The sequence below is a fragment of the Planococcus sp. S3-L1 genome (genome assembly GCF_030063085.1).
GTDB classification, from domain to species: domain Bacteria; phylum Bacillota; class Bacilli; order Bacillales_A; family Planococcaceae; genus Planococcus; species Planococcus kocurii.
On sequence record NZ_JASISN010000002.1, the window covers coordinates 57,672 to 288,357 of the forward strand.

The following is a 230,686-nucleotide window of genomic DNA, read 5'->3' on the forward strand; positions in this document are numbered from 1 at the left end:
GGAGTTAGAAAATTACTTTTCAGCTAACCCTGTCGGACGTGTTCGGGCCTACCCTGGAACTAATATAAAGATTCCGCTTTGGCTACTCGGATCGAGTGGATTTAGTGCACAGCTGGCTGCGTTAAAAGGTTTGCCATTTTCATTTGCTAGTCATTTCGCACCGGATTACATGATGCAGGCTTTGCAACTTTATCATCAAAACTTTAAACCGTCACAGGTGTTGGCCGCTCCTTACGCGATGCTTGGCGTTACGATTATTGTTGCAAAAACACAAGAACGTGCAGAATGGTTGGCGACTTCTTCGCAGCAGCAGATGTTCTCCTTGATGCGAGGAGAGCCAACTACATTTAGAGCACCCATCGATCACTTGGAGGAAGTTTGGACAGACCGCGAAATTGCGATTTTCCGGGACAAATTAGATTCTGAATCGACAATGGTTGGAACACCGGATCTTGTTAGACAAAAGTTGAAAAACTTTATTCAAAAAACAAGAGCCAATGAAATTATCGTCAATTCGCCGGTTTTTTATCAGGAAGATCGTTTGCGCTCATATGATTTTGTAGCAAAAATGATGGATTAAGTAAAGGGGCTACCCCAAAAGGTCATAAATCAGGACCTTTTGAGTGTAGCTCCTTTTGCATGCCACTTTCTTTTTGTTATAAAAAAATCGCCTCTCCGGTAACGGAAAAGCGATGATTCAACATTAATGAAGCTCTTTTTTTTCTTCACGCTGCCGTTCTTTTTCTATCTTGAATTCTTTGTAAGTTGTATAAACGGGTGCACCTTCGCCAATCATATTCAGAATCGCATTAAAATCATCATCTAACCGAAGTTCTATTTCTTGTGAATCGAGTACTCGGCGTTCCATTATGACCAACCTCCTCATATAATAATCAGCCGCCACGTAGCAACAGAAATAAGGTTTTAACTCACTTTAATTATACGGAATTTTTAGTTAATTTGAAAGCTAACTGCCTGGGTATTAAGAAAAGAAGAAAAGAATATAAAAAAGCGTTAAAGCAGGGGCTTTAACGCTTTTTAGATGATTATTGATTGATTTCAGCATTTAGTATCATGGACTCAAAGAACAAAGAGGGCGAAGTTTCATTCCATTCAAGGGAAGAGAGGTCGGCCGTTCGCTTATCGATATAGCCATAGGCAAGTTGTGTTCGTGGGTCGTCCGTCAATTGAAGCTTAACGTAAGGACCTTGAGGCGTCAGCCAGTTTAACTGCGACAAACGATTTTCGAGTGAAAATGCAATCCATTGGTCTTCATCTTCTTCTGTTTCGAATAACGGTTGTTGAGCTGCCATTAGCCATGTTTGACTTGAGTGCTTAGGTGGCAACCAAAGGTTTTTCGATAAGGTGCCTTCTTCTGTAGTGAAATCCGTAATTTCATGACGCAATTCCTGCACGGAGTCGCCATTTCCTAGTTGTAGATTCCGCGATACGTAAACATTGCCGATTAGAATTTCACCATTTTTGGTTGTGAAAATGCCATGCGGATTGGTCGTTGAGTCTAACCCGTACAACGCTTCGTCAAGTTTTGCTACCGGCTGTGGATTCCACGATTTAAAATCGGTGTCTTCTAACTTGTTGACATTCATCGACAATGTGTAAGGAATCCAACCGGTGTTTTTGATTTCTTCGAAAATAATGGAAGTGTCGTTTTGAAGCGATCGATCGACTAATGTATATGTGCCGACCTCTATTCCAAGGAAAGTCATCGTGTAAACTTGCGTAAGATCTGAACCGTTGTTACGGACTTCCGGTTCGCTGAATGTAATGAAAGTCGGCTTTTCAATGGTTAAGGACACATCGGTTTCCGAATAAAGTTCTACTTCATTTTTTAAGAACATGACAGCTGTAAAGATAATCAGCGACATGAAAAATAAGACGCCTATTAAAATAACAATTTTTCTAAACACATTTTCCACCTCTGTTTTCTGCGTGTTTGCCAGCTTCGATTATAACATGCAGAAATGAGAAGTAACGCCAACACATTTGAGCATCAAATGAACAAATAGTGATAAATAGAAAAACAGGTATCCAGAAGGATACCTGTTACAAGACTTTATCCAAAAAATCCTTAGCACGAGCAGTTTTCGGATGACTAAAGAATTCCATCGGCTGGCCTTCCTCGACTAATACACCATGATCCAAAAATAAAACACGGTCTGCAACTTCTCGAGCAAAGCCCATTTCGTGAGTCACGACAACCATCGTCATTCCGGATTTTGCTAAGTCTTTCATGACATCGAGCACTTCTTTGACCATTTCTGGATCCAGTGCCGAAGTAGGCTCATCAAACAGCATTAATTCCGGTTCCATAGCCAAAGCACGTGCAATCGCAACACGCTGCTTTTGGCCGCCAGACAAGCTGTTTGGGTAGGCCTTTTCTTTTTCAGCTAAGCCAACGCGTTCAAGTAGCAATCGTGCTTTCAATTCTGCTTCCTCTTTTTTGATGCCTTTTGCTTTCACCGGTGCATAAGTTAAATTCTCAAGCACCGTCAAATGAGGAAATAAATGAAAATGCTGAAATACCATACCGATTTGCTGCCGAATTTTATGGATATTTTTTTTAGAAGCCGTTAAGTTTTTACCGTTGATTTCAATAATGCCTGAAGTCGGTAGTTCCAGTAAGTTTAAACACCGTAGAAAAGTGGATTTGCCTGAACCAGAAGGACCGATAATCGATACGACTTCACCTTTCGTGACAACAGTAGAAATGTCACTGAGGACTTCATTCGTACCAAACTTTTTATAAAGCTGTTGAACTTTAATCACTTTGTTTTAACCTCCGTTCGAAAACTTTACCAATCATCGTCAAGCCCATCACGAGACACCAATAGATGACGCCGACAAATAACAACGGTTCAAAGTTGCGGAACAAGTCGGCACCCACTACTTGTGCGCGTCTCATGAGATCGAGGTAGCCGATGGTCGAGACGATAGCGGATTCTTTTGTTAAGGTGATAAATTCATTCATTAATGCGGGTAAGATGTTTTTCAAGGCTTGAGGCAAAATAATGTCTTTCATCATCGATCGGTACGGAATACCGAGCGCTTGAGCCGCTTCTGTTTGTCCTTTATCGACTGCTTGAATTCCAGCACGAATAATTTCTGATATATAAGCGGATGAATTCAGTCCAAAAGCCAAAATGGCCGAAAGAAATGCTGAAATGTCATAGCCTGTTAGCTGTGGAATCGAGTAATAAATAATCATCAATTGCAAAATTAGCGGTGTTCCCCGGAATATCGATGTATAGGCATCGGCAAACCATCTAAGAGGTGCAACACTACTTATTTTGAGTAAAGCGAGCAAGGTTCCAAGAATCGAACCTAAAATAATCGCAAAAAATACGAATTTTAAAGTGGTCCAAATTCCTTCTAGCATGAAAGGAATATAAGGAACTATTTGTGAAAAATCCAGGTTCATCGATTACAACTCTTTTCTACAAGGTAATTTATTCTTCTTCAGTCAGCCATTGTTCTTTTAACTTATCTAACTCGCCGCTTTCTTCCATTTCAGCAAGTATGCCATTCACTTCTTCTACTAGCTCACTGCCTTTCGGGAAAGCAACGGCCATACCGGGTGAAGCAGTTGTTGGGTCATCAAATGCACCCAGATCCTGTGCTTCGATATAGCCAAGAGCCACTTGTTTATCCATGTAGGCGGCGTCGATACGACCAGATAAAATTTCTTGTATTAACGCACCAGAATCATCTAACGCTTTTAACTCGAAATTGATGCCTTCATCAGCGATAATGCTTTTTGCTCCTTCTTCTTGAATCGTTCCAAGTTGGACCCCAACACTTTTTCCCTCTAATGACTCAAGGCTAGTCAGTTCTGAATCTTTGACAGTGACAAACATTTCGCCAGAATGATTGTACTCTGTTGAAAAATCAACGTTTTCTTTACGTGATTCGGTAGCGGACATACCCGCAATGACCATATCAACCCGGTCGTTTTGCAACGCTCCGATCAAGCCATCAAATTTCATATCAGTAATTTCAAGTTCGTAGCCAAGTTCATCTGCTATATGGTTGGCAAGGTCAATGTCGAATCCGACAATATCACCTTCAGGATTGCGTGATTCAAATGGAGCGAATTCAGCGGATGTTGCCATTTCCAAAACCTTTTTTTCTCCTGAAGTTCCTGAATCACTTTCACTTGTGCTGTCATTTCCACAAGCCCCTAATAATAATGCAGACGATGCCAACAAAGCGATAAATGGTTTTTTCTTAATCATGTATATTCCTCCTGTTTAATGTATAATTATTCGGTATAATGAATTTTAACACAATAGTTGGTAATTGAGAAGAGTTTTTTAATAGAGAATAGAAAAAATGTGTTGATCTAACCCGGCTGTCCTTAGTAGGAAAGAATGACAAAATTGCGTATAATAACGACTAGGTAAATCGAATAAATAATCGTTCCTAGTAGTGGAAAGCCAGTTTAGTAGAATTTGTCTGCGCTACAGATCGTGCACTTTACTCTTAAGAACTGTGACAAGAAAAGTCTGTAATATAGGTAAGTGGAGTATCAAGTTGAAACAGGAGGAGATAGCAATGAAAAAGTTATTATTGACCGGCTTTGAGCCATTTTTGGCTTATACAGTCAATCCAACGATGAAAATTGTTGAAGCACTAGATGGGACGATCATTGGTAACTACCAGGTTGTCGGTAAAATAATGCCAGTGGATTTTAATTCTTCAGGAAAGGCTTTGCTCAAATTTATCGACGAGGAAGTTCCAGATGCAGTCATTTCTCTCGGACTTGCAGCAGGACGCTATAAAATTACACCAGAGCGAATTGCTATTAACATCAAAGACGGAGATGCTGACAACGAAGGCAACAAACCTGTCGATGAGCTGATTAGAGAACAAGGAGAAGACGCGTATATGTCTACGCTGCCGATTCGAAAAATGGTGGACAGTCTGCTTGCGAAGGGGCTTCCCGCAACCATTTCGAATACAGCAGGTGCATATCTATGCAACAACGTCATGTATGAAGGATTGCATTACGCCAAGGTCCATAACCCGAAACTTCTTACTGGCTTTATTCACATTCCGGCGTCGCATGAATTAGCGATCGAGCACGGTGGGATTCCAAGCTGGTCTCACGAGGATCTACTAAAAGGCATTCGAATTTGCATTGAAACATTAAATGAGACATAAAAAACGGACTGCAATTGCAGTCCGCTTTTTTTTATGATTAAATGATTTCCCAATGCCGTTGCTCAGCCACTGTACGCAGCTTAGACTTGGGTTGAACCGCTACTGGATGTCCAACGAGTTCAAGTACAGGTAAATCTGAGTGACTATCCCCATATGCGTAGCTATTAGCCCAATCAATATCTTGTCCTGCAAGTGCTTCTTTGATTTTTATTGTTTTTAACGGTCCTTGAACATGTGACAAGGGAGTACGATGATCGACGACGTTATTTTTATAAAGAATTTCTGTACCAATAATGGTCCTAATCGGCAATTGTTTAGTCACTGCGTGAAGAAGTGGCGTAAAAGCGCCAGATACGAGCATGACGTAATCGTTATTCTCCACATGGTTTTTTAGTCGCTCGACGACAGTCAGATTCAGATCGCCGTGCATTTGTTCAGCAATCTCCCCAAAATACTGCTCAAGTTCAGTTTGTGTAAAAGTGTCCAATGCGGCTAAATATGCCTGGACAGAACGTTCACGCATTTTCTGCTCAGGATAAATTTTCAGCTTATGGCCGATATAAGGAGGCATAATGGTACGATAAAATTGACGATAGCGGCTGCTATGTTCAGGATGGTTCTTTAAATGGTTCATCATCAGCTGAAACGTTTCCTTCGAATACAAAGTTCCATCAAAATCAAATATAGCTACGCGCAAAGCGATCAACTCCGGTTTCTCAATTTTTTCTGCTCTTTCCATCATAGCGGAAATCAAGAGCATCTTCCAGTGGATGGCAAATGAAGGTTTATGCATTTTCAATTGACGGGTATAGAAGAAGAAACGATAGATTAAGCTACAGGAGGTTTTAACATGGAAAAGCAACACATTACCGTCGGATACGTCGAATTATCACCAGATGAAGCTCAACGATTATTTGAAGAAGTTAAAAAAGATAAAGGCATTAAAACTTACAAAGAGCTCCAGGGCTTGATGGATGATTATGATTCAGCCATCATCGAACCAGAAGCACGTCCACTTGCTGAAATTTTAGATGGAGACGAAGCGCCCAACGGACGAGAACAAGGCGGCATTCGTTATATCGAAGTTTTTAACAAGCTTGAAGAAGATCGACGATACCGTTTCAAATCATCCAACCAACAATAAGACAACTGTCTAACAAGTGATTGATTAAAAAACATCGTACGATCCAACAACAAAAATTTCATGAAAATACCAGCATCCCAATTCTCAACGTTCGATTTACTTGAACGATGAGTGTTGAGGGTGTTTTTTGTTGTAAGAAAATTGGAACTTTTAAGAGGCTGATTCGTATAATAGTAAATGATTTTTTTGAAATAGGTTGTAGTCCATTCAAAGGGGGAATTAAAGATGAACATTTTCACAAGAAATAGATGGCTTTTAGGATTCCTACTCGTAGTTGTTTCTTGTCTACTCATCGTAGGTTGTTCTAGTAACGAAAAAGCAAAAACAGCAGAAGCTGAAAAACCAACCGAGTCGCTTGAAAAAGACAAAGCGGCAATTCAAGCCGTCATTGAAAAACAATTTAATGGACCAGACAACAGGTACCGACAATTATGGGACGCAGCAACGGCAATTCAAACAGCCAGTATGAACGAGGAACAGTATGACGCTTGGCTCAAGACGCCAGAATACAACGCATTAATCGATTATATGAACAGTACGTACGCTTCTTATTTTACTGAAAATGCCTATGAAACCTTTAGGAACACAGATGCATTTATCTATAGTTATTCAGATCGAGAATACAAACTTACAACTTCTGCGATTGAAATCACTCAAAGCGAAAAGGAGAGGACCCTTTATCCTTTCACATTCCAAGTCATGTATGAAAACGAATCAGGAGAAACTGAGATAGTTGATTTTGAAGGACAAGCCATCGTGCCAGTAGCAGGAAAAATCGGTAAAATTCAATTTAACAATCAAGAGAAATTGCTACAAAAAATCGAAGAATAACAATGAAAAGAGGAAAACCACTTTACTGGTTTTCCTCTTTTCACTGTTATTCTTCTTGCTTCCCGATGCAGCGTTCGCATTCATAAATGATCGATTCACGTTGTTCGTTTATCTCACAACCACATTCCCGGCATTCTTTTTTCGTCCGGATTTCGTATGTTTGAGTGTTTGTCATGTCGATCTCCTCCAATTATTTAGTTTAGGATTTCATAACCTGGCAGTGTCAAAAATTCAGCGAATTCATTTTGTACGGTAAGGTTTATAAACAACGCACGAGCTTCTACGTAATTTCCAGATGAATAGTTGTCTTCGCCAACTGCTTGTTGAATTTTACTAACTTCTTCTTCCAACACTTCATGAAATAAAGGAAGATCAATTTTTCGGCCGTCGTCGAATCGTCCTTTTGGATGGCGAATCCATTGCCATACTTGCGAACGGGAAATTTCAGCTGTTGCAGCATCTTCCATCAAGTTATTAATTGGCGCTGCGCCGTTTCCAGATAACCAAGAAGCGATGTATTGAATGCCGACTGAAATATTCGAGCGTAGTCCGTCTTCAGTAATGGTACCTGTTGGCACTTCAACTAATTGTTCAGCTGTTACTTGGACGTCTTCACGCTTATTATCGATTTGGTTCGGTGTTGGCATATGCTTATTAAACTGTTCCATCGCGATTGCAACCATTCCAGGATGTGCAACCCACGTACCATCGTGGCCGTCCATCGCTTCGCGTCGTTTGTCTTCTGCGACTTTCTGGAAGGCAACTGTGTTGGCATCATCATTTCCTTTGACTGGAATTTGAGCAGCCATGCCGCCAAGAGCCGGTGCATTACGCTTGTGGCAAGTTTGAATACAAAGTTGCGTATACGCGCGCATAAACGGTACAGTCATCGTCACTTGAGAGCGATCTGGGAAAATATATTCGGGTAAATTACGCAGTCGTTTAATCACGCTAAAGATATAATCCCAACGTCCACAGTTCAGACCAGCAGAGTGGTCACGCAATTCGTATAAAATTTCATCCATTTCAAAAGCAGCCAGAATCGTTTCAATCAACACAGTTGCGCGAATCGTGCCTTGTGGAATCTCTAACTCATTTTGTGCGAAGACGAATACATCATTCCATAAACGAGCTTCCAAATGACTTTCTAATTTGGGGAGGTAAAAATAAGGGCCAGTTCCCCGATCAATCAGTTGTTGAGCATTATGGAAAAAGTATAATCCGAAATCGACAAGACTGCCGGAAATTGGCTGGCCATTAATATGAATATTCTTCTCCATCAAATGCCAACCACGAGGTCGAACCATTAACACCGCAGTTTCTTTATTTAATGCGTATTTTTTTCCGGTTTCAGGAATTTCAAAATCAATTTGTCTTCGAACCGCATCACGTAAGTTGATTTGACCGTCAATAACGTTAAACCAATTTGGTGCAGTAGCATCTTCTAAATCAGCCATAAACATCTTGGCACCAGAGTTTAATGCATTAATGAGCATTTTGCGGTTTGTGGGTCCCGTGATTTCAACGCGGCGATCCTTCATATCTTCCGGCAGGGGAGCAATCGTCCATTTGTTATGTCGTATGTGCTTTGTTTCTGGAAGAAAGTCAATTTTCTTCCCAGCATCAATTTCTTGTTGGCGTGTTTGACGTTTTTTTAACAGTTTGACACGACGTTGATCAAAGTTATGATGTAGCTTTTCAATAAAATCTAGCGCTTCGGGTGTTAAAATCGTCTCTATTCCTGGTACATCTTGACCTGTTATCGTAACATTCGATTTTGTTAACAACTAAATCATTCCTCTCTAAAATAATTTTTAGTAACTGTATTAATACAGTTTATTTTGATGTATATTAATATATAACAGAAAATTCTAACTGTCTTGTAAACAGGATGGAAAGTAACATTCGGCGACAAGAGCGATTATTAGGCGATAAGCACATTTGGAAGGGGAGCTGGGGATGACTACTAGTATGTTGGAACAAATCGGATTTATCATTGGAGATTGGATTCCGAAAGAAGCATCGATTGCAATTGCAGATGAAGAGAGCTATATCTACTATAAAGCGGGAGTTCATGATTTGCAGATTCGAGAAGGGCAACTGGTTTTACCCGGCAGTATCGCTGCGCGTGCTAAAAAAGAAAAACAACGAATCGAAATGTTTGTGGAAGAGTCTATTCTCGGAACAGCGTATTACGGTATTGGTTATCCGATCAAGTTAGTGGAAAAAGAAGGCGTTCTTGTTATTATTCTGCCCCCCGATTACTTGGTTCGTAAAAACAAACCAATTCAATTCCTAACAGGGAAATTTCAAGACACGTGGCGTCCCATTCCAGTAAACAAGGTATCCCATATTGAAAGCAGCCAAAAGAAAACATGGTTTTATACAGATGATGAAACCTATTGTGCAATTCATACGTTGAAAAACTTAAAGCATCAATTGCCGGATAGCTTCTTGCCAGTTCATCGGTCATATATTGTGAATATTGACTATATAGAAGAGATATCTCGAGACATCGCCTCAAACTATCAATTGACGCTGAAAGACGGCTCAATTTTACCGGTTAGCCAAAATTATACAGCAAGTGTTAGAGCGCGACTCGGGTTCTGAAGCTCCAATACGACAGCAGGAGGAACAGTATTGTGTGCTATAGTTATCTGTGAACTTAATTATAATAGAACTTAGTTAAAAGAAAGGTTGTCACTCATGCCTATTTCAATCAACAGCCAGATCGAAGCTATTCAAATTTCGGGTATACGTCAATTTTCAAACCAATTGGTCGATTTTCCAGATGCGATTAACCTGACAATCGGTCAGCCAGATTTTCCAACGCCTGAACCAATTAAGCAAGCTGGAATCGAGGCGATCCGGCACAATCATACGAACTATACACATAATGCAGGAATGCTCGAATTGCGGACAGAAATCGCTTCTTTTTTTCAGGATACTTATGAGTTGAACTTTGAGCCGAAAACAGAAATCATCGTTACCAATGGTGCAAGCGAAGGCTTGGATTCTCTATTTCGAGCGATTTTAGAAAAAGGGGACGAAGTTATTTTACCTGCCCCGGCCTACCCTGGATACGAGCCAATTATTAAGTTGTGTGGAGGCAAAGTGGTTTATTTGGACATGTCAGATACGGGATTCCAACCAGATCCAACGCGTTTAGAAAGCTTAATCACAGACCGCACGAAAGCGGTATTGATGAATTTTCCATCTAATCCAACAGGCGTCACAATGGATTCTACGCAGCTTGAAAAAGTTGCAGCTGTATTAGAAAAACACGAGGTCTTTGTCGTAACCGACGAAATTTACAGCGAAAACGTATACGGTGACAAGCATGTTACGGTTGCGCATTTTGAAAAGATGCGCAACCGCACATTTTTAGTTCATGGTCTGTCAAAATCGCATTCCATGACAGGTTGGAGAATTGGTTTTGTACTGGGCCCAGAAATGTATATGAAACACGTGTTAAAGGTTCATCAATACAACGCCATTTGTGCATCCGTACCAAGCCAGTATGCAGCGCTTGAAGCGGTGAAAAATCAGCGTCATGTTCCTGCTGAAATGAATAAAGAATATATCAAACGAAGAGATTTTGTTTACAGTCGCCTGACAGTGATGGGCATTGATGTGATTTTGCCAAAAGGTGCCTTTTACATTTTTCCATCAATTGAAAAATTCGGCATGACTTCTTTCGAGTTTGCAACACGGTTATTAAGAGAAGCAGGAGTCGCAGCAGTTCCTGGTTCTGCATTTACACGTTACGGAGAAGGATTTATCCGGATTTCTTATGCTTGCAGCATGAAGGACCTTGAAGAAGGCATGAATCGATTAGAAAAATTCATTCAAAGCTTAACGTGATTGGTGAAACCGTTATTTCTTACGGACATTGCCGTAAACGGTGACAGAGTCTTAGTTATTGAAATATGGATGTAACCAGATAAAAGCCCTTTGCCAGTACTTGGCGAAGGGCTTTTGAGTTTTAGTGAATCAACTTTGGCTTATCCTAAATTCGTTACTCATAATAGCCTTCAGTCGATTTACGGAACGTCTTAAACTGTGCAGCGTCATGACCAAACCACACATCAGAATTGGTTTCTTGCGACAGTCTGCGGATTTTTTCAACAGCTGATGTATAGCCGACAGAATCATATAAAATGCCAGGTGGCTTAACGGGAGGACCAAAGCTTTCGGCCGTATAAATAGCATCAGATGCAAGAATAATGCCACCCGTTTCGGGAAGTTGAATTTGCAGACCGAGCATTCCCCAAGCATGCCCACTGCCAAAATTCAGCAATTTGATTCCTTCGGCTAGTTGAAGTCCATCCTCAGTTCGTTTGACAGTTTTCCATTGTAGATTGTTTTTAATCCAAGCATCAATATCGCCCCAAATATAAGCACCTTCTTTCGTGTTCCTCGCATAGGTTTGAAGGGCTCCATTTAGTTCATCTTCGTGAACGATAATGGTCGCATTGGTGAATAATTCAAGACAGCCTGCATGATCCAAATGGAGATGAGAAGCCACAACGTATTTAATATCTTCTGGACGAACGCCAAGCTCATCTAACCGGTTATGCAAATAGCATTCTTCCGGCATGTCAATCGGAAAAAGAGATTGTGTTACTTTGCCCCAACGTCCTTCAGCACCCATGGAATTTGGGTTACATGCTGTATCAAATAAAATTTTGCCTTCCGGGTGATCAATCAATACTGTATAAACGGGAAATGTAGCCATTTCACTTGGCGGATTCGGGTTTTCCAAACTCGCCGGATTGTGCATGGAAATTAAAAAATTCTTGTCCATGCTCAAAGTACCGTTGTCCATTACGTATAGTTTTGGGTGAGGCTTAATAATGCCAGTCATCCATGTTCCCCCTCTCAGAATAATTCCATACTATCACAATTTTCAGTTAATGTACCGAGACAAATAAAAAACTCTTGAGTATCGAGCTCAAGAGTTAAAAGATGGGGGAGTGTTGATTAATGAACCAAAGCAGGTTCAAAGAATTCTTTGTACAATTCGTTCAATATTTTTTGTTCATCTTCTTTCAAGATGCCAAACACCAAACTCACTTCAGAAGAGCCTTGGTTGATCATTTCAATATTGACACCAGTTCTAGCAAAAGCGTTCGCGGCACGAGCTGTCAGTCCTTTTTGATTGTTCATGCCTTCTCCAACAAGAACAATCATAGAAAAATCACTTCGGATGTGAACGTCATCAGCTTGCAGTTCTGATTTAACGCGTTCTACAATGCGCTGCTCTTTATCAACAGTCAATTGGTGACTGCGCAAAATAACGGAAAGGTTATCAATACCAGACGGGATGTGTTCATATGAGATATCTTCGTCTTCTAATATTTGCAGCAGTCTCCGGCCAAAACCAACTTCGCGGTTCATCAAGTATTTACTGACGTATAAAGTTGAGAAGCCACTATCAGCTGATATGCCTGTAACAGGACGTAAGGAATGATCTCGCTCTGCAACAATCATCGTTCCGGGTGCTGATGGATTGTTGGTATTACGGATACATAAAGGAACAGACGCTTTAAAGACAGGCATAAGGGCTTCGTCGTGAAGAACCGCAAATCCAGCATAGGAAAGCTCACGCATTTCACGGTAAGTCATTTGTTCGATTTCAACAGGGTTTTCAACAACACGGGGATTAGCTGCAAAGACGCAGTCCACATCGGTAAAGTTTTCATATAACTCTGCCTGAACCGCAGCTGCTAAAATAGAGCCGGTAATATCTGAGCCACCGCGTTCGAAAGTTCTTAATTGGCCTCTTTTTGTATACCCGAAAAAGCCTGGGAAAACAGTTATCGTTTTTTTGTTGCGCAAGTCAGACAAATTGTCGTAAGCTTCTGGAAGAGCTTGTGCACGCTCGGGTAAGTCATTTACAAACAACCCTGCATCAAATGGATTGACGTATTCTGCAGCTAACCCGATAGATGTTAAGTAAGCAGCTATTAGTTTCGCAGAGTTATCTTCACCGCTCGCTTTAATTAAGTCTGCAAAAAGAGGAGGTGAACTTTTGTCTGCTTGAAGACGGTTCAACAAATCGGTTTTAATGATTTTCTTGATGTCTTCGTCTAGTCCTAATCCATCAGCGATTTCAGCATATCTTTCCATAACGTTGGCAAGAGGAGTTGCTGTTGGTTCGTCACGTAATGCCGCTGCTGATAGATGAATGAGCAAATCTGTCATTTTTACGTCTCCATCAAATCTCTTGCCTGGAGCAGAGACAACGACGATTTTGCGAGAAGGCTCTGCTTTAACAATTGCAGCCACTTTTTTTATCTGTTGTGCACTAGCTACTGATGTCCCGCCAAATTTGCTTACTTTCATCTAATCAAGTCCCATCTTTTTTAATAGTCTGTAAAAAGGTTGTTTTAACTAAGATATAATACTATAATGTCCCTATGACAAAAACAATTGTTTTTTCACAGTGTACACACCATGGGAGGAATCGTCAATGAAAAACGAAATTTCAATCGGATTATTAGGCCTTGGAACAGTGGGCAGCGGGGTTGCTAAAATCATCCAGCAGCATCAGCAGGATTTGCATCATAAATTAGGTGCCCAAGTTCTAATCGGAAAAGTACTGGTCAGAGATACAAATAAGGACCGACTTTCTAGTTTAGATCCGAGTGTATTCACGACGGACATAGAAGAGATATTGAATGATTCTTCTCTCGACATCATTGTAGAAGTGATGGGTGGCATAGATGGTGCAAAACTAGCGATTGAAAAAGCGCTTAGAGCGGGTAAGCAAGTTGTGACAGCGAATAAAGACGTCATGGCAGAATACGGCCACGATTTATTGAAATTAGCAGACGCTGAAAAATGCGACCTTTTCTATGAAGCCAGTGTTGCCGGGGGTGTCCCGATTATCCGCACTTTAGAAGATGGTCTTGCTTCTGATCGAATCTCTAGTTTGATGGGAATCGTCAATGGCACAACAAACTTTATCTTAACAAAAATGAAAAAAGAAAACATGAGCTACGATGATGCATTAGCCGAAGCAACTGAATTAGGATATGCCGAAGCTGACCCATCAGCGGATGTTGATGGTATCGACGCAGCACGGAAGATGGTTATCCTATCTTCACTGGCATTCTCTACAGAAGTGCATTTAGATGACGTACTCGTCAGAGGCATGAAAGAAATCCGTGATGGCGATTTGGAGTTGGCGACTAAATTTGGTTACACGATGAAAATGGTTGGCTCTTCAACAAAAGACGAAGACGGCATCGAAGTTTCAGTGGAACCTATTTTTCTCGCAAACTCGCATCCATTGGCGTCCGTTAACAATGAATTCAATGCCGTATACATATATGGAGATGCTGTAGGTGAAACGATGCTTTATGGTCCCGGAGCAGGATCTTTGCCAACTGCAACTTCAGTCGTTTCTGATATCATCGCAGCTTGTCGCAACTTACAGCTTGGTGTCAACGGAAAACGTGCGCATTCAGCGCAACACGAACGTGTTATTAAACCAGAAACAAAACGTTTTGCGAAATACTGCCATCGCTTGCTCGTAAATGATGAAGTTGGCGTTTTATCCAAAATGACTTCAATTTACAGTAAGCACGAGGCGAGCATTCAATCAGTTATGCAGTCGCCCGCTGAACAAGTTGGCAAAGCAGAATTAGTCTTGCTGACTCACCAGATTTCCCGACAACAACATTTAGATGTATTGAGTGACTTAGAAGGAACGGCGAGCGTTATCAGCCATTACCGCATAGAAGGGGAGGAAACTGCATGAGATGGCAAGGATTAATCGAGGAACATAAAGAGTGGCTTCCAGTTACAGAAAATACCCCTTCACTGACTTTGCAAGAAGGCAATACACCGCTTGTTCGTTTGGAAAAACTATCAACAGAGTGGGGAATTGAGCTGTACGCAAAACTAGAAGGCGCCAACCCGACAGGTTCTTTTAAAGATCGCGGCATGGTGATGGCTGTCGCCAAAGCAAAAGAAGAAGGCAAAACTGTATTGATCTGTGCGTCAACAGGCAACACGTCGGCCTCGGCTGCAGCATATGGTGCAAGAGCCGGTATGCGGACGATTGTTGTCATTCCAGAAGGCCGTATTGCGCTCGGGAAACTGGCACAGGCAAAAATGTATGGAGCGGAGATTCTTGAAATCAAAGGGAATTTTGATGAAGCACTGCAAATGGTTCGTGAAGTTGGCCAAGAAGCAGGCATTGCTTTGGTCAATTCGGTCAATCCTTACCGCTTAGAAGGACAGAAAACAATCGCATTTGAAGTAATTGATCAATTAGGGCAAGTACCAGATATCTTCGCATTGCCAGTTGGTAACGCAGGCAACATTTCAGCTTCTTGGAAAGGCTTTACAGAATATGCGAAGCGCACTGGTGAAAAACGTCCGGTGCTTCTCGGCATCCAAGCAGCAGGTGCAGCACCCATCGTCCATAATAAAGTTGTGGAAAATCCAGAGACGGTAGCAACTGCTATTCGCATTGGGAATCCAGCAAGTTGGCAATTAGCGCTGGATGCTTTAAATCAATCAAATGGAACGATTTTAGCAGCTACTGATGAAGAAATCCTTGAAGCTTATCAGCTCTTGGCTCGAACTGAAGGGATATTTGCTGAACCGGCTTCGTGTGCTTCTATTGCAGGGATCAAAAAACAAGTAGAAAATGGCATGTTGAAAAAAGGGGTAAAAGTGGTTGCTGTTTTGACAGGAAATGGACTGAAAGATCCTGAAACAGCAATTTCAGTTAATCAGCACAAAGCACTTCTCGTTCCAGAAGATATGGAACGTTTCTGGGAGGATTTGAAAAAAGGAGTGAGCGTATGAACTGGAAAGAATTCTCAGTGACTGTGCCTGCATCGACCGCAAACCTAGGTCCCGGATTTGATTCGATTGGTCTAGCATTAGATCTTCATATGGTCGTTCATGTGTCTCCCGCGATCACATGGCTTGTCGAATACAACAATCAAGGCTATCAGCAGATTGAGACCGGTACTGACAATCTGATTGTCGCAACGGCACAGTTTGTTGCGGATAAGTATGATCAATCACTGCCTGCTGCGAAATTGGCAGTGGATACAGTAATTCCTTTAAGCAGAGGTCTTGGCAGCAGTGCAACAGCGATCGCTGCCGGCATCGAAATTGCCGATCGTTTGATGGGGTTAAAACTGTCAATGAAAGAGAAATTGAAAATCGGAACAGAATTAGAAGGACATCCGGACAATATCTCAGCTTCACTTCTTGGAGGGCTAACGATTTCTTATTTTGATGAACAAGAGTTAGAAATTGTTCACGTCCCAGAAGTAGAAATTGGGGTTGTTATATTAATTCCTCCTACGGAATTTCTGACTTCAGAATCGCGTGAACTCCTGCCAAAAACCTTATCTCATAAAACGGCTGTGCAAGGGAGTGCTGCAGGCAATGTTGTGTCTGCGGCTTTAGCAAAGGGAGACTGGCAGACAGCGGGACGCATAATGCAAAAAGATGTTTTTCATGAACCTTATCGTAAAGACAAATTCCCTAAATTTGATGCGATACAGCAAAGTTGCCTTGAACTTAAGGTGTTTGGTTCAGCTATTAGTGGAGCAGGACCTTCTTTGTTTATCGCAGTGGAAAAAGGAAGAGAAACGGCTGTAGCGGAACACTTGGCAAAAGAATTTCCGCTATACGAATGTTTAGTTACAAAACCATCTTCTACAGGAATTAATATATGTGAAACAGTTGTATAAAAGGAAAAAGAAGCTACCCGGGAATTTCCGGATAGCTTCTTTTTATCGGCAGAATTTAAATTTTGATTGAAACGTACTTTGTTTCCAAAAATGCATCTAAACCTTCTTGGCCACCTTCTCGACCGACACCACTTTCTTTCATTCCACCAAATGGAGCCTGAGCAGTAGAAGGGGCTCCATCGTTCCAGCCGACAATGCCGTAATCTAGATTTTCAGATAGATAAGTACCACGAGACATGCTTTCAGTAAAGAAGTAAGCAGCCAAGCCAAAGCGTGTATCATTTGCTAATTTAACGGCTTCTTCATCTGTTTCAAAAGACATAATGGGAGCAACAGGACCAAAAGTTTCCTCATTCATGACTAACATATCTGAAGTTGCATCAACCAATACTGTTGGGTTATAGAAATAAGCATTGTTCTCTGAACGCCCATTTCCGCCAACAAGCACTTTAGCTCCTTTTTCAATAGCGTCGTCAACGTGTTTTTGAACTTTATCATAACCGTCTTTGTCGACTAAAGGACCTATCTGCACGCCTTCTTCTAATCCGTTGCCTACTTTTAAGTTGCCAGCAGCTTGTTTAAGTTTCTGTGAAAACTTTTCGACAATGCTTTGCTGCACATAAATGCGGTTGCCACATACGCAAGTTTGTCCGGCATTTCGGAACTTCGATGCCATAACGCCTTCAATTGCTAAGTCCATGTCCGCATCTTCTAAAACGATAATGGGTGCGTGACCTCCTAGTTCTAAAGACAAGTTCAACATCGTTTCTGATGCTTGTTTCATTAATTCTTTACCAATTTCAGTCGAACCGGTAAACGTTAACTTACGGACGTCTGGATGACTGGTGAACACTTTACCGATTTTGCTGGCACTGCCAGTCACCAGGTTGATGACGCCTTTAGGAAATCCAGCTTCAATAGCAAGTTCGTACATTTTGACTGCCGTCAATGGTGTCATTTTCGCCGGTTTGGCTACAAATGTACACCCTGCGGCAAGTGCGGGAGCCATTTTTCTTGCCATCATTGCTGCTGGAAAATTCCAAGGTGTAATAGATACTACCACGCCAACTGGTTGTTTGTTAATTTGAATTCGTTTGCCTTCTTTACTCGCCGGTATTGTGCGACCATACATGCGCTTGCCTTCTTCAGCAAACCAAGAGACGAATGAAGCGGAATATTCTACCTCTCCAATGGCTTCGGAAAGAGGCTTGCCCATCTCTTTCGTCAGAATTTCACCAATTTCTTTTTTGTGTTCGAGCAATAAATCATGCCATTTCATTAAAAGTTCAGCCCGATGGTAGGCAGTTGTTTTCGACCATTCTGGAAAAGCTAAAGCCGCAGCCTCGATTGCAGTGGTGGCTTCTTGTTCGCCTCCGTTAGGCACTGATCCGACAACTTCACCAGTTGCGGGATTTATCACTTCAATCTTGCCATCTCCTGTATCAGTCCAGTCACCATTAATATAATGTCTACCTTTCATTCTGCTGAATCCTCCTTTTGATTTACACTTATCCTCAATAAATACCTCTTATTGTTATTGCGTAAACGTTCAAGCAAAAGCTTACTACACAATGTTCACGAAATGTACACATTTCAAGAGTAGTGCATGAACTATTTCAATATGCAATATATAGCGATTGGGAGCGCTTTCTAAAAAAGACAGTTAAACTAAAAAGAATATTATTTTGGAATAGTCTTTTTATTCCATTCATTATTGAGTTATATTGTGCTACTATTTTGATATTAAGAAAAATTCAGCGAAATACTAAAAGTTTGTTCGCTGAAAAAGAAAAAGGAGGAAACAAGTATGTCTCAGATGCTGGCATTAGCAATTTTGATTTTAGTATTATTTATAGGCGAAGCAGTTTCAATTCGCACAAAAGCATGGATTCCTTCGATTTTTGTCAGTGGAGTTTTGTTCTTACTCGGATTTTGGACATTCTTTCCTCCTGAAATTGTTACGCTTGCAGGAGTTCCACCGGCTGTTGCCGTCATGCTTATTTATTTACTAATCACAAATATGGGCACTTTATTGTCTTTGCAAGAATTAAAAAGTCAGTGGAAAACAATCTTAATTGCGATATCAGGTATTTTAGGAATCATTGCCGCGTTATTTGGCATCGGTACTTTGTTATTCGATTTTGAAACTGTGGTAGTTGCTATTCCACCTCTAGTCGGAGGATTGGTATCTGCTTTGATCATGTCAGAAGGAGCTGCTGCTGCAGGACTTCCAACATTAGCCGTCTTTGCAATCGTCATTTATGTCGTACAAGGATTTGCAGGATATCCATTGACCTCAATTATGTTGAAAAGAGAAGGCAAAAACCTTTTGAAGAGGTACAGAAATAACGAACTGACAGCTAAGCAAATGCCTGGCGAACAACAAGAAACTATAGGGAAGCCAGTTAAAGAACCACGGATGTTTGCGAAGATGCCGGATAAATACAATACCGACTTCTTTAAGTTTTTCCGCTTAGCTTTTGTTGGTTATCTTGCTTATTTAACTTCTGTTCTAATAGCTCCGGTAGTAGAAATCAGTCCTTTCGTTTTATGTCTATTGTTTGGTGTTATCGCGCGTAGCATTGGTTTCTTAGAACGCCACCCACTACAAAAAGCGAATGGTTTTGGATTTGCGATTATGGGCTTATTGCTATTTATTTTTGATGGCTTAAAAAATGCTACCCCAAGCATGATGGTAGAAATAATGTATCCGCTTATTGGCTGTATTGTTATTGGTGTTGCAGGAATGTACATTTTTTCATTAATCGTCGGTAAGCTTCTGAAAGTTAGTAAAGAAATGGCCTTTGCAGTTTCTTTGACTGCTCTTTACGGTTTCCCAGCAGATTATATTATTACGGTAGAAGTCATCAATTCCTTGACTAAAGACGAAGAAGAACGCGAAGTTCTAACAAGTCATATGTTGCCGCCAATGCTAGTGGCAGGCTTTATTACGGTCACAATTGTTTCTGTTATATTAGCTGGAATATTTGTCGGGTTTCTATAAACGGCAACACCGTGTTGATTCTTCAACCTATTAAGTACGGTAAAATAGAAAGTGGAGTGAATTGAAGATGATCAATCAAACAATAAAAAACGCCATTATAGAAAATAATGCCGAAATGATTCAAATACGTCAAAAGCTTCACAGTGAGCCCGAATTGTCATGGCAGGAATTTGAAACTTCTCAATTTGTTTATAATTACTTAACTGAACTTGGCATCGATGCACGCCTGACAGAGCCAACTGGTGTTATTGGGGAGCTAAGAGGTGGGAAACAAGGACAGACTGTCGCGTTACGTGCGGATATGGACGCTTTGTCTGTTGAAGAACTAAATACAGACTTGCCGTACAAATCCAAAAATCTTGGCAAAATGCATGCATGTGGACACGATGCTCATACGGCCATGCTCTTATCAGCAGCTAAAGCACTGGTCAGTGTTAAAGAAGAAATTCCGGGCAATGTTCGATTTATTTTTCAGCCTGCTGAAGAAGTCGCAACGGGTGCTAAAGCAATGGTCAAGCAAGGAGCTGTAGATGGAGTTGATAACGTTTTTGGTATTCATATTTGGTCTCAAGGAGCTACCAGCAAAGTGGCCTGTAATCCAGGACCTGCATTTGCCTCAGCAGACATTTTTAACGTGCGGTTTAAAGGACAGGGTGGACACGGAGCGATGCCGCAAGCATGCATTGACGCGGCAATTATCGCTTCTTCATTCGTAATGAATGTACAATCAGTGGTCTCTCGTACAGTTGATCCCATGCAGTCAGCAGTAGTAACCATTGGGAAAATGGTCGTAGGAACTCGGTTTAACATTATTGCTGAAAATGCTGAAATTGAAGGAACGGTCAGGTGTTTCGATCCCTCAATCCGTGATCATATCGAAAAGCAGTTACAAGTTTATGCGGATCATACAGCTGCAATTTACGGAGGTACTGCAGAAGTTGACTATATTAGAGGTACACAAGCTGTTATAAATGGAACTGAAAGTGCCCAATTGGTCCAAAGAGTAGCAATCGAAGCATTTGGAAAAGATGCTATTTATAATGAAGAACCCACAATGGGTGGAGAAGATTTTTCATTTTACTTAGATGAAGTTCCCGGAAGCTTTGCGTTAGTCGGAAGCGGCAACGCAGAAAAAGATACGCAATGGGCGCATCATCACGGGAAGTTTAATGTGGATGAAGATGCATTGACAACAGGTGCAGAACTTTATGCACAATATGCGTGGTCTTTTTTAACTAAATAATACACAGGCTACTAGTTAAAAACTAAGGAGGAAGTTATGAGTACTACTAATGATAATCCTTTATATGAAGAGTTATTAAAAGATTACGATACAAAACTTGATCATTCAGGCATTAACGGCAAACGTATTGCGAAACGATTAGTTGAATTGTCTCAAATAGGATTTGTTCAAGTTGGCGGAGTCAAACGACCTGGTTTCTCAAATGAAGAAAAAGAAGCAAAAGTTCTCGTTAAAAAGTGGATGGCTGAAGCGGGATTAACGGTTTCCGAAGACGGGGCAGGAAATGTCACGGCTCGATTGGAAGGAAAGAACAATCATCCAGCCATTGCGTCGGGTTCCCATGTCGACAGTGTGCCAAATGGTGGTAATTTTGATGGTCCGTTGGGCGTTTTATCGGCATTAGAAGTTGCAGAATCATGGAAAGAAGAGGGATACATTCCTCAAAAACCGTATGAAGTCATTATTTTTTCTGACGAGGAAGGATCACGATTTAACAGTGGATTAACAGGAAGTCAGGCGATGACGGGTACTATTTCTGAAGAAGAAATGGCACAACTAAGAGATTATAACGGGGACACGCTAGAACAAGTATTAACGCATTACGGCAGTACACTGGAAGCATTTAAAGCTGCAGGTAGAGATTTGGCTGAATTGGAATTGTTTGTAGAAGTACATATCGAACAAGGAAAAAAACTAGAAATAGTAAATCAACCAGTCGGAATTGTCAGTGGCATTGCAGGACCTGCTTGGCTTGCTGTGGAATTTGCTGGGGAAGCCGGACATGCTGGAAATACGCCAATGATTGGCAGAAAAGACTGCCTAATAGCGGCAGCGGAATTTATTCAATCGATTCCTCAGTTTCCCAAAACAGTTAGTGAAACCGCAGTAGCGACCGTTGGAAAAATGGATGTTTTTCCAAACGGTGCAAATGTAATTCCTGAAAAAGTAAAATTACTTGTCGATATTCGAGATATAAACGAAGCACCAAGAGATCAACTCATTGATCAACTCATAGAACAAGCTGAAAAAGTTGCTGCCAAAAATGACATTCACGTAACAGTTAAATTGAATACGCGAATTCAGCCAGTGCCGATTGCTAAAGATTTGCAGAAACGCTTGGCCATTTCTTTAAATAAGTTTGGAATTTCGCCAACTTATATTCCGAGTGGAGCTGGTCACGATGCCATGAATCTGGGGCGCTTTATTCCAGTAGCTATGCTTTTTGTCAGAAGCAAAGGTGGTATTAGCCACAATCCAAAAGAGTGGTCTAGTCTAAATGATTGTGTGATGGGAATACATGTATTAAAAGATTTTATTCAAGACGCAATGAAAAAATGATAATACTAAGTCGTTTAACTTAAAAAAATGAAATTTACGAAATTGCAAAACAACCAACAGAATATATTTCTGTTGGTTGTTTTTTTATTTAGAAAACCTTTTAATGGGTATTTTTATATGGTTTTGGAATTATCAGTATTATATGAAATAGTATGTATATCTTTAGAGTGGAAGGGTATAGAGATAGTAAGCACGCTTCGATGGGCTGCAATTTTTGGAGGTGGTTAGATGAAAATATTGGAAAATCTTATGCACAGTAGAACAGAAAATTTTTCGGAAGAGAAAATCTTAAGTGAATGCCGGGAGTATTTTTCATCAGAAACTGAAAAGACGGCAGAAACGGGAGAGAAGTTCATAAACTATTTTCTGAGGAATAGTTCGTCAGAAGGTGTACTTTTCAAAACGATCAAGGAAATTACAGCAGATATTAACATTTCACATCAAACTTTGACAAAAGTGTTAAAGACTTTGGAGTCAAAAGAAATTATTTATCGTAGAAATGGCATCATTGGCTTGTGGAAAGAGTAAAGGATGAATTTTTAACTTTTTCGAAAATAAATCTTACCGTGAACAGAACAACAAATCCATTTTCGCAATAAAAAATTCAAAGGTTTAAGTTAATTAAATTTGTTTATAGACGAAAGGGACTGCCTAAAAGGTCATAAAATGACTATTAGGATGCAGTCCCTTTTGCATGCTAAAAGATAGTTTAATGCCCGTCGCCAAAGGTACTTTCAGTGAGCACAGCCATAGCCATTTTAACTCTAAAAAAGTTCTTTCTACAAAAGAAAAAAGTTTAGAGAAGCGACGTTACTTTCAGGAAATCCAAAAAATACAGGCCTAGTTCAGGATTCTGAGCGAGCTATTCAATAAAACAGACGCAGAAAAAGAACCTTTTTCTGCGTCTGTTTTATTTTAGAGACTTCCGGGACCCCTGCTTTTTTGGTACGTCTGGACTTATATAGCTGAAGAAAAATTCTTAATGGTGAAGGGACAAACCATAGTTCTATCTGTGTTGATCGGTTAATCACGAACAAGTTAACACTAGCTAGGTAAACATCTATAGGAATCAAGGCAATTGCCACAAGTTAATAAGAATGAGACACGAACTTCGTGGGGTTAAACTTAACAGGTAAGTCTTCAGTAGCGGTTAATTTAATTAATTCTAATTACCTAATTTGGAATAAAAATATAAAATAAAATTCATGTCTTTGGACTAAATACTTATTTTTATTAATAATTATTTTAAAAATATCCTTAAAAGTGTAGATTGAACCACCTAAATATGATATAAATGAACTATAATAATCTGAATTTTTAGAAATAAAAATAAAATTCATGCTGTTATTGAGCACAAGGAGGTAAATCTAGTGAAAAGCAGAAAGATCATTGCGTATTTATTGGCAAGTTATAAAAAGCAAATCTACTTTTCGCTCAGCTTTACTTTTTTTCTAATGCTGACAGCCTCCTTGATTTTTGTTTTTATCATTGATTCAGAATATCAGGCGTCTAGCCAATTGCTCGTGGAAAATTCACAATCGGTATTATCAAACCAGCTAAAGGAAAATAAGCAGATAGATTCCCGAATGATAGAAGCATATGCAGCTTTTATTGAAAGCTCGGAAGTACTGGATCAAGTTAGTAAAGATCTGACGTTAAAAAGATCTGTTTCTGCTCTTCGTGGACAAATTCTTGTGAGCTATGCCAGTAACTCTCGGGTGTTAACGGTTACTGTTTCTTCTGCTAGTAGTCAGGAGTCAGTTAGCATTGCTAATGCAGTAGCAGCTGTTTTTCAAACTAAAGTAAGTGATTCTTTTCAAACAAATCCGGTCACTATCATTTCACAGGCATTTCCTGAAAATGGGAGTAAAGAGTTTAGTCAGAAAGAGTTACTAATGAAGATAGCGATAGCTGGTACTTTTGGTTTTATTAGTAGCATCCTTTTAATAGCTAGCACCCATTCAGTGAAAAAAACGGCAAATGCTAGAGATAGAAACATACGGAAAAAAAATCGCCAATTACAGACAGTATTTAAGTAATTTTCTAGGTAGAGCAGGGGTGGAATGAATGTATGAACTGATCGCGATACAAGATCGTAGTCGCTGGCAAAAAATTCTTGATAAATTACAAATAACAGACATTTATTATACAAGTCAATATTTTTTGGGAGCTCTAAAATTAGATCCAGGAGAAGCTTTGCTTTTTTACTATAAAGATGATGATGGTGAGGTCGCTTACCCTTTTATCAAAAGGGTAGTAAATGACGGAGATATCACTTATTTTGATGTTACAACGCCATTTGGTTATGGAGGACCTATATTGAACGTGGAGAAAAATGTTGCTAACTTGACGGCTAATTTCAGAAAATCTTTTATGACGTATTGTCAGAATGAGAAAATCATTGCCGAATATGTACGTTTTCATCCGCTGAAAGAAAATGCTCAATTTTTCGGAACTCATTTAAAAATTTCTTCATTATTTGAAACGTACACAATCAACTTAAAAGCTCATTTTACCCTTCCTCAAAAATTACTTCTGCCAAATAAAGAAGATGTTGATAATGCTTCAGAATTAATAGTAAAAAAGCTTGGAACTGTGCGTCATCTGTTTGAATTTCTAGTGTTGTATTACGCAGCGGCTAGAAGAAGAGAAGAAGCGGATAGCTATTATTTTTTTACCAATGATTACTTTGAAACATTGATTGGTTCAATGGGATCTAACCTACACTTATTTGGTGCCTTTCACGAAAACAAGCTAGTATCAGCATGCTATGTTCTGACAATGGGCGATACGATTTATTATCATCTTGGGGGCAGTTTATCTGAAGTGGACAATGAAATGACTATGCGGACCTTATTGTTAAAAATAGCTGAATGGGGAGAAGAAAACTACTATGTCTTCTTTCATTTAGGTGGAGACTTTCAAGTAGAAGAAAATGAGAAACAAGAGATAAAAAAAGAAATTGCTAATTGCGAACCTGCCGTGTTTTATATTGGGCAACAAATACATGATCAACAAACCTATGATAATTTGGTGTCATTAGAAGAAGAAGACGTTATTCGGAGATATGGAAACATTTGATGATCATGTTAATTCGGCAGACATAAGAGCTAAATTATTTGGGGGAGGTATAATGATGAAGTATATGCAATATAAAGGTGTAGTGGAAAGAGAATATAAAAAATCTCTAAGAAAGATTATGTATGAAATTTGTGTAATAGAGGGACTTAATGCGTCTCTTGGAGCGAAGAAGTTGGGAGTGGCAAAAGAGATTTTTGTTTTTTGGAGAAATTTTTATCGCTTGGATAAGAACCAGCAACTATTTGATCACACAGTTGCTAATATGGATCAGATGAAGTTTCTCTATCTCAACGAAGCGACCGGAGTCGATTTAACGCGTCCATTAGAGCATGAAAATGAACAATCACTTGAAGGTTTTGAGGAATTGCTCGATAGAATGATAGAGTATTATAAGTATGTACACGCTGAAAGTAATGGACTTGCAGTAGAAACAGGGAATCTGCCATTATATGAATGTGCGCAGCAACTTCTGAAGGAATATAAAACGGGAAGTTTATTGGCAAAAGTCGAACAACAAAAGAAAAAAGCCTTATAAAGATTTTGGTGGGACGGATGAAACGGATGCAGACTTTTACTGAAAGAGCTTTAAGAATTATCAAACAAATTCCGCTGGGTAAAATTATGACTTATGGCCAAGTCGCAGCGGCTGCTGGAAGCCCGCGTGGAGCCAGACAAGTAACGAGAATATTGCACAGCATGAGTGCCAAGCATAGTTTGCCATGGCATCGAATTGTTAACGCTAAAGGTCAAATTGTTCTACGGAATGAAGAGGCTCGATTTTTTCAAAGAAAAACGCTGCAAGAAGAAGGCGTGGAAATAGACAAGGACGACCGAATTGACTTACTCAAGTTTCGATTCCATCCTATTGCAGAGGAAGAAAAAATAGACTGTTTTAAAAACCCATTATGAGAAGGGTTTTTCGTTTAAAGAGTTTTCCTGAAAAACCAATAAAAATAAACATTTAAGGGATTCAGCATAATGCTGAATCCCTTAAATGTTTATTGATTTTACTGGATAGGGTATATAGGAGGATATGAACAAATAGAGAAGAGGAAAAAATGATGGTAGCAAAAGATAAACCGGTAATTGGTATAACGGCACGTGTAGAAGAAGATCAGACTTATTCGCTAGACCCAGTGTACGGTAGAGCCATTCTTCGAGCAGGAGGGTTGCCGTTGATTGTTCCTATCGTAGACAGAGAAGATATTCCGTTGCTATGTGAGCGATTAGATGGACTGATTGTTACTGGCGGAGGGGATATTAATCCGACGCTATATGGAGAAGAGCCTCATTTACGTCTCGGCGCTGTTTATCCCGGCAGTGACGAATATGAAAAAGAATTAATCTTAAAATTTCTAGAGTTAGATAAGCCTTTTATCGGCATGTGTCGCGGACTGCAAATGTTTAACATCTCACTAGGTGGGACTAATTATCAAGATTTAGAATCTCAATTCGAAGGAAATTTACATCAGCATAAGCAGAATGCCATGCGAACTCATCGTACACATTCCGTAACTTTAGAAGATGAAAGTCTATTATACGACATCATGAAGGAGAAAAAATTCAACGTGAATTCTTTCCATCATCAAGGAGTGAAAGATGTTTCAGATCAATTGACAGTAGCAGCTCATGCTGCTGATGGTCTTGTAGAAGCGCTGGAAAGCAAAAATCATCAGTTTGCTATGGGTATTCAATGGCATCCAGAAGAATTTGCTCTTCAAGGAGACGAAGCTTCCATGAATATTTTCAAGCGTTTTGTTGATGAATGTCTAATAGACAAAAAACAAAATCAATAAAAAAAGAACGGTAAACAAGAAGGCATCCAAGGATTAACTCATCCTTGGATGTCTTCTTGTTCTAACGAAGCTAAGTTTTGAGTAGAATAAAAAAGCTGCCGTTATAAAAAAGCGGCAGCTTGATAAGATAGCAAAAAAATTATACTTGCTGAGTTTTAATAGACCAAGGCTCAGGAACGCGAGCTTGAACAGCAACTTCAGTGCCAATAGACCAAGGCTCAGGAACGCGAGCTTGAACAGCAACTTCAGTGCCAATAGACCAAGGCTCAGGAACGCGAGCTTGAACAGCAACTTCAGTGCCAATAGACCAAGGCTCAGGAACACGAGCTTGAACGGCAACTTCAGTACCGGTAGACCAAGGCTCAGGAACGCGAGCTTGAACAGCAACTTCAGTGCCAATAGACCAAGGCTCAGGAACACGAGCTTGAACGGCAACTTCAGTACCGGTAGACCAAGGCTCAGGAACACGAGCTTGAACGGCAACTTCATCACTTAAATTGAAATTATCACCAACTGATAAACTACTTATTGCAAGAATAGAGAAGAACAAAATCGTTATGCCTTTTTTCATCACTTTCACTCCCTAGATAAAGTATTAATATTCTTATATGATTCTCTTGCTTTGTTCATAATTTCAGCTGATTCTTTGTAACGTCCTTGTTCATAGTGGATTCTGCCCAAGTGACCGAAATAATAGCCACTTTCGAAGTAATTATTTGTTGCTTCGAGGCTGGGGATCAACTGGCTTAGAACGAATTCTCCAAATTTTTCGTAGTCCTCGTTCAAAAGATGTACCAAACATACAAATTCAATATAGGCTTCTTTAAAAATGTGATTAGTAGGTGAATCGATATTTAGTTTTTTGTTTTCGACAAGTTCTGAGCCTTTGCGGATCCATTCCTTTGCAGCATCAAAATTCTCTACCTCGTATTGGCATTTAATTAAAATGCAATAACTTAACAAAAGGTCAGCAGTATATTCTGGATGAATGTATTTCAATGAATTTTCCATATGAATAATTGAAAGCTCATAGTTTTGAAACAAGAAATATGAATATCCTAAATTAAATTCTGTCGTAAAGCGTAAAATATCAATTTCTAACTTATTGCCGATAGTTAATGCGTTTTTATAATGCTCCATCGACATTCGGAAATTGCCGAAATGCTGATGAGTAATTGCGATATTCAAATGGCATTCCACAATGCGTTTAGGAATGAATTCCTGCTGATAAATTTTCAGAGCCATTTCGGAATACTTAAAAGCCATTTCTGTTTCTCTACACTTCGTACTGGAGATGCCGATTGAATAATAAAGATCACCAAGTTCTGAAGCAGAAATCGTATTCGGTGCAATTTTTTCTGCAACGAAATAGGTTTTTAAGGCCTTTTCAAAATCGTTGAGAATATAATTGTAGTTTCCGATGTATTTATGGAATAAATAAAACTGTTCCTGACTCATAAATTCTCTGAAACGGTCCATTTCTTTAATTTTTTCTTCGGCACTATCTAGGTCGCCAGTAATAATGAAATACCGAATTTGTTGAATGGAGTACTCAAGTTCCACATCTTCATCAGCGCTCAGTAAAGGATGGCCTTGGATGTCGTTGTACTGTTCCATAATTTCGGCTTTGTTGTGCGGATGTAATAATGAGTTTTTAAAGTTTTTTACAAGAACTTTTCCAATGGGGTTATCTTTTGGTGCCAGCGGAATAGTCAACTTTTTGCACAAAGCTTCCAGTTCTTTTAACGCTGGGTCTTTAACGCCACTTTCAATTTTTTTCAGCTCTCTGGGAGACAGTATGCCAGAGGAGAATTCTTCTAAGCTAATTTTCTGTTTTAAACGATGGTATTTTAAACGCATTCCCGTGTCCATTACTGCTCTCCTTTCTTGTTGCAAGGGCAGTACTTCCGTTAGCCATGTAGGAGAGATGTTTTCGACCTTCCTCGGTCCATCTGAAAAGTAAGAAGAAAATAGATCACCAAGTACAATGATTGCCGCCTCCACATCCTGTTTTTCACTTTGATTTATGTCTTTAAGCTATGATATCATCAATTTTCGAAATAAACTGCTTTTTATATTAGAATTATGAGAAAATGAAAAAAAGGTAAAATATGCCTACTTCGGTAAATGTTGAATGCGAAAAAATGAAAATAGCTTTTTAAATAGATCTATTGAACTATTATATAGGAATAAATTAATGTTTCTGTCTAATCTTCTTTTCTACGATTACTAGTAATAAAAACAAATACACGATTTGACAAATCGTAACTAGTGAAGAAGAGATTTTTCTTACTCTAATGACAAAATAGTTTATTGGATGCCCAATAAGGGGTAAACATTACTTATAATAGTCTATTAAATTGACGGAGGTTTTCAAATGAGTTCACACACTAAAGTGCTGGCAGTAGTTTTCTCAGAAAGTGATTTGCAGAAAAAAATTGGGGAATTAAAAAGCCAAGGCTATAAGGAGCAGAATCTTCATATCATGGCTAAAGACACATCGCATTTTGAAGAGTATTCATTTGATAAACAAGAAGTTGATACGTTTACTGACAAATTTAAAGGATTCATTTCTGGAGACAGTGGTGTTCGTGAAGGAGTAAAATCATTAAAGCTCTCAGAAACGGAAACCGCACGGTATACTGCAGATCTTGCAAAAGGCGGAATTATTCTCTACCAAGATAAAGATGAAGAAACGATACTCGATACGATTTCTGTTAACGAAGTAAGTGCAGAAAAAGAAAAAACAAATGATTCGCAAAGACAGCAATTCATTAATTCTGTCGATAATAATTTTGATGAACAAGAAGACCGCTTTGAACGAGGAGAAACATTCCAACAAGACCCTACATTAATTCAAGACGAAAGACACAATTCATTTACTACTCAGGAAAATCCTGAAGTTGAAAAAGCTAGAGGCGGTTCTAGTGAAGCTGAAAAACATAGCCAGAGCGATAAGAAATATAAATAAAACTTTACTGTATCTTCAGCTCTCGTGTAAGAATTAAGCAGTTTTGCAGGTTTAGAAGATTGCGATGATGAGGTAGATAAAGACAATAACAGTACACAGGAGGTTTAATAAAATGAAATCAGGAAATCGTGAATTTGAGATCGTTTACAGCAAGTCAGAAATGGAAACAGTAATTGAGTCATTGAAAACAAAGGGTTATCGTGATGAAGATATTCATGTGATGGCCAATGATAGAGAAGTAATTGACTCTGCAGGTAGCAAAGGGGTTCATGCGAATCAGGCAAACTCTTTTTCCAATCGCTTTAAAACGCTGCTAAGTGGAAAAGACGTTGTAAGAAAAGAATTAGACCGTTTTAATATGAGTAAAGAGAGAACAGATGATTATGAACGTAAAATTGAAAAAGGTGCAGTTCTTCTTTATACGGACGGAGAAGGAAGATCAGGTGAAGATGAAAATTTTTCGTCTTTCGATGATTCAAATAGCTCAATAAATCTAGAAGAAGGAACTGCTGGTACGCCTAGTTCCGGAACAGTCACTCGTCACCAAACAAGCAATCCTGGATCTGATGAAATTTACGCACGAGAAGTTTCTAGAGAAGACCAACATGTACGTTCTAGTGACAATGATCGTCTGCAGGATTCTCGCTTAAAGGGTGATGAAATTCACCCGACCAGTGGGCTGAAAAAGGATGAAGGTTCTACTCTCGAGAAAGAACTAGATCATGAACCAGCTCTTCAAACAAAAGAAGGTGCGGAAAATCTATTACACGAAGAGGGTGTCAATAATCGGCAAGATGAACCTTCGCCAGGCGCAGATCCAAATTTAGGCCCAGCTCCGTTTGGAAGAGACTCTGAAGAAGAGAAACTGATGAAAAACCGACAAGGTGATTTTAAAGAAGGCGCAAATCCCCACGAACATCGCGATATTGAGAGTCAAAAAAATAAAGACGATAAAAACCTACCAACACAAAGACTATTTTAAATTCAAAAGAGCTTTCCCGATAGTAATCGGGAAAGCTCTTTTAGTTTTTACTATGTGTAGAACGCGCAATTATAATTCCTATTAAAGTTCCGATGACAGCTGGGAGAATCCAGCCAATCCCTTGTTCAAAAAACAGTAAATACTGGAAAATTGAATCTATTTGTTCGAAAGCAATCCCAGTTGAACGTAAGGCATCGAAAATACTGACAACTGCAGTTACAGAAAGAGCAATTGTATAAACGAAAGGTTTTCTGTAAAATACATGGTCAAAAAATGACAATACTACAAGAACGATGGCTACAGGGTAAATAGCCAGTAACACCGGTAGAGAAATAGCGATCAACTGTGTTAAGCCGACATTTGCAATGGTAGCAGAAAACGATGCGAACAAAAATACATAAGTGATATAAGAAAACTTAGGTAAAATCTTGAAGAAAAACTGAGCGGTAGCAGATACTAAACCGATGGAAGTCGTCAGACAAGCAAAGGTGATTGCTGCAGATAGGATAATTCCTCCAATTTCTCCATACAAAACACGTGCCGCCATAGCGATAATAATGCCGCCGTTATCTTGAAGGCCAATAGCTTCCACGCTGGTTGCACCAATATAACTTAACGACAAGTAGACAGCAGATAAACCAATAGCGGCAATAAACCCTGCATAGGCAGTAGTCCTTAAGATGATTCTAGTATCGGTAATTCCCTTGCTCCGAATAGATTGAATAATAACAATTCCAAAAACCAATGCGGCAATAGCATCCATCGTAAGGTACCCTTGTAGAAAGCTTTCAAAAAAAGCTTTCGTATCGTAATTTCCGATAGGTGACTTTATGGGGCCCATAGGTGTTAGAAAGCTTTTTATAGCCAATAGCCCAATAACTACTATTAATAAAGGTGTTAAAATTTTACCAATTCTATCAACTAATTTTGTCGGGTTCATCGCGAACAAAACAGTAATAGCAAAAAAGACAAAGGTGAAAATTAGTAAAGACCAAAAAGAATCAGCGAAACTGGCTGGTAGAAAAGGAGAAGCACCAATTTCAAAAGCAACAGTAGCTGTACGCGGGATTCCAAAAAAGGGACCGATAGCTAAATAAACAATTAACGTGAATACGATACCGAATAATGGATGGACGCGTCCGGCAATGGACTGAAGATCTCCGCCCGCTTTTGCAATAGCGAGAATACCTAATAATGGAAGACCGACCCCTGTTAATAAAAAACCGGTAATAGCAACAAATAATTGATCACCGGCGAGTTGACCCAAATAAGGGGGGAAGATGATATTCCCTGCTCCCAGAAACAAAGCAAAAAGCATAAGTCCAAGGGTCAGAATATCCATTTTTGTAAGCGCCTTCTTTATCATTATAAGCTCCTTAATAAATAACATTTATACACGGTTATTTATTATAACAGAATGCTTTAATTTTTGAAAACTTTTAAAAAACCAAAAAGAAAAACCCGGTCATAAAACCGGGTTTTTCTTATTTCTTATCATTATTTTTGAAATCGCCAATCTTATCTTGAATATTGCCTTTAGCTTTATCCATTTTGCCTTCAGCCTGCGTACTCGAATCATTAGTAGCATTACCAATTTGGTCTTTAATTTCGCCTTTGCCTTTGTTTACTGCACCTTTTAATTTGTCGGAAAATCCTTTGTTATCACTCATCAATGATTCCTCCTTTAAATTTTAACTTACTACTACTAATAACCTTCTATTAAACAAGTTAAACATCAAAGCGGACAATCTGTTGGAAGTTTAAGGTTTAACAAAGTTTGTTTAGCGGTATCTTTAACAGTAATGCATAAATCTTCTTTACTCAGCCTTTTCAACGTTTGAAGAGGGGTATTGGCGTTTATAGCAACACTAAATCTCACTTCTGGGTGTTGATCCATAGACAAGTCAACAAGTAGTCCTTCGCAGTTGATAACTTTTGCGAGATCTGCGCGGCGCTGGTAATCCATTTTCAATACAGCAGCTTCATCTGAATGTGTCCACACCTTTTTCAGTGAGTAGATTTGAAGCGTGTCATCCATCTGGTTTACACCCCTAATAAAATAATAGAAAATTCTTTATATTCCATTCAATATATCATACTATTAAGAAAAAAGTAAGTAAAATTACTTATAAAGGAGTGAGAAAATGATGGTATTAGTCCTTGGAGGCACTTCTTTTGTAGGGCGACATATGATAGAGAAACTATTGGATAAAGGGCATGAAGTAGTTTTGTTTAATCGAGAAAAAAGTAATCCTCGATTTTTCCGAAATTAAGATGGTTCGAGTGAATTTCCAGAGGGTTTCATACGTGTAGATAATGACAAGGCGAAAAGAGCAGGACTTGTATTTCATACTCTCCAATCGACGTACTTGAATGGAGTGGCAAAAAAGAAATTTTAAGTTTGAAAGTGGAAATAAGCAAAGAAAAAGAAAAAGTTATTAGTAGGCAGCGAAATAAGAATGCCTGATTAACGAAATTATCAGTTGAACAAGAGTGTGGAAACTTTCTGAGTAAAAATACGTCCCACTTGTAAGGAAGAAAGAAGCTTGAAAAGCTTAAAGACAAGTATGTTTTTATTCTTTTATTGCTGTGGCATGTTATAATACCAATTGGATATGTATAGAAGATACTTTAAGGAGGAAAGATATGCTATACCTCATGATGGCCTTGGCATTTATCGCTTCGATTGTGCTAACTCCAATTGTCAAACGCATTGCCTTTCGTGTAGGGGCAGTTGACAAACCGAATTATCGAAAAGTTCATGCGAGAATTATGCCGCGATTAGGCGGATTAGCCATTTTTGGTTCGTTTTTAATTGCGTATTTTATATTTAAGCCTCAAGATCCAATTTCAAATGCTATTGAAGCTTCATTTATTCCCATTGAAACAGCGATTATTATAGGTGCTTTATTGATTATCATTACAGGGGTACTGGATGATATGTACGAAATCAGTGCCAAAGCAAAATTAGTTGGGCAATTGGTTGCCGCTGGAATCGTCGTAATTGGTGGGGGGCTCGAAATTTCTTTTATTAATCTGCCATTTGGTGGAGTATTGGATTTTGGCTACTTTAGTATTCCACTGACTGTTCTATGGATTGTTGGAATTACCAATGCAATTAATTTAATTGATGGGCTTGATGGATTGGCTGCTGGGGTATCAACGGTTGCCTTATTAACTTTAGCAGCCATGGCGTTTATTATGGGCGACGTTTATGTGATGTCAATGGCTGCTTTGCTAGCCGCCAGCACTTCAGGATTTTTGGTTTATAATTTTCATCCTGCCAAAATATTTATGGGGGACACGGGTGCATTGTTTCTAGGATTTATGATTTCAGTCCTAGCATTGATGGGCTTTAAAAACGTCACAGTTGTCGCATTGATCATTCCTATTATTATGTTGGGTGTTCCAATTTCAGATACGTTTTTCGCTATCGTTCGTCGAGTTCGTGAGAAAAAATCAATATCAGAAGCGGATAAATCTCACCTTCACCATTGCCTGTTAAATATCGGATTTTCGCATAGTCAAACTGTTTTAATCATCTATGGAATTGCCGCTTTGTTTGGTCTTGCAGCACTCTTGTTTTCGCAAGCTACATTGTGGGGAGGCATTTTGCTAATTAGTATTATGCTGCTCGCTATAGAGCTTTTTGTAGAGGTAGTTGGTTTGGCAGGGAAAAATTACCGTCCATTATTAAATTTAGTGCGTCTGATTGGGAAATAAAGAGATTGAACTCGAAGCTTATCGCTTTTGGTTCAATTTTTTTTTGTGGAAAAAGGTTTTCTCAGTTATTAACTAGTTCGATTCAATAAAAAAACACCGCAGTTTTCACTGTGGTGTTTCGTTTTCTTCAGGTGGGTAATCAGCAATTTCTCGATTAGTGCCCATATCAGTTAAATTAGACGTATCCGGTTTCAATCCCAAATGGCTTTGCAATACGTCTTGAATTTCTAATAAGGACTCTTGTTCTAACTGCCAATAATAAATGCCGGTTGACATGTCATCATAGCCATCAAGTGTCATCGTTTCAACATCCGGTTTGCCATCTTTGGCATATTCGAACAATGCACGCATGTTTTGGAAACTTAAATCTGTTTTCATATTATCTCCAACTGCCTCAAAGACATCTCCATATTTAGTAATAGATCCGGCTGATAAAGCGCGGTCCATAATGGATTCTAAAATCATTTGTTGGCGTTTTCCACGTTCAATATCATTGTCGTAATGACGAGTTCTAGCAAGAGCAAGTGCTTCGCTGCCGTCGAGAAATTGAATTCCCTCTTTTAGTTCAATCGCATTCTTTGAATCATTTTCATCTTGTTCCGTAATATCATAGGGAACTTCCACTTTGATGCCGCCGAGTGCATCAACTACTTCGATAAAAGCATCAAAATTCATACGGAGATAATAATCGACTGGTACATCTAATAATTCTTCTACGCTTTCAATAGTAGAACTTGGTCCGTTTAAAGCATAGGCATGTGTGATTTTATCTTCTTTTCCAGCATCCGGTATAAATGTGTAAGTGTCTCGAGGAATACTAACCAACTTGATGGATTTGTCTGCATTGTTTAACGTAGCCAGTACGAGTGCATCTGAGCGGATATTGCCATCACTTTGATTGCGCTGTTCACTGTCGTCGACTCCGATAAATAAGATGGAAATGTTATCTGTAAGCGGTTCAACATCTTCATTTATATTACCGACAGGTTCATAAGCGGTATCCACTGCAGATTCAGCTTGCTTAATTAAGTAAATGCCGTAAGCAGAGACACAGATAAGTAGCGAGACAGCTAAAGTAACGATTATTTTGATAATCGTTCTTTTTTTGTCTACTTTCGTTTTCCGATAAATTTTTCGGTTCATCTCTATTGCTCCTCTATGAATTATGGGCTAACCGAGTAGTTGATACGGATCAATCCAATCTTTTAATGAAAACGTATTAATTTTTTTAAAAGTCTGTTTCATTTTTCTATGCTTTTGACAGTATACAGTGATTTTTGAGATGCGTAAATGAAAAGAATTTAAGGTGCTGGGAATTCAAGAAATTGGCTGTCTGTAATACTGATATGAGCTTGTCCATTTGTCAGTTCATTTATCCAGTCCATAAACTCTTTTTCTTTTTCAATGGGGACATGAATATAAAGATCAACAGATTCCATATATTCTATGTGATTTAGTGGAAATGGAGATTGGCGAATTTCGTTTTCTAGTTTGCCAAGCCATGTATAATCAATGGAAGTTTTCATTAAGTAATGAAGCTTCCTTTCTACGATACCAGCAGCTGAGAGTGCAGCTGATGTGGATTTTCCGTAAGCACGTATCAATCCACCACTACCTAGCTTAATGCCACCATAATAACGGGTGACAACAACCACAGTGTCTTGTAAACCTTGTTTTTTTAACACTTCGAGCATCGGAAATCCAGCAGTACCGCTTGGTTCACCGTCATCGTTTGCTTTTTGGATAGAGCCATGTTCTCCAATAAGATAGGCAGAACAGTTATGAGTGGCAGTTCGGTGAAGCGATTTAATCGATTCGATAAATGTAATAGCTTGCTGTTCATTTTCTGCGCGTGCAGCATGCCCAATAAACCTAGATTTTTGGATAAGTATTTCTGCGTTGGCAGTATCGCCTACAGTTGTGTAATTTTCTCGCAATTTGATTCCTCCTGTTGTAAAATGAAATCAGATAATTTGTAACGTATATTTAACATAGTCTTACGTATATAGTGATATACTTATTACAACCGACAAGGTATAAAGAAGCAAGAACAATACCTAGATACAGTCAGTATAGCTAAGGCGGTTTTAAAATGGCAAAGAAAATCGGTGGAAAAGCACCTGATTCTATTTTTAATACAATGTTAGATGGAATGGAACAGGCGAAGCAGGATATTTTCGCCATTAGTGAAGAAAGTCGCCAAAGTTATGAAGTGATGAAAGACGAGCTGGAAGAGGTCCGGATGGATATTACAACGGTCATTGAAACCGGAGATCTTTTAGAAGAAAAAACACGTACTGCCCGGAGGCGATTAGCGGAAGTATCTCAGTTTTTTGATTCTTTCACTGAAAGTCAGGTTCGTCAAGTGTATCAACAAGCAAACGAGCTTCAAGTACAATTATCCTCTAATCGTAGCGAAGAGAAAAAGTGTCGGCAAAAGCGAGATAAGTTACAGCGACGGCTTCAAACTTTGCTTCAAACAATTGAGCGAACTGAAAGCCTAGTCAATCAAATAAATATTGCTAGCAGTTATTTAGTGTCAGACTTTAAAAATGTCGATGAAGCCATCGATAAGAGCAAGTCAAGTCAAGATTATAGCTTTCGAATCATTGAAGCACAAGAGGAAGAACGAAAGCGTTTATCAAGAGAAATTCATGACGGGCCTGCTCAAATGATGGCGAATGTGCTGCTTCGCTCAGACTTAATTGAAAGAACCTATCGTGAAAAAGGTCCTGAACCGGCTTTTCAGGAAATTACTTCATTGAAGGAAATGGTTAGACAGGCACTTACTGAAGTAAGAAGGATCATTTATGACTTGCGTCCGATGACGCTTGATGATCTCGGTCTAGTACCGACTTTAAAAAAGTACATTGATACTATTGAAGAGTATAATAAGGGCATTAAATTGAAGTTTTTATCCAAGGGCAAAGAAGAACGATTGCCTAACAACTACGAAACTGCTATTTTCCGTCTTGTTCAAGAGGGGATTTCAAACGCAATCCGTCATGGGAAATCGAATGTAATCACCGTAGAGATGGAATGGTTAAGTGAGCAAGTAAAAATTATGGTAACAGATAACGGCACTGGTTTTGATCAAGGAATTGTAAAGAACCAGTCATTTGGGTTAGCAGGCATGAGAGAAAGGATAGAATTAGTCGAAGGAGACTTTTTTATCAATTCCTCACCTGGGAACGGTACGGTCTTAATGTTTCACATTCCTTTTAAAAAGGGTAAGTAAGATAGGGTATTCGAGGAGGACGACATAATGACAAAAATTATTATTATTGATGATCATCAATTATTCCGTGAAGGTGTAAAAAGAATTCTGGATTTTGAAAGTTCGTTCGAAGTTGTTGCTGAAGGCGGGGACGGCACCGAAGTTGTCAAATTGTATGAAGAAAATAGACCGGACGTTGTATTGATGGATATCAATATGCCGCAAAAAAATGGTGTAGAAGCTACAGGTGAATTGATTGAGCAATTTCCTGATGCAAAAGTTATTATGCTGTCTATCCACGATGATGAATCCTATGTGACGCACGCATTAAAAACCGGTGCTTTGGGATACATGCTTAAAGAAATGGATGCAGATGCAATTATTCAAGCGATCAAAGTGGTAGCAAAAGGCGGGTCTTATTTACACCCTAAAGTTACACGCAATTTAGTAATGGAATTCCGTCGCTTAAGCGAACGTGAAAACAAAGGCTCTTTCCATCAAACGGAAATTCGCCGTCCTTATCATCTTTTGACAAAACGCGAAAGTGAAGTTCTGCAATTGTTGACAGATGGTCAAAGCAATCGTGTCATCGGAGAAACTTTGTTTATCTCTGAAAAAACAGTTAAAAATCACGTATCAAGTATTTTACAAAAAATGCAGGTAAATGACCGGACACAAGCAGTTGTGACCGCCATTAAAAATGGTTGGGTTGAAGTAAGATAATAGAGAAGACGGTGCATCTGCTTAAATGCAGATGCACCGTCTTTTACTTTGTGGATGAATTAAAGGACTTTTTGTTGTCTACTGGTGTTTTTCTTCAGATTCGGTCATAGCAGTATTGGTAGATGGCCGCGGTCGCTAAGCAGTCGCCTAAGGCATCGTGGGCATCGTGTTCGAGTTTTAAAAAAGCTGTTAATGTCGTTAGTTTATGGTTAGGTGTCTGAGTAATGGCTCTTCTGGCTAATTTGACTGTATCGATTACCGTATATTCTGGAATCGGCGTGATTTCTTCCAAGGCGTAAAGAAAGCCCATATCAAAAGGAGCATTATGGGCTATAATGGGCAACCCATCGATAAATGCTATGAGTTCATGAGCGACTTCTTCAATTACGGGTGCATCTTGTACATCTTTGTTTGTAATGCCCGTAATTCGAGTAATCGTGCTTGAGATGGAGCATTGGGGATTGATCATCAGGTACATCGTGTCTTTACGCTCATGGTTGAGGTATCTGACCGCACCGATTTGAATGATTTTATCACTTCCTGCACGCAAGCCCGTCGTTTCAAAATCTAAAACGATATAATTTTCGACTTTTTGCATACTTGATTTATATCTTTTAGGACGAGCAGGTTGTTTACGGCTCCATTGAGGGCGCGTTTCTTTCATTTTTTGTTCTAGAATTTGTCTGGCATCTCTTTTTTCCAAATGGTTTCCTCCTTTATTTGTACATACTAGTGTATCGTAAAACTAAAAAAAATTCTGTTTTGACAGATGACACAGTTTCTTCATTGTATTCGCCATCTGCCTATGGCAAAATAAAGCGCAGGAGGAATGCATGATGAAAAAAATGATTATTGCAGTTGGTCTCATTTTGACACTCGCTGCCTGTTCAGATTCTGAAGAACCCTCTGTCAATGAAAATACAGTTGAAGATGGTAATGCAGCAAGTGAGAACAATGCAGTCGAGCATGGTATTGATGAGGAAAAAGAAGAACAAGTGGGCTTTACGGTAGATGACGAAGGAAATATCCTAGCGGCTGAAGTGCCAGAAGAACCGGCACGCGAACTTTTAGCAGCTTATGATGAGTATATCGCGGCTTTTAATGCGGAAGATATCGATCGATATATGGAAACTATTGCAGAGAAACCCGACGGATTTAATCGTGAGGAAGACAAAGCGGCATTGGTTCAAGCTTTTAAATCTTACGATAGTCAATATGAAACAAGTGATGAAACAATCGTAAAATATGAAGAGAATCGAGCCGAAGTTTTTGCATCGCTAAATGTTCACATGAAGGATGCTAATTCGGACGATGCGATTGAACAATCGGCACGTCAAGTTGTCATATTTAAAAAAGAAGACGGCGAGTGGAAAGTAAACGGCGTTCACCTTGTCGGCAATCAATAAAAAGTTTCCGCTTTTTGCGGGAATTTTTTTATTTTGTCTAATCTATTAATGTCTTTTTTGATAAACTAACAGAGGGGGGCTGATTGATTAATGAAAACGGCAGTTGTTACAGATAGTACGTCTTATTTACCTAAAGAAAAACTTGAAAAACTCAACATTCATATGGTTTCGCTAGAAGTAACATTTGGAAACGAATCATTTAAAGAAGCAGAAATGACGGAGGAAGAATTTTACCGGAAAGCCAGAGACGAATTTCCAAAAACGTCGCAGCCACCTTTAGGGGAATTTGTTGAACTATATAGCAAACTATCATCCCATTATGAAGAAATTATTTCCATTCATTTATCAAGTGGCATTAGTGGAACTCACGCAGGTTCGCAACAAGCGGCAGAAATGGTTGATGGCGTAAAAGTTTATTCTTTTGATTCGGAACTTACATGTGCTCTTCAAGGATTTTATGTTGTGAAAGCGGCAGAGATGGCTAGAGACGGTGCAGATGCTCAAACGATATTGGTGGAATTACATGAAATGAAGAAAACGTTAAGAGCTTACTTCATGGCAGAAGATCTGAAGCACCTTCAGCGCGGTGGGAGATTGTCTAGTGCACAAGCTTTAGTTGGTGGCATGTTACAAATCAAGCCTATTTTGCATTTCCAGAACAAAGTAATTGTTCCTTTCGAAAAAATTCGGACACGTAAAAAGGCGATGAATCGAATGGTTGACTTGTTAAAAGAAGCAAGTAAAAATGGGCAAAAACTACAAGCAACTGTGATTCACGCAAATCGTTTAGAAGATGCACAACGGTGGCAAGAATACCTAGAAACTGAATGTCCACAAGTAGACTTTGAAATTTCCTGTTTTGGACCGGTTATTGGCACACATTTAGGAGAAGGAGCAATGGGTCTTGGTTGGGTAGAAAAATAATCCTACTGAGACTTTTTCTCTATCGAAAGGTGGTTGAAAATGGATCAATTAGAAGAATTTTTGACTGGTAGAATATGGCTTAGGGATTTTGGTCCTTTCTCTAAAGAGCAAGTGGATAAAGCGGTATTAAGTGGTTTTGTCAATGTCCGTTTGGGTATTACTGCAGAAAAACAATGCATCAGATGCCTTGAAAAATCTATACACAAAATTATTCCATATTTTTGTGAGGCGTGTCAGAAAATCTGCTATTACTGCCGAAACTGTCTAAAGATGGGACGTATCAGTTCTTGTACCGAGTTGATTACGTGGGCACTCCCTTCCCAAAAACTTCCTCAGCACCATTCATTAAATTGGACGGGCAAACTTACTCCTCTACAAGAAATAGCCTCACAAGAAGTACAACAAAGTCTCTTACAAAAAAATGATCATCTTATTTATGCTGTCTGTGGAGCTGGGAAAACCGAACTGCTTTTTGCACCAATCTTCGATGCTTTAAAGAAGGGACTGCGAGTTTGTATTGCGGCTCCAAGAACAGACGTAGTATTAGAGCTAACCCCACGCTTGCGCGCTGCATTCTCAACAACCACTATTCATAGTTTATATGGAGGTTCTCCAGTTGAACCGGGATTTGCGCAGCTTGTCATTGCAACAACGCATCAGCTGTATCGATTCGAAAATGCTTTTGACGTCTTGATTGTCGATGAAGCGGATGCGTTTCCCTATTCTTATGATCCCGCGTTGAAACGTGCTGTTTTAAAAGCGAAGAAAAAAGAAGCACCCATTGTCTATGTATCAGCAACTCCTTCGGATCAGTTGGTTAAGCACATCAATAACAAATCGCAATTATTTCGGCGTTTTCATGGTTACCCGCTACCGGTTCCGGAATTCCGGTCTTTGTGGGGATACGAGAAAGATTTTGCGAAAGGAAAAATCCCTAGAAAGTTAAAAGTATGGGTAGATGAAAAGATAGAAAAGAAACAACCTTTTCTCTTGTTTTTCCCAACAATTGAATTGATTGAACAAGCGGTTGTTTTGTTTCAAAAAATACATCCAACAATCGAGGCTGTTCATTCAAAAGATGTAGATAGAAAAGAAAAAGTTTTGAAACTGCGTCAAAGACAAATCCCTGGTGTCTTAACTTCAACGATTCTAGAACGCGGAATAACAATTCCAAATGTCCAAGTTGCAGTGGTAGGTGCAGATCAATCAGTTTTCGATGCCGCTGCATTGATCCAAATTGCAGGAAGAGTTGGAAGAGCTAGTGATTATCCAAATGGAGAAATCGTATTTTTCCATAACGGCATTGTGCGACAAATGGATCAAGCTAAAAAAACCATTATTTCTTACAATGGAGGACGATAATGAATTGTTATTTATGTGACAGTCATATGCCGCTCCAAGTAACTTGGCGAAGTATCTTTTTCAATGAACTAGAAGAGGTTATTTGCAAGCGCTGCCGAAACAGTTTTGAGCGAACAGTAGCAGGTTGTCCGCTATGCAGCGCCCGCGTGGAAGGAAAATGTTTGGATTGCTGTGAATGGGAAACGACCGAATATAAGGGGATCATCGACTCAGGGAAAAGCTTATACCACTATAATTCAGCTATGAAAGAATATTTGCACCAATATAAATTTTTGCAAGACGTGGCATTATCCGAAGTTTTTGCGACGCTCTTGAAAGAACAACTGCGTGATCATTCGTCGGTCATCGTTCCGATACCGATGAATGAAGCAAAACTGAGAGTCCGAACTTTTTCTCAAGTTGATCGATTGCTGGATGCGGCGTCTATTCCATATACACAACTTCTAGGGAAAAGTGAAGTAGGTATAGGGGATAAACCAAAGCTTGAGAGAATGGCTTTACAAGATGTCTTTTGGTGGAATGGAAAACCTGTCCCTGAAAAAATATTGCTATTTGACGATGTGTATACAACAGGAAGTACGATGCGTTTAGCAGCTAAAGTTTTAAAAGATAAAGGTGCTAAGGAAATTAAGATGATGACGCTAATTCGAGCATAACCATCGTTCAAAACAAAAAACTTGGGAGTGACCACGATGTTTTATAAACGCTTAGAAAGCTTTCGCTACACATTCGGGACACCACGAGAAATTTATTTACAATTGCTGGATTCAAACAACAAGGACGCCTTATCTCAGAAGGTTTATTGTCTACTGCTTGATATTTCTCCTAAGGGAGCAAAACTATTTACTGAGGAAGAATTGGCGGCGAGACAAAAAAAGGCGCGTATGAAATTTATCTTAAATCACGAAACAATAACAGTAGATGCAACGATTGTCTGGAAACAAAAATATGAAGAAGGCTGGTTATATGGTGCGGATTTTGAGCGCAACACAGTAAAGGAAATGCTTATTTTAAACGAAATTAGAGAGTTGAAAGAAATAGAGATGAATTAAAAAAACCGGCAGCTGCCGGTTTTTTAATTCAGAAAAATTTTCAATATAATTTATGCCTGTCGAATCTAGATGGCTGCTTCCGCTTTTCTTTAGTGTCCAGACTCCAGCGCCTAGCTCCTCGGGACATAAGTCAACCCAGCTGCGAGGCAAAGAGCGCCACACTGCTGGTCTGCCTTATGCCTGTCGGAGCTGACTAGGCGCTTCCGCTTTTCTTAGTGTCCAGACTCCAGCGCCTAGCTCCTCGGGACATAAGTCAACCCAGCTGCGAGGCAAAGAGCGCCACACTGCTGGTCTGTCTTATGCCTGTCAGAGCTGACCAGGCGCTTCCGCTTTTCTTAGTGTCCAGACTCCAGCACCTAGCTCCTCGGGACATAAGTCAACCCAGCTGCGAGGCAAAGAGCGCCACACTGCTGGTCTGTCTTATGCCTGTCGGAGCTGACCAGGCGCTTCCGCTTTTCTTTAGTGCTCGTAGATCATTTTTCTTGTCATGCCGCCGTCGATATTTAGGCATTCACCCGTAATGAATGAATTTTGTGGGTTACTTAAAAACAGACAGGCGCGAGCAATGTCTGCAGGTTCTCCAACTCTTCCGCTCCAATGTTGCTGATGATCTCTATCTCTTAGGTCAGTATGGTCTCCAGTATGGTCTCCAGTGTGAATCCAGCCTGGAGCTATCGAGTTGACGCGAATTCCTTTTTCACTGAACGTAGCGGCCAGCGAATGGGTCAACGCGAAAATGCCACCTTTTGATGCCGAATAAGTTTCGGTATGAGGTTCGGACATAAAAGCGCGTGTTGAAGTCATATTGATAATTGAACGAATGTCTTCTGTCATGTAACGAGCCGCTTCTCGACTGCAAATGAAAACACTCTTTAAGTTGGTATCGATCACTCGATCCCACTCCTGTTCGTCTACTTCCCAAATCGATTTAAAGGTCGACAGCCCAGCATTGTTAATTAGTGCGTGGATGGCGCCGTAGTCTGCATGGAGTTCTTTAAATACAGATATAACTTCACCAAAATTTCCGATGTCGCATTTTCGGTATTCGACATCCTTTAATTTGACTGGTTTGATATCCAATCCAATGACGCGTGCGCCTTCAGCGGCAAAATGCGCTGCAATATGATTGCCTATTCCTTCAGCTGCGCCTGTGACTATGACAGTCTTCTCCTTAAACATGAGCTTCATCTCCTTGTATTGTAGTTTACCTGAAATAAAATTTTTAAAACTTTTTTTGGTTTTAAGAAGGGAAGACAAGGGAATGTGTAGAATTGTATAGATAGCACAATAGAAGGAGGAGTTAATATGTTGCAATTCAACATTAGAGGCGAAAATATCGAGGTAACTCCAGCAATACGCGATCACATTGAAAAGAAAGTAGAAAAAATTGAACGTTATTTCACAGACGGTGCAAATGCTACCGCAATGGTCAACTTGAAATCGTATAATCATAACCAAACAAAAGTGGAAGTTACAATACCTATGAAAAATTTAACATTACGTGCTGAAGAGCGGCATGACGATATGTATGCAGCAATAGATTTGATTGTTAGCAAATTAGAGCGTCAAATCCGTAAATACAAAACGAAAGTAAACCGTAAGTTCCGTGATCGAGATGGTATGGGCGTGTCATTTGCAGTTGCTGAAAATGATACACGCCACCAAAACGAAACGGAAGAAGAGGACGAGGATTTCACAATCGTTCGCACGAAGCAATTTGAGTTGAAACCGATGGATGAAGAAGAAGCGGTTTTACAGATGAATATGCTAGGACATAACTTCTTCGTCTTCACGGACGCAGAATCTAATGATACGAATATTGTTTACAAGCGAAAAGATGGAAGTTACGGCTTGATCGAAACTTCTGCACAATAAAAAACGGTGCTTTATCCATTTGATAACCTCACAAAAGCCTCTCAAACCGAGAGGCTTTTGTTTTACGTTTATTTGGAGCAACTCCTTGGTAATCTGCCGCATTTCCACAAATTGGTTCTTTGAACACAACGCCATTATTTGCACGCTTTTCTGCGCAGTGTTAAAATAAATAGTGAGATTTTTTTTGAATAGACTGATGATAATTTTGATAAGTGTATTATTGCTTACTAGGGCACGATAAAAGCTAAAGCAGTCATCCGGTATGTTGAGTATCGGCGGACACTTACGCAAGGAGCGGTATAGATATGTTGGGAGTATTAAATAAGGTATTTGATCCGAATAAACGGGATTTAAAACGATTAGAAAAAGTAGCAGATCGCGTAGAAGCACTAGCTTCAGACTTTGCAGCTTTGACTGACGAAGCATTAAAAGCAAAAACAGAAGAATTTATGGCGCGTCATGCTAAAGGTGAGTCATTAAATGACCTATTGCCAGAAGCATTTTCGACAATTCGTGAAGCATCCAAGCGTGTCCTCGGATTGTATCCATTCCGTGTACAGATTATGGGTGCGGTTTCGTTACATGAAGGTAATATTTCAGAAATGAAAACCGGTGAAGGTAAAACCTTAACTTCAACCTTATCTGTTTACTTGAATGCTATTAGTAAAAAAGGCGTCCACGTCGTAACGGTCAACGAATATTTGGCTAGCCGTGATGCTTTGGAGATGGGCGAGTTATATGAATGGCTTGGATTGTCTGTCGGATTAAACTTAAATAGTTTGACGAAAGACGAAAAACGAGCAGCGTATCAGGCCGATGTAACATACAGTACAAATAATGAATTGGGCTTTGATTATTTGCGTGATAATATGGTTCTTTACAAAGAAGATATGGTGCAACGTCCACTAAATTATGCAGTAATCGATGAAGTCGATTCTATTTTAATCGATGAAGCACGTACACCGCTGATTATTTCAGGACAGGCAGCCAAAGCGGCTCAATTGTATTTGCAGTCAAACGCTTTTGCTCGTTTGTTAACAAAAGACACAGACTATACCTACGATGAAACAACAAAAGGCGTTGTGTTAACAGAAGAAGGTATCGAAAAAGTCGAAAAAGCATTCGGCATCGATAATCTTTTTGACATTAGCCATGTTCGTTTAAATCACACGATTAACCAATCTTTAAAGGCGTACGTAACCATGCACAAAGACGTAGATTATATTGTTCAAGAAGAAGAAGTTGTTATTGTTGATCAATTTACGGGTCGTTTAATGAAAGGTCGTCGTTATTCTGACGGCTTACACCAAGCGATAGAAGCCAAAGAAGGTTTAGAGATTCAAAATGAATCGATGACGATGGCCACAATTACCTTCCAGAACTATTTCCGTATGTATGATAAATTGTCTGGGATGACGGGTACAGCGAAAACTGAGGAAGAGGAATTCCGCAATATCTACAATATGTACGTTATTGTCATTCCGACCAACAAGCCAATTATTCGTGAAGATCACGTAGATTTGATTTATTCTACGACTGCCGGTAAATACAAAGCAGTAGGGGATGATATTGCTGAACGTAATGCCAAAGGTCAGCCAGTTCTAGTCGGAACAGTGGCCATTGAAACGTCAGAAATCATCTCGGAATATTTGACGAAAAAAGGCATTAAGCACTCTGTGTTGAATGCAAAAAATCATGCACATGAAGCAGAAATAATTTTAAATGCTGGTCAAAAAGGTTCTGTAACAATTGCCACTAACATGGCAGGTCGAGGAACAGATATTAAGCTCGGAGAAGGTGTTATTGAAGCAGGTGGACTTGCAGTTATCGGTACAGAACGCCACGAATCACGCCGCATTGATAATCAGTTGCGTGGACGTTCAGGACGTCAAGGTGACCCGGGTGTTACTCAATTTTATCTGTCTCTTGAAGATGATTTGATGCGCCGTTTCGGTTCAGACGCAATGCGTGCGATGATGGGCAAATTAGGAATGGACGATTCCCAACCATTGCAATCGAAAATGGTAACACGTTCTGTTGAATCCGCACAAAAACGAGTAGAAGGTAATAACTTTGACGCTCGAAAACGCTTGCTTCAATACGATGATGTTCTTCGTCAACAACGAGAAATTATCTACAAAGAGCGTATGGAAGTGCTAGAAACTGAAAATATGCGTGCCCTAGTTGAAAACATGATCAATAGTTCAATTGAACGTATGGTCTACACGCATACAGCAGAAGAAAAACAAGAAGACTGGCACTTGAAATCACTGAATGAATTGATTGCAGCGAATCTTCTTCCGGAAAACACGGTGACAGAAGCCGATCTTCAAGGCAAATCTCAAGAAGAGCTCATCACTTTCATTAAAGAAGCTGTAGCTGTTCGTTACGATGAAAAAGAAGTGGAAATGACGCCTGAGCGGATGCGTGAATTTGAGAAAGTCGTTTTGCTTCGCTCAATCGATACAAAATGGATTGACCACATTGATGCAATGGATCAATTGCGTCAAGGAATTCACTTGCGTGCGTATGGACAAAATGATCCACTTCGTGAATACCAAAGCGAAGGATTTGCAATGTTTGAGGCAATGGTCGAAGCCATTGAAGAAGACGTTGCGAAGTACTCAATGAAAGCTGAAATTCGCAATAACCTCCAGCGTGAAGAAGTTGCAAAAGGTCAAGCCGTTAACCCGAAAGAAGATGGACCAGCTCCGACAAAGAAAAAGGCGCCTGTCCGTAAACAAATGGAAGTTGGCCGTAACGATCTTTGCCCATGTGGCAGCGGCAAAAAGTATAAAAATTGCCACGGTACAGCTTTATAAGAAATGTGTGAAAGGACCGAAGAGCATTTGCTCTTCGGTGTTATTTTGAGGAGGAACAGATGATGGAATTAGCAGACATCCGCAACGAGCTCGACAAATCAGCCAGTAAATTGGCCGACTTTAGGGGGTCACTTTGACTTAGAGAACAAAGAATCCCGCATACAGGAATTAGATGAAATGATGCTTGATCCTGATTTTTGGAACAACCAGGAATCGGCACAAACCGTTATTTCAGAATTGAATGGATTAAAGGAAATCGTTCATACGTATTACGGTTTCATGGAAACGCAAGAAAATATGGAAATGTCTTTAGAGTTATTAAGAGAAGAAGACGATGAAGATTTGCACGAAGATGTCGACAAAGAAATGAAAGAATTCATTTCTAAGTTAGCTGATTATGAATTGACGATGTTGCTTAGCGAGCCATACGATAAAAATAATGCCATTTTGGAATTGCATCCGGGCGCAGGCGGCACGGAGTCTCAGGACTGGTGTTCGATGCTACTACGCATGTATACGCGATGGGCAGAAAAACGTGGCTTCAAAGTTGAAACGTTGGATTACCTGGCAGGCGACGAAGCAGGGGTCAAATCCGTTACTCTTGGTATCCGAGGACACAATGCGTATGGGTACTTAAAAGCTGAAAAAGGTGTTCACCGTTTAGTTCGTATTTCGCCTTTTGATTCGTCTGGTCGTCGTCATACCTCGTTTGTGTCTTGTGAAGTCATGCCAGAATTTACCGGTGAAATCGAAATTGATATCCGCACTGAGGATCTGAAAATTGATACGTACCGGGCAAGTGGGGCAGGTGGACAGCACATTAATACAACAGACTCTGCTGTTCGAATCACGCACCTTCCTACGGGAGCTGTCGTGACGTGCCAGCAGGAACGTTCGCAAATTAAAAACCGTGAAAAAGCAATGCAAATGTTAAAAGCAAAATTATATGCTTTGAAGATTGAAGAAGAAGAAGCCCGTCTTCTTGAGATTCGCGGGGAACAAAAAGAAATCGGTTGGGGAAGTCAAATCCGTTCTTACGTATTTCACCCGTATTCGATGGTTAAAGATCATCGTACCAACTACGAAACAGGCAATTTAGGAGCAGTTATGGACGGCGATATTGATGGATTTATCAATTCCTTATTGCGTTCTAAAATGGAATAAGAACAGCAAAGCAACTGAAAGCTATTCTTTTTTTAGCTTTGCAAAAAGCCTGAAAGCCCACCAGCTTTCAGGCTTTTTTTGGTGATCCTGCTTTACTCAAATGAAGTTCACAAAGTGCGAAGCTTTTGGTATACTCTGACAGGGTTTAATCGACGTGTAGAAAAGAGGAAAAAACTAAATGACTAAAAAAAATCGTCGTATCCGCAAAGATCCACATCCAATGCTGACGTTTTTCATAGACTATACGAGCGTAATTATAGGATCAGCGATTGTGGCCATTGCCTTTAACGTATTGTTGTTGCCAAATGAAGTAGCCTCTGGAGGCGTAAGCGGCATTAGTACAATATTAAAAAGTGTACTTGACTGGAGACCGGCATTTGTTCAATGGGCTTTTAACATCCCATTGTTTATTGCAGGATTGATTTTGTTAGGAAAAAATTTCGGGATTAAAACGGCTGTGGGTACTGTGTTTTTACCACTCGTTGTCTTCTTGACAGAGTCGTGGGAACCGTGGACACTCGACCCCTTGCTCGGTGCTTTGTTTGGGGGGATAATGGTGGGTCTTGGGCTCGGCATTGTCTTCAGAGGCAAAGCTTCTACAGGAGGAACTGATTTAGCTGCACAGATTATTACAAAGTTCACAGGGGTCAGTTTAGGGACAAGTGTTGCAATGATTGACGGCTTTATCGTGCTGGCCGCGGCATTAGTATTTGATATTGAAAAAGGGCTTTACGCATTGATTGGTTTGTATGTAACAACGAAAACAATTGATCTTGTTCAAGTTGGCTTCGGTCAATCAAAATTGGTTTATATCATTACGACGAAACAGAAAGAAATTCGGGACGCGATCTACGATGAAGTTGATCGAGGTGTAACGGAACTCGCTGCCACAGGAGGATATTCGGGAACTGAAAAACCCTTATTAATGGTAGTTATTCCTCAAACAGAATTTACTAGACTAAAACAATTAGTTAAATATATCGATCCATCCGCCTTTGTTATCGTGTCCGATGCTTCTGAAGTTTTGGGAGAAGGTTTCAAACGACCATAACTTTGGTATACTGTAAGAAGAACTAGATAAACTATATGAGGAGGTCACTAAATGAAAAAGCAATTAATGGTCATGCTATTTGGCGCAGCGCTTGTTCTTGGAGCTTGTGGTGGAGAAGATACATCAGAACCTGATGCACCAGCTGACAGCGGCGGAGAAGAAACTGCAGCCGTCGATGCGGAGCAAGTGGTTCAACAAAACTGTATTTCTTGTCATGGTGAGAACTTAGAAGGCGCGGGTAATTTTCCAGCTTTGAATGATGTTGGATCTCGTTTATCAGAAGAAGAGATTCATTCTGTCATCGAAAATGGACAAGGTGCAATGCCAGCTGGGCTTATTGAAGGCGAAGAAGCTGATGCAGTTGCGAAGTATTTGGCTGAAATGAAATAAACCTGCTGACTAGCAGGTTTATTTTTTTGTTCAATTTTAGTTGTTTTTAACACTTTTCTCTTCTTTTAGTGGATGAATATGTAATATTTTTAATCCAAAATACATTTTTTATTCAATTTTTATATCATTCTATTTATTCAGATTGAATTTTAAATGATACAAAAATGTAATAAAAAAGTAGGTTTAAGGTGTTATAATGAGTTTGCTGTGAAATTCTAAGGAAAAAATTTTGGCGCAAGCCAATTACTAGTAGGTGGTAATAAAAATGATTCAAATGAAGAATGTTTACAAGAAATACCCGAACGGAATTGTTGCCTTGAACGGTCTCAATGTTGAAATTGAACAAGGTGAATTTGTATATATAGTAGGACCAAGTGGTGCAGGGAAATCGACATTCATCAAAATGATGTATCGCGAAGAACGGCCATCTTCTGGTCAGATGTTTGTGGATGACATTGATATCGCCACATTGAAGAATCGGAAAGTTCCCATGTTGCGTCGTCAAATTGGCGTTGTGTTTCAAGACTTCAAGTTGCTCACAAAATTAAATGTCTATGAAAATGTAGCATTTGCATTGGAAGTAATTGAAGAAAAACCGGCAGATATTAAAAGACGTGTCATGGAAGTATTGGATTTAGTTGGGTTAAAACATAAAGCCAAAATGTTCCCGACTGAATTATCCGGTGGCGAACAGCAGCGTGTATCAATTGCGCGTTCAATTGTGAACATGCCGAAAGTGATGATAGCTGACGAACCAACAGGAAACTTGGATCCTGAAACAGCCTGGGATATCATGGATTTATTTGAACGAATCAACAAAGCGGGCACAACCGTTATTATGGCAACGCATAATCAACATATCGTGAATACATTAAGACATCGCGTTATTGCAATTGAAGGCGGATTAATTGTTCGTGATGTAGCTGGAGGTGACTACGGCTATGAAGGCTAGAACAATGGTGCGTCATTTCAAAGAAAGTTTTAAAAGCATTGGTCGAAATAGCTGGATGACGTTTGCTTCAGTAAGTGCCGTTACAGTCACACTATTATTGGTAGGCGTATTTGTTCTCATCATGATGAACTTAAACAAAGTGGCTGATGATCTTGAAAAAGATGTCGAAATCAAAGTTTTCGTTTCTTTAGAAGCTGAAGACAAAACAATCGAAAAATTAGAGTCTCAAATTAGTGAAATTCCAGGAGTAGACTCAACCAATTTTTCAACGAAAGAAGAAGAGTTAACAGACTTGGTTCTTGATTTTGGAGATGAGTTGAGTTTATTTGAACAAAGTAATCCACTTTTTGATGTGTTTTATGTAAAAGCGACCGATCCGCAACAAACCGAAACCGTTGCGAAAAGTATTGCAAAGCTTGAGAACATTGAAGATGTGAAATACGGAGAAGGCAAAATAGAGAAACTTTTTGATTTCCTAAATGCCGGAAGAAACGTGGGCTTGATTTTAATCTTGGCTTTGTTATTTACCGCAATGTTCCTAATTTCTAATACAATTCGTATTACGATTGTCGCGAGACGTCGTGAAATTGAAATCATGAAATTAGTGGGTGCTACAAACTGGTTCGTTCGCATTCCTTTTATTTTGGAAGGCATGTGGCTTGGGATATTAGGTTCTCTTATTCCGATTGGTCTCGTAGCGCTACTTTATAAAAAAATTACCGAATTTGCACAACCTCGTTTGAGTGGAGAATTATTCCAGTTATTGGACTTCTCTCCTTTCATCTACCAAGTAAGTGCCTTGATTTTATTGATGGGCGTATTTATTGGGGTATGGGGAAGCTTTATGTCAATCAGAAAATTTTTGCGCGTGTAAGAGTGGTTTAGCATGTGGAACAGCCGGCATATGGATGTCGGCTGTTTTTTAGATTCCAGTTATTCTGTCACATTTTTAAAGAAACTTAGTGGAATAATCGGTCTCATTTATCGTATGATGAAAGTTGAATGGAGTGAATAACAGATGCCTAAAAAAATAATCGGCTTATTGGTACTGGCCACTATGGTAGTACTCGTTATAATCGGGGCTGTTAAGAACAACATGGCGGAGTCCGAAGCGCTTGATAACATGGCAATCGGCAGTAATGTGGATTTTTTGCCAACAGATGAGGGTTTAGCTAAAGGAGAAAAAGCTCCAGATTTTCAATTGACTACATTAGATGGTCAAGAGGTGACGTTATCGGATTATCAAGGACAGAAAGTGTTATTGAACTTTTGGGCTACTTGGTGTCCTCCGTGCAGAGCTGAAATGCCGCATATGCAAAGTTATTTCGAAGAGCATGCTGAAGAGGAAAATGTAGTCATTTTGTCTGTCAATTTAACGACAGAAGACAAAGGCTTGGAGGAAATCGAAGAGTTTGTCGAAGAATTTGGGCTAGAGTTCGCTATTCCGATGGACGAAAAAGGCGATGTTGGTGCCACTTATCAAGCGGTGTCTATCCCGACATCGTATATGATTGATACTAAAGGACGTATTCAGAACAAAGTTGTAGGTCCAATGGATTTGCCAATGATGGAGAAATTAGTAGAAGCAATGGAATAGGAGATGGAAAAATGACATCAATCGAAACAAAATCAGTGCATACCGCTACAATGAAGGAACGTACGATTCAATCGAAAGTTATGCCACTTTATCAAACTTCAGCGTTTTCTTTTTCATCTTTGGAAGAGCTTGAAGGTTATTACGAGGGCAATGGTACGTATTTGTATTCAAGAACAGCCAATCCGAACACTGATGCACTTGGTCAGACTGTAGCTGATTTAGAACAAGCACCTAAAGGAGTTTCGGCATCTTCTGGAACTTCAGCGATTCTAGCTGGAATCCTATCTGTAGTAAAATCGGGCGATCATGTTTTAGCTGCTCAGGATGTTTACGGCGGAACGTTTCATTTGTTAAAGGAAGAGTTAGTGCTGATGGGAATCCAAGTTCATTTTGCGGACTTTTCGGATCGTAGTGAAATCGAAGGGATTTTAATTGATTTCCCTGAAGTCAAATTGATATTTAGTGAATCGATTACTAATCCATTTTTGCGCTTAGAAAACATGGAGAATTTATGCCAATTAAAAGATCATTATGGAGTACGTATTATGATAGATAATACGTTTGCTACACCTTACACAATGACTCCGTATTTACTTGGGGCAGATCTAGTAGCACATAGTGCGACAAAGTATCTAGGGGGTCATAGCGACGTTACATCTGGCGTTTTAGTTGGAGATGCAGACTTGATTGGCATTGCTGAAAAGCGTGTGGTCAATTTAGGATTGAATTTAAGTCCATTTGAAGCATGGCTGACGATTCGCGGGATTAAAACCTTGGCGCTCCGAATGAAAACACAAACAGCAAATGCTGGGGCAATTGCTAATTTTTTAACAGATAAAGCACGCGTCTGGTATCCAGGAGTTGGAGCAATCGTTTCTTTTGAATTGCCGGAAACAATTGATGTGTCGAAGTTTTTTTCATCACTTGGCTGGATCAAAATAGTACCTACGTTAGCTGGCGTGGAAACGACTGTATCGTATCCTTATGGAACGTCGCATAGAGCACTGTCAGCTGAAGAAAAAGAGAAAGTCGGCGTGACACGCCAAGTAATTCGATTGTCTGCTGGAATTGAAGGCATTAAAGATATTATGGAACAATTAGATGCCGCATTTGGTTAACTGAAAAAGAAGTGTAGAAAGCCGGCAATTTTTGGTACAATGAGAGATAGCGTTTATTGTCGGTGATAGGGATGGTGTAAGTATAGTGATAATGGATTTAATGTTAGCGATTGGTGGATTTTTTATAAATCCGGTTTTATACATAGCATTGCTCGCTGCAGTGTTGTTGGGATATTATCGTGTAAAGAAAGAAAGAAGGATTTTTCGAATTCGAATTGTCTACGGATTAACTGAATTTAAACGATTATTGAAAGACGGTTGGTTATATGCAGTCATATTTTCAGTCCTATTTGCAGGAATTGGGCTCGTCGTGCCACTGGATTGGCTAATTGCTTTAGCGATCATTTCTATTTTGTTAATGGCAACAAGCTTTTATCAAGCAGGCTCATTTGTTTATCTAGCTACAGCTGCTGTAGCACTCAGCTGGTTGTTTCAGGCCAATAGCTGGACGTTGAATTTTGGCTTATTTACATTCGAAGGAATTGCTTTTGACTACCAGTGGTTAATTCCTGTCGCACTCATTACGGGGGCACTGGTATTTGCTGAAGGGAAAATGATTGATAAAGCTGCTGCTGAAGCAGCATCGCCGAGGTTGCATAAATCTGGTCGCGGACTTAAAGCGGCCGCTTATGTTTCAAAAAGGTTGTGGCTATTGCCAATTCTATTAGTCGTGCCGGGTACGGTAATTGATACGTATGCGCCATATTGGCCACAATTGCCAATTGGTGAAACAAGTTTTTCGTTAATTCTATTCCCGTTTGTTTTTGGATTTTTTGGCCGCTCACAACGGACATTGCCAGTTTACCTATACCCACTGGTCGGCAAAGCGGTTTCTACTTTAGGAATTAGCATTGTGGTGATTGGTTTGGTCGCATTATTGTGGCAGCCTCTAGCCGTAGTCGCATTAGTTGTAGGAGTGATTGGACGTATCGCGATCTCCATCCACTTTGTGTTAAGAGAGCGCGGCGGCAATTTTGCCGTGACACCGCAATCTCAAGGAGTCATGATTGTTGATGTGTTGCCGGGGTCTCCAGCTGACAAAATGGGCCTATTGCGCGGAGAAGTTATTCGTAAAGTAAATGGTATTGCCATTGCAAACGAGTCGGAGCTGTATGAAGCGATTCAAGTTAATGCTGCTCATTGCCGTCTGGAAGTACTGGATCATAACTTGGAAGTGCGTTTACGCCAGCATGTTATTTTCCGTCACGATCACCACCGACTGGGATTATTAGTGGTCAATTAAGGAGATAACTAAATGGAATCAATGGTAACGAAATTCTTTCTGTCTCTGCTCGTGCCGGGATTACTCGTCATCCTGTTTACGAGAGTGACATTTAATCACATTGTGGCATTAATTTTAACAGTGGCGCTTATGGCAGCAGCTGTTTATGCAGGATACACTCATACGTGGTTATTGTTTATCGCCAATGCGGCTTCTCTTACTGCCGGATTCTGGTATGCCACAAATATGTTTAAACGTAGAAAAAAAGCCGAAGCTCATGAAAATGAGTAACGGCTTTTTTTGTTTGAAAAGATTGTTTACGCATCAGTACGATTTACGGTGCATTATTTCAGATAAACAGACTGTAAACTGCTAGCACAGCAATAGAACCAAGAACGACAAGCATAACGTTAGCACCTGCAATGGCAAAGCCAAATGCTGCAATAGCACCAATAATGCCAAACCAAACGTTTTCTTGAATGAAAAATATTGCCGGAAAAATCAGTGCACCTAAAACAGCATATGGAATATTGCGCAGCACATTTTGTACGGCTGCAGGCAACTCGCGGCCTTCTAGAAAAGTTAGCGGAATGGCACGAGGAATATACGTCACGACAGCCATGCCAAGGATCATCCACCAATACCAAGAATTCATGTTGCCTTCACACCTTTCCGAGAAATCCATTCAATGAAGATAGCGGATACTAAAGTTGAAACCATAATGGCCCACCCCGTTGAAAGCCATTCCGTAAAGTAAAACAGGGAATTGGTCAGACCTGCCAAAATAGCTAGACTGACGACTTTTCGATTGCCGCGCATTGAAGGTACTAACAATCCAACGAACATTGCATAAAGTGCTATGGTCATAGAAGCTTGTAGGAATTGCGGCAAGTTGGCACCGATTAAATGACCGATTGCTGTAAATATGACCCAACTTCCATAAGCGATGACGATAACACCAACAGCAAACGCAGTAGATAATTTAGTGCCCTTTTGTGTAGCTAATACAGAAAAAGTTTCGTCGGTAATTCCAAATGCGTAAAGCGCTTTTTTCCAGCGATCGTCAGGCTGCATCTTTTCGTTGAGTGCCGCCGTCATAAGGAAATGACGGATGTTAACGATAAAGGTATTTAACACAATCAAGACTGGAGCGACTCCAGCTGTAATGAGAGAAAGTGAAATATACTGTGCCGCACCAGCAAAAACAAAAATACTCATCGCCGTGGCTTGTAGTAAAGAAAGCCCAGTAGTCTTTGCTAATAAACCAAAGGTCAATGCAATTGGAAAATAACCAATCGCAATGCTAGTTCCAGCCTTTAATCCAGCAGAAAACTCACGTCCGTTCATTTTTTTCGCTCCCTATGTATAAGTATTTCCTTTTCCAAACTCTTTGAAAGAGTGTAAAGTAATTATAATAGCATAGCACAAAAGCTTTTTAGTTTGGGCTAGTATTTTGAAAAATTAAACAGATTAAAGGACTGAGCTTATGACAGAGTTTTTTTCTATGGAGAATATTGTTGAATTGACCCAGTCCTACCGAGCATTTGGTCCATTAATCGGCTTCTTGTTGCCGTTTATCGAAGCCTTCTTGCCGTTTTTACCATTATTTGTTTTTGTTTTTGCTAATGCCACGGCTTATGGATTATGGTTTGGGTTCTTGCTATCTTGGGGTGGCTCAGTAATTGGCGCTTATGCTGTGTTTTTACTGGTTCGCAAATACGGGCGAGCCCGCTTCATGAATTTCATGACGCGTCATGACAAAGTACAAAAATTGATTCACTGGGTAGAACGCAATGGTTTTGGTCCGTTATTTCTATTGCTTTGCTTACCTTTTACGCCATCTGCGCTTGTTAATCTTGTGGCTGGCTTATCCAATATCCGCAAGCATTATTATTTATTGACGGTGATGGCGGGAAAACTTGTTATGGTCTTTACAATTTCTTATGTGGGTTACGATCTGCGTGCGCTTTTTACACAACCAATTAGAACGGCAATTGTGATCGCAGTCATTATTTTATTGTATGTAATCGGTAAAATTCTTGAAAAGCGATTACATAAAAAAGTGGAAGCGGATTTTCGCTTAGCAAAAGAAGAACGCAAAAAACAACAACAGTAAGCCATTCCAAAAGTGGCAATCAAATTTTAATAAACGTATAATGAGAACAAATGTTCTTTTGGGGAGTGATTATATGTCTTTGCGCATTGTATACGGCAGAGCGGGAGCGGGGAAAACTCGTTTTGTTCAAGAAGAAATAGTAGATGAATTGAAACGACAAGCAGACGGAGAACCGATTTTCCTCATCGTTCCGGATCAGATGTCGTTTTCCACCGAATATCAGCTTGCGGCAGATTACGGCATGAACGGGATGATTCGAGCACAGGCCGTTACTTTTAAACGACTGGCTTGGCGTGTGCTACAAGAAGTTGGAGGCATAAGCAGGAAAGAAGTGGATACGTTCGGATACCGCATGCTCATCCGCAGCTTATTGGAAGATCACCGAGATGATTTTCAATTATTTCGTCGGGCAGCAGGCAAAAGAGGTTTTACCGACCAAATTGAACAACTAGTGAAAGAGTTCGCTCGCTACTGTGTGGATTGTCTAGAATTGGGATCAATCCGTTCTTCATTAACTGAAGCTGGGGCGCCGAGAACGCTGCTCGATAAAGCACAAGACCTCGAACTAATCCTTACCGAGATTGAAAATCGTTTAGGAAAAGTTTTTGTTGATTCTGAAGGTCACTTGGCTTTACTGAGTGAAAAAATTCCATATTCGGATTTAGTGAAATCAGCGACGATCTACATTGATGGATTTGTAACATTTACAGCGAGAGAATACGAAATTCTTTTTGAATTAATGAAACATGCTAAATCGGTGACAATCGCCTTACCGATGGATGAACAAACAGATCCAAACGACGAACAGGCTTTATTTTATCAGTCTGCTAATACGGCCAGACGATTAACTGAACAAGCTGCGAAAGAAGGCATCGAGATTGACCATTCGGTGCATTTGGATTTGTCACGCCGATTTACTAATTCAGAACTTCAACATATTGAACAACATTTTGATGTGTTTCCAACTCCAACAATTCAAGGATCAGGTCATGTTACGCTAGTCGAGGCCTCAAACAGAAGAGCTGAGATGCATGCGGTGGCACGCGCGATAAGAGACCAAGTAAGAAGTGGGTTTCGGTATAATGAAATTGCCATCCTCTACAGACAGCCTGAAATTTATGATGAACTGATTAATACTATTTTTCCGCAATACGAAATTCCTTATTTTATTAGTCAAAAAAAATCGATGCTCCATCATCCATTGATCGAATTCAGCCGCTCTATTCTTGAAGCAGTTGTCAATAATTATTCCTATGAATCAATTTTTCGGGCAGTTAAGACGGATTTGTTTTTTCCTCAAGGACCTGTCTCCAAATGGAGAGAACGCAGTGATGTGCTGGAGAACTTTGTCATAGCAAATGGGATATACGGAGAGCGTTGGTTTGAGGAAAAGCGCTGGTTTTACAAAAAATACCGTGGACTGGAATTTCATACGTCGATTCAAACAGATGAAGAATTGGCAGCTCAACTAGAGCTTCACGCAGTTCGTGATGTAATCAGAGAACCGATGGCACAGTTAAAGGAACAATTAAAACTTAGTAAAACAGGAAGAGATATAGCGGAATCACTGTTTCTCTTCATAGAAAAAATGAACGTATACGCCAAAATTCAAGATTTGAGAGAACGTGAAGAACAGGAACATCGTCTATTAGCGGCTACTGAACACGAACAGGCCTGGAACCAGTGGATCGGTGTACTGGATCAGTTTGTGTTGATGTTTGGAGATAAAGAAATCGATTTACCAACAGCGGTGAAAATCTTAGACGAGGGTTTTGAGACGCTAGAATTTTCACGAATTCCGCCTTCATTAGATCAAGTCATGGTATCCAAAATTGATTTAGCGCGTTTGATGGATATCAAATCGGTATTCGTCGTCGGAGCTAATGATGGAGTATTGCCAAAGCGAATCGAGCAAGATGGGATTTTGACGGATACAGACCGTGAGTGGTTTGCGCAAATCGGATTTGAACTAGCGCCAACTTCGAAAATGCGTTTAATGGATGAGACTTATATGGTTTACCGTGCATTTACCTCTGCATCGGATTTGTTGACGGTGTCGTTTCCGATTGCAGATGAGGAAGGCAAAGCACTGTTGCCTTCTCTTTATATTCAAAAGCTGAAAGATATGTTAGCGATTGAAACGATTCCTGCTGTTATCGATCCGGAAGAGCTGCTAAACGCTTCTCCATTGGCATATATTTCGCATCCGCGAGCGAGTTTAGCTTATTTAACGTCGCAAATTCGCGGTGGGGATTTGTCAGCAGAATGGCATGCCGTTTTACATTACTATCAAGAAGATCCATTTTGGTCTTCTGTCATTCACCGCATTTTAGCACCACTTAAGCCCAATACAGCCGATTCACTGCGCAAAAACATTGCAGATCCTTTATATGGTACGCCAATTTCCTCTAGCGTTTCACGAGTTGAAACGTATTATGGCTGTCCGTTTGCGCATTATGTGGCATATGGTTTGCGCCTTGAAGAAAGAAGTCAATATAAATTGGCAGCTCCTGCTATGGGTGATCTTTTTCATGCAGCGATTAAATGGATATCAGATGAAGTGTTGCGACTTGGCGTATCCTGGTCATCACTGACAAAAACACAATGTCAAAACTTAGCGAAACAGGCAATTGAACAATTATCGCCTTATTTCGTCAATCATATCTTAATTAGTTCACACCGCTATCGTTATATTCAACATAAACTAGAAGGGATTATTCGTCAGACAGCCTTCATGTTAAGCAAGCACGCCAAAGTTTCTGGCTTTGTCCCAGTTGCACTTGAGGTAGGGTTTGGACCGAAAGAAACCATTCCACCACTTGAAATCTCTTTAAAAGATGGTCGCAAAATGAATGTCCGCGGACGCATTGATCGAATTGATTCGACTGAAATCCACGGCAAACCGTATTTACGTGTCGTCGATTATAAATCATCTAAACAAGATCTTGACCTTAGTAATGTCTATCACGGTCTGTCGCTACAGACTTTTACGTATTTAGATGTAGCATTGACACATGCTGATCGCTGGCTTGGAGAAGAAGCCGAACCTGCTGGCGTACTGTACTTCCATATGCACAATCCTATGCTAAAGCTCACAAAGTTGATGACGGCTCAAGAGTTAGAAGAAGAACTAGCAAAATCCTTTAAAATGAATGGCTTGGTCGTGGAAGACCCAGAAGTAATTCAAGCGATGGATGACGGCATAGATGGCTATTCCAACGTTATACCTGTCAGACTCAACAAAAGTGGTGCAGTATCAGCTAGCCAATCAAAAACAGTCATGAAAGAAGACATGCAAGCCATTCGGCGGTTTGTCCGTGGCAAGCATCAAAATGCCGGAAATGGCATACTAGAAGGCAATACGAGCATTACTCCTTATAAAGTAAAAGAAGATACACCTTGTCAATTTTGTTCTTATCGCTCGGTTTGCCAATTTGATCCGGCAGATCCACAGCAAAACTACCGAAAACTTTCAGCTTTGTCACCCCAACAGGCAGTTGAATTGATTAGAAAGGAGACCGCTGCAGATGATACCGAAAAAACCGATTGATGCCACATGGACCGATGAACAATGGCAAGCAATTTGGGCAAAAGGACAAGATATGCTCGTGTCAGCCGCAGCTGGTTCAGGAAAAACAGCTGTTTTGATTAATCGTATGATTGAAAAAGTATTGGCCGAAGAAGATCCTATATCCGTAGACGAACTTTTAGTCGTTACGTTTACCAATGCGTCAGCTGCTGAAATGCGTTACCGAATGGCAAATGCTTTGGAACGAGCAGTTGCAGAAAATCCTGAATCGACTCATTTAAGAAAACAATTGCGCCTAATTAATAAAGCACAAATTTCCACGTTGCATTCTTTTTGTTTGCAAATCGTAAAACAATACGCGTATTTACTGGAAATTGATCCAGGTTTCCGGATTGCTGGAGAAACTGAAGCTGCATTGTTGCGGGATGATGTACTTGAAGCCGTTCTTGAGACAGCTTACGAAGGACAAGGCGCAGAGGCGGTGTACCGCTTAGCAGACAGTTTTACTTCTGATCGCAGCGACCAAGCGATGGAAGTTCTCCTCAGCAAGCTTTACGATTACTCACGTGTGCATCCTGATCCGGAAGCTTGGCTAGTACAAGTACCCGCGTTATACAATGTACCGGCATCTTCCACAGTTGATGAACTGCCGTTTATTGACGATTTAAAATTGATAATACGTCATGCTTTGGAAGAAGCATTGCAGTTAACTCGAGAAGGACTTGAGTTGGCGGTACAGCCTGATGGTCCAAGCGTATTAGAAGTAACTTTTAAAACAGACGCGGAGGTCATCCAGGCAGCCATTGTTTCTTTGGAGGATTCTTGGGACAGCCTGTACGATTTTTCGAAAACGTTTAAATGGGAAAAGGCAGCAAGTATTCGCAAAGATTCGTGTGACCCAGACATTGCAGAAGAAGCAAAAGCTAGACGCAATGAAGTAAAGAAAATTGTCAGTGGATTGTTTGAGGCCTATTTTACTCGCTCCCCCAAACGCTTACTTGAAGAAATGCGCGAAATGGCACCTATGATGAAAACCTTAGTTGAGCTCACACAACTGTTTGCAGAGCAATACAAGGCGTTGAAAATTGATAAAGCGTTAGTAGATTTTTCTGATCTTGAGCATTATGCATTAGAAATTTTAATGGATAAGGGCAAGCCTTCTGTAATTGCGGAAGAATACCAAAGTCGCTTTAAAGAAGTGTTAGTGGATGAATATCAAGATACGAATTTGCTTCAAGAAACAATTTTGAACCTCGTGAAATCCGGCGGAGAACAAGACGGCAATCTCTTTATGGTAGGAGATGTTAAACAATCCATCTACCGTTTCCGTCTCGCCGAACCAATGCTCTTTTTAGGGAAATATGCTCGTTTTCGCTACGATGCAAAAGATACCGGATTGCGAATTGATTTAAATGCGAACTTCAGAAGCCGTAAAGAGATACTAGACGGTACCAATTATATTTTTTCTCAAATTATGGGACGACGAGTGGGAGAAATTGACTATGATGAAGCAGCAGCGCTAAAAGCAAAAGCTCCTTATCCGGAACAGCTAATTCCGATTAAATTGGCTTTGATTCACGAACCTGAAACGGAAGAGGAATTGGTAGACGAAGACTTGGTGAAATCGCAATGGGAAGCCCGTTTTATCGCCAAAAAAATCAAGAAACTGATGGACGGCCAAACAATGATTAACGATCCATGGACCCGGCAACAACGAAAACTGGAATATCGCGATATTGTAGTCCTGATGCGTTCTATGACTTGGTCAGGAGACTTTGTAGACGAATTTAAGATGGCTGGAATTCCGCTGTATGCAGAATTAAGAGGAGGCTATTTTGAGGCGCTTGAAGTGATGATTATGCTCAACACATTGCGTGTCATTGATAATCCTTACCAAGACATTCCACTGGCTTCTGTTTTACGTGCACCATTTGTTGGATTAAAGGAAAATGAATTAGCTGAAATCCGCTTAGCGGCACCTCAAGCTTCATTTTATGAAGCAGTAAAAACCTTTATGCGTGCGGGTACTGGAATTGATCCCGCTGCCGCTGAGAAGTTGCAACGTTTCGTTCTTCAACTAGATCAGTGGCGAAACCTTGCGCGTCGTGGTTCTCTGGCAGAGTTAATATGGCAGGTGTATTTAGACACCAATTATTATGAGATGGCCGGTGCGATGACAAATGGCAAACAACGGACAGCTAATTTACGTGCTTTACATGACCGGGCATTAGAATATGAAAAAACATCGTTTCGTGGACTGTTCCGGTTCCTACGCTTTATTGACCGGATGCGTGAGCGTGGAGATGATCTAGGAACTGCAAAATCACTTAGTGAAAAAGAAAATGTCGTTCGGCTTATGACGGTTCATAAGTCAAAAGGACTTGAGTTTCCCGTCGTCTTTTTTGCGGGTACCGGTCGTTCATTTAATGAAATGGATTTCAGGAAATCGTATTTGTTTGATCAAGATTATGGACTAGCAGTAAAAGCAGTCAATCCGGATACAAGAATCGAATATACGTCGTTGCCGTTTCTGGCGGTCAGAGAAATGAAACAGCTACAGATGAAAGCGGAAGAAATGCGGGTTTTATATGTAGCGATGACACGAGCAAAAGAGCAATTATTTTTGACCGCTTCTGTTAAAGAGATTGATAAGCTAGTTGAAAAGTGGAAAGTCAGCACACATGATGTGTTGCTGCCAGATTTTATGCGTTCACGTGCAAAAGGGTATTTAGACTGGATTGGTCCAGCTGTAGCTAGACACCCTGATGCCAAAGAGTCATTAAACAGTAACGGCAATTTGCTTAACCATTGTTCTCATTTTGATGTTGAAATTATCGAATCTCAAACCTTGCTTCCAGCTATAGTGGGTTTGGATGAATTGCTAGAAGACAAGAGTACAGCTGAAGATTATCAGCAACTCGTCAATGAGCGTTTCAATTATCAGTATCCACACCAGCGGGCAGTCGACAAACGCTCTAAACAATCGGTGACGGAAATGAAAAGACTGCAGATGTTGCAGCGTCTGGATGAACCCGAATCCTTCGTTCAAACAGCAAAACCTAAAACGGCAAAACTGCTGCACCGGCCAGATTTCATGATGGACAAACAGTTGTCAGCAGCTGATGTTGGAACGGCTGTCCACGCGGTCATGCAACATATCCCATTGGATCGTACGATGACTGTTAGTGAAATAAAAGAATTCATCGACAGTTTAGTTGGGATGGAAATTTTGTCGCCTGCTGAAGGAAAAGTAGTGAGTGTTAAAGAAATTGAACGCTTTTATAAAAGCGAAACAGCTGGACGTCTACGCTTAGCGAAAAATATTAAGCGAGAAGTACCTTTCACCTATGCCAAAAAAGACGCTGATGGAGACCATCAAATTATCCAAGGAATCGTCGATTGTCTTTTTGAAGAACAAGATGGCTGGGTTTTGCTGGATTATAAAACCGATCGCGTTGCGAATATGGGCAATGTGACAAATGAAATGACCGAACGCTATAGCGTCCAGCTGACTGTCTACCAAGAAGCAGTCGAGTCAATCCTGAGAATTTCAATAAAAGAACGGTGGCTCTATTTGTTTGCAGCGAGTCAAGAAGTGATTATTTAGGAGGATTATTTTGAACTTACAGCCAGTTTCTATTCAAGAACGAGTAACAGCGATTGATTTAATGAGGGGATTCTCACTGTTTGGCATTTTGATCGTTAACATGCTAGCTTTCCATTCGCCTTTTTTCTATATCGATCCATATAAATGGTTTAATGGAGCGATGAATGAAGGAATCTATTTTGTTATCGATATATTCATCCAAGGCAGTTTTTACCCGCTCTTTGCAATGTTGTTTGGCTATGGACTAGCCATGCAATACATGCGTGCAGAAGCGAGTGAACGTCCCTTTATGCCTTTGGCTAGTAAACGACTTGTGGTTTTACTGTTATTCGGCATGATTCATGCCTTTTTGATTTGGTATGGGGATATTTTAATCACTTACGCCATTATGGGCTTTTTACTTATTGGCATGATTCGTTTGCCATCCAGTTGGTTAGTAGGATTTGGTGCGATCATTTATACAGTACCGCATGTATTGTTACTAGGTATTTTATTTTTAGCAGTAGCCGCTGATCCGAATATTTATGTTGGGTATATGGAAATCGAAAGTTCGATACAAGCGTATCAATCAGGGAGTTTTGCGGAAATTTTTAGCCAGCGATTGGCTGACTGGTCCTATAGTAATAATTTAGTTGGCTTTGTTATCTTAATAGCTACCATTCTGCCATTTCTAATGGTTGGAGCGGCTGCTGCAAAATGGCGATTAATTGAACGAACACAGGAAAAGCGGAAATTGTGGCTGTTTTTAGCGATTGTCCCACTGTTAATCGGTTTGGCGCTAAAATCTTTGCCGTTTCTATTAGAACCGAATTATGCTTTTGTTTATTTGCAAGATATTTTCGGAGGACCGCTTGTAGCAATTGGCTACGCGGCGATTATTGCTTTACTAGCTCAGAACAACGCGATGCAGAAACTACTTTCTCCAGTTGCTAAAGTAGGACGCATGTCGTTAACGACTTATATTACGCAATCTATTTTTGCAACACTGATTTTCTATTCATATGGATTGGGATTATATGGCCAAGTGGATTTGTTGACGGGGACATTGATTGCCATAGGTATTTTCGTGATTCAGCTTATTTTTGCGGAACTGTGGTTTGAGAAGTTTTCGCGTGGACCGCTTGAAAGTGTCTGGAGAAAATGGACTTATTGAAATAATTTCGAAAAAACTAACAATTCAAAACCGTGAATGTGTATAATGAATTCAACCACAGAAAAGGAGTGTTTGACGAATGAAGCTGTTATCATTTCGCTATGAAGGAAAAGAAGGATTTGGACCAAAAGTTAAAAAGGAAGAAGCTGTATGGGATTTAGTTGCGATTCAACAGCAATTAGAAGTTCTACCTGCGTTTCCTACACAATTGATTGAAGGAATCCCGCAAGGAATGGAATTTGTTGAACAAATCCGTAAATTGACGGAAGCCGCTGTCCAATCTGACCGCTCTGAAGAATTCAAACACTCTTTTTCAGAAATTGAATGGTTAGCTCCAATTTCGAGAACGCCGAAAAATATCATCTGCGTTGGAAAGAATTACGCGGATCATGCAAAAGAGATGGGTGGAGAAGCTCCTGTAGACTTAGTAGTTTTCACAAAGTCGGCTACTTGTATTTCAGCTGACGGTGAAACCGTCTCGGTTCACAGTGATGTAACGGATTCCTATGATTACGAAGGCGAATTAGCTGTTATTATTGGTAAAGCCGGACACAAAATACCAAAGCAAATGGCTTATGACTATGTTTTTGGCTATACCATTGCAAATGATTTGACTGCACGGGACTTGCAACAAAAACACCAACAGTATTTTCTTGGGAAAAGCTTGTCGGGCTCATGTCCATTAGGTCCATACATCGTCACAAAAGATGAAATCCCACAAGCACAAAATCTATCAATCGTCACAAAAGTTAACGATGAGGTACGCCAAAACGGCAACACGGAAAACATGATCCGTCGTGTGGATGACCTTGTAGCGGAAGTATCAAAATATATTGCGCTGGAACCAGGGGATGTTCTTCTTACTGGGACACCGGCTGGAGTGGGCAAAGGTTTCAATCCGCCAAAATTCCTAAAAGCGGGAGACACGATTAAAGTGTCGATTGAATCCATTGGGACTCTCGTCACACATTTGTCATAAGATATAGGCTCTTCCCATCGTCCAACTTGTGATAAACTGGAAAGGACTTTATTAGAAGAGGTGAGCTTTTGAGCATTTTTACAGACACTACACATTTACACATCACGACATGGGTTGTTGCAGTCATTTTGTTTCTGATCGCCGCATTTATGCAGCGCGACAGTAAAGGCCGTAAAATTTTGCACATGGTCTTGAGATTGTTCTATGTTTTGATCATCATTACAGGATTAACATTGTTTATCGCCCATTCTTCCTATGATGCAATGTTATACGGCATTAAGTTCTTATTGGGTGTTTTGACAATTGGAATGATGGAGATGGTGTTGGTCCGTTCGAAAAAACAAAAACCAGTTACGATGTTCTGGGCATTGTTTGTCTTGTTCTTACTTGCAACAATGTTCATCGGTTTCATGTTGCCAATCGGATTGGATTTCTTTTAAGGAAAGTAGGCAGGTGCATCTAGCACCTGTCTTTTTCTATGCAACTTTTCACAGTTTAGACGAAACTCCAGCAAGTCAGTGCTGAAACACTAACTTTACATGGCGGCGATAGCTGGAGTTTGATAAAATGAATCGGGTGGAATGTACCAACAACCTCATTGAAGGAGGACTTAGAATTGAAGACAAAATGGATTTTGAGCATAATAACAACTGTACTGCTACTGGCACTAGTCAATCCAGTGTTTGCTGCAGAAGAGCGGGAACTTAAAGATGAACTTATCTATGATGTGTTAGTTGACCGTTATTTCAATAAAAAGATTAATAATGATTATGAAGTAAATGCATTAGATCCTGCGGCTTTTAATGGTGGCGATTTTGATGGAATGGCCAGTGAACTATTATTTGCGAAAGAAATGGGTTTTACAGCTCTTTCAATAGGACCTGTATTTTCAACAGCTACATATGATGGCAAAACAGTAAAAGACTATACTAAATTCGAGCGTCATTTTGGTACAGAAGAAGAATTTCAAACCTTGGTAGATGAAATCCATAATCAAGAAATGAAAGTAATTGTGGATATTCCGACGCAACAAGTAAGTGCAGATCATGTGTGGGCAGTTGAAAACCCAGAATGGTTTACAGAAAACGAAGACGGTAGCTTGGCACTAGATACAGCAAACACAGAGGTCCAAGAAGCGCTAATTGCTACATTTGTAGAATTTAGTGAAGCCTATCAGGTTGACGGGTTCCGACTACAAGATGCAGAAAAATTAGATGCAGCTTTTGTTAGCGATTTTTCTAAAGCGATAAAAGAGGTGCGAGATAGTTACATTTTAAGTGATCAAGAAATGGCAGACAGTGGTGCATTCGATGCGGTAGTGGTGCCTGGTGTGGAAAAGACATTACGTGCGGCTTATAAGAATTTTGATCAGGATATGACTGACGTAACGACGATCATGGAGCAAAGCAAAAACAACTTGATTCAAGTAGATTCATTGACTGGATCTCGATTTACAGCAGATATTGTAGCGGAAAATGGATTTCCGCCGACACGCTGGACGCTATTGTTGACTCAGTTGTTGACGATGCCTGGAATTCCAGTCGTTCAATACGGTTCAGAATCTGCTATGAATGGGACAGAGTTGGATGAATCTCATCAAATTTTAGATATGGCCGTAGATAAGGAACTTGTTGATCACATCACTAACTTGACGTCATTGCGTAATTCGTCTGAAGCATTACGAACAGGGGAATTGGAAGTGCTACACGATGAAGATGGATGGCTCGTTTATAAACGTTCGAATAACGAAGAATCATGGATTGTTGCTATTAACAACGCGTCTTCAACAAAGAGCATTAACCTATCAGCTGATGTCATTGGACAAGGACAGGAATTACGTGGATTATTTGAAAGTGATATTATTCGCCAAGGAGATAATGGGGATTACCGAATAACACAAGATCGAGAAATCGCGGAAGTGTTCCACGTAACAGAAGAAAGTAAACTCAACTCTGCATACATTGCAACGCTAGTTGTTATGTATGTTGTGTTCATGATGTTCTTGTGGTTTGTTTGGCGTAAAGGCAAACAACGTAAAGCAGATGCAGCGAAACAGTCGACAGTTGAGAAAAATCCGAAATAATCCGAAAAAATAAAACAGGCAGAAAAAGCGGATTGCTTTTTCTGCCTGTTTTTGATGTTGGCATTATTTACTTAATGCTTTATAACCTACCATATTAATTGGGTCTTTCGGCGATGAATAGGGAGGTGCATAGCAAAGTTCGAGTGCCTGCAAATCGTCAATCGTCAACCCACCATAGATTGCTGTCACAATGACATCGATTCGTTTGTCAACGCCTTTGCCACCAATACATTGTGCCCCTAAAATCTTACGGGTTTGTGGATCGTAATGGACTTTTAACGTGATTTCGGAATGATCAGGATAATAACCCGCATTCGAATTGCCGGTATGCGTCACTGTAGCAAAAGCTAAATTTTTATCTTGAATCGCTTTTTCGTTTAACCCTGTCATTGCAGCAGTTAATGAGAAAACTTTCAAGACGGAAGTTCCGAGCAAACCTTTTTTCGCTACCTTGTTGCCCGTAAGGTGACTCGCTGCGATAAATGCTTGACGATGCGCAGGAGAAGCAAGTGGAACTCTTTTGGGATATCCCGTTACCATATCAAAATTCTCTGAAGCATCTCCAATGGCGTAAATCGATGGATCATTTGTTTGCATAAATTCATTTGTTTCAATACCATCAGTTTCACCAATTGTTAAGCCCGCTTTCATAGCCAGTCTAGTATTCGGTCTCAAACCAACACTCATAATAATGAAATCTGCTTGTATGTCAATGCCATTTGACAGGTGGATGGTTTTGCCTTCAGTTTTTTTGATCTCTGTTCCAGTAATTAATTTAACATCTTGAAGTGCCAGTTCTTTCTCGATCATTAATGAAATATCGGTATCCAAAATAGACATAATGGTTGGGGATCTATGCACTAAAGAAACGTCCAAGCCAATGTTTTTAAGGTTTTCTGCCATTTCTAGCCCGATAAAGCCACCACCTGAAACGACGCAATTTTTGGGTTGTGCAGTTTTGATGAACTGGTCAATTTTTTGCATGTCTTCAAAATTTCGTAAGGTAAAGACTTTCGATGTATCTAGACCTTCGATTTTAGGAACAATTGCAGAACCACCTGGAGCTAAGATTAAGGCATCGTATGACTCTTCAAATTGTTCGCCACTTTCCAGATTGTGCACAAGCACTTTTTTGGCTGCTCGATCGATTGCGATTACTTCGTGTCTCATGTGAACATCGATATCTCGTTTTTTCTTAAATCGTTTGGGATCGGTCATAATGATTGACTCTTCATCTTCGATGACACCGCCTATAACATACGGCGTTCCACATGCTGCATAAGACATCGTCGAATCACGATCAAAAACAATAATCTGCACGTCTGGATCATAGAAGCGCAGTTGACCTGCGGCAGTAGCGCCTCCGCCAACTGCGCCTACAATAACTATTTTGTTCATCGTCAATCAGCTCCTAGTCAATTGTATTGAAGAAAAATACTGCCAGTGTACCAGGACCCGTATGTGCAGCAATGACCGAACCAATCATATGGACTTCAACGGATTTCGGGTGGAAGTTGCTTTCAATCTCCTGTTTTAGTAAAGCCGCAAACTCTGCGTCGTCACCGTGGCTAATGGCAATTGTCTGTTGATCTAATTGAGTTCCGCGTTCTCTCATTAGGTCAATCATCCGTTTGATCACTTTTTTACGTCCTCGAAGTTTTTCAATCGGTACAAGTTTGCCATCTTCTACGTGAAGCAATGGCTTAATATTTAATAACCCGCCAACAAAAGCGCTACCTTTGGAAATGCGGCCGCCTTTAGCCATATAATCTAAGTCTTCTACAGTAAACAGACTTTCTAAATGATCAATCATCAAACGAGTTTTCTTAATAATAGTTTCGAGAGGCTGTCCAGCGGAGCGCAATTTTGCGGCTTCTTTTACTAACAGTCCGTAGCCAAGCGAAGCGGCTTTTGAATCTAGTATTGTTAGCTTCAAATCCGGGTATTCTTCACGTACCTGATCTGCCACCATTACGGCTGTATTATAAGTACCTGATAGCTCAGAAGAAAAGGCAATATAATAGCCCTCGTCTTTGTCTTTTGCCAGCTGTTCAAAAGCTGACCACATTTCTTCAGGTGAAACTTGGGATGTTTTAGGTTGATCACCACCACGAATTGCATCAAACACTTTAATGGATTGAATGCCTCGAATGTCTTCGAAATCCTGATCTCCAATATGAACACGAAGCGGCAATAAAACAACGTTTTCATTTTCGAAAAAGTCTTTTGGCAGATCAGATGCGCTGTCAGCAAATAGTCTCATAGTCAATCCCCCTTTTGTAGTTACAGCTTCAACCGCTCTATTAACAACTCAGCAATGCCATCATCGTTATTAGTTAACGTGATTTCATTGGCAATCGTTTTTAACGGTTCAATGGCATTGCCCATGGCAACACCGACTCCTGCAAAATCAATCATTTCAAGATCATTGTCTTCGTCACCAAAAGCAATAATGTTTTCTCGTGCAATGCCCATTGATTTGGAAACACGATCTAGTCCAACGGCTTTACTCATCCCACTTTTCACAATTTCAATCACGTGCCACGGAGCTCCCCAACGGCGATGATCGATTACTTCTGCATGTACAGAAGATAAATGGTCATGGATTTCCTGTACGCGTTCATATGGAGCATGAATCAAAATAGACGTCGGATCTGTTTTTAAGTAATTGCGTAAATCTCCAGTTGTGATTGTAGGATCACCAAAGCGAAAAATATCCATAAGTTTTTCGTCATGATGGTGGACATACACATCGTCTAAGACCTCTGCCACAATATTATGGAAATCAAAGTTATGCATAGACTCTACCACTTCATGGACAACGTTCAATCCGATTGGTGTATGATGTGTTCCCCAATGATTGTTTGTAGGATGGTGGACAAATGCACCGTTAAAATTGACGATGGGGGTTGTTAGTCCTAGCTCTTTATAAAAAGTTTCGCTTGAACGATAAGGTCGACCCGTAGCAATCATTACCTCATGTCCTGCTTCCATTGCTTTATTTAACGTTCGTTTTGTTTTCGGGGAAATAACTTTCTGATCGGTCAATAATGTGCCGTCTAAATCTAGAACAATTAAATGTTGTTTCATAAAAATAGCCGTCTCCTTTCTATCTATTCCTAGTGTAGCGATAGTACAAGCGATTCGTCAAAAATTTCAGAGGAGGAAAAGACTTTTCGCTAGAGAGAATCGGCGTTTGCTGGGAATCGAGAAGATTGGTACGATTAGAGGTGAAGGAAGTGATTTTAGTTGAGAGTTCAACGACAAATTTGGGGGCACATACCGTTGCTTCATATAACACCAGATCAATGCGAAAAAGTCGCATTGCCAACGGTTGTCTTTTTTCATGGCCATACGAGTGCAAAAGAACATAACTTGCATTACGCTTACCAATTGGCTGAAAAAGGACTTCGTGTAATTTTGCCGGATGCGCATCTTCACGGTGAACGAAGTGAAGGATTGGATAATGTTCAGATCAGCCTGCGATTTTGGGAAATTGTTCTGACGTCTATAGAAGAATTAGCCTTTTTACACAAAGAACTGCACAAGCAAGACTTAGTAGTTGGAGAACCAGGAGTAGGTGGCACTTCTATGGGTGGGATTACCACTCTAGGAGCAATGACAGTTTATCCGTGGATTTCAGTAGCTGCAGTAATGATGGGTGCAGGGAATTATGTAGAATTAGCGCAAGCACAAATGGCCCAATATGAATCAAGAGGATTCAAGCTGCCAGTTAGTGAAGAAGAGCGTGAACGAATGCTTTCGACTTTAGCGATTTTTGACAGTGTTCAACATCAAGCGAAGTTTAATGGCCGTCCCATTTATTTTTGGCACGGCGAACAAGATATGACGGTACCTTTTGAACCAACTTATCGCTTGTATAAAGAACTTAAGAAGCATTACGAAGCGGTACCAGAAAAAATAACCTTTACTCGGGAAAGAGAAGCGGGACATGCAGTAAGCCGAAAAGGGATGCTTGAAGCGACAGAATGGCTCGCGAAGTATTTATCTAACTAAGCATGTCGATTCCATTTTCATATGAAGTTTGTTAAGATAGTTTTAATAGTAAGGGAGGGATTTAGATGGATCAAGATATGAAAGATAGTATGATGGGTGCGTTAGAAACAGTAATCGATCCTGAACTAGGAGTCGATATTGTTAATCTTGGGCTTATCTATGATGTGATGTTGACAGAAGATGGTTTTGCCGTAGTGACGATGACGTTAACGTCTATGGGTTGTCCAATGGGACCACAGATCGTGCAAATGGTTAAAACTGCTTTGTATGAACTACCTGAAGTAGAAGAAGTCGATGTAAAAATCGTCTGGCAGCCAGTATGGGGCAAAGAACATATGTCACGCTATGCAAAAATGGCACTTGGCGTTCGATAAATAGTACGTAAAAAACCCTCATTGGATTTATTCCAGTGAGGGTTTTTTGTTTGATACGAGTACTAAAAAAAGGTCGAAATAATTGCTTAACAGTGAATAATTAGCTATAATTTAATTAGTCAAAGATAGTCAAACTTTTAAAGGAGTGGATAAAATGGTTCAATCCCAGAATAACGAAGAACAAAAATCTCCATTGGAGCAGTTTGGCCGGAATATGGTTGAACAAGCGCAATCAGGAAAAATGGATCCTGTTATCGGTAGAGATCAGGAAATCCGTAATGTAATTCGAATTTTATCGCGTAAAACAAAAAATAACCCCGTGTTGATTGGTGAACCAGGTGTTGGTAAAACAGCAATTGTTGAGGGATTAGCTCAACGCATTGTTCGTAACGACGTACCAGAAGGATTAAAAAACCGAACCATTTACGAACTCGACATGAGTGCGTTAATTGCTGGTGCTAAATACCGTGGAGAATTTGAAGAACGATTAAAAGCCGTTTTAAAGCAAGTGAAAGATAGCGAAGGTCAGATTATTTTGTTTATCGACGAAATTCATACGATTGTTGGAGCAGGGAAAACTGAAGGAGCAATGGATGCAGGGAATATGCTGAAGCCCATGCTTGCTAGAGGAGAACTGTATTGCATTGGTGCGACTACGCTAGATGAGTATCGCATGCATATCGAAAAAGATCCGGCTTTAGAACGACGTTTTCAACAAGTACTGGTGCGCGAACCGTCTGTTGAAGATACGGTATCGATTTTGCGTGGCTTAAAAGAACGTTTTGAACTACATCATGCTGTTCGAATTCATGACCGTGCGATTGTCGCAGCGGCTGCTATGTCGGACCGCTACATTACAGAACGCTTTTTGCCTGACAAAGCCATTGATTTAATTGATGAAGCTTGTGCGATGATTCGTACAGAAATCGATTCAATGCCTCAAGAACTTGATGAAGTAACGCGTCGTCTGATGCAGCTAGAAATTGAAGAGCAAGCGTTAATGAAAGAAAAAGACGTAGCAAGCAAAGCACGACTCGACACCTTGCGTAAAGAAATTATTGAACTGCGCGACTCTTCGTCTGGCATGAGAAGTCAATGGACGGAAGAAAAAGAATCATTGAAAAAAATTCAACAAAAACGTGAGCAATTAGACCAATTCCGCAGACAATTAGAAGATGCTGAAAATCGTTATGATTTGAATGCAGCGGCTGTCTTACAGCATGGCAAAATTCCCGAACTCGAAAAAGAATTAGTCGCACTAGAAGCCGCTTTAGAACAAGAGGGTACTGAGCGCTTACTGCGCGAAGAAGTAACGGAAGAAGAAATTGCAGGAATTGTCGCAAGGTGGACTGGAATTCCGGTAACAAAATTAGTAGAAGGTGAACGTGAAAAGTTATTGCGTTTAGGTGAGACGTTAAAAGAGCGCGTAATTGGTCAAGACAAAGCAGTCGAATTGGTTACAGAAGCTGTATGGAGAGCGCGTGCGGGTATTAAAGATGAAAGAAAACCGATTGGCTCTTTTATTTTCCTTGGACCTACAGGCGTAGGGAAAACAGAGTTAGCAAAATCGCTGGCCGCAAATCTATTTGATTCGGAAGATCATTTTATTCGAATCGATATGTCAGAGTATATGGAAAAACACAGTGTGTCACGTTTGGTCGGGGCACCTCCGGGATACATCGGTTACGAAGAAGGTGGCCAACTAACAGAAGCCGTGCGCCGGAATCCGTACTCCGTTGTATTGCTCGATGAAATTGAAAAAGCACACCCGGATGTTGCCAATATCTTACTGCAGATATTAGACGATGGCCGTATCACTGACAGCCAAGGACGATTAGTTAACTTCTCCAACACGGTAGTCATTATGACTTCTAATATTGGTTCTGCCTATATTAACGATGCGAGCAATGAACACGATATTGAAGACATTGTGATGGGAGAATTGCGCAGACATTTTAAACCTGAGCTATTGAACCGTATCGATGATATTGTTATTTTCCACGCACTTAACAACGCTCATTTTTATGGCATAGCGAAGAAAATGATTGCTGAACTAGCCGTTCGTATGAGTAAACAACAAATCAAACTAACCGTAGATGATTCAGTTATTGACTATATCGTTGAAGCAGGAACCGATCCGGTGTTTGGTGCGCGACCATTAAAACGCTTTATCCAGCGTACGATTGAAACAAATATTGCCCGGGAATTAATTGGAGGCGGAATTGTTGCCCATACCGAATTGGAATTAACCATGGACGATAATAAGCAAATTGTTATCAACAAAAAAGAAGCGTAATCCGGAATTCCGGATTACGCTTCTTTTCTTATTAGTGTTTTTCAGGAGTTGGTTCGCTAGGAATAACCGCTACCATAACGAAGATTAAAATTGAAAATACGATCGAAATGTAAACGCCGACCATAAAGTCGAAAGGTACGTTTTGTACTGCACTTACCACGTAGTTGACTAATGAAATCAGTAAGAATGACCAAAAAAATGTTCCAATATATTGCATCTAGTTTCACCTCTACATAGAATATCTAGTTTAATCATAGCATAAGCTCTTCAAGACAGAAAGAAAGATTGTAGAGAATGAATATTTTTTGTCGGAAATATGTCAGTTAGTTGAAATTGAGTATAGTATGGCGTATTATTAACACCAGGTACTAATATATGATGATAATTGAAATGAGGGACATAAGATGAATGCTGGAATAGTCGGTATGGGCAGATGCCTGCCAGAAGAAAGATTGACGAATTTTCAATTAGAGCAGCGCATGGATACGAACGACGAGTGGATCCGCACTATGACAGGCATAGAAGAACGTCGGATTGCAAAAGACGATCAGGACACTTCTGACATGGCGCGTGAAGCGGCAAAAAAAGCGATTGAAGATGCTGGTATTGATCCAGCTGAAATCGGTTTAATCTTAGTGGCGACGGTTACACCTGATCAACCTTTCCCATCGATGGCCTGTGTGATTCAGCAAGAAATAGGAGCTGTTAATGCTGCGGCTATGGATATTTCAGCTGCATGCGCAGGATTTATGTATGGAGTTATTACTGCAAAACAATTCATCGATTCGGATGTTTATAAATATGTATTGGTTGTAGGTGTTGAAAAACTATCGAAAATTACTAACTGGGAAGATCGCAACACGGCTGTTCTTTTCGGAGATGGAGCTGGAGCTGCAGTTATTGGGAAAGTTTCTGAAGGGCGAGGTATTTTATCTTTTGAACTCGGTGCTGATGGTTCTGGAGGCAAACACCTCTATCAGGACGAGTATTTAGTAATGAATGGCCGCGAAGTCTTTAAATTTGCTGTGCGCCAAATGGGCGAATCTGCAATAAATGTCATCAAAAAAGCAGGTTTGGAAAAAGAAGATGTCGATTTTTTGATTCCTCATCAGGCGAACATTCGTATTATGGAAGCATCTAGAGAACGATTAGGCTTGCCAGTTGAAAAAATGTCAAAAACAATTCAAAAATATGGTAACACTTCAGCAGCTTCAATCCCAATTTCTCTTGTCGAAGACTTAGAAGAAGGCCGTGTTAAAGACGATGATGTTATCGTGATGGTTGGATTCGGTGGCGGCTTGACTTGGGGCGCTATTGCTATGAAGTGGGGCAAATAATTAGGTATGCGAAAGGAAGAAGATAGAATGGAAAATCGCCGTGTAGTTATTACGGGAATTGGTGCTGTAACACCGTTAGGTAACAATATTGAAACTACTTGGGAAGCTGTTAAAAGTGGTAAATCTGGAGTCGGTCCCTTAACACGATTAGATGCAGATTTGTATTCAGCGAAAGTGGCTGCAGAAGTAAATGACTTTTCGATAGAAGATTATATTGAAAAGAAAGATGCTCGGAAAATGGACCGTTTTACGCATTATGCGCTAGCTGCTTCGATCATGGCAATGAAAGATGCCAAGCTTGAACTAGATGACAAAACAGCTTTGCGGACAGGTGTGTGGATTGGTTCGGGTATTGGCGGTATGGAGACAATCGAAAGTCAAATGAATGTACTAAATACGCGAGGCGTTCGTCGCATTAGTCCGTTCTTAATTCCGATGATTATTCCGGATATGGCTTCTGGCCAAGTATCAATTTACTTTGGTGCTAAAGCAATCAACTCTTGTTCAGTAACAGCTTGTGCTTCAGGCACTAATTCGATTGGTGATGCGTTTAAAGTTATTCAACGTAACGATGCAGATGTGATGATTTCAGGTGGAGCAGAAGCGCCTATCACGCAATTATCTGTAGCTGGATTTACAGCAAATACAGCTTTGACAACAAACACAGATGCCGCTACAGCATCTCGTCCATTTGATAAAAACCGCGATGGCTTTGTCATTGGAGAAGGCGCAGGTATCGTTATTCTTGAAGAATATGAACATGCGATAGCACGAGGTGCTACGATTTATGCGGAAGTCGTTGGCTATGGTTCTACAGGAGATGCTTATCACATTACTGCTCCTGCTGAAGGTGGCGAAGGTGCAGCTCGTGCAATGGCACAAGCTTTGGCAGATGCAGGCGTTGAAACTACGGATATTGGATACATTAATGCACATGGTACCAGTACGGCTTATAACGATCTGTATGAAACAATGGCTGTCAAAACAGTCTTTGGCGAACATGCTTATAAATTAGGAATGAGCTCAACTAAATCCATGACAGGTCATTTGCTTGGAGCTGCCGGTGGAGTCGAAGCGATTTTCACAGCACTGGCATTACAAGAAGGCATTATGCCTCCAACGACAAATTACGAAACACCCGACGAACAATGCGATTTAGACTATGTTCCAAACACTGCACGTAAAGCAGAATTTGAATACGCGATGAGCAATTCACTTGGATTTGGTGGACATAACGCTTCGTTAGTATTCAAGAAAGTGTAACAAGACAAAAATGGCAATCTACGGGAGATCCTGTAGATTGCCATTTTTATGCTTATAAAAAGTAAAAGAAAAGAAAAAAACCCATAATTTTATAAAAAATGAAAAAAACTATCGACACCTTAAATTATTGTGCTATTCTAAATATAGTGAATAAAAGATGTGAACTCAATCATTACTAGAAAGACAAACGTCAATTTGAAGGCATTTTTTATCTGTTTAAGTCTGAATATTTAAACTATTAGGATATAAAGAATGTGAGACGTTAAAAGAAGTGGTAGAACGCTTTATTTTGAGGAGGATAAATGTGAATGAAGTTTTGCTTGAAATCAAAAATCTAAAAACGTCCTTTAGAATTAAAGATAATTATTATGCTGCAGTTGATGATGTTTCCTTGAATGTTAAAAAAAATGAAGTGTTGGCAATTGTGGGGGAATCTGGCTCCGGAAAAAGTGCATTTGCGTTCTCCATTATGGGTCTTCATACAAGAGCCCAAATAGAAGGCCAAATCAATTATAAAGGAAATAACTTAGTAACGGCAAATCCGGCTCAAATGAAAAAGTTGCGAGGCAGCGAAATGGGGATGATTTTTCAAGATGCGCTGTCTGCGCTAAATCCACTTATGGTAGTGGGCGCTCAGATTGATGAAGCGATATTCCTTCACAATCCGAAAAACTCAAAGAGTTTGAGAAAAAAACAAGTGATCAATCTATTAAACCAGGTCGGCATTCCGCGACCAGAAAAAACATATCATCAGTATCCACACGAATTGTCAGGTGGTATGCGTCAACGTATTGTGATCGCCATGGCCATCTCCAATCAGCCTGAGTTGCTGATTGCCGATGAACCGACAACTGCGCTGGACGTAACCATTCAATCTCAAATTTTGGATTTGATTAAAGAACTAAAAGAGACCATTCATGCTGGCATTATTCTGATCACGCATGATTTAGGTGTAGTCGCTGAAATGGCCGACAGAGTCGCTGTTATGTATGCCGGACAAATCGTAGAAATCGCTGATATCTATACCTTAATGGAAAACCCGAAGCATCCGTACACACGGTCATTATTAAATTCGATTCCAACATTATCAGAAGTGAAATCAGATCTTCATGTTATTCAAGGTGTGGTTCCTTCCTTACAAAAGTTACCGAGAACTGGCTGTCGCTTTGCTTCTCGTATCCCATGGATTGATGATTCTTCTCATGAGGCTTCACCTGAACTCCATGAGATAAGCACAGGCCACTTTGTGCGCTGTACGTGCTACAAGGATTTCTACTTTCCAGAAAAAGTCGAGGAGGAACACAATTATGTCGCTAATTGAAGTTGAAAATTTAAAAGTTCACTTTCCTGTTCGTGGCGGTGTCTTTCAAACGGTACAAGATCATGTCCGTGCAGTAGATGGCGTATCGTTCTCGATTGAACAAGGTCAAACTTATGGACTTGTTGGAGAATCGGGGTCTGGAAAGACAACGACCGGTCGTGCCATTATCGGATTAAATGACATTACTTCAGGAAAAGTTCTGTTTGAAGGTAGAGACTTGGCAACAGTTAGCAAAAAAGAGTACATTGATGTGCGAAAAGATATTCAAATGATTTTTCAGGATCCTTTCTCATCGCTCAATCCCAAAAAAAGAGTCGCAGATATAGTAGCTGAACCACTCCGCAACTATGAAAAATTATCTGCAAAAGAAGAACGGATGCGTGTGCAAGAACTGATGGAATTAGTAGGACTTAGTCCAGAGGCTATTTACAAGTATCCTCACGAATTTTCTGGGGGGCAACGTCAACGAATCGGTATTGCCCGGGCAATTGCCTTAAATCCCAAATTGATTATTGCTGATGAACCTGTTTCTGCATTAGATGTATCGGTCCAAGCTCAAGTATTAAACTTTATGCGTGAAATCCAAAAAGAACTAAATTTAACGTATTTATTTATTAGTCATGATTTAGGAATCATTCGCCATATGTGTGACCATATTGGCATTATGTATAAAGGGAGATATGTTGAGAATGGCACAGCAGAAGAAATTTTTACCAATCCACAGCATATTTATACGAAGCGTTTAATAGCAGCTATTCCAGATAGTAATCCACGCAATCGAGATATGCATTATGAAAATCGTAAGTTGGTAAAAGCTGAATATGACCGGCTGGAAAAAGACTTTTTTGATGAAGAAGGTTTGCCCTACTCGTTAAAATCAATTTCAGCTACCCACCAAGTAGCGTTAGCTGAGAGAGGTTGAATGGTATGTGGAAATTAATTGTTCGCAGAACACTGATCACTATCCCGCAAATAATTGTATTAAGTTTATTGGTCTTTATTTTAGCTCAAGCCATGCCAGGAGATGCATTAACAGGATTGATCGACCCAAGTATTGATCCCGCTACTATCGAGGCAATGCGTGAACGTCTCGGGTTAAACAATCCTTGGTATGTGCAGTACATCGACTGGATTAAAGGAGTCTTACAAGGTGATTTTGGTCAATCATTCCGCTTTAAAATGCCAGTATCTGAATTAATTGGCGGGCGAATGATTAATACGTTGTGGTTGTCTTTAGCAACATTGATTTTAACGTATTTGATCGCTATTCCTCTTGGAATCATTAGTGGTCGTTTTAATGACACGTGGTTGGACCGTGCGATTACAGGTTATACGTACATTGGCTTTGCAGCACCCTTATTCATTTTCGCATTAGTGATGTTGTTCATTTTTGGTTTCCAACTTGGTTGGTTCCCGACAAGCGGCAGTGTCGCACCTGGTACAGAACCAGGAACCTTTGCCTATTTCATCAGTAAAGTAAATCATTTATTATTACCGGCATTATCGATGGCTTTAATTACTACCGTATCCACCGTTCAGTACTTACGAAGTGAGATTATTGATACGAAACAAAAAGATTTTATCGTAACAGCTCGCGCTAAAGGGGCATCTGAATCACGGGTTTATAACCGCCATGTACTTCGTAACTCGTTGCTTCCAATTGCAGCATTCTTTGGATACGAAATCACAGGATTGATTGGGGGAACCATATTCATCGAAAACATTTTTGGCTATCCAGGAATGGGTGAGTTATTCCTATCTTCTATTAGTTTGCGTGATTATAGCGTCATGACAGCCCTTGTTCTGTTATTCGGACTTGCCGCAATTATTGGTGCGTTATTATCAGATATCATCTTAAGTTTAGTAGATCCACGTATCCGGATTAAATAATAAATGATAATTTTGAGGTGTAACTATGAGACTTGATAAAGACGTTGGAACACAAATTCCAGATTTGGATCTCGGTAAAAGCCCATCTGGATTTAGTATATTGCTAAGAGAATTAATACGAGATAAAGTAGCTTTTGTTTCTTTATTGTTTTTATTTCTAATTGTTGCTGGCGTATTCGGGACATCCATTATTTTGGATCAAGCTGAAATCATTAAAGTGGACTTGTTTGCTCTTTATGAAGCGCCATCTGAGATGTATTGGCTCGGCACCGATTACGGCGGACGAGATATTTTTGGTCAATTGATTATTGGGACGCGTAACTCTCTGGCTATTGGAATCATCGTTACGTTACTGACAGGAATTATCGGCATATTGGTCGGACTGATCTCCGGATACTACGGAGGCACTGTTGATAATGTTTTCATGCGTTTTGTCGACTTTTTCATGGTTTTGCCAACGCTTATGATTGTCATCGCTTTTGTTACGGCTGTCCCTGGTTATAGCATTGTATCGTTTTCATTAATCATGACGGCTTTCTTATGGATGGGAATCGCCCGTCTAATTCGGTCTAAAGCATTACAAGAAAAAGAGTTGGATTACGTAAAAGCCTCTAAAACATTAGGGACGTCCGATTTTAAAATTATGTTTTTCCAAGTGTTACCAAACCTAAGTTCGATCATCATCGTGACGATGACATTAAACTTAGCGGCAAATATCGGAATTGAATCTGGATTGTCCTTTTTAGGATTCGGTTTTCCAGAGTCAACTCCAAGTCTGGGGACGTTGATTAGTTACGCACGAAATCCTCAGACGCTGGAGCTGAGATGGTGGATTTGGTTACCTGCATCAATTCTAATTTTAGTATTGATGCTTAGTATAAATAATGTTGGGCAAGCGTTAAAACGCGCTACCGATGCCCGGCAGCGAAGAGGGTAACAAATTAGGGGGAGAAGGGGGAGAAATTGAACTGCGGCTAGAACAATTCAGTATACAGCAATTATTTCATTTAAAACTAGAGGGGGAAATAAAGAATGGGGAAGAATAACAGGTCTAAGTTTTTACTCTTTTTAATCATATCTTTTGTCCTGATTTTGGCAGCTTGTAACGGTGACGATAAAGCGAAAGACGGCGACGACAAAGGCGCTGAAGACGGAGATAAAAAGAAAGACGGCATGTATTCAATAGAAGATTTTAGCAATGTTAAAACCAATGAAGGCGAAGCCATTGATGGTGGAACGATTACATTTGGTTTAGTATCCGATACGGTATTTGAAGGAACGTTAAACTGGAACTTCTACTCTGGTGCACCAGATGCAGAAATTTTAAACTGGTTTGATGAAGGCTTGTTAACGTGGGATGAAAACTACGTGTATACAAATGATGGAGCTGCGACATATGAAATTTCAGAAGATGAACGCACATTTACATTCAAAATCGGCGATAATGTCAACTGGCACGACGGCGAGCCTGTAACTGCTGAAGACTGGCAGTTTGCGCACGAAGTAATCGGTAACAAAGATTACGACGGTCCTCGCTACAACTCTGATTTCACGAACATTGAAGGAATGGAAGAGTATAACAGCGGAAAAGCTGATACGATTTCAGGCATTGAAGTAGTTGATGAGAAGACATTGAAAATTACGTACATCGAATCAACACCTTCTCTATTAACAGGAAGCATTTGGTCATATCCACTAGCGAAGCACATTTTTGGCGACATGGCAGTAGCAGATATTTCATCTTCACCAGAAGTTCGTCAAAACCCAATTGGTTTTGGACCGTTTAAAGTAGACAGCATCGTACCTGGTGAGTCTGTAACGCTTACTAAAAACGAAGACTACTGGCGCGGAGCACCAAAACTTGATGGTGTGACAATCAAAGTAATTAGCAGTTCAACAGTTGTTCAAGAATTGGAAACGGGTGGCGTTGACTTGATCAGTGATTTCCCAGTAGATCAATTCCCGGACAATGCTGAAATGTCTAACGTTGAATACTTAGGTACGATTGATCGTGCTTATACGTATATTGGCTTTAAACTTGGAACATGGGATGCAGAGAAAAACGTAGTAGCGCCTAACCCAGATGCGAAAATGGGCGATGTCGAACTTCGTCAAGCAATGTGGCATGCGGTAGACAACACGGCAGTTGGCGAGCGTTTCTATAATGGATTACGTTGGAATGCAACAACATTGATTCCACCGTCGCATCCTGAATTCCATGACGATAAAAACGAAGGAAGAGCGTATGATCCTGAAGCCGCAATGAAGCTTTTGGATGATGCAGGATATGTTGATACGGATGATGATGGATTCCGTGAAGATCCGGAAGGCAAACCACTTGAAATCAACTTTATTTCGATGACTGGTGGAGACACTGCTGAGCCATTAGCTCAATACTATGTACAATCATGGGAAAAAGTTGGATTAAAGGTAAACTTGGAAATGCTTGAGTTTAATACATTCTACGACCGTGTTGGTAACGGCGGAGAAGACGATCCAGAAGTAGATGTCTACCAAGCAGCTTGGGGAGTTGGAATTGACGTAGATCCTTCAGGTCTTTACGGAGCTGAAGCTCTATACAATTTTGCTCGCTGGGAAAACGAAGACAACGAGCGTCTTTTAAAAGAAGGCCGTTCACCAGAAGCATTCGATTTAACATACCGTCAAGACGTATACAAAGAGTGGCAGCAGTTGATGGTTGATGAAGTGCCGGTATTCCCGACTCTATATCGCGCATTACTTAGCCCGGTTAACAATCGCGTATTGAATTATGCAATCGGTGATGGAACTGGCATTTACTTGTCTGATCTTGCTGTGAGTGAAGAAAAAGCAATTACAGCAGAATAATAACCAAATAAAAAAAGAGCTGCGATTTTGCAGCTCTTTTTTTATTTTCTTTTACGTCCAAGACCCATAGCATTTTCCATCTTCGTTAAGGTTTTAGTAGCTAGGAAATTAGCTTTTTGGGCACCTGCGTCAAGAATGGTATCTAATTCGTCAGAATCAAGAAGTACGGCATAACGTTCCTGAATAGGAGCTAAATGTTTGATAACAGCTTGTGCAACAGAAGATTTAAAATCTCCGTAACCCGCACCTTCGTACTTTGTCACCAAATCATCGATACTTTCGCCAGTTAACGCAGCTTCGATTGTTAAAAGGTTGGCAACACCCGGCTTGTTGATTGGGTCGTAGCGAACAATTCCTTCTGAATCAGTGACAGCGCTCTTAATTTTCTTTTCAATTGTTTTCAAGTCATCAAGCAAAGTGATCATTGCTTTTTTGTTGGGATCAGATTTACTCATTTTCTTTGTAGGGTCTTGCAAGGACATAATACGTGCGCCATTTTTAGGAGTACGTATATCAGGCATAGTAAAGACATTATTGTACTTCCGGTTAAATCTCTCTGCTAAATCACGCGTCAATTCAATATGCTGTTTTTGATCATCGCCAACAGGTACAATATCAGTTTGATACAAAAGAATATCGGCTGCCATCAATGGCGGATACGTTAACAATCCTGCCAAAACAGAAGTATTTTTCGCCGATTTGTCTTTATATTGTGTCATGCGTTCTAGTTCTCCGATGGTTGAAACACACTGTAACATCCATCCAGCTTGTGCATGCGCTGGAACTTCCGATTGAATAAACAAAGTTACTTTTTCGGGATCAATTCCAACGGCTAGATAAAGTGCCGCCAACGCCTTAATATTTTTACGTAACGCTAGTCGATCTTGAGGCATTGTAATGGCGTGTTGATCAACAATACAAAAAATACAATCATATTCATCTTGCAGCTCAGTAAACTGTTTAAACGCACCTATGTAATTTCCGAGTGTTACCGTACCAGTAGGCTGAACGCCTGAAAAAATTTTCTTCTTGGTCATTATTATTCCTCCTCAAAGTAAAAAACACAACACACATCCCTTAAAAAAGGGACGAATGATGTGTTTTCCGCGGTACCACCCTAGTTGCCGTCACCGGCCACTCTTCTTCATAACGTGAAGAACACGGAATCAGCTACTACCTATTCACCGATTCAGCTCAAAAGTCCATTCGATGCAGCACTCCATCTGTTTTCACCAACCACAGACTCTCTTATAGAAGGAACTGCATTTACTCTTCTTTTTCATGGCTCATTTTATATCCTATTATTATAATACATAACCAATTTAGGAAGCAATACTAAAGGCTATAAATTACTAGGCAAACCATCATGATCAGCAAGGTGATCGTGCCAGTAAGGAGCAGATACGAACTGGAAAAAGCAATCACTTCAGAAGGCGGCCGCATCTCATCATCTTTAAGAGTCGATTTTAGCTTGAAAGCCTTTCTCATACTTATAGTGAATATATCAAACACACCTGTTCGAACGACAAAAACCCAAGAACCCAAAAACAATAAAATGCCGCCGTAAACAAATGAATTATTAATATACGACAACAACGTGACATGATCAGTCCTAAAAAAAGCAGTAATTAAAATCAATACTTGAATAATTACGATAGAAAAAAACAATTTTTTCAAAATTGGCACCTCGATTCTTACCAATTGTAGAAGAAATTCTAAAAAAAATCAAAATATTTTTTGTTTATCGTAGACTGCGTAAACGCTTACAAATCCAACATTCCCAAGGTTTCTTGTAATGTCAATGTAACGCAATTGTTACAAGAGTGTAAAAATTAGCAAAAAAGTTCTGTACAAGAAAAAATATGTATGTATAATTAAGAGTGTACCAAGTTTTCAGAAAATTCGAGGGGGTCAATTTAGTGAAAAACAGTAAGATTTTTTGGCTACTAAGCCTAGTTTTAGTTCTAAGTGCTTTTCTAGCAGCGTGTGGTGGCGGCGATGAAAAAGAAACTGGAACTGACAAACCAGATGACAAAGAGACAGCTGGGGAATTAGACTCAGAGCAAGTATTGAACTTAATGGAAAGCGCAGAAATTCCAACAATGGATCTTTCATTAGCTGAAGATGCAGTTGCGTTTAACATTTTCAACAATGTTAACGAAGGTCTTTTCCGTTTAAATCAAGAAAGCGTAGCTGAACCAGCACTTGCGGATGGCGAGCCTGAAGTCAGCGAAGATGGACTAACTTATACATTTAAATTGCGTGACTCAAACTGGTCAGATGGAACACCTGTTACTGCTAAAGATTTTGTCTACTCTTGGCAACGTTCAATTGACCCTGCTACTGGATCTCCATACGGAGCATACATGATGGGCGGATCAATTTTAAATGCTACTGATATTGCTGAAGGAAAAATGGAACCAACTGAACTTGGAGTTACTGCTGTAGACGACAACACGCTTGAAGTAAAGCTTGAACGTCCAGTACCTTACTTTATGTCATTAATGTCTTTCCCAACTTTCTATCCACAGAACGAAGCTTTCGTAACTGAAAAAGGTGACGCTTACGCTTCTAACTCTGATAACTTGATCTTCAACGGACCATTCACATTGACTGATTGGGACGGAACTGGTTTAACTTGGAAAATGCAGAAAAACCCTGAATATTGGGATGCTGAAACAGTTAAACTTGAAACAATCAACTGGGACGTAGTAAAAGAACCTGCTACTTCAGTTAACCTTTACAACTCTGGTGAAAAAGATCGTGCTGCGTTGAGCGGTGAATTTGCAATGCAATACGCAAATGACGAAAACTTAGTAACTGATTTGGAACCAACTGTTTTCTACTTCAAACTGAACCAAGAACGTAAGGGCGAGAAAAATGCTCTTGCAAACGTAAATATCCGTAAAGCAATCGCGTCAGGCTTTAACAAGCAAGATCTAGTTGACGTAGTATTGGCTAACGGTTCACTACCAGCAACATTCTTAGTGCCAACTGAGTTTGCTTTTGATGAAAACAAAGCGGACTTCCGTGAAGTTAATGGCGACCTAATTGAATTCGATGCTGAAGAAGCTGCAAAACTTTGGGCTACTGGTCTTGAAGAATTAGGAGTGGAAGAAGTGACACTTGAAATCTTGGGTGGCGACACTGAAACTGCTAAAAACATGGACGCTTATTTGAAAAACCAACTTGAAACAAATCTTGAAGGGTTGACAATCAACCTTAAAGCAGTACCTTTTGGAGTTCGTTTAGAACTTGATGAAGCTCAGGACTATGACATTCAAACAGCTGGATGGGGACCAGATTATCAGGATCCTATGACATTCATCGACTTGTTCGTTACTGGATCTCCTCAAAACAAAATGGCTTACTCGAACCCTGAGTATGATGCTTTAGTTGAATCAGCTAAAGGCGAACTAGCAACAGACCCAGCTGCGCGTTGGGAAGCAATGGCTAAAGCTGAAAAAATTCTTCTAGAAGATGATGCAGCTATCGCGCCACTTTATCAACGCGGAGCAATGGCTCTACAACAACCGTACGTAAATGACATTATTAAACACCCATTCGGTGGAGATTTCTCTTACAAATGGGCATACATTTCGGGCAAATAATAACTTAATCCCGCTACTGTGAAAACAAAATAGAAAGAGAGTATATCGTATTTTGGCTCGGTATACTCTCTTTTCTAATGCTAAGTAATTGACGGAAAATTACCACTTTTCTGCTAAATCATGAATGCTGCAAATTCATTGTTTTTTGATGGATTTGTCAAATAGAATTATTTTTGGAGGTGCACCATGGCGAAGTATATTGGCAAGCGTTTAATTTATATGTTTCTCACATTAGCATTAATTGCTACATTCACTTTTTTCTTAATTAAGATTTTACCAGGCTCCCCTGTTGCTTCCGCAGATAAATTATCTCCAGAACAAAGGGCAGTTGTAGAGGCTAGATATGGTTTGGATAAACCACTCCCGGTTCAGTATTTTGACTATATGTTTGGTCTCGTACAAGGAGATCTAGGAATTTCTATCAACCAGTTTAAAGGAGCAGAAGTGACAGATGTCATTTTAAGTCGAATGGGTCCTTCCGCTCAAATTGGTTTCCAAGGCATGCTGCTCGGCACCGTTTTAGGAATTCTTTTGGGAATGGTTGCCGCTTTAAGACAAAACACTTGGGTTGATTACACCAGCACATTCATAGCGATTGTCGGAATATCGATTCCTTCCTTCGTTTTTGCTTCACTCTTGCAATATTGGTTCGGATTAAAATGGGGACTGTTCCCGGTGGCTTTGTGGAAAGATGGCTTTATGTCCAGCGTACTGCCTTCTGTCGCGTTAGCGATGTTCCCACTTGCTACGGCAGCACGTTTTATCCGGACAGAAATGATTGAAGTTCTTGGATCGGATTATATTACGTTAGCAAAAGCTAAAGGCGCAAGCGGATCAGAAATTGCATTTAAACATGCGTTTCGTAATGCGTTGATTCCATTGATTACGGTTTTAGGACCGATGGCTGTAGCTATTCTAACGGGGTCACTTGTTGTTGAACAAATTTTCGCAATTCCAGGTATCGGGGAGCAATTTGTTAAATCGATTATTGTCAGCGATTTCTCCATCATTATGGGAACTACTATTTTCTTCTCAGTATTCCTGATTGTGGTGATCCTATTGGTAGACATTTTGTATGGTGTCATTGATCCTCGTATCCGTCTTTCAGGAGGTAAAAATTAATGACTCAGAAAATTGATAAAATCCCAGAACTGCCGCAAGGTTCGTTTGAGCGGATTACATTAGATTCGAAGCAAGCTGAACGCATTACAAAACCAAGCGTTAGTTTTTGGCAAGATGCTTGGTACCGTATTCGGAAAAACAAAGGTGCTTTGTTCAGTCTAATTCTCTTTGGTTTGATTGCAATCATGGCCTTTTTAGGACCAGTGATTAGTCCTTATGAGCCTAATGCGCAAACGATTACTCATGCAAACTTACCACCGAAAATTCCGGGTATAGAAAAATTAGGGATTTTAGACGGTGTTGGAACTTTGGGTGGCCAAAAAGTCGATCTGTATGAAATGAAAAATGTCGAAGTCAATTATTGGTTTGGTACAGATGGACTTGGCCGCGATATGTTTTCTCGTGTGTGGAAAGGGACTCAAGTGTCCTTGTTCATTGCTTTTGTAGCAGCAGCAATTGATATGTTAATTGGTGTAATCTACGGGGGTGTTTCAGGATACTTCGGCGGGCGTGTGGATGACTTCATGCAGCGGATTGTCGAAATCCTGACAGGTATTCCAAACTTAGTTGTTGTTATCTTGTTTATCTTAATTATGGACCCCGGAATACTGGCCATTATTATCGCCTTAACCATAACCGGATGGACCGGAATGTCCCGGGTCGTCCGTGGGCAAGTTCTTAAATATAAGAGCCAGGAATTTGTTTTGGCTGCCCGTACTTTAGGTGCCAGCGATAGTCGCATTATATGGAAACATTTAATGCCAAACGTTTTGGGCGTAATTATTATCAATACAATGTTCACCATTCCAAGTGCTATTTTCTTTGAAGCTTTCTTAAGCTTTATCGGTCTAGGTCTTCAAGCACCAGATGCTTCGCTTGGTACATTAATCAATGATGGTTACGCGTTAATCCAATTTGCGCCGCATATTTTAGCATTCCCGGCCATCTTGCTGAGTTTGATTATGATTGCGTTTAACTTGATCGGTGATGGACTTCGTGATGCCCTCGATCCGAAGATGAAAGATTAAGGAGGAAAGTTTATAATGGAGAAAATTTTACAAGTAAAAGACCTTGAACTTTCCTTTAATACCCAAGGTGGGGAAGTTAAAGCGATACGTGGGGTCAACTTTGATTTATATAAAGGTGAAACTTTAGCAATCGTTGGAGAGTCGGGTTCAGGAAAATCTGTTACGACAAAATCCATTATGCGTTTGCTACCAGAACAATCAGCAGAATTTAAAAATGGTGAAATTTTGTTCGGAGGTCAAGATTTAACGAAATTGAGTGATCGCGAGATGCAGAAAATCCGTGGAAAAGAAATATCGATGATTTTCCAGGATCCAATGACTTCTTTAAATCCGACAATGCCAATTGGCCGTCAGTTAACAGAGCCTCTGTTAAAACATCAGAAAATTAGTAAGACAGAAGCAAAAAAAGTTGCGATCGACTTGTTGCGTTTGGTCGGCATGCCAAAACCTGAACTGCGGATGAAACAATATCCTCACCAATTCTCAGGTGGACAGCGCCAGCGGATCGTGATCGCCATTTCATTAGCTTGTAACCCGAAAATTTTGATCGCAGATGAGCCCACAACTGCACTGGATGTGACAATTCAAGCGCAAATATTAGAGTTAATGAAAGACTTACAAAAGAAAATTGATACTTCGATTATTTTCATTACACACGATCTTGGTGTCGTAGCCAACGTAGCCGATCGCGTAGCCGTTATGTACGGAGGGAAAATTGTTGAAATCGGCACAGTGGATGAAATTTTCTATAACCCGCAGCATCCATATACATGGGGCTTGTTGAGTTCAATGCCTTCACTCGATACAGAAGATGCAAAGCTGTATGCGATTCCAGGGACGCCTCCTGATTTGTTGGATCCACCAAAAGGAGATGCTTTTGCTCTTCGGAGCGAATATGCACTAAAAATCGATATGGAGCAAAATCCGCCATTCTTCAAAGTCAGTGATACGCACTCTGCTGCAACTTGGTTGTTGCATCCAGATGCGCCTCAGGTAGAACCACCTTTGACCGTTATTGAACGCATGAAGAAATTCCCGGGAAGCAGATATTATGAAGGGGGCGCGGTATAATGGCTGAAAAGTTACTCGAAATTAAAAACCTAAAACAGTATTTCAATATCGGTAAAGCAAACGAAGTCCGCGCAGTAGATGACATTAGCTTTGATATTTACAAAGGCGAAACTTTAGGACTTGTTGGAGAGTCAGGCTGTGGAAAATCCACGACTGGACGTTCGATCATCCGTTTATATGATGCAACAGATGGTGATGTTTTCTACGAAGGTGAAAATGTTCATGGGAAAAAATCAAAGCAAGATTTAAAGAAATTTAACCGCAAAATGCAAATGATTTTCCAAGATCCTTATGCTTCGTTAAACCAGCGCATGAAAGTTATGGATATTATTGCTGAAGGCATCGATATTCATGGCTTAGCAAAAAATGCAACAGAACGTAAAAAAATGGTTTATGACTTGCTGGAAACAGTAGGTTTGAACAAAGAACACGCGAACCGATATCCGCATGAATTCTCAGGTGGACAGCGTCAGCGTCTTGGAATTGCCCGTGCTTTAGCGGTAGATCCTGATTTTATCATTGCCGATGAGCCTATTTCTGCACTAGACGTTTCAATTCAAGCACAGGTTGTAAACCTACTGAAAGAACTTCAAATTGAAAAAGGACTAACATTCTTATTTATCGCGCATGATTTATCAATGGTTAAATACATTTCAGATCGTATCGGTGTTATGTATTTTGGTAAATTAGTAGAGTTAGCTCCTGCTGAAGAGTTATACAAGAACCCGTTGCATCCATACACGCAATCCTTGTTATCAGCGATTCCGTTGCCAGATCCAAACTATGAACGCAACCGGGTACGTAAATCATATGATCCTGCTGTACACGAATACACAAAAGCTGATGATGTTCGGATGAGAGAAATCAGTCCTGGCCATTTTGTTCAATGTTCAGAGCGCGAACTTGAGTCTATAAAAGCAGCTGCAGTGAAGTAAAAAAAGCGATGTCCCTATGGGCATCGCTTTTTATTACTCTTTTGTTCATATATAACAACTCTATTCACTATTCTCGTAATTTCCTAATTTTATAAGTCAAATAAATGATAGAATGGAAGAACGATGGATAAAGAAAAGCTTTAACGAGCAGACCGTTCTTTATTAGTACTCATCGTTAGTCGCCTTAATGCAATAATGGAAAAAGGAGTGCAGCAAATGATGAAAACGTGGAAGTGGATGACCGTTTGTGCAGTGAGCATTAGTTTAGTAAGTATAGGAAATGTATATGCAGATGAAGAAGGTAAAACGCCTGATTTTACACAGCGTGCCTATGAAACAGCTGAACTTGACTCTCAGGTATTGACATCATCCAAACTATTCAAATTTGATTCTGGACTAGAGTTTATTTACCCGGATGCTGTACGAGGAATTTTTGTAACGGCCCATTCGGCTGGAGGAGAACGCTTTGATTCGCTAATTAATCTTGTGGATAAAACAGAATTAAACGCTATGGTTATTGATATAAAAGAAGACTTAGGCCACTTAACGTACATACCTGAAGAAGGTTCAGATTTGGCGAAACTGGATATGGGACAAGCTCTAATAAAAGATCCGCGAGCAATGCTAGAAAAATTAGAAAAAAAAGAGATCTATCCGATCGCCCGCGTCGTTGTATTTAAAGATACCGTCCTAGCTGAACAAAGGCCGGAGCTAACATTTATGGACGGAGATCAAGTATGGAAAAATAACCGCGGAGAATCGTTTGTGAATCCATTTCTAAAAGAAGTATGGGATCATAATGTTCAAATTGCCATCGAAGCAGCAAAGCTTGGATTCAAAGAAATCCAATTCGACTATGTCCGCTTCCCAGAAGGTTTTGAGAACCGAGCGAATGACTTAACTTATTCACTCGGTGATTACGAAGATTCTGCTGCTGACCCTATACAAAGAAGAGTCGAGGCCGTGACGGACTTTGTGGCTTACGCTAAAGAACAATTACAACCTTATGGAGTAGAAGTATCGGTCGACATTTTCGGCTATGCAGCTACTTTACCAGAAGCGCCAGGTATCGGTCAGAATTTTTCGAAGATCTCTGAAAATGTCGATGTGATTTCATCCATGATTTACCCGAGTCACTGGACCTCTTATTTTGGAATCGCAAAACCGGACTTAGAACCTTATCAACTAGTGACGGAATACGCGAAAGTAGAAAACCAAGTACTAGCAAGCTTAGACAGTGCACCTGTTTCAAGACCTTGGCTTCAAGACTTTACAGCGAGTTACTTAGGCGCTGGTAATTATAAGCGATACGGAAAAGTAGAAGTAGAGGCTCAGATCAAAGCACTCAATGATCAAGGAATAGAAGAGTTTCTGTTGTGGAACGCTGGAAATTCGTATTCCGAGGGAGTAGATTATACGCCGTAAAAATATATTCAAGAAATCACTCATTAAATTATCTAGCTTAAAATGAAACCTTTTTCAGACTGAAACGTAATATATAAGTATGAAAGACATTTTCAAAAAGAAATGGTAAATGAGAATAAAATATTTTGATTTGGGAGTTTACGACAAAAAGAAACAGGGTAAATTTAAGATATAACTTACAAAGTATAAAGAAAATATAGTCAAAATGTGACGAAATGCTTCTTTTTTAATTTATTTATTGAGATAGGCTATTAAAATAGCTCCAATCGTTGTATAATGAATGTAGAGCCTCTAAACTATAATGATTCTAAATTGGAAAAAGAAATACACTAAAATTTTCATGAATCCGAAAGGAAGTGCTCCACTATGATGGTTACACTATTTACTTCTCCGAGCTGCACATCTTGCAGAAAAGCAAAAGCATGGCTTGAGGAACATGACATTCCATATACAGAACGCAATATTTTCTCTGAGCCACTAACTATTAGTGAAATTAAAGAAATTTTACGTATGACTGAAGACGGTACGGATGAAATCATCTCTACTCGTTCTAAAATATTCCAAAAATTAAATGTAGATGTTGAGAGTTTACCGCTTCAGCGTTTGTATGAGTTAATTCAGGAACATCCTGGTTTGTTGCGTCGTCCGATTATTATGGATGAAAAACGCCTTCAAGTAGGATACAATGAAGATGAAATTCGTCGATTCCTACCACGTAAAGTCAGAGCTTATCAGTTGCTTGAAGCTCAGCGTATGGTGAACTAATAATAAATGCATTAGCTGCCCGGTCTTTATGGTATTTCATAAGAGATCTTCGGGCAGCTTTTCTTTATCCTAAATTAGTTGCATAAATCAGTTAAGTAGATTAAACTCTATGTACTTGCAACTGCCAGTAGAGATAGGCATAAACTTTTTCTTTATCTGCAATAGAAGTTATACTTATTAAAAGTAATACAGCACGGCTCTGAGGAATGTTCTCTTAGTCCAAACCGTAAAGGAGAGGTGTAAAATGGAAATAGAACGCATAAACGACAACACAGTTAAATTTTACATTTCCTATCTCGACGTTGAAGAGCGAGGGTTTAGCCGTGACGAAATCTGGTTTAACAGAGATAAAAGTGAAGAGCTTTTTTGGGAAATGATGGATGAAGTCAACGAAGAGGCCGATTTCGTAATGGAAGGTCCACTGTGGATCCAAGTCCAGGCTATGGACAAAGGTCTTGAAGTGACTGTGACACGCGCTCAATTAACTAAAGATGGGCAAAAACTCGACTTGCCTGATGATATAGAGGAACGTCGAAAAATGTTTGCAAGCGAAGATGCAGCTGCTCCAGAATTTGATGAATTCGAGCCAGTTTTTGAAGAACCTGATGTTAAGAAACTTGAATATACATTTGTCTTCTCAGAAGTGGAAGAATTGCTACCGATTGCAAGGCGCTTAATGTACGTGCCGATTGCATCAGCTATCTACCATTTTGATAATAAGTATTATCTTTATACAAATTTCGATGAAATTCTTCATTCACAAGAAGACATCAAAAATAATGTCAGTATCATTGCAGAGTATTTGCGTACTTCACCTGTCACAATTCACCGTCTTGAAGAATACGGTAAACCTATTTTTACAGAGGATGCACTTTCAAATGTGCTTCACTATTTCGGCTAAGATCTCCTGAGAAGGAGATCTTTTTTTGTTGCCAAACTCCTGTTAATTTCATAAACTGAATAAAAGGAGAGTGATTACTATATTAGTGGCCAAAACCAAGCGCCAGGAATTATTTTATTTAACCGGCAAGCATACCCGACAAGAATTACAGGAAATTCGTTTGCAAGAACAGTTTTATTGCCCCTCCTGTCAAGCCTCGCTGCTGTTGAAAATTGGACAAATTAATATTCCTCATTTTGCACACAAAACTCTTTCAGACTGCGACCATTCCAGCGAACCCGAATCCTCTTTACATCTTCATGGTAAACTTCTGCTTTATCACTTCTTCCAACAGTTAAAATTCAACGTTGAACTAGAACAATACTTACCCCCGATTCGCCAGCGTGCGGATCTTTTAGTCGATAGCCATTATGCTATTGAATTCCAATGTAGTTCAATACCTGTCTCGCAGCTTGTGCAGCGCTCTAAAGGTTACCTAACAATCGGTATTCAGCCTATCTGGATTAAAGGCTTAAAAGAGCCTTGCCAAGAAGAAATTGGACTGCTTCGGATAAAATCAGACGAACTTGCAATGCGACAAAGTGCAGGTCAGGTTTCTTTTATTCTTTTATTTTATCCACCGAATAACCAATTTTATTATCAGTCCAATTTGTTTTATGTGAGTCCAAACCGGTGGGTAGGGAAAACTAAGTCACTTCAAGCGACTAAACAGATTTTTCCTTTCGCATTGCCGAAGCCGTTATCAAAAGAGGAATTCAAAGTGGTCATGGAAGTTTTTTACCAGGTGAAAAAGAAATATATCCGCAATCAGTTATATGCCGAAAATCGGATCAAAAATGTATTTTGTCGGCTGTGCTATGAATTACGAGTAGATGTGATGAATGTTCCAAAATTAGTTGGAATTCCTTTACTGGGTGCAGACTGCATAAAGCAGCCTGCTATACTGTGGCAATTACAAGTTGTAGTGGCTTACGATAAAGGCATTTCAATAGCGGCGTTGGTAGCTTCAGGGAAATTGACTTTAATCAATCCTGCACTAACACAACAAGCCGTGCTAATCATGGAAGATTATTTGTCTCTATATGTAGCTTTTAAAGACAAAAAACTGGAGAATGCCAATCTTTTGGATATCGTCTATGATATCTATTGCAAAAACTTGAGAAAGTTGAGAAAATAAGGTGTAATTCGATTCCCGAAAGAATGGAATAGAGGAGGAAATAGAATGGTTGAAAAAGTACTGACAAGAGATGAAGTTCCAACAGAATTGACATGGCGATTGGAAGATATATTTGCGAGTGATGAGCTTTGGGAAAAAGAGTTTGAAGAGGTTACCGCTCTTAGCGATAAAGCAGAATCGTATCAAGGAAAGCTACAACAAAGTGCAGAATCTCTTTATGAGGTGTTGGTTTATAAAGATGAGTTGACGGAGCGCTTGAGACGTCTTTATACTTACTCGCACATGCGTTACGATCAAGATACGACCAATTCAAAATACCAAGCACTAGACAGTCGAATCAAATCGTTATTTGCAAAAGTATCAGCAGGTTTGTCATTTTTAACACCTGAAATTTTAGCTCTAGACGAATCAACTTTAAATGAATATGTCGCAAACCATGAAGGATTGAGTTTATACAAGCAAGCACTTAAAGAATTAAATTCGATGCGTCCTCATGTGTTGCCGGCTGAACAAGAATCTTTAATGGCTCAAATGTCAGAAGTCGCCCAAGCGTCTTCCGAAACATTTGGCAGCTTGAACAATGCAGACCTTGAATTTCCAGAGATAGAAGATGAATCTGGCCAACAAGTTCAAATTACACACGGCAATTATATTCGGTTCTTAGAAAGCAGCGACCGCCGCGTACGTGAAGATGCTTTTAAAGCGGTCTACGCGACGTACGGCAAGTTCCGGAACACCTTTGCATCTACCTTATCAGGTAACATCAAACGCGATAATGTAAATGCGCGAATCCGTAAATTCGATTCAGCTCGCCAAGCGGCTTTAGCTGACGACCATATTCCAGAAGCGGTTTACGATAACTTGGTTGAAACGGTCAATGACAATCTTCACTTATTGCATCGCTATTCTGCTTTGCGTAAAGAAGTACTAGGACTCGACAAAGTTCATATGTGGGATCTGCATACACCACTCGTTCCAGAAGTGAAGATGGAAATGCCGTACGATAAAGCAACAGGCGTTATGCTGAGAGGGCTGGAAGCTTTAGGGGATGAGTATGTAGGAATTGTCAAAGAAGGCATCGATAACCGCTGGGTAGACGTGAAAGAAAACAAAGGCAAGCGCAGCGGAGCTTATTCATCAGGAGCATATGGAACCAATCCGTATATTTTGATGAACTGGCAAGATAATGTGAATAATTTGTTTACGCTGGCGCATGAATTTGGCCACAGTGTCCATAGTTATTATTCACGCAAAAATCAGCCTTATGTTTACGGGGATTATTCGATTTTTGTCGCAGAAGTGGCTTCTACAACAAACGAGGCTTTATTGAATGAATACATGGTCGAGGCAACGGATGATGACCAGGAACGTATTTACTTATTGAACAATTGGCTTGATGGCTTCCGTGGCACTGTATTCCGTCAAACGATGTTTGCCGAGTTTGAACATATGATCCACAAAATGGACCAAGACGGTGAAGCATTGACTGCAGATCGCTTAACAGAAGTTTATTACGAGCTAAATCAAAAATATTATGGACCTGACGTCGCAGCTGATGAAGAAATTGGGTTGGAGTGGGCACGCATTCCACACTTTTACTATAATTATTATGTCTTCCAATACGCCACTGGATTTAGTGCAGCTACAGCATTGAGCAAAGGCATTCTAGAAGAAGGGCAACCTGCAGTGGACCGCTATATCAATGAATTTCTCAAGGCGGGAAGCTCAGATTACCCAATAGAAGTACTAAAAAAAGCCGGTGTTGACATGACCCAATCAAAAGCTGTTAAAGAAGCTTGCATGGTATTTGAAGAAAAATTAAACGAACTCGAAAAATTATTGCTGAATAAATAAAGCTTTAAAAAGAGGCAGCCCTCATGAGGTTGCTTCTTTTTAATATTATTTAAGAATAACAAACGAGTAGATTAGAGATTTCATTGTGACTACAAATATGACAAGTTTGTGAAATCGCTTGTGAAATATTGATTTAACTATTATTCCATGATAAGATAATCTTGTGAAATAAATCACATACAAACATACACCCCTTTGTTTGAGCGTGAACATTTCTCCCATCCCCTTTGTGTAATATAGAAAGACGCCTTCCGGACGTGGAAGGCGTCTTTTACGTTTAATAGAAGGATGAATTTTTTTATTTTATCCTAAAATTTGGTGATACTGTCCGATTCAAATGAAATACTGTCCAAATTGGCCAAATACTGTCCAATTCAGCTCGAATACTGTCCAACTTACATAAATACTGTCGAAACGCATAATAAACGCTAAAAAAAATAACCTGTCTCCCAAAGTTGGGAGGCAGGTTATTTAACTTTCCATAACGTTTCTTTCGGCATGCAAATGCGTTCTAGTTTTTGTTGAAGTACTTGTTTTTTTAACTCACATTCTGCTGTTTGTTCAGAAATGTTGTATATAGAAGCAATTTCTCTAGTTGCCATCGTCGAATATTTAGTGAAAAGATCATCTAAAGAAGGTGGAGTTTGTCGATTTAAACTTTCTTCTCCCATCATCTCTTGTAAAATGGTTTGATAAACATCATATGAATAAAGTCCAGATACTTTTACACCTTCATCTTCAATGCATTCATTGAAAAACACGATGCTTGGCACTTCGTTAATTTCCATTTCACGAGTAATCTTTAAATCGCATTGAAACGCTTTTGCGGTATGCACCGAATGAAAATCCAATTTAAATTCTTCTTGGTCTAGCTCGGCTTCTTCTGCAATCTCTAACAAAACGCTGTAAGAAGAAACGTCTTTTGACTGAAGAAAAAGGTGTTCTTGCAATTTGTGGAGAAATCGATTTCCTGAGCGTTTTCCTTGAAGCTCTGCCGCTTTGATCGCAACGGAAGGTAACACGGGATGAGTCAAGTTGTCGGTCTCGATATTTGCTGAAAGTATTGTTTTATTTAAGTTGAGTAATTGTGTACTTAGCACAATACGCATGGAAAAATAATGGCCATATTCAATTTGTAATTTTCGAATGACTCCTTGCATCTCCCAGCATTCTGGGTTGAGCGGATCCACAAAAACATACAGCTCCATTGGTTTAAAAGAACTCACAGGTTCATGAATTTCTTCGACCAAATCTAAGTTACTCACTCCAACTCCTCCTCACTATCAGACTCATTGACCATATGATGTGCCGTTAAAACAAGTCTGTTGTATAAGGTTTCACGGAACATTCCATTTAGCCCCACTTCATCCATCGCTTCGCTCATGCACTCTAACCAAGCTTGAGCTCTAGCAGGTGTGATAGCAAATGGGTTATGTCTAGCTTTTAATCTTGGATGTCCATGTTCTTCTGAATAAAGATTCGGTCCACCTAAATATTGGGTTAAAAATTGTTTTTGTTTACGGGCGGTTTCTGAAAGGTCATTTGGGAAAATAGGCTGCAGCTTTGGATGTGCCGCTACGCGAGCATAAAATGCGTCGACTAGCTGTGATAATGTTTCCGCACCAATCTCTTCATACGGAATAATCGGTTTTCCAGTCATCATCGTGTCTCCTTTGCTTTAGCTGTCATTTCATTCTACCAACGGATCCCGAATATCTCAAACAAAGCGACTGCAGAGCTGCCAGGATTTGGGGATTGAAACTAGTAATCAGTAGAACGTGCTGCAGCAGATTTCATAAAACGCGCAATTTTCTTATCTGCTGGACGTTGTTGAATGCCTTGTTGCTGCAAGAAATTCAAAAAGTTTTCCTGACCAGTTGCAGCATCGGAAACTTCGTATTCCAATTCGAAATCTTCTTGTCCATTGTATTCGGAATGGTCAAGTACCAATAAGCCTTGCAAGTATTCAAATTCCACACGATGGGTCGTTAATGTGCCGATGGATGTTAACTTTTCTGTCAGCACCTCAAGTTTTAACAATGCTTCGGCTACTTCTGTAGCTTCGAAAGACTGTGATTCAAGCATGCGACGTGCTTGTTCATTAGTCAATTGATCGGTAATTTCGTAATGTCCAACTGGGGCTGGAATTTTTAAGGTACATTCAAAGTGATTGTTTTTATCGCGTATGCGCAATGCGCTAAGTTGCTGTTTTAATTGGAAATCAGCGGTATCAAAATAATGATTGTGTTGGGTAATGGGGCCACTATGAAAATCGGAATAATCTTTCAGTAAACGGGTATATTCTTCTTTTGTTAGCATGTTTTTAAATTCAATTTCAAGTTCTTTTGTCATGAAAAACACCTCTCTAGTAACTTCATTATCGGATAGTTGCATGCAAACTGCAACGAATGGCAGAGCTGTGTTAAAATATCATTATCAACAAGCTAGAAAGGAAGGTTCGATTTGCATAAATTAGTGGCAGTAAACAGGACCGAAATAACTGAAAAAAACATTGAGTTTATTATCGAAGAAATGGAACCGGCCGAAGCGCTTGAAGCATCCGGTCAAATGTTGACAGATTCTGATCATCAGGCGTTTGTCTATTTGTTGGACACAGGTACTGATTATATATATGTCCAATTTAAACTACATACATGGCCAGCGTTAACGCAAGCGTTACAACTGAAAAAAGTTCCGCTTCTGACGTGGGGTAAGCAAATTATGCCATTAGCAAATTTTCACGAAGAACTGTGGATGCTGGTGGAAAACATAGAAGGCAACGACAATTACGGGGCAGATTTCCGTACCGCTGTCGAGCAAGCATTTCATGAGGCACTTGCTTCACGAGCTTAAAAGAAGTAAGGGGGTCCGGTGATGGGGCAATGGAATCGATTTTTAGCACCATATAAACAAGCAGTAGACGAATTAAAAATTAAATTTAAAGGAATGCGGAGCCAATTTGAAAATGACAACACCAATTCGCCAATCGAATTTGTAACGGGACGTGTCAAACCGTTAGCAAGTATTTACGATAAGACTTTAGAAAAAGGGATTGCGTTTGAACCCTCTGAAAAGCTTGCGCATCAATTGCAGGATATCGCGGGTATTCGAATGATGTGTCAGTTTGTAGGGGATATTGAAACCGTAGTAGCTTTACTAAAACAACGTAAAGACTTGCGAATTGTAGAGGAAAAAGACTATATCTCAAACGAAAAGCAGAGCGGCTATCGATCGTACCACGTAATTGTAGAATACCCTGTTCAAACGATTAACGGCGAGGAACTGATTTTAGCAGAGATCCAAATCCGTACGCTGGCTATGAATTTTTGGGCTTCAATCGAGCATTCCTTGAATTATAAGTACAAAGGCGTTTTTCCAGAAGAAATAAAAAATCGGCTTCAACGAGCAGCAGAAGCCGCGTTCCAACTAGACGAGGAGATGTCCCAGATTCGGGATGAAATTCAAGAAGCCCAAGCTTATTTCACCGAGTTTAAGGAATCTCCCGGTACACATTTCCTGAGTGATAGAGAAGGAGGTCGAGCAGAACGATGAAATTTCATATCATATCGAGAACAGACAAATTATCCAATGACTTGATGAGGACCGCAAAAGACTATTTAGAGGATTTTGGCATGGAATGGAACGAGGAATCGCCAGACGTTGTTTTGTCTATCGGCGGAGATGGGACGTTGCTTCACGCTTTTCACAAATACAGCGAAAAGTTGTCAGAAGTCGCTTTTGTCGGAATACACACCGGTCATCTTGGCTTTTATGCCGATTGGAAACCGATTGAAATTGAAAAGCTTGTTTTGTCTATCGCGAAAAAAGAATATGAAGTAATCGAATATCCTTTACTCGAAGTCAGCATTCATTATCAGAACTTAGACGACCCCGCTGTTTATTTGGCTTTGAACGAGTCAACGGTAAAATCTCCTGATGTGACATTGGTAATGGATGTCTTTTTGAATGAAAGTCATTTCGAACGTTTTAGAGGAGATGGGTTGTGCATGTCGACCCCTTCAGGCAGTACAGCTTACAACAAAGCATTAGGCGGTGCCATCATCCATCCATCGCTGCAAGCAATGCAATTGACGGAGATGGCATCGATCAATAACCGTGTCTTCCGAACAGTCGGTTCCCCACTGGTGCTGCCTGGGCATCATAAATGTGCATTGCGCCCTGTTAAGGCCCCTGATTTTATGGTTACCGTCGATCACTTACAACTGCTCCATAAAGACGTTAAATCAATCGAGTATAAAGTGGCCAAGGAAAAAGTGCGCTTTGCGAGATTCCGTGCATTTCCATTTTGGCAACGTGTTCACGACTCGTTTATCGACAGTGAGCTTTCAGATTGAATGCTATGAAACCTTTTCAATTGACGTATACCGCTGAAAATCCGGGATTGCTCCGAGACGCGCTAGGAGGATGGGGCATCTCCAAACGGACACTAGCTTCTGTTAAATACGGAGGTGGTCAAATTCTGGTGAATGGTGCAGAAGTAACGGTCAGGCATGCCTTAGAAAAAGGGGATGCTGTGACCGTTATTTTTCCGAATGAAGAACATGGCAAAGGCTTAAGTGCAGAAGACGGACCACTGGAAATTGTCTACGAAGATGAAGCGTTACTAATTGTGGAAAAGCCGCCTATGCAAAATACGATCCCGTCCCGTGAGCATCCTTTTGGCAGTTTAGCCAATATTGTTGCAAAGCATTTTAATGACCATGGGATTCCGTCTACTTTGCATATCGCAACTCGACTCGACCGTGACACTTCCGGACTTGTTTGCATCGCAAAAAATCGCCATATTCATCATATGATTTCATTGCAACAACAGGAAAAAAAGATGAAGCGGCGATATGAGGCGCTAGTTCATGGACATTTAGAAAAAGAAAAATTTACGATAACAGCTCCGATTGGTCGAAAAAACGCCAGCATTATCGAGCGAGAAGTTCGGGAAGACGGTCAATTTGCGGAAACTGAAGTTTGTTTGCTTCAAAAGATAGCAGGCTATTCGCATGTTTCTTTGCAATTAAATACGGGAAGAACCCATCAAATACGCGTTCATTTAGCGCATATTGGTCATCCCTTAGTTGGAGATGATTTGTATGGTGGCAAGAGAAATCTCATAAAGCGCCAAGCACTGCATTGCACAGAGTTGGAGTTGATCCATCCAGTTACAGACGAAAGGCTGTTCTTCCATTCGTCATTAAATGGGGACATGCAGTCGTTGATTTAAGTGTAACGATAAAAGCGGTCTGGTTGATAAGGCTGTTCGGAAGAGACGGATACGATTTCTTTTTCAGGAAAACGGAAGGCGGTTAACGAACCCCCAAAAACACAGCCTGTATCAATATTGACGGTGTTGTTGATAAAATAAGGTTCTCTCGTCGGCGTATGACCATAAACGACCCATTTAGGACCTTTATAGAATTTGGCCCAGTCGCGGCGAACAGGACGACCATCAGCGTGAAACTTTCCCGTAATATCGCCGTATAGTACAAAGACCGCGATGCCTCTACTCAGCGGCTTTCCAACCATTTCAGCCTTTAGTCCAGCGTGAGCAACGATTAAATCATGATCAAGTTGTTGGTAATGAGGCAACTGTTCATAAAACTCAAGATAGCGTTTGCGAAATTGCTGTTGTTCTTGTGGAGACAGCATTTTCCATTCGGCCACAGTCATTTCTAAGCCGTGAGCAAGCTGGACATCATGTCCTTTGAAAAAGCGGAAAAGTTTATTGCAATGATTGCCAGGGGAATAGTAAAGAATGCCCTCGTCCTGTAAGGCGAATAATAAACGTAGAACTTCAAGTGATTCAGGACCGCGGTCCGTGGCATCTCCAACAAAAGCGAGTTGCCTGTTTTCAGGATGAATAAAGACATCTCGCTGTTTTTCGTACCCTAATCGGTCAATGAGCTTTAGTAGCTCCTGATAGCAGCCATGAATGTCACCAATTACATCAAATTTCATCGAACACACCTCTTTTTAAAAATTTACTATACATATGAGTGGTACAGCGTATAGACTACTATAGCAAGCATAGAAGATCTTCGGAAGGAGGGAGTATACATGATGGAAGAAAAAGTAGTACGCGATGAAGAATTAAACGAAGCATTGTTCACTGAATTACTTATACGCGGAGATGTTAAAGAATTCCGTGATGAGTTTTTATCCCACCATCCATACGACCAAGCAAGTTTTTACGAGAAAGCGGATTCGGGGACAAGGCAATTGCTGTATCAGTATCTCTCTCCTAAAGAGATGGCGGATTTGTTTGAAGCGATTGAATTAGATGATGATGATTACGAAGATCTATTTCTCGAGATGGATGCTCGTTATGCTTCTGATTTGTTGTCCTATATGTACACAGATGACGCGGTAGATATCTTAAACGAATTAAATAAAGAGCAGGTCGCCACTTATTTAACAATCATGGATAAAGAATCGGCGCAGCAAATTAAAGATCTACTGCATTATGAAGAGTATACGGCAGGTTCCATTATGACGACTGAATTTGTAGCTGTACCGAAAAATTCGACAGTACGTTCTGCGATGAACATTCTTCGTAATGCAGCACCTAATGCTGAAACCATCTATTATGTATTTGTCGTTGATGATGATAAGAAGCTGTCAGGCATTGTCACGTTAAGGGATTTGATTCTTGCAGAAGAAGATACCCTGATTAGTGCCATTATGAACGAACGAGTGGTCAGTGTTTCGGTTAGCGAAGACCAAGAAGAAGTAGCGCGAATGATTAAGGATTATGACTTCCTGGCATTGCCGGTAGTCGATTTTCAACAGCATTTGCTAGGCATTATTACCGTCGACGATATTATTGATGTATTAGAAGAAGAAGCTTCAGACGATTATTCGAAACTCGCAGCTGTATCAGATATGGACACGTTTGACAAAAGTTCGTTGACTGCCGCTAAAAAACGGTTGCCTTGGCTGATTTTGTTAACATTTTTAGGTATGTTGACGGCCAATTTGATGGGCATGTTTGAAGCAACGCTGGATCAAGTAGCGTTATTAGCTGTTTTTATCCCACTTATTGCGGGTATGGCTGGTAACAGTGGCACACAAGCACTAGCTGTAGCAGTTCGAGGAATTGCGACAGGGGACATTGAAGAAGAAAGTAAAATGAAATTATTACTCCGTGAAGCGGGTACGGGACTCATTACGGGCATTGTGTGCGGAGTCGTCGTTGTCGGCTTGGTTTACTTCTGGAAAGGTGAATTGTTAATCGGCATGCTCGTCGGAACTGCTGTTATGAGTTCTATTTTTGTCGCCACGTTAGCCGGTTCCTTTATCCCGTTATTAATTCATCGGATGAAGATTGATCCAGCTGTAGCATCAGGTCCTTTTATCACAACGTTAAACGATATTATTTCGATTTTAATATATTTAGGCTTAGCTACCACTTTTTTGAGCCGCCTCTAGAAAAGTGCAAATTGCACTTTTCTTTTTTGTGATGTATTATTAGTACCAGGTAATAATAATCGATGCAGGAGGAATGGACATGTCAATATCATTACAAGGAAAGACTTTTGTCATTATGGGAGTAGCCAACAAGCGGAGCATTGCTTGGGGGATTGCACGTTCGTTAGATCAATCTGGAGCCAATCTAATTTTTACTTATGCAGGTGAACGTTTTGAAAAATCAGTACGGGATTTAGTCGCAACGTTGGATGGGAACCATGAATTGATTTTGCCATGCGATGTGACCAATGATGAAGCTGTTGCGACTTGTTTCACGACAATTAAAGAACAAGTTGGCACAATTCACGGATTGGCGCATTGTATCGCTTTTGCAAAAGGCGAAGAATTAGCAGGCGATTTTTCAGATACATCGCGAGATGGCTTCTTGTTAGCACATAATATTAGCGCGTACTCGTTAACAAATATCGCGAAAAATGCAAAACCATTGATGGCTGAAGGCGGTAGTATCGTTGCACTAACTTATATCGGTGGCGAACGTGTAATGCCTAACTATAACGTCATGGGTGTTGCGAAAGCTTCTCTTGAAATGTCCGTGCGTTATTTAGCAGCAGACCTTGGCAAACACAATATTCGTGTCAACGCGATTTCTTCAGGTCCAATTCGTACGCTTTCTTCAAAAGGTGTCAGTGATTTCAACTCGATTTTACACGAAATTGAAGAAAAAGCGCCATTACGTCGTAATACGACACCTGAAGAAGTGGGCGATACAGCGGCATTCCTTTTCAGTGATATGTCACGCGGAATTACAGGAGAAACTATTCATGTAGACAGCGGGTTCCATATTTTATAAGCAGCAAAAAAACAGATCAGCCGATTTACCGGTTGATCTGTTTTTATTATTCTTAGTTTAATGATTTTTCCATCGTTTTATGGGGAATATCTGCGTCCATAAATTCGTCTGATGTAATTTCATAGCCAAGCTTTTCATAAAAGGCAAGCGCGTGAGTTTGTGCATTCAATTTGAGTCTGAAAATGCCATTTGTCTGAGCATAATCTTCCATTTCGTTCATCATCATGACGCCAATGTGCTGACCGCGGTACTCGGAAAGCACGCATACGCGTTCAACTTTGCCAAGACCGGTTTCAACTTCACGGATACGCCCAGCAGCAATTGGCTGTTCAAGTTGATACGCGATAAAGTGAATGGCGCCATCGTCATGTTCATCCATTTCGATATGAAGAGGAACCTTTTGTTCTTCTACAAAAACTTTTCTGCGAATATCAAAAGCTTGTTCTTTTTCCATTTGGTTTTCAGCCATTTTAACTTTCAACACTTATTGATCATCTCCAGTTAAACGGAATGTCTCATAAACCGTCCACGATCCATCTTCTAATTGATAAAGCAGATGCACCCGGTCAATGATTTCTTCGTGATCAATGCCGGCCATTTTTAACTGACCGTAGACATCAGCATGTTCTGTATCAGACAATTTTTGCCCGATTGTGATATGCGGTATGAAAGAGTGTTTGGACGTGCCACCAAAGAAATCAGAATTTAAATCCTCATGTAGCCCTTTGATTTCAGCAGTCGGTTCTACTTTGAAATACAAAGTAGTGTTAACCGGGGAAAATGTGCTAACACGCGTAGCATGCAATTTAAATGGTTTATGGCGACTTGCAATATTCCGCATTTCTGCTGCCATTTCCTTAATCTGTGATGCATCCACCTCAAATGGATCTTTTAATGTCATGTGAGGAGTGATTAACTCATAATGCGGATCATATCTTTTCCGGTACGAATTGGCAATATCCTGTAATTTTTTTGAAGGAAAAGCTGCGACTCCATATTTCATCCTAATGACCTCCTTGTCTGTAATAACCATCTTATAAGTATGTTGCTCATGCTACTTTGGAGCATCATCAGCCTTTACATGCCGAAGTTCTGAATAAGTGCACGTCTTAAATCGGGCTGCCAATGCTTCCAAGTGTGGTCTCCTTCAAATTCTTCATAAAAGACCGAAAACCCTTTATTTTTCATTAAATTATTTAATTTTCGATTTGGTTCGAGAAAATCAGCAGTTTCTCCTGATCCCAATTTTACGGCTGTTTCTTCTTTTCCAATTACATGATAAACGGTAAACGAGTTTGCTGATTTAAAAGCTTCCACGGCCGTTAATAGGTTTTCGCCAACTTTCGGTGACTGAAGAATTACGCGCCCAAAAATATTTGGGTATTTTAAAGCTGCCATTAGGGACACAGTCGCGGCTAACGAGTCACCAATCAAAGCGCGTCCCATACCCACTTGATAAGTCGGGTACTTAGCATCTAAAAACGGTACCAGTTCGTGTGCTAAAAAGCGCAGGTAAGCGCCATGTTGCTCGCCAGTCGGCTCGTATTTTTTATTGCGATCAGCTACGCTTTTATACGGAACACCGACCACAATAATATTTTCTATTTCTCGATTTTCCAATAATTCATCCACAACTCGCGGAATTCTCCCCAGCTGAAAATAATCTTTGCCGTCAGAAGCAATAACGAGTGTGTATTTATACAAAGGTGAAAAATTGGAAGGGAGATAGACAAGCAGTTGCATATCTTCTTGAAGCTCTTTGCTGTAGATCGATAAATCTTCTACCTTTCCAGTAGTCATGTCTATGCCTCCTTTAGGGTTTTGTAAGAAAATTGTACCACATTGCATAGACAAGGTATAATGGAAAGGAACATGAATAAGTTAAGATGAGAGGGGTTTTGGATATGGATGGCAGAAGATTCCGGGTTCACTCAGATGATGTGACAAAAGCTACTCATGAAGCATTAGAACGTAGAGGCGTTACAAATGAAGACATAGCCAAAATAGTTTTGGATATGCAATTGCCTTTTAACGAAGGACTTAAAATCGAACATTGTATGGAGTCCGTTGAAAGTGTTTTACGTAAACGTGAAATGCAGCATGCCTTACTTGTGGGAATTGAATTAGATGAACTTGCTGAACAAGGTAAACTATCCCGCCCACTTCAACAAATTGTAGGTTCGGATGAAGGTCTTTTTGGCGTTGATGAAATGATTGGACTCGGTGCAGTGTTAACGTATGGCAGTATCGCAGTAACGACATTCGGTCATTTGGACAAAAATAAAACAGGCATTATCCATGAGTTGGATACTAAATACGGTGGACAGGTTCATACTTTTTTGGATGATTTAGTCGCTAGTGTTGCTGCATGCGCATCAGCGCGTATCGCTCACCGCACGCGTGATCTGGAAGAACAAGGTAAGACTTTTGAAGATTTGGCTCCGGAAGACACAGCTCCTGAAACGTATGTAGAAGGTGCAGAGACGTAAACGAGTATTCTAAATGTTCTTTATGTAAGCGGTTGTATTTTTCGAAATGCATTGAATCTAGTAAGAAAGACATGCTATTATGAATAAGAACGTCAAAAATTAGTTTAGAAAAGGGAGGTCACTTTATGTTGAGAAAGAAATTTGGTTTATTCGCTGTAGTTACTCTTGCAGGATCTGTGTTTTTAGCAGGTTGTGGAGATGACAAGGCTACTGAAGGTGGAGGCGGAGAAGAAGCTTCTAAAGATCCAGAATTCCTTAGTATTCTGACAGGTGGAACAACAGGTACGTATTATCCACTTGGTGGCGCAATGGCATCCATTATTGAAACAGAGACAGGTTTAGATACAACTGCCGAAGTTTCACAGGCATCTGCTGCAAACATGACGGCACTGGCTGATGGAGATGCACAAATCGCATTTGTTCAAACAGATACGGCATTTTACGCTGCTGAAGGATCGAATATGTTCGAAGGCGAAGTGATTGATACGGTTTCTGCTATTGGGGCACTTTACCCAGAAACAATTCAATTAGTTACAACTTCAAGTTCAGGTATCGCTTCATTTGACGATTTGGCTGGGAAGAAAATTTCAGTTGGTGCACCTGGCTCTGGGACTTATATTAACGCTGAACAATTATTAGAAATCCATGGCATGACAATGGACGATATTGATGCACAGAATCTTGACTTTGGCGAATCACAAGAAAGCTTGCAGTCAGGTCAAATTGACGCAGCATTCATCACTGCTGGGACACCAACAGGCGCAGTTGAAAGCTTAGGCGCAACTTCTGATGTAGTAATCATTCCTGTAGAAAAGGATAAAGCCGATGAATTGATCGAGAAATATCCTTACTATGCGCACGACGTTGTACCATCTGGTATTTACGGATTGACTGAAGAAGTTCCAACGGTTTCTGTTTTAGCGATGTTAGTCGTGCAGAATGACCTTTCAGAAGATCTTGTTTACAATATCACAAAAGCAATTTACGAAAACACAGATAAAATCCAGCATGCAAAAGCTGAATTGATCAAAGCTGAAACAGGCCTTGACGGAATTGGAATCGATATCCATCCAGGTGCACAAAAATATTTCGATGAAGTAAATTAATTGAATGAGCGATTAACTGACGGTAAAGCGCAAGCTTGCCGTCAGTTATTTGTTTACATAGGGGAGAACAGATTATGCGGTGTAACCGGATACAAAAAATCTTTCTTTTCGTAACCATCCTCCTCATCATCAGCTCCTTAATCGCATTTATCCCTTCCCAGAAGTATTATGTGTTTATCGACAATGAGACTGAAGAAGTAGCGGCTTATGTACCAGTTGTCAGCCCGTACTTCCAACTAATCTATACGCATTCAATTCACTTATCAGAAGTTATTGAAAGCTACAAAGTAGTAAGCGATAATAGAATAATGATGACAGAACTTGAATACGAAGACTTTAACATTGGCATGCCTTCAAATGCAGGAGAAGGAGAGACCTTTGTCGAAAAAGACGGTAAATACTTTATCAAGAATATGACAAAGGAAATTCCGGAGTTTCGGTTATTTGTGGGAGATGTGGATGCCAACTTGTCATTCAAAACTAAAGGACATCAGATGGATTTAAAAAGAACACTTGAAAGAGGACAGTCCTATACGTTTCGCGTAGAGCACTTATCCCTGTTTCAACTAAGAAAAGGAGTGAGAATTGATGAGCGATAAGTTATCTCCAGAAGAACTTCAACAGAAAAAGCTTCCACCAGAAGATGAATCATACATCTCAGAGGAAAAACAAAAGGAAATTCTACAAAAATACGATCCTGAATCCAATACGAGAGATTTAAGTGGAATAATTAAACATGTGGTCTTTTTCGGTTTACTAGCCTTTTCCTTATTCCAATTGTATACCGCTATCTTTGGGCAGTATACTGCTTACATTCAGCGGTCGGTTCACTTAGGGTTTGCACTGTCCTTAATCTTTCTATTATTTCCTGCTAGAAAACGCAAAGGGGCTCGTCACAAAGTTGCCTGGTATGACTACATACTGGCGCTATTATCAGTAGGCGTAGCTGCCTATTGGCCAATTATGTATGATGATTTAGTCTTCCGTCTTGGACGGGTTACCGAATTGGATTTAATTGTCGGGATATTAGCAATCTTGCTGACACTTGAAGCAACACGGCGAGCAGTCGGTATGCCAATTACGGTCATCGCCAGTTTGTTCTTGGCATATTCCTTTTTCGGACCTTATTTCCCAGGGTTTTTACGCCACAGGGGACAGGATTTAGATTCGGTTATCCAACTGATGTTCTATACTACCGATGGAATCTTAGGAACACCCATCAGTGTCTCAGCTACCTTCATTTTTACCTTCTTGTTATTTGGTTCGTTCCTAGTGAAAACGGGGGTCGGGCAGTATTTTAATGACTTGGCTGTATCACTCGCAGGTAATTTAGTTGGTGGCCCCGCGAAGGTAGCAATCTTCTCAAGTGCTTTGCAAGGAACCATTTCCGGAAGTTCAGTGGCCAACGTTGTCACATCAGGTTCTTATACGATTCCGATGATGAAAAAATTGGGTTACAAGAAAGAGTTTGCTGGTGGAGTAGAGGCAGCGGCTTCAACAGGCGGTCAATTAATGCCACCAATTATGGGTGCTGCAGCTTTTCTAATGGTTGAATTTATTGGAGGAGTAACCTACTGGGAAATAGCGAAAGCCGCTGCTATACCGGCTCTTTTGTATTTCACAGGTGTTTGGATCATGACTCATTTCGAAGCCAAACGAATTGGCCTGAAGGGTCTTTCTCCAGAAGAAATGCCAAATCGTAATGAAGTATTAAAAAAGATTTACTTACTTACGCCGATTGTTGCCATCATCGTATTTTTATTGATTGGTGTGCCAACAATGCAAGCAGCACTTTACGGAATCTTGTTAACGATTTTTGTTAGTGCTTTCAACAAAGAAACACGACTTAGCTTTAAAGATATGATTTTAGCTTTAGTCGATGGTGCAAGAACAGCGTTAGCAGTTGCAGCAGCCACAGCAGCAGCAGGTATTATCGTTGGAGTAGTTGTTAAGACCGGGCTCGGATTGAGCTTGGCAAATGGACTAGTTTCAGCTTCAGGAGGAAACATCCTGTTAACGCTGTTCTTCACAATGCTAGCAGCAATTGTTTTGGGCATGGGCTCTCCAACAACTGCCAACTATGTTATTACGTCTACAATTGCAGCACCTGCTATTATTACGCTGTTAATGTTAGATGAGCCAGTTGGAGCAGCAGTTCCACTAGTGGTCGCTTTATCTGCCCATTTATTCGTTTTCTACTTTGGTATCATTGCTGATATTACACCACCGGTTGCACTTGCTGCATTTGCAGCGTCAGGTATCTCAGGTGGAGAGCCGATTAAAACCGGCTTTATTGCTGCTAAATTAGCAGCAGCAGCGTTCATCATTCCATATATGTTCGTGTTATCTCCAGCGCTGTTAATGATTGATACAAGCTGGCCAGAATTGATTTGGGTATTAATTACAGCTCTTTCAGGTATGGTTGCCATCGGAGCAGGACTCATTGGTTTCTGGTACCGAAAACTAAACTGGTTCGAGCGCATTATTACATTTGCGACTGGACTGGCGTTGATTTATCCAGAAGGCTTGTCTGATACAATTGGCGCAATACTATTCGTAATTTTGTTCGGAATTCAATGGATGGCACGTGAAAAGAAACCTGCTAAAACAGTAGCAGCGTAAAAAAGACAAAACCGTTTGGGCCAATGCCCGAACGGTTTTTTTTCATTGTTTTGGTTTATGAAAATACGAAAAAAGCCACCACCCGAAGGTGATGACTTTTTCAAAGCAAACTTTGTTCCTAAAGCTTGCAGTGGGTTTGGCACCCAATGATTTTTACTAATCTTAAAAACAATAAAAATGTTGGATGTCGAACTGCTTACTTTATTCATCATATACGGTTAAAAGAGAAATGTAAAGTTGTTAGAAAGTTTGGTGTTTCAAAAGATCACTAACTTATATGGAGTGCAAATTGATTGTCTGAGTACAAAACTATGGACAGTTACTAAAAAACAGGTACTAGTCTGATGTTCATTTGCTAAATTACCAAACGGCTGTTTTTATTTTCCTTAAAAGGATTGCCGTTAGTATAGCTGTGGTATAGAATAAGAACAAATGTTCTATTTGGAGGTGGTAATTATGAAGATGCATGAATTACCGGAACCTTATATTTTTTGTATCGACATGTGCGGCTTTTACGCCAGTGTTTCAGCGGTCGAGCTTGGATTTGACCCTTTAGAAGTTTGTCTTGCAGTTGTCGGGAATCAACAGCGAAAAGGCAGTGTTGTATTGGCTGCATCACCCATGATGAAAAAACGTTTTGGTGTGAGAACAGGTACAAGACTGTTTGAAATTCCAAATCACCGAGATATTTTGTTGATCGAGCCAAAAATGAAATTGTATCTACAGAAATCCATGGCCATTTCAGAGTTATTAGCAAGCTACGTGCCGAAAGAATCGATTCACATCTACAGCGTGGACGAAAGTTTTGTTGAACTTACAGGAACTGAAAAGTTATGGGGAGCACCCACAATGACGATGCGCCGCATTCAACAAGAAATACTAGAGCACTTTAAACTGCCTTCTTCAGTCGGCGGAGGACCGAACATGCTACTAGCAAAACTAGCACTGGATTTAGAAGCGAAAGAGACTGGATTTGCCTTTTGGACTTACGCCGATGTGGCCATGAAGTTGTGGCCCGTTAAACCGTTGAGCCGCATGTGGGGCATTGGGTCTCGAACCGAGAAGACCTTAAACAATATGGGGATTTTCTCTGTTGGTGATTTGGCTTGTGCTGATGTTTCAGTTCTAGAAAAACAGTTTGGTATTTTAGGAAATCAGCTGCATCAGCACGCCAACGGCATCGATCTGTCAGATATGGGGACACCTTTAGTCGAAGGACAAATTAGTTACGGCAAAGGACAAATTTTATACCGGGATTACATAGAAGAACAAGACATCATGACCATCATCCTGGAAATGTGCGAAGACGTCGCGATGAGAACACGCCAAGCGAGACGTGCAGGACGGACCATTCACTTAAGCATCGTTTACAGCAAGACAGCTTTCGGTGGTGGATTTTCCCACTCACGGTCCATTGACGAAGCGACAAATGATACATTGAAAATTTATAAGGTTTGCCAAGGCATTTTCAGAGAGTATTTTCAACACAAGCCAGTTCGGCAAATATCATTAGCTATCAGCAATTTAGAAGAAGAGTCATCGATGCAGTTAAGTCTCTTTGACGAAAAAAAGTTTGAAAACAGACAGCTTGGAGAAGCGATGGATCGGATTCGTAAAAGATATGGCTATTCAGCTATTTACCGCGGTGTATCAGCTACACAAGCGGGTACTGCGATCGCACGAACGAAATTAATCGGTGGGCACAATAAAGAATAAGGGGGCGATCCGAATGAAACGCAATAAGTATTTAAAAGTTGTCGGAGACATCAAAGACCGCGGACGCATCAAGTGGACTGCGTTAATGTTACCCGAGCATATTGAAATGATTCGGGAATGGTATGCCAAAGATGAACAAGTACCGAAGCCACAGTTAACTGAAGACGATTTGCAGCTGCTTCAAGAAGAAATGGATATTGCGTTAAAGCGACAATGTGAAGTGGTAATTCAAAGTTGGAAAGAAGGTGTCATCCATGAGTACCGTGGAACAATTGAAGGCATTGATGTAAGAAGTAGAGTGCTAATTTGTGTGGAGTCAGAGAAAAAGTATAGGTTACCGATCGATGAAGTGGTTGCGATTGTCATGGTGGATTGACGTTCAATCGAGTGCCACGAAAGGTACTGAATTACAACAAACCCTTTGAGGCATTCATGAATTTTTTGCCGCGTTCGACTTGAATTGACAATTTACATATTTATAGGCTATTGGATATGATAAAGTAAAAGAAAAAAGGAGGTAATATGAGTGAAGAAAATTATAGTGTTCGTTGTGCTATTACTTATGCTTAGTGGTATTTTTACTAATCAATCCTTAGCAGCTACTAATTTAAAGGATGTAGAGAAAAGTAATCGCTTTTATAATGAGATTCAATATCTTATTAAAGAAAAGGTGATTTCAGGTTTTCCAGACGGTACTTTTCGTCCGAAAAGTAATGTCACAAGAGCGCAAGCGGCAATCATGATAGGGAGAGCTATGGGCTACGATGGAAAACAAAGAAATACAAGCTTTTCAGATGTAAGCTCTTCAAAAATTGCAAGTGGCTATATTGCTGAAGCTACTGAAAACTCTTTAATATCGGGGTATCCTGATGGAACGTTCAAGCCCGACAAAGTAGTAACAAGAGCAGAAATGGCAATAATATTAAATCGAGCTTTTTTCAATAAGACGATCACGCCTACCGTCTCTTTTAGCGATGTGGGCAAGAAGATGAGCTCATATTATTCTATTATGAATTTAGCTGCGATGGGAATCGTAAGCGGCTATGAAGATGGAACGTTCAAGCCCAATAATAGTTTGAACAGAGAACAGTTTTCTGCTTTTCTGGCAAGAGCATTTAATGATGATTTTATCAAGTCACCTGACAAGACCGAAACGGTGTCACAACAACAAGCGATAAAAAAGGCTAAAAGTTATCTAGAATACACATCATTTTCTAGAAGCGGTTTGATTGCTCAATTAAAATATGAAGGTTTTAGTAATGCAGATGCGACGTATGCTGTGGACAAAACTAATGTGAATTGGAGAGGACAAGCCGTAAAAATGGCCGAAAATTATCTAGAATACACATCATTTTCTAGAAGCGGTTTGATCGCTCAATTAGAATATGAAGGATTCAGTAATGCAGATGCGAAGTATGCTGTGGACAAAATTAATACGAATTGGAGAGAGCAAGCCGTAAAAATGGCTAAAAATTATCTTGAATACACATCCTTTTCAAGGAGCGGTTTGATCGCTCAATTAGAGTTTGAAGGGTTCAGTAATGCAGATGCGACGTATGCTGTGAATGCCGTAGGACTCTAGTAGAAGTATGTAGATAATCGAAAGAATCAACGGTGAATATGAGTAAAGATTTTGGTTACACATATTTTTAATTAATGATGAAAATGTAAGCTATAATATATTCATTTTACGACTTCTAAGTAGAAGTCGTTTTTGATTTCATCAAATTTATTTGTTGGAAGATTGACAATAAGTAATGCTTAATATATACGATAGGATTTTAGAAAATACTAAACTACACAGAACATATGAAGCTCTTTTAACGTTAGTATATAGATTTCTAGGAATTTAAGAGAAAGGTTTAGAAGCTTCTTGTCATCTCTATAGTCTTGCATAGTAAACTTGAATAAAAAAACCACTTCCTCTCTGATTTCAATCAGATAAGGAAGCGGTCTTTGGTAGTGGATTCTTATTCGGTATCCAACCACTACACCATTGAAGTTTGAAAAGTGCCTCAAACCATTGATAGATTAACATGTATGATTCCTACTGGGCTCGAACCAGCGACCTCTACCCTGTCAAGGTAGCGCTCTCCCAGCTGAGCTAAGGAATCTCAATTTCCAGGACAAATATAAGTATAGCTCGTCCGCAGAAAAAGTCAATAGTTTACAAAGAAGAAAAGAAGCCTGTTTAGGGTCATTCGGTTAGTAGCATGTGGCGATTTGTGTTGCTACAAGTCGATTAACCTACTGTCCAACACCTTTAAAGCCGGCATTTTTTGCTTCTTGTTCGGAACAGAACCATTCTTCTGGATTGGTTTGCTCGTAAGAAGAGTCGCTTGGCAGGTGGTAGATTTTATTGCCACTGCGGTTTATGTTGCCTTTAATATCGCAGTCGGTAGTTGCTTCTTTAGGGGGCGTGCTCGGAGTGCTAGTTGGTTCTTGTCCGTAAGCTTCCGAGTCAAAGCCGCGGTCTGTTGAATAATTTTCATATTGCCAAATGCCTGTTTGGCTGTCTTTGGCGACTTGCTCTACTTGTTCAAAATCGTCGAGGTGACGTGTGTTTGGAGGAAAGACGTAAGCAACTCTGGCCAGGCCAGATGCTAACATTTGTTCTTGAACGCTCTCACCATCGACATAAATGTAAGCAAGTAAACGGTCATAATCATCAAAGCGGTCACCGACATCAAATTCAATCGATACATCACCAGATTCGATCAAACGTCTGTTTTCTTCAGTGGCCTCACTACCAAGCGGTTGTTTGCCAAGGCGTGGATGATTGGTTTCGGGTGTGTCTATTAATAGGTAGCGAACCGTCACTTCTTCGCCTTCGTATATAATTTTTATAGTATCGCCATCAATAACTTGCGTTACTTTCACATCAATTTGGTCCGTGGTGCCAGAAGTGTCGGTCGATTCTAACATTCCGCAGCCCGATAGGAATAATACAGCAACTAGCATCAATTTTAGTTTCATCACAATCCCCACTTTCAGTTCTTCATAAGTATATAAATAATTATGTTACCTGGCAATTGGATAACGGCTCTAAGTCGATCGTTCCCGTCGTTAACGCTAAAAAACGGCATAATAAAACGCCTCTTTCAATCAAAAATTGAAAAGGCGCCTTTATGTACGGGAGTGATAGAGTCTAATCCGTTTCCGCAATTAAAGTGTTGTCTCCGCGGGTGATGCTGTTTCAGCGTAATACAAAAGCGATTCTTCCGTGAGACCTTCTAATTTTTCCTTATTAACCCCAACTTCTAATTCACCCGTAAAAATAGTTTCCCACCAATAGGTCTGTTCATTCATTTTATTTCCCCCCTGGTTTTAATTGTATTGTTTGACTATTCTATACCCTTAAAGGTTACACTAATAAACAAATAAGGTAAAAAAGCTGAAAAGCATTAAAAGGAGAGATTTGGCATGATTTCAATTGGCATCATTGGAACAGGAATTGTTGGCGAACGAATTATTAAGCAACTGGAACAAGAACATCATGTGGACATAAAAATAGTTTTTGATCCACAAACAGAGCGTCTTACGCAAATTAGTGAAACTTACGGAATCCCTATGGCGAAATCAGTGGAAGAAGTGCTGCATTCAGACATCAATTGGGTTTATATTGCGACGCCTCCCGCTTTTCACGAAGAAATCGCTGAACGTGCAGCTAGTGCAGGGATTAATATCCTGTGCGAAAAACCATTGGCCCACAATGTTGAAGCTGGCAAAGCGATGGTAAAAACTGTACAAAATAACCGAGTGCAAACTGCCATGCATTTCCCCTTAATGTATAAACCTGCAATTCGTGAAATGGCCAAGCGCATTAAGGAAGGCGATATCGGAAAAATTGTCCGAATCGAACTTCAAACTTTTTTCCCAGACTGGCCGAGGTTATGGCAACAAAATCCGTGGATTGGTTCAAGGAGCCAAGGTGGATTTGTTCGTGAAGTGTTCCCTCATTATTTTCAATTAATGCATCGTCTCTTTGGAGCATTGTCGTTTACATCTCATCATATTACCTATCCAGAACAAGCGGATAAATGCGAAACTGGACTCATTGCACACGGACTTACCGAAGCAAAAATCCCTTTTTTACTGACAGGGATTAGCAATATTGGTCAAAAAGAATTATTGCAGTTTAAAGTGTATGGAGAACAGGGCGTGCTGACTCTAGAAAACTGGACAACCCTTTATAAATCAATGTACGGAGAAGACCGTCAATTGATTGAAGAATTTGAAGAAGTCCCGTCGCTGTTTGAAGAAATGAATAACCAGTCTACTTTATTGGTTAATTTCGAAGAAGGATTAATTGTTCAACGCTATATCGATCATTTACTGATGGAATAACTCTTTGTTTTTTCTATAATTCTTTTGGGTAAAGAACTTAAGGTCATTAACTTCGCTTATGCAATGCCAAAATTGCTATACTGAAGAAACTTAGAGGAGGTTGGACAATGAATTTTACAGCAACTGATGTGGAACGCATGATAGAAGAACAACGTGCTTACTTTTATACAGGTGACACGAAACCAGCGGATTTTCGAATTGAACAATTGTACCGCTTAAAAAGCGTGATCCAATCTCATGAAAAAGAGATTATCGATGCTTTGAAAAAAGATTTAGGAAAAAGTGAATTTGAAGCTTATGCAACAGAAGTCGGTTTTGTACTCGATAGCATCGGCAGCATGGCAAAAAATATAGAAGACTGGATGAAGCCTGAACACGTCAAGACACCAATTCATCTTCAGCCGGCTAAAAGCTTTGTTATCCGTGAACCATACGGCTCTGTGTTAATCATTGGGCCTTTCAATTATCCATTCCAATTGGTTATGGAGCCATTAATTGGAGCGATTGTCGGTGGGAATTGTGCGATAGTCAAGCCTTCAGAAGCAACACCTCACGTGGCAAAAGTAATTGGTACTATAATTGAAGAAGCATTTCCTTCTTACTATGTTCGCGCAGTCGAAGGCGAACGTGAAGAAGTAATCGCATTGATTCATGCCTCATTTGATTATGTTTTCTTTACCGGCAGTGTGAATGTCGGAAAAGTCATCATGAAAGCTGCATCCGAGCGCTTAACGCCGATTACCTTAGAACTCGGAGGCAAAAGCCCGGCGATTGTCGACCAAACAGCGAACCTGGAACTTGCTGCAAAACGAATTGCTTGGGGGAAACTGATGAATACCGGTCAGACATGTGTGGCACCTGATTATATTTGTGTACACGAATCGGTTAAAGAAGAATTCCTGAAAATTTTAACGAAAACAATAAAAGGCTTTTACGGCAAAGATGCACAACAGAGTCCTGATTTTGGGCGGATCGTCAACACTCAACATTTTGATCGATTGACTGAAATTATTCGCAAAGAAGCGGGACAAATTATTTATGGCGGCAATACGGATCGCAATGACTTGTATATCGAACCGGTCCTTCTAAACAATGTTAGCTGGGACAGTCCCTCTATGGAAGACGAGATTTTTGGTCCGATTTTACCAATTATTAGCTATACAGACTTGCCGTTATTGTTGCGTCAAATCCGTAACTTGCCGAAACCATTATCGGCGTATTTGTTTTCAGAAAATGAACGTGCGACACAATTTTTCTTAGATCAATTACCATTTGGCGGCGGCTGTATTAACGATACGGTTTCTCATGTGGGTAGCTCTTATTTACCGTTTGGTGGCATCGGAACGTCGGGTATCAATTCCTATCATGGTAAATCCAGCTTTGAAACCTTTACACACGCTAAATCCATCTTGAAGAAATCAACTAAACTATCGACAAATTTACTGTTTCCACCCTACAAAAATAAAGCGAAATGGATCAAGACAGTACTGAAATAAGCGGCCTTCGGGTCGTTTTTTTCGTTTCTGTCTGTCTTATGCCCGTCGAATCTACATGGGCGCCTGCGCTTTTCAGTGTCCAGGCTCCGGCGCCCAGATTCTAGGGTCATAAGCCAACCCAGCTGCGTGGCAAAGAGCGCCACACTGCTGGTCTGTCTTATGCCCGTCGAATCTACATGGGCGCCTGCGCTTTTCAGTGTCCAGGCTCCGGCGCCCAGATTCTAGGGTCATAAGCCAACCCAGCTGCGTGGCAAAGAGCGCCACACTGCTGGTCTGTCTTATGCCCGTCGAATCTACATGGGCACCTGCGCTTTTCATGAATCTGATATGATACTTAGTAAGAGGTGATGGCAATGGCAGAACGCATTTTAATTGTTGAAGATGAAAAAAGCATTGCGCGTGTATTGGAATTGGAATTGAAGTTTGAAGGATATGAAACAGGCGTTGCTCATACAGGATCTGAAGGATTGATTCAGTTCCGGGAGCAGAACTGGGATTTGGTGTTGCTCGATTTGATGTTGCCAGAAATCCACGGCTTGGATGTGTTAAAGCGTATCCGCATATCGGATGCGGCGATTCCGGTTATTTTGCTAACAGCTAAAGACGATGTAAAAGATAAAGTGGCTGGTTTGGATTTAGGTGCCAATGATTATATTACGAAACCGTTTGAGATTGAAGAAGTGCTGGCACGAATTCGTGCGTGTCTGCGCCTATCAAACGGTAATGGAAATTCAGCGCTTCACCGTTTTCATGAGCTGGAAATGAACGAAAGTACGCGGGACGTCAAACGTAACGGACGGATGATTGAATTGACGCCACGGGAATTTGATTTATTGCTGTATTTGATTAAAAACTCACAGCAAGTGCTTAGCCGTGAACAAGTCTTGAATGCGGTGTGGGGCTATGATTATTACGGAGACACCAATGTAATCGACGTTTATATTCGCTATTTGCGGAAGAAAGTAGATTTGGGTGAACGTTCTACGTATATCCAAACCGTTCGTGGAGTGGGCTATGTGTTGAAGGAGCAAAGCCATGAAACTAAAAAATAAAATTCATATTTCCTCCACGTTGTTGATGCTGGTGATTTTGTTAATCTTGGCTTTCGTTATTTATTTTTCATTTAGCCGATTGACGTATTCGACAGAAGTTGAACAGCTTCAGACGGAAACGAACGCACTGGTGGCGAAGTTTAATAATACGGAAACGGAAGATCCAAGTACGGTGCTGCGTGCCTATGTCCCTGTTAATGGGCTTGTGAAAGTTACGACAGCTGATGGTCAACAACTAGCACCTATCCAATCTCCAACGGTAACTGTCAAGCTCCCCGATAAACTAGAAGAGCTGTCGGGCACAATCAACGTGGAAGGCGAGCGCTTTGCTTATGTTAAAGCACCGATTATTTGGACGGATGGCCAAGTGGCAGAAGTTACAGTTGCACAGTCGATGCAGGAAACGACAAAAAACTTGGAGACGCTGCGGCTGGTTTTAGTTGCTGTCACTTTGCTAGCTATGATTCCCGTGATTATTTCGAGTGTCGTTCTAGGAAGAATTGTTACACGGCCGATTACCAATTTGACGACTACCATGACACGCATACAGCGTAACGGTAATTTTGAAAAACTACCGGTAGCAAGCAATTCACACGATGAATTGACTGAGATGGGCAATACCTTCAATGAAATGATGGACTTGTTAGAAGAAAACTATTCCAAGCAAGAAGAATTTGTTTCGAATGCTTCCCACGAACTAAAGACACCGCTAACGGTAATCGGCAGCTATGCCAAACTGCTCCAGCGACAAGGCATGCACGATAAAAAAATTGCGGAGGAAAGTTTGGTAGCCATACGTGCAGAGACCGACCGGATGAAGGTGTTGATCGAGCAATTGCTGCATATTGCTCGCCGAAGCGAATCACAAATGGAATGGATCACTGTAAATGTAGTCGATATACTGGCGCAAACCGTCACGGCCATGAACACATCTTATGATCGTGAGTTCGAGTTGATTACAGCTGAACAGTCACTACCGGTCGTTACAGATGTCTCGAAGTTCAAGCAGCTTCTCTATATTTTGCTGGACAATGCCAGAAAGTATAGCGCTAATAAAATTGAGGTAATCGCTCAAAAAAATGGAGACACCGTTATTCAGATTCGTGATACAGGAATCGGCATTCCAAAAGATGCAGTGCCTTTTGTCTTTGAACGATTTTATCGTGTAGATAAAGCAAGGAACCGAGAAACTGGGGGATTTGGGTTAGGTCTATCATTGGCAAAACAACTGGCTGATTCATTGAAGGTTGAAATTAGTCTGGAGAGCATCGAGCAGTTGGGTACGACAGTAACCATTACTTTCTCAGAGAATTCTAATGTTGCTGATGTACACTTGAAACAGGAGGGATGATGATGCGAAAGTGGATTTTGATGACCTTAGCGACGATTTTACTTGGTGGGTCAGTAATAGCCTTTCTGCTGTTTCCACGCACTTCTCCTGAAATTTCAGAAGAGCAGGCCGAGGAAACGGTAATTAGCTTGTACGGGGGAAGTATTGAACAAACTACAGCCTCTGGAGAAGATTACCAAGTCGAATTCCAACGGACAGATGGACGCTATCTCGCTCTAGTAAACCGACAAAACGGCCAAGTAGAAAGCATGAAACTACTAAAAAAAACGGAAAAAGCTAAAAAATTAACCGAACAACAGGCAGAAAAGATGGCTTTAGAGAAAGTTGAAGGAATAATTGGGAGCAACACCTACAACAAAGATCGAAACGAGTACACCGTTAAAGTCGAGGAAGAAACGCAAGTCTCGACTTTGGTGCTATCTGCTGCAACAGGGGAAGTATTAACAATCAGTAAAGAGCCGGTTCAAGTAGTTCCGTCAGAAGAACCGGATCTCGAGCGGATTATTACACGCAACGAAGCGATTAGACTGGCTAAAAAAACATTGTCAGGAGAAGTTCAAGACGATGAATTCGTGGAGACCGTAGATGGTGGCTATTACTTGATTGAAATTGAGAATGACGAAACGGATCAAGAAGCGACAATTCAAATTCATGCAGTTCGTGGCGATACAATGACAGTCGAATGGGACAATTGACTTGAACGAATCTGCATTCATTTCTCATCAGTTTCTCATCTTGCCTTAATCTTCTACTCAGAAGAAGAGGTTATTGTAAGAGTAACAACAAATGAGGAGGAGAAATTACATGAAGAAATTAGTGTATATTCCAGTAGCAGTCGGGGTTTTAGCTTTTGGAGGCGTTGTAGTAGCCAATTCGGAAACAGCAGCTGTTAATGGCAAAGTGACTGATGACGTACAAGAAGTCGCAACTGAAAAAATGATGAGCACAGAAGAAATTTCAGCGAAAGCGCTTGAACTGGCAAATGGTCGCATTACGGATATTGAATTGGATACAGACGACAAAAGAGCCAATTACGAAGTAGAAATTGATTTTGATGGCTACGAATACGACATTGAATTTGATGCTTATACGGGTGAAGTACTTGAGCAGAAGCGTGAAAAAGACAACGCTGAAAAATCTCAGACAGCTACAGTGGGAGAATTTATTAGTTCTGACGAAGCGATTAAAGCGGCGTTAGCTACAGTGAATGGAACTTTCGAAGGGTTTGAGCTAAAAGCCGAAGAAAATCCTGCTTACTACGAGGTTGAAGTTCAAGATGGACGCATAGAACATGAAGTTGATGTTAATGCTAAAGACGGCTCTATTCTAAACCTTGCTTCAGATGAAGAAGATGATGACCGCGATTAATCAAAACTAAATAAAAACACAAAAGACGAAGGGGCGAAATCAGTTGATTTCGCCCCTTCGTCTTTTAAATTATGACTTTAAAAAAATCCTATTATTTGGCATGCGATAAGACTGAGGGAAATTTAACGAGTGCCACTTTCTTTAATAAGCGGGCAAAATGATTTTTGCGACTGTCCCTAGTCCGGCCGTACTCGATATGGTGAGAGTGCCGTTATGTTCTCGTATAATCTTTTGAGAAACCAATAACCCTAGTCCTGTACCGCTAGCTTTGGTCGTATAAAAAGGTTCGAAAATACCGTCTAAATCTTTTTCGGAAATTCCGATACCTGAATCTTCGAAGCTGATGGAAAACTTATTATGTTTTTCAGAAGTGATTGTTATTCGTATTTTTCCTGGCTGTTCCATTGACTCGACTGCGTTTTTCAATAAATTAATAAAAACTTGTTTTAAATGATGTTCTTCACCGTTGACTTGGAAGTCTTCTTGCCATTCTTTTTTTAATTCAATGCCGTTCAGATTAAGTTCAGAACCGAACAAGGTAAGAATATCTTCCAATGCTTGCTGAATACTAAACTTTTTTTGTGTGACGGCTTGTGGTTTGGCAAGCACTAAAAACTCACTAATGATCAAGTTGATCCGGTCTAATTCGGATTGAATCAGTTCGGTATATTCCGGAAAAAGATGCTTCGGATCGCGATGCATCATTTGGATAAAGCCAGAGATGACGGTCATGGGATTTCTAATTTCATGAGCGACACCAGCTGCAATTTCGCCTGCAAGCTTGAGTTTTTCAGATTGTAAAATCAGTTTGTCGGATTCTTTTTGGTAGCTGATGTCGCGAGAAATGATGGATGTCGCTACTACTTTTTGGGAATGGTCAAAAATAGGTGACAAGGTGATTAACGCGTGAAAGCGGCTGCCATCTTTTCGAAGATCTATTGTTTCTAAGAGAGAGTAACTTTTTCCTTGCTGAACATCCAATGTGCGTCTCTCGACGTCTTCTTTCATGTCCTGTGGATAAAGTGGCAAGGTGTTTCCTATGCATTCTTCAGAGGTCCAACCGTACAATTCTTCAAAAGCAGGGTTGACTGCGATGATTTTATTGTTTGGATCGAAAACAGCGATAGCATCTTTGGCTGTTTCAAAAAATAACTGTAAGTAACCTTCTTTGGATAACAAAGCTTTTTCCATCGATGCATTAGTTAGTTCTAGCTGCTTCCAATAGCGACTAAAGTAAATACTATGAAGCAAGGTAATCGATAATATCGATAGTATAAAAATAACGATGGATAATTGTGTGTAAGAAAAAGGATTTCCAGTATCAAAGCGGTCAAACAGTGTTGATAGGAGTGTGAATTCAATGGCAGTTGCTAAGCCGAGGATAAGAATAAGTTTGGTATCATTGTACAAAGCAGAAATAATAATTGGTACGACAAAATAAATAAGTGTAATAGGAGACAAAGATTCAACGTTCAAAATGAAGATGTACAGATTCATAGCAAAAAGAATAGCATACTGCAAGGTGCGTTCTTTCATTTTAGACATAGCCAAAAGAAATAAAAAATAACTGGAAATTCCGAAAAGCGGAGAAACCACTGCTGTATTTGTTTCTATTAATTGATTGAGCAAAAAATGGAAAATACTTAAAAATCCGAATACATGAATGAACAATTGGCTTCTTTTGCGATTAATAATCTTGCTTTCCATAAGTCACCTCAGCGTTTTGCTTTAAAATGATATCAGTCCTACTTAGAAAGTTATGAATAGTGAGTACAGTCCTAATTGGGTATATTGTGACTAAAATGACGCGTCTAACTAATTTTTTTAGCTAACTAATACTATAATACTATAAGACGGGACTGTGCGAACATCATTGATTTTGATATGATTAAAGAACCGAGGAGTGGTAGAGATGACTTATCAATGGAACCAAAACGAAACAATCGATTTGTTAAAAGAATTAGTGGAAATTCCAAGTCCATCTGGATACACCATGAATGTTATGTCAAAAATTCGTACTGCATTGACACAGTGGAATGTGGAGTATGAGACGACTCATAAGGGAGCAGTCATTGCGACGATCCCAGGAAAGAATCAACAGCAGCACCGTTTGCTGACAGCGCATGTCGATACGCTTGGAGCTATGGTGAAAGAAATCAAGTCGAGCGGTCGTTTAAAACTATCGTTAGTTGGCGGTTTTAAATTCAATGCAATTGAAGGTGAAAATTGCCTCGTACATAAAGCGGACGGTTCAACAGTTTCTGGAACAATCCTTTTACATCAAACGACTGTGCATGTTTATAAAGATGCCGGTACAGCAGAACGTAGTGCAGACAATATGGAAGTGCGTCTAGATGAAAAAGCATTTTCGAAAGAACAAGTGAAGAACTTAGGTATTGAAGTAGGAGATTTTGTTTCTTTTCAACCAAGATTTGAAGCGACAGCGTCAGGTTATATTAAATCTCGTCATTTAGATGACAAGGCAAGTACCGCGCTACTGCTTCAATTGGTAAAACATTTTAGTGAAACGGGAGAGCAGCTGCCCTATACAACACATTTTTATATTTCAAACAATGAAGAAATCGGTTACGGTGGAAACTCCAGCATTCCGAAAGAAACACAGGAATATATCGCTGTTGATATGGGAGCTATTGGAGACGGCCAAGAGTCGGATGAGTACACGGTTTCCATTTGTGCAAAAGACTCAAGTGGTCCTTACCATTATGGACTGACACGCCATTTAATTTCTTTGGCGCAAACCAATGCAATCGATTATAAAGTGGATATTTATCCTTATTATGGATCAGACGCGTCAGCTGCCATCAGTGCAGGACATGATGTGAAGCATGCTTTGTTTGGTCCTGGAATTGAAGCTTCCCATTCATATGAACGTACGCATACAGATTCATTACAAGCGGCAGCAGCATTGCTTTATGCATACGTGCTGTCTTCAATGGTTTCTTAAGAGTTAGGAGAGTGTTTTCATGAACAGCAAAGAGTTACTTACAGCCATTCCGTATAAGCAGATTAAAGGTGCCTTGCCTGATCGCATTGAGCATTTAACTATAGATTCACGTGATATTAAAAAAGATTCAATTTTTGTTTGCATCACTGGCTACACAGTAGATGGCCATGATTTTGCCCAACAAGCGGCAGACCAAGGAGCAGCAGTCATTGTAGCAGAAAAACCTTTAACAATAGATAATGCAACAGTGATTCTTGTCGAAAGTACGTCACGAACATTGGGACTTCTAGCTGCTAAATTTTACGATTATCCTTCTAAGCTTCTTCACATGATTGGAGTTACCGGAACTAATGGCAAAACGAGTGTGGCTGGTATTCTGCATTCGATGCTAATGGAATTAGGCGAGAAATCGGCAATGACGGGGACGATCGGCTTTAACTTGAATGGCCAATTGCATCCATCAGCTAATACGACAAATGATGTATTGACGACACAACAGATGATTGCGCGTGCGCGTGACGAAGATTGTTCGCATATGACGATGGAAGTTTCGTCGCACGGTTTAATTTTGGGTCGTTTAGCTGGTGTAGAGTTTGATACGGCTATCTTTACTAATTTGACACACGATCATTTAGATTTTCACGGAACAATGGAAGAATACGGTCATGCCAAAGCGTTATTATTTTCACAGCTTGGCCAGGATGTAGCCAATCAAAAGCAAGCCATCTTAAATGCGGACGATCCGTGGTCTAGTGAAATAGCAAAAATGACGCCTCATCCGGTGTACACATACAGCATTCAAAATGATGCACAATTCCGAGCAAAAGATATTCAATTGGCGCATACAGGAACTACGTTCACCTTGCATTGTCCTGCAGGCCAGTTTCCGGTAGCGATGAAACTGCTCGGTGAATTTAATGTTTCTAATGCGTTAGCTGCGATTGCCGCTTTATACGCAGAAGGCTATAAGTTAGATGAAATCTTACAAGCACTTGCGGCAATTGCGCCGGTAGAAGGTCGCATGCAAAAAGTGGAAGTTGAAGCACCTGTATCGATTTTTATTGATTATGCGCATACACCTGATGCGATTGAAAAAGCAATTGAAGCCGTTCAAGATTTTAAAAAGAATCGCATTATTTTTCTTGTTGGAACGGGTGGAAATCGTGATAAGACTAAACGTCCGATTATGGCTGAAAAAGCATCGGTTGCTGATTATGTGGTCTTGACAACAGATGACCCACGCGATGAAACGTACGACAGTATTTTAGAAGACCTGAAAAGTGGCATGACACATGAGCAGTTTGCTTGTATCGGTGACCGTGCAGAAGCAGTTAAGCATGCTGTTCAGCAAGCAGAGAGTGGCGACATTATTATTCTTGCTGGAAAAGGGCATGAAGATTATCAAATTATCGGCAACACCAAATACCCACACAGTGATAAAGAAATCGCGATACAAGAAGCATTGAAGAAGTTTTAGTGGAAAAGGAGCCTCCAACGGCTTCTTTTTTCTGTAGACGTTAAAATTCCTTGTTTTTTTCAGGTTCGTTCTCTAAGATGAAGAGAGTAGATTAAAGGAGCGTATAAACATGTCAGACCAATTAACGAATGAAATTCAAAATAGAAGAACTTTCGCTATCATTTCCCACCCGGATGCCGGTAAAACGACCTTAACCGAAAAACTATTATTATTCGGTGGAGCTATTCGTGATGCGGGAACAGTTAAAGGAAAGAAAAGCGGCAAGTTCGCAACATCCGATTGGATGGAAATTGAAAAACAACGTGGCATTTCTGTAACTTCTTCCGTTATGCAATTTGATTATGCCGGACATCGTGTCAATATTCTTGACACACCAGGACACCAAGATTTCAGTGAAGATACGTACCGTACATTGATGGCTGTTGATAGTGCAGTCATGATTATTGATGTTGCCAAAGGAATTGAAGCGCAAACTGTTAAGCTTTTTAAAGTCTGCAAAATGCGTGGCATTCCAATTTTCACCTTTATCAACAAAATGGATCGTCAAGGTAAAGAGCCATTAGAATTAATGGAAGAACTTGAAGAAGTACTTGGCATTCAATCTTATGCCATGAATTGGCCAATCGGTATGGGGAAAGAATTTCTTGGAATTTATGACCGTTTTAACAAACGCATTGAACCGTTTCGTTCAGCAGGAGATCGCTTTCTTGAACTTGATGAAAACGGCAAAATGATCGAAGAACATGAAATGAAAAAAACTTCTTATTATACACAGGCAATGGACGATATTGAGTTATTGGATGAAGCCGGTAATGACTTTTCGATTGATCGTGTAAAAAAAGGTGAATTGACGCCAGTATTTTTCGGTAGTGCATTGGCTAACTTTGGTGTGCAAACGTTTTTGGAAACCTATTTGCAATTTGCTCCTTCCCCGCAGCCGCGTATTACGCAACAAGAGGAAATAGTTGATCCAGTGGACATGCCGTTTTCAGGATTTATCTTTAAAATCCAAGCCAATATGAATCCTGCTCACCGCGACCGAATTGCTTTTGTACGGATCGTGTCTGGTAAATTTGAACGAGGAATGACTGTTACTTTAGCGCGTACCGGAAAAACGATAAAACTATCACAAACTACACAGTTTTTAGCAGATGACCGCGAAATGGTTAATGAAGCCGTAGCTGGCGATATTATCGGGTTACACGATGTAGGAAATTACCAAATTGGTGATACAATTACAAGTGGCAAGAAATTCGAGTTTGAAAGTTTGCCGCAGTTTACCCCAGAGCTTTTTGTGAAAGTAACGGCTAAAAACGTTATGAAACAAAAACATTTCCATAAAGGGATTCTTCAATTAGTTCAAGAAGGCGCGATTCAGTACTACAAAACGCTTCATCTAGAAGAAGTTATTTTAGGGGCTGTCGGACAACTTCAGTTTGAAGTATTCGAACACCGTATGAAAAATGAGTATAACGTAGATGTGCGTATGGAGCCGGTTGGTAACAAAATTGCACGTTGGATTGAAAATGAGGAAGATGTGAAAGAATCGATGTCAAGTGGGCGTTCAATGCTTGTGCGTGACCGTTTCGATCGATACGTCTTTTTATTCGAGAATGAGTTTGCGACACGTTGGTTCCAAGATAAAAATCCTAATATTCGACTATATAGTTTGTTATAAAAAACCTGCTGCTAGCGGGTTTTTTTTTGAGTAAAAAAGTGGCAGATAAGTGAACAAGCTCTGTTAAATTTGCGGTTATAAAGGATTTTTCTTATGATAGAAGAACACAGTAAAGAGAGGGTTTGAAAAGATGAGAATAAGTGATTTTTCGATAAAAAGGCCCGTCTTTACATTGGTCATCATGTTTTTGATCATTATTCTTGGGGCGGTATCATTTACACGAATTCCGATTACGTTGATCCCTGAACTTAACCCGCCGATTGGTGTCGTGGTAACTAATTATCCAGGTGCTAGTCCGACAGAAGTAAGTGAAAAAGTAACAAAGCCTTTAGAAGCAAATTTGGCGACATTGCCGGGTATCAAATCGATTCAATCGAATAGCCAAGAAGGCTCGAATTTTATCTTGCTGGAATTTGATTGGTCAACAGATATAGATGATGTCCAATCAGATATCGCACAAAGAATTGATCAAACGCCGATTCCAGACGATTCGAATGATCCGCGCTTTTTAAAGTTCGATCCTTCTCAATTCCCCATCTTGCAGTTGTCTTTGCGTTCAAGTGATCCGGATGCAGACGTGCGAGTGATTGCCGAAGAATTAGAGACAGAACTTCGTCAAACAGACGGGGTAGCAAGTGTCAATGTTTCAGGTTCTTTAATAGAGGAAATTCAAATTGAATTAGATCAGGCAGCACTTGAAGAAAAAGGCTTGCAGCAATCGGATGTTGTTCAGCTGATTCAAGCAAACAATATTTCTTTACCTGGGGAACCGATTGAGACCGAAAATGGTCGAAACCTAACAACCCGCATTATTAGTACACTGACTAATGTGGAAGAAATACAGGACCTGGTTTTGACTATCGATCCGATAGACGGCAATAATGTCACAATCGGTGATGTAGCAAAGGTTGGTATTAGTGAACGTGAAAGTAGCAGTGAAACGAGAACAAATGAAGAGCCAGCTGTCCTACTGTCTGCTCTTCAGGAATCTCAAGCAAATACAGCAGAAGTTTCAGACGCATTCCAAGAAAGGCTAGATGAGCTGCTCAGTGAAGAGCGCTTTGAAGGCGTGGAGGCAGATATTCTGTTTGACCAAGGAGACTATGTCAAACTGGCTATCGGTAATATTGGACAGACACTGATTCTAGGCGGAATTTTTGCCATGCTAGTTCTATTCTTTTTCCTACGTGGCATTAAAAGTCCAATCATTATCGGTGTAGCGATTCCTTATTCTGTTATCGTTACATTTGTTCTTATGTTTTTCGCCGATTTTGCTTTGAATATTTTAACTCTAGGGGCACTAGCGTTGGGAATTGGAATGCTAGTGGATAACGCCATTGTCGTTATCGAAAATATTGAACGCCATTTGGCGATGGGCAAAAACGCCAAAAAGGCTGCTTCTGAAGGTTCAAAAGAAGTAGCAGGTGCAATTATTGCTTCAACACTTACGACTGTAGCGGTTTTCATACCGGTTATTTTTATCTCCGGATTGATTGGAGAAATTTTCTTTGAATTTGCTTTGACGATATCCTTTAGCCTTTTTGCATCGTTGGCAGTCGCTTTGACCGTTATACCGATGATGGCATCAAGGATGTTGGGTAAGCCTGGTACAAAACCGAAAGTCCAGAGAGATACTTCTAGAAGTGTCAAAGCATTTGAAGGATCGGTCGTTTGGGCTTTGCGCCATAGAATTATCGTGTTGTTTACAGCACTGGTATTACTAGTGGTAGGTGCTTTTGGCATCATGCAAGTCGGCACAGAATTTATTCCGGCAACAGACGAAGGGTTTGTCAGTGTTTCTGTAGAACTGGAAAATGGTTCTTCAAGAGCAGCGACAGATGAAGTAGTCAATCTGATAGAAGAAGAATTGAAACTTGAAGAAGATGTCGATGTGTACGTTAGCCTAATTGGCTCGACTCAACAGGGACAAGCGCAAGGATCTGCGGAAACAAATGTTGCTGAAATTTACGTGAAATTGGTAGATTTAGCAGATCGGGATCGTTCGGTTTTTGATTTTGTAGATGACGTACAGCCTCGAGTTCTGGAAACGGTAGGAGAGCGTGCGTTAGTCAGCTTTAACTTGCAGACAGCAGCCGGTTCTTCGCCAAATACGTTATCCTTTACTGTAACGGATACAGACCGTTCAAGACTGGACAAAGCGGTCGTCGATATTGAAGCGGCATTAACCGAACTTCCTGAAGTAACAGAGTTGACGAATGATCGTCAAGAAACTATTGATGAAATCCAGATGACTATCGACCGCGAGGCGGCTACTGAATATGGCCTGCCACCGGTCCAAATAGCTCAATCTGTCAATAACATTACACGAGGTGTTTTAGCTACTCAGGTATTGGCTGAAAATGATGAAGTTCTCAGTGTCTATGTGGCTTATGAAGAAGGGGAAAGAAACAGTCTTGAAAAACTACGCACTTTATCTCTTCGGACACCTGCAGGCGAATTTGTGGAACTCCAGGAGTTAGCTGAAATTGAAGTTGCTCAAGGTCCTGTGAGTATTCAACGTGTAGATCAGGCAGATAGCGTTTCTTTCACGTTGCAACATCAATCGAGTATTACACTAGGTGACATGTCTGATAAAGTCGACGTCGCAATTGAAGAGTTAGAGTTGGATGATAACACACTGATTTCGTTTGGCGGGGACCGGGAATTACTGGATAACTCGATCAATGATATGTTACTTGCCGTCATGCTTGCAGTGGTGCTTGTCTATATTGTAATGGCTGCACAATTTGAATCGTTCAAGTATCCACTAGTTATTATGTTCACGGTGCCATTGATGGCAATCGGCGTAGCAATCGCACTGTTCGTTACGCAGACGCCGGTTAGCATTACTGCTGTCATTGGATTGCTTGTTCTGGTGGGTATTGTCGTTAATAATGGGATTGTGCTGGTTGATTATATCAATCAACGAAAAGAGGATGGCATGGATTCCTATGATGCCATTATTACCTCGGTTCATGATCGCCGCCGTCCGATTCTGATGACAGCATTAACAACTATTTTGGGCTTATTGCCTCTAGCAATTGGTATCGGCGAAGGTACTGAAATTAATCAGCCGATGGGTATTACCGTTATTGGTGGGCTTATCAGTTCAACTTTACTGTCACTTTATATCGTGCCAATTGTCTACAGTCTATTTGATCGACAAACAAGAAGAATGAATAAAAAGTAAGCCTTCGGGTTTACTTTTTTTTTACTTTATAAGGTGAATGTCAAAGAAACTTTTCGTAATAGAGGGAGCTCAGTGAATTATTTTCTTACTTATCAAACATATTGATGGAAAATTTAGTATGATTTAAAAAAGGGGTTGAAGTTATGAAAGAAGTTGTGTTTACTGGTTTTCCTGGATTTATTGCGAGTCAATTGATGTACAAACATGCACAGCAAAATAAAGCGATTTCTGCCATTATCCTATCGTCGGAACGAACAAAGGCAGAAAAAGAAGCCAAGCGAATCGAAAAAGAAACAAATTGTCGAACGATCCAGCTGATTGAAGGAGATATCACTATTAGTGGATTAAATCTTACAAAGGCTGATAAAGAGTATTTACAGGAGAAAGAGGTGACATTCTGGCATCTTGCAGCTATTTATGACTTGGCAGTTCCAAGAGATTTGGCATGGAAAGTCAATGTGGAAGGAACTCGTCATGTGAATGAATTCGTTTCAGAATTGCCAAGTGTAGAACGCTATGTTTACTTCAGTACAGCCTATGTAGCTGGAAATCGACAAGGAACTATTTATGAGGACCAATTGCAACGACCAGAAGCGTTTAAAAACTTTTACGAAGAAACGAAGTTCGAAGCAGAACTACTAGTAAATGAGATGAAGAAACAAGTACCTGTCACAATTATTCGACCAGGCATTGTCCGTGGACATTCGATTACAGGGGAAACCATTAAATTTGATGGTCCATACTTTTTCTTGAATTTAATTGATCGAGTAAAATTTCTACCAATTATTCCATTCGTTGGACGTTCCAAATCGTATCTAAATGTCGTGCCGATCGATTATATTTTGGAAGCATCGATGTATCTTAGTGAATTGGCAGCCGCTGCCGGACAAACTGTTCATTTAACGGATCCCAATCCCCATCCTGTGGAAGAAATATATCGTGGTATGGTCCATTTGATGACAGGGAAAAATCCCAAAGGACGAGTGCCTCATAGCTTAGCGAAGATGTCTTTGTCTATTGGTTTCGTAAGAAGAGGGGTGGGTGTCGAAATTGAAACCTTAGATTATTTAACGTGGTCAGCTGATTTTGATACACAAAAAGCGGAAAATTTATTGGCAGGAAGCGGTATTTACTGTGCAGATTTTATAGCGACTATGCCTGCAATGGTTGAATTTTACAACGTACATAAAAATGACAAAAAATTTCAAATTGCTATCCGTTAAACTTTCTTTGGATTTGAAATGATGCTATACTAACATTACAACTCAATACACTTTGACTTTCAGTCAAGGGGGAGTAGCTATAGGGAAACCTATTTCACAGTCGTCAATACATGGTTAGTAGCCATCGGTTGTGATAGCAAACCAAATTTGCTTAGCGAGACCTTTGCCTTTATTTAGGCAAGGGTCTTTTTTGTTGGCAAAAAACAGGAGGAGAAAGCAGAATGGAAGCAGTTTTATTAGAATATGCTTGGGTACTACTCGTTTTAGTAGGACTTGAAGGATTATTAGCTGCAGATAATGCAGTAGTTATGGCGGTAATGGTTAAGCATTTACCGAAAGCACAACAGAAAAAAGCGTTGTTTTATGGATTGGTAGGAGCATTCGTGTTCCGTTTTGCAGCCTTATTCATGATCACGTTGCTCGTAAATATCTGGCAGATCCAAGCACTTGGAGCAGCTTACTTATTATTCATTTCAATTAAGAGTCTCTACGATCAACGCAAGGGAGATACAGATGAAATCCTTGAAGGCGTTGATGGTAAACCTGAGAAAAAAGGTTCAGGTTTCTGGATGACGGTATTGAAAGTGGAATTAGCCGATATTGCTTTTGCTATCGACTCAATGTTAGCAGCAGTAGCTTTAGCAGTTACATTGCCACATTTAAATGTTTTTGGCGTTAATGACATTGGTGGCATTAACTCAGGTCAGTTTATGGTTATGCTTGCCGGTGGATTGATCGGTGTAATCATTATGCGATTTGCGGCACATAAATTCGTACAATTGCTTGAGAAATACCCGCAACTTGAAACAGCAGCGTTTGTTATTGTTGGATGGGTTGGAGTAAAGTTGCTAGTGATGACTTTATCTCACGAAAACGTCGGTATCTTGCCTACTGACTTCCCACACTCTACAGGCTGGACATTGGTCTTCTGGTCAGTATTACTCGGCATTGTCGTGGTAGGCGGAATCCTTGGAGTCAAGCAGAACAGAGAGCAAGCTAAAGAACAAGAAGTAAGATAAAAACGGTTTTAAAGAATAAAAGCTGGGGTTGTCACATCAGCCTCTATCATAAAACAGACGGAGAAAAAGGAACTCTTTTTCTCTGTCTGTTTTTTTGTAGTGCCGCAGAGAACGAAGAAAATAGCATGGTTGATGACAATGAAGACGGTGCAACCTGGCTGTGTCCGCTAAAGTGTCCGTCAAAGTAGACCTCAGTCCGTTCTGTAGGCAGTTTACTGAAAAATTGCAGCAAGACAATAAATAAGGTGAACAAAAAGGGAAGTATTTATATGGATACCCCGCAATTGTTTTACAAAAAATCATCATTCATACAACATGTGTAGAGACCGACAAAAAAATAACTATAAAAGCGAATAATGGTAAGAACAGTAAAGTCCACCTCTTTTCAAACACGCATTCCAAAGTTACAATTAACTGGAGGCAGTGACTTAGAGAAGAGGTGAATAGTGTGCTTTTAGCTTTATTAGGTGGAAGGTTCGGACGCAACAAAAAGTCTGATGCTGAAATAATGGTTTTGCAAGCACAAGGTGGCGATGAACAAGTATTGCATGAGTTGCTTTTTTCCTATTCACCTTTTATGAAAAAGACAGCTTCTCAAGTATGCAAGCGATTTATCGATGACCATGATGATGAATATAGCATTGCACTTTCTGCATTCAACGAAGCAATTGAAAAATTCGATCAAACCAATAATGCTTCGTTTCTAACATTTGCTCACCTCGTCATTCGCAGACGGCTAATTGATTTTATACGTAAAGAAAGCCGAAGAGATGAATTTAGCCACGACTTCATGACAGCGGAAGAGCCAGAAGCACATAATGGCCTTGCTGATCATGCTGCAGCTATGGCTTATTCGATCGAACAGCAAAATCAGAAAAGAAGTGAAGAAATATTTCTGTATGAAAAAATGCTTCAACAATTCGGCTTATCTTTTCAAATACTGGTAAAAGTGTCTCCAGTTCATCAAGATACACGTCTTACTTCTATTCAAATTGCCCAGTTAGTAGCCGAAACTGATGAGTATAAACAATACTTGATGGACAAGAAAAAGTTGCCAATCAAAGACATTGAAGCGCTCGTAAAGGTGTCGCGCAAAACGATAGAGCGCCATCGAAAATACATAATAGCAATGGCTTTACTGCAGATGAGCGATTTGCATTTTTTAAAAGAATATTTGAAGGGGCGATTAAACTAATGCGGAGACAATTGGGAATATGCATTGAATTGAATGACAATCGCTCTGTTTTTCTATTGAAAGATGGTCGAATCGTTAAAGGACTGCCTGTGGGTAAACCTGTACTAGGAGAAGAAGTTTTGTTTGATCTAACTGATAAGAAAAGAGCAATCTATCGGCAGCCCGTTATGGCTCCTCTAACAGCGGCTCTAGCTGCTGTTGCGTTGTTCGTTTCTGTTTTGGTGTTTCCCGCTGAAGAAGCATTTGGCTATGTCCAAGTTCAGATCAATCCAGGCATAGAACTAGGGATAAATGATGACTATGAGGTTGTATCTATCCGTGAACTAAATAGCGATGGGCAACAGCTGATTGAACAACTCGGCGGTTGGGAAAATGATTCTCTTCATGTTGTATTGGATCGGGTCTTTGAGCTGGCAGTCACAGAACGAACAAAGCAAATCACCATTACTGCAGTCGAAGAAAATGACAACAAAACCGACGAGTCTATAAAGAAAGTTGTTATGGCGGTTTCTTCAGATGTGAAAAATGAACAACTGGCAATTCAACTAAAGCGAGCCACAAAAGAACAATGGCGTCATTCAAAAGAAAACCAAATGCCTGTCGGACAATTGATTCATAAAGTTGAAACTTTGGAAATTCAGCAATCGCCTAAAGTAAACGATTCAAATCAGGAAAAAGAAGAAATGCCTACAAAAGAAAATAAAGCAGAGAATGAACACAAAAAACAGAATAACACCAAAGACATAAACAAAAAAGAGAAGGAAAATAAGCCAGTAGTAGGTCCGAAACCGAATTCGCCCGCAGTTCAAAAGAAAAATGAAAATCAGTCTATCCGAGCAAATCAACAACAAAAAACATCAACACAAAACATCCATCCATCAAAGTCTCTCAATAAAGTTGAAACTCGCGCTCCTATAGAAAAACAGCAAAAAATAGATCCGGTAAAGCCAGTTCAAAAAGAAAAATCTACGGAAAAAAAACAACAGAAAGAGACACAGAAACAGCAGCAAAACAACAGAGCTGTAGAACAGAAAAAGAATCCATCAACTACTATTAAAAATAAGTCTCAGTCAATACCAAACGACCAAAAGAACAATGAAAAAAATCCTAAACAAAGCAATAAAGACCAGCTTTATAAACAAAAGAATAAAGATTTATCTCCGAATGCAGAACATAAACCAAAAGACAAAGAGTAAATTTTTTCTTTGCACTGACAGCTGTTCTAGAGGACATAAGGTGTCGTTTTTGAATTGCTAAAAGCTTGTTCATTGGACCAACTAAAATAGATTATCGATTTCTCTTTCTTTTTGTCTCATCTTTTCATAGAATGAGAAGAGAGTAAAACGCCGAAGGGAATCAATGTCTTATGAATAATTCATTTCAAAAAGTACGAAATCTAACACCTGCACAGGTTATTGTTTCGTATTATTTTGTGGCAATTGCTGTTTCCTTCTTATTATTGAGGTTACCAAATGTCCATAAACCAGGGATGACCATCCCCTTAATCGATAGCTTGTTTACTGCAGTAAGTGCTATAAGTGTAACGGGCTTATCCGTAATTAATGTTGTGGAAACATATACAGTATTTGGTATCGTTGTTTTAATGTTTATCTTGCAACTTGGGGGCATTGGAATTATGTCCATCGGAACATTTTTCTGGCTTCTTGTGGGTAAACGTATTGGGTTACGTGAACGCCAATTAATCATGGTTGATCACAATCAATCGAGTATGGCGGGCGTTGTTAAACTGATTCGTGAAATTGTGAAAATTATGTTGCTAATAGAAGCGGTCGGTGCAATTATCCTAACAATTTATTTTACGCAGTATTTTCCAACATTCCAAGAAGCGTTATTACATGGTGTATTTGGTTCAATTACAGCCACCACTAATGGAGGATTCGATATTACAGGCGAATCGTTAATGCCGTATTTTAATGATTATTTTGTCCAAATTATTAATATGATTCTCATTATTTTAGGTGCTATTGGTTTTCCAGTATTAATTGAACTAAAGGAATTTATTTCGAATAAGCAAAAATATTTTCGTTTTTCTCTTTTCACAAAAATCACAACGAGTATATTTGCAGTGTTACTAGCAGTTGGAGCTATCGGTATTTTCTTATTAGAATCGGTAAAAGCGTTTAAATCGATGAGCTGGCATGAGTCAATGTTTGCGGCAATTTTTCATTCCGTGTCATCTCGATCGGGTGGTTTAGTTACGGTAGACATTACGCAATTTAGTGATGCCACCAATGTGTTTATGAGTGCATTAATGTTTATAGGTGCATCTCCAAGTTCAGCTGGTGGCGGTATTCGCACAACTACTTTTGCAATCGCGATATTGTTTTTGATTAATTTTGCACGAGGAAAAAACACCATTCAAATTTTCAAGCGCGAAATTGAGCTAATTGATGTCTTTCGGGCGTTCGCAGTTATTTTCTTGGCATTTTTTATCGTCTTTGCGGCGACCCTTGCACTTCTTATTACGGAGCCCACTGCTACGGTTGTGGAAATCATATTTGAAATCACCTCTGCTTTTGGAACATGTGGAATGTCTTTAGGCATTACAAGTGATTTGTCAGAAATCGGGAAGTTTATCATCATGGCTTTAATGTTTGTTGGGCGTGTTGGACTGATTTCTTTCCTCTTCACAATTGGCGGTAAAACAGATCCAACTAAATTTCACTATCCGAAAGAACGCGTAATTATCGGGTAGACCCAGGAAGGTGTCATTTGAGAAGAAAAAGACTATAATTAGTGCAATGCAGCTTAAATAGCGGAAAGAGTGAATAGGATGAACGAAGAAATCAAACAATCTCTGAAATTATTTATTGTGCTGTCGCGTGCACATAAAGCAATCACTGAACAGACCAATCAATTTTTCCAGGCGAGTGGCGTAAATCCAACTGAATTTGCGGTTTTAGAGCTTTTGTACCATAAAGGGAAACAACCGCTTCAAAAAATAGGTGGCAAAATATTACTAGCAAGTGGTTCTATTACTTATGTTATCGATAAACTCGAAAAAAGAGGCTATATTACGCGTGTTAATTGTCCGAGTGATCGCCGTATCACTTATGCAGAAATATCAGCCCAAGGTAAAGAATTCATGGCACAGATTTTTCCGGAACATGAAAAAAAATTGCATGAATTGACGGAAGCGTTATCGAATGAAGAAAAAGAGCAAGCCATTGAATTGATGAAAAAACTAGGTTTGTCGATCAAAGATTTATCATACTAATTCAAAAAAAGGCCATCCAAATTTTGGATGGCCTTTTTTGAATTGATGGATGTCTCTATTGGAGTACTCATTATTCAACTGATTGAATCGTTTTCCCCATAGAGATAAAATCTTCTGTTGCGTTAACCGTGTTGTCATCAAAAATAGTTAGACGCACAATCAGTTTATCGTTTTCGTAAACAATCCCGGTTACACTGCCTTCAGTACTTGGCACTTCGAAGGCCGCGGATTGTTTGAAGTTAGCACCATCGAAATTACTGGCTTCAACTGCTTCTGTATCTGGATTAACAGCTTTTAAGGTTTGTTTCATGCTTTCTGTTGCAGAAGCAAAATCGATGTCCTCAGGAGAAAACGTCTCAATTCTCATAAAAACGGCTGAATTATCCGAAACATACAGTGAATCTTTGTTTGGCTCTTCTGCTGTTAGTTCGTAACCATCTAAGACATGCAGTTCGTAGTTTTGTTCATCGCTTTGAATTAAGGTACCTGCAGCTTCTTCAACTGATTCGTCTTCGCTTGTAGTGGTGTCTTCAGTACTTTCTTCAACTGATTCGTCTTCGCTTGCAGTGGTGTCTTCAGCTGGTGCTTCTACTGGCTCAGTGTCTTCTTCGACAGTAGCTGCAGTTCCACAAGCTGCCAATAGCATAGCGATCATTAGAGCGGATGAGAATAAAAATAAGTTCTTCTTCATAAAAAAAATTCCTCCTATCGGTTTGTCTAGTAGACGTCCCAGAAAGAGGAATGTTTCACTTTAAATCGCTAGTGGGAAAATCAAAAATAACAAGACGATCATAACCAAATGAGAAACGATGATAACAGGTAAACTTCTTTTCCATTCATAAAGCAAACCAAGAATCAGTCCTGTGATGATTCCAGTCCAAGCTCCTGGCCAAAATCCACCTAATGCCAGTGCCAGACCAAACAAAACAGAGCTCGCTAAAATTGCCAATGGCGTCGAGCAATAGTGTTTAAACTTCTGCTGAACAAGTCCTCTCCAAAAAATTTCCTCACCCGGTACGATGATAAACATTAATAGTAGGTAGTGCCAAATCGTAACAGGTGCAAAATTTGCTAGAAAACTTTTGACAGATCCAGCTATATTGAAAGGTGTTAATAGTAATAGCTGAAATCCGGCAGCAACGAGCCCGTAAAGAAGTGTTCCAAAGACTAATCCGTAAACCAAAGATTTCCACGTAACAAGCTCGTCAAAAATTTTAACGAATATAATAGCGAGAGACATTAATATCAGCATCGCAAATGTGTACATATACCAAAAAATAGCAGTATTTTCAAAAGCTAAATTGTATAAAAAGAAAGCTAGTGGCAGCATCAAAATCAACGGATGCTGTTTTAAAAAGTTAATCATGTAAATCCTCCTAAAAATTAAAGCCGTATTCCATTTTAATGACTCGGTAAAGACAAAGGTGTTCGACTTGTTTTCTTGCTGTATACTAATTCTAGTACAGGTGTTTTTTGACATGTCTTAAGACAGTCTCGTACAGTATGTACTAAATAGAATAGTAGCGTCCGTTTAGTATTATACCAGAAGGAATTAGTAAAACTAAGACAAAAGGAGAACAATTCATGACTGACTATAACGAGCAACTCGAAGCGTTAAAAAATGGTGAAATCGAATCTATTACAATTGAAAAAGAAGATTTTCTAGAATTCCGCAAGGTTTTGATTGAACGTGAGGATTTTAAGCATTTTAAAGGCACAGCCTATCATCACGGAACGACCAGTTATATCTACACCGAAGAACCGTCGAAATAAGAAAGCATAATTAGAAGCGGAGGGGACAATGTGGAGAAATTAACACAGGCTAGAACACAATTAAATCAATTAGTAGTAGGTAGAGAAAAAGAGATTGATTTTATGTTAATTGCGTTGATTCAAGGGGGACATGTACTCCTTGAAAGTGTACCGGGTTCAGGTAAGACGTGGATGGCTAAAGCATTTGCGGGGTCATTTGCTGGTCAATTTCAGCGAATTCAATTTACACCAGACGTTTTGCCGTCAGACGTTACAGGCATTCGTTTTTTCAATCCAAAGACGCAGGAATTTGAATTACGGGCTGGCCCAGTTCAAACTAATTTACTACTAGCGGATGAAATTAACCGGGCGACACCTAGAACGCAGTCAAGCCTGTTGGAATCGATGGAAGAAAAACAGGCGACCATTGATGGAGAAACTATACAATTGCCAGATCCGTTTATCGTCATTGCTACACAAAATCCCGTGGAATCGCAACAAGGAACATTTCCACTTCCTGCGGCACAACTGGATCGCTTTTTGTTTCGCCTAGAAATTGGGTATCCAAATCAACAAGAAGAGTTGTCTATCATTCGGAATTTTCGAGATAACGTTTCCCATAAAAAAGAAATTCTACCAGTGGCATCAGTTGAAGATGTTCGGAAATGGCGCATTGAAGCGAGTAAAGTAGCAGTTCACGAAGACATTGAAATGTATATTGTTTCACTTGTCCGCGCAACACGTGAACATCCATCAATTGAACTTGGCTTGAGTTCTAGGGCGGCTCTGGCACTTGTTCATGCAGCTCAAGGAAGAGCATTTATCGAAGGTCGAAATTTCGTAACGCCAGATGATGTAAAGTATATACTCGAACCCGTCGCGGTCCATCGGTTAATGCTGACAGCTGAAGGTATGCTCATTCAGGAGCCCACAGCTATTTTACGTGAAATTGCCACTTCTGTTGCTTCACCGGTAGAGGCGTTTTAGATGGTGTGGATGCGCCATGCTGACGATACGAAAAATATGAAATGGGTATTGGGCTTATTAATTGCCTTATTCTTTATGGCAATGATATTTTTACAGTTTTTAGCTGCAGCTGTCATCTGTTTTGCAGCAACAGTAGTGGGGTTGCAAATTCTCTATTTAGACCGAGCCGGCAAGAAATTGGTTTTTCAAAACAACCGCATACGTAAGCGTCTTCTTTATGGAGGAGATTCTTCTTGGGAACTTGTTTTTAAAAATGAAGGCTTGCCCATTTGGAACGGTCAATTGAAAATTTGGTTTCATGATGCAGTAGAGCCGAAAGGTGACAGTGCAGTGAGCTATGGAGATTTAGTAGAAGTTGATCTTCCTTTTACCATTGGCAGTAAGCAGACAATTGAAATTGATGTGCCAATTACAGGTAAAAGAAGAGGACTGTCGCGTATTCAGAAAATGGAGCTACTCATTGCTCATCCTTTTGGAGAAGGCAGCATAACTCTGGAGTATCAGCCGGCGATTTTACATGAGCAGCTGGTCTTTCCAAAACTTCAAAAATACCCTTTTCGGTATACGCCATCCCGTCAAAAACCGGGTCAATTCAATTTGCAACATACTTTGTTTGATGATGCCTTTCAGCCAATTGGTACGAGGGATTACGTGTCAACAGACCAATTCAATCAAATCCATTGGAAAGCCAGTGTTAGAATGCAGCAATACCAGACAAAAATTTTTTCGACAGTAGCTAATGAATCAATGCTCTTTGCGCTTAACGTGTCAGCCTTTTATGGCACTATTCATGATTTAGAAGATAGAATTGAAGAATTGGCTAGTTATATTGAGAATTGCTTTAGCGCCGGTGTGCCTTATGCAGTAGCAGTTAATATTCGTTCAGCCGGTAAAATGCCTTATTTATATTTGTCTACAGGACTCGGACAAAAGCAACGACATCAGGCGTTAGAACTGCTATCGATTATTTCCAAAAATAATGCTACACTGCCTTACCGCACAATGCTGGGACATTTGGATATGCATATAGAACTGCCTTATACAACTTATCTATTAACTGATACACCAAGTGACGCTTTACGCTTTATTACGAAATGGAGTGGTCAAACAGAATTGACCGTACTGCCAAGCAGAAAGGAACGTGATTTGGCATGACATCACGCTTACCATCTGCCATTCACTTTATGCTAGATGCTTTTATCATTGCGTTGGTCCTGGTTTTTGCTGATACACAAGGAGCCTTGTCTGTAGCTTGGATTTGGTTGTTGCTCGCATGGCTAGTCTCCGTTAGTTCGTACCTCCTTTTTTCAAGGTATTCGTATCAATTAGTAGGAGGGATCGGTCTTTCCACTGTTGCGACAGTAAGTATGTGGGCAATGGGTATGCCGTTATGGTTGACGACTATTTTAGGGATGCTGTCTGTTTACTTGCTTCATGCACGGTATTCAGTACGTTACAAAGAATTCAATTACGGTCACTATTTTTTAATGAAATTCACCGTAGTTTTTAGCATCTGCTGGATATTGGTACTGCTAAATCCAAACCAGCAAACAAGTCGCCTCCTGTTTTCCATCGTGCCTGTTGCCATCTTATTTTATGTAGGTGCGCAATTGCTCTATAGCTATCTTCATACGAGACAAGCCGGTGCAAAATTTAGCCAAGTAGCGAGTGTGTTTGGACTTCTCGTCAGCATTCCTTCCGTGGTAGCAATCAGCATCTTTTATATAGCTGATGATGTTCGGAGATTAGCCGGATGGGCAGTGGGAGGAATGATACGGGTTGTATTTTGGCCACTTGCGTTATTGCTTGAGCAGGTAAATGAATTTTTAGCAGGCTTATCAACAGAAGAAGAAATGCAAGAAACCTTAGAGGTACTTGGTCCCGATGAGGAAATAGCGCAACGTGAAACTTTGGTAAGCGAAACAATGCCGTCAGATTTTCCAATTGAAATTCTTTTAGGAATCGTGATGGTCATAAGTGCAGTAGTACTGATAATATGGCTGAAAAAAATCAAGCCGGATTCAGAAACGCCTGTACCCAAAAGCACAATCCGTATGAAAAGGCATAATCATTTATCTACAGAACTGTTCGTATCGACTGCTAAGGAATCTCCAGCTAGCAGGGACTTGCATCAAATTAGAGAAGTTTTTCGCAGTCTTGAACTAATGGCCAAAGAGCGAAAACTAGAACGGCAAAGTCACGAGACAGTCCGAGAGTGGATAGCACGAATGGATTGGGACGTATCAGCTTCTTTTTACAAAACCTACGACCGTGTCCGATATGGCGATAAACAGTTGCCGGAATCACAAGCTTCAAACTTTATCGCTGAAATTGAAAAAATAAAAAATCACTATTTGAATAAAAATGTTTAATTTGTTTTCAAGTCGGGCATAGTATACTTGAACAACAGCAACATTCTCATTTCCCCCTTTTGTGGTCGGTCCGTTTACGGATCGGCTTCTTTTTTGCGCTTAATAAGCGAGAGAGTAGTTCTTGTATCTACATAAGTGAATATCCTAAAGATGTTTGCTAAACTGAAGCTATATACAAAAGGAGGAACTACATATGAAGATTGGATTTATCGGAACTGGCGTGATGGGCAGTAGTTTGGTTAAGCATTTGCTCGACCATGAGCACGAGGTTTCAATCTTTACACGAACTGCTAAAAAAGCGGAAAGCTTAGTAAAAGCCGGTGCATTCCTTGTTGATTCACCTCAGCAAGTAGCGAATAACTGTGAACTCATTTTCACTATGGTGGGCTATCCAGCTGATGTTGAAGAAGTTTATTTTGGTGAGCGAGGCCTATTGGGGAATGCTAAAAAAGGAACGATACTTGTGGACCTAACCACTTCTCAGCCACAGTTGGCCCAAAGAATTTTTGAAGCAGCTACACTGGAAGGTCTCCATGCGCTGGATGCACCCGTTTCTGGTGGCGATATCGGTGCTAAAAATGGCGTATTATCGATTATGGTAGGTGGAGAAAAAGAAATTTTCAAGCAGATTTCTCCAGTTTTCAACTTATTCGGTGAAAATATCGTATTTCAAGGTCCTGCTGGTTCAGGGCAACATACCAAAATGTGCAACCAAATTAACATTGCCAGCACAATGATTGGGGTGTGTGAATCGCTTATTTATGCAGAGAAGGCGGGATTAGATCCTGAACGTGTACTGCGTTCTATTTCTTCAGGCGCAGCCGGTTCCTGGTCACTGTCAAACTTAGCACCTAAAATGATTAATGAAGATTTCCGCCCCGGTTTTTACATCAAGCATTTTATAAAAGATATGAAAATTGCGGCAGAAGAAGCAGAAAACTGGGGATTGGATTTACCGGGTCTTCGCTTATCTCTAAGCATGTATGAAAAAGTAGCAGCACAAGGTCACGAAGAACAAGGTACGCAAGCTTTAGTAGAATATTATCGATCATAAAAAAACTGGAAACCTCTACAGGTTTCCAGTTTTTAAAAATCAATCAAAATAGGATTTTTTAGGTGAATAAAATCGGTCAACTTGTCTTGGCTGATAGGATTTAGTGAAGTTAGAACGTACCACTTCTTTTTTTTGCGGTTCTAATCCAGTCAGCATCCGTAAAATTTCTTTCGCTACTTTCAAGTTCATTCGGCTAGGAGGATTGCGGTACGTATCGTCCAAGTGGCCTAAATGTTCGAGCGACGAGAAGTCTTCTTTTTTCGGAAGCATGTGAAAATAATAATTGCCGCATTTTACGAGGACTGAAGATTGCTGTTGACTTTTCTGAGGGTTTTTACTGAAGTGTAAACCAATTTTTAATGCACGTTGTTGTATAATCATTAAATTTAACGCTTCTTTCTTCAGTGCATACAAATAATGATTATCAGGAGCAGTTTTTGCATGGCGGTTAACAGTGAAAATGGCTTGCGCGATATCTGAATCTGATTTAGTAACTGGCATGAACTCATTCCTTTCTTACAAAATAGTGAGTAGTTCAGCTTTATCATATCAAAATTATTAAGCACTGTATACAAAAGCTCCATGTGCAATAAAAGGGGAAATCAATGACTTTGTAGAATGCTTTAGTTAAGGTGATCGAAACTGTCTGCAGTTTAGCTAACGAAATGTGGGCAAACAAAGAGCACTGATTTATGTGTTGTAATTTAATCAAAAGGGGATGTTTACATGTTTACGGATCAAACGATTATTGTTACAGGTGGCTCAAGTGGTATGGGACTGCACATGGCTAAGAAATTTGCCTCAGAAGGAGCTAATGTCGTCATCACAGGACGCGATATGGAAAAACTCAACGAGGCTGTGAAAGCGATTGCAGGAGACCGCGGTTCTGTCGAAGTTTTTCAAATGGATGTACGGGAACCTGAACATGCTAAAGCAATGGTAAAATTCGCTCATGAAAAATTTGGCAGAGTGGACGGATTGGTGAATAATGCTGCTGGAAACTTTATTGTTCATGCAGAAAAGTTATCGCCAAATGGCTGGAAATCAGTAATTGATATTGTCTTGAATGGAACTTTTTTCTGTTCGCATGCAGTCGGAAACTATTGGATTGAGAACGGTACAAAAGGCAATATTGTAAATATGCTGGCAACGTATGCTTGGAATGCTGGAGCAGGAGTTGCCCATTCAGCTGCAGCTAAAGCAGGCGTGATGTCGTTGACACGGACGCTTGCTGTTGAATGGGGTACACAGTTCGGTATTCGCGTGAACGGTATTGCGCCTGGACCGATTGAACGAACGGGTGGAGCTGACAAGCTCTGGGAATCTGAGAAAGCCGCTAAACGGACATTAGAGTCAATTCCTCTTGGCAGACTTGGAAAACCCGAGGAAGTGGCTGAACTGGCCGCCTTTATCATGTCAGATAAGGCTTCTTATATGAATGGGGAAATCGTCACCTTAGATGGTGGGCAGTGGCTGAATAAGTTTCCTTTTTAAGTAAGTTCATGCAACAATTAATTAGTTTCCGAAATCTTGATGTGTTATGATGAGTCTAACTAGACAGCGTCTAATACAGGAGATTTAAAAGGAGTAGAGTACATGATTTCATTGCCAAGCAAAGATTTTCTTGATACACCAATCGAAAACTATATCATCTCTTCCGAGAAAGTAGCGCATGTTCAAATGGGGAACAGTGCCGAACATGCACTGCTCGTCTTAACGAAGACAGGCTATTCAGCCATTCCGGTATTGGATTCGAAATACCGCTTTTGCGGTTTAATCAATGCACAACGGATAACTGACGCGATTCTTGGAATGGATCATATAGAATACGAGCGGCTTTCTGATATCCGCGTGGAAGATATCATGGAAAAAGATTTGCCTTTGATCCACGTCAATGAACGTTTTCAAAAAGCGCTTGATATGGTCATTAACCAGAACTTTCTATGTGTAGTAGACGACGAAGAAATGTTTATGGGGATTTTGACGCGGCGTGTTGTACTAAAGCAGCTAAAAAAACAAATTTATCAATTGAAAAGATGAGCACAGTAACTGGAAAAGGTCTCGTCATAGAGGCCTTTTTTACGATGGAAGTTAAATTTTAGCGTTTCATATTAGCTGGAAAACTTTAGCGCCCGTGTAGACGTAACGGGCGCTTTCGCTTTTTTTAATAGCTAATCGAAAAGAGGTTTGTTGAATGGAAGGAACAAAAAAACCACTCGTTTTAGCGTCTGTCATGCTCGCCATGTTCGTCAGTGCTGTCGAAGCGACAATCGTCTCAACAGCCATGCCAAGCATCGCAGCTGAACTAGGTGGGTTTTCAAAATATAGTTGGGTGTTCTCAGCCTATTTGTTGATGAGTACTGTAACCGTGTTACTCTACGGTAAACTATCTGACATATTCGGACGTAAACGTATATTTGCTGTCGGTATGCTTTTGTTTTTACTCGGTTCTTTATTATGTGGATTGGCCAATTCAATAGATGAACTTATTTTTTACCGATTTATCCAAGGAATGGGTGCAGGTGCCGTCATGCCAATCGCCACGACGATTGTCGGAGACATCTACTCTAGAGAAGAACGGGCTAAAATCCAAGGTTACCTATCAAGTGTCTGGGGAATTTCGGCAGTTACGGGTCCTGCAATTGGAGGGATTCTCGTCGTCACGATTGGTTGGGAATACGTCTTCTGGATCAATTTGCCTCTTGGGATTATTTCGCTGCTCGGTGTTCTGTTGTTTTTAAAAGAGCCAGTCAATACGAAGAAACCGGTAATTGACTATAAAGGGGCTGCTTTATTGACAGCTGCTTTATCGACTATGTTGTATCTGTTAGTTGAAGGCGGCGTATCATTTGATTGGTTTTCTACGAAATCACTGATTTTACTAACTGCCAGTATCTTGTTTTTTGTGCTATTCATATGGGCAGAGCGAAAAGCCGTCGATCCGATGATGCCTTTTGAGATTTGGCGCAATAAAACTATTTTTTATGCCAACCTGGTTTCTTTGACAAATGGTGTTATTTTAATAGCAATTTCTAGTTACTTGCCAACATATGTAACGGGTGTCATGGAACAACCTGCCGCGATTGCAGGCTTCACGTTAACAGCTATGTCAGTCGGATGGCCATTAGCTGCTTTTTTCTCGGGAAGACTCTTGCTGAAAATCGGGTATTTTAAAACATCTATCGCTGGTGGTGCTTTTTTACTAATAGGATCTTTGTTGTTTGTTTTGATGCAACCCGGATTCGGTCCTTTATGGGCGGCTATGTCGAGTTTTTCCATTGGTCTTGGCATGGGCTTAACTAGTACCGTGTTTATCGTTGCAATTCAGGCTGCCGTATCTTATGAACAGCGTGGTTCTGCCACTGCTTCAAACATGTTCATGCGGAACTTAGGTAGTACAATTGGTGTTGCATTGCTAGGTAGTATTCTCAACAGTTCATTACTGCGTTATTTCGCTGACAGTGGTCAAAACTATTCTTTAAGCGCTATCAATGATTTGCTTAGTGCAGATGCTCGCGCAGGAATTCAAGTAGAGTCATTGAGGTTTTTACAACAAGCATTAGCTGAATCGCTTCAACATGTTTATTTAGTCACTGCATTTTTCGCATTGCTTAGTTTTATTTTGATTTTTGGGCTTCGTGGGAAAAAAGGAGTGAAAAGTCGTGTCAAATGAAGAGTTAATTATTAAGATATTGGCAGAAGAAGGAAATATGAGAAAAGCTGCAGAGCGTCTGTTTTTATCACAGCCAGCCTTATCGCAGCGGTTGCAGTCTATTGAAAAAGACTGGGGCCAACAATTATTTATTCGTTCGCAAAAAGGATTATCGCCTACACCTGCCGGAGAACTGGTCATTCAATATGCCAATGAAACCATACAGCGAAAAGAAGAAGTATTCGAAGTCCTGCATACGTTAACTTCCAAAGTGCACGGCACGTTAAAAATTGCCTGTGCTACGATTATTGGACAAAATTGGTTGCCAAAAGTATTAAAGGACTTTGTGACACTTTATCCAGAAGCGAAAATTCAGTTGATTACAGGATGGAGTTCAGAAATAGTTCGTGCGTTATACGACGGCGAAGCTCATATTGGGATTGTTCGTGGCCATACAGATTGGAAAGGACCGAAGTTGCATTTGTTCAAAGATACTTTGTATCTGGTAGACAAAGAAATTCGCTCACTTGAGGAACTTCTTCAAACCGATCGGCCGTTTATCCAGTTTAAAAGTGATTCTACTTACTATGAAGAAATTCAACAATGGTGGCAAAAACATTTTGCTTCAAATCCGAAACGACAAATTACGGTTGATCAGATTGAAACATGTAAGCAAATGGCCGTTAACGGAATTGGCTATGCAATCTTGCCATCAATTACGCTGACAGGAACTGAGGAAGTTCATATGATGCCATTGACTAATAATGAAGAAGAGTTAGAGTTAACACGAGATACATGGCTTATTGGATACGAATCTGCTTTTCAGTTGCGCCAAGTAGAAGCATTTGTTGATATCGTTGAAAAACATGCCGCTTTATTAAGATGAAGTGGATGAATTTTTATGCTAAATCAGATATAATAACAACATCACTTAATAGAAAGAGGTTTTATTGATGAAACAGATGGATGCAACTGAAATAATCTCGTACATACAAAATGCAAAAAAAGCGACACCCGTAAAAGCGTACATAAAAGGTCAAGGCGTTGCTGATTTGGATTATGGCACAGAGTCCAAAGTTTTCGGACAAGGCAATTCAGTAACTGTATTCGGCGAATGGGCAGATATTCAAACGGCACTAGAAGAAAATGCTGCGCTTATCGAAGATTCTGTAGTGGAAAACGATCGTAGAAATTCAGCGATACCACTACTAGATATGAAAAACATCAATAGCCGCATTGAACCCGGTGCATTTATCCGTGAAAATGTAGAAATCGGAAACAATTGTATCATTATGATGGGTGCTGTAATTAATATCGGTGCTGTTATTGGCGATGGTACAATGATCGATATGGGCGTAATTATGGGCGGTCGGGCGACAGTTGGGAAAAACTGCCACATCGGTGCTGGAGCAGTACTAGCCGGCGTTATCGAACCGGCATCAGCAACTCCTGTTATTGTCGAAGACGATGTTATGATCGGCGCCAACGCAGTAGTTCTCGAAGGCGTTCGTATTGGTAAAGGTGCAGTTGTCGCAGCGGGCGCAATCGTCATCGAAGATGTGCCTGAAAACTCCGTAGTGGGCGGCACACCAGCGCGCGTATTGAAATTAATGGACGAAAAGACTCGTTCAAAAACAGAAATCAAACACGAACTAAGACAGCTATAATCGGTGAACCCAATGGAATTAGTGAGAATTAGAAGAGCGTTGCATCAGATTCCGGAAATTGGTTTTCAAGAAGTAAAAACACAAGCTTATTTAATGGACATCATTTCTCAGTTTCCTCAAGAACGTATTGAACTTGTAAAATGGCGGACAGGTCTTGCAGTTAAAGTACGTGGTGATAACCCGACAAAAATGATTGGTTGGCGAACAGACATGGATGCTTTGGCGATTATGGAAGAAACCGAATTGGAATTCCAATCCCAGCATCCAGGATTTATGCATGCATGTGGTCATGATATTCATATGACCATTGCAATCGGGTTGTTGCACAAGCTAATTGATGAACCCATTCAAGACGATGTTGTCATTTTGTTTCAACCAGCTGAAGAAGGACCTGGAGGCGCCTTGCCTTTTCGGGAATGGCTGAAAACCGACAAGCCGGATTTTCTACCTGATTGTATTTATGCTTTGCACATTGCACCAGAGCTGCCGGTTGGTACTGTGGGTACACGATCTGGATTATTGTTTGCCAATACATCAGAACTGTTTATCGATCTTCATGGTAAAGGCGGACATGCGGCTTTTCCTCATTTGACAGAAGACATGGCGATTGCAGCCGCTTCTATGCTGATGCAGCTCCAAACCGTGGTCAGTCGCAATGTGAACCCGATGGATTCGGCCGTGCTCACCATTGGCAAGTTAAGCGCTGGAACGGTACAGAACATTATTGCGGAACATGCACGGCTAGAAGGTACAATTCGCACACTTACTAGTGAATCGATGAGCCAAGTTAAACAGCGTATTGAAGCAATTTGCCGAGCGGTTGAACAAGCAAATAATTGCCAAGTCCACATTGATTACGGTTCGAGTTACCTTGAAGTTAAAAATGATGAGACTTTAGCAGAAAATTTCTTGCGCTACGCCAGCCAGGTTAAAGGCATCCAAGCAATACAAAGCGATGCCGCGATGACTGGTGAAGATTTTGGTTACTTTACCGAACAAATTCCAGGGGTTATGTTTTGGGCAGGTGTTTCGTCAGCGTATGGACTGCATCATTCAAAATTGAATCCTGATGAACAAGTTCTTGAGTTGATGCCAGATTTTCTACATGGCTTCTTTTTAAAAAGTTAAAAGCAGACAGCTCAGGCTGTCTGCTTTTTTGTATAAGGAAAATTAAATAAATAGAACGATACAGATTGAACTAATGATTGCCACTTGTCGATATTCCGCAAAACAGCTGTGCTTTTGGGTTCATAGGGTGTGAGTCATACAACTGGCGCTACAGGACTTCGCACCAGTTGAAAAGAGCTCGCAGGAGCCTCCATTGCTTTGCTCAATATCTTCTAGTTAACAATGGAAATATAGATAACACTTTCTTATTCAACGAGAAGCTTGTTTACTAGGATATCATCAGCAAGAATTTTTGATTCAAATTATTTAGAATTAATTGTGAGAAGATGGAACTAATTTAATTTACTAGCGTACTAATAAGGAGACGAGTAAAAGGGGGATTATCATGCATAAACGCTTGCTGGCATTTTTTGTTTTCGCATTATTCATGACTTTGTTTACTATGCCACAACCTTCTTTAGCAGCGCCACAAATCACTATTGATTCGAGTGCTGGTTTTCAAAATAAAGTAAAGTATGAAAAAGGGTTGCCTCTTCAGTTCACAGTAACCAATGAAGGATCAGCATTTTCTGGAGATTTGGTACTCAGTTTTTCAGAGACGTATAACCTCGGAGCTGGTATGGCCTTGCCAATAGATCTTGCAGAAGGCGAAAGCAAAACGCTGCAAATCGCTTCATCCGGATTATCTGATATGTATTACTCCGGGGCACCGAGCGACCAAAGTATCTTCTTGTTTGAAGGTGGTTGGGAAAAAGGAAAGTCCATTAAGTTTAAAGGCAAGAAAACGATACAGCCATCTTACTATACACCAATGTCATTATTTGTAGCGACGTTAACAGATAATCCAGATCGTTTATCCCCTTTAAAGCAATTGAACGTTCCAACAAGTGAAGGAATCGAAGTGTTTCACCTCAATCAACTAAAAGAATTTACATTACCGACTGAAGTGCAGGCATGGGACATGATCGATTATTTGGTCATTGATGAGTTTGCTTATAGTGATTTACCGGCATCTACCCAAAAAGCAGTTTTACAATGGATTCAACAAGGTGGACACGTTGTTACAGGATCCACAACTAACCTACAAGCAGAACTTGGCAATTTGAGCGAATACCTGCCTTTGGAATTAGCCGATGTGACCGATGTGAAAGTTCCAGGATTAGAAACAGCAGTTCCTGTTTTTCAAGCAACAGTCAAAGAAGGGGCGACAGCTAAGCTGCAAAAAGACGGTCAAGTTTTTGCTGCCACACAATCAGTTGGCTCGGGTAGTTTGACACAAATGAGTTTTTCGCTTGGAGACGAAACGGTTTCCACACAAAAAGGCTACAGCCAAATGATGTCGAGTTTTTTTCCAGCAGTTGCTACAAACTCTAACTCAATGGGTGGACAATCCATACTCGATTATATGACCTATGAAGTAGGAAGTGTTAACGAGTTGTTTGAAAGCTTTGAAGTGTCAAAACCATTTATATTGGCGATTGTATTATTCTATATTTTATTGATTGTCCCAGTACTCTATATCGTACTGAAGAAAAAAGACAAGCGAGAATATGCCTGGGTTATCATTCCAGCAGTTGCTGTATTAACTTCTATTGGATTATTCGCTTTTGGTGCAAAAGACCGAATTGGTAATCCACAAATTCAACAAACTGGCTTTTTTGAAGTAGACGCGGATAGTGGATTAAAAGGTTATTACGTTAATTCATTATTGTCAAACCGCGGTGGCAACTACCAGTTTACAGCGCCTGCTTCTACTACAATGACTAGTCGCATAGCTAATGAATTTTCTTCAACAGAGCCTTATCTTTCGGCAATGTTGGAAAGAGGTGCAACCAATAGTCAAATGACTTTGCGAGATATGCGTTACTGGTCTGTACAATCGATTATGGGACAATCCTATATAGAAGATAGTGGTGACTTCGCTATCGATTTAACTGTAGCTGACGAAAAAATTACGGGAACTATTCAGAATAACTTTCCGTTTGCGGTTGAAGAGATTTCAATTTGGACAGGTACACGTCTTATGGATGTCGGTAAGCTCAATCCTGGTGAAACCTTGAAAGTTAATGAACCCGTTCAATCAGCGATCTTGTCACCGGCTGCGCCTGTCGGTCAATCCTATGCCTATCAGCCAGTAGCAAATGTAAAAGAGTTGGAAAAAGCGCGTCGTCAAACTTTACTATCCACATCTTTCGAACAATTATCTGAAAACGGTAAATCGCCTTACGTAATCGCTTATACGAAAGATGCAATTGTGCCAATCACACTTGAAAATCAACGAGCATCTGTAGAATCTGTCCACCTGATTGCACAAAGTTTTAAACCGCAATTAACATTGGAAGGTGATATCACATTAAATGTAGATGCCTTGACGTTAGATCTTGTGGCAGCCAATAATACAGGGTTTTTTGAAAATGTCTCAAATGATCCGTATCTCTATTATTTTGAACCTGGTGAATTTGACCTGACCTATACTTTGCCAGAAGAAATTGAGTTGAAAAAATCAACATGGACTGAATTAGCACTTACTAAAACAGGACAAAACGTCACTGTCAGCCTATTCAATGTGGACAGCGGAAGTTACGAAGAAATTACAGAGGCTAACCCAAAGTTTGCTGAAAATGCAAAACAATATATCGGTCCAGAAGGCGCCATCAAACTAAAGTTGAAAGTTACCGAAAGTTCGAGCAACCCTGAAGTGGTTGTGCCGAAAGTCAAATTGAAAGGAGTGATTGCTCCGTGATTGAAACAATTGGATTAACAAAAAAATATGGGTCTTTTTATGCCTTACAAGATTTAAATTTAGTAGTTGAAGACAGTACAGTTTTCGGCTTTGTAGGTGCAAACGGGGCAGGCAAATCAACCACCTTTTCAATTTTGGCTACGCTTCTTCAACCAACAGCTGGTGATGCCTTTATTAATGGAGTAAGTGTGACGAAAAACCCTCAAGAAGTACGCAAGCAAATTGGTTATATGCCCGATTTCTTTGGTGTTTATGACCAACTAAAAACTGATGAATATTTAGATTTTTACGGTGCTAGTTATGGAATCAAGCCAAAAGAACGCGCTGTGTTAATCCCGAAGCTTTTGGAACTGGTTAATTTAGAACATAAGCGTTATGACTACGTCGACTTATTGTCTCGCGGCATGAAACAGCGTCTTTGTTTAGCGCGGGCGCTGATTCATGATCCGAAGATCTTAATATTAGACGAACCTGCTTCAGGACTAGATCCACGTGCACGTGTAGAAATGAGAGATATCTTACGAGAGTTAAAAGCTATGGGCAAAACGATCTTAATTTCTTCTCACATTCTTCCAGAACTTGCTGAAATGTGCGATAGCATTGGCGTCATTGATAACGGAAAATTGATTGCACAAGGTTCTGTAGCTGACATTCAAGCGCAACTTCAAAGCGAAAAAGTACTCCGTGTCAAACTAGTGGGCGATATGCAATCCGTCATTGCATTTTTTGAAATGGATCCGTTTGTTTCTCAAATAGAAGTACAACAAGACAAAAATAGCATTCAATTTTTCTACAGAGGAACAGATGAAGATCAACTGCAGTTGTTGCAACGAGCTATCCACCAGAAACTGCCGATTTTATCGTTCTCAGAAGAAGAGACGGATTTGGAAGATGTCTTTATGGCGATTACAAAAGGAGTGGAAATCGGATGAAAACCCTTTTTGGCAATCCCGTACTAGTGAAAGAACTTAAATTGCGCTTTCGTAACTTAAAAAGCTTTACCGGGATTTTGTTTTATTTAATTGCGATGAGCGTCTTTGTTTTCGGTTTCATCTTCCTAGCTACATCCTTAACAGGTAATGGTTTTTTTCGTCCGGATGAAAGTTTTATGTTATTTAGCATCATGACGTATATTCAATTAGGATTGATTTTATTCATTACGCCAGCATTAACAGCTGGGACCATTAGTACAGAACGTGAAAAACAGACCTTGAATATTTTACTGACAACTTCGCAAACTTCTTTCCAAATTATTTTTGGGAAAATGACATCATCCATCGCCTTTTTGTTGTTGATGATTGTGTCGGGGTTACCGATATACAGTTTAGTGTTTTTATACGGAGGCGTTTCGCCCAGTCAGTTATTTTATATTTTCTTGTTTTATATGCTGACCTTACTGGCAATTGCTAGTATAGGTGTCATGCTATCGACTTTGATTCGAAAAACCATTGTTGCCATTATCGCAACATATGGAGCCATGATTTTCATCGCTGGTGTTACCGCCTTTTTCTTACTGATTTCGGTTCAAGTTTCTCAAATGGGTACGGCGGTGTCTTCAATCTCACCAATGGCTCATTTTTGGGCTACCATTAACCCGCCGGCAGTGTTGCTAACTTTGCTGCAGCCCTCAATGGAAGAGCAATTGCAAAGCTTAACGATGGTCCCCATTCCTCTGTGGATTGGTTATGCCATTTTCTATGTTTTGGTATCAGCCGGCTGTCTTTTATTGGCTGTCAAAAAGCTGCGCGTCAATATGAATAAATACAAATAAGGAGGGACTTTCATGAACAATCGTGATATACGCAGCTATGTTAAAAAAGTTGAGCGGCTGTTAAAAATGCTTCATATCAGCCGTGTTTTTCAGTTTGCATTATTTGTAGGTCTGACTTTAGCTGCAGTATTGCTGTTAGTATCACGGTTGTTCGTGCTTCCTTATTATGAATTTTATGCATATGTAGCAGGAGTTGCTATCGTGATAAGTTTGATTGTGTTGTCTAGTAAAGGCTTACCTAACGTGCAACAAGCGGTGCAAGAATTGGACCGTTTTACACCTCATAATCAGTTGCTAACCGTGTGGAAGCTAACAGAACAAAACACATTAACTAAAGAATTATCTCGTGAAACAGCCAAAATCATTCCGTATAGCTACCGACTATTCAGCAAAGAACGCAAAGTATGGCTACGTCCTAAGTGGTTAATCGGAGCGGTCGTTAGTGCGACGTGTATGGTCTTGCTTTTAGTGTTTCCTAGTAATTTGCAAAATCAAGCAAATGATGTGGAAAAAGAACTTGAATTGGTAGAAGATATTAAGAAAGAAATTAATGAGATAAAAAAACAAGCAGAAACAAAAGTAGTTAAAAAAGAATTGGATGCACTACAAGCAACAATCAAAGATAAAGAAAATCCAGAAGCTATATTAAAAGAAATCGTCAAAAAACAAAAAGAATTAGATTTGAAAAAACGCCAGCTGGCAAAAGGAAAAAACCCGGATGCTAAAGAAATTAGCGAAGATATTGAAAAAGCTGCTGGGCAATTAGCTGAGAAGGCCGGAAACACACAAACAGCTTTGAGTAATATGGGAAAACCTGTAGCATTTCCATTACAACAAACTATAGCCAAGCGAGAACAATCAACTAGTAGCAAAGACAATGATTCTTCTGAAGGCAAATCTTCTGACGCAGAAGGGAAATCTAGTGAATCTAATTCTAGTGGGCAAGCATCAGAAAACGGAGAAAGTGAAACTACTGAAACAGCTGGAGAGTCAGAAAGTAGCCAATCACAAAACCAAGGGCAAGGACAAGGACAAGGACAAGGACAAGGACAAGGACAAGGACAAGGACAAGGACAAGGACAAGGACAAGGACAAGGACAAGGACAAGGACAAGGACAAGGACAAGGACAAGGACAAGGTCAAGGACAAGGGCAAGGCAGCGGAGCTGGTAAAGGTCAAGGAAGCCGAGATTTGTTAACTGTACCTTCTCGAATTGGAGGTCAAAGTGACATATCAGTCGATAGCGGAAAAGTGGGAGAAGGACAAGCGGCCGGCGAACAATATGGTGCTGTTCCTGCAACTAAAGGAACGGTCCAGCCTTATGCGGACGTAGTGGGAGATTATTCAACTTCATATTTCTCAAGTGCAGATCGTCTCCAACTGCCTGCTGATTTACAAACCATTGTAGAACAATACTTTACAGATATTGAATCCGACAAATAGAAAAGAGGGCTTTTTATGACATACACGACCGATCAATTTACAGAAATGAGCCAATTGCTTCAACAAGTCAAATCCGAAATTGGACGGTTTATCGTCGGACAAGAAAGCGCGGTTGAGTTTTCTTTGTACGCTATTCTAGCGGATGGTCATGCCTTGCTAGAAGGCTTGCCCGGTCTTGGTAAAACAATGTTGATTCGGACCATTTCAGATGTGCTCGATTTGTCGTTTTCCAGAATTCAGTTTACACCCGATTTAATGCCTTCGGATATTACTGGGACGAGTCTTATTGAACGAGATGCAGAAGGACGCCAACAATTTACTTTTCGAGAAGGTCCGATTTTTCACCAAATGGTACTTGCAGATGAAATTAACCGTGCTACACCGAAAACACAAAGTGCGCTGCTAGAGGCAATGGGTGAAAAGACAGTGACCATACTTGGTGATACGAAAAAAATGGCGCGACCGTTTTTCGTTTTGGCAACACAAAACCCTATTGAAATGGAAGGGACGTATCCGTTACCTGAAGCACAAATGGACCGTTTTCTTTGTAAAATCCTAGTTGCTTACCCAAGTCGCGAGGAGCTTGCGGAAATTAGCCGCAGAACAACGGGATCTCAACTAATTCTTCTTAGTAAAAAAATGAATACAGCCAGCTTAATTGATGCACAAGATATGGTGAAAGAAGTGTTGATAGCAGAAGACATTTTAATGGTCGCTGTCGATATCATTCAAAATACGCATCCAGAGCATTCAGAACATCAAGAAATCCAGCAATTTGTTCAATACGGTAGCGGTCCTCGTGGTCTGCAAAGTTTGATCCGTTTAGCAAAAGCACGTGCTTTAATGGAAGGACGGTATCATGTATCAATTGGCGATTTAAAACATGTGGCAAAACCAGTACTGAGGCACCGCTTGTTATTAAATTATGAAGCAGAAGCAATGGGTAAAAATGTAGATGAACTGATTGATAGTGTGCTAAGTACAGCAGGAAAAGGCGTATTGAAATGACGTTATTAAATTTACCAGCTGATTGGGGCTCACGTCTTAGTCGCTATGCAATTGGAACAAAAGCAAAAATCAAGGGACACCATAAAGGTTCTCACCGGTCAATGCGTTTTGGTAGTTCATTGGATTTTTCCGATTTTCGCGAATACCATCCAGGAGATGATGTACGCCATATTGACTGGAACGTTTATGCAAGAACTGAACGTATCTATATTAAACGTTTTCTAGATGAACAAGAAATGCGTATCCATATCTTACTTGATAGTTCAAAATCAATGGACAATAAATGGCTGTTTGCGAAGCAATTAGCGTTTTCACTCGGTTTAATGGTGTTAGGAAGAGATGACCGCTTGACGGTGTCTGCTGGACAAAAACAACTGATTCCTTTTCGTAAAAAAGGGAAATCGGCAAAAAAGCTGTTTGAACATTTCGTATCTGTTATGCCCAACCCTGAAAACGTGTCATTTGCGAGTCAGGCAAGTTTTCACGCTGCTAAAGATTCTACGGTATTATTCATTGTATCCGATGGACTAGAACCACTTGCAGATTGGCAGGTGTTTTTCAGACAGGCTCCGACTTTTGCGCACGATATTCGATTTATTCATTTGACTACACAAGATGAACGGCTGCCGTCTTACAAAGGTGATTTGCGTTTTATCGACGATGAGACGCAGCAAGTAACGAGTGTGACGGTGACAGAAGAAGCACTTCGTGCCTACCAAAAGCAAAGTGACTTGCACAGTCAAGGTTTGGAATCTCTTTGTCGCACATATGGTATTGCTTATTTGCCGGTACACGTAGAAGACGGAATCGAGCAAGTGTTATTTCATCAAATGATACGAAAAAATTGGATTAGGTGAGGTGAAGCGGCATGGGAGTAGCAAATTGGGGAATGATTTGGACGGCAATTATGCCGCTAGCCGTCATTCTCTATTATTTCTTTAGAAAAAAGTACAAAGACCAGCGCGTTTCTTCAACGTTATTTTGGCAAGAACGAATGAAAGAGCTGCAAGCATCGCCTTATTTAAAAAAATTGCAGCATCATTTATTGTTTTATCTTCAATTAGCAGCCCTTATGTTTTGTGTAGTGGCGTTAATCGAGCCTTTCAGCGAATCGGAAACATTAGCTGGTAATGATTTTATATTTATTGTCGATACGTCAGCAACGATGCTAGCTGGTTCTCCAACGCATTTTGAAAAGCAGCAGGTCCAAATGAAGAAATTGGCGTCACAAGCAGGAGGTAAGCCTGTGACAATTGTTACGACGGGTGTTAGCCCGGAAGTGGTCATTCGCAATGAGCAAAATGTTGAGCGAGTCGAAAAAGCAATTGACGAATTAGCGGTAAGTTACGAAAATGCCGAAATGGAGCAAACGATTTTATTTGCGGATACGCTCGCGACTAATGACTCAACGATTATTCATATTTTTACCGATTACTTGGATCGTGCCATCCTTGCCAATAAAACCGGACAAAGTTATCAAGTTCATGGATTTTCAGAAAAACTGACTAATGTAGCCATTCGCCAATTGGGTCTTTCAGAAACGGACAATGGGATAAGAGGTATAGTTCAAGTAGTTAATAATAGCGAAAAAACGATGAATGCTACTGTCCGTTTATCGTCTGGCAGTTTCGAGAAAGCAGTAGAAGTAAAAATCGAAGCGGCGGAAGAATTGCTCGTTCCGTTTGAAGCGTTGCCAAATCATAAGCTATGGCAAGCAGAACTAGAGGTATCGGATGATTATGCGGCGGATAACACAATGGCAACATATTTGGCCCCACCAGTTAACGCAATTGTCATTGACTCGGCTTTGCATGAATTAATCGCAAGTGGTTTTCGTTCACTCGCTTTAGATGTTAGTTTAGCCGAAGCCACTCAATTGCAGCCTGACGCTGGATTACCCATAGTTACGAATCAACGTGACTTACTAGAAGCAACAACACCCATTTTAATGTTTGGGCGAAATGATGAAAATCCGTTTGAAGTGACCGGACAAATTGAGACAAAGCCGCATCCGCTTTTCACATATGCCTCATTGGACGAAGTTTATGTTTCACAATTGTACCCGTCTTTTGAAAACTATGAAACCATCGCCACCATAGATGACCATCCGTTTATTCAAATTTCTCCAAAAGGAGATATTGTCGTGCTGACAGATATTCAATTGACCGACTGGCCACTTTCTCCTTCGTTCCCTTTGTTTTTATGGAGCGCCATGGAAAGTTTATCAGGCGATGCGGAATTTCTTGGTTTTTTCCAACCGAACGAACACCGATCTGTATCGTTAGCTTCACCAACCGGAGAATGGGAAATTTTTCGAGACGGTGCTTATCGCCATTCCTATATTGAAGGGAACGGGCCTTTTGCGGCACCTAATGAACCGGGTGTTTACCAAGTGGTGGGTGACGAAAAAGACATGACTATGATCGTACAGTTAACTTCTCAAGAAAAAGAGCTTTCTGCTGGGGCGTCTTATGCAATGGGGCAGGCGAAAGCAGCACAAGATACCGTCCGCTTTTCGTTTGTGCCATTTATTATAGGAATTGTCTTACTGTTAGTGCTTCTGGAATGGGAGGTGTATCGTCGTGGAATTACAACTCGATAAACCCATCTGGCTGCTGTTACTCATTCCGGTACTGTTTTATTTTGGCTGGTTTGCACTCAAGCATTTTTCAGCTAGCTCTAAAGTGATAAAGGCTGTGTTTGTTTTAAGAACCGTGGCTGTCACCTTGTTGATAGTTGCTTTGGCAGCTCCTTCGTTATTCAGTCCTGTAAAAGAAGAACAAGTTATTTTTCTTATGGACCGTTCTGCGTCTCTTGAAGGAATGCAAACAGCAATGACCGTGGCAATTGAAGAAGCAGTAGAGGCCAAAAAAGATTATCAATCTATCGCGGTCTATACATTTGCAGAGGATTTCCAAAGCTTGTTGCCAATGACTAACGATCCACAACCTTTACCGGCAGAACTAACCGTTGGAAACAGTAGCCACACCAATATCGCGCGAGCGTTAGAACTTGCTTCAAATAGTGGAGATACCAACTTAGCGACGCGACTTGTTATTTTAACGGATGGCAATGAAACACAATCGTCTGCTATTGAAAGTTTAAATCGACTTCAGTCTGAGCGCCTTCAAGTGGATATCTGGCCGGTCGAACAAATCGCTAAAAATGATCTGGCGATTAGTCGTTTTGAAACACCTCCACATGCATTTTTAGGTGAATCGCAAACGTTTACTGTAGCCATTGACTCAAGTACCGAATCAACAGCTAAACTTATTTTTTCTGCTAATGATAAAGAGGTGGATAAGAAAGAAATCAAAGTTGTTGAAGGTCAAAATGTCTATAGCTATTCGTATCCTGCCAATTCGGAAGGGCTTCAAAAGTATGAAGTCCGTTTAGAAACGGCGAAAGATGCGTACCTCGAAAACAATTCATTGTTTAGCATGACAGAAGTTTCTGGAAACCCAGAAGTGTTAGTCGTCAATGGCGGTGTTCCAAGCCCAATTCCACGTTTATTGGATACAAATAATTTAAGCGTAACGGAACTAACTGCGGATCAATTGCCGAGTAGTTTGTCTGCCATCCTTCGTTACGATTCGATTATTTTTGATAATGTCTCTGGAACGTCTGTAGGAGAACAACAAATGACAATTATTGAACAAGCGGTTCGTCAATTTGGTGTTGGATTTATGATGGTTGGTGGCGATCAAAGCTTTGGCTTAGGTGGCTATTTTAAAACGCCAATTGAACAGTTATTGCCAGTCGAAATGGAAGTCAAAGGCAAGCATGAATTGCCTTCACTGGGATTGATGATTGTTATGGACCGTTCGGGAAGTATGATGGGCATGAAAATGGAACTAGCGAAAGAAGCAGCTGCTCGTTCGGTTGAATTGTTGCGTCCCGATGATACATTAGGAGTTATCGCTTTTGATGACAAACCGTGGGAAATCTTACCGACAGCTAAAGTAGCAGATCCGGAAAATGCAGTAGATAAAATTTTAAGTATTACACCTGGTGGCGGAACTGAAATTTATCGTTCGTTGCAGCAAGCCTATATGGAACTAGAAGATTTAAAACTGCAGCGCAAACACATTATCCTGTTAACAGATGGACAATCGGCAACATCCAATGATTATGACGCGTTGATCGAGAATGGAAAAGACAATAATATTACCTTATCGACCGTCTCTATTGGACAAGATGCAGATCGAAACTTACTAGAGCAACTAGCTAATACAGGTAGCGGGCGATTTTACGACGTTACGGATGCCACGACAATTCCCGCTATTTTATCCCGTGAGACGATCATGATGTCACGAACATACATTGTGGATAAGCCATTTTATCCGGTGGTATACGACAGCAAATGGAATAATTTGTTTGCAGACGGTGTCCCGCAGTTGAATACCTATATTGCAACGACAGCGAAAAATACAGCAACGGTGGCACTCGAAAGTGAAGAACAAGATCCGGTACTCGCGAGTTGGAATTATGGCCTTGGAAAAACAGTTGCTTTTACATCCGGAAGCGGGGCCTGGAGCGGTGATTTTCAGAGCTGGTCGAAGTGGCCAGAGTTTTGGGATAAAACTGCAGCTGAATTACAGCCTAGTTTTGAAGAAATTCCTTTTTCAGTGGTACGAAAAGAACAAGGCGTTTACACAGTCGAGGATCCTACTCATAGCTCGGCAATTTTAACGGTTGCGGCAGTAGATGAGCAAGGCAACGAGATTCCGCTGCAGACGGAACCGGTAGCACCTGGAAAAGTAGACGTGAAAATCGATGCTGAACCCGGATTAGTATTTTTGAGCGTGAGTAACGAAACAGGAGCAGCCTATAAAACAGGCCTGACGATCCCTTATGGAGATGAATACCACCCGGCAGAGGCAAACATGTCTTTACTAACAACATTGGCCAAACGGACAGGTGGACAGGTTTTAGAGACATTAGATGTAGCTTTTCGAGATATGTCTTACAAGAGTGGTAGTATTCGGTCGATTCAGCTGATTGTCTTGTTTATCGCAATGGTCTTGTTTTTTGCGGATATCACGCTTCGTCGTTTCGGACTACCGACACCTCTAGTTAAGAAAAAAGCTACAAAAGAAAAAGGTTCCTCGCCTATGGCAATTGATCAATTAATAAAAGCGAAAAGTAAAAAATAACACTTTTGTATTTTCCCATTAAACAACAGTAGCTCAGACCTTTTAGGTCTGAGCTACTGTTGTTTAACTCCGGCTTGTAGCCAAAAGTTGTTGTTTTCGCATCGACCAGGTGTTGGCGATAAAGAAACAGGTGATTAAAATGGCAGTTCCTAAAATATAAGGATAGCTCATATCGATATCAAAAAGAATACCTGCAAGTGCCGGACCAATCATATTGCCAAGACTCATATAGGCATTGTTCATACCGGCGGCAAAGCCTTGTTCATCACCCGCTAATTTTGAAATCAACGTATTGATCGCAGGTCGAAGTAGAGATGCTGCAGTGAAAAATACCGCTGATACTAAAAGAATAGCCCAGAAAGAACTAACGAACAGAATACCAATCATCCCAGCTGCAGATATGAGAAGGTTAACCAATATAACTTTCATCTCACCGAAACGCTTAAAGAGTTTGTCGATTACAAATGTCTGAACAATAACGCCGACAAACCCACCAACTGTGATTAACACAGCAATTTCTTTCGGTGTGAAACCAAATTTTTTATCAGCATATAAAGCAATGGTCGATTGAAAGTTAGATAAACCAAAAGCGAAGATGAACATCACCAATAACATGACGAAGTAAGGAGTATAAGTAGAACGCTTCATCTGTTGCAGCAAGTTTTCGGATTTTTTATCCGTTGCTTGAATCGTAGGAACCACATTGGGTAGCACAGCGAAGGAGATCAACGCCGCAATTAAGGCAACTGCAGTAGCGATATAAAACGGAAATTGAATACTAACTTCGGCCAAAAAACCACCAATCCCAGGACCAATCATAAAGCCAAGTGACATAGAAGCACCAAGCAGACCCATGCCTTTACCTCGTTCTTCGTATGTCGTGATATCTGCAACAAATGCCATCATCGGAGGAATCAGGAATGCCGCTCCCAGTCCACTAAAGAAACGGGCAACATAAAGCATCCATAATTCGGTAGACATACCGAATGCTAGTTGAGACAACCCGAAAACAATTAATCCAAAGATAATTAGTTTTTTGCGACCATATTTATCGGAAAGCTGACCGGAAAGAGGAGAAAATAAAAATTGCGCTAAAGCAAAAGTAGCGATTAATGTGCCGAGTGCTTGACCAGCGACGCCAAATGTATCTAAATAGGCAGGCATAATCGGAATGATTAATCCAATACCGCTCATCGCAATGAACATATTGAACATCAGCACATAAAGCGCTGATTTATTTGATTGTACGGCCATAGAGAGACCTTCTTTCGTTATTATTTCGTATTACTAAATTTCAGTCTTTAGAATCTACATACTATACCCCAAAACGTCAAAAAAAAACAGGCAAACGTTCTGCCTGTTAGTTTTCCATATCCATTTTAAATTCCAAAAATAACTCGTTGTAAGTTCCCAGCATTTCAAGACCCAAATTCTCATAAACTTCTAGTCGTTCTCGCAGCTCTTCAGGAGGATAAAACCGTTTATCCTCTGTAACCTCGGGATCCATCAAAGCAATTGCTTGCTCGTTCGGTGTAGAGTACCCGACATAATCTGCGTTTTGAGCAGCTACTTCAGGATCTAACATAAAGTTGATAAAAGCATGAGCACCTTCTACATTATCCGCAGTTTTAGGAATAATCATATTATCAAACCATAAGTTCGAGCCTTCTTCTGGGACAACGTAATCAATGTCTTCGTTAACCCACATGACGTCTGCAGCTTGGCCGGACCAAATAACAGCTACCGCTGCTTCTTCGCGTCGCATCATTTCAACAATTTCATCGCCAATAATGGCTTTAACGTTGGGACCCATTGTTTTCAACTTGTCTGTCGCTTCTCGCAATTCATCCATATCGGTTGAATTTAACGAATAGCCGAGACTGTTTAACCCCAAACCAATCACTTCACGGGCGCTATCAACTAGGATGACTTCTTGTTCAAGTGACGGATCCCACAAGTCGTTCCAGCTTTCAAACGTCTGTCCGTCTAGTAAGGTAGGGTTAAAGGCTATACCGACAGTCCCCCAAAAATAAGGAATAGAATATTCATTGCCTGGATCAAAAGGCAAATCAAGAAAATAAGGATCAATATTTTTCAAGTTCGGAATCAGCGCATGGTCAATCGGTTGTAGTAATTTGTTTTCCTTCATTTTTTCAATCGCATATTCAGAAGGCATCGCGACATCATAAGTGGTTCCGCCTTGCTCAATTTTTGTCATCATTGATTCGTTTGAATCGAATGTTTCATAAACTACAGAGATATTGGTTTCTTCTTCGAATTGCTTAATTAGTTCAGGATCAATATATTCGCCCCAGTTGTAGACTGAAATGGTACCACCGCCTGAAGTTGCTGAACTTTTTTCCAATACATTGACGGTATACAACAGTATAGTCGAAATGACAACAATCGCGATTGCGACTCTCACAAGTTCTTTCATAGTTTGGCGCCTCCAGTCCCAGGAGATTGTCCCGCACGTTGATTAAAGAAGTAATAGCCGAGAACCAAGCCAAGTGTTACAACAAATATTAATGCGGAAAGCGCATTGATGGTTAACGTGATTCCCGCTCGTGCCATTGAATAGATTTCGATGGATAAAGTCGAGAAACCGTTTCCTGTGACGAAAAAAGTTACCGCAAAATCGTCTAACGAATAAGTTAATGCTAGGAAAAATCCAGCGAAAATACCCGGCTTAATATAAGGGATAATTACGCGCGTCAAAATATCACGTTTCGATGCGCCAAGATCTGTTGCAGCATCGATCAATGACCGGCTCATTTCCTGAAGTTTTGGCAAAACCATAATCACCACAATTGGAATACTAAAAGCAATGTGTGAAATTAAGACAGATGCAAAACCGAGTTTGACACCAACCAACGTGAACAAGATTAGAAACGATGCGCCAATAATGACGTCTGGACTGACAATCAAAATGGTGTTTAAGGACAAAACAGCTTTGCGCGTTTTGCGATTTCGTAAAAATACGATACCAATAGCACCTAAAACACCGATTGCTGTTGAAATAAGTGAAGACAATAAGGCAATAATTACCGTATTCATCAAAATAATGAGTAATCTTGTGTCATTAAAGACCGCACCGTAATGCTCCCAAGTAAATCCTTCAAAACTCGACATTGTGCCACCACTATTAAAAGAATAAAAGATCAAGTAGAAAATAGGCGCATAGAGAATGGCAAAGACCAGCACCAAATAGACTTTTGCCGTTTTACTTAGTTTTGCCATTATACGAGCCTCCTTTTTCTTTCTGACCTGTCAGCATCATAATGATGATCATAAACAAGATTAAAAACACTGCAATGGTTGAACCCATTCCCCAGTTTTGTGTCACAAGGAATTGTTGTTCAATGGCTGTCCCTAGCGTAATCACTTTGTTTCCAGCAATTAATCGCGTAATAACAAAAAGGGAAAGGGCAGGGATGAAAACAGCTTGAATGCCTGACTTTACGCCGTTGATGGCTAATGGAAAAATAACACGTCTAAATGTTGTGAAAGCTGAAGCACCTAAGTCTCGGGAAGCATCAATCAATGCAGGGTTTATTTTATCTAGCGAGTTGAAAATTGGCAGCACCATAAACGGAATAAAAATATAAACGGAAACAAAGATAAAACTGAAATCAGTAAATAAGATTTGCCAGGGACCTGCCCCAAGCGTTTGGAGAAGCTTGTTAGCAGGTCCATACAATCCAAAAATACCGATAAAAGCATAAGCTTTTAGCAATAAATTAATCCACGAAGGAATAATGATGAGTAGTAGCCAGAGTTGTTTGTGCTTTGTTTTTGTTAGCCAGTAAGCCGTTGGATAAGCAATCACAATAGTGATTAACGTAATCAAAAACGCATACCAGAAAGAACTCAGCGTCATCCGCAGATAAACAGAAGAAAAGAAATTCTGATAATTTTCCAAAGTAAAAGCGCCAGTCAAATCCAAAAATGAAAAATAGAAGATTAACGCAATTGGCGCTATGACGAATAAGGCAATCCATAAATAATAAGGGACAAGGTAAAGCGGACGTGAGGGGTTATCTTTCATTGACTGAAGCTCCGTAGGACTCAAGACGTGCATCAAACGCTTCTTCCGATTCGTTTAGACGCATCACGTGAATAGCTTCTGGTGAAAAATCTAAGCCAATTTGAGAACCGACTTCTACTTTTTTCGTAGAATGCACAAGCCATTCATTGCCAACTTCATCGATGGTTGAAATTTCAAAATGAACCCCTCTAAATAGTTGCGTATCAACCGTAACCATCATTTTGCCTGTTCCACTTGGCGTGATTTCCAAATCTTCTGGACGGATGACGATTTCTACTTGCTCATTCGGATTGAGTCCAGCATCGACACATTCAAAAATTTTATTGGCAAATCGAACTTGGTAATCCGCAATCATTTCTCCACTGACGATATTCGATTCTCCAATAAAGTCCGCAACAAAACGATTGATAGGTTCATCGTATATGTCCATAGGGGTGCCACTTTGCTGAATTTTACCTGCATTCATAACGAAAATTTCATCCGACATGGCGAGCGCTTCTTCTTGATCATGTGTGACAAAGACAAAGGTTTTGCCTAAACGCTGCTGCAGTTCCCGCAATTCATACTGCATCTCAGTGCGTAATTTCAAATCCAAAGCAGACAGTGGCTCATCTAGCAAAATAACTTCGGGGTCATTGACGATAGCTCGTGCAATTGCCACACGTTGACGCTGACCACCAGACATCTCTGAAATTTCTCTTTTTTCATAGCCTTGTAAGTTAACAAAAGCGAGTGCTTCTCGTACACGTCTTTCAACTTCAGGACCTTTTACTTTCTTAATCCGCAAGCCAAACGCAATATTTTCAAAAACATTCAAGTGAGGAAACAGTGCGTAGTCTTGAAATACCGTATTCACTTGACGCTGATTAGCAGGTACCGTGTTCATTTTTTTGTCTTCAATATAAATATTGCCGCTAGTAGGTGTTGCAAATCCTGCAATTAAACGTAAGATGGTTGTTTTTCCACAACCAGAAGGTCCAAGCAATGTATAAAATTTTCCTTTTTCGAGTTCGAAGCTAACATTATTTAAAACATTGCCGGCTCCTTCGTAAGTTTGCGTCACATTTTCAAAGCGAATGATGGGTATTTCCGCCATAAGATCCCTCCTGAATTATAAATAAGATTGTGTTGTGACAATGATCATTTCTGAAACACCATCGCAATCATTGATAAGCTGATGATGATTAGAAGCTTCATAGTAAATTGAATCTCCAGCAGCTGCAGCGTACTGATGATCGCCAATCTGAAGCAGCACCTGTCCTTCAAGAACATAGATAAAGGTTTCTGCTGAAGATGGCTCAAACTCTTTAAAATGACCGTTTGCCTGAAGCGTTAAAAAGACAGGTTCTATTTCTTTTTCGTTGGATGTAGGAATGAGCCATTCCACTTCATAGCCCGCATCTTCATCAACATGTGCGATATGATCTGCGGTCGAATAGACGATTTTAACTTCGTGATCCTCCGTAAAAAATTCTTTTGGCGTGGTTCCTAACACTTCGAGTAAACTAAAAAACGTTTCGATAGAAGGGGAATTCATGTCCCGTTCTAATTGGGAGATAAAACCTTTACTCAAATCAGTCCTTTTTCCAAGCTCTTCTTGAGTTAATCCATTTTTTAATCGAAGGCGTTTGATTTTTGTGCCGATATCCACCAGAGTTCTCCTCGATTCTTTGTATATGAATATTTGCAGAAAGTTTAGTTAAAATATACTTTTAGTTTACTAATAGCATATATTCATTATACGGAATGACACTATTTTTTCAAGCCGAAAATTATTTTCAATAAAGGATTGTTATCTATTGCAATTCACTAGCAACTTTTACTATCATAGAGAAAGTGTGAAATAATAAATAAACGAGATAATAATGATATGATAGATAGCAGGGAGATAGCTGATTTTATTGGCAACCAATTTTAACATACATGGTGCTCCTGCATAGGTACGAAATCGCTAAGCCAATTAACTTAAAGCAAACATTTATAAGTGGAATTTTCAAGTGAATGCATATAAAAATATACAAACAGTTCGACCCAAACTCTAGGAGTGATCAATGTGAACGGAAAAATGAATTTCTTTCTTGACCCTAAAAACCGTGTCATTCAAAAATCTTCAATTATGAACTACAAACAAGACCAGCAAGGATTGTATCTTGTAGCCGACAAGCGATTTATCAACTGGATGGATGTCCATACGTATTGTCATACGTGTTTAGCAGCTTTGACTTTTGATGACGAATTTGATGCAAGTTATTGCGCGAGTTGCAACGAATGGCGAGAAGAACCATGTACAGATATTAGTTGCGAGTATTGTGAAAACCGTCCAAAACGCCCATTAGATCCCCGCCGATAAGCGGGTTTTTTTATTTATTGAAATAAGTTTATCAACTCACGTATACGGTATTAGCGAATGCGATAACTTTTTCGATTAGTTTGCAAAAATTTAACAAGCATTGATGTAGCTAGGATGATCTATGTTAAAATAAAGCCACTTGAACAGTTGGAGGATGGATATGAAAAAAGAATTTGTAGTCATTGGACTTGGCCGTTTTGGCGGTAGCATTGTAAGAGAATTGATTGAACAAGACGCAGATGTAATGGCAATTGATAAAGACTCAGAGCGAGTCGATGAATACGCTTCGATCGCAACGCAAGCTGTTGTGGCCGACACAACAGACGAGGCAGTGTTAAAATCGCTAGGTATCCGGAATTTTGAACATGTTATTGTGGCCATCGGTGAAAACATCCAGGCGAGTATTTTAACAACATTGATGTTAAAAGAAATTGGTGTAAAGAAAATTACGGTAAAGGCGCAAAATGACTATCACGCGAAAGTATTGAATAAAATCGGTGCTGATAAAGTGGTTCATCCCGAACGTGACATGGGCATTCGGATTGCGCATAATATTCTTTCTAACAACGTATTGGATTACTTGGAGCTATCGGATGAACATTCTATTATGGAGATCAAAGCAAATCATAAACTTGCAGGCTACACCTTGATCGGTCTCGATATTCGGGCGCGTTATGGCATCAATATTGTGGCCATTAAAAGAGGAGACGATATTATCGTTTCTCCGCAAGCAGACATGGAAATTGAACAAGAAGATATCTTAATCATCATCGGTTCTGATGCAGATATTAATCGTTTCGAGAAAAAAATGATGAATTAGTAGAAAGACCTGTAAAAGAAAGTGATTCTTTTACGGGTCTTCATGCGTTTAGGAAGAATAAAAAAGGTGTGTGGGAAGTTACTCCCACACACCTTTTAAATGCCATTTTATTAAACTTCCATAATTACTGGCAAAATCATTGGACGACGTTTTGTTTTTTCATACAAATACGGTCCAAGAACATCAGAAATATCATTTTTCAATTCTGCCCAGTCCGTATTTTTGCTATGAATTTTTTTATTTAAGTGACGATTAAGCATTTGCTGAGCTTCGTAAATCATCGTACCTGACTCACGCATGTAAACAAATCCACGTGAAATAATATCAGGACCCGAAACCATTTTGTTCTTTTGCATATCCACACTTACAACAACGATAACTAAACCTTCTTCAGAAAGAACACGACGATCACGTAACACAATGTTGCCAATGTCACCGATTCCACTACCGTCGATATAAACATCACCGGAAGGAACACGCCCTGCAATAGAAGCTTCATCTTGACCTAAAGCAAGAACTTCACCATTTTCCATAATGAATGTGTTTTCTAATGGAACATCACATTCAACAGCTAAACCGGCATGTGTTTTTAACATACGATATTCACCATGAATTGGCATAAAGTATTTTGGTTTAATCAAACGAAGCATTAATTTGTTTTCAGGCTCTGAACCGTGACCAGACGTATGGATGTTGTTAAGCGATCCGTGAATAACGTCTGCACCGGCACGGAACAATAAATTGATTGTTCGATTGACGCTACTCGTATTGCCCGGAATTGGCGAAGATGAGAAGACAACCGTGTCATTTGGTTGAATTTGGATTTGACGGTGAGTCCCGTTGGCAATTCTTGAAAGAGCAGCCATCGGTTCGCCTTGTGAACCGGTACATAAAATAAGTACTTCGTTAGCAGGTAGACGGTTCAAGGTTTGTGTATCCACAAACGCATCTTCAGGCGCGTTAATATAACCAAGTTCGCGACCAATCGTCATAGCGTTATCCATACTACGGCCGAAAACAGCTATTTTGCGTCCTTGTGCAACGGCTTCATCTGTCACTTGTTGCAGACGATAAATGTTTGAAGCGAAAGTAGCAAAAATCAAGCGACCATCGACTTTTCTCATAATGTCTTTAATCGTTTCGCCGACTTTTCGTTCAGACATCGTGAAGTCAGGAACTTCAGCGTTGGTACTATCGGATAGAAGACAAAGAACACCTTCACTACCGATTTGAGCCATTTTCAATAAATTGGCAGGCTCTCCTACAGGCGTGAAATCAAATTTAAAATCACCTGTATGGACAATATTGCCGGGCGGTGTTTTTACAACTACACCAAATGCATCAGGAATACTGTGAGTTGTACGGAAAAAGCTAACGGCCGTCTTCCGGAACTTGATGACATCTTCTTCTTCGATTTCAGTCATTTTTGTTTGACGCAATAAACCGTGTTCTTCAAGCTTTTTACGTAATAAGCCCAATGCTAGTTTTCCGCCATATACAGGAATATTTATCTTTTTAAGTAAGTAAGGAATACCGCCGATATGATCTTCATGGCCGTGTGTAATGAAAAGACCTTTGATCTTATCGACGTTTTTTACTAAGTACGTGTAATCCGGAATAACGTAATCGATTCCGAGCAAATCGTCTTCCGGAAATTTAATGCCGGCATCAATTAGGATAATTTCATCCTGAAATTGAACACCATACGTATTTTTGCCGATTTCACCCAGTCCGCCGAGTGCAAAAACAGCTGTTTGATCATTTTTAACGAATTTCATCGTTATTCGACGCTCTCAACTTCGTAATTTTGACTAGCTTGTTCATACTCAAGGTGATTGCCTTCAAGTAATTGAACAAGTTCAATATTGTAGTCACGATCTTTTAAATGGTGTCGGACTTCGCGCTCGGATGCTGCTTCCACATAAAGGCTTTGTGTATTTTCACGAACAGGTACTTCAAAACGGTTTTCTTGGTAGTATACTTTAAAAATCATTGTTTGCTCTCCTTTTTCCACGCTCAAATAGATGCACTTCCTTTATATTATCATGACATTAGACTAAAATAAAGAATAGCCCTCCTTATTTATAAAGAAGGGCTAAAACGTTTATGCGATTTTCTTTTTATTCATGATGCCATTGAGCTGTCTGAGAAGTTTTCTTTTCAACCGTTTCAGCATGGCTAATCACTCCTTAACGCGATTATACTGCGTTTTCTGACAATTGTAAAGAAGCTGAACCTGTGTATTCAACGCTAATTATATTAAGAATGGAGATTCTAAAATGCCGAAATTATTATTGCTAGATATCGATGGAACTTTGTTGGATTCAAACAAAAAACTACCGGCTTCTGCGAAAGAAGCACTACAACAAGCAAGATTGAATGGACATGACTTAGCCATTGCCACTGGACGTGGACCATTTATGATTACTTCTATTCTAGAAGAACTAAAAATCGATACGTACATTACGTTCAACGGCCAGTACATCTCACATAACAACAAAGTGGTTCATAAGCAAGTAATCGAAGCTAAAATGCTAAATGAAATTCTTGCGTATGCAGAGCAACGCAATCATCCCGTTGTCTTTATGAACGAAGAGAAAATGGTATCTTCTATCGATTTCCATCCGGATATTGAAGAAAGTATACAGACGTTGAAAATACCGCATCCTGAAACAGAGAAAGATTTTCATTTGAATCACGAAGTCTACCAAGCACTGGTGTTCTGTGAAAAAGAAGAAGAACAGCAATACCACGATGCATTTAAAGAAGTGGACTTTGTCCGCTGGCACCGCGTCTCTTGTGATATTTCACCAAAAGGTGGTACTAAGGCAAGCGGAATTAAAAAGTTGATCCGCGCAACAGGTCACTCTATTGAAGACACAATCGCATTTGGTGATGGATTGAACGATTTAGACATGATGGATGTCGCCGGATATAGTGTCGCAATGGCAAATGGTCACGAAGAAACCAAAAAACGCGCATCCTATGTAACAGAACACGTAGACAACGACGGTCTAGCAAAAGCGTTCAAGCATTTAAAATTAATTTGACAAAGAAAAGCGAAAGCGCCTGTTCGAGCTAGGTGCTTGAGCATATAGAATAAAAAAGAGACGCGGCTTATTCAGCCGTGTCTCTTCCGATTGCAATCGCATTTTCAATTTCAGCGAAAGGATTTGTTGGATTGATGTGATCGAAGAACATGACTCCATTCAAATGATCAAGTTCATGCTGGAATGCAATAGCAGGTAACCCTGTCAAACGCATTTTGAATTCTTCACCATCTGGATTAAAAGCTTTAACAGTAATTCGCGCATATCTTGGAACATATCCAGGAACTGAACGATCAACGGACAAACAACCTTCTCCAGCAGCTAAATAAGCTTTTTCTATAGAGTGACTGACTATTTTAGGGTTAATGGCAACGAGACTAAGATCTTCTCCTGTACTCTCATCAAAATGCAAAGCGAACATTCGTTTTGCTTCATTTATTTGAGGAGCTGCAATACCAACACCGGGACGCAAATCATATTTTTCAGCCAGTTCATCGTCTTGGCTGTCAACTACATATTCCATAAGGTCTTTACTCAACTGACGATCTTCCTGAGACAGTGGAAATTTCACTTCTTCAGAACGTTTTCTGAGTGTAGGATGACCTTCGCGTATTATATCTTTCATTCGTATCAACTGATTTCATCCTTTCAAATGTCTTGCTATGTATTTTATTATAACGCAATTTTTCTATTTTGAAAAAAGAAAAAGCTGCAGAGCGTAGTTGTATTTTCCGTATGTGCATACTATAGTTAATTCATGGGAATTAAGGAGTGAACTAGATGAAAAAAACAGCCGTAGTGTTAAGTTTTTTCGCAATTTTTTTGTTAACTGCTTGTTCAGGTTCAGGAATTCGCGGAGATTTAGATCAAGTACTTAACGATACTTTCGATGCGGAAGAGGAGTACCGTGCAGTGCAAGACGATTTGGAAAAGCGGGAGAAAACAGAACAACAATTGTTTGAAGAAATTATGGCATTGACACAAGAAGAGCAAGACCAAGTAGCTAAACAAGCACAAACTGCGCTTGATTCGGCAGACGAACGTCTAGAGTTCTTAAAAACTGAAAAAGAATCAATGCAGTCTGCAGAAGAAAATTTCACTGGCATTGATAAAGTGATTAAAGCTGCCGAAGAAGTAGCTGTAAAAGCAGACGTGGAAGCGCTGAAGGCAAAAGTGAAAGAACGCTTCACAGCTCATTCGGAGTTTACGAAAGCTTATGAAAAGTTGATAGAAAGACAAAAAGAATTGTACGAGATGTTGAAGAAGGAAGAAACTACGTTGCAACTGCTTCAAGAAAAAGCTGCGGAAGTAAATGAACAAAACGAAAAAGTTCAACTGGCTGTTACAGCATTTAACGAAATAACCAAACAGGTCAATGAATTAAAAGATGCCACAATGAAAAAAATAGATGAAAGTGAGGAATAAGCGGCCTTTATGGTCGCTTTTTCTGTCCTATAAAAGACGTGTAAAAATGACTCTGTATTATAATACAGAGTATTAAACGAACTGGTACAGTTCAAGAAAACGAAATTGTCATGCAATTATTATTACTTAAAAATGTCAGGTTCTCTATGATTGACCCACGTTTTGTCGTAACGTATACTAAGTAGGAATGCGAAATTGTATCATAACTTGTATGTAATTATTTTAATACAGATAAAAAGGAGAGTTGCTTTTATGGCTGCGAAAAAATCACAGCAGTTCGATCCAGTAGAGACGCTGAATGCAATCGAAGAAAAGTTTGAAATGGTTCAGATTTTAAATGAAGAAGGCGAAATCGTTAACAAAGAGGCTGACCCGAAACTTTCGGACGAAGACCTACAGGAATTGATGAGCCGGATGGTATATACACGAATTCTTGATCAGCGTTCAATTTCTTTGAACCGTCAAGGACGTCTTGGATTTTATGCTCCGACAGCAGGACAAGAAGCTTCACAACTAGCTTCTCATTTTGCCTTGTCAAAAGAAGATTTCATTTTGCCAGGTTACCGTGACGTTCCACAATTGATTTGGCATGGATGGCCACTTCATCAGGCATTCTTGTTTTCACGTGGACATTTCATGGGGAACCAAATGGCTGAAGGTTTGAATATCTTGCCTCCGCAAATCATCATTGGTGCTCAATTTATTCAAGCTACCGGTGTTGCTCTAGGTATGCAAAAACGTAAAAAAGAAGCTGTTGCAGTTACTTACACAGGTGATGGTGGTTCTTCTCAGGGAGATTTCTACGAAGGAATCAACTTTGCAGGCGCGTTCCGCGCACCGGCTATTTTCATTGTGCAAAATAACCAGTATGCGATTTCGACTCCTCGCGAACTTCAAACTTCAGCGAAAACGATTGCTCAAAAAGCAGTTGCAGCTGGAATTCCTGGTGTTCTTGTAGATGGTATGGATCCACTTGCAGTATACGCTGTAACGCGTGATGCTCGTGAACGCGCAATCAAAGGTGATGGACCAACATTAATCGAAACACTTTGCTACCGTTATGGACCACATACGATGGCGGGCGATGACCCTACGCGTTACCGTACATCAGATATTGATAGCGAATGGGAAAAGAAAGACCCTCTTATTCGTTTCCGTAAATATTTGGAAGCAAAAGGCATTTGGGATGAAGCAAAAGAAAATGAAGTAATCGATAAAGCTAAAGAAGAAATTAAAGCAGCAATCAAAAAAGCTGACGGTGCTCCAAAACAGAAAGTATCAGATCTTTTAGAGCTTATGTATGAAGATGTGCCGTTTAATGTTCAGGAACAGTTGGATATTTATAAAGCAAAGGAGTCGAAGTAAGCCATGGCACAATTAACAATGATCCAAGCAATTACCGACGCTCTGAAAACAGAGATGAAGAATGATGAAAACGTTCTTGTTTTCGGTGAAGATGTAGGAAATAACGGCGGTGTATTCCGCGCGACTGAAGGTCTACAAAAAGAATTCGGCGAAGACCGTGTTTTTGATACACCATTAGCTGAATCAGGTATTGGCGGTTTGGCTATTGGTTTAGCTTTGCAAGGATATCGTCCAGTTCCAGAAATTCAGTTTTTTGGATTTGTTTTTGAAGTAATGGATTCGATTAGCGGGCAAATGGCACGTATGCGTTTCCGCAGTGGTGGAAGCTTAACTTCTCCTGTAACAATCCGCTCACCATTTGGTGGCGGTGTCCATACACCTGAAATGCATGCTGATTCATTAGAAGGATTGATGGCAGCTCAACCAGGTCTAAAAGTGGTTATTCCGTCTACACCTTATGATGCTAAAGGATTGTTGATTTCAGCAATTCGTGATAACGATCCTGTTATTTTCTTAGAGCATATGAAACTATACCGTTCATTCCGTCAAGAAGTACCTGAAGAAGAATACACAATTCCTTTAGGTAAAGCTGATGTGAAACGTGAAGGGAAAGACTTAACGATTATCGCTTACGGCGCAATGGTACAAGAAAGTATCAAAGCTGCAGAAGAACTGGAAAAAGAAAATTATTCGGTTGAAGTGGTCGATCTTCGTACGATCCAACCGCTTGATATTGAAACAATCATCGCATCAGTTGAAAAAACAGGTCGTGCTATGGTCGTTCAAGAAGCTCAAAAACAAGCTGGAATTGCAGCGAGTGTTGTAGCTGAAATTACAGACCGTGCCATTCTTACCTTAGAAGCACCTGTTCTTCGTGTAACAGCACCAGATTCAATATTCCCATTCTCACAAGCGGAAGAAGTTTGGTTGCCAAATGCGAAAGATATTATCGAAACAGCGAAGAAAGTTTTAACTTTTTAAATTAGACAGAACCGAAAGGGTGATATACATGGCTTTTGAATTTCGTTTGCCGGATATCGGAGAAGGTATCCATGAAGGTGAAATCGTAAAATGGTTCGTAAAAGCGGGGGACACAATCGAAGAAGACGATATTCTTGTCGAAGTACAAAATGACAAGGCCGTTGTCGAAATTCCTTCACCTGTTTCAGGAACAGTTGAAGAAGTATTGGTGGCAGAAGGAACGGTTGCAGTAGTAGGCGATATTTTAGTTCGCATCGATGCACCGGACGCTGAAGAAATGAGTTTTAAAGGGAGTCACGGTGACAAAAAAGAAGTCGCTCCTGAAGTAAAAGAAGAAACAGAAGAACAAGTCCAAGCCGGTACAGCTGAATCTGGTGGAGATGTGGATAAAGCATCTGCTAAAGAAGAAGAACCGAAAAAACAAACAGGTGCTGGATCTCAACCACAGGCTGACTCAACAGAGGAGTCTGATCCGACTGCACGCGTAATTTCAATGCCGTCTGTTCGTAAATTTGCACGCGACAACGATGTTGATATTAAGCAAGTAACAGGATCTGGTAATAATGGACGAGTGTTAAAAGAAGACGTGGAAGCGTTTAAGAACGGCGATCAAAAAGCAGCAATCCCTGCAGCTTCTGAAGAAGTATCACAAGAAGTAACAGAAGAAAGCACTGATAAAGCAGCAGCTCCGAAAGCGGCAGTAGCTCCTGAAGGTGAATTCCCTGAAACGCGTGAGAAAATGTCAGGAATTCGTAAAGCAATCGCTAAAGCGATGGTTCATTCAAAACACACTGCTCCGCACGTAACGTTAATGGACGAAGTAGATGTGACAGAACTTGTAGCACATCGCAAAAAGTTCAAAGACATTGCAGCAGAAAAAGAAATCAAGTTAACGTATTTACCATATGTAGTAAAAGCGTTAGTCAGCACATTGCGTGAATTCCCAGCTTTAAACACATCGTTTGACGATGAAACAAGCGAAGTGATTCAGAAGCATTATTTCAATATCGGAATTGCTGCAGATACAGAAAAAGGGTTAATGGTTCCGGTTATTAAAAATGCAGACCGTAAATCAGTATTCGCTATTTCTGATGAAATCAATGGCTTAGCGACAAAAGCGCGTGATGGTAAATTATCAGCTGCTGAAATGAAAGGTGCATCATGCTCAATCACGAATATCGGTTCTGCTGGTGGACAATGGTTCACACCTGTTATTAATCATCCGGAAGTAGCGATTCTTGGAATTGGCCGAATCGCAGAGAAACCTGTAATTAAAAATGGTGAAATTGTAGCGGCACCTGTGTTAGCATTGTCATTGAGCTTTGATCATAGAATGATCGATGGTGCAACAGCACAGCACGCATTAAATCATATTAAACGTTTATTAAGTGAACCTGAATTACTATTAATGGAGGCGTAAAAATTATGGTAGTAGGAGATTTCCCAATCGAAACAGACACGCTCGTAATTGGCTCAGGCCCTGGCGGTTATGTTGCAGCAATCCGGGCAGCGCAAACTGGCCAAAAAGTAACAATCGTAGAGAAAGAATATATTGGTGGCGTTTGCTTGAACGTCGGCTGTATTCCTTCAAAAGCAATGATTTCTGTTGGGCACCGTTTTGAGGAAGCTCAGCATTCAGAAGACATGGGAATTATCGCAAAGGAAGTTTCACTTAACTTTGAAAAAGCGCAAGCGTTCAAAGATGGCGTCGTTAAGAAATTGACTGGCGGCGTGGAGTCTCTTCTGAAAGGCAATAAAGTTGAAATTTTACGCGGTGAAGCTTATTTTGTTGATGAAAACACTGTCCGCATTATGGATGACAATTCAGCACAAACGTATAAATTTAAAAATGCTATTATCGCAACTGGATCTCGTCCAGTCGAAATCCCGACTTTCAAATTTACAAAACGCGTAATTAATTCAACTGGCGCTTTGGCACTTACTGAGCTTCCGAAAAAACTTATCGTTATTGGCGGCGGATATATCGGTACAGAGCTGGGTACTGCATTTGCAAACATGGGTTCTGAAGTAACGATCCTTGAAGGCACACCGGATATCCTTGCTGGGTTTGAAAAACAAATGACAGCAATCGTCAAAAAAGGATTGAAGAAAAAAGGCGTTGAAGTTATCACTAAAGCATCTGCTAAAGGTGTAAAAGAAACTGATTCTGGCGTTACGGTATCGTATGAAGCGGGCGGAGAAGAAAAAACGCTTGAAGCAGATTATGTTCTTGTAACTGTTGGCCGTCGTCCAAATACAGACGAAATGGGTCTTGAAGAATTGAACTTGAATATGTCTGACCGTGGCTTGATCGAAGTCGACAAACAATGTCGTACAAACATCTCCAACATTTATGCAATCGGTGATGTAGTAGCTGGCCTTCAGTTAGCACACAAAGCTTCATACGAAGGTAAAGTAGCTGCAGAAGCAATTGCAGGAGAAAAGTCTGAAGTTGATTACATGGCTATTCCAGCGGTCTGCTTTACAGATCCGGAACTTGCAAGCGTTGGTTTGTCTGAAGAACAGGCAAAAGAAGAAGGATTCGAAGCTGCGGCTGCGAAATTCCCGTTCGCTGCAAACGGCCGTGCTCTTTCATTAAACGCAACTGAAGGATTCGTGAAGCTAGTTTCGCGTAAATCTGACGGTTTGCTGTTAGGTGCACAAATTGTTGGAGCTGGCGCATCAGACATGATCGCTGAGCTTGGTCTTGCTATCGAAGCTGGAATGACAGTAGAAGATATCGCGATGACGATTCATGCTCATCCAACACTTGCTGAAATCACTATGGAAGCTGCTGAAGTAGCTCTTGGAACACCAATTCACATTATTAAATAAATAGTAGAGAAGTCGCTTTTGCGGCTTCTTTTTTTTGGAGAAAAGCTATTTTTCATGGTAAGATTTGTATGACAAAGGAGTGTTTGGATTGATAAATAGAAAAGCAATGGTTTTGGTAACCGCCCTGTTATTACTAGCGGCATGTGGAAATGACGATGAAGCAGTTACAAATAAGGAAGAAAAGACAGTTGAAGAACAAGTTGCAACTGAAGGAAAAAAAGCCGGAAAAGATGAAGAAGTAATTGAAACAAAAGAAGAAGAAGTTGAAGAAGAACCAAAAGAAGGAGTAACGTCGGAACCACAATATCGCATTAATCCTGCTAATTGGTCAGTACAACCTATAGCAGATGCTGCTGAAAAAGTAGTATTAGTAACTATTGATGATGCGCCGGACAAGCATTCAATAGAAATGGCAGAAACGTTGAAAAGTAAAGAAATTCCAGCAATTTTCTTCGTCAATGGTCATTTTTTAGATACAGATGAGGAAAAGCAACAGTTAAAAGAAATCTACGATATGGGCTTTGTAATTGGAAATCATACATATAGCCACGAAAATTTAAAAAATCTTTCTGAGCAGCAGCAGCAACAAGAAATTTTGGAGATAAATAAAGTTGTTGAAGAAATTACTGGAGAAAAACCAAAGTTTTTCCGTGCTCCTTTTGGCTCTAATACTGACTTTAGCAAACAACTTGTCGAAGACCAACAGATGGTTCTCATGAACTGGACCTACGGCTACGACTGGGAAAAAGACTATCAAGACGCTGCGGCATTAACAGAAATTATGGTTAATACGGAGTATTTAAATAATGGTGCTAATTTATTGATGCACGATCGAGATTGGACTGCAGAGGCATTACCCGGAATTATCCGAGGACTACAAGATAAAGGATATGGCTTTGTGGACCCGAAAACAATCGAAGGTATGTAAAAAAACGATCCACAGGTATATTTCTGTGGATCGTTTTTTGGGGGGTTCATTATGTAAACTTATGCCTGTCAGAACTGACCAGGCACTTTCACTTTTCGTTGTCTAGACTCCAGCAGCCAGATTCTCGGGACATAAGCCACTCTGGCTGTGTGGCTGAAAACACGCCACTTCGCCAGAGCGTCTTATGCCTGTCGAATCTACATGGCTGCTTACGCTTTTCGGTGTCCAGTTGCAAGTGCCTAGCTCCTCGGGACATAAGTCAACCCAGCTGCGTGGCAAAGAACGCCACACTGCTGGGCCGTCTTATGCCTGTCGGAGCTGACCAGGCACTTTCACTTTTCGTGTTACCTAATCGCTTGTTGTTCTTTTATAACCCGTAGCATTTGCAGTGTGTCGTCTTCTGGTCCTTGTACGGGTAACCCGGCAGCTACGTTCATATGGATATAGTTGATATTTTCTTGGGTGATGATTTCACCAGGAATGAAGATAGGGATACCGGGTGGGTAGACCATGATAAATTCAGCAGAAATGCGTCCGACTGCTTCATTGATTGAGATAACTTCTGTTGTTGCATAGAAAGCGTCACGTGGTGTCATTGCGAGTCTTGGAATGTCTGGCATCAATACGACAGGTTCGATGACTACGGCATCACTTTCTAAGGTCTCAGTCATACGTTGAAGTGCATTGATCAATAGATTTACTTCTTTGCGGCTATCGCCAATTGTGATGAGGCATAAAATATTATACAAATCGGAAAGTTCGATTTCAATATTAGCGTTTTCTCTCAGCCATTCCTCGGCCTGATGTCCAGTAATACCTAAATTTTTTACACTGATTAATAGTTTCGTCGGGTCCATATCAAAAGTGGCGGAAGAATTTAGTAATTCTTTACCCACACAGTGTAAATGGGGGATTTTGTTGATGCGTTTGCGCGCATCTTGAGCTAGCCGAATCGTCCGATCAATCAAATCATAGCCATTGATTGCCAATTGACGGCGTGCAGTATCAAGAGACGCTAAAATTGGATAGGACGTCGACGTCGTCGTTAGCATAGAAAGCGTCGATTGTACGCGCTTCGGCGATACTAAACCTTCTCGTACATTTAGCACCGAACTTTGTGTCATAGATCCACCTAGTTTATGGACAGAAGTTGCTGCCATATCTGCTCCTGCTGCCATTGCAGAAATCGGCAATGACTTATGGAAATGAATATGAACCCCATGTGCCTCATCGACCAAAACAGGGATATTCCGCGAATGTGCAATATCGACAATCCGTTTTAAGTCAGCGGCTACGCCGAAATAAGTCGGATTAATGACTAGTACGGCTTTAGTATCTGGATACTCAACTAATGCTTTTTCTACTGCTTCCGCCGAAATTCCATGAGAGATCCCAAGATCAGGATCTACTTCAGGATGAATGAAAATCGGGATAGCACCAGCGAAAACAATAGCTGACATGATAGATTTATGGACATTTCTTGGCACTAGAATTTTATCATTGGGACCAACGACACTAAGAATCATTGTCATAATTGCGCCACTTGTACCTTGTACAGAAAAGAATGTATAATCTGCTCCAAAAGCTTCAGCAGCTAGCTCTTGCGCTTTTTTGATGGCACCTTTTGGAGAATGTAAATCATCCAAAGGAGCGATGTTAATTAAATCGATAGAAAGAATGTTGTCGCCGACAAATTCTCTAAAAGCTGGATCTACACCTTGCCCTTTTTTGTGGCCAGGAATGTGAAACTGGATTGGGTGCCGGTTTCGATGCTTGAGAAGCGCATCAAATAACGGAGTTTCTAATTGAGACAATGATAAGCCCACCTCGCTAAATAAAATGAAAACAAAATGAATTATAGCATGATGTACTCACCTATAGTACAAATTAAAAGGATTTTCCGTAGTGAAAGCGAATACATGACCTATAGAGAGAAAAGGAGTGAGTTGATGGAATTCAAAACAAAAGTGACGGAACTATTAGGAATTCGTTACCCAATTATTCAAGGGGGATTGGCTTACTTAGCCTATGCGGAACTAGCTGCGGCAGTGTCAAATGCAGGAGGACTTGGTCAAATTACAGCAATGAGTTTGTCAACGCCTGAAGAATTGAGAACAGAGATTCAAAAAGTAAGACAATTGACGGACAAGCCTTTTGGTGTTAATTTTGCAATTGGCGATCACGGTCGTTCGTTTTCTCATATGTTGAATGTAGCGATTGAAGAAAGAGTGCCGGTTGTTTCGATGACCGGTGGCAATCCGACGCCAATATTCGAGCAACTAAAAGAGACCAACATTAAAAAGTTGGTATTGGTTGCTGCAAAAAGGCAAGCTCAAAAAGCAGAAAGTCTCGGTGCTGATGCTGTTATGGTCGTGGGTCAAGAAGGTGGCGGACACTTGGGGCGTGACGATATTGGGACAATGGTGCTAATTCCACAAGTGGTAGATGCTGTAAAGATTCCGGTTATCGCTTCAGGAGGAATTGGTGACGGACGGGGCTGGATGGCCGCTCTTGCATTAGGTGCTGAAGGAATTGAAATGGGCACACGCTTTATTGCCACAAAAGAATGCGTCCATGCCTCAGCAGCATATAAACAGCTGTTAATCAATAGTTCAGAGAACGATACAGTTATTATCAAACGCAGCATTGGTGCGCCTGCGCGAACGTTACGTAATAGTTGGACCGACAAAATTTTAGAGATTGAAAGTCACGCGCCCACTTATGAGGCTTTAAAAGAATACATTAGTGGTGAAGCCAACAAGCGTTTCATCTATAATGGAGAAACAGACCAAGGCTTTGGGTGGGCGGGACAAGTGACTGGATTGATCAAAGATGAGCCGACAGTTCAGGAACTGATTGACTCAATGGTCAAACAGGCTGAAGAAATCCGAGGCAAATGGTCAGTTACTAGATGAAATGAGGGATGAACAATGGATTATTCTTATCCATTTTCAATTGAATGGTCAACAGAAGAAATTATTGATGTTGTCGGTTTTTTTGAAGCAATTGAAATGGCCTATGAAAAAGGCATTACCCGACAAGACTTATTGACGCGCTATCGTCAGTTCAAGCAAGTAGTTCCTTCGATATCAGAAGAAAAAACCTATTTTCGTGAATTTGAAGAAGAAAGTGGGTATGTAGCCTTTCCGGTTATTAAAGAAATGAAAGCTGGAACAGGCGATGAAACCATCAAACTAAAAAACAAGTAATAAAAAAGAACCTGTAGCCTTAGCGGCTGACAGGTTCTTTTGCTGGTTGGAGTAAAGCTGTATAAACAGGCAGTAAAGCTTGGAAAGTTTCTTCTGTGAATTGAAAAAATTGTTCCTTATTTAAAGAAGCGGCCTGTTCTCTAGTTAAATGGCGGCCAATTACAAATTCGCCTTTTTTTACATTACGCAACCGAATTAGCAGTTTTTCAATACCTGCGTCACCTAATTCATATAAGGTATTGGACTGCGGTTTCATATGATCTCCTGAAGCGGTGAAATCGGTTGGCAACTGTTGCAATACATCAGAATGCAATAAATTTTGCGCCATTGCAGTTTTATTCGGAGCCTCATAAATAACCGCTAAAATAATGAATACGTGACTTTCCCACATACCAATTTGAAAATGAGGAACGGCTTTATAGCCTCTTTTAAAAGGTGCAAAGGCTACCCAACTATCATTTGGCGGATTTACAGTTCTTCGCATATGTTTAGCTACGTGAGGGAAAAATTCATTTCCGGTTTTTCTAGAGAAAAATGATGAAAATTCAATGCCAAGTTCTTCGAATTTTGGCCGGACAATATCAGTCAGTGCAGACATTCTAGCATCTAAGCCAGGAGTGTTAAAAACTTCAAAATCTTGTTCGTTCCAGTAAGGTTTCAAATAAATATCCTCCTCTAATTTAAGCAATCAGGTTTCATTTTAACGAAGTTTGGGAAAAAAGAATATAAATACGTTCCTGCCAATGGATTTCGTTAGAAAAAAATGTTATTATAAAGTTGCAACAAGATTAGTCGGAATCTTCCGACTTTGATGAGAAAGGGGTGCTCATTATGAAACAGATGGTTCAGATAATCCGCAAAGCGGATGTAGAGAAGGAATATGTACATGTATTAAAGTTAGAACTCGATTATGAACTTGCTTCACTGTTTGATGCAATGCAGCAAAAGGACGACCATGAAGTGTCTAAAAGTAAACAGCGACTTCAGGAAATTCACCTAGAACTGGAGGCCCTCCATGCGCTCTAATTCATCTATACATTAAAGGCATCTGCTAGAGTAAGACAGCAGATGCCTTTTTCGTTATACTGAAACAAACAAGGAGGGATGCACAGATGGATTTGCATGCTATGGATAGATACATAAAATCACTCATTAAAGAAGCAGGGCATCAGATTCGTAATTCTTTTTTAACGGATATCACGATTGAATCAAAATCAAATGCCAATGATTTGGTAACCAATATGGATAAAGAAATTGAACAATTTTTTATCGAGCGGATTCGCAGAGATTTCTCAGGGCATCGAATTTTCGGAGAAGAAGGCTTTGGAGATGATATCCAAAACACGAACGGAATTATTTGGTTGCTCGATCCAATCGATGGCACGATGAATTTTGTTCATCAAAAACGCAACTTTGCTATATCTCTAGGAATATACGAAGATGGGATCGGTAAACTGGGCTATATATATGATGTTGTCAACGATGATTTATACCACGGAGTTAAAGACGGTGGAGCATATTGCAACAATGAAAAGCTAAGACCGCTTATGGAAACAGACATATCCGAATCCATCGTAGCAATGAATGCGACATGGTCAATCCCAAATCGTTATTTAGATCACGAAGCTATCATTCAATTGATTCGCGATGTACGTGGTACACGCTCTTATGGTTCGGCAGCACTTGAACTTGCTTATGTGGCATCTGGGCGTTTTGATGCGTATATTTCAATGAGGTTATCTCCGTGGGATATTGCTGGGGGTATGGTTATTGCTCAAGAAGTAGGTGCAATAACGACGAATTTTAAAGGAGACCCAGCAAATCTTTTAAAACAAGACACTTTTATAGCAGCTAATCCCGCAATTCATCAAGAACTGTTAGAAAAATATATAAAATTCAAGTAAAAAAAGATGCGGAATTCCGCATCTTTTTTTATAATTATAGTAATCCGGCTTCCCGCATTTCTTTTTTCTTCTTGAATCCCATGCCCATGATTAAACACAGGACTAAGATTGCTGCGAATATGCCCAGTACACTGCGCAAGCCAACAGCCAAGCCGATTCCTGCCATCGCTAGTAACGCTGCCAAAGAGTACAATACGAAGATCCATTTAATGTTTTTTATTGATTTTTTCACTTGATTTGCCTCCTGTAGCTTACAAACTGAAATAAAATCTTAGGGTTTTACACCTATATGTGCTATACTAGCACAGTTATAGGCATGAAAAAAGAATATTGGAGTGAAATTATGACTAAATTACGTAACGACTTAAGAAACATTGCAATTATTGCCCACGTTGACCATGGTAAAACAACGCTAGTGGATCAGCTTCTACAACAATCCGGAACTTTCCGTTCAAACGAACACGTTGACGAACGCGCAATGGATTCTGGCGACATCGAAAGAGAACGCGGAATTACAATTCTTGCGAAAAATACTGCAATTCAATACAAAGACGCTAAAATCAACATCCTAGATACGCCTGGACACGCGGATTTTGGTGGAGAAGTTGAACGTATCATGAAAATGGTTGATGGTGTTCTATTGGTAGTAGACGCTTATGAAGGCTGTATGCCACAAACGCGCTTCGTACTGAAAAAAGCATTAGAACAAAACCTGAAGCCAATCGTAGTTGTAAACAAAATTGACCGTGACTTTGCACGTCCTGAAGAAGTGGTTGACGAAGTCATCGAATTGTTCATTGAACTTGAAGCGAATGACGATCAATTGGAATTCCCGGTTATTTTTGCATCAGGTATGAACGGTACAGCAAGTCTTTCTTCAGATCCTGCTGATCAAGAAGAAAACATGCAGGTTGTTTATGATGCGATCCTGGAACACGTCCCAGCGCCAATCGATAACAGAGATGAGCCACTTCAGTTCCAGGTAGCTCTTCTTGATTATAGTGATTATGTTGGACGTATCGGAATTGGCCGCGTATTCCGCGGGACGATCGAAGTTGGACAATCGGTTTCATTGATGAAACTAGACGGTTCATTCAAAAACTTCCGTGTGACGAAAATGCACGGTTTCATGGGCCTAAAACGGGTGGAAATCGAAAAAGCAGAAGCTGGCGATTTGATTGCCGTTTCGGGTATGGAAGACATCAACGTAGGGGAAACGGTTTGTCCTGCAGAACATCGCGAAGCATTGCCTGTCTTGCGCATTGATGAGCCAACTCTACAAATGACTTTCTTAGTTAACAACAGCCCATTTGCAGGTAAAGAAGGCAAATGGATCACTTCAAGAAAAATCCAAGAACGTTTGGATGCTCAATTACAAACAGACGTATCTTTACGTGTAGACGCAACAGATTCGCCTGACGCTTGGGTAGTATCTGGACGCGGAGAATTGCATTTGTCGATTTTGATCGAAAATATGCGTCGCGAAGGATTCGAAATTCAAGTTTCTAAACCTGAAGTTATCGTTCGTATGGTTGACGGAGTTCGCTGCGAACCTGTTGAGCGTGTTCAAGTGGACGTGCCTGAAGAATACACTGGCGCAATTATCGAGTCATTGGGTGAGCGCAAAGGTGAAATGTTGGATATGGTAAACAATGGTAGTGGACAAGTTCGTATGGTATTTAACGTACCGGCACGTGGTTTAATCGGTTATACAACTGAATTCTTAACGCAAACTCGTGGCTATGGAATTATTAACCACACATTCGACAGCTACCAGCCAGTTGCTTCTGGTCGTGTTGGCGGACGTCGTGAAGGCGTATTGGTATCTATGGAGCGCGGTAAAGTTTCGACTTACGGCTTGATGGGGATCGAAGACCGCGGAACTTCATTCGTTGAAGTTGGCGCTGAAATTTACGAAGGTATGATAGTTGGACAACATAACCGCGACAGCGACCTTACAGTAAATATCGTAAAAATTAAAGCTGCAACAAACATTCGTTCAGCTAACAAAGACCAAACAACAACAATGAAAAAAGCACGCTTAATGAGTCTTGAAGAAGCGCTTGAATACTTGAACGATGATGAGTATTGCGAAATTACACCGCAAACGATTCGTCTGCGCAAAAAGATTCTTGATAAAAACGAACGTGAACGTATGGCTAAGAAAAAGAAAGTTGCCATCGAAGAATAAGTGAATAGGAAGGATGTATAACCGTGGACGAACAAGCTTTTGTCTATGACAATATGTATCCGGTAGCTCGAATTTTGTATCAAAATTTGCCGAGTTTTGAAATGGCAGGATACGCATTGTTTGCGATAATTTTCCTGCTCTCGGCGTTTGTTTATAAATTGGGGTTTGCTAAAAAGTTATCACTTGGAAAAAATGTAGCGATTGGTTTGTTTTTGGCAATCGGTGGTTTAGGGCTTACGTTTCTTGCCTTTTTCTTACCAATTGTTGAAGGGCTAGTCATTGCAGCGCTCATACTGATTCTTTATAAAATCCGCTTATGGCGCGAAAAACGCGAAAACGCTGTATCTCATTGAGATACAGCGTTTTTGCGTTCAAAAGTTTTATAGAGAATAGGCAGCAACAAGGAGTATGTGAGGTGAGAAAAAACCCAATACAGAAACGCTCCCCAATCTGTAACAGCTGGAACATTAGCTTCAATTGCAAGATAAGATAGTAAAAAGTAAAGAAACGGGAAAGGAACTGACATCAGTAAACTGATGAGCACCAATTGACCAAATGAATAATTTCGTCGTTTGGCTAAATAAACAAAGACAACACCGATAATCAGTGAAATCGTCATATGAAAAATAAATTCCGTAACTTCTGACCATTGTATTGTCCCGATCACTGGAACAAAATCAACATTCAGTAATAGTGTATATATTTGAACGCCAGTGACTGATTGAATCCACTTCATTAAAAGTCCTAAAATCAACCCACTCCAAAAGCCAATCCAGAGACCTTTTAAGAGCTTCATCAGAAATCATCCTCAATGCTACGGGAACTACGATAAAATCGAAAAGAACCCGTGGCAATGCGTTCTTTTGTTCTATCTGTGATCCGGTCGTGGCATTCATTGCACATATGTGTATGGATGGGTCTATTTCGCAGACGTTTTGCTTGTAATGTATCATCGACTAATTCTTCGATCTTATCGCAAATTACACATTTTACACGCATATTGAATCACTCCTATTCGACTCGGATGGCTTGGATATCGGTAATGGGATTGTCTTGGTTCGATCCATCTGGAAGAAGTACATGAACAGGACCATCTTCTTTTAAAGGTTTGCCATGATCACTAAATTTGAAAATTAGTTGTGCAGCATGCTCAATTGGAAATTCGAATTCACCGTTTAAGGTTTCAAAAACTACACGTTTTGCATGTTCAAAAGGTTCTGCATTCAAAAGGAATGGCTTGAAAAGAATGCCGAAAGTTCCTGTTAGCATTTCTTTTTTTTCTTTACTCTTATAGGTTTTCTCTGAATTCAAAGTCGGCGGTACGGTACTGCCTTCCATGATTTCACGAGACCAATGTTCACCCATTCCACGCTTATAGTCTTCAAGTTCGTCTTTTTCGATTCGCTCTTCTTGAAAATACGTTTCCAAATTCAACTTACGGTCGTCAAAAATCCATACAGTAGGATCTAATATAAGTTTAAATTTCACTTCACCTTTAAAAGGTACAATAAATTCCATGGGTAAACCCTCCATCTTAAATAGTTGCTCTCTTAATAGTATACCTTTTTGTGTCAAGTTCCTAAAGGGATTCATCTCTTTCATTATAGAGGCTTGCATTTTCTCTTTTTAAAAGATACACTTTAAACAGGAAAATAGAGAAGAAAACTCATAATATGGGGGGATTCCTCATGGAACATACAGAAGAACAAACATACCATCTGAAGGCCTTGGAACTCCTCAAAGCTGATGCAGAAAAAATTGAGCAATTGATTAAGGTGCAAATGGATCATTTGACATTGCCATCTTGTCCTTTATATGAAGAGGTGCTTGACACCCAAATGTTCGGCCTATCGCGTGAAATCGATTTTGCGGTTAAGCTGGGGCTAATCGAACGTGAGGCTGGAAAAAATTTAATGGATACGCTGGAAAAGAAACTTTCCATTCTTCACGAAGCGTATACAAATAAATGATCTAAAACTCAAACGAAATTTGTTTGAGTTTTTTTAAAATTTAAGGACATATTCTAGTTAGACTCTTCATCAATTAGAGGTTCGTTGGTGCCAGACACCATTGAAAAGTCAGCCTTTAAGGTAGCCTTTTTTCATATATCAGGCAGACTGGCATTTCATTTAAAATTGTTGTTACCTATCAAATTTATGCAGCGATTTGCATTTTCTCCCTAATCCATCAAATTTAAAAGAGGTATTAAAATGAAATCTTACATCAAGAAATACGCAAAGTTCTTTGATTATCCTTTATTTTTTACTTATCTGGCTTTAATAATATTTGGCTTGATTATGATCTACAGTTCAAGTATGGCCTGGTCAGTCAATTATTATGGCTCTGAGCCGGACCGATTTTACATACAACAATTAATAAATTTAGCAATTGCGTTTCCAGTTTTCGCGATTGCAGCAGTTTTCCCATACAAACATTTTAAAAAGAGATGGATGATGATGATCATTCTAGCAGTGGTTTTTACTGGTTTGGTTGCTGTGCATTTTGTCGGTTTTGCAGCGGGTGGTGCTAAAAGTTGGATCAGCCTTGGATTTGCTAATATACAGCCTTCAGAAGTAGCAAAAGTCGGCATCATTCTCTATTTATCAGGAGTGTTTTCAAACAAATATCACAATGGCACCATCAACAAATTGAATGATGCGATTATACCACCTGTTATTATTTTGACGCTTGTCCTGTTTTCTGTATTTCTTGAGCCCGATCTTGGTTCTATGCTAATTATTGGAGCGGTCGGTTTATCGGTTATGTCAGCGAGTGGTGTTCGCTTAAAACCATTTATCCGTCTTGCAGGTATTTTTATTGCGGCAGCATCTATTATTATTGTGCCTTTCATGATTTTTGCAGGAGATATGATTTTTACTGAAAAACGTCTTGGACGTCTGGATGCTTTTTTTAATCCGTTTTCGGATGAATTAGGATTTGGTTTTCAGATTGTTAACGGCTATCTAGCTATTGGCTCTGGGGGATTGAGTGGTTTAGGACTCGGTCAATCTATTCAGAAATTGGGCTATCTACCGGAACCCCATACCGATTTCATTATGTCAGTCATTGCTGAAGAACTGGGTGTGTTGGGTGTAGTGTTTGTTTTGGGTGGGTTAGGCTTTATTGTACTTCGTGGACTTTGGATTGCGATGACAACACATGATCCGTTAGCGAGAATGCTTGCAGCAGGTATTGCCAGTATGATTGGAATCCAGTCATTTGTGAATTTAGGAGGGTTAACGGGCATCATTCCGTTGACGGGTGTTACACTTCCTTTTATCAGCTATGGCGGAACGTCCGTAATTTTGTTATCTTTAGCTATGGGAGTATTAATGAATGTTTCCATGTTCAATAAATACGAAAAAACCAAAAAGTAAAGGGTGTGCTGCGGTGTGAAGGAGATTGACAAAATCTTGGTGGCCAACCGCGGAGAAATCGCTATTCGGGTTTTCCGCGCTTGTACAGAACTGAAAATTCAAACAGTTGCGATTTATTCTCAAGAAGACAGTGGTTCGTTTCATCGGTACAAAGCGGATGAATCCTATTTGGTTGGTAAAGGAAAAAAACCAATTGACGCTTATTTGGATATCGAAGACATCATTCGTATCGCTAAAGATTCCAATGTGGATGCAATTCATCCTGGCTATGGCTTCTTATCTGAAAATGTTCATTTTGCTAGACGTTGTGAAGAAGAAGGAATTGTTTTTATTGGTCCAACTTCGCGGCATTTAGACATGTTCGGAGACAAGGTAAAAGCGCGCACACAAGCAATTGCGGCTGGTATTCCTGTGATTCCAGGGACAGATGGTCCTGTTGATTCACTTGAGGAAGTTGAAGAGTTCAGCAAAACAGCCGGATTCCCGTTAATGATCAAAGCGTCTCTTGGCGGTGGTGGCCGTGGAATGCGAATTGTTAGATCTCACGAAGAATTAGCATCTTCTTATGAACGTGCAAAGTCTGAAGCGAAAGCTGCATTTGGATCCGATGAAATGTATGTGGAAAAATTTGTTGATAAACCAAAACACATTGAAGTTCAAATTTTGGGAGACTCTGAGGGCAATGTTATCCATTTGTATGAAAGAGATTGTTCGATCCAGCGCCGTCACCAAAAGGTTGTGGAAATTGCACCTTCCAATTCAATCAGCAATGAATTACGCAATGAAATTTGTGATGCTGCAGTCAAGTTAATGAAAAATATTGACTACATAAATGCCGGTACAGTCGAATTCCTTGTAGCGAATGATGAATTTTACTTTATCGAAGTAAATCCACGGATTCAAGTTGAACATACAATTACAGAAATGATTACAGGAATCGATATTGTTCATGCGCAAATTCACATCGCCAGAGGACATATGATTCATAGCGAAGAAGTAGGAATTCCGCAACAAAGTGACATTCCATTATTCGGTTTTGCCATTCAATCGCGTGTAACGACAGAAGATCCATTGAATGATTTCATGCCAGATGCCGGAAAATTGATGGTTTACCGCTCGGGTGGTGGATTTGGCGTAAGACTTGATGCAGGAAATGGCTTCCAAGGGGCTGTTATTTCACCTTATTACGATTCTCTTTTAGTGAAAGTATCGACTTGGGCATTAACATTCAAAGAAGCAGCTGCTAAAATGGATCGCAATCTTCAGGAATTCCGTATCCGTGGAATCAAAACGAATATTCCTTTTCTGGAAAATGTTGTAAAACATAAAAACTTTATTACAGGCGATTTTGATACGAGCTTTATTGATACGACTCCAGAGTTGTTTATCTTCCCAGTCCGACAAGACCGCGGTACTAAATTATTAAGTTATATAGGGAACGTGACAGTTAACGGCTTCCCTGGAATTGAGAAGAAAAAGAAACCAATTCATACGGCTCCAAGAAAACCGGAAATCGATCTATTGTCTCCAGCGCCAAATGGCACAAAGCAAATTTTTGATTTGCAAGGAGCGGAAGGATTAACGAAATGGATTCATGAACAAAAAGATGTGTTAATTACAGATACGACGTTCCGTGACGCTCACCAATCTCTATTAGCTACACGCGTTCGTTCGCATGATTTGTTTGAAATTGCGAAAGAAACTGCTCGTTTGCAGAGTGATCTATTTTCTTTGGAAATGTGGGGAGGCGCCACGTTCGATGTCTCTTACAGATTTTTAAAAGAAGACCCTTGGGAACGTTTGATCAAACTTCGTAAAGATATTCCGAATGTCTTGTTCCAAATGTTGTTCCGAGGAGCAAATGCGGTCGGCTATAAGAATTACCCGGATAATGTGATTCGTGAATTTGTTCGCAAATCTGGAGATGCAGGAATCGATGTATTCCGTATTTTCGATAGCTTAAACTGGATCAAAGGTATGGAAGTGGCGATTGATGAAGTCCGCCAATCGGGCAAAGTCGCTGAAGCGGCAATTTGTTACACTGGAGATATTTTGGATCCGAGTCGAGACAAATATACGGTTCAATATTATAAAGATATGGCTAAAGAATTAGAAGCAGCAGGCGCACATATTTTAGCGATTAAAGATATGGCGGGACTGTTAAAGCCAGAAGCGGCATATCGTTTAGTATCCGAACTTAAAGATACTGTGTCATTGCCAATTCACCTTCATACGCATGATACGAGTGGTAACGGAATTTATATGTACTCGAAAGCGATTGAAGCAGGTGTTGATATCGTTGATACAGCTCTAGGGTCAATGGCAGGTCTTACATCACAACCAAGTGCAAGTTCTCTACATTATGCTATGAGCGGTGGCAAACGTGAAATTCGATCAGATGTGAAAAATCTCGAAAAAATGTCTCATTATTGGGAAGACGTTCGCAAATACTATGTAGATTTTGAAAGTGGCATGAATAGCCCACATTCAGAAATCTACGTCCACGAAATGCCAGGTGGTCAGTACAGCAATCTTCAGCAACAAGCTAAAGCTGTAGGGCTTGGGTTGCGCTGGGAAGAAGTAAAAGCAATGTATTCACGCGTCAACTTATTATTTGGAGATGTCGTAAAAGTAACTCCTTCTTCTAAAGTAGTAGGGGATATGGCATTGTTTATGGTTCAAAATGAGTTAGATGAAAAAACAGTAATCACACGCGGCAAGACAATCGACTTCCCCGAATCAGTTATTGAATTTTTTGAAGGGTATATTGGACAACCACATGGCGGATTCCCAGAAGAACTTCAGAAAGTCATTCTAAAAGAGCGTGAACCAATTACGGTTCGTCCAGGTGAACTGCTAGAACCGGCAGATTTTGATGCCATTAAGAGAACTTTGTATGATAAATTAGAACGTCCAGTAACAAGTCATGAAGTTTTGGCTTATGCACTTTATCCAAAAGTATTTGATGAATACACAACGACGAATACCCAATTCGGCAACGTATCTGTTCTTGATACATTAACATTCTTATACGGAATGAGACTGGGCGAAGAAATTGAAGTAGAAATTGAAAAAGGCAAGACACTTATGGTGAAAATGGTATCAATTGGTGAACCACAAAAAGACGGGACACGCATTATCTATTTTGAATTGAACGGCCAACCGCGTGAAGTGAGTATTCAGGATATGATGGTGGAAACCGATAATACGGCCAAACCAAAAGCAGATCCAACAAATGAAAACCATATTGCTGCGACAATGCCTGGAACAGTATTAAAAGTACTTGCAGAAACAGGCGCTAAAGTAAAACGCGGTGACCATTTACTCGTGACAGAAGCGATGAAAATGGAAACAACTGTTCAAGCTCCTTTTGCTGGAACGATTCAAGCAATCCATGTAGTTGCTAATGACGGTATTTCTACAGGAGATTTGCTAATTGAAATGGAAAGAAAATAAAAAATAGGGCTGGCGCAAAAGCGCCAGCCCTATTTTTTATGAAGATTTTTTGATACGGCTGCGTGAAACAAGCAGCACCATGTAGCACAGTAAACCAAACAGCATAGAAATTAATAAAGAGTGAAGCAATGCGACAACTAAGTTTAGTTTTGTTAGCACAACAAGCATACCGGTCGTTGCTTGAAGTAAAACGATGATGAAAGCGATGCTCCATCCCCAGTAAATGACGCGCTGATCTTTATACTGCTTGATTGCATGCCAAGCGATATAGCCTAACCAAATGACAATCAAGCCGGCAGCGGCACGATGCCCCATCTGTACCCATTCATACATATTGCTCGGCAATGCGAAACTGTCATTTCGACACAACGGCCAATCTGCACAAACGAGACTAGACTCTGTGTGACGAACCAAAGCGCCAGTATAAACGACGAGATAAGAATACAAAGTAACGCCGATTGTGTGAAGACGTAATTTCTTACCAATTTGTAAGCGATCTGCATCAAACTTCCGATCTACTTCAAAAATTAATAAAGTCAGAAGCAATATAGAAGCAAACGATAGCAAAGAGATTCCAAAGTGCAGAGCTAGAATGAAATCACCTTGTCCCCAGAGAACTTGCGCTGCGCCGATTAATGCTTGCAAGACTAAAAAGAAAACGGCCATGACTGCTAAGAATTTAGTTTCACGAATGTGTCCGAACTTTCTCCATGCCCATACTGCCAAAATGACAATTAGTATACCAACTACTCCTGTGACGAGACGATGTGAAAACTCGATTAATACTTCAGCTGTAATATTATCTGGAATCAACTTGCCATTACAATCTGGCCAATTTCGTCCACAGCCTAAGCCGCTGTCGGTCTTTGTGACAAGAGCGCCGCCTAAAAGAATCAATAACATGCCTATAGTAGCCGCTACGGCAAACCATTTAATGTATTTATTTTGCTGCAAGTTACCACCTACTTTTTCTATAGAAAAAATTTTAAACTCCTATTTACCTGCATACTCGATAATAGCGAATGTTACTTCAAAATACAACGAGAAATCAGCAATAGTGGAAACTTTCAAGATTTGGACATAATAAAGGGGGCTTCACAAACTGTTCAAAAACTATTATTTTTCTATCTTAAAATAGTGTAGCCGTTAGGGTATGATAAGAGATGTATATTTGTGAGACCAATTACGTGAAAATCATCTCTTTTATCAGGAAATTTCAGTTATATGTAGAAAAACAACTGGAATTTAGATATAGTTATGATTAGCGGAGTATGCTTACAACTTTGAAAGGAGGGACTTATATGTCAAACGGCCGGGCAATGTCTGCAGAGACAAACGAAACACCGGAAGCAACTACATTTCTGAAAGACTTTTTGGCACTTATAAAGATTGGAATCGTAAATTCTAATCTGATTACAGTCTTTACAGGATTGTGGCTTGCATTTCAGTTTTCCGACCGACATTTTCTGAATGAGCTGGATATCCTTGTGTATACGATTGTCGGTTCAGCATTAATCATTGCGGGTTCAGCAGCTATGAACAACTATATTGATACAGATATAGACCCTTTGATGGAAAGTAAAAAATCACGTCCGACAGTAACAGGAAGATTCAAGCCATCAGCTGTATTGGCACTTGCGATTTCTTTCATCGTTATAGGCGAATTATTTTTGTTTTCCGCTTCTGTATCAGCTGGTTTATTTGGGATTGCCGGAATTTTAGCTTATGTCGTTTTGTATTCTATGTGGTCAAAAAGACGTTATGTCAGCAACACGATTGTGGGAAGCATCTCTGGTGCTATTCCTCCACTAATCGGATGGGCTGCTGTCGAACCAACACTCGGGACGGGTGCTTGGGCATTGTTTTTGATCATGTTCATTTGGCAGCCACCGCATTTTTATGCGTTAGCTATGAAACGAACAGAAGAATATCGGGCAGCGAATATTCCTATGCTACCGGTAGTTAAAGGTTTTCACAGAACCAAGAAATCTATGCTTGCATGGGTTGTAATGCTTTTCCCGTTGCCATTCCTATTAATGGAACTTGGGACAGGCTTCATCATCTTAGCGACACTTTTAAACATCGGTTGGCTTGTATTAGCTATTCGTGGCTTTAAGGTGACTGATGACTTGAAATGGGCGAAGACGATGTTTATTTATTCATTGAACTATATGACCATTCTTTTTGTTTCAATGATTATTTTTGCTGTCTTCATCTAAAACACCATTTCTACAGAGAAACTACTTATACAAGAGAGGGGTATGAAAAGCTATGATGAAAGGGATTAAAAAATGGCGGCTTTTCGCATTGATGACCACATTATTGGTTTTTCTTGCGGGATGTGGGCGCGAAGAGATTTCGACCTTGATACCAGCGGGCAAAGTTGCTCAAGATCAATTTAATCTGTTGATTTTATCATCAGTTGTTATGCTATTTGTCATCATCGTTGTAACAATTATTTTCGTTTTAGCAATCGTTAAATTCCGCCGTTCGAAAATGGGGGAAGACATGATTCCGGAACAAGTTGAAGGAAGCGCGAAATTAGAATTTTTATGGACAGCGGTTCCGATTGTCTTACTTTTAATTCTTGCTGTTCCAACAGTTTATTCAACATTTGATTTGGCTGACGTTTCTACGATGGACGTTGAAGCAAAAGATGGTAAGTCATCTAACTTAACGGTCAACGTAACTGGAAAACTTTACTGGTGGGAATTTGAATATCCGGAACAAGGAATTGTAACTGCTCAAGAATTGGTCGTACCGACTGATGAACGCGTTTACTTTAACTTGATTTCAGCGGACATTAAACACTCGTTTTGGATTCCATCTATTGGCGGTAAATTGGATGTAAACCCTGAAAACGTCAACACGTTCTATTTAGAGTTTGACCAGGAGTCAGCAGAACTTGAAGACGGTGTATTCTATGGTAAATGTGCTGAGCTTTGTGGACCTTCTCACGCATTGATGGATTTCAAAGTGAAATCTGTGGATCGCGAAGAGTTTGACCAATGGGTAACAGCTATGCAAGCCGAAGAACCAGCTGCAGTTGAAGGAGATCTTGCTCAACAAGGCGAAGAATTGTTTGGAGCTGACGGTTTAGCTTGTATCCAGTGTCATGCTGTTTCTGGTGCTGGCGGAACTGGTGGCGTTGGTCCTAACTTAGCAACATTTGGCGATCGTAACCGTGTTGCTGGATACTTGGAACACGACGAAGAAAATCTTAAAAATTGGATTCAAGATCCACAAGAATACAAACCTGGTAACTTAATGCCAGAAGCGGCTTCATTAAATAATGGAAAAGCACTGTCAGATCAAGAACTTGATGCTCTTGCGGCTTATCTAATGGGCCTATCAGTTGAAGAGTAGAAAAAAGCTTAAAAAAGGGAGGTATTCACTGTGAGTTCTATTGCTCAAAAAAAGGGCTTCGGCGCTACAATATGGGACTTCATGACAACTGTCGATCATAAAAAGATCGCGATCCTTTATCTCATCTCAGGTGGTTTCTTCTTCCTTGTTGGTGGCGTTGAAGCGATGTTGATCCGTATCCAGTTAGCTAAAGCAGGAAATGATTTCCTAAGTGCTGGAACATATAACGAAGTTATTACCATGCACGGTACGACCATGATTTTCTTGGCAGCCATGCCAATTTTACTGGCTTTCATGAACGCCATTATGCCTTTGCAAATTGGTGCGCGTGATGTGGCTTTCCCATTCTTAAATTCACTTGGTTTCTGGTTATTCTTCTTTGGTGGTATTTTCTTAAACCTTTCTTGGTTTATGGGAGGCGCACCAGACGCAGGTTGGACGAACTATGCTTCGCTCGCACTTGCATCTGAAGGTCACGGAATCGACTTTTATTCACTGGGATTAACGATATCTGGTTTTGGTACATTGATAGCAGGGATTAACTTCCTAGTAACGATTATCAATATGCGCGCACCAGGTATGACGTACATGAGAATGCCATTGTTTACGTGGACAACTTTTGTTGCTTCTGCTCTAATCTTATTGGCCTTCCCACCACTTACAGTCGGACTATTCTTTATGATCTTTGATCGTATGTTCGATGCTAGCTTCTTTGCAGTTGAAATGGGCGGAAACACGATTATTTGGGAGCATTTATTCTGGATTTTCGGTCACCCTGAGGTTTACATTTTGATTTTGCCGGCTTTCGGTATTTTCTCCGAAATCTTTGCAATCTTCTCGCGTAAGCGTCTTTTCGGATACACGGCACTTGTTTTTGCTACAATCCTAATTGGTTTTTACGGATTCATGGTTTGGGCTCACCATATGTTCACAGTTGGTTTAGGGCCAACAGCTAATGCTGTTTTCGCTTTAGCGACAATGATCATTGCTGTTCCAACCGGAATTAAAATCTTTAACTGGTTACTGACAATTTGGGGAGGCAATATTTCCTTTACTGTTCCAATGATTTACGCTGTAGCGTTCATCCCTACGTTCGTAGCTGGTGGAGTTACAGGAGTCATGCAAGCAATCGCACCTTTGGATTACCAATTGCATGATTCGTACTTTATCGTAGCTCACTTCCACTATGTTATTGTCGGTGGTGTTGTACTAGGTATTCTTGCAGGTACACATCTATACTGGCCAAAAATGTTTGGAACAATGCTTAGCGAAAAATTAGGAAAATGGACATTCTGGTTCTTCTTTATTGGATTCCATTTAACATTCTTCATTCAGCATTTCCTAGGGTTAATGGGTATGCCACGTCGTGTTTACACGTTCAGCGCAGATCAAGGCTGGGATTTGTTTAACGCAATTAGTTCAGTTGGAGCTGTTTTGATGGCGATTGGTGTCATCATTCTCCTTGTCAACGTCGTGATTACAACGGTTAAAAATGAGCGTGTCGGCAATGACCCATGGGGCGACGGTCGTACATTGGAATGGGCTATTCCATCTCCACCGCCATTTTATAACTTTGCACAAACACCATTAGTTCGTGGTCTTGATACGTACTGGATCGAAAAAATGGAAGGCAATAAAAAAGGCATGATTTTCGCAGAACCTCTTGGTGATATCCATATGCCAAATGGCTCAATCATTCCTTTCGTAATTTCACTAGGAATGTTCATCGCATCATTTGGTGCATTGTACTTCCTTGATGGCGACAAGCCTTGGGCATTAGCGGTCTTGATTCTTGGACTAGTCATTACTTTCGGTTCAATGTTGCTTCGCTCGTTAAAAGATGATTTAGGCTTCCACATTACAAAAGCAGAATTACTGAAAGATGCGAAAGGAGGCAACACTGATGGACATTAATCAACGATATACTCCTCAATCATGGCCCGAACACCCTGAGACGGCTACGATGGAAGGGAAAAATAAGTTTATTGGCTTCTGGTTGCTTCTTGCAGCTGAGACAGTAACGTTTGCGACTCTTTTCGCAACATATCTTGCATTAAAAGACAAAGGGCCAAGCGGCATGGAATTTTCTGCCGCTGAACTTTTTGAACTACCGTTAGTTTTTGCTATGACGATGATTCTTTTAACATCTTCATTAACAAGTGTTTACGCTATGTATCACATGAAAAACTATAATTTTAAAGCCATGCAGGCTTGGCTTGGGATTACCGTTTTGCTTGGTCTAACTTTCCTTGGATTGGAGATTTATGAGTTTAATCATTACGTCCATTTAGGATTTGGCTATACCAATAGTGCGTTCAGTTCGGCGTTCTTTACACTCGTTGGAACGCATGGTGCGCACGTACTATTCGGTCTTAGCTGGTTTATTGCCTTGATGCTTCGTAACGCAAAACGCGGTTTGAACATGTACAATGCACCAAAATTCTATTTAGCTTCGTTATACTGGCATTTTATTGACGTCGTATGGGTATTCATCTTTACTGTCGTCTATTTGATGGGAGTGATCGGATAATGGCACACGATACACATATTCATGTTAGATCGCAGGCAGAATTCGAATACGTCAAGAAAAAAAGAGCAGATGAAATGAGAGGCCATCTAGCAACTTTCGCAATTATGATTTTCTTAACATTAATTGCTTTTACTATGGTTGCGGCTGGATTTTCGGTTTACTTGATTGTTCCTATTATTTTATTGTTAGCAGGCATTCAAGTAATTCTTCAACTGTATTACTTCATGCACATGAGCGGTAAAGGACACGGCATGGTTGCGTTCTTTATGTTCTGTGGAATGTTTGTAGCTTTCATCACGGTTCTCACATTCGTAACAATTATTTGGTGGTAGAATCTCTTAGAAAGGGGCTGTGCCAAAAGGTCATAATCAATGACTTTTTGAGTGCAGCTCCTTTTTGCGTGCGACAGAATGAACGGATGTCTATTGAGAGGGACTGTTTTCTTAGCGTCTTGGCTGCCATTAGCCAGTTTGGATCTTTTAAAAGACCATTTCTTTAAAATGAAAGCAAAGGTCAAATCAGCTTTTGCTAATAAATCGATGACAGAAATCTACAGCAGATGCAAATTGGTGTAGCAAGTGTTGTCGTTCCTATCAAGGACAATCGATCGTTTTGTAAAAATCATCTCGGAGAACTCGAAAAAATGCACACCGATTTCGGGATTCTGGACCGCAATTCAAAAAAACAGACGGAGAAAAAAGAATTCTTTTTCTCCGTCTGTTTTATGTTAAAGACTTACATGACAGTTTCTTTTCTGCCATTGATTTGTTGTGTACACAAAGCGACAAAGAGTCATGAGGCATCGGGCTATGGAAATAATGCGTTCGCTTGATTCATGACAGATTCGACATGAATCTGTCTGTGTTTTGTATTGTTCATAGTTCGTTCATTGATATAGTTCATAGACCACTATATAATTAGGGTACTTGAGGAAAAGGAGGTCCGTTCCATGCCAATCAGTATCTTCGGATTCCAAGCTTTATGGAGTCCCGTTTACTTAGCCGTCCTCGTTTTAGTGACGATTCTCTATTTTTTAATCACTGTAAAATGGCGCGGAAAGTTTAAAGGCCATCAGCCGCTTAACATAAAAGAAGCTGGACTTTTTGTAACTGGTATAATTCTGCTCTATATTATTAAAGGTTCGCCTGTAGATTTATATGGACATATTCTTTTTACTATGCATATGATCCAGATGGCGTTATTGCTTCTGTTGATTCCGCCATTGTTGATTATGGGGATACCAACTTATCTGTGGAGAGCGTTTATCAATCTGCCAGTTGTCAAGCCATTGTTTAATTTTTTCACTAATCCAATGCTTGCTCTGATTTTGTTCGGAATGGTCTTTTCACTCTACCACATTCCATTGGTTTTTGATTTTGTTAAACAAGATATGCTCATTCACGGAGTGACTAACGTTATATTGTTTACCTCTGCTATATTTTACTGGTGGCCGGTAGTGAATAAAATGGAAGGCATGCATAAATTTCATGGTTTGAAGAAATTGGGGTATTTATTTGGACTTAGCGTGTTAATGACCCCTGCATGTGCATTGATCATCTTTAGTGGAACTCCTTTTTACGCAACCTATACGGATGGTGAAGCTTGGCTGCAAGCAATGGCGCTATGTGTGCCTGCTGGAACGCTATCGCAGCTTAACCTATCAGGTCCTGAGCTATTCTCTACGATGTCAGCGATTGAAGATCAACGAACTGGTGGAATTACAATGAAAGTGCTTCAGGAGCTTGTTTTTACAGGTTTCTTATGGCTAGTATTCTACGAGTGGTTACGTAATGAAACAGAAAATGCGGATGCAATTACAGCAAAATCTTTGCAAGACCGTAAAGATATGGCTTACCACAGACACAATGCTTGAATCATAAAGGAGAATAACTTAAATGAATTTGCCGCTATTGCCGACTATCAGTACATTTTTTATCGTATTAAGCGCAATTTTAGTAGCGATTGGCTGGAATCTAGTCCTTCGCCGCAAAATTGAAGCTCACAAGAAAGTGATGGTGGGAGCAGGGGCTTCGGCACTCACTTTCTTCATCATCTACATGTCTCGGACTATTTTTATCGGCAATACCGCTTTTGGCGGGCCAGATGATTTAAAAATCTTTTATACCGTATTTTTGATTTTTCATATTACCTTGGCTACAACCGGTGGAATCATGGGCCTTTTCACTATTTACTGGGGCTGGAAAAATCAATTGACGAAGCATCGCAAAATTGGTCCGATTACTAGTGTTGTCTGGTTTTCTACAGCAATCACTGGTGTCATGGTTTACTTACTCCTTTATGTATTTTATGAAGGTGGCCATACAACCTCAGTATTCAAAGCTATTTTAGGTGGATAAAAAAGAGGTTGTCCAATCAGTCTCTAACATAAAACAGACGAAGAAAAAGAATTCCTTTTTCTTCGTCTGTTTTTTTGGAATTATCGCCTGAAATGTAGAAGTGACAATGCCACAATCCCGAACGCCGTGTGCACTTTATCGAGGTCCCAGAGGAGAAATTACCGGAATGATGGATTGCTCTTGATAGACCGAACACACTTTCTCCGTCAATTTTGCGTTATCTGTTTAAAGAGGACGTCCATCATCACTTTTCCGTGCTATCCTTCGGAGAAGTCAACTTCAGATTTCACATAAAATCTTTTTTTCTACTGGTGGTGTGATGGCTCTCATTTTACAGAAATGGACGATTTTTTGTCTCATTTTTTCGTTCCAGAACGGCTGATGGGAATGGAGAGGGTGTAGCCGGCTGAGGCCGTGCCCGCAGAAAGCGAGCGCTGGAAAGGAAAGTAGCCTGTTTTGACACATGCAAAAGGAGCTGTACCCCAAAAAAGTCATTGTTTATGACCTTTTGGGACAGCCCCTTTTTCTATACTCTAAAATCCATTTTAATCATTCCAGCTTCGCGTGCTGATGTAAAGAGAATAACAATCAATGGTCCGATAAAAAATCCGAGAAAACCAATCAGCTGCAATCCGATAAACATCGCGATTAGCGTAGCTAATGGAGACAGGCCAATTTGTGTACCCATAACCTTTGGCTCTACCGTTCTTCTAATAATCAATAAAACTAATGCTAGAACTGCTAATTGAGTTCCTTGGACAACGTCACCCGTTATAAATTCATAAGCAAACCAAGGAGTTAAAACGATAATAGATCCCAAAATTGGAATGAAATCAATTAGCCAAATGATTAAAGACATAACGATAGCATATTCCGGGGTAATGAAAGCTAAAGAAATGAGTGACACGATGAAGATGATACAACTTACGAGAAATTGAGCCTTTAGAAATCCAAAAATCACTTTATTTAAACGTGCAAACATGAAACGAACTTTTTCAGCTGTCGATTCTTTTAGCCGTTTGAAAAGCAAGATTTTCAAATCGGGTAAATCCAACATAAACAAAAACAAGGCAATTAAAAAGACAATAAAGCTAACAAGAAAAGAAGGAATACCAGTCAATAAATTTGTTACTGTATCGTAATTGACAATGGTCAGTACCCAATTGCGAATTCCTTCCATAAAGCCCGCCAGTTCAGTTTCAAATGAAGAAATGACTTCAACTGGCATATCTCGTGTTGAGCGAAAGAAAAAACTTTGAAACTCATCCCACATGACGGACAGGGAATTCGTGTACTCTGGAACCATCTTAGAAAATTGGATGATTTGTCCGATTAATTGAGTAACAATCCAATAAAGCAGCAGAGAAACTACTAATAAAAATAAGATAAATACAGAGATGACGGCAGACTTTCTATGCCATTTGAATTTTTTATGTATAAAGTTTACGAGCGGTTCTAAAAAAATAGCAGTGATCAAAGCGATGATCAGAGGGATAGAAACAGGTAATATGTAAACTGAAATTAAAATCAAAGCCACTACTACAATAGCGATTGTTACTGTTCTTTTCGTCAACCACTTCACGTATTAAATCCTCCTTATGAAGTTAAAATGTTCATGAATTGGTTAAAAAAACCGCAGTTCAATTGATGAACTGCGGGATTTTTCATACGCTGATTTCGAAAGCTTCGACGTCTTTTTTAATAGCGTCTAATATTCCGATACAAGTTTTAACCAAGTGTTCTGGGAAATTTTCATCTTCACCGTATTCAACGCCGTGTGGATAATAATGCTTACCAAGTACGGGTTTTAAGACGCGCATTGTGGCATCGTTTGAATCGACGTCTCCAGAAGTAGCATAAGCAAATACGCGTAAATAATAAGTGCCTTCACGCACGATGAATTTACGGTCATAAGTGACACGCTCATAATCCCACTGACCTTCTTTGGTCAAGCTCTGTTTGTTCATAATGCTTTCAAGTAATGCGCCATCAACGTGAATGTTTTCAAGTCCTGTATTTTCAAAATACATAGGATCTCTCCTCCTCTTTAACAAAAAAGACTACATGCTCCTTTAATAATAGATCATAATTTAAGTTGTTGCAATGGCTAGATTGTGTCAGTGTAGAGGCGACTGTTATAATGAGGAAGATACAATAGCAAAGGGGCTGTTCGGTTGAAAGACTTGTTGCGTATTATGATTTTTCTATCGATAGTTCTGATCGGGTTATTTTACTTGGATCCTTCAATAAACGAGAATGATGTTCTTGAAGCTCCGCGCACGGCAGATCCATTGCCGAGCGAACATATTACAGATGAGTCTTTGGATATTGATCGTCCTCTAAAAGGAATTTCAAGTTATATAGGTAAATCTAGCGATCATTGGATTGAACAGTACGGAGAACCTGAACGGAAAGAACCTTCTGCTTACGGCTACGAATGGTGGATCTACAATGCCAGCTATGTTCACTTTACAATGGTAGGGATAAAAGACGACAAAGTAGTTCAAGTTTATACAGCAGGTACTGCAACAGATGCCACTCCTTATCAGATTGGGCAAAGTCTAGATGAAATATATCGGTTTACCATATTAGAAAATGAAGTGACGGTTAAATATGGCGCTAATGTTTATACATTCAATGTCACTGCTGAAGATATGGATAAGCGCATCCTGGTTAAATTCGATGGCGTTTACGCACAGCTCTATATTGACTCTACTGATCGTGTATTAGAAGCTGTTCGCTTTATGGACGCTGAGACTTTAATTCGTCATCATCCATACGACATGATGTTCTCTGGTGAATTGCTGCCAATCCAAGCTCCTTCTTCCACTATGCAACAATCGATTGATCAGGCAAATGCTAAGCAAATCGCCGACTTAGTCAATATTTATCGTCTGCGTCATCAATCAAAAACATTAAGTATTGATCCGCAAGCAAGCATTGTTGCTGAAGCCAATAGTGAAGATATGGCCAGACAGAATTTTTCTTCTGAAGAAATAGAATTTAAAGATTTACATGCGCGTTTGCAAGAGGGCAATATCTTATTCAAAGAGGCAGCTGTCAATACAGCTGAACGTTATTATGATGCAGCAGAAACTGCACACGGATGGATCAATTCAGACATTCACCGTAAAACCTTACTGAATGACCAATACACTGAAACCGGAGTGGGAGCGTTCGGAAAATATTATACACAGATTTTTCTTGAAAAAGAGTCAGTTACTGCTGTAAAGCAGTAACTGACTCTTTTTTTTCAGGAATAATGAAAAAAGAACCGGTTGCAGTCGCAATGTGTTTTCCGTCTGCTTGAAAGATATTTCCTTCAAGTACCATCGTATGTCTCCCGCTACGAATAATATGGGCACGTGCACTTATGGTTTCTTCGGTAGCGACCGTCAAATAATGAATGGTCAGATTTGTTGTGACAGCTGTAGTGCCGTTTGGACATTTACTGTTTGCCAAAGTACCCATTGCCGTGTCGAGCAAAACTGCAAGAATACCGCCGTGTGGAATGGCTACATTATTATGAATAAATGGCGTATTCGGTATAGTGACGACAGAAGATTGCTCGTCTGTAATGCGTGTCATGTTTAGACTAGCACTCAAATAAGTAGAAAATTCGCCTTGTTGTTTTTTCTCGAAATTACTTAAGTAATCAGTTAAAATAGCTAAATCTTCCTCGTTACTATTTTCTATAATGCGAGCAAATTGCTCAGTTATTGTACACATAAGGACATTCCTTTCAAGTCTATAGTGAAATGCAAAAATATCTGCTATGATTAAAGCGTAAAGGAGGAAAATGCTATGATTATGACCTATGAATGGGCTGAAATAACTGACTTTGCAGATGAGTTGAGCCAAATGATTCTACAATCAGAGCAAGCCGATCTTTATCGAGAAGCTTATGACTCTGTCTATAACGATAAAAATCTAGCAAATGAAATCCATGCCTTTGCTAGGTTAAAAGAACAATATGAAGAAGTTCAACGCTTTGGCAAATATCATCCAGAATACTCGCGTGTGATGAAGCAAATCCGGGTGGATAAGCGTCGCTTAGATTTAAATGAAAAAGTAGCCAATCTGCGTTTGATGGAGAACGAGCTTCAGGATCTAATGGATCAAGTAAGCTTTATCATCGGCCGATCGGTATCAGAGGCAGTGAAAATCCCGTCCTCTAATCCGTTTTTCTCTTCAGACTCTTCCTGTGGAAGCAGCTGTGGCACTGGTGGCGGTTGTTCGTGTTCGGCATAACGACTCGACTTCGAAAATTTTCATAAAAAAAGTGCAACGATTGCGTTGCACTTTTTTTATGCCTATTATTCTGCAGTTTCTGAAATAGCAGCGACAGCAAGATCAGGGCGATCCGTTATGATGCCTTTTGCACCTGCATGAATTAATGCACGCATCGTGTCTGGTTCATCGATAACCCAATAATGTACCGGAATATTCAAATTCTCTAGAAATGCGATAAAGCGAGAAGAATCTAACCGGAACAGAGAAGACTTTACAGGAATCTGAAAAACATCTGCTCGTGGCTGATACAAATGCCCGAATTGACTATTAAAAGACGTAAACGCTTTCCGGACTTCATTTTCTCCGGCACCTATTGCTACACGATTTTGAGCATACAAATTAAAACGATCGATTTGTTCATCGTAGAAAGAAGTAACAGCCACGCGATCTTGGGCTCCGAGCGAATCAATCAGTCGCCACAGTTTTGAAGGCACTAAACTGCCCTCATACGTTTCTGGTGCATCCTTAATATCAATATTAATATATAGCTGCGGAAATTGTTCAATCAGTTCGCGCAACAAGACCACTTTTTCATTTTTGCCACGGTAGGAATGTTGTCCGTCTAAATCGATAAAATGATACCCGAGATCAAAAGCTTTTAATTGCTCGAGTGACATATCGGCAACTCTACCGGCTCCGTCTGTTGTCCGGTCAATAAATTCATCATGAAAAACGAGGATTTCTTCATCATTTGTCATGCGAATATCAATTTCAAAGCCGTGGACGCCAAGTTCGGCTGAGCGATTAAAGGCAGCCATCGTGTTTTCAGGTGCCAGTTTGGCACCTCCACGATGTGCCAGCACAATCGGCTGTTCGTAATTTAGTACTTCTTTAGCAGGACGTTGATTTGGATTAGCTAAAGCCTTTGAGCCTGCCCAAGCTGCGGCTCCAACGGCTACAGCTGCTAAACCGATAGTAGTCTTTTTTCCCATACTGTAAATTACCTCCCTGGATTTCTCTAATAAAAACAGTATAGCGAATAGTTTGCCGTACTGTCAGTTTATTCGGTTGCGGCTTTTTTCTTTCCTATGGTATTCTAGACTCTAAGAAAAGAGGGATAGTTATGCATGATCGCCAAGGCCTCATTGTCTATGTGCATCATTTGAAACAAGCCAAATCGCTACGGAAATTCGGGCACGTTCATTATATTTCACGTAAATTGAAATATGTAGTCCTTTATATGGACCAAGAAGTTATCGAAGCAACCAAAACAAAGTTGAACAAATTACCTTATGTGAAACAAGTACTCGAATCCCAACGGCCATTTCTTAAAACAGAATATGAAAACGCCAAGCCGGATAAAGCAAAGGAATATGATTACAAAATCGGTCTTTGATTATTGCATAGGCGGAATATAGTGATTTAATCTTAAAACTGAAATTAGATGGCTATGATAGATTTTTTTATCTGCATATACGGATGAGTGCTTGACTTCCATCTTGATGGGACTGTGTCCGAGTTCTGAAACGACTTGCTCAAAAACGGCTAAACGCTTAGAGTCGACTGGAATTCCTTCACGGCAAAGATAGATCGGCATAAAGTTTCCTTCCGAAGCCGGTTTAAATACTGCTGCAATTGACAATACATTGTGTCCCTGCGGATTTGTTGAAACAAATACAAATCCGTGCATAAAGCGTTGTTTGTTGCTTGTGATTAGCTCACGGAGCTCATAGATATCTCCGTACCCTTCTCCGAGTTCAATAAAACGTTGTATCATCATTTCACGTCCTTTCCAGTCTTCATTTTACCATTAGGCAGTTAAAATGCATCAAGAAAATCATTTAAGTTAGAGGCGATAAGTATGCGTGTTGTAGCAGGTTCTGTTAAAGGAATTCCATTGAGAGCGGTTCCGGGCAATTCGACCAGACCGACGACAGATAAAGTAAAGGAATCTATTTTCAATATGATTGGTCCATTTTTTGACGGAGGATACGCGTTGGATTTATTTGCAGGAAGTGGTGGATTGGGAATTGAAGCCCTAAGCCGTGGTATTGATCACGTCATCTTTACGGATAAAGACAAGCGGGCTGTTGAAACAATTCACGCAAACTTGGAAAAAGTCCGTTTAACCGACCGTGCTGAAGTTCACCGGGCAGATGCAGAACGTGCATTAAAAGCGATTAAGAAAAATGGTGTGCAGGCCAGGCTGTTGTTTCTCGATCCACCTTATCATATGAAAAAATCTTATGATTTGATGGACCAAGCGGGAGAACTAGGAATTGTGACAGAAGATGCGGTTGTAGTTTGTGAACATGATCGTGAAGTAGAACTTCCAGATCGAACGATGTATTTTGAACGCTATAAAAAAGAGCTTTATGGCAGTACGATGATTTCAATTTACCGCTATCAGGGGGAAGAAGGAGAGCAAGTTGACTAAAATTGCTGTAGTTCCAGGGAGTTTTGATCCGATTACCATGGGTCACTTGGATATCATTAAACGAGCATCTACTATTTTTGATGAAGTAAAAGTAGTAGTGATGAATAATTCTTCCAAAAATCCATTGTTTAATGTTGAAGAGCGAATGGAAATGATTGCGAAAGTTACAGAGTCTATGCCTAACGTCAAAGTGGATTCATTTTCAGGTCTTCTAATCGATTATTCAGTTGAAGTGCGGGCCAATGCCATTATCCGTGGTTTACGTGCTGTCAGTGATTTTGAATACGAAATGCAAATCACTTCGATGAACCGGTTTTTAAACGAAAATATTGAAACCTTATTCATGATATCGAATAACCAATACTCATTCCTTAGTTCAAGCATTGTAAAAGAAGTGGCGAAATATCAAGGCAATATTAACGGCCTAGTTCCTGATGTAGTTGAAAAAGCACTTCAGTTGAAATTCCAATAAGTCACGAATCTCGTGACTTTTTTTTGTAGATTTGACAAAGCGCAAGATGCTGGTTAAAGAAGGGAAGAATTTGATGAAAAATAAACGATTATTCATTTTTGTTCTCGTCATAGCACTGGTGATTTTTCTTTCTTCCTATCAACTAGATGCTTATGTAACGAGACCAGGCGGGGCCTACGAGTTGTCACCGCTAGTCGAAGTTGCCGGAGGAGATGAAGACGATGAGGGCAGTCTCAGCTTAATGACGGTCTCGATGCTGACGGCTACACCGGCACTTTACGTATGGGCGAAAGTTCGAGATGGTTATAAAGTTCTTCAGCCTGAACAAGTAAGAAGCCCTCATGAGAGCGACGAAGAATACAATGTACGCCAGTTAAAACTAATGTCTGATTCACAAGTGAATGCGCTGCAAATTGCATTTGAGCAAGCAGAACTTCCTTACGAAATTAGCAATAATGGTGTCTTTGTCTTGAGTGTTCTGATGGGAGGGGCTGCAGACGGCGTCTTATCACCAGGTGATCGTGTGCTTGAGGTGGATGGCAATAAATTTACCGAAATGCAGCAATTTATCGATTACTTAAGCGACAAGAGGGTTGGGGACAGCGTGGAAGTTCTCTACAAACGCAAAGACCGCGAAATTAGTACAGACATCCAGTTAGCCCCATTGCCTTCAGACACAAAACGAGTGGGTTTAGGCATTTCTTTTGTTGAAGATAAAAGCATTGAAACGACGCCTGAAGTAGAAATTGATTCCGATACGATAGGCGGACCGTCAGCGGGACTAATGTTTACGCTTGAAATCCTCAACCAATTGGTGGATGAAGACATTACGAAAGGCTTTAACATTGCTGGTACCGGTACAATGGAAAGTGATGGTTCAGTCGGTAGAATCGGTGGCATCGACCAAAAAATTATGGCAGCCGACTCTGCAGACATTGACATTTTCTTTGCACCGAGTGAACCAGTTGAGGGTGGTGGTGACAGCAATTACCAAACGGCTGTTGAAACCGCTGAGAAAATTGGAACACCAATGAAGATTGTTCCAGTCGAAACAGTTGAAGATGCGTTAGCTTATTTAGAGGAGCTTCAGCCCCGGTAAATTGGGGGAGTCGTAAACTCTTTTTTTAGATGAACTGAGCCCATGCCTTGTAAATACATGGTGGTGGCGTGAATATCAAGTTTTCCCATTGGGTCGCCCAGATCAGCTGCGCGACTTATGAGGGGAAGCGTGATGTTCTTTTTTTTGTGGTTTAAATAGTGTTTTCCGCTGTTAGACATACCGAGAAGCCTAACATAAGTGGGAGAGTCAAAAGACCTTAGCATAGACCACGTGAAGCCTGTATAGATGTGCGTTAACATACGTTGAATCCGAGTTCGCGTAAAACGTTTTGATTTGACTAGTGAAATAAAGGATTCAAAGTTGTCGGCTGTTTTTGCCGACTGGTAAATTAGATTTTCAATACCTTCTGTTACTTCAGCGCAGTGTTTTATTTGTTCAGGGCCTGAACGCAAAATAGTAAACCGCAGCAAAGGGTAGAATTGCTCCCAGCTGCCAAAGCAGCTATATTCGTCTTGCGCTTTTTTTAATAAGGCAATTGAAGATTCAGGCATATAAGTGGATAGTTCATCAACCGAATCTCCCTTAAAAAAAGCTTCACGAATTCCAGTAGCACTGGCAATCGGCAGACCTGTTTCTATTGAGTCGTGATAATTTGCACCAATCCGTTGAATGGTCAACGGTTTCATAGAGGAACCCAAATTTTGAGCAGCTTCTAGGTAATGAAACCCTAAAATATTATTGGGTTGCGTTAAATTCGCAAAATTCGGTTGCTTGCCTGTCAAAGTTAAGTAGGAATTGTTCAAGGCTTTTGGGTAGCTAATGCCAGTTTGAATAGCGTCATGGATAAGTTGTTGATAGTTGTCGGACTGCTCAGTCAATAACTGCAAAGAATTCAAAAAAGGGTCAATCGTTCCTTGTTCGCTGCCAAAACAAAAAGAGTCACAGCCGATTGCGTCAAGTAATGCAATTCCGCCTTTCGCGAAATCGGCAGCTTGTGCCGTAGCATAAACGTAAGGAAGTTCAATTACCAAATCGATACCCGCATCTAACGCCATTTGTGTCCGTTTCCATTTGTCCGTAAATGCGGGTTCACCGCGTTGCAAAAACTGGCCACTCATGACCGCAATGACGAGGTCGGCACCAGACGCTATGCGTGCTTGTTCAGCATGGTGGCGATGTCCGTTGTGGAAAGGGTTGTATTCAACAATAATTCCTACAGCTTTCAATTTGTTCACCTCTTTGGTAGAATTAACTCCAGTATACCGATGTTTGAAATAGAGTGACAAGATTTTTTCTTGACATCTTTTTCTGTGCATTATATAATCAACTTTGTTGTCTTGAGGTGATTACTTATGAAAATAGCGATTCAACAGCTTCAAAAGCATCGCAAAGACGGACTGCCAATTGACCAAATGGTTCATTTGGATGCAGTGAAATTACGGAATAGCGATATTCGGGAAATTTCACCTGTACATGTTACAGGACATTGCACAATTGGTTCGCAACAATTAACGTGCCAACTCCATCTCGAAGGTATGCTTACGCTACCTTGTGCTAGAACTTGGGAGGATGTTGAGTTTCCGATAAACGTTGATACGGTTGAAGTCTTTGATTGGTCTGGAAAAGGTCAAGAAGACAAGCTTAGTGATGTTCACTTTGTAGAAACTGAAGTTATAAACCTTCAGCCACTACTAGAGGAACTTGTTTTGCTGGAGATTCCGATTCAAGTGTTTAAGGAAGACGCTGATCAGTCTGTTATAAAAGGCGGAAATGATTGGTCGTATTCAACAGACGAAGAGTACGAAGCAGAGAAAGAAGCGGCACCACCAAAACCGGATCCAAGACTTGCTGATTTAGCAAAGTATTTTGATCAGTCAGATGAATAGAATTAGTGTAAGGAGGTGTCACCAATGGCTGTACCAGCTAGAAGAACGTCCAAAACCGCTAAAAGAAAGCGCCGTACACATTTTAAATTGTCAGTGCCGGGCATGGTAATTTGCCCAAGCTGTGGCGAAAGTAAATTGGCTCACCACGTCTGCAAAGCATGTGGATCATACAAAGGGAAAGAAGTAGTAGCAAGCAAATAAAACAGTATTTGTTGCTGAAAGGTTATTGAGAGGCCATGGCTCTCGATAGCCTTTTTCTCTATACATAAATAAGTGCGAAACTCCTATATGAAAACGGGATGAAGAGAGGGATTTTTGTGTCTTATACGATCGACCTGACGGATGGCATCATGACGTTTACCATTGATCGGCCCCATATACGCAATGCAGTGAACAATGAAGTGACAGCAGGACTTGAAGAATTAGTCGTTAAAGCGCAACAAGCAAGTGTCCAGATGGTCGTTATTACAGCTTCTGGTAAACAGGCTTTTTGTTCAGGTGGTGATTTGTCAGTGTTTCATACCTTGCGAACTGAAGAGCAGTCCTATCGCATGTTAAAGCGGATGAGTGATGTGCTGTATTCAATCAAAACGTTGCCTGTGCCGGTAGTTGCGGTCGTTAATGGCACTGCTGTTGGGGGTGGCTGTGAAATTGCCACAGCATGCGATTATAGGCTTGTGTGGAGTCATGCGAAATGTGGCTTCATACAAGGCACGCTCGCTATTACGAGTGGTTGGGGTGGCGGAACTTATCTATTGGAAAACTTGCAGCACGATCAAGCATTAAAAATGCTCAGTGAAGCAAACGTATACACGGCTAGTGAACTGAAAGAATTTGGCTGGGCATCGGTGATTGTTGATGACGAGCAAGATGTTGAGGCATTTTTTAGTCAGATGAAAAAAATTCATCCGGACGTGCACCGGGCTTATAAAGAAATAGCCATTCGCAAATGGCAAAAAACAGATTTAGCTGAACGGGTCGAACAAGAGGTTAGAAGATGTGCTGTGTTGTGGGAACGAGATGCACATCACGAAGCAGTCGACCGCTTTCTCAATAAAACAAAAAAATGAAATCCTTTTTGAGAGGGTTTCTTTTTTTATTCAACTACCAAATGAGTAAAGCGGTTTTAAACAAAATAAAAGAAATATTTCAACGAATAGTTGAAATCGCTTACAAAATTCGTATATGCTATAGAAGGGAGAAAACATAGGGGGTATTTCAAATATGAAGAAAATCCTAATCGCGAACCGGGCAGAAATCGCACGTCGAATTATTCGGACATGCAATCGCCTTGGAATCGAGACAGTCGCTATTCACTCTGAAGCAGATGGGGATCTGCCTTACGTCAGTGAAGCGACTGAAGCTGTACTGATCGGTCCAAATCCGGTCGTACAGTCTTATTTACAAATCGACAAAATTATTGAAGAAGCTAAAAAACGTGGAGTTGATGCTATCCATCCGGGATATGGTCTGCTGTCGGAAAATGCCGATTTTGCACGCAAAGTGGCGCGAGCCGGAATGATTTTTATCGGCCCTTCAAGCGACATCATCGAAAAAATGGGTGATAAGATCGAATCTCGTAGAACGATGATTCAAGCAGGAGTACCGGTTGTTCCAGGAACTGAAGAAGGCGTGACGACGCTTGAAGAAGCTTTGCAACAAGCGGTGGAGATTGGTTATCCATTAATGTTAAAAGCAAGTGCAGGTGGTGGTGGTATTGGCATGGTTCGCTGTGAAAATGAGCAAGCGCTCACTCAACAATTCGACTCGGTAAAAAATCGCGCCAAAGCTTATTTTGGAGATGACGTTGTGTATCTGGAGAAGTTTATCGCGGATGCGCGTCACATCGAAGTACAAATTTTTGGGGATCATCACGGCAATCTCGTTCATTTATATGAACGAAATTGTTCAGTTCAGCGCCGCAACCAGAAAGTGATTGAAGAATCGCCTTCGCCCAATTTGCCACTGGATGTTCGTGAACGTCTTTGCGCCGCTGCATTACAAGCAGGAAAAGCCGTGAATTATACGAATGCTGGAACCGTCGAATTTATCGTCGATTCTAATAATGAATTTTATTTTCTTGAAATGAACACGCGTCTTCAAGTAGAACATCCGGTTACTGAAGAAGTTACGGGGCTAGATTTAGTTGAGTGGCAACTGACTGTAGCTGACGGGGGCAAACTACCTTCTCAAGACAAGATCCAAACGAAGGGACACGCTATTGAATACCGGGTTTACGCAGAAGATCCTAAAACTTTTTTCCCGTCTCCTGGAAAGCTTGAAAAACTCCAGTGGGGGGAAGGCGCACGAATTGAGACTGGCTATGAAGAAGGCAATCAAGTAACTCCTTTTTACGACCCAATGATTTCGAAAATCATCATACATGGTAGTGATCGTGCAGATGCATTATCAAAATCACAAACTTTTTTTAATCGTGTTACAATTAATGGCGTAAAAACCAATATTCCTTTATTTAAGGAATTTATTGGATCAGAACAATTTGTCTCAGGCAATTATGCAACGGCAGTATTACCGGAATGGATGGAAAAAACAAAGGAGGAACACACATTATGAAAGAACTAAAAGCGTCAATGGCAGGAACGGTATTAAACATATTAGCAGCTGAAGGACAGGCAGTAACAGCAGGGCAGGCGGTTTTAACAATCGAATCGATGAAAATGGAAATTCCAGTAGAAGCTGAAGTTGGCGGCAAAGTGGAGAAAATTCATGTGGAAGTCGGCAGCTTTGTTAATGAAGGCGACGTACTGATGACTGTCGGAGAATAATCGGTAAAGCAAAGGGGACAACGAAATGACAAAAACGACTGAAACAACAGGATATAACGAACGTCTAGAACAAAAACTTTCAAAGATTTTTGCTGGGGGGCAGCAAAAATATCACGACAAAATGAAAGAAAGCAATAAACTCTTTGTCCGTGATCGGCTGAAATTATTATTTGATGATGAAAACTACGCGGAAGATGGGCGTTTTGCTAATGTAGAGGCGGCTGACTTGCCAGCTGATGGCGTTGTCACAGCTATCGGTAAAGTAAACGGCGAAACAGTTTGTGTGATGGCGAATGATTCTACTGTAAAGGCAGGTTCTTGGGGTTCACGCACTGTTGAAAAAATTATTCGCATTCAAGAAACAGCAGAAAAAATGCAAGTACCGATGCTGTACTTAGTGGATTCTGCGGGTGCGCGTATTACAGATCAACTGGACATGTTCCCAAACCGCCGCGGTGCAGGTAAAATATTCCATAACCAAGTAAGGATGTCCGGCATGGTTCCACAAGTATGTCTACTATTTGGACCATCTGCTGCGGGTGGCGCCTATATTCCGGCTTTCTGTGACATCGTCATTATGGTTGAAGGCAACGCCTCTATGTACTTAGGATCACCGCGCATGGCGGAAAAAGTTATCGGTGAAAAAGTGTCGCTTGAAGAAATGGGTGGCGCCCGTATGCACTGTACGGTTAGTGGTGTGGGCGATGTTTTAGTGACAACTGAAGAAGAAGCCATTTCAGAAGCGCGTCGCTACTTGACGAACTTTCCATCAAACTTTGCCATCAAGCCTGAAAAAATTGCGGCTAAAGCAGCGAAAGCAGGGCGATCGCTAGAAGCAATCATCCCAGAAAACCAAAATGCGCCATTTGATATGTATGAACTGATTGATCAAGTAGTCGATGAAGGTAGCTTTTTTGATATTAAAAAATTATTTGCCGGTGAATTGATTACTGGTATCGCGCGAATTGACGGTCAGGTTGTCGGCATTCTGGCTAACCAGCCAAAAGTAAAAGGTGGCGTATTATTCGGTGATTCAGCTGATAAAGGCGCTAAATTTATCAATCTTTGTGACGCGTTCTCGATTCCATTACTGTTCCTCGCTGATGTTCCTGGCTTTATGATTGGAACGAAAGTAGAACGTGCCGGTATTATTCGCCACGGCGCGAAGTTTATCGCTGCGATGAGTTCTGCAACTGTACCGAAAATTTCAGTTATTGTGCGAAAAGCATACGGAGCTGGTCTTTACGCGATGGCAGGCCCTGCATTCGAGCCGGACGTTTGTATCGCATTGCCAACAGCGCAAATTGCAGTGATGGGTCCGGAAGCGGCTGTTAATGCTGTTTATTCAAATAAAATTGAAGCCATTGAAGATCCAAAAGAACGACTTAAGTACGTTCAAGAAAAACACCAAGAATACAAAGAAGAAATCGATATTTATCGCTTGGCATCTGAAATGATTATCGACGAAATTGTGGCACCTTATCAATTGCGTTCAGTCCTTTCACAGCGTCTATCTTTTTACGAAACAAAAGATTTGCCGTTGCCATATCGAAAACATCCGATTTATCCTGTATAATAAAAACTATTATTGGAAGTCTGCCTAATATGGGCAGGCTTCTTTTTTAAGAAAATTTTTGGCACTGTAAGGAGTGATTTTATGAAATTTGCAATTATTGGAGCTGGAGTCACCGGATTGTTGACGGCTTATCTATTAAAAAAAGCCGGTCATGAAGTGCAAGTGATTTCGCAACAGCAAGAACAAGTGGCGTTGATTAATGAGAACGGAATTATACATGGTGAAAATCGTCAGCAACTGACCGCTTATGCGGATCTCGAGCACATCGATTCGGATGCTTTTGTTGTGTTGACAAGCACTTACGAAGAGCTGTCACCGATAGTAAGATTGTTGAAAATTCGGTGTGCAAGCAATAAAATTATTTTTCTGCAACAAGGAATGCTGTTTTTAGAAAAAGCGAAAACTTTATCACATCGCCATATTGCAGCAGCAATTCTGGAAACGGATTGTGTCAAATTGAGTGACACTGAAATTCACTTTGACAAAACTCCACAAGTGACGTTCGGATTAGTCAAAGGTCACGTGGAGGAATTCCAAGGTCTTCTAAAGGCGGCGAGTTGGAAAGCTATTTGGGTAGAACGTGTGGAAGCGCAGCTATTTGAAAATGTGTTGCTTGCCAGTTTAATCGATCCACTAACAGCTATGATGAAAATTCAAAACGGTGAGCTGGTTACTAATCCTCATGCTTATGAGTTGTTTAGAAATCTATATAATGAACTTTATCTCGCATTTCCAGAAATTGAATCGCTACAACCTATTGAACTTGTAGCAGCTTCGTGTGCGGCAGAGCCTAATGCTATATCACGAATGCTGGCAGACCGTCTAGCGGGTGATCCAATGGAGGTTGAGGGATTGATGCTGTATGTGTTAAATCGGACGAAGTTGGAATTGCCACTCTTTAAATCTTTATATCATCTTTTGAAAACAGTTGAGGTAGCAAAATGACGATAATATCTACAATTGGAACTGTTTTTCTTTATATTCCTTTTCTCCTTTTCGCTGTTATTTATTTTCTTTCACTGAAAAGAAGAAAAAGAAAAGCGTTAGGCTTAGCATCGGATATAACAACATTTGTCTTGTTTTTTTCCGTGCCGGCTTGTGTAGAAATTTTATGGGGATATTCTATCTCTGCGTATATTTATTTTGTGGCGCTGGTATTGGCCATTATTCTTTTAATCATTGAATGGAGAACTGCTAAGGAAATTGAAATCATTCCGTTTTTTCGAAAGCTATGGAGAACGTACTTTTTGCTGCTAGCTTCTCTTTACGCGGTCGTATGGCTAATTGGCCTAGTGACAGTTATTGTTAAATCAATTTAGCAAGCGTATTTTTTTTCTTTAAGTGATGCGTTTGCTATAGTAGATTTGAATGTAAAGGGAAAAGGGGACTTTTTTTTATGAAGGTAGAGGAACAATACGTAGAGCCAACGAGTAAACTAATGAGTGATTATATAAATGGGCAATCGTCAATCCGCCATTATTTTTCATACGATCCGCAGATGGCATCATTTCCTGAAAGATTGAAAAAACTGCAAAATCATTCTGTTGATCGCCAGAAACTAGCAGGCATTATGCGAGCTTATATGGGACGCAGTGAAATGTCTAAAGCAGCAGAACACAACGTAGAGTATTTTGAAGCCGGTGCACCAGTAGTGGTCACAGGACAACAAGCAGGTATTTTAACAGGACCTTTATATACGATACATAAAGCGATATCGGTCATCATGTTAGCAAAGCAAGCTTCACACCAATTAGAGACACCTGTAGTGCCGTTATTTTGGATTGCTGGTGAAGATCACGACTTGGCTGAAATTAGTCATCTGTACCGGGAAGTCAGTGGGCGAGTGGACAAATTGAATATCCCACACGCTGAATATGGCAAAAGCTCAGCGTCTGCTGCAAAGCTTAATAAATCTAAAACTGCTTCTTTTTTAGAAGAGTATTTTCGCAGCATGCCCGAAACTGAGCATTCTAAAGAAATTCATGATTTGGCTTTTGGGTTATTAGAGCAGTCTATTTCCTTTACCGACTTTTTTGCGTCGCTTCTTCGCTATTTCTTCCAAGAGGAAGGCTTGCTTTATATTGATGCTGCAAATGAAGAACTACGCAAATACGAATCTCCTTACTTTATAAAAATGATTGAACAGGCAGCTGAAATTACGGAATCGGTTACAGCAGCAGAACAATCATTGGTACAAGATGGTTACAGTGCAGTAATTGGAACAGAAAAAACGGCAGCCAATCTGTTTATTACGGTAAAAGGAGAGCGTCTACTACTAGAACGTCAAAATCAAGAGTTTGTCGCAAATAATGGAGCCATCCGCTATACTCAACAGCAGCTTTTGGAAATTGCTCAACACAATCCAGAACTTTTAAGCAATAACGTCGTAACGCGCCCATTGATGCAGGAAATGGTCTTTCCAGTTTTGGCTTTTGTCGCAGGACCTGGTGAAATCGCTTATTGGGCGGCCTTAAAAGACGCTTTTGCATTGTTTAATATGGAACTACCAGTCATTATGCCGCGCTTGAGTTTAACCTTGATAAATCGTCAAACACAGCGTTTGCTGGAGAAATACGAATTGGACTTTGATGCTGTCGTCAGCGATCGTCAAATTACTGTGATGAGAAATAATTTGATGGGATCGATTCGTGAGCAAAAAGCAGAAGCGTTAATTGGCGAACTTCAGCAACAGGTTGACGAAATGTACAATAAAATCAATCAACAGTTTTCTTCAATCAGTAAAGGATTGACCCCAATCGTTGAAAAGAATTTACAGTTGCACAGTAAACAAATAAATTTCTTGAAGCATAAACTGCAAGATGAAGTGATACTTCAAAACAGTATTGAATTTGGTCATTATGCCGCTATTGAAAACGAACTATTACCTAACGGTGGATTTCAAGAACGCGTGTACAGTCCATTTGTTTACATGAATCAGTATGGAACTGGGCTTGTGAAAGACCTTTTAGCACTTCCGCTCTGTTATGACAAAAATCATAAGATTATTTATATTTGACTAAAAAAGCCTGCATATGTAGGCTTTTTTTATGTCAAAATAACTTGTTGAGATATTTTCCTGTAACAAACTTGAAATATTTCAAAAACAAGTGGTGACAAGTGGGGGATTGTGGTACATTTATTACAATAAGTGGGGTGAAGGGTATGTTCATGGGCGAATATCAACATAGCGTTGATGCAAAGGGACGGCTAATTGTGCCAGCCAAGTTTCGTGAACAGTTAGGTGACAGTTTTGTCATCACCCGCGGCCTGGATCAATGCTTATTTGGCTACACGATGAACGAATGGCAGAAAATTGAAGAAAAGCTTAAAGAGTTGCCAGTCACTAAAAAAGACGCTCGTGCTTTTACAAGGTTCTTTTTCTCAGGCGCTACAGAATTGGAACTTGATAAGCAAGGACGCGTCAATATACCGACAACCTTAATTTCTCATGCTAAACTTGAAAAAGAATGCATTATCTTAGGTGTCTCCAATCGTTTTGAAATATGGGCAAAAGATTCATGGGAAAGCTATTTTGCAGAATCCGAAGATTCCTTTAATGAAATCGCGGAAAATTTAACTGATTTTGACTTTTAAAAAGTGAACGGGGGGAATGGATTGTTCAATCACACCACGGTTTTACTGCATGAAACTGTCGATGGTCTGAACGTTCGTCCTGATGGCATATATGTGGATTGTACGCTGGGCGGAGCAGGACACAGCGAATATTTGGTTCAGCAATTATCTGACCAAGGTCATTTATATTGTTTCGATCAAGACGCAACGGCAATAGCTCATGCAAAAGAAAAACTACAAGATTATTTACATAGAATCACCTTTATCCATGCCAACTTTAAGTTTTTAAAAGAAGAATTGGAAATGCGTGGAGTGGAAAAAGTCGATGGCATACTTTATGACTTAGGCGTCTCTTCTCCTCAATTGGATACACCAGAGCGAGGCTTTAGTTACCATAATGATGCGCCTCTGGATATGCGAATGGATCAAAGTGCTGAACTTAGCGCTTATCATGTAGTAAATGAATGGTCTTTCGAAGATTTAGTAAGAATTTTCCATCGCTATGGTGAAGAAAAATTTTCTAAACAAATCGTACGCAAAATCGAAGCTGCAAGAGAAAAGCAACCCATTGAAACAACTGGCCAATTGGTCGAATGCATCAAAGAAGGCATTCCTGCTTTTGCTCGTCGCAAAGGCGGTCATCCTGCAAAACGTGTATTTCAAGCCATTCGTATCGCAGTGAACGATGAACTTGGCGCTGCTGAAACTTCTCTGCAGGACGCAGTCAATGTTCTTTCAATCGGTGGAAGAATTAGTGTAATCACTTTTCATTCGCTTGAAGATCGACTGTGTAAAGCCATATTTAAAGAAGCATCTTCACTTCCTGAATTGCCGCCGAATTTACCGGTAATTCCAGAGGGAATGGAGCCAATCCTAAAACTTATTACTAGAAAACCTATACTGCCTTCAGAAGAAGAGCTAGCACATAATAATCGATCAAGGTCCGCTAAATTACGAATTGCAGAAAAAATAAACGAGTAAGGGCGTGTTCAGATGGCACTGAATGCAAGAACTGAAATTTATATCCAACAGCCGGCCACTCCTCAAAATCCGAGTCAGCAACCGGCAAGAAAAAAAAGTTTAATTACTAAAGGTGAAAAAATTTTATATTCGACTTTTATAACAGTTTGTATTATGTGTGCATTGCTGGTTTTGCAGAATCAGTCAACGATTCAAGCGTCAACTCAAGAAATTCAAACAATTGAACAATCAGTCAATGAAAAAACGAAGCAAAACACAGATTTGTCGGTACAGGTGAGCGAATTATCTTCCTATGAGCGCATTTGGTCAAAAGCAAAAGAACTTGGCCTTAAGTTAAATGAGCAAAATGTAAAGGTAGTGCCTGGACAATGAAAAAAAAGTTTCGATTTCAAGGAGGAGCCTTTCTGCTGTTTTTGTTATTTGCAGGGCTCTTTTTCCTTTTACTGGCAAGAATTGTAACAATACAAGCCACGGGTAAAGTGGAAGGGCAAGAACTCGCTGCTAAAGCTGCAGCGAAATACAGCCAAGAAGAAGTGTTAACTGCTGAACGTGGACGTATCATCGACCGTAATGGAGAAATTATTGCTGAAGACACATTGACATATAAACTGGTTGCAGTACTCGACGAATCGGTTACTCAAAAAGCGAGCGACCCGCAGCATGTAGTGGATGCCGAAGAAACTGCTGAGAAATTGGCGGGGTATTTGGATGCTTCGGAAGAAAGCATTTTAGAAACTTTGAAAACAGGGATTGAAAAAGACCGTTATCAAGTGGAATTCGGTTCTGCTGGTCGTGAAATCAGTCATACACAGATGCTAGAAATGAAAGAAGCAGACATTCCAGGTCTTTTATTTGTTCGAGATTTAAAACGACTATATCCTAACGGTGTCTTTGCTTCGCATTTAATCGGCTATGCCATGAAAGAAGAGTTAGAAGATGGTGAAACAAAAACAACCGGTAGAATCGGACTAGAATCGATACACAACGAAGTATTAACCGGTAAAAACGGGAAAATGGAATTCGATACCGATAAATGGGGATTCCTCTTGCCGAATAATGAATCTGTTATTACTCCAGCAGTTAATGGCGCAGATGTTCAACTGACATTAGATAAAACCTTGCAGAATTTTTTAGAAGACGCAATGACCAGTGTGCAAGAGGAATACGATCCGACACGTATGATCGCTGTAATCGCTGATCCAAAAACAGGTGAAATTTTAGCAATGTCTCAGCGTCCGACATTTAATCCCAATACGCGAGAAGGTTTATCTGATAACTGGCTGAACGAAAGCATCGAATTGACCATTGAACCTGGCTCTCCAATGAAGATGTTTACACTTGCTGCTGCAATCGAAGAAGGCAAATGGGACCCTGACGCAACTTATAAATCAGGGACTTACACCTTACTGGACAGTACGATTGGTGACCATAACAGTGGAGAAGGATGGGGAACTATCTCGTTTCTAGAAGGTTTCCAACGCTCCTCTAACGTATCAATGGCATATTTACTGGAACGACTCGGAGCAGATACCTTTATGACTTACGTGGATGCTTTTGGTTTTGGTGAAAAAACAGGCATTGACTTACCGAAAGAGGCAACTGGAAAAATATTGGATCAATATCCGATCAATAAATTGACGACCGCATACGGACAAGGGTCTACAGTGACTCCGATTCAGATGATTCAAGCAGCATCGGCAATTGCAAATGACGGCGTTATGATGAAACCATATGTTATTGATCAGATTAAAAATGCCGACACAGGAAAAGTCACTGTTAAAAGTGAACCGCAAGAAGCCGGACAACCCATTTCAGCTGAAACAGCTGATCAAGTTAGAGAAGTTTTAGCTTCAACTGTCACTTCTGAAGTAGGATCAGCACGAGGATTTGCATTGCAAGATTACACAATAGCAGGCAAAACAGGGACTGCCCAAGTTCCAAAAGAAGGCGGTGGCTATTTAAAAGGACGAAACAATTATTTGTTTTCTTTCCTTGGTATGGCACCTGCTGAAGATCCTGAATTACTGATCTATATTGGTGTTCAACAACCGAACGTACCGGCCGATGAATATGGTTCTGTACCGGTCGCCAAGATTTTTACATCTGTCATGGAAAATAGCTTAAAGTATTTAAATATTGAGCCAGAAAATATGGCGAAAGCGACCACGATGCCTGTTGAAGAATATACAGGCAAGTCCGTAACCGAAGCCACGGAAGAATTGAAAGAATTAGGACTAGAAGTTATTGTTACCGGAAATACTGGAGAAGTTATCTCTCAGTACCCAAAAGTTGGGAGTACAGTGTTAAAAGGTGGGCGGGTGATTTTAAAAACTTCTGGGGAAACGGCTTTGCCTAATTTCAGTGGATGGTCTAAACGCGAGCTACTCGCATATCAATCCTTAAGCGGATTGTCGCTAGAAATTGCTGGGCAAGGATATGGTTTAACGCAAAGTGTTGAAGAAGGCCAACTGGTGAAGGAAAATGAGCCAGTAGTCATCGAACTTCATCCACCTGAAATATACTATCCTGCTCGCGCAGAAGCCAAAGCAAAAGAAGAACTACAAGAAACGGTTAACCCTGAAGTTGAAGAACTAGAAGTAGATTCAACTTCAGAAACACAAACAGACGAAACAACCGAGTAATCTCGTGTTAAAGGAGCTCTATAAATGAATAGTTATGTAGTAATGGGTTTAGGAATTGCTTTATTGTTAACGGTTATACTAATGCCAGTATTTATACCGTTATTGAAACGAATGAAATTCGGACAAAGCATACGTGAAGAAGGACCTGAATCACATATGAAGAAAACGGGTACGCCGACTATGGGCGGTCTGGTATTCCTAATCTCAATCATTGTCACGGTGTTGCTAGTCGCTTGGTTTGCTGACTTGGTAACTGCTAAAATACTAATTTTATTGTTGGTGCTTTTTGGATATGGCTTGATTGGCTTTTTGGATGACTTTATCAAAGTAGTACTAAAGCGCAATCTAGGGTTAACATCGCTACAAAAATTAATTGCTCAAATCGTTATAGCGGTCATTTCATTCTTTGTTTTGAGTGGGACTGACTTTGAGACAGGTGTCACTATTCCTTTTACTGACATCTCATTTGAGTTATCATGGCTATACGTGTTCTTTATCGTCTTTTGGTTGGTTGGATTTTCCAATGCAGTTAATTTGACAGATGGTCTAGATGGATTGGTAGCTGGAACAGCGTCTATTGCATTTGCTGCATTTGGTGTATTAGCTATTTATCAAGACGAAGTAGGCATCGCGATTTTCACTTTTTCTGTAACAGGCGGACTGCTTGGATTCTTGATCTTCAATAAATATCCTGCAAAAGTCTTTATGGGCGATACAGGTTCGCTAGCATTAGGTGGGGCACTTGCAATGGTCTCGATTTTACTAAAACAAGAATTATTGTTGTTGTTAATTGGATTAGTTTTTGTTATCGAAACAGCTTCAGTTATTTTACAAGTAGGTAGCTTTAAATTGCGTCAAAAACGAATTTTTAAAATGAGCCCTATTCACCATCATTTCGAGTTGAGCGGTTGGTCAGAATGGAAAGTGGTCCTTGTTTTCTGGTCAGTCGGTCTTATCAGTGCGGCAATCGCCGTCTTTTTGGAGGTAATGTAAATGAAGGAAGCTCCACATTTATATCAAAAGAAAGTCCTGGTTTTAGGGTTAGCGAAAAGCGGATTTACTGCTGCTCGTATTCTTCACAAGCTAGGTGCATTTGTTACCGTTAACGATTCTAAGCCTTTTGAAGAAAATCCTGAAGCACAGGAATTATTGAATATGGGCGTTACCGTTATTTGTGGCAGACATCCTGAAGATTTGTTAGAAGAGGGCTTTGAATTAGTTGTCAAAAATCCAGGAATTCCTTATTCCAATGTATTGATTGAGTCAGCAATAGAAAAGCAAATTCCAGTGTGGACTGAAATTGAATTGGCTTATTTAATTAGCGAAGCTCCCTTTATCGGAATTACGGGCTCTAATGGTAAAACAACAACAACTACTTTATTGTTTCATATGCTCAACCAAGACAATAAAAATCCATTAATTGCAGGAAATATTGGAACAGTAGCAAGTGGAGTCGCAGAAAAAGCAAAAGCAAAAAATATAATTGTAACGGAATTGTCTTCTTTTCAGTTGAAGGGAACTGTAGATTTCCGTCCAGATATCGCAATTATTACAAATCTGTATGAAGCGCATTTGGATTATCATGGATCAATAGAGGATTATCGAGCTTCTAAAATGAAGCTGACTGAAAACCAAACAGCAGAAGATTACTTTATCTATAATGCAGATCAACCAATTCTAGTCGAGCATGCAAAGAACTGCAAAGCGCAACTCATTCCTTTTACGTTGCAAGGACGCACCGCTACAAGTATCAGTGCTGACGATCAATTTGTTTATTGGCAAGGCGAAAAATTGATTGAACGTTCGAAGATTATGCTGGGTGGCCAGCACAATCTGGAAAACATTTTGGCTGCTACAGCAGCAACTTTGATTCAAGGCGGAACAAAAGAAACCATTACACGTGTCTTAACGTCATTTACGGGTGTAAAGCACCGTTCTCAATTTATTGTTGAGTGGCAGGGGCGCAAATTCTATAACGATTCAAAAGCTACCAATGCTTTAGCGACTAAGAGCGCATTGGAAGCTTTCCCGAAAAACATCATCTTATTAGCGGGTGGATTAGAGCGAAACCATTCACTTGAAGAAATTCGTCCATTTATGAATCGTGTCAAAGTATTAGTGACCTTAGGTGAAACAGCAACGCGGTTCACGACGTTTGCAAAAGATTGTGGTGTGCCAACGATAGTTCAAGCAGGAAAAATGGACGATGCAGTTGACAAAGCAATTAAAGAATCTGCTAGTGGCGATACAATTCTTCTATCACCTGCTTGTGCAAGCTGGGACCAATACGATAGTTTTGAAATTCGGGGCGATGCTTTTATTGCAGCAGTTCAACAAATGACAGAAGCAAACGAATAATAGATAAGGGGCAGCAATTATGGACAAAGTGATTGATATCGAAGAACGCATCCCGTCGCTTCGCGAGCGGCGAAAAAAAAGAACCAATCGCAAGTTCGTGGCGCTGCTGCTCATTTTTCTCACTTTGCTTGCCGTACTATTATACAGCCAGTCGAAGTACAGTGAAATCCAGACCATCACTATTAAAGGTGCCGTTCTCTTTGACCAAAAAAGCTACCAAGCTGCAAGTGGACTAGCTATCGGAGATTCGATGTGGTCTTTTGATGCAGGGACTGTTGCGCAACAACTGGAAAAGTTGGAGTGGGTGGAAGAATCGACGGTTAAGAAAAATTGGTTGACCGGTGTGGAAATTGATTTAAAGGAATATGTTCAAATGGGATATCTAGATCGCGGTAACAGCTATCAGATTGTCTTGTCGAATAACTTGGCTTTAGATCAGCCAGTGACAAATGTTGATGGTCCGATTTACTCAAACTTTGAAAATGAGAAAATACGAGAAAAGTTAATTGATCAGCTAACAGATATTGATCCTGAAGTACTTCAGCTGATTTCCCAAATTATTCTAGATCCTGAGCAAAAAGACGCGGATTATGTGACCTTATATATGAATGATGGAAATGAAGTTCGTGGTATTTTAAGCACATTAGCAGAAAAGATGAATTACTATCCATCTGTCATCGCGCAATTAGAAGATGATCAACAAGGCATAATTGATATGGAAGTGGGAATATTCTTCCGTTCTTATGCGGATGTTTATGGTTTTGCAAAGGAGGGTCCTGAAGATGAAGAAACCGAAGAAGAGCAACCGTAAAAGTTTTAGCAAATCGGTTGTTTTTTCCCTGGTTTTCTTGGTGCTCGGATTTATTATGGCTTATTCCTATAGTTTATCAAATGCTAATAGAGAGACGGCAGAGTTTACGGGTGGTGCATTTTTCGAACAGGAAGAACGCTACCGCAAAGAGTTGATTGATCAGCAAGAGCGCAATAAAGAGTTGAAAAATGAATTGCAAGAAAAGCAAAGCGAAGTTCAAGAATATGAAAAATCCTTTGCCGATGGCGAAAATCGCTATACAGAGTATGCAGAAGAAGCCAAAGAGCTTCGAAGATATCTCGGTTTAGTGCCCGTACAGGGAAGTGGATTAAAAGTGACATTGCAAGACGGGGATTATGATTCAAATTCAGTTAATCCAAACGATTACATTGTGCACGAAAGCCACGTTTTCCAAGTAATCAATGAATTGTATATTTCAGGAGCACAGGCTATTTCAATCAATGGTCAGCGTATTCATGGAAATTCATACATTGTTTGTACAGGACCAGTCATAACTGTAGATGGT

225 protein-coding genes, 1 tRNA gene, 1 pseudogene and 1 other annotated feature (2 of these 228 only partly in view) are annotated in these 230,686 nt (G+C 40.2%); of the genes and pseudogenes, 163 read left to right on the forward strand and 64 right to left on the reverse strand.

The window, feature by feature from the left end; all coding sequences use genetic code 11:
* Positions 1-580: the 3' portion of an LLM class flavin-dependent oxidoreductase gene (locus QMF37_RS02370; RefSeq protein WP_078080617.1), read on the forward strand. 428 nt of this gene lie to the left of the window's left edge; only the last 580 of its 1,008 coding nucleotides appear in the window; its start codon lies beyond the left edge, outside the window; its stop codon occupies positions 578-580.
* A 123-nt stretch (positions 581-703) separates the two neighbouring features.
* Here QMF37_RS02370 and QMF37_RS02375 read toward each other — a convergent pair whose 3' ends face one another.
* The 5 genes from QMF37_RS02375 to QMF37_RS02395 all read right to left on the reverse strand — a co-directional run bounded on the left by QMF37_RS02375 (position 704) and on the right by QMF37_RS02395 (position 4,253).
* A complete protein-coding gene (locus QMF37_RS02375; RefSeq protein ID WP_169835273.1) occupies positions 704-868 on the reverse strand; it encodes a hypothetical protein in 165 nt (54 codons plus the stop codon).
* 178 nt (positions 869-1,046) lie between these two features.
* Complete coding sequence (locus QMF37_RS02380; RefSeq protein ID WP_071153850.1) at positions 1,047-1,928, reverse strand: hypothetical protein; 882 nt, start codon at positions 1,926-1,928, stop codon at positions 1,047-1,049.
* A gap of 136 nt (positions 1,929-2,064) precedes the next feature.
* A complete protein-coding gene (locus QMF37_RS02385) occupies positions 2,065-2,787 on the reverse strand; it encodes an amino acid ABC transporter ATP-binding protein (protein WP_071153849.1) in 723 nt (240 codons plus the stop codon).
* On the reverse strand, positions 2,780-3,439 hold the full coding sequence (locus QMF37_RS02390; protein ID WP_058384666.1) for an amino acid ABC transporter permease: 660 nt from the start codon (positions 3,437-3,439) through the stop codon (positions 2,780-2,782). The genes QMF37_RS02385 and QMF37_RS02390 overlap by 8 nt, the downstream gene beginning before the upstream one ends.
* A 28-nt stretch (positions 3,440-3,467) precedes the next feature.
* Entirely contained in the window at positions 3,468-4,253 is a 786-nt protein-coding gene (locus QMF37_RS02395) for an ABC transporter substrate-binding protein (protein ID WP_058384667.1), read from the reverse strand.
* Positions 4,254-4,572: 319 nt separating this feature from the next.
* On the opposite strand from QMF37_RS02395, the gene pcp reads away from it, so the two are divergent.
* Positions 4,573-5,181: a pyroglutamyl-peptidase I gene (pcp, locus tag QMF37_RS02400; protein WP_071153848.1), complete on the forward strand. Its 609-nt coding sequence runs from the start codon at positions 4,573-4,575 to the stop codon at positions 5,179-5,181.
* Between the two features lie 37 nt (positions 5,182-5,218).
* Here the strand turns inward: pcp and QMF37_RS02405 are convergent, their stop codons facing one another.
* Positions 5,219-5,878 carry an HAD-IB family hydrolase gene (locus QMF37_RS02405; protein ID WP_071153880.1) on the reverse strand — a complete coding sequence of 220 codons (660 nt, stop codon included), beginning with the start codon at positions 5,876-5,878 and terminating at the stop codon, positions 5,219-5,221.
* 153 nt (positions 5,879-6,031) lie between these two features.
* On the opposite strand from QMF37_RS02405, the gene QMF37_RS02410 reads away from it, so the two are divergent.
* Together QMF37_RS02410 and QMF37_RS02415 are read left to right on the forward strand one after the other, a co-directional pair.
* Positions 6,032-6,325, forward strand: coding sequence for a hypothetical protein (locus QMF37_RS02410; RefSeq protein WP_071153847.1), 294 nt, complete (start codon positions 6,032-6,034; stop codon positions 6,323-6,325).
* A 225-nt stretch (positions 6,326-6,550) separates the two neighbouring features.
* Complete coding sequence (locus tag QMF37_RS02415; protein ID WP_071153846.1) at positions 6,551-7,156, forward strand: hypothetical protein; 606 nt, start codon at positions 6,551-6,553, stop codon at positions 7,154-7,156.
* Between the two features lie 46 nt (positions 7,157-7,202).
* Here QMF37_RS02415 and QMF37_RS02420 read toward each other — a convergent pair whose 3' ends face one another.
* Positions 7,203-7,331, reverse strand: coding sequence for a YhfH family protein (locus QMF37_RS02420; RefSeq protein ID WP_211272186.1), 129 nt, complete (start codon positions 7,329-7,331; stop codon positions 7,203-7,205).
* A gap of 19 nt (positions 7,332-7,350) precedes the next feature.
* Positions 7,351-8,943, reverse strand: coding sequence for a malate synthase A (gene aceB / locus QMF37_RS02425; protein ID WP_071153845.1), 1,593 nt, complete (start codon positions 8,941-8,943; stop codon positions 7,351-7,353).
* A 172-nt stretch (positions 8,944-9,115) separates the two neighbouring features.
* Between aceB and QMF37_RS02430 the strand changes: the two genes are divergently transcribed.
* Together QMF37_RS02430 and QMF37_RS02435 are read left to right on the forward strand one after the other, a co-directional pair.
* Entirely contained in the window at positions 9,116-9,766 is a 651-nt protein-coding gene (locus QMF37_RS02430; RefSeq protein ID WP_058384672.1) for a LytTR family DNA-binding domain-containing protein, read from the forward strand.
* Between the two features lie 96 nt (positions 9,767-9,862).
* A complete protein-coding gene (locus QMF37_RS02435; protein ID WP_071153844.1) occupies positions 9,863-11,020 on the forward strand; it encodes an aminotransferase class I/II-fold pyridoxal phosphate-dependent enzyme in 1,158 nt (385 codons plus the stop codon).
* Positions 11,021-11,174: 154 nt separating this feature from the next.
* Here QMF37_RS02435 and ahlS read toward each other — a convergent pair whose 3' ends face one another.
* The gene (gene ahlS, locus QMF37_RS02440) at positions 11,175-12,023 is read right to left on the reverse strand and encodes an AhlS family quorum-quenching N-acyl homoserine lactonase (protein WP_071153843.1); all 849 of its coding nucleotides are present in this window, start codon (positions 12,021-12,023) and stop codon (positions 11,175-11,177) included.
* Between the two features lie 116 nt (positions 12,024-12,139).
* Positions 12,140-13,504: an aspartate kinase gene (locus tag QMF37_RS02445; protein ID WP_071153842.1), complete on the reverse strand. Its 1,365-nt coding sequence runs from the start codon at positions 13,502-13,504 to the stop codon at positions 12,140-12,142.
* A gap of 127 nt (positions 13,505-13,631) precedes the next feature.
* Between QMF37_RS02445 and QMF37_RS02450 the strand changes: the two genes are divergently transcribed.
* The 3 genes from QMF37_RS02450 to thrB are packed head-to-tail and all read left to right on the forward strand — an operon-like array spanning position 13,632 to position 16,884.
* Positions 13,632-14,924 (forward strand): homoserine dehydrogenase, encoded by a 1,293-nt coding sequence (locus QMF37_RS02450; RefSeq protein ID WP_071153841.1) that lies wholly within the window; start codon positions 13,632-13,634, stop codon positions 14,922-14,924.
* Positions 14,921-15,982 carry a threonine synthase gene (gene thrC, locus QMF37_RS02455; RefSeq protein ID WP_078080616.1) on the forward strand — a complete coding sequence of 354 codons (1,062 nt, stop codon included), beginning with the start codon at positions 14,921-14,923 and terminating at the stop codon, positions 15,980-15,982. The genes QMF37_RS02450 and thrC overlap by 4 nt, the downstream gene beginning before the upstream one ends.
* A complete protein-coding gene (thrB, locus tag QMF37_RS02460; protein ID WP_071153840.1) occupies positions 15,979-16,884 on the forward strand; it encodes a homoserine kinase in 906 nt (301 codons plus the stop codon). The genes thrC and thrB overlap by 4 nt, the downstream gene beginning before the upstream one ends.
* A 55-nt stretch (positions 16,885-16,939) precedes the next feature.
* On the opposite strand, the gene QMF37_RS02465 is transcribed toward thrB, so the two are convergent.
* A complete protein-coding gene (locus QMF37_RS02465) occupies positions 16,940-18,364 on the reverse strand; it encodes an NAD-dependent succinate-semialdehyde dehydrogenase (RefSeq protein WP_071153839.1) in 1,425 nt (474 codons plus the stop codon).
* A gap of 327 nt (positions 18,365-18,691) precedes the next feature.
* Here QMF37_RS02465 and QMF37_RS02470 point away from each other — a divergent pair, with 327 nt between their 5' ends.
* The 9 genes from QMF37_RS02470 (at position 18,692) to QMF37_RS02510 (ending at position 27,346) form a co-directional block, all read left to right on the forward strand.
* The gene (locus QMF37_RS02470) at positions 18,692-19,888 is read left to right on the forward strand and encodes a hypothetical protein (RefSeq protein WP_071153838.1); all 1,197 of its coding nucleotides are present in this window, start codon (positions 18,692-18,694) and stop codon (positions 19,886-19,888) included.
* A gap of 67 nt (positions 19,889-19,955) precedes the next feature.
* Positions 19,956-21,131 carry an amidohydrolase gene (locus tag QMF37_RS02475; RefSeq protein ID WP_071153837.1) on the forward strand — a complete coding sequence of 392 codons (1,176 nt, stop codon included), beginning with the start codon at positions 19,956-19,958 and terminating at the stop codon, positions 21,129-21,131.
* A gap of 36 nt (positions 21,132-21,167) precedes the next feature.
* Positions 21,168-22,469 carry a M20 family metallo-hydrolase gene (locus tag QMF37_RS02480; RefSeq protein ID WP_071153836.1) on the forward strand — a complete coding sequence of 434 codons (1,302 nt, stop codon included), beginning with the start codon at positions 21,168-21,170 and terminating at the stop codon, positions 22,467-22,469.
* Between the two features lie 228 nt (positions 22,470-22,697).
* Positions 22,698-22,997, forward strand: a complete 300-nt coding sequence (locus QMF37_RS02485; RefSeq protein WP_071153835.1) for a replication/maintenance protein RepL — start codon at positions 22,698-22,700, stop codon at positions 22,995-22,997.
* A gap of 842 nt (positions 22,998-23,839) precedes the next feature.
* Positions 23,840-24,508, forward strand: coding sequence for a YveK family protein (locus tag QMF37_RS02490; protein ID WP_071153834.1), 669 nt, complete (start codon positions 23,840-23,842; stop codon positions 24,506-24,508).
* A gap of 28 nt (positions 24,509-24,536) precedes the next feature.
* A complete protein-coding gene (locus QMF37_RS02495) occupies positions 24,537-25,550 on the forward strand; it encodes a GNAT family N-acetyltransferase (protein ID WP_078080615.1) in 1,014 nt (337 codons plus the stop codon).
* 52 nt (positions 25,551-25,602) lie between these two features.
* Positions 25,603-26,085 carry a hypothetical protein gene (locus QMF37_RS02500; RefSeq protein ID WP_245830179.1) on the forward strand — a complete coding sequence of 161 codons (483 nt, stop codon included), beginning with the start codon at positions 25,603-25,605 and terminating at the stop codon, positions 26,083-26,085.
* Positions 26,086-26,111: 26 nt separating this feature from the next.
* Positions 26,112-26,459: an MGMT family protein gene (locus QMF37_RS02505; RefSeq protein WP_071153878.1), complete on the forward strand. Its 348-nt coding sequence runs from the start codon at positions 26,112-26,114 to the stop codon at positions 26,457-26,459.
* 152 nt (positions 26,460-26,611) lie between these two features.
* Positions 26,612-27,346, forward strand: a complete 735-nt coding sequence (locus QMF37_RS02510) for a gamma-glutamyl-gamma-aminobutyrate hydrolase family protein (RefSeq protein WP_058384687.1) — start codon at positions 26,612-26,614, stop codon at positions 27,344-27,346.
* 139 nt (positions 27,347-27,485) lie between these two features.
* Here QMF37_RS02510 and QMF37_RS02515 read toward each other — a convergent pair whose 3' ends face one another.
* Together QMF37_RS02515 and QMF37_RS02520 are read right to left on the reverse strand one after the other, a co-directional pair.
* On the reverse strand, positions 27,486-27,917 hold the full coding sequence (locus QMF37_RS02515; protein WP_283476381.1) for a hypothetical protein: 432 nt from the start codon (positions 27,915-27,917) through the stop codon (positions 27,486-27,488).
* Between the two features lie 5 nt (positions 27,918-27,922).
* Positions 27,923-29,218 (reverse strand): helix-turn-helix domain-containing protein, encoded by a 1,296-nt coding sequence (locus QMF37_RS02520; protein WP_283476382.1) that lies wholly within the window; start codon positions 29,216-29,218, stop codon positions 27,923-27,925.
* A 505-nt stretch (positions 29,219-29,723) separates the two neighbouring features.
* Here QMF37_RS02520 and QMF37_RS02525 point away from each other — a divergent pair.
* Both QMF37_RS02525 and QMF37_RS02530 read left to right on the forward strand, forming a co-directional pair.
* Entirely contained in the window at positions 29,724-30,317 is a 594-nt protein-coding gene (locus QMF37_RS02525; protein WP_283476383.1) for a general stress protein, read from the forward strand.
* A gap of 112 nt (positions 30,318-30,429) precedes the next feature.
* On the forward strand, positions 30,430-31,299 hold the full coding sequence (locus QMF37_RS02530) for a general stress protein (protein WP_071153827.1): 870 nt from the start codon (positions 30,430-30,432) through the stop codon (positions 31,297-31,299).
* Between the two features lie 40 nt (positions 31,300-31,339).
* On the opposite strand, the gene brnQ is transcribed toward QMF37_RS02530, so the two are convergent.
* From brnQ to QMF37_RS02545, 3 genes are all read right to left on the reverse strand, one after another.
* Positions 31,340-32,665 (reverse strand): branched-chain amino acid transport system II carrier protein, encoded by a 1,326-nt coding sequence (gene brnQ / locus QMF37_RS02535; protein WP_078080614.1) that lies wholly within the window; start codon positions 32,663-32,665, stop codon positions 31,340-31,342.
* A 118-nt stretch (positions 32,666-32,783) separates the two neighbouring features.
* Complete coding sequence (locus QMF37_RS02540) at positions 32,784-32,969, reverse strand: CsbD family protein (protein ID WP_058384693.1); 186 nt, start codon at positions 32,967-32,969, stop codon at positions 32,784-32,786.
* A 65-nt stretch (positions 32,970-33,034) separates the two neighbouring features.
* Positions 33,035-33,337 (reverse strand): hypothetical protein, encoded by a 303-nt coding sequence (locus tag QMF37_RS02545; RefSeq protein ID WP_058384694.1) that lies wholly within the window; start codon positions 33,335-33,337, stop codon positions 33,035-33,037.
* A 106-nt stretch (positions 33,338-33,443) separates the two neighbouring features.
* Here QMF37_RS02545 and QMF37_RS02550 point away from each other — a divergent pair.
* Both QMF37_RS02550 and QMF37_RS02555 read left to right on the forward strand, forming a co-directional pair.
* Positions 33,444-33,563 (forward strand): annotated as a pseudogene (locus QMF37_RS02550) (NAD-dependent epimerase/dehydratase family protein); the annotation flags it as partial.
* Positions 33,564-33,945: 382 nt separating this feature from the next.
* Entirely contained in the window at positions 33,946-35,022 is a 1,077-nt protein-coding gene (locus QMF37_RS02555; RefSeq protein WP_058384695.1) for a glycosyltransferase family 4 protein, read from the forward strand.
* Between the two features lie 105 nt (positions 35,023-35,127).
* Here QMF37_RS02555 and QMF37_RS02560 read toward each other — a convergent pair whose 3' ends face one another.
* Both QMF37_RS02560 and QMF37_RS02565 read right to left on the reverse strand, forming a co-directional pair.
* Positions 35,128-36,165 carry an LCP family protein gene (locus QMF37_RS02560; protein WP_071153826.1) on the reverse strand — a complete coding sequence of 346 codons (1,038 nt, stop codon included), beginning with the start codon at positions 36,163-36,165 and terminating at the stop codon, positions 35,128-35,130.
* Between the two features lie 158 nt (positions 36,166-36,323).
* Complete coding sequence (locus QMF37_RS02565) at positions 36,324-36,959, reverse strand: YigZ family protein (RefSeq protein WP_283476391.1); 636 nt, start codon at positions 36,957-36,959, stop codon at positions 36,324-36,326.
* Positions 36,960-37,114: 155 nt separating this feature from the next.
* Between QMF37_RS02565 and QMF37_RS02570 the strand changes: the two genes are divergently transcribed.
* Both QMF37_RS02570 and QMF37_RS02575 read left to right on the forward strand, forming a co-directional pair.
* Positions 37,115-38,260 (forward strand): sensor histidine kinase, encoded by a 1,146-nt coding sequence (locus QMF37_RS02570; RefSeq protein ID WP_283476392.1) that lies wholly within the window; start codon positions 37,115-37,117, stop codon positions 38,258-38,260.
* Positions 38,261-38,287: 27 nt separating this feature from the next.
* Complete coding sequence (locus tag QMF37_RS02575; RefSeq protein WP_058384699.1) at positions 38,288-38,962, forward strand: response regulator transcription factor; 675 nt, start codon at positions 38,288-38,290, stop codon at positions 38,960-38,962.
* 94 nt (positions 38,963-39,056) lie between these two features.
* Here QMF37_RS02575 and QMF37_RS02580 read toward each other — a convergent pair whose 3' ends face one another.
* Positions 39,057-39,665 carry a 3'-5' exonuclease gene (locus QMF37_RS02580; protein WP_058384700.1) on the reverse strand — a complete coding sequence of 203 codons (609 nt, stop codon included), beginning with the start codon at positions 39,663-39,665 and terminating at the stop codon, positions 39,057-39,059.
* A 133-nt stretch (positions 39,666-39,798) separates the two neighbouring features.
* On the opposite strand from QMF37_RS02580, the gene QMF37_RS02585 reads away from it, so the two are divergent.
* From QMF37_RS02585 to QMF37_RS02605, 5 genes are all read left to right on the forward strand, one after another.
* On the forward strand, positions 39,799-40,368 hold the full coding sequence (locus QMF37_RS02585) for a DUF4440 domain-containing protein (protein WP_078080610.1): 570 nt from the start codon (positions 39,799-39,801) through the stop codon (positions 40,366-40,368).
* Positions 40,369-40,458: 90 nt separating this feature from the next.
* On the forward strand, positions 40,459-41,292 hold the full coding sequence (locus QMF37_RS02590) for a DegV family protein (RefSeq protein WP_078080609.1): 834 nt from the start codon (positions 40,459-40,461) through the stop codon (positions 41,290-41,292).
* Between the two features lie 39 nt (positions 41,293-41,331).
* A complete protein-coding gene (locus QMF37_RS02595; RefSeq protein WP_283476396.1) occupies positions 41,332-42,654 on the forward strand; it encodes an ATP-dependent helicase ComFA in 1,323 nt (440 codons plus the stop codon).
* Complete coding sequence (locus tag QMF37_RS02600; protein ID WP_283476398.1) at positions 42,654-43,310, forward strand: ComF family protein; 657 nt, start codon at positions 42,654-42,656, stop codon at positions 43,308-43,310. The genes QMF37_RS02595 and QMF37_RS02600 overlap by 1 nt, the downstream gene beginning before the upstream one ends.
* A 36-nt stretch (positions 43,311-43,346) precedes the next feature.
* A complete protein-coding gene (locus QMF37_RS02605; protein WP_283476400.1) occupies positions 43,347-43,706 on the forward strand; it encodes a PilZ domain-containing protein in 360 nt (119 codons plus the stop codon).
* 459 nt (positions 43,707-44,165) lie between these two features.
* Here the strand turns inward: QMF37_RS02605 and QMF37_RS02610 are convergent, their stop codons facing one another.
* A complete protein-coding gene (locus tag QMF37_RS02610) occupies positions 44,166-44,885 on the reverse strand; it encodes an SDR family NAD(P)-dependent oxidoreductase (protein WP_283476402.1) in 720 nt (239 codons plus the stop codon).
* 126 nt (positions 44,886-45,011) lie between these two features.
* On the opposite strand from QMF37_RS02610, the gene hpf reads away from it, so the two are divergent.
* The 11 genes from hpf (at position 45,012) to QMF37_RS02665 (ending at position 56,188) form a co-directional block, all read left to right on the forward strand.
* A complete protein-coding gene (hpf, locus tag QMF37_RS02615) occupies positions 45,012-45,581 on the forward strand; it encodes a ribosome hibernation-promoting factor, HPF/YfiA family (protein ID WP_058384706.1) in 570 nt (189 codons plus the stop codon).
* A gap of 305 nt (positions 45,582-45,886) precedes the next feature.
* Entirely contained in the window at positions 45,887-48,403 is a 2,517-nt protein-coding gene (gene secA / locus QMF37_RS02620) for a preprotein translocase subunit SecA (protein ID WP_283476404.1), read from the forward strand.
* Positions 48,404-48,465: 62 nt separating this feature from the next.
* A protein-coding gene (gene prfB / locus QMF37_RS02625) for a peptide chain release factor 2 (RefSeq protein ID WP_143039566.1) occupies positions 48,466-49,567 on the forward strand; the annotation gives its coding sequence in 2 pieces (ribosomal slippage) (positions 48,466-48,537 and positions 48,539-49,567; 1,101 coding nt in all).
* A 220-nt stretch (positions 49,568-49,787) separates the two neighbouring features.
* On the forward strand, positions 49,788-50,618 hold the full coding sequence (locus tag QMF37_RS02630; RefSeq protein ID WP_410477393.1) for a YitT family protein: 831 nt from the start codon (positions 49,788-49,790) through the stop codon (positions 50,616-50,618).
* A gap of 51 nt (positions 50,619-50,669) precedes the next feature.
* Entirely contained in the window at positions 50,670-51,008 is a 339-nt protein-coding gene (gene cccB, locus QMF37_RS02635) for a cytochrome c551 (protein ID WP_283476408.1), read from the forward strand.
* Between the two features lie 265 nt (positions 51,009-51,273).
* On the forward strand, positions 51,274-51,960 hold the full coding sequence (gene ftsE / locus QMF37_RS02640) for a cell division ATP-binding protein FtsE (RefSeq protein ID WP_058384710.1): 687 nt from the start codon (positions 51,274-51,276) through the stop codon (positions 51,958-51,960).
* On the forward strand, positions 51,950-52,834 hold the full coding sequence (ftsX, locus tag QMF37_RS02645) for a permease-like cell division protein FtsX (protein WP_058384711.1): 885 nt from the start codon (positions 51,950-51,952) through the stop codon (positions 52,832-52,834). Before ftsE ends, ftsX begins: the two co-directional genes overlap by 11 nt.
* A 144-nt stretch (positions 52,835-52,978) precedes the next feature.
* A complete protein-coding gene (locus QMF37_RS02650) occupies positions 52,979-53,557 on the forward strand; it encodes a TlpA family protein disulfide reductase (RefSeq protein WP_058384712.1) in 579 nt (192 codons plus the stop codon).
* 11 nt (positions 53,558-53,568) lie between these two features.
* The gene (locus QMF37_RS02655; protein ID WP_283476413.1) at positions 53,569-54,675 is read left to right on the forward strand and encodes a trans-sulfuration enzyme family protein; all 1,107 of its coding nucleotides are present in this window, start codon (positions 53,569-53,571) and stop codon (positions 54,673-54,675) included.
* Positions 54,676-54,766: 91 nt separating this feature from the next.
* Positions 54,767-55,918: a PDZ domain-containing protein gene (locus QMF37_RS02660; RefSeq protein ID WP_071154709.1), complete on the forward strand. Its 1,152-nt coding sequence runs from the start codon at positions 54,767-54,769 to the stop codon at positions 55,916-55,918.
* A gap of 12 nt (positions 55,919-55,930) precedes the next feature.
* Entirely contained in the window at positions 55,931-56,188 is a 258-nt protein-coding gene (locus tag QMF37_RS02665) for a CsbA family protein (RefSeq protein WP_058384715.1), read from the forward strand.
* A gap of 58 nt (positions 56,189-56,246) precedes the next feature.
* Here the strand turns inward: QMF37_RS02665 and QMF37_RS02670 are convergent, their stop codons facing one another.
* Entirely contained in the window at positions 56,247-56,552 is a 306-nt protein-coding gene (locus QMF37_RS02670; protein ID WP_058384716.1) for an AzlD domain-containing protein, read from the reverse strand.
* Complete coding sequence (locus tag QMF37_RS02675; RefSeq protein ID WP_078080606.1) at positions 56,549-57,244, reverse strand: AzlC family ABC transporter permease; 696 nt, start codon at positions 57,242-57,244, stop codon at positions 56,549-56,551. Before QMF37_RS02675 ends, QMF37_RS02670 begins: the two co-directional genes overlap by 4 nt.
* A gap of 139 nt (positions 57,245-57,383) precedes the next feature.
* Here QMF37_RS02675 and QMF37_RS02680 point away from each other — a divergent pair, with 139 nt between their 5' ends.
* The 7 genes from QMF37_RS02680 (at position 57,384) to QMF37_RS02710 (ending at position 69,364) form a co-directional block, all read left to right on the forward strand.
* Positions 57,384-58,013, forward strand: a complete 630-nt coding sequence (locus tag QMF37_RS02680) for a TVP38/TMEM64 family protein (protein ID WP_058384718.1) — start codon at positions 57,384-57,386, stop codon at positions 58,011-58,013.
* 73 nt (positions 58,014-58,086) lie between these two features.
* Positions 58,087-61,563 carry a helicase-exonuclease AddAB subunit AddB gene (addB, locus tag QMF37_RS02685; RefSeq protein WP_283476418.1) on the forward strand — a complete coding sequence of 1,159 codons (3,477 nt, stop codon included), beginning with the start codon at positions 58,087-58,089 and terminating at the stop codon, positions 61,561-61,563.
* A complete protein-coding gene (gene addA, locus QMF37_RS02690; RefSeq protein WP_283476420.1) occupies positions 61,541-65,149 on the forward strand; it encodes a helicase-exonuclease AddAB subunit AddA in 3,609 nt (1,202 codons plus the stop codon). The genes addB and addA overlap by 23 nt, the downstream gene beginning before the upstream one ends.
* A 10-nt stretch (positions 65,150-65,159) precedes the next feature.
* The gene (locus QMF37_RS02695; RefSeq protein ID WP_071154707.1) at positions 65,160-66,302 is read left to right on the forward strand and encodes a DUF418 domain-containing protein; all 1,143 of its coding nucleotides are present in this window, start codon (positions 65,160-65,162) and stop codon (positions 66,300-66,302) included.
* Between the two features lie 79 nt (positions 66,303-66,381).
* Positions 66,382-67,281 (forward strand): fumarylacetoacetate hydrolase family protein, encoded by a 900-nt coding sequence (locus QMF37_RS02700; protein ID WP_058384722.1) that lies wholly within the window; start codon positions 66,382-66,384, stop codon positions 67,279-67,281.
* 68 nt (positions 67,282-67,349) lie between these two features.
* The gene (locus QMF37_RS02705; protein WP_058384723.1) at positions 67,350-67,721 is read left to right on the forward strand and encodes a YisL family protein; all 372 of its coding nucleotides are present in this window, start codon (positions 67,350-67,352) and stop codon (positions 67,719-67,721) included.
* 176 nt (positions 67,722-67,897) lie between these two features.
* Positions 67,898-69,364, forward strand: a complete 1,467-nt coding sequence (locus tag QMF37_RS02710; protein WP_283476425.1) for an alpha-amylase family glycosyl hydrolase — start codon at positions 67,898-67,900, stop codon at positions 69,362-69,364.
* Between the two features lie 63 nt (positions 69,365-69,427).
* Here QMF37_RS02710 and QMF37_RS02715 read toward each other — a convergent pair whose 3' ends face one another.
* Genes QMF37_RS02715 through QMF37_RS02725 form a run of 3 tightly spaced genes read right to left on the reverse strand, consistent with a single transcriptional unit; the run spans position 69,428 to position 72,454 of the window.
* Positions 69,428-70,762 (reverse strand): CoA-disulfide reductase, encoded by a 1,335-nt coding sequence (locus QMF37_RS02715; RefSeq protein WP_283476426.1) that lies wholly within the window; start codon positions 70,760-70,762, stop codon positions 69,428-69,430.
* A gap of 13 nt (positions 70,763-70,775) precedes the next feature.
* Complete coding sequence (locus tag QMF37_RS02720; RefSeq protein ID WP_078080602.1) at positions 70,776-71,627, reverse strand: DegV family protein; 852 nt, start codon at positions 71,625-71,627, stop codon at positions 70,776-70,778.
* Positions 71,628-71,647: 20 nt separating this feature from the next.
* On the reverse strand, positions 71,648-72,454 hold the full coding sequence (locus tag QMF37_RS02725; protein WP_078080601.1) for a Cof-type HAD-IIB family hydrolase: 807 nt from the start codon (positions 72,452-72,454) through the stop codon (positions 71,648-71,650).
* A 159-nt stretch (positions 72,455-72,613) separates the two neighbouring features.
* On the opposite strand from QMF37_RS02725, the gene QMF37_RS02730 reads away from it, so the two are divergent.
* The 3 genes from QMF37_RS02730 to QMF37_RS02740 all read left to right on the forward strand — a co-directional run bounded on the left by QMF37_RS02730 (position 72,614) and on the right by QMF37_RS02740 (position 76,051).
* The gene (locus tag QMF37_RS02730) at positions 72,614-73,381 is read left to right on the forward strand and encodes a prolyl oligopeptidase family serine peptidase (protein WP_078080600.1); all 768 of its coding nucleotides are present in this window, start codon (positions 72,614-72,616) and stop codon (positions 73,379-73,381) included.
* A 65-nt stretch (positions 73,382-73,446) separates the two neighbouring features.
* The gene (locus QMF37_RS02735; RefSeq protein ID WP_058384729.1) at positions 73,447-73,755 is read left to right on the forward strand and encodes a metal-sulfur cluster assembly factor; all 309 of its coding nucleotides are present in this window, start codon (positions 73,447-73,449) and stop codon (positions 73,753-73,755) included.
* A 154-nt stretch (positions 73,756-73,909) separates the two neighbouring features.
* Complete coding sequence (locus QMF37_RS02740) at positions 73,910-76,051, forward strand: ATP-dependent Clp protease ATP-binding subunit (RefSeq protein ID WP_078080599.1); 2,142 nt, start codon at positions 73,910-73,912, stop codon at positions 76,049-76,051.
* Between the two features lie 31 nt (positions 76,052-76,082).
* On the opposite strand, the gene QMF37_RS02745 is transcribed toward QMF37_RS02740, so the two are convergent.
* Positions 76,083-76,268, reverse strand: a complete 186-nt coding sequence (locus QMF37_RS02745; RefSeq protein WP_283476431.1) for a YjzD family protein — start codon at positions 76,266-76,268, stop codon at positions 76,083-76,085.
* A gap of 187 nt (positions 76,269-76,455) precedes the next feature.
* Here QMF37_RS02745 and QMF37_RS02750 point away from each other — a divergent pair, with 187 nt between their 5' ends.
* From QMF37_RS02750 to opp4A, 7 genes are all read left to right on the forward strand, one after another.
* On the forward strand, positions 76,456-77,388 hold the full coding sequence (locus QMF37_RS02750; RefSeq protein WP_058384731.1) for a beta-ketoacyl-ACP synthase III: 933 nt from the start codon (positions 76,456-76,458) through the stop codon (positions 77,386-77,388).
* A gap of 27 nt (positions 77,389-77,415) precedes the next feature.
* Positions 77,416-78,651 (forward strand): beta-ketoacyl-ACP synthase II, encoded by a 1,236-nt coding sequence (gene fabF / locus QMF37_RS02755; RefSeq protein ID WP_058384732.1) that lies wholly within the window; start codon positions 77,416-77,418, stop codon positions 78,649-78,651.
* Between the two features lie 304 nt (positions 78,652-78,955).
* Positions 78,956-79,972, forward strand: a complete 1,017-nt coding sequence (locus tag QMF37_RS02760; protein WP_078080598.1) for an ABC transporter ATP-binding protein — start codon at positions 78,956-78,958, stop codon at positions 79,970-79,972.
* Positions 79,959-80,894 carry an ABC transporter ATP-binding protein gene (locus tag QMF37_RS02765; protein ID WP_058384734.1) on the forward strand — a complete coding sequence of 312 codons (936 nt, stop codon included), beginning with the start codon at positions 79,959-79,961 and terminating at the stop codon, positions 80,892-80,894. The genes QMF37_RS02760 and QMF37_RS02765 overlap by 14 nt, the downstream gene beginning before the upstream one ends.
* Before the next feature lie 5 nt (positions 80,895-80,899).
* Positions 80,900-81,862: an oligopeptide ABC transporter permease gene (gene opp4B / locus QMF37_RS02770; RefSeq protein ID WP_058384735.1), complete on the forward strand. Its 963-nt coding sequence runs from the start codon at positions 80,900-80,902 to the stop codon at positions 81,860-81,862.
* 25 nt (positions 81,863-81,887) lie between these two features.
* On the forward strand, positions 81,888-82,799 hold the full coding sequence (locus QMF37_RS02775; protein WP_058384736.1) for an ABC transporter permease: 912 nt from the start codon (positions 81,888-81,890) through the stop codon (positions 82,797-82,799).
* Positions 82,800-82,894: 95 nt separating this feature from the next.
* Positions 82,895-84,709: an oligopeptide ABC transporter substrate-binding protein gene (opp4A, locus tag QMF37_RS02780; protein WP_058384737.1), complete on the forward strand. Its 1,815-nt coding sequence runs from the start codon at positions 82,895-82,897 to the stop codon at positions 84,707-84,709.
* A 41-nt stretch (positions 84,710-84,750) separates the two neighbouring features.
* Here the strand turns inward: opp4A and trpS are convergent, their stop codons facing one another.
* Complete coding sequence (trpS, locus tag QMF37_RS02785; protein ID WP_071153548.1) at positions 84,751-85,746, reverse strand: tryptophan--tRNA ligase; 996 nt, start codon at positions 85,744-85,746, stop codon at positions 84,751-84,753.
* Positions 85,747-85,790: 44 nt separating this feature from the next.
* Positions 85,791-86,001 (reverse strand) — a binding site (T-box leader).
* Positions 86,002-86,044: 43 nt separating this feature from the next.
* The gene (locus tag QMF37_RS02790) at positions 86,045-86,386 is read right to left on the reverse strand and encodes a DUF3899 domain-containing protein (RefSeq protein ID WP_283476440.1); all 342 of its coding nucleotides are present in this window, start codon (positions 86,384-86,386) and stop codon (positions 86,045-86,047) included.
* A gap of 242 nt (positions 86,387-86,628) precedes the next feature.
* Here QMF37_RS02790 and QMF37_RS02795 point away from each other — a divergent pair, with 242 nt between their 5' ends.
* The 10 genes from QMF37_RS02795 (at position 86,629) to pepF (ending at position 98,598) form a co-directional block, all read left to right on the forward strand.
* Positions 86,629-88,320, forward strand: coding sequence for a peptide ABC transporter substrate-binding protein (locus QMF37_RS02795; RefSeq protein ID WP_058384740.1), 1,692 nt, complete (start codon positions 86,629-86,631; stop codon positions 88,318-88,320).
* 186 nt (positions 88,321-88,506) lie between these two features.
* Complete coding sequence (gene opp3b, locus QMF37_RS02800; protein ID WP_058384741.1) at positions 88,507-89,442, forward strand: oligopeptide ABC transporter permease; 936 nt, start codon at positions 88,507-88,509, stop codon at positions 89,440-89,442.
* On the forward strand, positions 89,442-90,470 hold the full coding sequence (gene opp3C / locus QMF37_RS02805) for an oligopeptide ABC transporter permease (protein WP_071153549.1): 1,029 nt from the start codon (positions 89,442-89,444) through the stop codon (positions 90,468-90,470). The genes opp3b and opp3C overlap by 1 nt, the downstream gene beginning before the upstream one ends.
* A gap of 15 nt (positions 90,471-90,485) precedes the next feature.
* Positions 90,486-91,541 (forward strand): ABC transporter ATP-binding protein, encoded by a 1,056-nt coding sequence (locus QMF37_RS02810; RefSeq protein WP_058384743.1) that lies wholly within the window; start codon positions 90,486-90,488, stop codon positions 91,539-91,541.
* A complete protein-coding gene (locus tag QMF37_RS02815) occupies positions 91,541-92,476 on the forward strand; it encodes an ABC transporter ATP-binding protein (RefSeq protein WP_058384744.1) in 936 nt (311 codons plus the stop codon). Before QMF37_RS02810 ends, QMF37_RS02815 begins: the two co-directional genes overlap by 1 nt.
* Positions 92,477-92,692: 216 nt before the next feature.
* Positions 92,693-93,901: a putative glycoside hydrolase gene (locus QMF37_RS02820; RefSeq protein WP_283476442.1), complete on the forward strand. Its 1,209-nt coding sequence runs from the start codon at positions 92,693-92,695 to the stop codon at positions 93,899-93,901.
* A gap of 369 nt (positions 93,902-94,270) precedes the next feature.
* On the forward strand, positions 94,271-94,666 hold the full coding sequence (spxA, locus tag QMF37_RS02825) for a transcriptional regulator SpxA (RefSeq protein WP_008429739.1): 396 nt from the start codon (positions 94,271-94,273) through the stop codon (positions 94,664-94,666).
* A 244-nt stretch (positions 94,667-94,910) separates the two neighbouring features.
* On the forward strand, positions 94,911-95,567 hold the full coding sequence (gene mecA / locus QMF37_RS02830) for an adaptor protein MecA (protein ID WP_058384745.1): 657 nt from the start codon (positions 94,911-94,913) through the stop codon (positions 95,565-95,567).
* Positions 95,568-95,637: 70 nt separating this feature from the next.
* Positions 95,638-96,744 (forward strand): competence protein CoiA, encoded by a 1,107-nt coding sequence (locus QMF37_RS02835; RefSeq protein WP_283476446.1) that lies wholly within the window; start codon positions 95,638-95,640, stop codon positions 96,742-96,744.
* Positions 96,745-96,789: 45 nt separating this feature from the next.
* Entirely contained in the window at positions 96,790-98,598 is a 1,809-nt protein-coding gene (gene pepF / locus QMF37_RS02840; protein WP_078080596.1) for an oligoendopeptidase F, read from the forward strand.
* A gap of 467 nt (positions 98,599-99,065) precedes the next feature.
* Here pepF and QMF37_RS02845 read toward each other — a convergent pair whose 3' ends face one another.
* The 3 genes from QMF37_RS02845 to QMF37_RS02855 form a co-directional block, all read right to left on the reverse strand.
* Positions 99,066-99,863, reverse strand: coding sequence for a ClpXP adapter SpxH family protein (locus QMF37_RS02845; protein ID WP_058384749.1), 798 nt, complete (start codon positions 99,861-99,863; stop codon positions 99,066-99,068).
* Entirely contained in the window at positions 99,860-100,258 is a 399-nt protein-coding gene (locus tag QMF37_RS02850) for a globin domain-containing protein (protein ID WP_071153552.1), read from the reverse strand. The genes QMF37_RS02845 and QMF37_RS02850 overlap by 4 nt, the downstream gene beginning before the upstream one ends.
* A 101-nt stretch (positions 100,259-100,359) precedes the next feature.
* Positions 100,360-100,950 (reverse strand): CYTH domain-containing protein, encoded by a 591-nt coding sequence (locus tag QMF37_RS02855; protein WP_078080595.1) that lies wholly within the window; start codon positions 100,948-100,950, stop codon positions 100,360-100,362.
* Between the two features lie 111 nt (positions 100,951-101,061).
* Here QMF37_RS02855 and QMF37_RS02860 point away from each other — a divergent pair, with 111 nt between their 5' ends.
* Genes QMF37_RS02860 through QMF37_RS02875 form a run of 4 tightly spaced genes read left to right on the forward strand, consistent with a single transcriptional unit; the run spans position 101,062 to position 103,834 of the window.
* A complete protein-coding gene (locus QMF37_RS02860; RefSeq protein WP_283476453.1) occupies positions 101,062-101,451 on the forward strand; it encodes a UPF0738 family protein in 390 nt (129 codons plus the stop codon).
* A 21-nt stretch (positions 101,452-101,472) separates the two neighbouring features.
* Positions 101,473-102,150 (forward strand): GTP diphosphokinase, encoded by a 678-nt coding sequence (gene yjbM / locus QMF37_RS02865; protein ID WP_058384753.1) that lies wholly within the window; start codon positions 101,473-101,475, stop codon positions 102,148-102,150.
* Complete coding sequence (locus tag QMF37_RS02870; RefSeq protein ID WP_058384754.1) at positions 102,147-102,953, forward strand: NAD kinase; 807 nt, start codon at positions 102,147-102,149, stop codon at positions 102,951-102,953. Before yjbM ends, QMF37_RS02870 begins: the two co-directional genes overlap by 4 nt.
* A 5-nt stretch (positions 102,954-102,958) precedes the next feature.
* Positions 102,959-103,834, forward strand: a complete 876-nt coding sequence (locus tag QMF37_RS02875) for an RluA family pseudouridine synthase (protein WP_071153584.1) — start codon at positions 102,959-102,961, stop codon at positions 103,832-103,834.
* On the opposite strand, the gene prpE is transcribed toward QMF37_RS02875, so the two are convergent.
* A complete protein-coding gene (gene prpE, locus QMF37_RS02880) occupies positions 103,831-104,568 on the reverse strand; it encodes a bis(5'-nucleosyl)-tetraphosphatase PrpE (protein ID WP_071153553.1) in 738 nt (245 codons plus the stop codon). The genes QMF37_RS02875 and prpE overlap by 4 nt on opposite strands.
* 99 nt (positions 104,569-104,667) lie before the next feature.
* Here prpE and mgtE point away from each other — a divergent pair, with 99 nt between their 5' ends.
* Positions 104,668-106,038, forward strand: a complete 1,371-nt coding sequence (gene mgtE, locus QMF37_RS02885) for a magnesium transporter (RefSeq protein ID WP_071153554.1) — start codon at positions 104,668-104,670, stop codon at positions 106,036-106,038.
* 79 nt (positions 106,039-106,117) lie between these two features.
* Positions 106,118-106,888 carry an enoyl-ACP reductase FabI gene (gene fabI / locus QMF37_RS02890; RefSeq protein ID WP_058384757.1) on the forward strand — a complete coding sequence of 257 codons (771 nt, stop codon included), beginning with the start codon at positions 106,118-106,120 and terminating at the stop codon, positions 106,886-106,888.
* Positions 106,889-106,940: 52 nt separating this feature from the next.
* Here the strand turns inward: fabI and QMF37_RS02895 are convergent, their stop codons facing one another.
* From QMF37_RS02895 to QMF37_RS02905, 3 genes are all read right to left on the reverse strand, one after another.
* Positions 106,941-107,372, reverse strand: a complete 432-nt coding sequence (locus tag QMF37_RS02895) for a GNAT family N-acetyltransferase (protein WP_058384758.1) — start codon at positions 107,370-107,372, stop codon at positions 106,941-106,943.
* The gene (locus QMF37_RS02900; protein WP_058384759.1) at positions 107,373-107,891 is read right to left on the reverse strand and encodes a YjcG family protein; all 519 of its coding nucleotides are present in this window, start codon (positions 107,889-107,891) and stop codon (positions 107,373-107,375) included.
* A gap of 74 nt (positions 107,892-107,965) precedes the next feature.
* Complete coding sequence (locus QMF37_RS02905) at positions 107,966-108,688, reverse strand: alpha/beta hydrolase (RefSeq protein ID WP_058384760.1); 723 nt, start codon at positions 108,686-108,688, stop codon at positions 107,966-107,968.
* A gap of 104 nt (positions 108,689-108,792) precedes the next feature.
* Between QMF37_RS02905 and QMF37_RS02910 the strand changes: the two genes are divergently transcribed.
* The 7 genes from QMF37_RS02910 (at position 108,793) to QMF37_RS02940 (ending at position 116,403) form a co-directional block, all read left to right on the forward strand.
* Positions 108,793-109,377 (forward strand): phosphatidylglycerophosphatase A family protein, encoded by a 585-nt coding sequence (locus tag QMF37_RS02910; RefSeq protein WP_058384761.1) that lies wholly within the window; start codon positions 108,793-108,795, stop codon positions 109,375-109,377.
* Between the two features lie 125 nt (positions 109,378-109,502).
* Entirely contained in the window at positions 109,503-110,483 is a 981-nt protein-coding gene (locus tag QMF37_RS02915) for a TAXI family TRAP transporter solute-binding subunit (RefSeq protein WP_071153555.1), read from the forward strand.
* 74 nt (positions 110,484-110,557) lie between these two features.
* Positions 110,558-111,082, forward strand: a complete 525-nt coding sequence (locus QMF37_RS02920) for a DUF1850 domain-containing protein (RefSeq protein ID WP_283476462.1) — start codon at positions 110,558-110,560, stop codon at positions 111,080-111,082.
* Positions 111,072-113,105 carry a TRAP transporter permease gene (locus QMF37_RS02925; RefSeq protein WP_071153556.1) on the forward strand — a complete coding sequence of 678 codons (2,034 nt, stop codon included), beginning with the start codon at positions 111,072-111,074 and terminating at the stop codon, positions 113,103-113,105. The genes QMF37_RS02920 and QMF37_RS02925 overlap by 11 nt, the downstream gene beginning before the upstream one ends.
* Positions 113,106-113,561: 456 nt before the next feature.
* Positions 113,562-114,821, forward strand: a complete 1,260-nt coding sequence (locus QMF37_RS02930) for a Y-family DNA polymerase (protein ID WP_245830169.1) — start codon at positions 113,562-113,564, stop codon at positions 114,819-114,821.
* Between the two features lie 13 nt (positions 114,822-114,834).
* Entirely contained in the window at positions 114,835-115,197 is a 363-nt protein-coding gene (locus tag QMF37_RS02935; RefSeq protein WP_058384765.1) for a YolD-like family protein, read from the forward strand.
* A gap of 150 nt (positions 115,198-115,347) precedes the next feature.
* Positions 115,348-116,403: an S-layer homology domain-containing protein gene (locus QMF37_RS02940; protein ID WP_283476465.1), complete on the forward strand. Its 1,056-nt coding sequence runs from the start codon at positions 115,348-115,350 to the stop codon at positions 116,401-116,403.
* A gap of 459 nt (positions 116,404-116,862) precedes the next feature.
* Here the strand turns inward: QMF37_RS02940 and QMF37_RS02945 are convergent.
* From QMF37_RS02945 to QMF37_RS02955, 3 genes are all read right to left on the reverse strand, one after another.
* Positions 116,863-116,935: transfer RNA gene (locus tag QMF37_RS02945), tRNA-Val, on the reverse strand.
* A 133-nt stretch (positions 116,936-117,068) separates the two neighbouring features.
* The gene (locus QMF37_RS02950) at positions 117,069-117,797 is read right to left on the reverse strand and encodes a thermonuclease family protein (RefSeq protein ID WP_283476467.1); all 729 of its coding nucleotides are present in this window, start codon (positions 117,795-117,797) and stop codon (positions 117,069-117,071) included.
* Positions 117,798-117,986: 189 nt separating this feature from the next.
* On the reverse strand, positions 117,987-118,130 hold the full coding sequence (locus tag QMF37_RS02955; RefSeq protein WP_169793183.1) for a hypothetical protein: 144 nt from the start codon (positions 118,128-118,130) through the stop codon (positions 117,987-117,989).
* A gap of 114 nt (positions 118,131-118,244) precedes the next feature.
* Here QMF37_RS02955 and QMF37_RS02960 point away from each other — a divergent pair, with 114 nt between their 5' ends.
* The 6 genes from QMF37_RS02960 (at position 118,245) to QMF37_RS02985 (ending at position 124,435) form a co-directional block, all read left to right on the forward strand.
* Entirely contained in the window at positions 118,245-119,168 is a 924-nt protein-coding gene (locus QMF37_RS02960; RefSeq protein WP_078080593.1) for a Gfo/Idh/MocA family protein, read from the forward strand.
* A gap of 107 nt (positions 119,169-119,275) precedes the next feature.
* Complete coding sequence (locus QMF37_RS02965; protein ID WP_283476470.1) at positions 119,276-120,664, forward strand: aldehyde dehydrogenase; 1,389 nt, start codon at positions 119,276-119,278, stop codon at positions 120,662-120,664.
* 353 nt (positions 120,665-121,017) lie between these two features.
* The gene (locus QMF37_RS02970) at positions 121,018-121,716 is read left to right on the forward strand and encodes a response regulator transcription factor (protein ID WP_058384769.1); all 699 of its coding nucleotides are present in this window, start codon (positions 121,018-121,020) and stop codon (positions 121,714-121,716) included.
* Positions 121,700-123,067 carry a HAMP domain-containing sensor histidine kinase gene (locus QMF37_RS02975; protein ID WP_078080591.1) on the forward strand — a complete coding sequence of 456 codons (1,368 nt, stop codon included), beginning with the start codon at positions 121,700-121,702 and terminating at the stop codon, positions 123,065-123,067. Before QMF37_RS02970 ends, QMF37_RS02975 begins: the two co-directional genes overlap by 17 nt.
* A 2-nt stretch (positions 123,068-123,069) precedes the next feature.
* Positions 123,070-123,762: a PepSY domain-containing protein gene (locus QMF37_RS02980; protein ID WP_078080590.1), complete on the forward strand. Its 693-nt coding sequence runs from the start codon at positions 123,070-123,072 to the stop codon at positions 123,760-123,762.
* Between the two features lie 109 nt (positions 123,763-123,871).
* Positions 123,872-124,435 carry a PepSY domain-containing protein gene (locus tag QMF37_RS02985; protein ID WP_071153560.1) on the forward strand — a complete coding sequence of 188 codons (564 nt, stop codon included), beginning with the start codon at positions 123,872-123,874 and terminating at the stop codon, positions 124,433-124,435.
* 141 nt (positions 124,436-124,576) lie between these two features.
* Here the strand turns inward: QMF37_RS02985 and QMF37_RS02990 are convergent, their stop codons facing one another.
* Entirely contained in the window at positions 124,577-126,142 is a 1,566-nt protein-coding gene (locus QMF37_RS02990) for an ATP-binding protein (protein ID WP_078080588.1), read from the reverse strand.
* A gap of 205 nt (positions 126,143-126,347) precedes the next feature.
* Between QMF37_RS02990 and QMF37_RS02995 the strand changes: the two genes are divergently transcribed.
* The 10 genes from QMF37_RS02995 (at position 126,348) to QMF37_RS03040 (ending at position 140,420) form a co-directional block, all read left to right on the forward strand.
* Positions 126,348-127,400, forward strand: a complete 1,053-nt coding sequence (locus QMF37_RS02995) for a M42 family metallopeptidase (protein WP_078080587.1) — start codon at positions 126,348-126,350, stop codon at positions 127,398-127,400.
* Positions 127,401-127,419: 19 nt separating this feature from the next.
* Entirely contained in the window at positions 127,420-128,877 is a 1,458-nt protein-coding gene (locus QMF37_RS03000) for a UDP-N-acetylmuramoyl-L-alanyl-D-glutamate--2,6-diaminopimelate ligase (RefSeq protein WP_078080586.1), read from the forward strand.
* 109 nt (positions 128,878-128,986) lie between these two features.
* Entirely contained in the window at positions 128,987-130,555 is a 1,569-nt protein-coding gene (locus QMF37_RS03005) for a peptide chain release factor 3 (protein ID WP_058384776.1), read from the forward strand.
* Between the two features lie 130 nt (positions 130,556-130,685).
* Entirely contained in the window at positions 130,686-133,745 is a 3,060-nt protein-coding gene (locus QMF37_RS03010) for an efflux RND transporter permease subunit (protein WP_071153561.1), read from the forward strand.
* 143 nt (positions 133,746-133,888) lie between these two features.
* Positions 133,889-134,968 (forward strand): SDR family oxidoreductase, encoded by a 1,080-nt coding sequence (locus tag QMF37_RS03015; protein WP_071153562.1) that lies wholly within the window; start codon positions 133,889-133,891, stop codon positions 134,966-134,968.
* Positions 134,969-135,189: 221 nt separating this feature from the next.
* Positions 135,190-135,987: a TerC family protein gene (locus tag QMF37_RS03020; RefSeq protein ID WP_283476479.1), complete on the forward strand. Its 798-nt coding sequence runs from the start codon at positions 135,190-135,192 to the stop codon at positions 135,985-135,987.
* 448 nt (positions 135,988-136,435) lie between these two features.
* Positions 136,436-137,182 (forward strand): RNA polymerase sigma-I factor, encoded by a 747-nt coding sequence (sigI, locus tag QMF37_RS03025; RefSeq protein ID WP_071153563.1) that lies wholly within the window; start codon positions 136,436-136,438, stop codon positions 137,180-137,182.
* Entirely contained in the window at positions 137,182-138,378 is a 1,197-nt protein-coding gene (locus QMF37_RS03030) for an anti-sigma-I factor RsgI family protein (RefSeq protein WP_283476482.1), read from the forward strand. The genes sigI and QMF37_RS03030 overlap by 1 nt, the downstream gene beginning before the upstream one ends.
* 170 nt (positions 138,379-138,548) lie before the next feature.
* Complete coding sequence (locus QMF37_RS03035; protein ID WP_283476484.1) at positions 138,549-139,898, forward strand: TrkH family potassium uptake protein; 1,350 nt, start codon at positions 138,549-138,551, stop codon at positions 139,896-139,898.
* Between the two features lie 78 nt (positions 139,899-139,976).
* Entirely contained in the window at positions 139,977-140,420 is a 444-nt protein-coding gene (locus QMF37_RS03040; RefSeq protein ID WP_058384783.1) for a MarR family winged helix-turn-helix transcriptional regulator, read from the forward strand.
* A 70-nt stretch (positions 140,421-140,490) separates the two neighbouring features.
* Here the strand turns inward: QMF37_RS03040 and QMF37_RS03045 are convergent, their stop codons facing one another.
* Positions 140,491-141,111: a hypothetical protein gene (locus QMF37_RS03045; RefSeq protein ID WP_283476486.1), complete on the reverse strand. Its 621-nt coding sequence runs from the start codon at positions 141,109-141,111 to the stop codon at positions 140,491-140,493.
* A 60-nt stretch (positions 141,112-141,171) separates the two neighbouring features.
* The gene (locus QMF37_RS03050; RefSeq protein WP_078080585.1) at positions 141,172-141,786 is read right to left on the reverse strand and encodes a CPBP family intramembrane glutamic endopeptidase; all 615 of its coding nucleotides are present in this window, start codon (positions 141,784-141,786) and stop codon (positions 141,172-141,174) included.
* A gap of 218 nt (positions 141,787-142,004) precedes the next feature.
* On the opposite strand from QMF37_RS03050, the gene QMF37_RS03055 reads away from it, so the two are divergent.
* The 5 genes from QMF37_RS03055 (at position 142,005) to QMF37_RS03075 (ending at position 146,585) form a co-directional block, all read left to right on the forward strand.
* Positions 142,005-142,193 carry a hypothetical protein gene (locus QMF37_RS03055; RefSeq protein WP_058384786.1) on the forward strand — a complete coding sequence of 63 codons (189 nt, stop codon included), beginning with the start codon at positions 142,005-142,007 and terminating at the stop codon, positions 142,191-142,193.
* 30 nt (positions 142,194-142,223) lie between these two features.
* Complete coding sequence (locus QMF37_RS03060) at positions 142,224-143,159, forward strand: AAA family ATPase (RefSeq protein WP_071153566.1); 936 nt, start codon at positions 142,224-142,226, stop codon at positions 143,157-143,159.
* Positions 143,160-144,314 (forward strand): DUF58 domain-containing protein, encoded by a 1,155-nt coding sequence (locus QMF37_RS03065; protein WP_071153567.1) that lies wholly within the window; start codon positions 143,160-143,162, stop codon positions 144,312-144,314.
* Positions 144,311-145,531: a hypothetical protein gene (locus QMF37_RS03070; RefSeq protein ID WP_071153568.1), complete on the forward strand. Its 1,221-nt coding sequence runs from the start codon at positions 144,311-144,313 to the stop codon at positions 145,529-145,531. The genes QMF37_RS03065 and QMF37_RS03070 overlap by 4 nt, the downstream gene beginning before the upstream one ends.
* A 193-nt stretch (positions 145,532-145,724) precedes the next feature.
* The gene (locus QMF37_RS03075; RefSeq protein ID WP_071153569.1) at positions 145,725-146,585 is read left to right on the forward strand and encodes an NAD(P)-dependent oxidoreductase; all 861 of its coding nucleotides are present in this window, start codon (positions 145,725-145,727) and stop codon (positions 146,583-146,585) included.
* Positions 146,586-146,624: 39 nt separating this feature from the next.
* Here QMF37_RS03075 and QMF37_RS03080 read toward each other — a convergent pair whose 3' ends face one another.
* A complete protein-coding gene (locus tag QMF37_RS03080; RefSeq protein ID WP_071153570.1) occupies positions 146,625-147,086 on the reverse strand; it encodes a YkyB family protein in 462 nt (153 codons plus the stop codon).
* A 225-nt stretch (positions 147,087-147,311) separates the two neighbouring features.
* Here QMF37_RS03080 and fadH point away from each other — a divergent pair, with 225 nt between their 5' ends.
* The 14 genes from fadH to QMF37_RS03150 all read left to right on the forward strand — a co-directional run bounded on the left by fadH (position 147,312) and on the right by QMF37_RS03150 (position 165,153).
* A complete protein-coding gene (gene fadH, locus QMF37_RS03085; protein WP_058384792.1) occupies positions 147,312-148,079 on the forward strand; it encodes a 2,4-dienoyl-CoA reductase in 768 nt (255 codons plus the stop codon).
* 102 nt (positions 148,080-148,181) lie between these two features.
* Entirely contained in the window at positions 148,182-148,625 is a 444-nt protein-coding gene (gene cbpB / locus QMF37_RS03090; protein ID WP_071153571.1) for a cyclic-di-AMP-binding protein CbpB, read from the forward strand.
* A 154-nt stretch (positions 148,626-148,779) separates the two neighbouring features.
* A complete protein-coding gene (locus QMF37_RS03095) occupies positions 148,780-150,258 on the forward strand; it encodes an MFS transporter (protein WP_071153572.1) in 1,479 nt (492 codons plus the stop codon).
* A complete protein-coding gene (locus QMF37_RS03100) occupies positions 150,248-151,123 on the forward strand; it encodes a LysR family transcriptional regulator (RefSeq protein WP_058384795.1) in 876 nt (291 codons plus the stop codon). Before QMF37_RS03095 ends, QMF37_RS03100 begins: the two co-directional genes overlap by 11 nt.
* Positions 151,124-151,190: 67 nt before the next feature.
* Positions 151,191-151,904, forward strand: coding sequence for a 2,3,4,5-tetrahydropyridine-2,6-dicarboxylate N-acetyltransferase (gene dapD / locus QMF37_RS03105; RefSeq protein ID WP_071153573.1), 714 nt, complete (start codon positions 151,191-151,193; stop codon positions 151,902-151,904).
* A 12-nt stretch (positions 151,905-151,916) separates the two neighbouring features.
* Positions 151,917-153,032 carry an N-acetyldiaminopimelate deacetylase gene (locus QMF37_RS03110; RefSeq protein ID WP_078080584.1) on the forward strand — a complete coding sequence of 372 codons (1,116 nt, stop codon included), beginning with the start codon at positions 151,917-151,919 and terminating at the stop codon, positions 153,030-153,032.
* Positions 153,033-153,417: 385 nt separating this feature from the next.
* The gene (locus QMF37_RS03115; RefSeq protein ID WP_071153574.1) at positions 153,418-155,775 is read left to right on the forward strand and encodes a hypothetical protein; all 2,358 of its coding nucleotides are present in this window, start codon (positions 153,418-153,420) and stop codon (positions 155,773-155,775) included.
* Positions 155,772-156,707, forward strand: a complete 936-nt coding sequence (locus QMF37_RS03120) for an ABC transporter ATP-binding protein (protein WP_283476494.1) — start codon at positions 155,772-155,774, stop codon at positions 156,705-156,707. The genes QMF37_RS03115 and QMF37_RS03120 overlap by 4 nt, the downstream gene beginning before the upstream one ends.
* Entirely contained in the window at positions 156,704-157,546 is an 843-nt protein-coding gene (locus tag QMF37_RS03125; protein WP_283476496.1) for an ABC transporter permease, read from the forward strand. Before QMF37_RS03120 ends, QMF37_RS03125 begins: the two co-directional genes overlap by 4 nt.
* A 12-nt stretch (positions 157,547-157,558) precedes the next feature.
* Entirely contained in the window at positions 157,559-158,989 is a 1,431-nt protein-coding gene (locus tag QMF37_RS03130; protein ID WP_283476498.1) for a hypothetical protein, read from the forward strand.
* Positions 158,990-159,004: 15 nt separating this feature from the next.
* Positions 159,005-159,997, forward strand: coding sequence for an AAA family ATPase (locus QMF37_RS03135; protein WP_058384802.1), 993 nt, complete (start codon positions 159,005-159,007; stop codon positions 159,995-159,997).
* The gene (locus QMF37_RS03140; protein WP_071153577.1) at positions 159,994-160,854 is read left to right on the forward strand and encodes a DUF58 domain-containing protein; all 861 of its coding nucleotides are present in this window, start codon (positions 159,994-159,996) and stop codon (positions 160,852-160,854) included. Before QMF37_RS03135 ends, QMF37_RS03140 begins: the two co-directional genes overlap by 4 nt.
* An 11-nt stretch (positions 160,855-160,865) precedes the next feature.
* Complete coding sequence (locus QMF37_RS03145) at positions 160,866-162,599, forward strand: vWA domain-containing protein (RefSeq protein ID WP_283476501.1); 1,734 nt, start codon at positions 160,866-160,868, stop codon at positions 162,597-162,599.
* On the forward strand, positions 162,580-165,153 hold the full coding sequence (locus QMF37_RS03150; protein WP_283476503.1) for a VWA domain-containing protein: 2,574 nt from the start codon (positions 162,580-162,582) through the stop codon (positions 165,151-165,153). The genes QMF37_RS03145 and QMF37_RS03150 overlap by 20 nt, the downstream gene beginning before the upstream one ends.
* Before the next feature lie 63 nt (positions 165,154-165,216).
* Here QMF37_RS03150 and QMF37_RS03155 read toward each other — a convergent pair whose 3' ends face one another.
* The 6 genes from QMF37_RS03155 to QMF37_RS03180 form a co-directional block, all read right to left on the reverse strand.
* The gene (locus QMF37_RS03155; protein ID WP_058384806.1) at positions 165,217-166,407 is read right to left on the reverse strand and encodes an MFS transporter; all 1,191 of its coding nucleotides are present in this window, start codon (positions 166,405-166,407) and stop codon (positions 165,217-165,219) included.
* A gap of 106 nt (positions 166,408-166,513) precedes the next feature.
* Positions 166,514-167,590 (reverse strand): ABC transporter substrate-binding protein, encoded by a 1,077-nt coding sequence (locus tag QMF37_RS03160; RefSeq protein ID WP_283476504.1) that lies wholly within the window; start codon positions 167,588-167,590, stop codon positions 166,514-166,516.
* Positions 167,587-168,393 carry an ABC transporter permease gene (locus QMF37_RS03165; RefSeq protein ID WP_058384808.1) on the reverse strand — a complete coding sequence of 269 codons (807 nt, stop codon included), beginning with the start codon at positions 168,391-168,393 and terminating at the stop codon, positions 167,587-167,589. The genes QMF37_RS03160 and QMF37_RS03165 overlap by 4 nt, the downstream gene beginning before the upstream one ends.
* Positions 168,377-169,201: an ABC transporter permease gene (locus tag QMF37_RS03170; RefSeq protein ID WP_071153581.1), complete on the reverse strand. Its 825-nt coding sequence runs from the start codon at positions 169,199-169,201 to the stop codon at positions 168,377-168,379. Before QMF37_RS03170 ends, QMF37_RS03165 begins: the two co-directional genes overlap by 17 nt.
* Complete coding sequence (locus QMF37_RS03175; protein ID WP_071153582.1) at positions 169,191-170,297, reverse strand: ABC transporter ATP-binding protein; 1,107 nt, start codon at positions 170,295-170,297, stop codon at positions 169,191-169,193. Before QMF37_RS03175 ends, QMF37_RS03170 begins: the two co-directional genes overlap by 11 nt.
* Before the next feature lie 15 nt (positions 170,298-170,312).
* Positions 170,313-170,852: a helix-turn-helix domain-containing protein gene (locus QMF37_RS03180; RefSeq protein WP_058384811.1), complete on the reverse strand. Its 540-nt coding sequence runs from the start codon at positions 170,850-170,852 to the stop codon at positions 170,313-170,315.
* 402 nt (positions 170,853-171,254) lie between these two features.
* On the opposite strand from QMF37_RS03180, the gene QMF37_RS03185 reads away from it, so the two are divergent.
* Together QMF37_RS03185 and QMF37_RS03190 are read left to right on the forward strand one after the other, a co-directional pair.
* Entirely contained in the window at positions 171,255-171,551 is a 297-nt protein-coding gene (locus tag QMF37_RS03185) for a hypothetical protein (RefSeq protein WP_058384812.1), read from the forward strand.
* Positions 171,552-171,711: 160 nt separating this feature from the next.
* On the forward strand, positions 171,712-172,371 hold the full coding sequence (locus tag QMF37_RS03190; protein WP_058384813.1) for a potassium channel family protein: 660 nt from the start codon (positions 171,712-171,714) through the stop codon (positions 172,369-172,371).
* A 110-nt stretch (positions 172,372-172,481) separates the two neighbouring features.
* On the opposite strand, the gene rnjA is transcribed toward QMF37_RS03190, so the two are convergent.
* Positions 172,482-174,149, reverse strand: a complete 1,668-nt coding sequence (gene rnjA, locus QMF37_RS03195) for a ribonuclease J1 (RefSeq protein ID WP_058384814.1) — start codon at positions 174,147-174,149, stop codon at positions 172,482-172,484.
* 2 nt (positions 174,150-174,151) lie between these two features.
* On the reverse strand, positions 174,152-174,364 hold the full coding sequence (locus tag QMF37_RS03200) for a DNA-dependent RNA polymerase subunit epsilon (RefSeq protein ID WP_078080840.1): 213 nt from the start codon (positions 174,362-174,364) through the stop codon (positions 174,152-174,154).
* 286 nt (positions 174,365-174,650) lie between these two features.
* Here QMF37_RS03200 and QMF37_RS03205 point away from each other — a divergent pair, with 286 nt between their 5' ends.
* The gene (locus QMF37_RS03205; RefSeq protein WP_283476511.1) at positions 174,651-175,421 is read left to right on the forward strand and encodes a Cof-type HAD-IIB family hydrolase; all 771 of its coding nucleotides are present in this window, start codon (positions 174,651-174,653) and stop codon (positions 175,419-175,421) included.
* Positions 175,422-175,488: 67 nt separating this feature from the next.
* Here QMF37_RS03205 and def read toward each other — a convergent pair whose 3' ends face one another.
* Complete coding sequence (gene def / locus QMF37_RS03210) at positions 175,489-176,055, reverse strand: peptide deformylase (RefSeq protein WP_078080581.1); 567 nt, start codon at positions 176,053-176,055, stop codon at positions 175,489-175,491.
* Positions 176,056-176,201: 146 nt separating this feature from the next.
* On the opposite strand from def, the gene QMF37_RS03215 reads away from it, so the two are divergent.
* The 6 genes from QMF37_RS03215 to QMF37_RS03240 all read left to right on the forward strand — a co-directional run bounded on the left by QMF37_RS03215 (position 176,202) and on the right by QMF37_RS03240 (position 182,955).
* A complete protein-coding gene (locus QMF37_RS03215; RefSeq protein WP_283476514.1) occupies positions 176,202-176,846 on the forward strand; it encodes a YkyA family protein in 645 nt (214 codons plus the stop codon).
* Between the two features lie 252 nt (positions 176,847-177,098).
* Positions 177,099-178,211 carry a pyruvate dehydrogenase (acetyl-transferring) E1 component subunit alpha gene (gene pdhA, locus QMF37_RS03220; protein WP_071153588.1) on the forward strand — a complete coding sequence of 371 codons (1,113 nt, stop codon included), beginning with the start codon at positions 177,099-177,101 and terminating at the stop codon, positions 178,209-178,211.
* A gap of 3 nt (positions 178,212-178,214) precedes the next feature.
* Positions 178,215-179,192, forward strand: coding sequence for an alpha-ketoacid dehydrogenase subunit beta (locus QMF37_RS03225; RefSeq protein WP_058384819.1), 978 nt, complete (start codon positions 178,215-178,217; stop codon positions 179,190-179,192).
* 28 nt (positions 179,193-179,220) lie between these two features.
* Entirely contained in the window at positions 179,221-180,612 is a 1,392-nt protein-coding gene (locus QMF37_RS03230) for a dihydrolipoamide acetyltransferase family protein (RefSeq protein WP_071153589.1), read from the forward strand.
* 5 nt (positions 180,613-180,617) lie between these two features.
* On the forward strand, positions 180,618-182,027 hold the full coding sequence (gene lpdA, locus QMF37_RS03235) for a dihydrolipoyl dehydrogenase (RefSeq protein WP_058384821.1): 1,410 nt from the start codon (positions 180,618-180,620) through the stop codon (positions 182,025-182,027).
* 88 nt (positions 182,028-182,115) lie between these two features.
* Positions 182,116-182,955, forward strand: coding sequence for a polysaccharide deacetylase family protein (locus QMF37_RS03240; protein ID WP_078080580.1), 840 nt, complete (start codon positions 182,116-182,118; stop codon positions 182,953-182,955).
* 344 nt (positions 182,956-183,299) lie between these two features.
* On the opposite strand, the gene QMF37_RS03245 is transcribed toward QMF37_RS03240, so the two are convergent.
* Complete coding sequence (locus QMF37_RS03245; RefSeq protein WP_283476520.1) at positions 183,300-184,769, reverse strand: aminotransferase class I/II-fold pyridoxal phosphate-dependent enzyme; 1,470 nt, start codon at positions 184,767-184,769, stop codon at positions 183,300-183,302.
* Positions 184,770-184,904: 135 nt separating this feature from the next.
* Between QMF37_RS03245 and QMF37_RS03250 the strand changes: the two genes are divergently transcribed.
* A complete protein-coding gene (locus tag QMF37_RS03250) occupies positions 184,905-185,870 on the forward strand; it encodes an NAD(P)H-dependent flavin oxidoreductase (RefSeq protein WP_071153590.1) in 966 nt (321 codons plus the stop codon).
* A gap of 15 nt (positions 185,871-185,885) precedes the next feature.
* Positions 185,886-186,164, forward strand: a complete 279-nt coding sequence (locus QMF37_RS03255) for a UPF0223 family protein (RefSeq protein WP_071153591.1) — start codon at positions 185,886-185,888, stop codon at positions 186,162-186,164.
* A gap of 19 nt (positions 186,165-186,183) precedes the next feature.
* Here the strand turns inward: QMF37_RS03255 and QMF37_RS03260 are convergent, their stop codons facing one another.
* Positions 186,184-186,825 (reverse strand): YktB family protein, encoded by a 642-nt coding sequence (locus tag QMF37_RS03260; RefSeq protein WP_071153592.1) that lies wholly within the window; start codon positions 186,823-186,825, stop codon positions 186,184-186,186.
* A gap of 170 nt (positions 186,826-186,995) precedes the next feature.
* On the opposite strand from QMF37_RS03260, the gene QMF37_RS03265 reads away from it, so the two are divergent.
* A complete protein-coding gene (locus QMF37_RS03265; RefSeq protein WP_038704363.1) occupies positions 186,996-187,190 on the forward strand; it encodes a hypothetical protein in 195 nt (64 codons plus the stop codon).
* 86 nt (positions 187,191-187,276) lie between these two features.
* Positions 187,277-188,068, forward strand: a complete 792-nt coding sequence (locus QMF37_RS03270; RefSeq protein WP_283476526.1) for an inositol monophosphatase family protein — start codon at positions 187,277-187,279, stop codon at positions 188,066-188,068.
* Positions 188,069-188,102: 34 nt separating this feature from the next.
* Here the strand turns inward: QMF37_RS03270 and QMF37_RS03275 are convergent, their stop codons facing one another.
* Positions 188,103-188,288, reverse strand: a complete 186-nt coding sequence (locus tag QMF37_RS03275; protein WP_058386869.1) for a YlaF family protein — start codon at positions 188,286-188,288, stop codon at positions 188,103-188,105.
* Positions 188,289-188,411: 123 nt separating this feature from the next.
* Between QMF37_RS03275 and typA the strand changes: the two genes are divergently transcribed.
* Positions 188,412-190,259: a translational GTPase TypA gene (gene typA / locus QMF37_RS03280; protein ID WP_071153593.1), complete on the forward strand. Its 1,848-nt coding sequence runs from the start codon at positions 188,412-188,414 to the stop codon at positions 190,257-190,259.
* 23 nt (positions 190,260-190,282) lie between these two features.
* Positions 190,283-190,612 (forward strand): YlaH-like family protein, encoded by a 330-nt coding sequence (locus QMF37_RS03285; RefSeq protein WP_058384829.1) that lies wholly within the window; start codon positions 190,283-190,285, stop codon positions 190,610-190,612.
* Here the strand turns inward: QMF37_RS03285 and QMF37_RS03290 are convergent.
* The 3 genes from QMF37_RS03290 to QMF37_RS03300 are packed head-to-tail and all read right to left on the reverse strand — an operon-like array spanning position 190,606 to position 191,777.
* Positions 190,606-191,055: a hypothetical protein gene (locus QMF37_RS03290; RefSeq protein ID WP_058384830.1), complete on the reverse strand. Its 450-nt coding sequence runs from the start codon at positions 191,053-191,055 to the stop codon at positions 190,606-190,608. The genes QMF37_RS03285 and QMF37_RS03290 overlap by 7 nt on opposite strands.
* Complete coding sequence (locus QMF37_RS03295; RefSeq protein ID WP_058384831.1) at positions 191,055-191,258, reverse strand: YlaI family protein; 204 nt, start codon at positions 191,256-191,258, stop codon at positions 191,055-191,057. The genes QMF37_RS03290 and QMF37_RS03295 overlap by 1 nt, the downstream gene beginning before the upstream one ends.
* A gap of 12 nt (positions 191,259-191,270) precedes the next feature.
* On the reverse strand, positions 191,271-191,777 hold the full coding sequence (locus QMF37_RS03300; RefSeq protein WP_283476543.1) for a peptidyl-prolyl cis-trans isomerase: 507 nt from the start codon (positions 191,775-191,777) through the stop codon (positions 191,271-191,273).
* Between the two features lie 170 nt (positions 191,778-191,947).
* Here QMF37_RS03300 and QMF37_RS03305 point away from each other — a divergent pair, with 170 nt between their 5' ends.
* From QMF37_RS03305 to pyc, 3 genes are all read left to right on the forward strand, one after another.
* Positions 191,948-192,229 (forward strand): Fpa/YlaN family protein, encoded by a 282-nt coding sequence (locus QMF37_RS03305; protein ID WP_058384833.1) that lies wholly within the window; start codon positions 191,948-191,950, stop codon positions 192,227-192,229.
* A gap of 240 nt (positions 192,230-192,469) precedes the next feature.
* Complete coding sequence (locus QMF37_RS03310) at positions 192,470-193,636, forward strand: FtsW/RodA/SpoVE family cell cycle protein (RefSeq protein WP_058384834.1); 1,167 nt, start codon at positions 192,470-192,472, stop codon at positions 193,634-193,636.
* A 15-nt stretch (positions 193,637-193,651) separates the two neighbouring features.
* Complete coding sequence (gene pyc / locus QMF37_RS03315) at positions 193,652-197,092, forward strand: pyruvate carboxylase (protein ID WP_283476547.1); 3,441 nt, start codon at positions 193,652-193,654, stop codon at positions 197,090-197,092.
* Positions 197,093-197,128: 36 nt separating this feature from the next.
* Here pyc and QMF37_RS03320 read toward each other — a convergent pair whose 3' ends face one another.
* Positions 197,129-198,046: a COX15/CtaA family protein gene (locus QMF37_RS03320; protein ID WP_071153595.1), complete on the reverse strand. Its 918-nt coding sequence runs from the start codon at positions 198,044-198,046 to the stop codon at positions 197,129-197,131.
* Between the two features lie 347 nt (positions 198,047-198,393).
* Between QMF37_RS03320 and cyoE the strand changes: the two genes are divergently transcribed.
* The 7 genes from cyoE (at position 198,394) to QMF37_RS03355 (ending at position 205,345) form a co-directional block, all read left to right on the forward strand.
* The gene (cyoE, locus tag QMF37_RS03325; protein ID WP_058384837.1) at positions 198,394-199,311 is read left to right on the forward strand and encodes a heme o synthase; all 918 of its coding nucleotides are present in this window, start codon (positions 198,394-198,396) and stop codon (positions 199,309-199,311) included.
* Between the two features lie 52 nt (positions 199,312-199,363).
* Positions 199,364-200,458 carry a cytochrome c oxidase subunit II gene (coxB, locus tag QMF37_RS03330; protein ID WP_078080577.1) on the forward strand — a complete coding sequence of 365 codons (1,095 nt, stop codon included), beginning with the start codon at positions 199,364-199,366 and terminating at the stop codon, positions 200,456-200,458.
* Positions 200,459-200,488: 30 nt separating this feature from the next.
* Complete coding sequence (gene ctaD / locus QMF37_RS03335; RefSeq protein ID WP_071153597.1) at positions 200,489-202,372, forward strand: cytochrome c oxidase subunit I; 1,884 nt, start codon at positions 200,489-200,491, stop codon at positions 202,370-202,372.
* Positions 202,362-202,988: a cytochrome (ubi)quinol oxidase subunit III gene (locus QMF37_RS03340; RefSeq protein ID WP_058384840.1), complete on the forward strand. Its 627-nt coding sequence runs from the start codon at positions 202,362-202,364 to the stop codon at positions 202,986-202,988. Before ctaD ends, QMF37_RS03340 begins: the two co-directional genes overlap by 11 nt.
* A complete protein-coding gene (gene ctaF, locus QMF37_RS03345) occupies positions 202,988-203,320 on the forward strand; it encodes a cytochrome c oxidase subunit IVB (RefSeq protein WP_058384841.1) in 333 nt (110 codons plus the stop codon). Before QMF37_RS03340 ends, ctaF begins: the two co-directional genes overlap by 1 nt.
* 617 nt (positions 203,321-203,937) lie before the next feature.
* Positions 203,938-204,861 carry a cytochrome c oxidase assembly factor CtaG gene (gene ctaG, locus QMF37_RS03350; RefSeq protein WP_071153599.1) on the forward strand — a complete coding sequence of 308 codons (924 nt, stop codon included), beginning with the start codon at positions 203,938-203,940 and terminating at the stop codon, positions 204,859-204,861.
* Between the two features lie 22 nt (positions 204,862-204,883).
* On the forward strand, positions 204,884-205,345 hold the full coding sequence (locus QMF37_RS03355) for a DUF420 domain-containing protein (protein WP_071153600.1): 462 nt from the start codon (positions 204,884-204,886) through the stop codon (positions 205,343-205,345).
* Positions 205,346-205,871: 526 nt separating this feature from the next.
* On the opposite strand, the gene ytvI is transcribed toward QMF37_RS03355, so the two are convergent.
* Positions 205,872-206,927 (reverse strand): sporulation integral membrane protein YtvI, encoded by a 1,056-nt coding sequence (gene ytvI, locus QMF37_RS03360; protein ID WP_071153601.1) that lies wholly within the window; start codon positions 206,925-206,927, stop codon positions 205,872-205,874.
* A gap of 82 nt (positions 206,928-207,009) precedes the next feature.
* Positions 207,010-207,375, reverse strand: a complete 366-nt coding sequence (locus tag QMF37_RS03365; protein ID WP_058384846.1) for a YugN family protein — start codon at positions 207,373-207,375, stop codon at positions 207,010-207,012.
* A 144-nt stretch (positions 207,376-207,519) separates the two neighbouring features.
* On the opposite strand from QMF37_RS03365, the gene QMF37_RS03370 reads away from it, so the two are divergent.
* On the forward strand, positions 207,520-208,584 hold the full coding sequence (locus tag QMF37_RS03370; protein WP_071153602.1) for a CAP domain-containing protein: 1,065 nt from the start codon (positions 207,520-207,522) through the stop codon (positions 208,582-208,584).
* Here the strand turns inward: QMF37_RS03370 and QMF37_RS03375 are convergent.
* Positions 208,565-209,074 (reverse strand): PaaI family thioesterase, encoded by a 510-nt coding sequence (locus QMF37_RS03375; RefSeq protein ID WP_071153603.1) that lies wholly within the window; start codon positions 209,072-209,074, stop codon positions 208,565-208,567. The genes QMF37_RS03370 and QMF37_RS03375 overlap by 20 nt on opposite strands.
* 75 nt (positions 209,075-209,149) lie before the next feature.
* On the opposite strand from QMF37_RS03375, the gene QMF37_RS03380 reads away from it, so the two are divergent.
* On the forward strand, positions 209,150-209,596 hold the full coding sequence (locus QMF37_RS03380; protein ID WP_058384849.1) for a YlbF/YmcA family competence regulator: 447 nt from the start codon (positions 209,150-209,152) through the stop codon (positions 209,594-209,596).
* Between the two features lie 65 nt (positions 209,597-209,661).
* Here QMF37_RS03380 and QMF37_RS03385 read toward each other — a convergent pair whose 3' ends face one another.
* The gene (locus QMF37_RS03385; protein WP_071153604.1) at positions 209,662-210,570 is read right to left on the reverse strand and encodes a glycerophosphodiester phosphodiesterase family protein; all 909 of its coding nucleotides are present in this window, start codon (positions 210,568-210,570) and stop codon (positions 209,662-209,664) included.
* A gap of 131 nt (positions 210,571-210,701) precedes the next feature.
* Here QMF37_RS03385 and QMF37_RS03390 point away from each other — a divergent pair, with 131 nt between their 5' ends.
* Complete coding sequence (locus QMF37_RS03390; RefSeq protein WP_058384851.1) at positions 210,702-210,974, forward strand: YlbG family protein; 273 nt, start codon at positions 210,702-210,704, stop codon at positions 210,972-210,974.
* Here QMF37_RS03390 and QMF37_RS03395 read toward each other — a convergent pair whose 3' ends face one another.
* Positions 210,975-211,355 carry a DUF7147 family protein gene (locus QMF37_RS03395; RefSeq protein ID WP_058384852.1) on the reverse strand — a complete coding sequence of 127 codons (381 nt, stop codon included), beginning with the start codon at positions 211,353-211,355 and terminating at the stop codon, positions 210,975-210,977.
* 84 nt (positions 211,356-211,439) lie between these two features.
* On the opposite strand from QMF37_RS03395, the gene rsmD reads away from it, so the two are divergent.
* The 3 genes from rsmD to QMF37_RS03410 all read left to right on the forward strand — a co-directional run bounded on the left by rsmD (position 211,440) and on the right by QMF37_RS03410 (position 213,586).
* Positions 211,440-212,015 (forward strand): 16S rRNA (guanine(966)-N(2))-methyltransferase RsmD, encoded by a 576-nt coding sequence (gene rsmD / locus QMF37_RS03400; protein ID WP_071153605.1) that lies wholly within the window; start codon positions 211,440-211,442, stop codon positions 212,013-212,015.
* Complete coding sequence (gene coaD, locus QMF37_RS03405; RefSeq protein WP_071153606.1) at positions 212,008-212,487, forward strand: pantetheine-phosphate adenylyltransferase; 480 nt, start codon at positions 212,008-212,010, stop codon at positions 212,485-212,487. Before rsmD ends, coaD begins: the two co-directional genes overlap by 8 nt.
* Positions 212,488-212,560: 73 nt before the next feature.
* Complete coding sequence (locus tag QMF37_RS03410) at positions 212,561-213,586, forward strand: SepM family pheromone-processing serine protease (RefSeq protein ID WP_078080576.1); 1,026 nt, start codon at positions 212,561-212,563, stop codon at positions 213,584-213,586.
* Here the strand turns inward: QMF37_RS03410 and QMF37_RS03415 are convergent.
* Positions 213,574-214,773 (reverse strand): nucleotidyltransferase, encoded by a 1,200-nt coding sequence (locus tag QMF37_RS03415; protein ID WP_283476565.1) that lies wholly within the window; start codon positions 214,771-214,773, stop codon positions 213,574-213,576. The two genes, QMF37_RS03410 and QMF37_RS03415, sit on opposite strands and share 13 nt — an antisense overlap.
* A 126-nt stretch (positions 214,774-214,899) precedes the next feature.
* Between QMF37_RS03415 and QMF37_RS03420 the strand changes: the two genes are divergently transcribed.
* From QMF37_RS03420 to QMF37_RS03500, 17 genes are all read left to right on the forward strand, one after another.
* Positions 214,900-215,433 (forward strand): YceD family protein, encoded by a 534-nt coding sequence (locus QMF37_RS03420; protein WP_058384857.1) that lies wholly within the window; start codon positions 214,900-214,902, stop codon positions 215,431-215,433.
* Positions 215,434-215,457: 24 nt separating this feature from the next.
* On the forward strand, positions 215,458-215,634 hold the full coding sequence (gene rpmF / locus QMF37_RS03425) for a 50S ribosomal protein L32 (RefSeq protein WP_006828847.1): 177 nt from the start codon (positions 215,458-215,460) through the stop codon (positions 215,632-215,634).
* A 116-nt stretch (positions 215,635-215,750) separates the two neighbouring features.
* Positions 215,751-216,503 (forward strand): enoyl-CoA hydratase/isomerase family protein, encoded by a 753-nt coding sequence (locus QMF37_RS03430; protein WP_078080574.1) that lies wholly within the window; start codon positions 215,751-215,753, stop codon positions 216,501-216,503.
* A gap of 154 nt (positions 216,504-216,657) precedes the next feature.
* Entirely contained in the window at positions 216,658-218,007 is a 1,350-nt protein-coding gene (locus QMF37_RS03435) for an acetyl-CoA carboxylase biotin carboxylase subunit (protein WP_071153609.1), read from the forward strand.
* On the forward strand, positions 218,004-218,219 hold the full coding sequence (locus tag QMF37_RS03440) for a biotin/lipoyl-containing protein (protein WP_058384860.1): 216 nt from the start codon (positions 218,004-218,006) through the stop codon (positions 218,217-218,219). The genes QMF37_RS03435 and QMF37_RS03440 overlap by 4 nt, the downstream gene beginning before the upstream one ends.
* A 25-nt stretch (positions 218,220-218,244) precedes the next feature.
* Complete coding sequence (locus QMF37_RS03445) at positions 218,245-219,795, forward strand: acyl-CoA carboxylase subunit beta (protein WP_078080573.1); 1,551 nt, start codon at positions 218,245-218,247, stop codon at positions 219,793-219,795.
* Positions 219,796-219,876: 81 nt separating this feature from the next.
* Positions 219,877-220,740 carry a ketopantoate reductase family protein gene (locus QMF37_RS03450; RefSeq protein WP_071153610.1) on the forward strand — a complete coding sequence of 288 codons (864 nt, stop codon included), beginning with the start codon at positions 219,877-219,879 and terminating at the stop codon, positions 220,738-220,740.
* Positions 220,737-221,114: a DUF3397 family protein gene (locus QMF37_RS03455; protein WP_058384863.1), complete on the forward strand. Its 378-nt coding sequence runs from the start codon at positions 220,737-220,739 to the stop codon at positions 221,112-221,114. Before QMF37_RS03450 ends, QMF37_RS03455 begins: the two co-directional genes overlap by 4 nt.
* A gap of 77 nt (positions 221,115-221,191) precedes the next feature.
* Entirely contained in the window at positions 221,192-222,811 is a 1,620-nt protein-coding gene (gene bshC / locus QMF37_RS03460) for a bacillithiol biosynthesis cysteine-adding enzyme BshC (RefSeq protein ID WP_071153612.1), read from the forward strand.
* A 146-nt stretch (positions 222,812-222,957) separates the two neighbouring features.
* Positions 222,958-223,389 carry a division/cell wall cluster transcriptional repressor MraZ gene (mraZ, locus tag QMF37_RS03465; protein WP_283476577.1) on the forward strand — a complete coding sequence of 144 codons (432 nt, stop codon included), beginning with the start codon at positions 222,958-222,960 and terminating at the stop codon, positions 223,387-223,389.
* Positions 223,390-223,410: 21 nt separating this feature from the next.
* Positions 223,411-224,349, forward strand: a complete 939-nt coding sequence (gene rsmH, locus QMF37_RS03470) for a 16S rRNA (cytosine(1402)-N(4))-methyltransferase RsmH (protein ID WP_058384866.1) — start codon at positions 223,411-223,413, stop codon at positions 224,347-224,349.
* A 12-nt stretch (positions 224,350-224,361) separates the two neighbouring features.
* The gene (gene ftsL / locus QMF37_RS03475; RefSeq protein WP_058384867.1) at positions 224,362-224,721 is read left to right on the forward strand and encodes a cell division protein FtsL; all 360 of its coding nucleotides are present in this window, start codon (positions 224,362-224,364) and stop codon (positions 224,719-224,721) included.
* Positions 224,718-226,991, forward strand: coding sequence for a penicillin-binding transpeptidase domain-containing protein (locus QMF37_RS03480; protein ID WP_071153614.1), 2,274 nt, complete (start codon positions 224,718-224,720; stop codon positions 226,989-226,991). Before ftsL ends, QMF37_RS03480 begins: the two co-directional genes overlap by 4 nt.
* 24 nt (positions 226,992-227,015) lie before the next feature.
* Positions 227,016-227,984 carry a phospho-N-acetylmuramoyl-pentapeptide-transferase gene (gene mraY, locus QMF37_RS03485; protein ID WP_071153615.1) on the forward strand — a complete coding sequence of 323 codons (969 nt, stop codon included), beginning with the start codon at positions 227,016-227,018 and terminating at the stop codon, positions 227,982-227,984.
* A complete protein-coding gene (murD, locus tag QMF37_RS03490) occupies positions 227,985-229,349 on the forward strand; it encodes a UDP-N-acetylmuramoyl-L-alanine--D-glutamate ligase (RefSeq protein ID WP_283476582.1) in 1,365 nt (454 codons plus the stop codon). It abuts the gene before it with no gap.
* 19 nt (positions 229,350-229,368) lie between these two features.
* A complete protein-coding gene (locus QMF37_RS03495; protein WP_058384871.1) occupies positions 229,369-230,160 on the forward strand; it encodes a cell division protein FtsQ/DivIB in 792 nt (263 codons plus the stop codon).
* On the forward strand, positions 230,132-230,686 hold the 5' portion of the coding sequence (locus QMF37_RS03500; protein ID WP_071153617.1) for a DUF881 domain-containing protein. It continues 171 nt past the right edge of the window; the window shows 555 of its 726 coding nt (coding positions 1-555); its start codon is at positions 230,132-230,134; the stop codon falls past the right edge of the window. The genes QMF37_RS03495 and QMF37_RS03500 overlap by 29 nt, the downstream gene beginning before the upstream one ends.

Excerpts from the sequence above, each read along its gene's own strand:
- QMF37_RS02375 (WP_169835273.1), bottom strand. The coding sequence starts at position 868 with ATGGAACGCCGAGTACTCGATTCACAAGAAATAGAACTTCGGTTAGAT.
- QMF37_RS02390 (WP_058384666.1), bottom strand. The coding sequence starts at position 3,439 with ATGAACCTGGATTTTTCACAAATAGTTCCTTATATTCCTTTCATGCTA.
- QMF37_RS02395 (WP_058384667.1), bottom strand. The coding sequence starts at position 4,253 with ATGATTAAGAAAAAACCATTTATCGCTTTGTTGGCATCGTCTGCATTA.
- pcp (WP_071153848.1), top strand. The coding sequence starts at position 4,573 with ATGAAAAAGTTATTATTGACCGGCTTTGAGCCATTTTTGGCTTATACA.
- QMF37_RS02410 (WP_071153847.1), top strand. The coding sequence starts at position 6,032 with ATGGAAAAGCAACACATTACCGTCGGATACGTCGAATTATCACCAGAT.
- QMF37_RS02415 (WP_071153846.1), top strand. The coding sequence starts at position 6,551 with ATGAACATTTTCACAAGAAATAGATGGCTTTTAGGATTCCTACTCGTA.
- QMF37_RS02420 (WP_211272186.1), bottom strand. The coding sequence starts at position 7,331 with ATGACAAACACTCAAACATACGAAATCCGGACGAAAAAAGAATGCCGG.
- QMF37_RS02430 (WP_058384672.1), top strand. The coding sequence starts at position 9,116 with ATGACTACTAGTATGTTGGAACAAATCGGATTTATCATTGGAGATTGG.
- QMF37_RS02435 (WP_071153844.1), top strand. The coding sequence starts at position 9,863 with ATGCCTATTTCAATCAACAGCCAGATCGAAGCTATTCAAATTTCGGGT.
- ahlS (WP_071153843.1), bottom strand. The coding sequence starts at position 12,023 with ATGACTGGCATTATTAAGCCTCACCCAAAACTATACGTAATGGACAAC.
- QMF37_RS02445 (WP_071153842.1), bottom strand. The coding sequence starts at position 13,504 with ATGAAAGTAAGCAAATTTGGCGGGACATCAGTAGCTAGTGCACAACAG.
- QMF37_RS02450 (WP_071153841.1), top strand. The coding sequence starts at position 13,632 with ATGAAAAACGAAATTTCAATCGGATTATTAGGCCTTGGAACAGTGGGC.
- thrC (WP_078080616.1), top strand. The coding sequence starts at position 14,921 with ATGAGATGGCAAGGATTAATCGAGGAACATAAAGAGTGGCTTCCAGTT.
- thrB (WP_071153840.1), top strand. The coding sequence starts at position 15,979 with ATGAACTGGAAAGAATTCTCAGTGACTGTGCCTGCATCGACCGCAAAC.
- QMF37_RS02465 (WP_071153839.1), bottom strand. The coding sequence starts at position 18,364 with ATGAAAGGTAGACATTATATTAATGGTGACTGGACTGATACAGGAGAT.
- QMF37_RS02470 (WP_071153838.1), top strand. The coding sequence starts at position 18,692 with ATGTCTCAGATGCTGGCATTAGCAATTTTGATTTTAGTATTATTTATA.
- QMF37_RS02475 (WP_071153837.1), top strand. The coding sequence starts at position 19,956 with ATGATCAATCAAACAATAAAAAACGCCATTATAGAAAATAATGCCGAA.
- QMF37_RS02480 (WP_071153836.1), top strand. The coding sequence starts at position 21,168 with ATGAGTACTACTAATGATAATCCTTTATATGAAGAGTTATTAAAAGAT.
- QMF37_RS02485 (WP_071153835.1), top strand. The coding sequence starts at position 22,698 with ATGAAAATATTGGAAAATCTTATGCACAGTAGAACAGAAAATTTTTCG.
- QMF37_RS02495 (WP_078080615.1), top strand. The coding sequence starts at position 24,537 with ATGTATGAACTGATCGCGATACAAGATCGTAGTCGCTGGCAAAAAATT.
- QMF37_RS02500 (WP_245830179.1), top strand. The coding sequence starts at position 25,603 with ATGATGAAGTATATGCAATATAAAGGTGTAGTGGAAAGAGAATATAAA.
- QMF37_RS02505 (WP_071153878.1), top strand. The coding sequence starts at position 26,112 with ATGCAGACTTTTACTGAAAGAGCTTTAAGAATTATCAAACAAATTCCG.
- QMF37_RS02510 (WP_058384687.1), top strand. The coding sequence starts at position 26,612 with ATGGTAGCAAAAGATAAACCGGTAATTGGTATAACGGCACGTGTAGAA.
- QMF37_RS02515 (WP_283476381.1), bottom strand. The coding sequence starts at position 27,917 with ATGAAAAAAGGCATAACGATTTTGTTCTTCTCTATTCTTGCAATAAGT.
- QMF37_RS02520 (WP_283476382.1), bottom strand. The coding sequence starts at position 29,218 with ATGGACACGGGAATGCGTTTAAAATACCATCGTTTAAAACAGAAAATT.
- QMF37_RS02525 (WP_283476383.1), top strand. The coding sequence starts at position 29,724 with ATGAGTTCACACACTAAAGTGCTGGCAGTAGTTTTCTCAGAAAGTGAT.
- QMF37_RS02530 (WP_071153827.1), top strand. The coding sequence starts at position 30,430 with ATGAAATCAGGAAATCGTGAATTTGAGATCGTTTACAGCAAGTCAGAA.
- brnQ (WP_078080614.1), bottom strand. The coding sequence starts at position 32,665 with ATGATAAAGAAGGCGCTTACAAAAATGGATATTCTGACCCTTGGACTT.
- QMF37_RS02540 (WP_058384693.1), bottom strand. The coding sequence starts at position 32,969 with ATGAGTGATAACAAAGGATTTTCCGACAAATTAAAAGGTGCAGTAAAC.
- QMF37_RS02545 (WP_058384694.1), bottom strand. The coding sequence starts at position 33,337 with ATGGATGACACGCTTCAAATCTACTCACTGAAAAAGGTGTGGACACAT.
- QMF37_RS02555 (WP_058384695.1), top strand. The coding sequence starts at position 33,946 with ATGCTATACCTCATGATGGCCTTGGCATTTATCGCTTCGATTGTGCTA.
- QMF37_RS02560 (WP_071153826.1), bottom strand. The coding sequence starts at position 36,165 with ATGAACCGAAAAATTTATCGGAAAACGAAAGTAGACAAAAAAAGAACG.
- QMF37_RS02570 (WP_283476392.1), top strand. The coding sequence starts at position 37,115 with ATGGCAAAGAAAATCGGTGGAAAAGCACCTGATTCTATTTTTAATACA.
- QMF37_RS02575 (WP_058384699.1), top strand. The coding sequence starts at position 38,288 with ATGACAAAAATTATTATTATTGATGATCATCAATTATTCCGTGAAGGT.
- QMF37_RS02585 (WP_078080610.1), top strand. The coding sequence starts at position 39,799 with ATGAAAAAAATGATTATTGCAGTTGGTCTCATTTTGACACTCGCTGCC.
- QMF37_RS02590 (WP_078080609.1), top strand. The coding sequence starts at position 40,459 with ATGAAAACGGCAGTTGTTACAGATAGTACGTCTTATTTACCTAAAGAA.
- QMF37_RS02595 (WP_283476396.1), top strand. The coding sequence starts at position 41,332 with ATGGATCAATTAGAAGAATTTTTGACTGGTAGAATATGGCTTAGGGAT.
- QMF37_RS02600 (WP_283476398.1), top strand. The coding sequence starts at position 42,654 with ATGAATTGTTATTTATGTGACAGTCATATGCCGCTCCAAGTAACTTGG.
- QMF37_RS02605 (WP_283476400.1), top strand. The coding sequence starts at position 43,347 with ATGTTTTATAAACGCTTAGAAAGCTTTCGCTACACATTCGGGACACCA.
- QMF37_RS02610 (WP_283476402.1), bottom strand. The coding sequence starts at position 44,885 with ATGTTTAAGGAGAAGACTGTCATAGTCACAGGCGCAGCTGAAGGAATA.
- hpf (WP_058384706.1), top strand. The coding sequence starts at position 45,012 with ATGTTGCAATTCAACATTAGAGGCGAAAATATCGAGGTAACTCCAGCA.
- secA (WP_283476404.1), top strand. The coding sequence starts at position 45,887 with ATGTTGGGAGTATTAAATAAGGTATTTGATCCGAATAAACGGGATTTA.
- QMF37_RS02630 (WP_410477393.1), top strand. The coding sequence starts at position 49,788 with ATGCTGACGTTTTTCATAGACTATACGAGCGTAATTATAGGATCAGCG.
- cccB (WP_283476408.1), top strand. The coding sequence starts at position 50,670 with ATGAAAAAGCAATTAATGGTCATGCTATTTGGCGCAGCGCTTGTTCTT.
- ftsE (WP_058384710.1), top strand. The coding sequence starts at position 51,274 with ATGATTCAAATGAAGAATGTTTACAAGAAATACCCGAACGGAATTGTT.
- ftsX (WP_058384711.1), top strand. The coding sequence starts at position 51,950 with ATGAAGGCTAGAACAATGGTGCGTCATTTCAAAGAAAGTTTTAAAAGC.
- QMF37_RS02650 (WP_058384712.1), top strand. The coding sequence starts at position 52,979 with ATGCCTAAAAAAATAATCGGCTTATTGGTACTGGCCACTATGGTAGTA.
- QMF37_RS02655 (WP_283476413.1), top strand. The coding sequence starts at position 53,569 with ATGACATCAATCGAAACAAAATCAGTGCATACCGCTACAATGAAGGAA.
- QMF37_RS02660 (WP_071154709.1), top strand. The coding sequence starts at position 54,767 with ATGGATTTAATGTTAGCGATTGGTGGATTTTTTATAAATCCGGTTTTA.
- QMF37_RS02665 (WP_058384715.1), top strand. The coding sequence starts at position 55,931 with ATGGAATCAATGGTAACGAAATTCTTTCTGTCTCTGCTCGTGCCGGGA.
- QMF37_RS02670 (WP_058384716.1), bottom strand. The coding sequence starts at position 56,552 with ATGAATTCTTGGTATTGGTGGATGATCCTTGGCATGGCTGTCGTGACG.
- QMF37_RS02675 (WP_078080606.1), bottom strand. The coding sequence starts at position 57,244 with ATGAACGGACGTGAGTTTTCTGCTGGATTAAAGGCTGGAACTAGCATT.
- QMF37_RS02680 (WP_058384718.1), top strand. The coding sequence starts at position 57,384 with ATGACAGAGTTTTTTTCTATGGAGAATATTGTTGAATTGACCCAGTCC.
- addB (WP_283476418.1), top strand. The coding sequence starts at position 58,087 with ATGTCTTTGCGCATTGTATACGGCAGAGCGGGAGCGGGGAAAACTCGT.
- addA (WP_283476420.1), top strand. The coding sequence starts at position 61,541 with ATGATACCGAAAAAACCGATTGATGCCACATGGACCGATGAACAATGG.
- QMF37_RS02700 (WP_058384722.1), top strand. The coding sequence starts at position 66,382 with ATGAAGCTGTTATCATTTCGCTATGAAGGAAAAGAAGGATTTGGACCA.
- QMF37_RS02715 (WP_283476426.1), bottom strand. The coding sequence starts at position 70,762 with ATGAACAAAATAGTTATTGTAGGCGCAGTTGGCGGAGGCGCTACTGCC.
- QMF37_RS02720 (WP_078080602.1), bottom strand. The coding sequence starts at position 71,627 with ATGAGACTATTTGCTGACAGCGCATCTGATCTGCCAAAAGACTTTTTC.
- QMF37_RS02725 (WP_078080601.1), bottom strand. The coding sequence starts at position 72,454 with ATGAAACAACATTTAATTGTTCTAGATTTAGACGGCACATTATTGACC.
- QMF37_RS02735 (WP_058384729.1), top strand. The coding sequence starts at position 73,447 with ATGGATCAAGATATGAAAGATAGTATGATGGGTGCGTTAGAAACAGTA.
- QMF37_RS02740 (WP_078080599.1), top strand. The coding sequence starts at position 73,910 with ATGGTTCAATCCCAGAATAACGAAGAACAAAAATCTCCATTGGAGCAG.
- QMF37_RS02745 (WP_283476431.1), bottom strand. The coding sequence starts at position 76,268 with ATGCAATATATTGGAACATTTTTTTGGTCATTCTTACTGATTTCATTA.
- QMF37_RS02750 (WP_058384731.1), top strand. The coding sequence starts at position 76,456 with ATGAATGCTGGAATAGTCGGTATGGGCAGATGCCTGCCAGAAGAAAGA.
- fabF (WP_058384732.1), top strand. The coding sequence starts at position 77,416 with ATGGAAAATCGCCGTGTAGTTATTACGGGAATTGGTGCTGTAACACCG.
- QMF37_RS02765 (WP_058384734.1), top strand. The coding sequence starts at position 79,959 with ATGTCGCTAATTGAAGTTGAAAATTTAAAAGTTCACTTTCCTGTTCGT.
- opp4B (WP_058384735.1), top strand. The coding sequence starts at position 80,900 with ATGTGGAAATTAATTGTTCGCAGAACACTGATCACTATCCCGCAAATA.
- QMF37_RS02775 (WP_058384736.1), top strand. The coding sequence starts at position 81,888 with ATGAGACTTGATAAAGACGTTGGAACACAAATTCCAGATTTGGATCTC.
- opp4A (WP_058384737.1), top strand. The coding sequence starts at position 82,895 with ATGGGGAAGAATAACAGGTCTAAGTTTTTACTCTTTTTAATCATATCT.
- trpS (WP_071153548.1), bottom strand. The coding sequence starts at position 85,746 with ATGACCAAGAAGAAAATTTTTTCAGGCGTTCAGCCTACTGGTACGGTA.
- opp3b (WP_058384741.1), top strand. The coding sequence starts at position 88,507 with ATGGCGAAGTATATTGGCAAGCGTTTAATTTATATGTTTCTCACATTA.
- opp3C (WP_071153549.1), top strand. The coding sequence starts at position 89,442 with ATGACTCAGAAAATTGATAAAATCCCAGAACTGCCGCAAGGTTCGTTT.
- QMF37_RS02810 (WP_058384743.1), top strand. The coding sequence starts at position 90,486 with ATGGAGAAAATTTTACAAGTAAAAGACCTTGAACTTTCCTTTAATACC.
- QMF37_RS02815 (WP_058384744.1), top strand. The coding sequence starts at position 91,541 with ATGGCTGAAAAGTTACTCGAAATTAAAAACCTAAAACAGTATTTCAAT.
- QMF37_RS02820 (WP_283476442.1), top strand. The coding sequence starts at position 92,693 with ATGATGAAAACGTGGAAGTGGATGACCGTTTGTGCAGTGAGCATTAGT.
- spxA (WP_008429739.1), top strand. The coding sequence starts at position 94,271 with ATGGTTACACTATTTACTTCTCCGAGCTGCACATCTTGCAGAAAAGCA.
- mecA (WP_058384745.1), top strand. The coding sequence starts at position 94,911 with ATGGAAATAGAACGCATAAACGACAACACAGTTAAATTTTACATTTCC.
- pepF (WP_078080596.1), top strand. The coding sequence starts at position 96,790 with ATGGTTGAAAAAGTACTGACAAGAGATGAAGTTCCAACAGAATTGACA.
- QMF37_RS02850 (WP_071153552.1), bottom strand. The coding sequence starts at position 100,258 with ATGACTGGAAAACCGATTATTCCGTATGAAGAGATTGGTGCGGAAACA.
- QMF37_RS02855 (WP_078080595.1), bottom strand. The coding sequence starts at position 100,950 with ATGACAAAAGAACTTGAAATTGAATTTAAAAACATGCTAACAAAAGAA.
- yjbM (WP_058384753.1), top strand. The coding sequence starts at position 101,473 with ATGGGGCAATGGAATCGATTTTTAGCACCATATAAACAAGCAGTAGAC.
- QMF37_RS02870 (WP_058384754.1), top strand. The coding sequence starts at position 102,147 with ATGAAATTTCATATCATATCGAGAACAGACAAATTATCCAATGACTTG.
- QMF37_RS02875 (WP_071153584.1), top strand. The coding sequence starts at position 102,959 with ATGAAACCTTTTCAATTGACGTATACCGCTGAAAATCCGGGATTGCTC.
- prpE (WP_071153553.1), bottom strand. The coding sequence starts at position 104,568 with ATGAAATTTGATGTAATTGGTGACATTCATGGCTGCTATCAGGAGCTA.
- mgtE (WP_071153554.1), top strand. The coding sequence starts at position 104,668 with ATGATGGAAGAAAAAGTAGTACGCGATGAAGAATTAAACGAAGCATTG.
- fabI (WP_058384757.1), top strand. The coding sequence starts at position 106,118 with ATGTCAATATCATTACAAGGAAAGACTTTTGTCATTATGGGAGTAGCC.
- QMF37_RS02900 (WP_058384759.1), bottom strand. The coding sequence starts at position 107,891 with ATGAAATATGGAGTCGCAGCTTTTCCTTCAAAAAAATTACAGGATATT.
- QMF37_RS02905 (WP_058384760.1), bottom strand. The coding sequence starts at position 108,688 with ATGACTACTGGAAAGGTAGAAGATTTATCGATCTACAGCAAAGAGCTT.
- QMF37_RS02910 (WP_058384761.1), top strand. The coding sequence starts at position 108,793 with ATGGATGGCAGAAGATTCCGGGTTCACTCAGATGATGTGACAAAAGCT.
- QMF37_RS02915 (WP_071153555.1), top strand. The coding sequence starts at position 109,503 with ATGTTGAGAAAGAAATTTGGTTTATTCGCTGTAGTTACTCTTGCAGGA.
- QMF37_RS02920 (WP_283476462.1), top strand. The coding sequence starts at position 110,558 with ATGCGGTGTAACCGGATACAAAAAATCTTTCTTTTCGTAACCATCCTC.
- QMF37_RS02925 (WP_071153556.1), top strand. The coding sequence starts at position 111,072 with ATGAGCGATAAGTTATCTCCAGAAGAACTTCAACAGAAAAAGCTTCCA.
- QMF37_RS02930 (WP_245830169.1), top strand. The coding sequence starts at position 113,562 with ATGAAGATGCATGAATTACCGGAACCTTATATTTTTTGTATCGACATG.
- QMF37_RS02935 (WP_058384765.1), top strand. The coding sequence starts at position 114,835 with ATGAAACGCAATAAGTATTTAAAAGTTGTCGGAGACATCAAAGACCGC.
- QMF37_RS02950 (WP_283476467.1), bottom strand. The coding sequence starts at position 117,797 with ATGAAACTAAAATTGATGCTAGTTGCTGTATTATTCCTATCGGGCTGC.
- QMF37_RS02955 (WP_169793183.1), bottom strand. The coding sequence starts at position 118,130 with ATGAATGAACAGACCTATTGGTGGGAAACTATTTTTACGGGTGAATTA.
- QMF37_RS02960 (WP_078080593.1), top strand. The coding sequence starts at position 118,245 with ATGATTTCAATTGGCATCATTGGAACAGGAATTGTTGGCGAACGAATT.
- QMF37_RS02965 (WP_283476470.1), top strand. The coding sequence starts at position 119,276 with ATGAATTTTACAGCAACTGATGTGGAACGCATGATAGAAGAACAACGT.
- QMF37_RS02970 (WP_058384769.1), top strand. The coding sequence starts at position 121,018 with ATGGCAGAACGCATTTTAATTGTTGAAGATGAAAAAAGCATTGCGCGT.
- QMF37_RS02975 (WP_078080591.1), top strand. The coding sequence starts at position 121,700 with ATGAAACTAAAAAATAAAATTCATATTTCCTCCACGTTGTTGATGCTG.
- QMF37_RS02980 (WP_078080590.1), top strand. The coding sequence starts at position 123,070 with ATGCGAAAGTGGATTTTGATGACCTTAGCGACGATTTTACTTGGTGGG.
- QMF37_RS02985 (WP_071153560.1), top strand. The coding sequence starts at position 123,872 with ATGAAGAAATTAGTGTATATTCCAGTAGCAGTCGGGGTTTTAGCTTTT.
- QMF37_RS02990 (WP_078080588.1), bottom strand. The coding sequence starts at position 126,142 with ATGGAAAGCAAGATTATTAATCGCAAAAGAAGCCAATTGTTCATTCAT.
- QMF37_RS02995 (WP_078080587.1), top strand. The coding sequence starts at position 126,348 with ATGACTTATCAATGGAACCAAAACGAAACAATCGATTTGTTAAAAGAA.
- QMF37_RS03000 (WP_078080586.1), top strand. The coding sequence starts at position 127,420 with ATGAACAGCAAAGAGTTACTTACAGCCATTCCGTATAAGCAGATTAAA.
- QMF37_RS03005 (WP_058384776.1), top strand. The coding sequence starts at position 128,987 with ATGTCAGACCAATTAACGAATGAAATTCAAAATAGAAGAACTTTCGCT.
- QMF37_RS03010 (WP_071153561.1), top strand. The coding sequence starts at position 130,686 with ATGAGAATAAGTGATTTTTCGATAAAAAGGCCCGTCTTTACATTGGTC.
- QMF37_RS03015 (WP_071153562.1), top strand. The coding sequence starts at position 133,889 with ATGAAAGAAGTTGTGTTTACTGGTTTTCCTGGATTTATTGCGAGTCAA.
- QMF37_RS03020 (WP_283476479.1), top strand. The coding sequence starts at position 135,190 with ATGGAAGCAGTTTTATTAGAATATGCTTGGGTACTACTCGTTTTAGTA.
- QMF37_RS03030 (WP_283476482.1), top strand. The coding sequence starts at position 137,182 with ATGCGGAGACAATTGGGAATATGCATTGAATTGAATGACAATCGCTCT.
- QMF37_RS03035 (WP_283476484.1), top strand. The coding sequence starts at position 138,549 with ATGAATAATTCATTTCAAAAAGTACGAAATCTAACACCTGCACAGGTT.
- QMF37_RS03040 (WP_058384783.1), top strand. The coding sequence starts at position 139,977 with ATGAACGAAGAAATCAAACAATCTCTGAAATTATTTATTGTGCTGTCG.
- QMF37_RS03045 (WP_283476486.1), bottom strand. The coding sequence starts at position 141,111 with ATGAAGAAGAACTTATTTTTATTCTCATCCGCTCTAATGATCGCTATG.
- QMF37_RS03050 (WP_078080585.1), bottom strand. The coding sequence starts at position 141,786 with ATGATTAACTTTTTAAAACAGCATCCGTTGATTTTGATGCTGCCACTA.
- QMF37_RS03055 (WP_058384786.1), top strand. The coding sequence starts at position 142,005 with ATGACTGACTATAACGAGCAACTCGAAGCGTTAAAAAATGGTGAAATC.
- QMF37_RS03065 (WP_071153567.1), top strand. The coding sequence starts at position 143,160 with ATGGTGTGGATGCGCCATGCTGACGATACGAAAAATATGAAATGGGTA.
- QMF37_RS03070 (WP_071153568.1), top strand. The coding sequence starts at position 144,311 with ATGACATCACGCTTACCATCTGCCATTCACTTTATGCTAGATGCTTTT.
- QMF37_RS03075 (WP_071153569.1), top strand. The coding sequence starts at position 145,725 with ATGAAGATTGGATTTATCGGAACTGGCGTGATGGGCAGTAGTTTGGTT.
- QMF37_RS03080 (WP_071153570.1), bottom strand. The coding sequence starts at position 147,086 with ATGCCAGTTACTAAATCAGATTCAGATATCGCGCAAGCCATTTTCACT.
- fadH (WP_058384792.1), top strand. The coding sequence starts at position 147,312 with ATGTTTACGGATCAAACGATTATTGTTACAGGTGGCTCAAGTGGTATG.
- cbpB (WP_071153571.1), top strand. The coding sequence starts at position 148,182 with ATGATTTCATTGCCAAGCAAAGATTTTCTTGATACACCAATCGAAAAC.
- QMF37_RS03095 (WP_071153572.1), top strand. The coding sequence starts at position 148,780 with ATGGAAGGAACAAAAAAACCACTCGTTTTAGCGTCTGTCATGCTCGCC.
- dapD (WP_071153573.1), top strand. The coding sequence starts at position 151,191 with ATGAAACAGATGGATGCAACTGAAATAATCTCGTACATACAAAATGCA.
- QMF37_RS03110 (WP_078080584.1), top strand. The coding sequence starts at position 151,917 with ATGGAATTAGTGAGAATTAGAAGAGCGTTGCATCAGATTCCGGAAATT.
- QMF37_RS03115 (WP_071153574.1), top strand. The coding sequence starts at position 153,418 with ATGCATAAACGCTTGCTGGCATTTTTTGTTTTCGCATTATTCATGACT.
- QMF37_RS03125 (WP_283476496.1), top strand. The coding sequence starts at position 156,704 with ATGAAAACCCTTTTTGGCAATCCCGTACTAGTGAAAGAACTTAAATTG.
- QMF37_RS03130 (WP_283476498.1), top strand. The coding sequence starts at position 157,559 with ATGAACAATCGTGATATACGCAGCTATGTTAAAAAAGTTGAGCGGCTG.
- QMF37_RS03135 (WP_058384802.1), top strand. The coding sequence starts at position 159,005 with ATGACATACACGACCGATCAATTTACAGAAATGAGCCAATTGCTTCAA.
- QMF37_RS03140 (WP_071153577.1), top strand. The coding sequence starts at position 159,994 with ATGACGTTATTAAATTTACCAGCTGATTGGGGCTCACGTCTTAGTCGC.
- QMF37_RS03145 (WP_283476501.1), top strand. The coding sequence starts at position 160,866 with ATGGGAGTAGCAAATTGGGGAATGATTTGGACGGCAATTATGCCGCTA.
- QMF37_RS03155 (WP_058384806.1), bottom strand. The coding sequence starts at position 166,407 with ATGGCCGTACAATCAAATAAATCAGCGCTTTATGTGCTGATGTTCAAT.
- QMF37_RS03160 (WP_283476504.1), bottom strand. The coding sequence starts at position 167,590 with ATGAAAGAACTTGTGAGAGTCGCAATCGCGATTGTTGTCATTTCGACT.
- QMF37_RS03165 (WP_058384808.1), bottom strand. The coding sequence starts at position 168,393 with ATGGCAAAACTAAGTAAAACGGCAAAAGTCTATTTGGTGCTGGTCTTT.
- QMF37_RS03170 (WP_071153581.1), bottom strand. The coding sequence starts at position 169,201 with ATGAAAGATAACCCCTCACGTCCGCTTTACCTTGTCCCTTATTATTTA.
- QMF37_RS03175 (WP_071153582.1), bottom strand. The coding sequence starts at position 170,297 with ATGGCGGAAATACCCATCATTCGCTTTGAAAATGTGACGCAAACTTAC.
- QMF37_RS03190 (WP_058384813.1), top strand. The coding sequence starts at position 171,712 with ATGAAAAAAGAATTTGTAGTCATTGGACTTGGCCGTTTTGGCGGTAGC.
- rnjA (WP_058384814.1), bottom strand. The coding sequence starts at position 174,149 with ATGAAATTCGTTAAAAATGATCAAACAGCTGTTTTTGCACTCGGCGGA.
- QMF37_RS03200 (WP_078080840.1), bottom strand. The coding sequence starts at position 174,364 with ATGATTTTTAAAGTATACTACCAAGAAAACCGTTTTGAAGTACCTGTT.
- QMF37_RS03205 (WP_283476511.1), top strand. The coding sequence starts at position 174,651 with ATGCCGAAATTATTATTGCTAGATATCGATGGAACTTTGTTGGATTCA.
- QMF37_RS03215 (WP_283476514.1), top strand. The coding sequence starts at position 176,202 with ATGAAAAAAACAGCCGTAGTGTTAAGTTTTTTCGCAATTTTTTTGTTA.
- pdhA (WP_071153588.1), top strand. The coding sequence starts at position 177,099 with ATGGCTGCGAAAAAATCACAGCAGTTCGATCCAGTAGAGACGCTGAAT.
- QMF37_RS03225 (WP_058384819.1), top strand. The coding sequence starts at position 178,215 with ATGGCACAATTAACAATGATCCAAGCAATTACCGACGCTCTGAAAACA.
- QMF37_RS03230 (WP_071153589.1), top strand. The coding sequence starts at position 179,221 with ATGGCTTTTGAATTTCGTTTGCCGGATATCGGAGAAGGTATCCATGAA.
- lpdA (WP_058384821.1), top strand. The coding sequence starts at position 180,618 with ATGGTAGTAGGAGATTTCCCAATCGAAACAGACACGCTCGTAATTGGC.
- QMF37_RS03250 (WP_071153590.1), top strand. The coding sequence starts at position 184,905 with ATGGAATTCAAAACAAAAGTGACGGAACTATTAGGAATTCGTTACCCA.
- QMF37_RS03255 (WP_071153591.1), top strand. The coding sequence starts at position 185,886 with ATGGATTATTCTTATCCATTTTCAATTGAATGGTCAACAGAAGAAATT.
- QMF37_RS03265 (WP_038704363.1), top strand. The coding sequence starts at position 186,996 with ATGAAACAGATGGTTCAGATAATCCGCAAAGCGGATGTAGAGAAGGAA.
- QMF37_RS03270 (WP_283476526.1), top strand. The coding sequence starts at position 187,277 with ATGGATTTGCATGCTATGGATAGATACATAAAATCACTCATTAAAGAA.
- typA (WP_071153593.1), top strand. The coding sequence starts at position 188,412 with ATGACTAAATTACGTAACGACTTAAGAAACATTGCAATTATTGCCCAC.
- QMF37_RS03290 (WP_058384830.1), bottom strand. The coding sequence starts at position 191,055 with ATGAAGCTCTTAAAAGGTCTCTGGATTGGCTTTTGGAGTGGGTTGATT.
- QMF37_RS03295 (WP_058384831.1), bottom strand. The coding sequence starts at position 191,258 with ATGCGTGTAAAATGTGTAATTTGCGATAAGATCGAAGAATTAGTCGAT.
- QMF37_RS03300 (WP_283476543.1), bottom strand. The coding sequence starts at position 191,777 with ATGGAATTTATTGTACCTTTTAAAGGTGAAGTGAAATTTAAACTTATA.
- QMF37_RS03305 (WP_058384833.1), top strand. The coding sequence starts at position 191,948 with ATGGAACATACAGAAGAACAAACATACCATCTGAAGGCCTTGGAACTC.
- QMF37_RS03310 (WP_058384834.1), top strand. The coding sequence starts at position 192,470 with ATGAAATCTTACATCAAGAAATACGCAAAGTTCTTTGATTATCCTTTA.
- cyoE (WP_058384837.1), top strand. The coding sequence starts at position 198,394 with ATGTCAAACGGCCGGGCAATGTCTGCAGAGACAAACGAAACACCGGAA.
- coxB (WP_078080577.1), top strand. The coding sequence starts at position 199,364 with ATGATGAAAGGGATTAAAAAATGGCGGCTTTTCGCATTGATGACCACA.
- QMF37_RS03340 (WP_058384840.1), top strand. The coding sequence starts at position 202,362 with ATGGACATTAATCAACGATATACTCCTCAATCATGGCCCGAACACCCT.
- ctaF (WP_058384841.1), top strand. The coding sequence starts at position 202,988 with ATGGCACACGATACACATATTCATGTTAGATCGCAGGCAGAATTCGAA.
- ctaG (WP_071153599.1), top strand. The coding sequence starts at position 203,938 with ATGCCAATCAGTATCTTCGGATTCCAAGCTTTATGGAGTCCCGTTTAC.
- QMF37_RS03355 (WP_071153600.1), top strand. The coding sequence starts at position 204,884 with ATGAATTTGCCGCTATTGCCGACTATCAGTACATTTTTTATCGTATTA.
- QMF37_RS03365 (WP_058384846.1), bottom strand. The coding sequence starts at position 207,375 with ATGTATTTTGAAAATACAGGACTTGAAAACATTCACGTTGATGGCGCA.
- QMF37_RS03375 (WP_071153603.1), bottom strand. The coding sequence starts at position 209,074 with ATGTGTACAATAACTGAGCAATTTGCTCGCATTATAGAAAATAGTAAC.
- QMF37_RS03380 (WP_058384849.1), top strand. The coding sequence starts at position 209,150 with ATGATTATGACCTATGAATGGGCTGAAATAACTGACTTTGCAGATGAG.
- QMF37_RS03385 (WP_071153604.1), bottom strand. The coding sequence starts at position 210,570 with ATGGGAAAAAAGACTACTATCGGTTTAGCAGCTGTAGCCGTTGGAGCC.
- QMF37_RS03390 (WP_058384851.1), top strand. The coding sequence starts at position 210,702 with ATGCATGATCGCCAAGGCCTCATTGTCTATGTGCATCATTTGAAACAA.
- QMF37_RS03395 (WP_058384852.1), bottom strand. The coding sequence starts at position 211,355 with ATGATACAACGTTTTATTGAACTCGGAGAAGGGTACGGAGATATCTAT.
- rsmD (WP_071153605.1), top strand. The coding sequence starts at position 211,440 with ATGCGTGTTGTAGCAGGTTCTGTTAAAGGAATTCCATTGAGAGCGGTT.
- QMF37_RS03410 (WP_078080576.1), top strand. The coding sequence starts at position 212,561 with ATGAAAAATAAACGATTATTCATTTTTGTTCTCGTCATAGCACTGGTG.
- QMF37_RS03420 (WP_058384857.1), top strand. The coding sequence starts at position 214,900 with ATGAAAATAGCGATTCAACAGCTTCAAAAGCATCGCAAAGACGGACTG.
- rpmF (WP_006828847.1), top strand. The coding sequence starts at position 215,458 with ATGGCTGTACCAGCTAGAAGAACGTCCAAAACCGCTAAAAGAAAGCGC.
- QMF37_RS03435 (WP_071153609.1), top strand. The coding sequence starts at position 216,658 with ATGAAGAAAATCCTAATCGCGAACCGGGCAGAAATCGCACGTCGAATT.
- QMF37_RS03440 (WP_058384860.1), top strand. The coding sequence starts at position 218,004 with ATGAAAGAACTAAAAGCGTCAATGGCAGGAACGGTATTAAACATATTA.
- QMF37_RS03445 (WP_078080573.1), top strand. The coding sequence starts at position 218,245 with ATGACAAAAACGACTGAAACAACAGGATATAACGAACGTCTAGAACAA.
- QMF37_RS03450 (WP_071153610.1), top strand. The coding sequence starts at position 219,877 with ATGAAATTTGCAATTATTGGAGCTGGAGTCACCGGATTGTTGACGGCT.
- QMF37_RS03455 (WP_058384863.1), top strand. The coding sequence starts at position 220,737 with ATGACGATAATATCTACAATTGGAACTGTTTTTCTTTATATTCCTTTT.
- bshC (WP_071153612.1), top strand. The coding sequence starts at position 221,192 with ATGAAGGTAGAGGAACAATACGTAGAGCCAACGAGTAAACTAATGAGT.
- mraZ (WP_283476577.1), top strand. The coding sequence starts at position 222,958 with ATGTTCATGGGCGAATATCAACATAGCGTTGATGCAAAGGGACGGCTA.
- ftsL (WP_058384867.1), top strand. The coding sequence starts at position 224,362 with ATGGCACTGAATGCAAGAACTGAAATTTATATCCAACAGCCGGCCACT.
- QMF37_RS03480 (WP_071153614.1), top strand. The coding sequence starts at position 224,718 with ATGAAAAAAAAGTTTCGATTTCAAGGAGGAGCCTTTCTGCTGTTTTTG.
- mraY (WP_071153615.1), top strand. The coding sequence starts at position 227,016 with ATGAATAGTTATGTAGTAATGGGTTTAGGAATTGCTTTATTGTTAACG.
- murD (WP_283476582.1), top strand. The coding sequence starts at position 227,985 with ATGAAGGAAGCTCCACATTTATATCAAAAGAAAGTCCTGGTTTTAGGG.
- QMF37_RS03495 (WP_058384871.1), top strand. The coding sequence starts at position 229,369 with ATGGACAAAGTGATTGATATCGAAGAACGCATCCCGTCGCTTCGCGAG.